The organism is Roseomonas sp. TF40 (assembly GCF_057219975.1).
Genome location: NZ_JBXVVR010000010.1, coordinates 1 through 163,016 on the forward strand (window position 1 = coordinate 1; position 163,016 = coordinate 163,016).

142 protein-coding genes, 2 tRNA genes, 1 other RNA gene, 3 pseudogenes and 1 riboswitch are annotated in these 163,016 nt (G+C 69.9%); of the genes and pseudogenes, 92 read left to right on the forward strand and 56 right to left on the reverse strand.

Going from position 1 to position 163,016, the window contains the following annotated elements:
- Nucleotides 1-294: 294 nt before the first annotated feature.
- Genes AC2D9U_RS21850 through AC2D9U_RS21860 form a run of 3 tightly spaced genes read right to left on the reverse strand, consistent with a single transcriptional unit; the run spans nucleotide 295 to nucleotide 3,523 of the window.
- On the reverse strand, nucleotides 295-2,151 hold the full coding sequence (locus tag AC2D9U_RS21850; protein WP_484753129.1) for an extracellular solute-binding protein: 1,857 nt from the start codon (nucleotides 2,149-2,151) through the stop codon (nucleotides 295-297).
- A gap of 48 nt (nucleotides 2,152-2,199) precedes the next feature.
- Nucleotides 2,200-2,982: a histidinol-phosphatase gene (gene hisN / locus AC2D9U_RS21855; RefSeq protein ID WP_484753132.1), complete on the reverse strand. Its 783-nt coding sequence runs from the start codon at nucleotides 2,980-2,982 to the stop codon at nucleotides 2,200-2,202.
- A gap of 1 nt (nucleotide 2,983) precedes the next feature.
- On the reverse strand, nucleotides 2,984-3,523 hold the full coding sequence (locus AC2D9U_RS21860) for a c-type cytochrome (protein WP_484753134.1): 540 nt from the start codon (nucleotides 3,521-3,523) through the stop codon (nucleotides 2,984-2,986).
- A 196-nt stretch (nucleotides 3,524-3,719) separates the two neighbouring features.
- On the opposite strand from AC2D9U_RS21860, the gene AC2D9U_RS21865 reads away from it, so the two are divergent.
- Both AC2D9U_RS21865 and AC2D9U_RS21870 read left to right on the forward strand, forming a co-directional pair.
- The gene (locus tag AC2D9U_RS21865) at nucleotides 3,720-4,613 is read left to right on the forward strand and encodes a prephenate dehydratase (protein WP_484753139.1); all 894 of its coding nucleotides are present in this window, start codon (nucleotides 3,720-3,722) and stop codon (nucleotides 4,611-4,613) included.
- Nucleotide 4,614: 1 nt separating this feature from the next.
- Complete coding sequence (locus AC2D9U_RS21870) at nucleotides 4,615-5,169, forward strand: gamma-glutamylcyclotransferase (protein ID WP_484753141.1); 555 nt, start codon at nucleotides 4,615-4,617, stop codon at nucleotides 5,167-5,169.
- A gap of 344 nt (nucleotides 5,170-5,513) precedes the next feature.
- On the opposite strand, the gene AC2D9U_RS21875 is transcribed toward AC2D9U_RS21870, so the two are convergent.
- From AC2D9U_RS21875 to AC2D9U_RS21895, 5 genes are all read right to left on the reverse strand, one after another.
- Nucleotides 5,514-7,205 (reverse strand): calcium-binding protein, encoded by a 1,692-nt coding sequence (locus AC2D9U_RS21875; RefSeq protein ID WP_484753143.1) that lies wholly within the window; start codon nucleotides 7,203-7,205, stop codon nucleotides 5,514-5,516.
- A 647-nt stretch (nucleotides 7,206-7,852) separates the two neighbouring features.
- Nucleotides 7,853-9,193: an NAD(P)/FAD-dependent oxidoreductase gene (locus AC2D9U_RS21880; protein ID WP_484753145.1), complete on the reverse strand. Its 1,341-nt coding sequence runs from the start codon at nucleotides 9,191-9,193 to the stop codon at nucleotides 7,853-7,855.
- On the reverse strand, nucleotides 9,193-11,157 hold the full coding sequence (locus tag AC2D9U_RS21885) for a hydantoinase B/oxoprolinase family protein (RefSeq protein ID WP_484753147.1): 1,965 nt from the start codon (nucleotides 11,155-11,157) through the stop codon (nucleotides 9,193-9,195). The genes AC2D9U_RS21880 and AC2D9U_RS21885 overlap by 1 nt, the downstream gene beginning before the upstream one ends.
- Nucleotides 11,158-11,162: 5 nt before the next feature.
- The gene (locus AC2D9U_RS21890; protein ID WP_484753150.1) at nucleotides 11,163-13,205 is read right to left on the reverse strand and encodes a hydantoinase/oxoprolinase family protein; all 2,043 of its coding nucleotides are present in this window, start codon (nucleotides 13,203-13,205) and stop codon (nucleotides 11,163-11,165) included.
- A gap of 90 nt (nucleotides 13,206-13,295) precedes the next feature.
- Nucleotides 13,296-14,216, reverse strand: coding sequence for a LysR family transcriptional regulator (locus AC2D9U_RS21895; RefSeq protein ID WP_484753153.1), 921 nt, complete (start codon nucleotides 14,214-14,216; stop codon nucleotides 13,296-13,298).
- Between the two features lie 89 nt (nucleotides 14,217-14,305).
- Here AC2D9U_RS21895 and AC2D9U_RS21900 point away from each other — a divergent pair, with 89 nt between their 5' ends.
- The 8 genes from AC2D9U_RS21900 to AC2D9U_RS21935 all read left to right on the forward strand — a co-directional run bounded on the left by AC2D9U_RS21900 (nucleotide 14,306) and on the right by AC2D9U_RS21935 (nucleotide 23,744).
- Nucleotides 14,306-14,605 (forward strand): (2Fe-2S)-binding protein, encoded by a 300-nt coding sequence (locus AC2D9U_RS21900; RefSeq protein WP_484753156.1) that lies wholly within the window; start codon nucleotides 14,306-14,308, stop codon nucleotides 14,603-14,605.
- On the forward strand, nucleotides 14,590-15,954 hold the full coding sequence (locus AC2D9U_RS21905) for an FAD-dependent oxidoreductase (RefSeq protein ID WP_484753159.1): 1,365 nt from the start codon (nucleotides 14,590-14,592) through the stop codon (nucleotides 15,952-15,954). The genes AC2D9U_RS21900 and AC2D9U_RS21905 overlap by 16 nt, the downstream gene beginning before the upstream one ends.
- Nucleotides 15,951-17,081, forward strand: a complete 1,131-nt coding sequence (locus AC2D9U_RS21910) for an NAD(P)/FAD-dependent oxidoreductase (protein WP_484753163.1) — start codon at nucleotides 15,951-15,953, stop codon at nucleotides 17,079-17,081. The genes AC2D9U_RS21905 and AC2D9U_RS21910 overlap by 4 nt, the downstream gene beginning before the upstream one ends.
- Nucleotides 17,082-17,213: 132 nt before the next feature.
- Nucleotides 17,214-18,506, forward strand: a complete 1,293-nt coding sequence (gene gabT, locus AC2D9U_RS21915; RefSeq protein WP_484753167.1) for a 4-aminobutyrate--2-oxoglutarate transaminase — start codon at nucleotides 17,214-17,216, stop codon at nucleotides 18,504-18,506.
- 53 nt (nucleotides 18,507-18,559) lie between these two features.
- Nucleotides 18,560-20,167, forward strand: a complete 1,608-nt coding sequence (locus AC2D9U_RS21920; RefSeq protein WP_484753170.1) for an ABC transporter substrate-binding protein — start codon at nucleotides 18,560-18,562, stop codon at nucleotides 20,165-20,167.
- Between the two features lie 18 nt (nucleotides 20,168-20,185).
- Nucleotides 20,186-21,130, forward strand: coding sequence for an ABC transporter permease (locus AC2D9U_RS21925; RefSeq protein WP_484753174.1), 945 nt, complete (start codon nucleotides 20,186-20,188; stop codon nucleotides 21,128-21,130).
- Nucleotides 21,127-21,945 (forward strand): ABC transporter permease, encoded by an 819-nt coding sequence (locus tag AC2D9U_RS21930; RefSeq protein ID WP_484753177.1) that lies wholly within the window; start codon nucleotides 21,127-21,129, stop codon nucleotides 21,943-21,945. The genes AC2D9U_RS21925 and AC2D9U_RS21930 overlap by 4 nt, the downstream gene beginning before the upstream one ends.
- A complete protein-coding gene (locus AC2D9U_RS21935; protein ID WP_484753179.1) occupies nucleotides 21,945-23,744 on the forward strand; it encodes an ABC transporter ATP-binding protein in 1,800 nt (599 codons plus the stop codon). Before AC2D9U_RS21930 ends, AC2D9U_RS21935 begins: the two co-directional genes overlap by 1 nt.
- Before the next feature lie 22 nt (nucleotides 23,745-23,766).
- Here the strand turns inward: AC2D9U_RS21935 and AC2D9U_RS21940 are convergent, their stop codons facing one another.
- Complete coding sequence (locus AC2D9U_RS21940) at nucleotides 23,767-25,044, reverse strand: NAD(P)/FAD-dependent oxidoreductase (RefSeq protein ID WP_484753182.1); 1,278 nt, start codon at nucleotides 25,042-25,044, stop codon at nucleotides 23,767-23,769.
- Between the two features lie 7 nt (nucleotides 25,045-25,051).
- Nucleotides 25,052-25,720 (reverse strand): haloacid dehalogenase type II, encoded by a 669-nt coding sequence (locus AC2D9U_RS21945; RefSeq protein WP_484753185.1) that lies wholly within the window; start codon nucleotides 25,718-25,720, stop codon nucleotides 25,052-25,054.
- Nucleotides 25,721-25,944: 224 nt separating this feature from the next.
- Here AC2D9U_RS21945 and AC2D9U_RS21950 point away from each other — a divergent pair, with 224 nt between their 5' ends.
- The 12 genes from AC2D9U_RS21950 to glmS all read left to right on the forward strand — a co-directional run bounded on the left by AC2D9U_RS21950 (nucleotide 25,945) and on the right by glmS (nucleotide 41,698).
- Nucleotides 25,945-26,799: a GNAT family N-acetyltransferase gene (locus AC2D9U_RS21950; RefSeq protein ID WP_484753187.1), complete on the forward strand. Its 855-nt coding sequence runs from the start codon at nucleotides 25,945-25,947 to the stop codon at nucleotides 26,797-26,799.
- Nucleotides 26,799-27,725, forward strand: coding sequence for a 2-hydroxyacid dehydrogenase (locus AC2D9U_RS21955; RefSeq protein ID WP_484753190.1), 927 nt, complete (start codon nucleotides 26,799-26,801; stop codon nucleotides 27,723-27,725). Before AC2D9U_RS21950 ends, AC2D9U_RS21955 begins: the two co-directional genes overlap by 1 nt.
- 66 nt (nucleotides 27,726-27,791) lie before the next feature.
- The gene (locus AC2D9U_RS21960) at nucleotides 27,792-28,283 is read left to right on the forward strand and encodes an Lrp/AsnC family transcriptional regulator (protein ID WP_484753192.1); all 492 of its coding nucleotides are present in this window, start codon (nucleotides 27,792-27,794) and stop codon (nucleotides 28,281-28,283) included.
- 169 nt (nucleotides 28,284-28,452) lie between these two features.
- Nucleotides 28,453-29,172, forward strand: coding sequence for an HAD-IA family hydrolase (locus AC2D9U_RS21965; RefSeq protein WP_484753194.1), 720 nt, complete (start codon nucleotides 28,453-28,455; stop codon nucleotides 29,170-29,172).
- Nucleotides 29,173-29,252: 80 nt separating this feature from the next.
- Nucleotides 29,253-30,644 carry a phosphoglucosamine mutase gene (glmM, locus tag AC2D9U_RS21970; protein WP_484753196.1) on the forward strand — a complete coding sequence of 464 codons (1,392 nt, stop codon included), beginning with the start codon at nucleotides 29,253-29,255 and terminating at the stop codon, nucleotides 30,642-30,644.
- A gap of 269 nt (nucleotides 30,645-30,913) precedes the next feature.
- Nucleotides 30,914-33,658 (forward strand): poly-beta-1,6 N-acetyl-D-glucosamine export porin PgaA, encoded by a 2,745-nt coding sequence (pgaA, locus tag AC2D9U_RS21975; RefSeq protein ID WP_484753200.1) that lies wholly within the window; start codon nucleotides 30,914-30,916, stop codon nucleotides 33,656-33,658.
- Nucleotides 33,659-33,663: 5 nt separating this feature from the next.
- Nucleotides 33,664-35,370: a poly-beta-1,6-N-acetyl-D-glucosamine N-deacetylase PgaB gene (gene pgaB / locus AC2D9U_RS21980; protein ID WP_484753203.1), complete on the forward strand. Its 1,707-nt coding sequence runs from the start codon at nucleotides 33,664-33,666 to the stop codon at nucleotides 35,368-35,370.
- Between the two features lie 4 nt (nucleotides 35,371-35,374).
- Entirely contained in the window at nucleotides 35,375-36,637 is a 1,263-nt protein-coding gene (gene pgaC / locus AC2D9U_RS21985; RefSeq protein ID WP_484753205.1) for a poly-beta-1,6-N-acetyl-D-glucosamine synthase, read from the forward strand.
- On the forward strand, nucleotides 36,634-37,128 hold the full coding sequence (locus tag AC2D9U_RS21990; protein WP_484753207.1) for a hypothetical protein: 495 nt from the start codon (nucleotides 36,634-36,636) through the stop codon (nucleotides 37,126-37,128). The genes pgaC and AC2D9U_RS21990 overlap by 4 nt, the downstream gene beginning before the upstream one ends.
- Nucleotides 37,125-38,534: a phosphoglucosamine mutase gene (gene glmM / locus AC2D9U_RS21995; RefSeq protein ID WP_484753209.1), complete on the forward strand. Its 1,410-nt coding sequence runs from the start codon at nucleotides 37,125-37,127 to the stop codon at nucleotides 38,532-38,534. The genes AC2D9U_RS21990 and glmM (AC2D9U_RS21995) overlap by 4 nt, the downstream gene beginning before the upstream one ends.
- A 16-nt stretch (nucleotides 38,535-38,550) precedes the next feature.
- Complete coding sequence (gene glmU, locus AC2D9U_RS22000) at nucleotides 38,551-39,870, forward strand: bifunctional UDP-N-acetylglucosamine diphosphorylase/glucosamine-1-phosphate N-acetyltransferase GlmU (RefSeq protein WP_484753211.1); 1,320 nt, start codon at nucleotides 38,551-38,553, stop codon at nucleotides 39,868-39,870.
- Nucleotides 39,871-39,874: 4 nt separating this feature from the next.
- Entirely contained in the window at nucleotides 39,875-41,698 is a 1,824-nt protein-coding gene (gene glmS / locus AC2D9U_RS22005) for a glutamine--fructose-6-phosphate transaminase (isomerizing) (protein WP_484753213.1), read from the forward strand.
- Nucleotides 41,699-42,046: 348 nt separating this feature from the next.
- Here the strand turns inward: glmS and AC2D9U_RS22010 are convergent.
- The 5 genes from AC2D9U_RS22010 to ffs all read right to left on the reverse strand — a co-directional run bounded on the left by AC2D9U_RS22010 (nucleotide 42,047) and on the right by ffs (nucleotide 45,091).
- Nucleotides 42,047-42,123, reverse strand: a tRNA-Arg gene (locus AC2D9U_RS22010).
- A 49-nt stretch (nucleotides 42,124-42,172) separates the two neighbouring features.
- Nucleotides 42,173-42,766: a recombination mediator RecR gene (gene recR / locus AC2D9U_RS22015; protein ID WP_484753215.1), complete on the reverse strand. Its 594-nt coding sequence runs from the start codon at nucleotides 42,764-42,766 to the stop codon at nucleotides 42,173-42,175.
- Nucleotides 42,767-42,771: 5 nt separating this feature from the next.
- Nucleotides 42,772-43,095: a YbaB/EbfC family nucleoid-associated protein gene (locus AC2D9U_RS22020; RefSeq protein ID WP_484753217.1), complete on the reverse strand. Its 324-nt coding sequence runs from the start codon at nucleotides 43,093-43,095 to the stop codon at nucleotides 42,772-42,774.
- Nucleotides 43,096-43,101: 6 nt separating this feature from the next.
- Nucleotides 43,102-44,976 carry a DNA polymerase III subunit gamma/tau gene (locus tag AC2D9U_RS22025; protein ID WP_484753219.1) on the reverse strand — a complete coding sequence of 625 codons (1,875 nt, stop codon included), beginning with the start codon at nucleotides 44,974-44,976 and terminating at the stop codon, nucleotides 43,102-43,104.
- Nucleotides 44,977-44,992: 16 nt separating this feature from the next.
- Nucleotides 44,993-45,091: signal recognition particle sRNA small type (ffs, locus tag AC2D9U_RS22030), an RNA gene on the reverse strand.
- 120 nt (nucleotides 45,092-45,211) lie between these two features.
- Here ffs and nudC point away from each other — a divergent pair.
- The 3 genes from nudC to AC2D9U_RS22045 are packed head-to-tail and all read left to right on the forward strand — an operon-like array spanning nucleotide 45,212 to nucleotide 48,213.
- Nucleotides 45,212-46,141 (forward strand): NAD(+) diphosphatase, encoded by a 930-nt coding sequence (gene nudC, locus AC2D9U_RS22035; RefSeq protein WP_484753221.1) that lies wholly within the window; start codon nucleotides 45,212-45,214, stop codon nucleotides 46,139-46,141.
- Nucleotides 46,138-46,455: a phosphoribosylamine--glycine ligase gene (locus AC2D9U_RS22040; RefSeq protein WP_484753223.1), complete on the forward strand. Its 318-nt coding sequence runs from the start codon at nucleotides 46,138-46,140 to the stop codon at nucleotides 46,453-46,455. Before nudC ends, AC2D9U_RS22040 begins: the two co-directional genes overlap by 4 nt.
- A 9-nt stretch (nucleotides 46,456-46,464) precedes the next feature.
- Nucleotides 46,465-48,213, forward strand: coding sequence for a hypothetical protein (locus AC2D9U_RS22045; protein ID WP_484753225.1), 1,749 nt, complete (start codon nucleotides 46,465-46,467; stop codon nucleotides 48,211-48,213).
- 115 nt (nucleotides 48,214-48,328) lie between these two features.
- On the opposite strand, the gene AC2D9U_RS22050 is transcribed toward AC2D9U_RS22045, so the two are convergent.
- The 3 genes from AC2D9U_RS22050 to htpX all read right to left on the reverse strand — a co-directional run bounded on the left by AC2D9U_RS22050 (nucleotide 48,329) and on the right by htpX (nucleotide 50,124).
- Nucleotides 48,329-48,769, reverse strand: coding sequence for a helix-turn-helix domain-containing protein (locus tag AC2D9U_RS22050; protein WP_484753227.1), 441 nt, complete (start codon nucleotides 48,767-48,769; stop codon nucleotides 48,329-48,331).
- Nucleotides 48,770-48,965: 196 nt separating this feature from the next.
- On the reverse strand, nucleotides 48,966-49,187 hold the full coding sequence (locus AC2D9U_RS22055; protein WP_484753229.1) for a hypothetical protein: 222 nt from the start codon (nucleotides 49,185-49,187) through the stop codon (nucleotides 48,966-48,968).
- Nucleotide 49,188: 1 nt separating this feature from the next.
- Nucleotides 49,189-50,124, reverse strand: a complete 936-nt coding sequence (gene htpX, locus AC2D9U_RS22060) for a zinc metalloprotease HtpX (RefSeq protein ID WP_484753232.1) — start codon at nucleotides 50,122-50,124, stop codon at nucleotides 49,189-49,191.
- 52 nt (nucleotides 50,125-50,176) lie between these two features.
- Between htpX and AC2D9U_RS22065 the strand changes: the two genes are divergently transcribed.
- Nucleotides 50,177-50,341, forward strand: coding sequence for a DUF1674 domain-containing protein (locus AC2D9U_RS22065; protein WP_484753234.1), 165 nt, complete (start codon nucleotides 50,177-50,179; stop codon nucleotides 50,339-50,341).
- 305 nt (nucleotides 50,342-50,646) lie between these two features.
- Here the strand turns inward: AC2D9U_RS22065 and AC2D9U_RS22070 are convergent, their stop codons facing one another.
- Nucleotides 50,647-51,810: an MFS transporter gene (locus tag AC2D9U_RS22070; RefSeq protein ID WP_484753237.1), complete on the reverse strand. Its 1,164-nt coding sequence runs from the start codon at nucleotides 51,808-51,810 to the stop codon at nucleotides 50,647-50,649.
- A 105-nt stretch (nucleotides 51,811-51,915) separates the two neighbouring features.
- Here AC2D9U_RS22070 and AC2D9U_RS22075 point away from each other — a divergent pair, with 105 nt between their 5' ends.
- The gene (locus tag AC2D9U_RS22075; RefSeq protein WP_484753240.1) at nucleotides 51,916-52,650 is read left to right on the forward strand and encodes an EAL domain-containing protein; all 735 of its coding nucleotides are present in this window, start codon (nucleotides 51,916-51,918) and stop codon (nucleotides 52,648-52,650) included.
- A gap of 7 nt (nucleotides 52,651-52,657) precedes the next feature.
- Here the strand turns inward: AC2D9U_RS22075 and AC2D9U_RS22080 are convergent, their stop codons facing one another.
- The 4 genes from AC2D9U_RS22080 to AC2D9U_RS22095 all read right to left on the reverse strand — a co-directional run bounded on the left by AC2D9U_RS22080 (nucleotide 52,658) and on the right by AC2D9U_RS22095 (nucleotide 56,552).
- Entirely contained in the window at nucleotides 52,658-53,938 is a 1,281-nt protein-coding gene (locus tag AC2D9U_RS22080; protein WP_484753244.1) for a DUF3422 family protein, read from the reverse strand.
- 368 nt (nucleotides 53,939-54,306) lie between these two features.
- Nucleotides 54,307-55,158 carry a hypothetical protein gene (locus tag AC2D9U_RS22085; protein WP_484753246.1) on the reverse strand — a complete coding sequence of 284 codons (852 nt, stop codon included), beginning with the start codon at nucleotides 55,156-55,158 and terminating at the stop codon, nucleotides 54,307-54,309.
- A gap of 70 nt (nucleotides 55,159-55,228) precedes the next feature.
- Nucleotides 55,229-56,179 carry an MvdC/MvdD family ATP grasp protein gene (locus tag AC2D9U_RS22090; protein ID WP_484753249.1) on the reverse strand — a complete coding sequence of 317 codons (951 nt, stop codon included), beginning with the start codon at nucleotides 56,177-56,179 and terminating at the stop codon, nucleotides 55,229-55,231.
- Nucleotides 56,148-56,552 carry a hypothetical protein gene (locus tag AC2D9U_RS22095; RefSeq protein WP_484753252.1) on the reverse strand — a complete coding sequence of 135 codons (405 nt, stop codon included), beginning with the start codon at nucleotides 56,550-56,552 and terminating at the stop codon, nucleotides 56,148-56,150. The genes AC2D9U_RS22090 and AC2D9U_RS22095 overlap by 32 nt, the downstream gene beginning before the upstream one ends.
- A 412-nt stretch (nucleotides 56,553-56,964) precedes the next feature.
- Between AC2D9U_RS22095 and AC2D9U_RS22100 the strand changes: the two genes are divergently transcribed.
- From AC2D9U_RS22100 to dnaJ, 3 genes are all read left to right on the forward strand, one after another.
- The gene (locus tag AC2D9U_RS22100; RefSeq protein ID WP_484753255.1) at nucleotides 56,965-57,543 is read left to right on the forward strand and encodes a transposase; all 579 of its coding nucleotides are present in this window, start codon (nucleotides 56,965-56,967) and stop codon (nucleotides 57,541-57,543) included.
- A 318-nt stretch (nucleotides 57,544-57,861) separates the two neighbouring features.
- Complete coding sequence (gene dnaK / locus AC2D9U_RS22105; RefSeq protein ID WP_484753258.1) at nucleotides 57,862-59,778, forward strand: molecular chaperone DnaK; 1,917 nt, start codon at nucleotides 57,862-57,864, stop codon at nucleotides 59,776-59,778.
- A 95-nt stretch (nucleotides 59,779-59,873) separates the two neighbouring features.
- Nucleotides 59,874-61,022 (forward strand): molecular chaperone DnaJ, encoded by a 1,149-nt coding sequence (gene dnaJ / locus AC2D9U_RS22110; RefSeq protein ID WP_484753260.1) that lies wholly within the window; start codon nucleotides 59,874-59,876, stop codon nucleotides 61,020-61,022.
- Between the two features lie 311 nt (nucleotides 61,023-61,333).
- Here dnaJ and AC2D9U_RS22115 read toward each other — a convergent pair whose 3' ends face one another.
- The 4 genes from AC2D9U_RS22115 to AC2D9U_RS22130 form a co-directional block, all read right to left on the reverse strand.
- The gene (locus AC2D9U_RS22115; protein ID WP_484753262.1) at nucleotides 61,334-62,311 is read right to left on the reverse strand and encodes a tripartite tricarboxylate transporter substrate binding protein; all 978 of its coding nucleotides are present in this window, start codon (nucleotides 62,309-62,311) and stop codon (nucleotides 61,334-61,336) included.
- A gap of 69 nt (nucleotides 62,312-62,380) precedes the next feature.
- On the reverse strand, nucleotides 62,381-63,385 hold the full coding sequence (locus AC2D9U_RS22120; RefSeq protein WP_484753264.1) for a hydroxyacid dehydrogenase: 1,005 nt from the start codon (nucleotides 63,383-63,385) through the stop codon (nucleotides 62,381-62,383).
- A gap of 23 nt (nucleotides 63,386-63,408) precedes the next feature.
- On the reverse strand, nucleotides 63,409-64,086 hold the full coding sequence (locus tag AC2D9U_RS22125) for an RraA family protein (protein ID WP_484753266.1): 678 nt from the start codon (nucleotides 64,084-64,086) through the stop codon (nucleotides 63,409-63,411).
- A gap of 53 nt (nucleotides 64,087-64,139) precedes the next feature.
- Nucleotides 64,140-65,114, reverse strand: coding sequence for a tripartite tricarboxylate transporter substrate binding protein (locus AC2D9U_RS22130; RefSeq protein ID WP_484753268.1), 975 nt, complete (start codon nucleotides 65,112-65,114; stop codon nucleotides 64,140-64,142).
- Between the two features lie 129 nt (nucleotides 65,115-65,243).
- Between AC2D9U_RS22130 and AC2D9U_RS22135 the strand changes: the two genes are divergently transcribed.
- Genes AC2D9U_RS22135 through AC2D9U_RS22145 form a run of 3 tightly spaced genes read left to right on the forward strand, consistent with a single transcriptional unit; the run spans nucleotide 65,244 to nucleotide 67,917 of the window.
- Complete coding sequence (locus tag AC2D9U_RS22135) at nucleotides 65,244-66,260, forward strand: Bug family tripartite tricarboxylate transporter substrate binding protein (protein WP_484753270.1); 1,017 nt, start codon at nucleotides 65,244-65,246, stop codon at nucleotides 66,258-66,260.
- Entirely contained in the window at nucleotides 66,260-67,156 is an 897-nt protein-coding gene (locus AC2D9U_RS22140; RefSeq protein WP_484753272.1) for an SMP-30/gluconolactonase/LRE family protein, read from the forward strand. The genes AC2D9U_RS22135 and AC2D9U_RS22140 overlap by 1 nt, the downstream gene beginning before the upstream one ends.
- A 26-nt stretch (nucleotides 67,157-67,182) precedes the next feature.
- Nucleotides 67,183-67,917 (forward strand): IclR family transcriptional regulator, encoded by a 735-nt coding sequence (locus tag AC2D9U_RS22145; RefSeq protein WP_484753274.1) that lies wholly within the window; start codon nucleotides 67,183-67,185, stop codon nucleotides 67,915-67,917.
- Between the two features lie 26 nt (nucleotides 67,918-67,943).
- Here AC2D9U_RS22145 and AC2D9U_RS22150 read toward each other — a convergent pair whose 3' ends face one another.
- On the reverse strand, nucleotides 67,944-68,852 hold the full coding sequence (locus AC2D9U_RS22150) for a LysR substrate-binding domain-containing protein (RefSeq protein ID WP_484753277.1): 909 nt from the start codon (nucleotides 68,850-68,852) through the stop codon (nucleotides 67,944-67,946).
- A 156-nt stretch (nucleotides 68,853-69,008) separates the two neighbouring features.
- Here AC2D9U_RS22150 and AC2D9U_RS22155 point away from each other — a divergent pair, with 156 nt between their 5' ends.
- The 17 genes from AC2D9U_RS22155 to AC2D9U_RS22235 all read left to right on the forward strand — a co-directional run bounded on the left by AC2D9U_RS22155 (nucleotide 69,009) and on the right by AC2D9U_RS22235 (nucleotide 84,383).
- Complete coding sequence (locus AC2D9U_RS22155) at nucleotides 69,009-69,197, forward strand: (2Fe-2S)-binding protein (protein ID WP_484753280.1); 189 nt, start codon at nucleotides 69,009-69,011, stop codon at nucleotides 69,195-69,197.
- A gap of 10 nt (nucleotides 69,198-69,207) precedes the next feature.
- On the forward strand, nucleotides 69,208-70,551 hold the full coding sequence (benA, locus tag AC2D9U_RS22160) for a benzoate 1,2-dioxygenase large subunit (protein WP_484753283.1): 1,344 nt from the start codon (nucleotides 69,208-69,210) through the stop codon (nucleotides 70,549-70,551).
- Between the two features lie 14 nt (nucleotides 70,552-70,565).
- On the forward strand, nucleotides 70,566-71,084 hold the full coding sequence (gene benB, locus AC2D9U_RS22165; RefSeq protein ID WP_484753285.1) for a benzoate 1,2-dioxygenase small subunit: 519 nt from the start codon (nucleotides 70,566-70,568) through the stop codon (nucleotides 71,082-71,084).
- 10 nt (nucleotides 71,085-71,094) lie between these two features.
- Complete coding sequence (benC, locus tag AC2D9U_RS22170) at nucleotides 71,095-72,120, forward strand: benzoate 1,2-dioxygenase electron transfer component BenC (protein WP_484753288.1); 1,026 nt, start codon at nucleotides 71,095-71,097, stop codon at nucleotides 72,118-72,120.
- Complete coding sequence (locus AC2D9U_RS22175) at nucleotides 72,117-72,896, forward strand: 1,6-dihydroxycyclohexa-2,4-diene-1-carboxylate dehydrogenase (RefSeq protein WP_484753290.1); 780 nt, start codon at nucleotides 72,117-72,119, stop codon at nucleotides 72,894-72,896. Before benC ends, AC2D9U_RS22175 begins: the two co-directional genes overlap by 4 nt.
- 36 nt (nucleotides 72,897-72,932) lie before the next feature.
- On the forward strand, nucleotides 72,933-73,862 hold the full coding sequence (catA, locus tag AC2D9U_RS22180; RefSeq protein ID WP_484753293.1) for a catechol 1,2-dioxygenase: 930 nt from the start codon (nucleotides 72,933-72,935) through the stop codon (nucleotides 73,860-73,862).
- A gap of 135 nt (nucleotides 73,863-73,997) precedes the next feature.
- A complete protein-coding gene (locus AC2D9U_RS22185) occupies nucleotides 73,998-75,155 on the forward strand; it encodes a muconate cycloisomerase family protein (RefSeq protein WP_484753294.1) in 1,158 nt (385 codons plus the stop codon).
- A gap of 73 nt (nucleotides 75,156-75,228) precedes the next feature.
- Nucleotides 75,229-75,516: a muconolactone Delta-isomerase gene (catC, locus tag AC2D9U_RS22190; RefSeq protein WP_484753296.1), complete on the forward strand. Its 288-nt coding sequence runs from the start codon at nucleotides 75,229-75,231 to the stop codon at nucleotides 75,514-75,516.
- A gap of 43 nt (nucleotides 75,517-75,559) precedes the next feature.
- On the forward strand, nucleotides 75,560-76,753 hold the full coding sequence (locus AC2D9U_RS22195) for an ABC transporter substrate-binding protein (protein WP_484753300.1): 1,194 nt from the start codon (nucleotides 75,560-75,562) through the stop codon (nucleotides 76,751-76,753).
- A 28-nt stretch (nucleotides 76,754-76,781) separates the two neighbouring features.
- Nucleotides 76,782-77,642: a branched-chain amino acid ABC transporter permease gene (locus AC2D9U_RS22200; protein WP_484753304.1), complete on the forward strand. Its 861-nt coding sequence runs from the start codon at nucleotides 76,782-76,784 to the stop codon at nucleotides 77,640-77,642.
- A 4-nt stretch (nucleotides 77,643-77,646) separates the two neighbouring features.
- Nucleotides 77,647-78,639 (forward strand): branched-chain amino acid ABC transporter permease, encoded by a 993-nt coding sequence (locus AC2D9U_RS22205; RefSeq protein WP_484753307.1) that lies wholly within the window; start codon nucleotides 77,647-77,649, stop codon nucleotides 78,637-78,639.
- The gene (locus tag AC2D9U_RS22210) at nucleotides 78,636-79,385 is read left to right on the forward strand and encodes an ABC transporter ATP-binding protein (RefSeq protein WP_484753309.1); all 750 of its coding nucleotides are present in this window, start codon (nucleotides 78,636-78,638) and stop codon (nucleotides 79,383-79,385) included. The genes AC2D9U_RS22205 and AC2D9U_RS22210 overlap by 4 nt, the downstream gene beginning before the upstream one ends.
- Nucleotides 79,382-80,095, forward strand: a complete 714-nt coding sequence (locus tag AC2D9U_RS22215) for an ABC transporter ATP-binding protein (RefSeq protein ID WP_484753311.1) — start codon at nucleotides 79,382-79,384, stop codon at nucleotides 80,093-80,095. The genes AC2D9U_RS22210 and AC2D9U_RS22215 overlap by 4 nt, the downstream gene beginning before the upstream one ends.
- A gap of 13 nt (nucleotides 80,096-80,108) precedes the next feature.
- A complete protein-coding gene (locus tag AC2D9U_RS22220) occupies nucleotides 80,109-80,957 on the forward strand; it encodes a 3-oxoadipate:acetyl-CoA acetyltransferase (protein ID WP_484753313.1) in 849 nt (282 codons plus the stop codon).
- 68 nt (nucleotides 80,958-81,025) lie between these two features.
- Entirely contained in the window at nucleotides 81,026-81,985 is a 960-nt protein-coding gene (locus AC2D9U_RS22225) for a tripartite tricarboxylate transporter substrate-binding protein (RefSeq protein WP_484753315.1), read from the forward strand.
- Nucleotides 81,986-81,992: 7 nt separating this feature from the next.
- Nucleotides 81,993-82,847, forward strand: a complete 855-nt coding sequence (gene panC, locus AC2D9U_RS22230) for a pantoate--beta-alanine ligase (RefSeq protein WP_484753317.1) — start codon at nucleotides 81,993-81,995, stop codon at nucleotides 82,845-82,847.
- Between the two features lie 37 nt (nucleotides 82,848-82,884).
- Nucleotides 82,885-82,984: riboswitch (glycine riboswitch) on the forward strand.
- A 136-nt stretch (nucleotides 82,985-83,120) separates the two neighbouring features.
- Nucleotides 83,121-84,383, forward strand: coding sequence for a D-amino acid dehydrogenase (locus tag AC2D9U_RS22235; RefSeq protein ID WP_484753319.1), 1,263 nt, complete (start codon nucleotides 83,121-83,123; stop codon nucleotides 84,381-84,383).
- Nucleotides 84,384-84,599: 216 nt separating this feature from the next.
- Here AC2D9U_RS22235 and AC2D9U_RS22240 read toward each other — a convergent pair whose 3' ends face one another.
- Both AC2D9U_RS22240 and AC2D9U_RS22245 read right to left on the reverse strand, forming a co-directional pair.
- Complete coding sequence (locus AC2D9U_RS22240) at nucleotides 84,600-85,934, reverse strand: sigma-54-dependent transcriptional regulator (RefSeq protein ID WP_484753321.1); 1,335 nt, start codon at nucleotides 85,932-85,934, stop codon at nucleotides 84,600-84,602.
- Nucleotides 85,931-87,361, reverse strand: coding sequence for a sensor histidine kinase (locus tag AC2D9U_RS22245; protein ID WP_484753323.1), 1,431 nt, complete (start codon nucleotides 87,359-87,361; stop codon nucleotides 85,931-85,933). Before AC2D9U_RS22245 ends, AC2D9U_RS22240 begins: the two co-directional genes overlap by 4 nt.
- 336 nt (nucleotides 87,362-87,697) lie before the next feature.
- Between AC2D9U_RS22245 and modA the strand changes: the two genes are divergently transcribed.
- From modA to AC2D9U_RS22265, 4 genes are all read left to right on the forward strand, one after another.
- On the forward strand, nucleotides 87,698-88,486 hold the full coding sequence (gene modA, locus AC2D9U_RS22250) for a molybdate ABC transporter substrate-binding protein (RefSeq protein ID WP_484753325.1): 789 nt from the start codon (nucleotides 87,698-87,700) through the stop codon (nucleotides 88,484-88,486).
- Nucleotides 88,483-89,175, forward strand: a complete 693-nt coding sequence (gene modB / locus AC2D9U_RS22255) for a molybdate ABC transporter permease subunit (protein ID WP_484753327.1) — start codon at nucleotides 88,483-88,485, stop codon at nucleotides 89,173-89,175. Before modA ends, modB begins: the two co-directional genes overlap by 4 nt.
- Nucleotides 89,175-90,302, forward strand: a complete 1,128-nt coding sequence (modC, locus tag AC2D9U_RS22260; protein WP_484753328.1) for a molybdenum ABC transporter ATP-binding protein — start codon at nucleotides 89,175-89,177, stop codon at nucleotides 90,300-90,302. Before modB ends, modC begins: the two co-directional genes overlap by 1 nt.
- Before the next feature lie 70 nt (nucleotides 90,303-90,372).
- Nucleotides 90,373-90,696, forward strand: coding sequence for a winged helix-turn-helix domain-containing protein (locus AC2D9U_RS22265; RefSeq protein WP_484753331.1), 324 nt, complete (start codon nucleotides 90,373-90,375; stop codon nucleotides 90,694-90,696).
- Nucleotides 90,697-90,927: 231 nt separating this feature from the next.
- On the opposite strand, the gene AC2D9U_RS22270 is transcribed toward AC2D9U_RS22265, so the two are convergent.
- On the reverse strand, nucleotides 90,928-91,884 hold the full coding sequence (locus tag AC2D9U_RS22270; RefSeq protein ID WP_484753333.1) for a LysR substrate-binding domain-containing protein: 957 nt from the start codon (nucleotides 91,882-91,884) through the stop codon (nucleotides 90,928-90,930).
- A 160-nt stretch (nucleotides 91,885-92,044) separates the two neighbouring features.
- On the opposite strand from AC2D9U_RS22270, the gene AC2D9U_RS22275 reads away from it, so the two are divergent.
- From AC2D9U_RS22275 to AC2D9U_RS22315, 9 genes are all read left to right on the forward strand, one after another.
- Nucleotides 92,045-92,947, forward strand: a complete 903-nt coding sequence (locus AC2D9U_RS22275; protein ID WP_484753335.1) for a PHP domain-containing protein — start codon at nucleotides 92,045-92,047, stop codon at nucleotides 92,945-92,947.
- 126 nt (nucleotides 92,948-93,073) lie between these two features.
- On the forward strand, nucleotides 93,074-93,631 hold the full coding sequence (locus AC2D9U_RS22280; protein WP_484753337.1) for a phosphonate degradation HD-domain oxygenase: 558 nt from the start codon (nucleotides 93,074-93,076) through the stop codon (nucleotides 93,629-93,631).
- A 252-nt stretch (nucleotides 93,632-93,883) separates the two neighbouring features.
- On the forward strand, nucleotides 93,884-96,202 hold the full coding sequence (gene mbhE / locus AC2D9U_RS22285; protein ID WP_484753339.1) for a hydrogen gas-evolving membrane-bound hydrogenase subunit E: 2,319 nt from the start codon (nucleotides 93,884-93,886) through the stop codon (nucleotides 96,200-96,202).
- Nucleotides 96,203-96,206: 4 nt separating this feature from the next.
- The gene (locus AC2D9U_RS22290; protein WP_484753340.1) at nucleotides 96,207-96,623 is read left to right on the forward strand and encodes an MnhB domain-containing protein; all 417 of its coding nucleotides are present in this window, start codon (nucleotides 96,207-96,209) and stop codon (nucleotides 96,621-96,623) included.
- A gap of 5 nt (nucleotides 96,624-96,628) precedes the next feature.
- Complete coding sequence (locus AC2D9U_RS22295; protein WP_484753342.1) at nucleotides 96,629-97,048, forward strand: NADH-quinone oxidoreductase subunit K; 420 nt, start codon at nucleotides 96,629-96,631, stop codon at nucleotides 97,046-97,048.
- On the forward strand, nucleotides 97,048-98,571 hold the full coding sequence (locus AC2D9U_RS22300) for a proton-conducting transporter transmembrane domain-containing protein (RefSeq protein ID WP_484753344.1): 1,524 nt from the start codon (nucleotides 97,048-97,050) through the stop codon (nucleotides 98,569-98,571). The genes AC2D9U_RS22295 and AC2D9U_RS22300 overlap by 1 nt, the downstream gene beginning before the upstream one ends.
- Nucleotides 98,568-98,894 (forward strand): Na+/H+ antiporter subunit E, encoded by a 327-nt coding sequence (locus tag AC2D9U_RS22305; RefSeq protein ID WP_484753346.1) that lies wholly within the window; start codon nucleotides 98,568-98,570, stop codon nucleotides 98,892-98,894. Before AC2D9U_RS22300 ends, AC2D9U_RS22305 begins: the two co-directional genes overlap by 4 nt.
- Nucleotides 98,891-99,202: an MrpF/PhaF family protein gene (locus AC2D9U_RS22310; RefSeq protein WP_484753348.1), complete on the forward strand. Its 312-nt coding sequence runs from the start codon at nucleotides 98,891-98,893 to the stop codon at nucleotides 99,200-99,202. The genes AC2D9U_RS22305 and AC2D9U_RS22310 overlap by 4 nt, the downstream gene beginning before the upstream one ends.
- Complete coding sequence (locus tag AC2D9U_RS22315; RefSeq protein ID WP_484753350.1) at nucleotides 99,199-100,512, forward strand: cation:proton antiporter; 1,314 nt, start codon at nucleotides 99,199-99,201, stop codon at nucleotides 100,510-100,512. The genes AC2D9U_RS22310 and AC2D9U_RS22315 overlap by 4 nt, the downstream gene beginning before the upstream one ends.
- A gap of 214 nt (nucleotides 100,513-100,726) precedes the next feature.
- Here the strand turns inward: AC2D9U_RS22315 and AC2D9U_RS22320 are convergent, their stop codons facing one another.
- Complete coding sequence (locus AC2D9U_RS22320; protein ID WP_484753352.1) at nucleotides 100,727-101,023, reverse strand: helix-turn-helix domain-containing protein; 297 nt, start codon at nucleotides 101,021-101,023, stop codon at nucleotides 100,727-100,729.
- 290 nt (nucleotides 101,024-101,313) lie between these two features.
- Here AC2D9U_RS22320 and AC2D9U_RS22325 point away from each other — a divergent pair, with 290 nt between their 5' ends.
- Nucleotides 101,314-102,441 (forward strand): C45 family autoproteolytic acyltransferase/hydrolase, encoded by a 1,128-nt coding sequence (locus AC2D9U_RS22325; protein ID WP_484753353.1) that lies wholly within the window; start codon nucleotides 101,314-101,316, stop codon nucleotides 102,439-102,441.
- A gap of 1 nt (nucleotide 102,442) precedes the next feature.
- Here AC2D9U_RS22325 and aptA read toward each other — a convergent pair whose 3' ends face one another.
- From aptA to AC2D9U_RS22340, 3 genes are read right to left on the reverse strand one after another with little or no spacing between them, the layout of a single operon-like run.
- Nucleotides 102,443-103,762 (reverse strand): omega-aminotransferase AptA, encoded by a 1,320-nt coding sequence (gene aptA / locus AC2D9U_RS22330; protein ID WP_484753355.1) that lies wholly within the window; start codon nucleotides 103,760-103,762, stop codon nucleotides 102,443-102,445.
- Complete coding sequence (locus AC2D9U_RS22335; RefSeq protein WP_484753357.1) at nucleotides 103,759-105,048, reverse strand: NAD(P)/FAD-dependent oxidoreductase; 1,290 nt, start codon at nucleotides 105,046-105,048, stop codon at nucleotides 103,759-103,761. Before AC2D9U_RS22335 ends, aptA begins: the two co-directional genes overlap by 4 nt.
- The gene (locus AC2D9U_RS22340) at nucleotides 105,045-105,899 is read right to left on the reverse strand and encodes a GntR family transcriptional regulator (RefSeq protein WP_484753359.1); all 855 of its coding nucleotides are present in this window, start codon (nucleotides 105,897-105,899) and stop codon (nucleotides 105,045-105,047) included. Before AC2D9U_RS22340 ends, AC2D9U_RS22335 begins: the two co-directional genes overlap by 4 nt.
- 136 nt (nucleotides 105,900-106,035) lie before the next feature.
- Between AC2D9U_RS22340 and AC2D9U_RS22345 the strand changes: the two genes are divergently transcribed.
- The 4 genes from AC2D9U_RS22345 to AC2D9U_RS22360 are packed head-to-tail and all read left to right on the forward strand — an operon-like array spanning nucleotide 106,036 to nucleotide 110,915.
- Nucleotides 106,036-107,544, forward strand: coding sequence for an ABC transporter substrate-binding protein (locus tag AC2D9U_RS22345; RefSeq protein ID WP_484753361.1), 1,509 nt, complete (start codon nucleotides 106,036-106,038; stop codon nucleotides 107,542-107,544).
- Nucleotides 107,545-107,574: 30 nt separating this feature from the next.
- Nucleotides 107,575-108,519 carry an ABC transporter permease gene (locus AC2D9U_RS22350; RefSeq protein ID WP_484753363.1) on the forward strand — a complete coding sequence of 315 codons (945 nt, stop codon included), beginning with the start codon at nucleotides 107,575-107,577 and terminating at the stop codon, nucleotides 108,517-108,519.
- Nucleotides 108,520-108,525: 6 nt separating this feature from the next.
- Nucleotides 108,526-109,335, forward strand: a complete 810-nt coding sequence (locus tag AC2D9U_RS22355) for an ABC transporter permease (protein ID WP_484753365.1) — start codon at nucleotides 108,526-108,528, stop codon at nucleotides 109,333-109,335.
- On the forward strand, nucleotides 109,332-110,915 hold the full coding sequence (locus AC2D9U_RS22360; RefSeq protein ID WP_484753367.1) for a dipeptide ABC transporter ATP-binding protein: 1,584 nt from the start codon (nucleotides 109,332-109,334) through the stop codon (nucleotides 110,913-110,915). The genes AC2D9U_RS22355 and AC2D9U_RS22360 overlap by 4 nt, the downstream gene beginning before the upstream one ends.
- A 167-nt stretch (nucleotides 110,916-111,082) precedes the next feature.
- Here the strand turns inward: AC2D9U_RS22360 and AC2D9U_RS22365 are convergent, their stop codons facing one another.
- The 6 genes from AC2D9U_RS22365 to paaN are packed head-to-tail and all read right to left on the reverse strand — an operon-like array spanning nucleotide 111,083 to nucleotide 117,247.
- A complete protein-coding gene (locus tag AC2D9U_RS22365; protein ID WP_484753369.1) occupies nucleotides 111,083-111,784 on the reverse strand; it encodes an ABC transporter ATP-binding protein in 702 nt (233 codons plus the stop codon).
- On the reverse strand, nucleotides 111,777-112,553 hold the full coding sequence (locus tag AC2D9U_RS22370; protein ID WP_484753371.1) for an ABC transporter ATP-binding protein: 777 nt from the start codon (nucleotides 112,551-112,553) through the stop codon (nucleotides 111,777-111,779). Before AC2D9U_RS22370 ends, AC2D9U_RS22365 begins: the two co-directional genes overlap by 8 nt.
- A gap of 25 nt (nucleotides 112,554-112,578) precedes the next feature.
- Nucleotides 112,579-113,511, reverse strand: coding sequence for a branched-chain amino acid ABC transporter permease (locus AC2D9U_RS22375; RefSeq protein ID WP_484753373.1), 933 nt, complete (start codon nucleotides 113,509-113,511; stop codon nucleotides 112,579-112,581).
- The gene (locus AC2D9U_RS22380) at nucleotides 113,511-114,386 is read right to left on the reverse strand and encodes a branched-chain amino acid ABC transporter permease (RefSeq protein WP_484753375.1); all 876 of its coding nucleotides are present in this window, start codon (nucleotides 114,384-114,386) and stop codon (nucleotides 113,511-113,513) included. The genes AC2D9U_RS22375 and AC2D9U_RS22380 overlap by 1 nt, the downstream gene beginning before the upstream one ends.
- Before the next feature lie 25 nt (nucleotides 114,387-114,411).
- A complete protein-coding gene (locus tag AC2D9U_RS22385) occupies nucleotides 114,412-115,572 on the reverse strand; it encodes an ABC transporter substrate-binding protein (RefSeq protein WP_484753377.1) in 1,161 nt (386 codons plus the stop codon).
- A gap of 31 nt (nucleotides 115,573-115,603) precedes the next feature.
- Entirely contained in the window at nucleotides 115,604-117,247 is a 1,644-nt protein-coding gene (gene paaN / locus AC2D9U_RS22390) for a phenylacetic acid degradation protein PaaN (protein ID WP_484753379.1), read from the reverse strand.
- 133 nt (nucleotides 117,248-117,380) lie between these two features.
- Between paaN and AC2D9U_RS22395 the strand changes: the two genes are divergently transcribed.
- The 4 genes from AC2D9U_RS22395 to AC2D9U_RS22410 are packed head-to-tail and all read left to right on the forward strand — an operon-like array spanning nucleotide 117,381 to nucleotide 120,515.
- Nucleotides 117,381-118,178: an enoyl-CoA hydratase-related protein gene (locus AC2D9U_RS22395; RefSeq protein WP_484753381.1), complete on the forward strand. Its 798-nt coding sequence runs from the start codon at nucleotides 117,381-117,383 to the stop codon at nucleotides 118,176-118,178.
- The gene (paaI, locus tag AC2D9U_RS22400; protein ID WP_484753383.1) at nucleotides 118,175-118,609 is read left to right on the forward strand and encodes a hydroxyphenylacetyl-CoA thioesterase PaaI; all 435 of its coding nucleotides are present in this window, start codon (nucleotides 118,175-118,177) and stop codon (nucleotides 118,607-118,609) included. The genes AC2D9U_RS22395 and paaI overlap by 4 nt, the downstream gene beginning before the upstream one ends.
- The gene (gene paaK, locus AC2D9U_RS22405; protein WP_484753385.1) at nucleotides 118,606-119,907 is read left to right on the forward strand and encodes a phenylacetate--CoA ligase PaaK; all 1,302 of its coding nucleotides are present in this window, start codon (nucleotides 118,606-118,608) and stop codon (nucleotides 119,905-119,907) included. Before paaI ends, paaK begins: the two co-directional genes overlap by 4 nt.
- Nucleotides 119,907-120,515, forward strand: a complete 609-nt coding sequence (locus AC2D9U_RS22410; protein WP_484753387.1) for a TetR/AcrR family transcriptional regulator — start codon at nucleotides 119,907-119,909, stop codon at nucleotides 120,513-120,515. The genes paaK and AC2D9U_RS22410 overlap by 1 nt, the downstream gene beginning before the upstream one ends.
- 6 nt (nucleotides 120,516-120,521) lie before the next feature.
- Here AC2D9U_RS22410 and AC2D9U_RS22415 read toward each other — a convergent pair whose 3' ends face one another.
- Nucleotides 120,522-122,186, reverse strand: a complete 1,665-nt coding sequence (locus AC2D9U_RS22415) for a M10 family metallopeptidase (protein WP_484753389.1) — start codon at nucleotides 122,184-122,186, stop codon at nucleotides 120,522-120,524.
- A 303-nt stretch (nucleotides 122,187-122,489) separates the two neighbouring features.
- Here AC2D9U_RS22415 and AC2D9U_RS22420 point away from each other — a divergent pair.
- From AC2D9U_RS22420 to AC2D9U_RS22450, 7 genes are all read left to right on the forward strand, one after another.
- Nucleotides 122,490-122,564 (forward strand) — tRNA-Gln (locus tag AC2D9U_RS22420).
- A 323-nt stretch (nucleotides 122,565-122,887) separates the two neighbouring features.
- On the forward strand, nucleotides 122,888-123,982 hold the full coding sequence (locus tag AC2D9U_RS22425) for an OmpA family protein (RefSeq protein ID WP_484753391.1): 1,095 nt from the start codon (nucleotides 122,888-122,890) through the stop codon (nucleotides 123,980-123,982).
- 125 nt (nucleotides 123,983-124,107) lie between these two features.
- Nucleotides 124,108-125,733, forward strand: a complete 1,626-nt coding sequence (locus AC2D9U_RS22430) for a carboxyl transferase domain-containing protein (RefSeq protein ID WP_484753393.1) — start codon at nucleotides 124,108-124,110, stop codon at nucleotides 125,731-125,733.
- A gap of 2 nt (nucleotides 125,734-125,735) precedes the next feature.
- Nucleotides 125,736-127,703 carry an acetyl/propionyl/methylcrotonyl-CoA carboxylase subunit alpha gene (locus tag AC2D9U_RS22435; protein ID WP_484753395.1) on the forward strand — a complete coding sequence of 656 codons (1,968 nt, stop codon included), beginning with the start codon at nucleotides 125,736-125,738 and terminating at the stop codon, nucleotides 127,701-127,703.
- A 59-nt stretch (nucleotides 127,704-127,762) separates the two neighbouring features.
- The gene (locus AC2D9U_RS22440; protein WP_484753397.1) at nucleotides 127,763-128,914 is read left to right on the forward strand and encodes a hypothetical protein; all 1,152 of its coding nucleotides are present in this window, start codon (nucleotides 127,763-127,765) and stop codon (nucleotides 128,912-128,914) included.
- Between the two features lie 26 nt (nucleotides 128,915-128,940).
- On the forward strand, nucleotides 128,941-129,903 hold the full coding sequence (locus AC2D9U_RS22445; protein WP_484753399.1) for a Bug family tripartite tricarboxylate transporter substrate binding protein: 963 nt from the start codon (nucleotides 128,941-128,943) through the stop codon (nucleotides 129,901-129,903).
- A 153-nt stretch (nucleotides 129,904-130,056) separates the two neighbouring features.
- Nucleotides 130,057-131,028: a Bug family tripartite tricarboxylate transporter substrate binding protein gene (locus tag AC2D9U_RS22450; RefSeq protein WP_484753401.1), complete on the forward strand. Its 972-nt coding sequence runs from the start codon at nucleotides 130,057-130,059 to the stop codon at nucleotides 131,026-131,028.
- Between the two features lie 6 nt (nucleotides 131,029-131,034).
- On the opposite strand, the gene AC2D9U_RS22455 is transcribed toward AC2D9U_RS22450, so the two are convergent.
- The 3 genes from AC2D9U_RS22455 to AC2D9U_RS22465 all read right to left on the reverse strand — a co-directional run bounded on the left by AC2D9U_RS22455 (nucleotide 131,035) and on the right by AC2D9U_RS22465 (nucleotide 134,818).
- On the reverse strand, nucleotides 131,035-131,817 hold the full coding sequence (locus tag AC2D9U_RS22455; protein ID WP_484753403.1) for an enoyl-CoA hydratase/isomerase family protein: 783 nt from the start codon (nucleotides 131,815-131,817) through the stop codon (nucleotides 131,035-131,037).
- Between the two features lie 31 nt (nucleotides 131,818-131,848).
- Nucleotides 131,849-132,868: an aspartate-semialdehyde dehydrogenase gene (locus tag AC2D9U_RS22460; protein WP_484753405.1), complete on the reverse strand. Its 1,020-nt coding sequence runs from the start codon at nucleotides 132,866-132,868 to the stop codon at nucleotides 131,849-131,851.
- A 591-nt stretch (nucleotides 132,869-133,459) separates the two neighbouring features.
- Complete coding sequence (locus tag AC2D9U_RS22465; RefSeq protein WP_484753407.1) at nucleotides 133,460-134,818, reverse strand: FliI/YscN family ATPase; 1,359 nt, start codon at nucleotides 134,816-134,818, stop codon at nucleotides 133,460-133,462.
- Nucleotides 134,819-134,934: 116 nt separating this feature from the next.
- Here AC2D9U_RS22465 and ctrA point away from each other — a divergent pair, with 116 nt between their 5' ends.
- Nucleotides 134,935-135,672, forward strand: coding sequence for a response regulator transcription factor CtrA (gene ctrA / locus AC2D9U_RS22470; RefSeq protein WP_484753409.1), 738 nt, complete (start codon nucleotides 134,935-134,937; stop codon nucleotides 135,670-135,672).
- Nucleotides 135,673-135,894: 222 nt separating this feature from the next.
- On the opposite strand, the gene AC2D9U_RS22475 is transcribed toward ctrA, so the two are convergent.
- Entirely contained in the window at nucleotides 135,895-136,641 is a 747-nt protein-coding gene (locus AC2D9U_RS22475; RefSeq protein ID WP_484753412.1) for an IclR family transcriptional regulator, read from the reverse strand.
- Nucleotides 136,642-136,786: 145 nt separating this feature from the next.
- Between AC2D9U_RS22475 and AC2D9U_RS22480 the strand changes: the two genes are divergently transcribed.
- The 6 genes from AC2D9U_RS22480 to kce are packed head-to-tail and all read left to right on the forward strand — an operon-like array spanning nucleotide 136,787 to nucleotide 143,117.
- Complete coding sequence (locus AC2D9U_RS22480) at nucleotides 136,787-137,620, forward strand: MaoC/PaaZ C-terminal domain-containing protein (protein WP_484753414.1); 834 nt, start codon at nucleotides 136,787-136,789, stop codon at nucleotides 137,618-137,620.
- Entirely contained in the window at nucleotides 137,617-139,911 is a 2,295-nt protein-coding gene (locus AC2D9U_RS22485; protein WP_484753416.1) for a molybdopterin guanine dinucleotide-containing S/N-oxide reductase, read from the forward strand. Before AC2D9U_RS22480 ends, AC2D9U_RS22485 begins: the two co-directional genes overlap by 4 nt.
- Nucleotides 139,908-140,666, forward strand: coding sequence for a CoA transferase subunit A (locus AC2D9U_RS22490; protein WP_484753418.1), 759 nt, complete (start codon nucleotides 139,908-139,910; stop codon nucleotides 140,664-140,666). The genes AC2D9U_RS22485 and AC2D9U_RS22490 overlap by 4 nt, the downstream gene beginning before the upstream one ends.
- A complete protein-coding gene (locus AC2D9U_RS22495; RefSeq protein WP_484753420.1) occupies nucleotides 140,666-141,394 on the forward strand; it encodes a CoA-transferase in 729 nt (242 codons plus the stop codon). The genes AC2D9U_RS22490 and AC2D9U_RS22495 overlap by 1 nt, the downstream gene beginning before the upstream one ends.
- Nucleotides 141,391-142,173: an SDR family oxidoreductase gene (locus tag AC2D9U_RS22500; protein ID WP_484753422.1), complete on the forward strand. Its 783-nt coding sequence runs from the start codon at nucleotides 141,391-141,393 to the stop codon at nucleotides 142,171-142,173. Before AC2D9U_RS22495 ends, AC2D9U_RS22500 begins: the two co-directional genes overlap by 4 nt.
- A gap of 5 nt (nucleotides 142,174-142,178) precedes the next feature.
- Complete coding sequence (gene kce / locus AC2D9U_RS22505) at nucleotides 142,179-143,117, forward strand: 3,5-dioxohexanoate:acetyl-CoA acetone transferase (RefSeq protein WP_484753424.1); 939 nt, start codon at nucleotides 142,179-142,181, stop codon at nucleotides 143,115-143,117.
- Nucleotides 143,118-143,229: 112 nt separating this feature from the next.
- Here kce and AC2D9U_RS22510 read toward each other — a convergent pair whose 3' ends face one another.
- Genes AC2D9U_RS22510 through AC2D9U_RS22540 form a run of 7 tightly spaced genes read right to left on the reverse strand, consistent with a single transcriptional unit; the run spans nucleotide 143,230 to nucleotide 150,753 of the window.
- A complete protein-coding gene (locus tag AC2D9U_RS22510) occupies nucleotides 143,230-143,679 on the reverse strand; it encodes a MaoC family dehydratase (protein WP_484753426.1) in 450 nt (149 codons plus the stop codon).
- On the reverse strand, nucleotides 143,676-145,325 hold the full coding sequence (locus tag AC2D9U_RS22515) for a long-chain-fatty-acid--CoA ligase (RefSeq protein ID WP_484753428.1): 1,650 nt from the start codon (nucleotides 145,323-145,325) through the stop codon (nucleotides 143,676-143,678). Before AC2D9U_RS22515 ends, AC2D9U_RS22510 begins: the two co-directional genes overlap by 4 nt.
- Nucleotides 145,322-146,281, reverse strand: coding sequence for an oligopeptide/dipeptide ABC transporter ATP-binding protein (locus AC2D9U_RS22520; RefSeq protein ID WP_484753430.1), 960 nt, complete (start codon nucleotides 146,279-146,281; stop codon nucleotides 145,322-145,324). The genes AC2D9U_RS22515 and AC2D9U_RS22520 overlap by 4 nt, the downstream gene beginning before the upstream one ends.
- Nucleotides 146,282-146,322: 41 nt before the next feature.
- Nucleotides 146,323-147,279: an ABC transporter ATP-binding protein gene (locus AC2D9U_RS22525; protein ID WP_484753432.1), complete on the reverse strand. Its 957-nt coding sequence runs from the start codon at nucleotides 147,277-147,279 to the stop codon at nucleotides 146,323-146,325.
- Nucleotides 147,276-148,121, reverse strand: a complete 846-nt coding sequence (locus AC2D9U_RS22530) for an ABC transporter permease (RefSeq protein WP_484753434.1) — start codon at nucleotides 148,119-148,121, stop codon at nucleotides 147,276-147,278. Before AC2D9U_RS22530 ends, AC2D9U_RS22525 begins: the two co-directional genes overlap by 4 nt.
- A complete protein-coding gene (locus tag AC2D9U_RS22535; RefSeq protein ID WP_484753436.1) occupies nucleotides 148,114-149,133 on the reverse strand; it encodes an ABC transporter permease in 1,020 nt (339 codons plus the stop codon). Before AC2D9U_RS22535 ends, AC2D9U_RS22530 begins: the two co-directional genes overlap by 8 nt.
- Before the next feature lie 24 nt (nucleotides 149,134-149,157).
- Nucleotides 149,158-150,753, reverse strand: coding sequence for an ABC transporter substrate-binding protein (locus tag AC2D9U_RS22540; protein WP_484753438.1), 1,596 nt, complete (start codon nucleotides 150,751-150,753; stop codon nucleotides 149,158-149,160).
- 151 nt (nucleotides 150,754-150,904) lie between these two features.
- Between AC2D9U_RS22540 and AC2D9U_RS22545 the strand changes: the two genes are divergently transcribed.
- Genes AC2D9U_RS22545 through AC2D9U_RS22565 form a run of 5 tightly spaced genes read left to right on the forward strand, consistent with a single transcriptional unit; the run spans nucleotide 150,905 to nucleotide 156,344 of the window.
- A complete protein-coding gene (locus tag AC2D9U_RS22545; RefSeq protein ID WP_484753439.1) occupies nucleotides 150,905-152,062 on the forward strand; it encodes an acyl-CoA dehydrogenase family protein in 1,158 nt (385 codons plus the stop codon).
- Entirely contained in the window at nucleotides 152,059-152,832 is a 774-nt protein-coding gene (locus tag AC2D9U_RS22550; RefSeq protein ID WP_484753441.1) for an enoyl-CoA hydratase-related protein, read from the forward strand. Before AC2D9U_RS22545 ends, AC2D9U_RS22550 begins: the two co-directional genes overlap by 4 nt.
- A gap of 16 nt (nucleotides 152,833-152,848) precedes the next feature.
- Complete coding sequence (locus tag AC2D9U_RS22555; protein ID WP_484753443.1) at nucleotides 152,849-153,991, forward strand: acyl-CoA dehydrogenase family protein; 1,143 nt, start codon at nucleotides 152,849-152,851, stop codon at nucleotides 153,989-153,991.
- Entirely contained in the window at nucleotides 153,988-155,361 is a 1,374-nt protein-coding gene (gene hydA, locus AC2D9U_RS22560; RefSeq protein WP_484753445.1) for a dihydropyrimidinase, read from the forward strand. The genes AC2D9U_RS22555 and hydA overlap by 4 nt, the downstream gene beginning before the upstream one ends.
- The gene (locus tag AC2D9U_RS22565) at nucleotides 155,358-156,344 is read left to right on the forward strand and encodes a CobW family GTP-binding protein (RefSeq protein WP_484753447.1); all 987 of its coding nucleotides are present in this window, start codon (nucleotides 155,358-155,360) and stop codon (nucleotides 156,342-156,344) included. The genes hydA and AC2D9U_RS22565 overlap by 4 nt, the downstream gene beginning before the upstream one ends.
- Here AC2D9U_RS22565 and AC2D9U_RS22570 read toward each other — a convergent pair.
- Nucleotides 156,341-156,607: pseudogene (locus tag AC2D9U_RS22570) on the reverse strand (integrase core domain-containing protein); the annotation flags it as partial. The gene AC2D9U_RS22565 and the pseudogene AC2D9U_RS22570 overlap by 4 nt on opposite strands.
- Before the next feature lie 36 nt (nucleotides 156,608-156,643).
- Nucleotides 156,644-157,834, reverse strand: a pseudogene (locus AC2D9U_RS22575) (IS3 family transposase).
- 400 nt (nucleotides 157,835-158,234) lie between these two features.
- Between AC2D9U_RS22575 and AC2D9U_RS22580 the strand changes: the two are divergent.
- Complete coding sequence (locus AC2D9U_RS22580) at nucleotides 158,235-162,749, forward strand: calcium-binding protein (protein ID WP_484753449.1); 4,515 nt, start codon at nucleotides 158,235-158,237, stop codon at nucleotides 162,747-162,749.
- On the opposite strand, the pseudogene AC2D9U_RS22585 reads toward AC2D9U_RS22580, so the two are convergent.
- A pseudogene (locus AC2D9U_RS22585) lies at nucleotides 162,746-163,016 on the reverse strand (hypothetical protein); the annotation flags it as partial. The gene AC2D9U_RS22580 and the pseudogene AC2D9U_RS22585 overlap by 4 nt on opposite strands.

The window sequence follows — 163,016 nt, forward strand, 5'->3', positions numbered from 1 at the left end:
GCACAACAAGAAACAGCCGGTGGGAGAGGGAGGCGGCCATGGGGGTGCCCTAGTGGATCGCAGGGGGGACGCTGTCCCCCCTGCACCCCCCTGCCAGGAGCCAGTGGGCTCCTGGACCTCGATTATAGGGCAGGGTGGAAGAGGGGCGTGGAGCGACCGTCGGGACCATCGGACCCGCCATGCCCCTCTTCCATCCTGCCCTGATCAAATGGGTTCCAAGGGTCCACTGACCCTTGGCGGGAGGGTGCGGGAGGGCAGAGCCCTCCCGCGACCACCAGGCACACCCCATCGCCACTACAGCGTCCGCCGTGCGTCGGCGAGTGCGCGTTCGCGCGCCGCGTCCACCCACCAGCTATCCAGCCCCAGCCCGTAGCGCGGGTTGCGTGCAGGCCGGCCGAACTTGTCCCAGAAGGCGACGCGGAAGGTGCGGTTGTGCCATTGCGGGATCACGAAGTGGTTCCACAGCAGCACGCGGTCCAGCGCGCGGGTGCGGGCGATGAGCTGCTCGCGGTCCGGCGCGTTGACGACGAGTTCCACCAGCTCATCGATCGCCGGGTCGCAGATGCCGGCGACGTTCTGGCTGCCATTCTCGTTGGCCTTCGCGCAGGTCCAGAAATCGCGCTGTTCGTTGCCGGGCGAGAGGGATTGGCCCATCACATCCACGGTCATGTCGAAATCAAAATTGTCGATCCGCGTCTGGTATTGCGCCGGGTCCACGGTGCGCACGCGCACGCTCATCCCCAGGCGCTCGAGCGCCTGCACATAGGGCAGGGCGATGCGTTCGAAGGTCGGGCCCTGCAGCAGGATCTCGAATTCGAAGCGCTGGTTGCGCGCATTCACCAGGCGGCGATCCTGCACGCGCCAACCCGCGGCCTGCAGCAGCGCGAGCGCGCGGCGCAGCCCCTCGCGGTTGTTGCCGCTGCCATCCGTGACGGGCAGCTTGAATTCCTCGGTGAAGACCTCGGCCGGCACGCGCCCACGGAAACGCTCCAGCACGGCGAGTTCGGCACCCGTGGGCAGGCCGGAGGAGGCGAGTTCCGAGTTGGAGAAGAAGGAATTCGTGCGCGCATAGGCGCCGAAGAACAGGTTGGCGTTCATCCACTCGAAGTCGAAGACCTGGTTGAGCGCCTGGCGCACGCGCGCATCCTGGAAGAGCGGGCGGCGGAGATTGACCGCGAAGGCCTGCATGCCGGTGGGCAGTTCGTGGCGGATCTCGTCGCGCTTCACCAGGCCACGCCGCGCCGCGGGGAAGTCATAGGCCGTGGCCCAGTCGCGCGCGACGTTCTCCGTGCGGAAGTCGATCTGCCCGGCCTTGAAGGCTTCCAGTGCCACGGTGGTGTCGCGGAAATACTCGTAGCGCTGCACGTCGAAATTCTGCGTGCCCTTCATGGTCGGCAGGTCGCGCGCCCACCAATCGGCGACGCGGCGATAGACCAGGCTGCGCCCGGCCTCGAAACGTTCGAGCCGGTAGGGACCGGAGCCGAGCGGCGCGTCGAGCAACGGCCGCGCGAAGTCGCGCCCCTGCCACCAATGCGCCGGCAGCACCGGCATCTGGCCCAGGATCAGCCCGAGCTCGCGATTCTCGGCGTTGCGGAAGCGGAAGGTGACGCGGCGCTCGCTCTCCGCCACCACCTCGGTCACGTCGCCCCAGTAGGACCGGTAGAAGGGCCGGCCATGGGTACGCAGCGTGTTGAAGGTGAAGACCACGTCGGCCGCGGTCACCGGGCGGCCGTCATGCCAGCGCGCGGCGGGGTTCAGCTCGAAGCTGATGCCCAGCCGGTCGGCGGGCAGGTCGATCCATTGCGCGAGATAGGGGTATTCGGTGCTCGCCTCGTCCGCGCTTTCCTTCAGCAGCGTGTCGTAGAGCAGGCCGAGCCCGACGGCGGCGGTGCCGCGCAGCACGAACTGGTTGAAGCTGTCGAAACTGCCGAGCGCGGTCAGCGCGATCTCGCCCCCCTTCGGCGCCTCGGGGTTCACCCAGGGGAAGTGGGTGAAGTCCACCGGCAGGGCGGGCTCGCCCAGCAGGGAGAGCGCATGGGTGCGGATCGCCTGCCCCGGCGCGGCGGAACCGCCCGCGGGGGTCGAGGCATGCAGGGCACTCGGCGCGAGACCGAGGGCGGCGGAGAGGCTGAGAAGGTCACGACGGCGCATGCGCCAGACATTGGGGGTTCGCCCCCGCCAGGGCAACGCCCCTTGCCATTATCCCGCGAGCAGCGCGGTGACTTCCGGCAGGAGAGCGGCGTCACCCACGGCCAGCACCGTGCCGTCGCTGCCCAGATGCAGCGGCTGGCCGGCCCAATCCGTGCAGCGCCCGCCCGCGCCCTCGATGACGGGGACCAGGGCGGCCCAGTCCCAGGGCTTCATGGTGGCGTCCACCACCACATCCACCAGGCCGAGGGCGAGCAGGCCATAGGCGTAGCAATCGCCCCCCCAGGTGGTGCGCCGCGCGGCCTGCTTCACCGCGGCAAAGCGCGGCGCGCTCTGCGCGTCGAACATGTCGGGCGAGGTGCAGGACAGCTCAGCCTCGGCCAGGCTCCGGCAGGGCCGGCAGCGCGGCTTGCCGCCCATGGTGGAGCGGAAGCGGGTGGGCTGCCCGGCCACGCCGGTCCAGCGCTCGCCGGTGGCGGGCTGGTCGATCAGCCCCAGCACGGGACGGCCGCGATGCAGCAGGCCGATCAGCGTCCCGAAGAGCGGCCTTCCGGTGACGAAGGCGCGCGTGCCGTCGATGGGATCCAGCACCCAGACCCACTCGGCGTCGGCGTTGGTCTCGCCATATTCCTCGCCGATCACCCCGTGATCCGGGTGGCGATCGGCGAGCAGGGCGCGGATGGCCCGCTCCGCGGCCTTGTCGGCTTCGGTGACGGGGCTGGCATCGCCCTTGGCCTCGACCAGCAGGGCGGAGCGGAAGAGCGGCCGGATCGCCGCCCCCGCGGCCTCGGCCGCCGCTTCGGCTGTGCCGAGGAAGGCGGCCGGGTTGCTCACCTCAGGGCAGGGGCGCCGGCGTCGCGGCCAGGGTGCGCAGGAAGGCGATGACGTCCGCGCGGTTCTGCACGTTGGCCATGCCGGCATAGGCCATGCGCGTGCCGGGCATCGCCTGGGCCGGCCGGGCAATGAAGGCGTTCAGGGCTTCATAGTCCCAGGGCTTGTCGGCCAGGGCGCGGTTGGCGGCGGAGTAGTTGAAGCCGGCCACGCGCGCGTGGTTGGCGTTCACGATGCCCCAGAGGTTCGGGCCCACGCCGTTCGGCCCACCCTGCGCGAAATTGTGGCAGGAGGCGCAGGCGCGCTGCGCAAGCTGGCGACCGTTATCCGCATTCGCGGCGGCGAGCAGCGGGCTCACCGGCTCCAGCGCCGGAGCGGCCGGCGCGGCGGCGGGGGCCGCAGCCTGCGGCGCGGCGCCGATCGAGATCGCCGATTCATAGAGGCGCGGGGGCGAGACCAGCGCATTGCCGATCACGCCGGTGACCATGAAGGCGATGCCAGCGGTCAGAACCGCGGCTGCGGCCTTGTTGAATTCCAGGCTCATGCTGGAGAGCACCCTTCGAGAAGCCCGGGCCCCCCTTCCGGCCCGGCGCGCCAGACCGCGCGGCGGGTGAAGGGTTGCGCCGGCGTTGGCCTGCCGTAAAACCACGGCGGATATAAAGGCGTGGGCTGGCCACGACAACCCGCCGCGCCGCCGGAAAGCCCGGATCAGCCCCCGATTGCCCCCAGGATTCAGACCCATGCAGACGCCCAAGCCCGCCGCCGCCGCCCCTGCCGAGGGGGCCAAGGGCGTGATCGCCTTCCAGGGCGTGCCCGGCGCCTATTCGGACCTCGCCTGCCGGCACGCCTATCCGGGCTGGACGACGCTGCCCTGCCCCTCTTTCGAGGCCGCGATCGCGGCGGTGCGCGAAGGCCGCGCCACGCTCGGCATGCTGCCCTGCGAGAATTCGCTGGCCGGGCGCGTGCCCGACATCCACCGCCTGCTGCCCGATTCCGGCCTGCATGTGGTGGGCGAGCATTTCGAGCGGGTGGAGCACTGCCTGCTCGCCCCCAAGGGGGCGTCCATCGCCACGCTCAAGCGCGCGCACAGCCATCCGGTCGCGCTCGGCCAGGTGCTGAACCTGCTGCGTGAGCTGAAGCTGACCCCGGTGATCGAGGCCGACACCGCCGGCGCCGCCGAGATCATCGCCGCGCGGGGCGGCACCGAGGACGCGGCCATCGCCAGCGAACTGGCCGCCGAGATCTACGGGCTCGAGATCCTGCGCCGCAATGTCGAGGATGCGGCGCACAACACCACGCGCTTCTACGTCACCTCCCTCACGCCGCTCGCCGGGCCCTTCGAGGGCGCGGGCTGGGCCACCAGCTTCGTCTTCCGCGTCCGCAACATCCCCGCCGCGCTCTACAAGGCGCTGGGCGGCTTCGCGACGAATGGCGTGAACATGACCAAGCTCGAGAGCTACATGGTCGGCGGCGCCTTCACCGCGACGCAGTTCCTCGCCGATGTCGATGGCCACCCCGGCGAGCCGGGCCTGGCCCGCGCGCTGGAGGAGCTGGCCTATTTCTCCGCCGATCTGCGCGTGCTCGGCACCTACCGCACCCACCCCTACCGCCAGGCGCAGCCCGACGGGAATTGAGATGCCGCCCCTCGCGCCCGACGGCAATCTCTACGTCTTCGGCTATGGCTCCCTGATCTGGCGACCGGGCTTCGCCCATGCGGGGAGCCACCCGGCGCTGCTGCGCGGCTTCCACCGGCGTTTCTGCCTCTGGTCGCACCGCTACCGCGGCACGCCGGAACAGCCGGGGCTCGTGCTCGGGCTTGATCGCGGTGGGGCCTGCCGGGGTGTGGCCTTCCGTGTGCCGGGGCGCCACGCGGCCGAGGTGCTGCACTACCTCGACGATCGCGAACTGCCGGACGGGGCGGAGGTGGTCTACCACCGCCGCGTGCTGCCGGTGCGCCTGCTCGACCTGCCCGGCGCGCAGCCCATGCCGGCCGTGACCTATGTCGCCAACCGCGCCTGCCGGCTCTTCGTGGACCGTCTGCCGCCGGAACAGGCCGCCGCGACCATCGCGCGCGGTGTGGGCCAGATGGGGGCGAACCGCGACTACCTGCTGAACACGGTGGAGCATCTGCGCGCGATGGGCGTGCGCGACGCCGGCCTGAACCGCATCGCGGCGCTGCTGCCGGAGTAGTGCTGGCGTCCTGCCCCTGAAATCGGCAGGCGAGTTTCGCGATCATCACATCATGCCCGGCGCACGAAGCCCCGCCCTGCGGCCGGCCCGGCGTCTGCGGGGCTTGAAGGTGAAACCTTCCCGCGCTTGGCAACAGAGCGCGCTGGGTGCGCGGGAACGCGGCCCGTGCCATATAACCTATTGTTTCAAAATATAGAATTCCGACCGGATGACCCCATCCGGTCGGACTCTGTCCTGGCTGCCCGATGACCGTGTGAAGGGGTCGGGGCTCCGGCGCGGGCGGCGTCGCCTGGGGCCACGCCCTGCCTGCGCGCCGATGCCCAACGTCCCCTCGCCAGCGCCGCTCAGAGGATGAAGTCGGACGCCGTCAGGCCCCAGGTATTCGCCACGACCATCGACATCTCCAGCGTGCCGTCGGCGTTCACATCCACATCGACGCGGGTGCCGACCAGGGTCGAGACCAGGGAGACCTGCCCATCCACGAAGATCCCGGGCCCGGTCACGACGCCGAAGGCCTGGTCGCCGATCATCAGCGTGTTCGCGTCGATCGCCGAGAGGTCGATCCGGTCGATGCCCGTCTGGAAGCCGTAGATGAAGTCGCGCGCCGCCACGGTGCTGTCCACCGTCGCGCCATAGATGAAGATGTCCGCCCCGGCATCGCCGTAGAGCCGGTCGGCGCCGGTGTTGCCGCGCAGGCGGTCATTGCCGTCGCCGCCGTAGATGGTGTCGTTGCCGCTGCCGCCATACAGCGTGTCGTTGCCCGCGCCACCCACCACGCTGTCATTGCCCGCATCGCCGAAGAGGATGTCGGACCCATTGCCGCCATCCAGCGCGTCATTGCCGTCGCCGCCATAGAGGTAGTCCATGTCGTCGCCGCCGAGCAGCGTGTCGTTCCCCGCCTCGCCGCGCAGCCAGTCCACGCCGTAGCTGCCCGAGAGCCAGTCATTGCCGGTGCCGCCCCAGAGGCTGTCATTGCCGTTGTTGCCGACCAGCGCATCGGCGCCATCCAGGCCGAAGAGCTGGTCGTGGCCGCTATGCCCGACCAGCGTGTTGCCGGCCGCGTTGCCGGTACCGGTGCGGTCGGTGATGCCGGCATTGCCGAGGGTGAAGGTGAGGTTCTCGATCTCCGCGCCGAGCGTGAAGGAGAGCAGCGTGGTCTGGACCGTGTCGTTGCCGGCGCCGACGGCCTCGACCAGGGTGTGGCTGGTCGCGCCGATCACATAGGTGTCGTCGCCCGTGCCACCCGAGAGCCGGTCGAAGCCGGCATCGCCGAACAGCGTGTCGTTGCCGGCCTCGCCATAGAGCGAGTCGTTCCCCGCCCCGCCGCGCAGGATGTCGTTGTGGTCGCCGCCCAGCAGGGTGTCGTTGCCGTTGCCGCCCAGCAGGCTGTCATGGCCAAGGCCGCCATGCAGGCTGTCCGCGCCCGCGCCGCCATTCACCGTGTCATGGCCATCGCCGCCGTCGAGCGTGTCGTCGCGGTCGCTGCCGGTCATCAGGTTGGCGCTCGCATTGCCGAGCGCCTTGGCGCCCACCGAGCCTTCGCCCGACTTGGTGCCGTTGGTGCTGTCCACGCTGGACGGGCCGTCGAGCTGGATGCCGATGATCTCGAGGTTCTCGACATTCGCGTCGAGCGTGATGCTCGCCCCCGGCACGAAGGCTTCCCAGGCGAGCGTGTCGATCCCGCCCTCCGCGCCGGCCAGCTCGACGATCCCGAAGGCCTTTGCGTTGGTGACGGTGTAGCGGTCGTCGCCGGTGCCGCCATGCATCATCACCCGCTCGGAGCCGAAGACCATGAATTGGTCGTTGCCGGCATCGCCGACCAGCATGTCGCCCCCGGCGCCGTAGGAGGTCATCAGCCGGTCATTGCCCTCCCCGCCATTGAGCGTGTCCACACCCCCGCTGCCGGTCAGCGTGTCGTTGCCCTTCAGGCCGAAGACGATCAGGGAATCCGCGTCGCCGAGCCCGAGGAAGGGCGCCTGCTCCGAGCCGTAGAAGATGTCGTCACTGTCGGTGAGGTTGATCTGGAAGGTGGCCATCGTCGTCTCTCCTGTTCGAGTGGCGACATCCTGGCCGCCCGTGAGGAGAGCATGCGCCGCGCAGGTTTCCTGCCGGTGGCGCGGGCTGTTTCCGTTGCTGCGTGGCGTGTTGCAGTTGTTGCGCGCGGCCGGGGCGGCGCGACAGCCCTGGCGAAGCCGCGCCCCAGGCCGGGCGGGTCCGTCGGCGACGTCTGAGGGCCGACATGGCGAAGCTGACGGACAAGGCGATTGCCGGGCTGACCCTCCCGCCGAAAAGGCGGAGGCTTGAGGTCCTCGGCAAGGTGTTCGAAGACCTGCTCGCCCCGTGCTTCGCGGATGCTGAGTCCGCCACACTGATCGCCGCCATTGAGCGCTGCCCGGCGATCGACCCGGCGGTGGGCTCTGGCGCGTTTCCCTTGGGCCTGCTCCGGAAGCCGGTGCATGTGCCGAGCCGTGCCGATCCAGGCGGGGTGAGGTGGAAGGCGGCGAACCGACAGCCGTTCCTCGTCGCGATCGAGAACGCGAAGCGCATCGATACCACGCACAGGGCGTTCCGACCTGCGGCCCGAAGGGCCGAGCGCGCGAAGGCGCGCCGCGTCACGCCGGAGGCCTGCCTTCGGCAGGACGCGACTGAGGGGCAGGAAGGTGAAACCTTCGCGCCCTTGGTATCAGTGTCTGTCCATGGTGCTGGAGCCGCGGTCGAAACGATCGAAACGGTCGAGCCGGAAGGCGGCGGGATCCACGATCGGCGGCGCGCCGGTGGCAAGATCCGCCGCCAGCCGCCCCGCGCCGGGGCCGATGCCGAAGCCATGCCCGCTGAAGCCGGCCGCCACCACCAGCCCCGGCAGCGACGGCACCGGCGCGATCACCGGCACCGCATCCGGCGTTGAATCGATCCAGCCGGCCCAGAGCCGCGCCACCTGCAGGCCGGCCAGCTCGGGATAGGCGGCGGCGATCTCGCGCAGGGCGGGGGCCACGATATCCGCCTTGGGCGTCGCCTCCAGCACGCGCATGCGCTCGAACACCGTGGGCTGGTCGAAGGACCAGCGCCCATGCAGCGCGTCCGGCCCTGCGAAGAAGGAACGGCCGAAGCGCAGCTCCACCAGCTTCCAGTTCTTCCGCAGCGCCGGCAGGAAATCCCGCGCATAGCGGATGCCGGCCGGCGTCAGCTCCAGCCGCCCGCGCGCCTTGGCGGCGACCAGGTAGCCGCCGTCGAGCAGCGGCGTCAGGATGAAATCGGGCGTCAGCAGCGGCCCGGGGCTGACCTGCGGGCCCGGCGTGGTCGCGAAGATCGTCGAGTGCACCGAGGATTGCGGCAGGCGGATGCCGTGCCGGCGCAGGAACATCGAGGCCCAGGCCCCGCCCGCCAGCACCACTGCCTGGGTGCGGATGCGCCCCTTCTCGGTGAAGACGCCGGCGATGCGCCCGCCCTTGGTGTCGAGCCCGCGCGCCGCGCAGCCCTGGTGCAGCGTCACGCCCCGCGCGCGCGCCGCCCGGGCCAGCGTGGGCGCCGCCATCGCAGGCTCGGCCCGCCCGTCACGCGGGGAGACGATGCCGCCGATCCACGCTTGCGCATTGCCGGGCGTGAGGCGCTTCGCCTCCGCCGCATCGATCATGCGCGCGCCGGTCTGGTAGGGCTGCGCCATGTCGACCCAGGCTTGCCAATCGGCGAGCTGCTGCGGATCCTTGGTGACGTAGATGAGCCCGTTGCGGCGGAAGCCCATATCGGCGCCGATCTCGGCCGGCAGGCTGTCCCACAGCGCCTGGCTGTGCTGCATCAGCGCGATCTCGCGCGCATCGCGGTTGAAGGTGCGGCACCAGCCCCAGTTGCGGCTGGACTGCTCGCCCGCCACCACGCCCTTCTCGACGAGCGCGACGGAATGTCCCGCCTTGGCCAGGTGCCAGGCGGTGGAGACGCCGATGATGCCGCCGCCGATCACCACCACATCGGCGGCTTCAGGCAACGCCGCATCGCTCGGCACGGAATCGAGGGCGCGGGTCGCGACCATCACGGTGCCAGCCCCGGGGTCTGCGCGCAGAGCCGCGCGAAGGCGTCGCGGACGGCGGCCGCGCCATCCGGTGCGGGCTCGCGCCGCAGGGCGAACAGGCGCGTCTTCACGAAGAAGCGCCAATGTGTGGGCAGGGAGGTCATGATCCCGGTCATCGCGTCGTAGGCTGCCTCTGTCCAGATCGCTTCATGCGCCTCGCGCTCCGGCCCGAAGCGGAAATGGCCGGCGAAGGGGGGGTGCCGCGCCGCGCGCAGCGCCGCGGTGGCCGGCAGGTCGAGCGCGCCGTCGCGGATCACCACCGCATAGTCGCGCGCCGCCGCCGCCACCGAGACATAGCCGCGCCGCACATCCGCCAGCACCAATTCCGGTGGGCGTTCCAACGGGTCGCCCCGCCCGCCGCCGCCCGGCGAGTGGATGTGCAGCACATCGCCCGGCGCCATCGCCAGCGTATCGACATTGCCCAGCACGCGCTGGCCCACCGTGCCCGGATTCAGCACGAAATCCGAGGGCGCGCCGGGCTGCCCGCCGAGGATCCCCCAGGGGCGGAAGCGGCAGCGGTCGCGGTTGCGCGCGGTGACGCGCGATTCAGGGGCGAAGACGGTGAAGTCGAGCGCCGTGGCCAGCCCGCCCCGCCAGCGCCCCGCCCCGCCGGTGTCGGGCATCAACCCGTAGCGCAGGATGCGGATCGGCACCTCGGTCTCGGTGATCTCGATCGGCGTGTTCTTGAGATAGGCGCTGTCCGCGCCCGAGCCATTGGTGCCGTCGCGCATCGGCATGCCGCCGCCGCCGCCCACGATCGGGTTGATCGCCGCCAGCACGCTGCGCCGTGTGCGGTTGTCGGTCGTCATCACGTTGAGGATGGAGGAACTGCCCGCCGGCGCGGCCGGCATCCGGCCCGGCACGGCCAGGCTGAAGGCGCCGAAGATCAGGCTGCGGATGCGCGCGCAGGTCAGGCTGCGCATGCCCACCGCGGCGGGGAAGGCGGGGTTCAGCGCCGTGCCCTCGGGCACGATGCAGGTGAAGGGGCGGGTGAGGCCGGCATTGAGCAGAAGGCCCGGATTGAAGGTGTAGAGCACATAATACACCCCCACCAGCAGCAGGGTGTGCCGCGGATGGCTGCCCGTGGGCACGTTCAATGCCGAAGTGAGCTGCGGATCCGTGCCGGTGAAGTCGAGCACCGCCTCCTCGCCCCGGATGACGAGGCGCAGCGCGAGCCGCACCGGGTTGCCCTCCGGCCCGTCCTCGTCGCAATAATCGGCGAAGCGGTACTCGCCGTCGGGGATGGAGCGCAGCACTTCCCGCGCCTGGTGCTCGGCGTAGTCGAGCAGCCCGGCGAGGCCCCGGCGGAAGCCGTCCACGCCGAATTTGCGGATCATCGCGCGCAGCTTGCGCTCCCCGGTGGCGAGCGCGCCGGTGAAGGCCTTGAGGTCGCCGAGATTCTGTTCCGGCTTGCGCACGTTCAGCAGCATCACGCGCAGCGCCTCGGTGTTCAGCGCGCCGCGCCGGTACATCTTCATCGGCGGGAAGCGGATGCCTTCCTGGTGCACCTCGGTCAGGGCGCGGGAGAGGCTGGCCGGCACCGCGCCGCCCATGTCGGTGTTGTGGATGTGCCCGCAGGCCCAGGCGAGGATCTCGCCCTCCTCGAAGATCGGCTTCCACATGTGCAGGTCCGGCACATGGGTGGCGAGGTAGCCGCTGTAGGGATCGTTGGTGAAGCCGACATCGCCGGGCTCGTAGTCGTTGATGCCGGCGATGGCGGCGCCGTAGTCGATGCCCGGATACCAGGTGGCGCCGAAATCCATCGGCACGGCGGCCACCTTGCCGCCCGGCTCCAGGATCTGGACGGTGAAATCCTCCGTCTCCTTCACGAAGGTGGAATGCGCCGTGCGGTAGAGCGTGTAGGCCATGTTCTCCGCCGCCGCGCGGGCATGGTTGGCGAAGACCTGCAGCGTGACCTTGTCCATGGCGTTCAGCCCTCCGCGTCCAGATGCAGGTTGCCGAGCGCATCGACCGATGCGGTGAAGCCGGCGGGGATGATGGCGGTGGAATCCGCCTGCGCCACGATGGCCGGGCCCTGGAAGGCGTGGCCGTGATGCAGCGCGTCGCGCAGGTACAGCGGCACCTCCGCCCAGGCGCCGTCGAGCCAGGCGCGCACCTCCCGCTCCGGCCGGGGCGGGCCCTCGACGCGCGGCTCGTCGGGCATGGCCGGCGGCGCGGTGGGGCCGATGACGACCAGGCGCAGATTCACCACCTGCACGGCGGCGGCCTCATCGTGGAAGTCGTAGATCGCGGCGTGGCGGCGATGGAAGGCGGCGCGGATGGAATCGAGGTCGCCGGCCTCGATCCAGCCGGGCTCGAGCGGCGCCTCGATCTCGAAGGATTGGCCGCGATAGCGCATCTCGGCGGACAGGCGCAGCGTGGCCGGCCCGTCGAAGCCCTGCTCCGCGCGCAGCCAGTGCAGCCCTTCATCGCGCAGCGCCGCCAGCGCGGTGCGCAGCGCGGGCAGGTTCGCGGCCTCGAGGTCGAGGAAAAGCGTGCGCACCACATCGGTCTTCGCATCCGCGATCAGCCCGCCCAGCGCGCTCACCACGCCGGGCCGGCGCGGGATCATCACGCGCGCGATGCCGAGCTCGCGCGCCAGCAGGCAGCCCAGCATCGGCCCCGCCCCGCCGAAGGGCAGCAGCGTGAAGTCGCGCAGGTCCACGCCATGCCGCGCGACCAGCTTGTTCACCTCGGCGAACATGGCGGAGATGGCGACATCGACGATCGCCGCCGCCGTCTCCTCCAGCCCGCGACCGAGCCGCGCGGCGAGTTCGCCCACCGCCGCCGCCGCCCGCCCGCGATCCATCGCGACCGAGGCATAGGCGAGCGGCACATGGCCGAGCAGGCCGCAGACCGCCATGGCGTCGGTGATGGTCGCGCGCGTGCCGCCGCGGCCATAGCAGGCAGGGCCGGGGGTCGAGCCCGCGCTCTCGGGCCCGACCTTCAGCATGCCGAAGCCGTCCACGCTGGCGATCGAGCCGCCGCCATCGCCGATCGAGGAGACGGAGACGGACGGCACGTGCAGCGGGAACTCGCCGATCATCTCGCCCGTGCCGAATTGCGGCTCGCCATCCAGGATCAGCGCGACATCCGCGCTGGTGCCGCCGATGTCGAGCGTGAGCGCGCGCGCCACCCCCGCCTGGCGCGCCAGGAAGGCTGCGCCCATGACGCCCGAGGCGGTGCCCGAGAGCAGCATGGAGACGCAGGCCGTGCGGCCGAGCCCGGCGCGCATGATGCCGCCATTCGACTTCGTGATCATCGGCGTCGCCGCCACGCCGCGCGCGGCCAGCGCGGTCTCGAGCGAGGCGAGGTAGCGGTCCACGCGCGGATGCACATAGCCGTTCAGGATGCCCGTGGTCGTGCGCTCATATTCGCGGATCACCGGCCAGATCGCGGCGGCGGCGAAGACGAAGAGATCCGGCGCCGCCGCGCGCAGGATGGCGATCGCCTGCTGTTCATGCGCCGTGTTGCGATAGGCATGGAGGAAGGAGACGATGATGCCCTCCGCCCCCGCCGCGCGGGCCTGCGCGGCCGCCGCGCGCAGCGCCGCCGGGTCGAGCGGCGCGGCCTCGCTGCCATCGGCGAGGATGCGGCCGGGCACGCCGAAGATGCGGTCGCGCGGGATCAGCGGGTCGGGCCGCGCGCAGAACAGGCTGTACATGTCGGGCATGCGCAGCCGGGCGAGTTCCACCACATCCTCGAAGCCCGCATTCGTCACCAGGGCGAGTGCCGCGCCCTTGCGCTGGATCACGGTGTTGATGCCGACCGTGGTGCCATGCACGAAGGCCGAGACGGCGGCCGGATCCAGCCCGTGCCGCTGCTCGAGCAGGGCGAGGCCTTCCAGCACCTCGCGCCCCGGCGCGTCGGGCGTGGTCAGCACCTTGAGCGTGTGCATCCGCCCCGTCCTGGCCTCGAGCGCGCAGAAATCGATGAAGGTGCCGCCGATATCGACGCCGATGCGCCAGGTCATGCGCTGCCGTCCCGCTGCTGTGCCGCGCCAGCACGCCCGCGCGCGCGCGCCCTGTCCAAGAGAAATCCGGCGGCACCGGATAAGGCCGGCTTATGCCGGGCTGAGCAGCCCCCGGGCCGCCGGCGCCGCCGCATGCGCCGCGAAGGCCGCGCGCAGCCCCTCGCGCAGCCGCGCCTGCGGCAGGGAGAGCGGCCGGCGCGTGCCGGTCAGGATCGCGACCGGCAGGCGCAGCAGCGGGCGGAAGGGCCGCACCACCAGGCCGGGATGGCTCTCCCAGGGGATCAGCCCGTCCACCAGCGCCACGCCCAGCCCCTGCTGCACGAAGGACAGCGCGATGATCGACACGTCGATCTCCACCTGCGTGCGGTAGTCGAGCCCCGCGCGCGCGAAGCCCTGCATCAGCAGCTGCCCCGGCAGGCTGTCCGGGCGGTAGGAGATCAGCGTCTCCTGCTGCAGCGCCTCGGCCGTCACGGCCTTGCGCCGCGCCAGCCGATGCCCGGCCGGCAGCACGCAGACCAGCTCCGCATGGCCGATCGTCTCGGCCACGACGAGCGCGGTGGAGACATCGCTCAGCGCCACGCCGAGATCGGCGTCGCCGCGCGCCAGCATCTCGCTCGCCATCTGCACCGGCAGCACGAAGACCGAGAGCCGCACGCCCGGCAGCGCGGCGCGGAAGGCGGCCAGCGCACGCGGCAGGAAGGAGAGTGAGGGCGGCGCCGAGGCGACCAGCCGCACCGTGCCCGCCGCGCCATCCTTCAGCCCCACCGCGTGGCGGCGGAAATCCTCGATCTCCCGGTGCAGGCGCTCGGCCTCGGGGTAGAGCTGCAGGGCCTCGGGCGTGGGCACCAGCCGCCCGCGCAGCCGCCGGAACAGCTTGTAGCCCAGCTGGTCCTCCGCATGCAGCAGCAGCTGTGAGAGCGCCGGCTGCGACACGCCCAGCGCCTGCGCGGCCGCCGTCAGCGTGCCCAGGCGCATGATGCTGCGGAAGACCTCGATCTGGCGGGCATTCATGCGCCGATCATCCGCCCATAGGTGCGGCTTATGCAACGGGGCCGAAAGCCGATTGGACAGCCCGCCCCCGCCCGCCCGAGCCTGCCGCCATGGCGGGGTTGGTGCATCGCGTGGGGGAGGCCGCAAGGCCGGCCGTGCGCATCTTCGTGGATGGGGCCGAGCTCTCGGCGCTGGCGGGCGACACGCTGCTGGTGGCGCTGCTCGGCGCCGGCGCGCGGCTGCGGCTGAGCGAGTTCGGCGACGGCCCGCGCGCCGGCTTCTGCCTGATGGGCGCCTGCCAGGATTGCTGGGTCTGGACCGAGGCCGGGGAGCGCCTGCGTGCCTGCTCCACCCCCGTCGCGGCCGACATGCGCATCGTGACCGGAGAGGCGCCATGGCCCCTGCCGTGATCGTGGTGGGCGCCGGCCCTGCCGGCATCCGCGCCGCCGAGCGCCTGCTCGCCGCCGGGCTGCGCCCCGTGCTGATCGAGGAATCCGCGCAGGATGGCGGGCAGATCTACCGCCGCCAGCCGCCGGGCTTCACCCGCCCGCCCGAGGCGCTCTATGGCAGCGAGGCCGCGCGCGCCCGCGCCCTGCACGCCACTGCCGATGCCATCCGCGCGCGTTGCGACTGGCGCCCGGGCACGCTTGCCTGGGCGATCCGCGAGCGCGCCGTGCTGGTCCAGGCGGCGGGGCGCAGCGAGAGCCTGCCCTTCGCCGCGCTGATCCTCGCCACCGGTGCCACGGACCGCGTGATGCCGCTGCCGGGCTGGACGCTGCCGGGCGTGTTCACGCTGGGGGCGGCGCAGATCGCCCTGAAGGCGCAGGCCTGCACGCTCGGGCGCCAGCCGGTCTTTCTCGGCACCGGGCCGCTGCTCTACCTGGTCGCCTGGCAATACCTGAAGGCTGGCGCCGATCTGCGCGCCGTGCTCGACACCAGCCCCCGCGCCGCGACGCTGCGCGCCCTGCCCTGGATGCTGGCGCGGCCGGGTCTGGTCGCGCGCGGGCTGCGCTACATGCTGGCGCTGCGCCGCGCCGGCGTGCGGCTCGCCTCCGGCGCCCGCCCGCTGGCCGTGGAGGGCGAGGGGCGCGTCGCGGCGCTGCACTGGCAGGATGGCGCGGGCCGGCCCCAGCGCACCGCCTGCGACGCCGTCGCCCTCGGCCACGGGCTGCGCAGCGAGACGCAGCTCGCCGACCTTGCCGGCTGCGCCTTCGCCTTCGATGCCGGCGCGCGGCAATGGCTGCCCGTCACCGATGCCGAGGGGCGCAGCAGCGTGCCCGGCGTCTACCTGGCCGGCGATGGCGCGCAGATCCGCGGCGCGGAGGCCGCCGAGCTCGCTGGCCAGCTCGCCGCCTGCGCCGCGCTCGCCGATCTCGGCCAGCCCGTGGATGTGCTGGAGACGACCCTGCTGCGCCGGCGCCTGTGGCGGATGAACCTGTTCCGGCGGGGGCTGGAACGCGCCTTCCCCTGGCCCGCGCCGCTCGCCGCCGCGCTGCCCGACGACGCCCTGCTCTGCCGTTGCGAGTCGATCCCCGCGGGCGCGCTTCGCCATGCCGCGGGCGCGCTCGATGCGCCGGAGGTGAACCGTGCCAAGGCCTTCGCGCGCATCGGCATGGGCCGCTGCCAGGGGCGCGTCTGCGGCGCCGCGGCGGCCGAGGTGCTGGCGGCGGCGCGCGGCGTGCCGGTGGCGGCGGTGGGCCGGCTGCGCGGCGCCGCGCCGGTCAAGCCGCTGCCCGCCGCGACGCGGGCCGGGCCATGAGCCAGGCCGATGTGCTGATCGTCGGCGGCGGGCTGATGGGCGCGGCCAGTGCCTTCTTCCTGCGCCGGCGCGGGCTTTCGGTGATCCTGCTGGAACGCGACATGGTCGGCAGCCATGCGAGCGGCACGAATTTCGGCAATGTACGCCGCCAGGGCCGTTTCCTGCCGCAGCTTCCGCTTGCCCATCGGTCGCGCGAGATCTGGGGGCGCCTGCCCGAGCTGATCGGCGAGGACGCCGAATTCCTGCCGAGCGGGCATCTGCGCCTCGCCTTCCGCGACGCCGATGTCGCGACCCTCGAAGCCTATGCGCGCGACGCCCGGCCGTTCGGGCTCGCGCTCGAACTCCTCAGCGGCAATGCGCTGCGCATGCGCTTTCCCTTCCTCTCGCCCGAGCTGCGGATGGGTTCCTTCTCGCCGCAGGATGGCCACGCCAATCCGCGTCTCGCCGCGCCCGCCTTCGCGCGTGCCGCGCGGCGCGAAGGGGCGCTGGTGCAGGAAGGCGTCGAGGTGCTGGGCATCGCCAAATCGGCCGAGGATTTCGTGGCGGAGACGCGGCAGGGCAGCTTCCGCGCGCCGCTGCTGCTGGTCTGCGCCGGCGCCTGGGGCGGGCGGCTTGCCGCCGCCTTCGGCGAGCCGGTGCCGATCACCCCGCGCGGCCCGCAGATGGGCGTGACCGAGCCCGTGCCCTATCGCATCGCCCCCGTGCTCGGCATCGCGACGCAGGTGGCGGAAGAGGGCGTGTATCTGCGGCAGGTCAAGCGCGGCAACATCGTCTTCGGCGGCGGCAACCGCAGCGAGGCCTCGCTGGAGACGCGCCGCGCGCGGCTCGACCCGCTCTGCACGCTGGCGCAATTGCCGGCCATCGCGCGGCTGCTGCCCGCGCTGCGCAGCCTCTCCGTCATCCGCAGCTGGAGCGGCGTGGAGGGCTACATGCCCGACGACATCCCGGTGATGGGGCCGAGCGGGCGCGTCGCCGGCCTGTTCTACGCCTTCGGCTTCTGCGGCCACGGCTTCCAGCTCGGCCCCGGCGTGGGCGCCACCATGGCCGAGCTGATCGCGACCGGCGCGCCGGGCGTGCCGATCACGCCCTTCGCCATCACCCGTTTTGCCACCGGCACGGGCGCATGACCCCGACGGCAGAATCTTCTGCTGTGACCCCGCGCCACAACGCCTGCATCTCTCACCCATGCCGGCGATTGAAGCGGATCGCGCCGCCGGGCGGCCCGTAGCATCGTCACGCAGGCAGCAGGATCGACCAGGATGCTCGAGACGCGCGACAGGACCACGATGCTGGCCGAGGCCCGCGCCCGCCACGTGCCCCGCGGCGTGCTGACCGCGCATCCGATCACGCTGGAGCGCGCCGCCGGCGCCGAGGCCTGGGATGTGGAGGGCCGCCGCTACCTCGATTTCGTCGGCGGGATCGGCGTGCTCAACCTCGGCCACAACCATCCGCGCGTGGTCGCCGCGGTGCAGGCGCAGCTCGGCCGCATCACCCATGCCGCCTTCCAGGTCGCGAGCTACCCCGGCTATGTCGATCTCGCCGCGCGCCTGTCTCGCCTCGTCGGCGGCGATGCCGACTACAAGGCGGCCTTCTTCACCTCGGGGGCGGAGGCGGTGGAGAATGCGGTGAAGATCGCCCGCGCCACCACCAACCGCCCGGCGGTCATCGCCTTTCGCGGCGGCTTCCACGGCCGCACGCTGCTCGGCACCACGCTGACCGGCATGAGCGCGCCCTATCGGCAGAATTTCGGCCCCTTCGCGCCGGAGATCTTCCACACGCCCTTTCCCAACGCCTATCGCGGCCCCGACGACGCGCAGGCCCTGGCCGCGCTCGAGGATCTCTTCGCGACCGAGGTCGCGCCCGACCGCGTGGCGGCGATCCTGGTCGAGCCCGTGCAGGGCGATGGCGGCTTCCTGCCGGCCTCCCCCGCCTTCCTGCAGGCCTTGCAGGCGCTGGCGCGGCGCCACGGCATCGTGCTGATCCTGGACGAGATCCAGAGCGGCTTCGGCCGCACCGGGCGGCTCTTCGCCTTCGAACATGCCGGCATCGTCCCGGATCTCGTGACGGTGGCGAAGAGCCTCGCCGGCGGGTTGCCACTGTCGGGCGTGGTGGGGCGGGCGGCGCTGATGGATGCGCCCGCGCCGGGCGGCCTCGGCGGCACCTATGGCGGCAATGCGCTGGCCTGCGCGGCGGCGCTGGGCGTGCTCGACGCCTTCGCGCAGGACGGGCTGCTGGAACGCGCCGAGATGCTGGGGGCGCAGCTGCGCGCGGGGCTCGAGGCGCTGCAACAGCGCCACCCGGTGATCGGCGACGTGCGCGGGCTGGGCTTCATGCTGGCGATCGAGATCGTGTCGGATCGTGCCTCGCGCCGGCCGGATGCCGATCTTGCGCAGCGCATCATCGATTCCGCGCGCCAGGAGGGGCTGCTGGTGATCAAATGCGGCATCCACCGCAACGTGATCCGCTTCCTTGCGCCGCTGGTCACGACCGGGGCGCAGCTCGAGGAAGGGCTCGCGATGCTCGACCGTGCCCTGACGCGCGCGGCGCCCTGACGGGAAGAATGCAAGGCAGCGCCCCTTCGGCGCAGAACGACAAGGAGGCAGGGATGACAGGCGAGAACGACAAGCTGATACGGGGCGATGCGCGGCTGCAGGAGGCGATCCGACGCGGCGCCTCGCGGCGCGACCTCATGGGCATGCTGGCCGCGGGTGGCATGGCCAGCGCCGCTGCGGGCATGGTGGTGGGCTCGGCGCGCGAGGCCGCGGCGCAGGTGCCGCGGCGCGGCGGGCGCATCCGCGTCTCCGGCACCTCGACCTCCACCGCCGATACGCTCGACCCGGCGAAGCAGTCGCTCTCCACCGACTATGCGCGCTGCAACATGTTCTACAACGGGCTCGTCGTCTTCGACAGCACGCTGACGCCGCAGCCGGCGCTCGCGGAATCCTGGAATCAGCGCAACGCGACCGTCTGGACCTTCCGGCTGCGCAGCGGCGTCACCTTCCACGACGGCAAGCCGCTGACGGCGGAGGATGTCGTCTTCTCGCTCAACCGGCACAAGGATCCGGCCACCGCCTCGCGCGCGAGGTCGCTCGCGATGCAGATGACGGAGATCGTGGCGACCGGCCCGCGCGAGGTCCGCATCACGCTCGAGGCACCGAACGCCGACCTGCCCGTGGTGCTCGCGACCTTCCACTTCCACATCGTGCAGGCGGGCACGACCGACTTCAGCAAGGGCATCGGCACCGGCCCCTTCACCTGCCGGGAATTCCAGCCGGGCGTGCGCTCGATCTCGGTCAGGAACCCGAACTACTGGCGGGAGAACCGCCCATATCTGGAGGAGGTCGAGTTCATCGGCATCCCTGATGAGCAGGCGCGCATCAACGCGCTGCTGTCGGGTGACGTGCAACTGACCTCGGGCGTCGATCCGCGCTCCGTGCGGCGGATCCAGCAGGCCCCGGGCCACTCGGTGTTCGAGACGAAGTCGGGCTATTACACCAACCTGATCATGCGCCTCGACCAGGCGCCGGGGAGCAACCCGGACTTCGTGCTGGCGATGAAGTACCTGTTCGACCGCAACCAGATGCGCACGGCGATCCTGCGCAACTTCGGCGTGGTCGGCAACGACCAGCCGATCGACCCCGGCAACCGGTTCTTCTTCCCCGGGCTGCCGCAGCGGCCCTTCGACCCCGACCGCGCGCGCTTCCACTTCCAGCGATCCGGCGTGGGCAACACCGCCCTGCCGATGGTCTGCGGCCCGGCCGCGCCGAACTCGGTGGACATGGCGCAGATGCTGCAGCAGGCGGGCCAGCGCATCGGCATGAACCTCGAAGTGCGTCGCGTGCCGGCGGATGGCTACTGGTCGAACCACTGGTTCAAGCATCCACTCAGCTTCGGGGCGATCAACCCGCGCCCCTCGGCCGACATCCTGCTCTCGCTGTTCTTCAAGTCCGACGCGGCCTGGAACGAGAGCGCCTGGCGCAAGCCGCAGTTCGACCAGCTCCTGCTCGCCGCGCGCGGCGAGACGGATGAGGCGAAGCGGCGGCAGATGTACGCCGACATGCAGGTCATGATCCACAACGAGAGCGGCATCGGCATCCCGCTTTTCTCCAGCATGCTCGATGCGCATTCCGATCGCCTGAAGGGCTTGGGCGCGATCCCGGTCGGCAACCTGATGGGCTTCGACTTCGCCCAGCATGTCTGGCTGGACGCCTGAGATGGAGGGGCGGCGCCCGTGCTGAAGCTGGTCGCCGCCCGCATCGCGCTGGCCGGCGTGTCGCTGCTGGCAGTTTCGCTGGCGATCTTCGCGATCACCAGCCTGCTGCCGGGCGATGCGGCGGACGAGCTGCTCGGCCAGTACGGCACGCCGGAGACGGTGGCGGGGCTGCGCGCGGAACTCGGGCTCGATCTGCCCGGGCATGTCCGTTACCTCAACTGGCTCTCTGGGCTGTTGACAGGCGATTTCGGGCGCTCGCTCGCGAACAACGTCCCCGTGGCGCGCCTGATCGGCTCCCGCCTGCCGAACTCGCTGCTGCTGGCGGCGGCCACCACGGCGATCGCGGTGCCGGTCGCTCTGCTCGTCGGGATCAGCGCGGCGATGTTCCGCGGAACGCTGTACGACCGGACCGTGAGCATGCTGACGCTGTCCTTCGTCGCAGTGCCGGAATTCCTGGTGGCGACCGCTGCGGTGATCGTCTTCGCGGTGCAGCTCAACTGGGTCTCGGCGCTGTCCTCGGCGCGGGACATCGACTCCGTCGGGCAGTTCCTGCGTGTCTTCGCGCTGCCCGTCTTCACCCTGTGCTGCGTGATCACCGCGCAGATGGTCCGCATGACACGGGCCGCGATCATCGACCAGCTGAGCGCGCCCTATGTCGAGATGGCGGTGCTCAAGGGCGTGGGGCCGCTGCGCGCCGTGGTGCGCCATGCCCTGCCCAATGCCGTCGGGCCGATCGCCAATGCGATGGCGCTCAGCCTGTCCTACCTGCTCGGCGGCGTGATCATCGTCGAGGTGATCTTCAACTACCCGGGCGTCGCCAAGCTGATGGTCGATGCGGTGGCGCAGCGCGACCTGCCGCTGGTGCAGGCCTGCGCGATGCTGTTCTGCGCCGCCTACCTGGTGCTGGTCACCACCGCCGACATCTGCGCCATCCTGTCCAACCCGAGGCTTCGCCACCCATGAGGACGCTGCGCGGCCTGAGCCTGTCGGGGATGCTGGGGCTGTTTCTCGTCGGCTGCTGGGTGGTGGCGGCCATCCTCGGCCCGTCGATCGCACCGCACGACGCCGGCGCGATCGTGGACATGGAGGTCTTCCTGCCCATCAGCGCCGAGTTCCCCTTCGGCACCGACTATCTCGGACGCGACATGTTCAGCCGCGTGCTGCACGGCACGCGCTTCACGGTAGGAGTCGCCCTGCTCGCCGCGCTGATCGCCAGCGGCAGCGGGCTTCTGCTCGGCATGTGCGCCGCGATCTGGGGCGGCGCGGTGGATGCGGCGGTCAGCCGCTTGCTCGACACGCTGATCTCAATACCGAGCAAGATGTTCGCCCTCGTCGTCGTGGCCGCCTTCGGCTCCTCCGTCCCGGTGCTGGTCCTGATGGCGGGCGTCATCTACACGCCCGGCGCCTATCGCATCGCGCGCTCGATCGCCGTCAGCGTGGCGGCGCAGGATTTCGTGATCGTCGCGCGGGCGCGCGGCGAGGGCACGCTCTACCTCGTGCGGGCGGAGATCCTGCCCAACATCATCGGCCCCGTGCTGGCCGATTTCGGCCTGCGCTTCGTCTACATCGTGCTGCTGCTGGCGGGCATGAGCTTCCTCGGCCTGGGCGTGCAGCCGCCGAACGCGGATTGGGGTTCGCTGGTGCGCGAGAACATGGCCGGGCTGCATGAGGCCGCGCCCGCCGTGCTGATGCCCGCCTTCGCCATCGCCTCGCTCACCATCGGCGTGAACCTGACCATCGATGCGCTCGGCGGCGTGCGCCGCGGCGGGGGCGGCTGATGGCGCCACAGCTTGAGGTGCGCGACCTCGAGGTGCGCGCGCGCAACGCGGCCGGCGTGGAAGTGCCCATCGTGCGCGGCGCGAGCTTCACGCTGGAGAAGGGCGAAGTGCTCGCCCTCATCGGGGAATCGGGCTCGGGCAAGACCACCATCGCGCTCTCGCTGCTCGGCTATGCGCGGCCGGGCTGCCGCATCGCCGGCGGGTCGATCAGGCTCGGCGGCACGGATGTGCTCGCGCTCTCGCCGCGCGCGCTGCGTGACTTCCGTGGCCGGCGCGTTTCCTATGTCGCGCAGAGTGCGGCGGCGTCCTTCAATCCTTCGCGCACCGTGATGGCGCAGGTGACGGAGATGGCGCTGCTGCACGGCGTGGCGGACCGCGCCGAGGCGCAGCAGCGCGCCATCGCGCTGTTCCGCGCGCTCGCGCTGCCCGATCCCGAGCGCATCGGCGCGCGCTATCCGCACCAGGTCTCGGGCGGGCAGTTGCAGCGGCTGATGGCGGCGATGGCGCTGATCGCCGAGCCCGAGCTGGTGGTGCTGGACGAACCCACCACCGCGCTCGATGTCACGACGCAGATCGAGGTGCTGCGCGCCTTCAAGGCAGTGGTGAAGGAGAGCGGGCGCAGCGCCGTCTATGTCTCGCACGACCTCGCCGTCGTGGCGCAGATGGCCGACCGCATCCTCGTGCTGCGCGACGGCGAGATGCAGGAGATCGGCCCGACTGGCGAGATCCTGACCGCGCCGCGCCACCCCTACACGCAGAGCCTGCTGGCTGCCGCCGCGCCGGTGCCGCGCGGGGCTGATGGTGCGCCGGCGCGCGAGACGCTGCTCGAGGTGCGTGGCCTCACCGCCGGCTATGGCCGCATCGGCGCCGATGGCGAACCCGCCCTGCCGGTGCTGAAGACCCTCGACTTCACCATCCCGCGCGGCGCCTCGCTCGGCGTCATCGGCGAATCGGGCAGCGGCAAGAGCACGCTCGCGCGCGTCATCGCCGGGCTGCTGCCGGCGGCGAAGGGCGAGGTGCGGCTCGACGGCGCGGTGCTGCCGGCCGATCTGCGCGGCCGCAGCCCCGCGCAACTCCGCCGCATCCAGCTGGTGTTCCAGAGCGCCGACACGGCGCTCAACCCGCGCCAGGCCATCGGCGCCATCCTCGGCCGGCCGATCACCTTCTTCCATGGCGCGACGGGCGAGGAGCGCGATCGCCGCGTGCGCCGGCTGCTCGACCTCGTGCAGCTTCCCGCCAGCGTCATCGATCGCCAGCCGGGCGAGCTCTCCGGCGGGCAGAAGCAGCGCGTGAACCTGGCGCGCGCGCTCGCCGCCGAGCCCGACCTCATCCTGTGTGACGAGGTCACCTCCGCGCTCGACACGGTGGTGGGGGCCGCGATCCTCGATCTGATGGACGGGCTGCGGCGCGAGCTCGGCCTGTCCACCATGTTCATCAGCCACGACCTGCACACGGTGCGCGCGGTGTGCGACGACATCATGGTGCTCTACGCCGGGGAGCGCGTGGAAAGCGGCTCGCGGCGCAGCATCCGCGAGGCGCCGTGGCATCCCTATACGGGGCTGCTGATCTCCTCGGTGCCCGAGCTGCGCCAGGGCTGGCTGGAGGCGCGCGGCAGCGTGCGCGGACCGGAGCCGGGCAGGGGGCCGAAGCCGGCCTGCGCCTTCTTCGACCGTTGCGCCCTCTCGATTCCCGGCACCTGCGACCGCACGCCGCCACCGCGCCGCAGCCTTGCGAAGGGGGCCGAGATCCTCTGCCACCGCACGGAGGCGGAGCTGCTGGCGCAAGCCGCGTTCGAATGAACGCAGAGCGCGCCAGCCGCGGCTATTCCAGCCGGTCCTTGAGACCGTACCAGGCGCCCACCAGCGGCAGGAACCACGGCGTGCCGTAGTTGAAGGTGATGGCGTTCCAGGGCAGCGCGCCGAAGGGATTCGCCGCCGCGTCGCCTGCCATCACGCGCGCCATCTGCTGGCCGAGATGCACGGACATCTGCGCGCCATGCCCGGACAGGCCCATGGCGTAGAACAGCCCCTCATGCTCGCCCGCGCGCGGCAGGCGATCCTCGGTCATGTCCACCAGCCCGCCCCAGCAATAGTCGAGCCGCACATCGCCGAGCTGCGGAAAGGTGGCGGCGAGCTGCGCGCGCAGCACCGCCCCGCTCTTCGCATCCTCGGTGGGGTTGGAGACGGCGAAGCGCGCCCGCCCGCCCCAGATCAGCCGGTCATCGGGCGCGATGCGGAAGTAGTTGCCGATGTACTTCGAGGTCGTGGCGGTGCGCCGCGTCGGCATGATGCTGTCGAGCTGCGCCGGGCTCAGCTGCTCGGTCACCACGATGAAGCTGCCGACAGGGATGATACGGCGGCGGAACCAGGCGAAGGGCCCCTCGCGGCTCGGCCCCGTGGCCACCAGCACCTGCGCGGCCTCGATCGTCCCGCGCGGCGTGGTGACGCTGTGCGCATGGCCCGCGCGACGCGTGAGGGCGGTGACCGGGGCGTTCTCGAAGATGCGCGCGCCGGCGCGCGCGGCGGCATCGGCCAGGCCCGCGCCGAAGCGGCCCATGTGCATCATCGCGCTCTTGCGATAGAGCAGCCCGCCGAAGAACGCGTCCGAGCCGATCTCCTCGCGGATGCGCGCGCGTGGCACCAGCTCCGTCTCGGGGTCGCAGTCGCGGTGCAGGATCTCGAAGCTGCGGGCGATCTTGTCGTAATGCGCGGGCTTGGCGGCGAGCTTGATCTTGCCGCCGCGGCGGAAGTCGCACTGGATCTGCTCCTCCCGCACGATGCGCTCCACCGTGTCCACCGCCGCGTCGAAGGCGTGGTAGAGCGCGCGGGCCTGCTCGGCGCCGAGTGCCGCGGCCAGGCCCGCATAATCGTGCGAGGTGCCGTTGTTGACATGCCCGCCATTGCGGCCCGAGGCGCCGGCGGCGACGCGCCCGGCCTCGAGCACCACCACCGAGGCGCCGCGCCGCGCCAGCGCCAGCGCCGCGGAGAGGCCCGTGAAGCCGCCGCCGATGACGACGACATCCGCGCGTCCCTCAACCGGCCCTTCGGCCGCGCCGGCGAAGGGCGTCATGGTCTCGAGCCAGTAGGAGGCGAGCTTCATGGCGCCCTCACACGCCCAGCAGCTGCGCGAGCCCCTCGATGGTGCGCGCCTGGTGCGCGCCGCAATGGGGAATCTCGGGCTCATAGCCGCGATTGACGTAGAGCATGTGCTGCACGCCCAGCCCGTAGGCGGGGATCAGGTCGTAGCGATAGCTGGCCGAGACATGCAGCACATCCTGCGGTCCGCAGCCGAGCATATCGAACATGTATTCGAAGGCCTGCATGCGCGGCTTGTAGGCCTGCGCCTGCTGCGCCGTGAACACCTTGTGGAAGGGTGCTTCCAGCAGCGCGACATTCTTCAGGATCTGGTCGTCCGAGGCGTTGGAGAGGATCACCAGCGGGATGCGCGCGGCGACGCGGCGCAGCGGCGCCGGCACGTCCGCATGCGGGCCCCAGCCGGGCACGGCCTCATAGAGCGCCTGGCCATCGGCCTCGCGGAAAGGGACGCCATGCTTGCGGCAGGTGCGCTCCAGCGAGGCCTTCAGCACATCGACATAGGGCTTCCAGGCGCCGAGCACCTCATCGAAGCGGTACCAGCCGAAATCCTTGAGGAAGGCATCCATGGCCGTGGCCGGCACGCGGTCCGCCATCAGCCCGCGCGTGACCTCGCCAACCTGGAACCAGGTCAGCGTGCCATAGCAGTCGAAGGTGACGAATTTGGGCCGAAGCTCGGACACGGCATGCACTCCCTGGGCTCTGCACCGCCATGCTAGGCGCGCGGGCGGCGCAGGGAAGGCGCTGCGTGCGGCGGCGCGTGGCAGATCGTGCTGTTTGTCCGCATCGCCGCGGCAGCGGCTGCGCGGCTGCGCCGCATGGTGGAAAATCCCGCGCGCGCCCCGAACTTCGGGACACCATGCTTCGCGCGCGGGTCCAGTCTGCGGCGGCTGGACGGAGGATGAGGATGAAGGCCAAGCCCGCGACACAGCCGATCATGCGGGTGCTGCAGCCGGCGGACCTGCCCGAGGCGCAGGCGTTGTCGCAGGCCGTCGCCTGGCCGCACCGTCAGGAGGACTGGGCCTTCGCGCTGTCGCTGGGCGAGGGCATCGCGCTCGAGATCGGCGGCCGGCTTGTCGGCACGGCGATGAGCTGGCCGCTCGGGGCGGAATGGGGCGCGCTCGGCATGGTGATCGTCACGCCCGGCCTGCAGGGGCGTGGCTTCGGCCGGCGGCTGATGGAGGCCGCCGTGGCGCAACTCGGCCCGCGCGGCATCCAGCTGCACGCCACCCCGGCCGGCGAGCCGCTCTACCGCAGCTTCGGCTTCGCGCCGGTCGCGACCATCCGCCAGCACCAGGGCGCGGCCTTCAGCCCCGGCTTCGTGCCGCCCCGGCCCGGCGAGCGGCTGCGCCCCGCCGGGCGTGCCGACCTTGCGGTGCTGGAACGACTGGATGCGGCCGCCACCGGCATGGCGCGCGGCCTGGCCATCGCCACGCTGCTGGCGGAGGCCGAGGCGATCGTGCTCGACCGCGACGGCGTGGCCAGCGGCTTCGCCATGCTGCGCCGCTTCGGCCGCGGCCAGGTGATCGGCCCCGTCGTGGCGCCGGACCAGGATGCGGCGCGGCTGCTCGTCGCGCATTGGCTGGGCCAGCGGCAGGGTGCCTTCCTGCGCATCGACGTCACGGATGACAGCGCGCTCTCCCCCTGGCTGGCGGCGGCGGGGCTGCCGGAGGTGGATGTGGTGACGCGCATGGCGCGCGGCACGCCGCCGCCCCCGGCCGCCGTGCGCGCCTTCGGGCTGATCAGCCAGGCGCTGGGCTGATGGCCTTCCTCTACAAGGCCGATCCGCGGCGCGGGGCGGAATGGGCGGCGCTGTTCGCGGCGCAGCGGCCCGGCCTGCCCTTCCACATCTGGCCCGAGACCGGCGACCCGGCCGCTGTGCGCTACCTCGCCGCCTGGCTGCCGCCCGATGACCTCATGGCGCGCTTCCCGAATCTCGAAGTGCTGTTCTCGGTCGGTGCGGGGGTGGACCAGTTCGATCTCGCCGCCCTGCCGCCGGGGCTGCCGGTGGTGCGCATGGTGGAGCCGGGCATCATCGGCGGCATGGTCGAATACGTGACCATGTCGGTGCTCGCGCTGCACCGGGACATGCCGGCCTATCTGGCGCAGCAGCGCGCGGAGTCCTGGCGACCGATCCGCGTGCGCCCGGCATCGGCGCGGCGCGTGGGCGTGCTCGGGCTGGGCGAGCTTGGCCGCGCCGTGCTCGGCGCCCTCGCCCCCTTCGGCTTCTCGCTGTCGGGCTGGAGCCGCTCGGGCGGCGACCTGCCGGGCGTGGCCTGCCATGCGGGGGCGGCGGCGCTGCCGGGCTTCCTCGCCGGCTGCGACATCCTGGTCTGCCTGCTGCCGCTCACGGCGCAGACGCGCGGCATCCTCGACCGGGCGCTGCTCGCGCAACTCCCGCCCGGCGCGGCGCTGGTCAATGCCGGGCGCGGCGGCCACCTGGTGCAGCAGGATCTGCTGGCGGCGCTGGAGAGCGGCCATCTCTGCGCCGCCATCCTCGATGTGGCCGACCCTGAGCCATTGCCGCCGGGCCACCCCTTCTGGTCCCATCCGCGCATCTGGCTGAGCCCGCATGTGGCCAGCATGACCCAGCCCGAGACGGCGGTGGCGGCGGTGCTGGCCAATCTCGACCGGCATGGGCGGGGCGAGCCGATGCTGGGGCTGGTCGATCGCGCGCGCGGCTATTGACCCTGCAAGCCGCTTGCGGCGCAGGACGGCAGAATCTACCGTGACGCGGACAGGGAGCTTACCGGGATGACCGACGGCCTGCCCAAGCTCGATCGCATCGACCTGCGCATCCTCACGCAGTTGCAGAAGAATGCGCGGGTGACGAATGTCGAGCTCGCCGATGCGGTGGGGCTTTCCGCCAGCCCCTGCCTCGTGCGCGTGAAGCGGCTGGAGAAGGCCGGCTACATCACCGGCTACGGCGCGGAGATCCAGCTGCGCAAGCTGGGCGACACCACCTCGATCTTCACCGAGGTGACGCTCGCCGACCACCGTAAGCAGGATTTCTCCCGCTTCGAGACGGCGATCCATGCGGTGGACGAGGTGCTGGAATGCCACCTCGTCTCCGGCGGCTATGACTACATGCTGAAGTTCCTCACGCGCGGCCTGCAGCACTACCAGGACATCATCGAGGAGCTGCTGGCGCGCAACATCGGCATCGAGAAGTACTTCAGCTACGTCGTCATCAAGTCGGTCTTCGTGAAGCGCCGCTACCCGCTGGAGAAGTTCTTCGACCGTTAGAGCACGATCCGTCCTCTCGGACGGATGGTGCCCTGGAGAGACCGTCGAAGCTTCCGTTCCCACCCGGCACCACGGCAGGAATCGCTGCGCCGGCCCGGCATTCGCCCGCGTGCTGCCGCGCGCCCCGTTGCAGCATGGGCCCGTGCGGAACAGCGAAGGGGACAACGCCATGCAAGCGCGGGAGCCGAAGGTGCTGACCTTCGACGTCGTCGGCACGATCATCGATTTCGAGGCCGGGCTGCTCGCCTATCTGCGCCAGGCGACCGGCGCCACGCCAGCGGCGCTGCCCGACGGCGCGATCCTCGATGCCTATCGCCTTGCGCGCGGGTCGAAGGCGGCGCTGCGCTTCCCTGACGATCTTGCGCGCGTCTATGGCGAGATCGCGCCGGGGCTCGGCCTGCCGGTGGATTCGGCGATCGCCCAGGGCTTCGCGCAATCGGCGCGCGACTGGCCGCCCTTCGCCGATTCCGTATCGGCACTGCAACGCCTGGGCCGGCGCTACCGGCTGGTGGCGATGACCAATGCGGCGCGCTGGGCGCTCGATCTGATGGCTGCGCGGCTCGGCAATCCCTTCCATGACACGGTGACGGTGGATGAGGCGCTGTGCGAGAAGCCCGACCCGGCCTATTTCGCCTTCACCCGCGGCCGCCTGAGCCGCGACGGCTTCACGCGCGACGACATCCTGCATGTCGCGCAGAGCCAGTATCACGACATCGGCGTGGCGAAGCAGCTCGGCTACACGGTCTGCTGGGTGGAGCGCCGCAAGGGCATGCCGGGTTCGGGCGGCACCATCACCGCCGCCCGGCAGACCGTGCCGCACTACCATGTCGCGACGCTGGCCGAGTTGGCCGAATTGGCGGAGGCCGGCCGGCTGACGATGGTGGACTGACCCGCGCCCGCCGCGCGGGGCGGCCGCGCGGGTCCGTCGTGACGATGGACGCAGGTGCGCAGGCGCCGTAATTTCGCGGCATGACCAAGCCCACACGCAAGCATTTCGGCACGGACGGCATTCGCGGCAAGGCGAATACGCCGCCGATGGATGCCGGCACGGCGCTGCGCCTCGGCCAGGCGGCCGGCAGGTTCTTCAATCGCGGCACGCATCGGCACCGCGTCGTGATCGGCAAGGATACGCGCCTGTCGGGCTACATGCTGGAGCCCGCACTCACCGCGGGCTTCATCGGCGCGGGCATGGATGTGATGATCGTGGGTCCGCTGCCCACGCCGGCCATCGCGCTGCTCACCCGCAGCCTGCGCGCCGATCTCGGCGTGATGATCTCGGCCAGCCACAACCCCTATGAGGATAACGGCATCAAGCTGTTCGGCCCCGATGGCCTCAAGCTGTCGGACGCGCAGGAGGCCGAGATCGAGGCGCTGATGGAGGCGCCGAACCTCTCCGAATCGCTGGTGCGCCCGCAGAAGCTCGGCCGCGCGAGCCGGCTGGAGGACGCGCCGGGCCGCTACATCGAGGCCGCGAAGGCGAGCTTCCCGAAGGGGCTGAGCCTGGAGGGCCTGCGCATCGCCGTCGATTGCGCGCATGGCGCGGCCTACAAGGTCGCCCCCACCGTGCTGTGGGAATTGGGCGCGGAGGTGGTCAGCACCGGCGTCAGCCCCGACGGCTTCAACATCAACCGCGATTGCGGTGCGACCGCGCCGGGCCGTCTTGCCGAATTGGTGCGGGAGCGCCGCGCGGATCTGGGCATTGCGCTGGATGGCGATGCGGACCGGCTGGCGCTGGTGGATGAGCTTGGCCAGGTGATCGATGGCGACCAGATCCTGGCGACCATCGCCGCGTGCTGGCATCGCAGCGGCCGGCTCGCGGGCGGGGGCGTGGTGGCGACCGTGATGTCCAACCTCGGGCTGGAGCGGTATCTGGCGGGGCTCGGGCTGGCATTGCATCGCACCAAGGTCGGCGACCGCTATGTGGGCGAGCGGATGCGCGAGAGCGGGTGCAACCTGGGCGGCGAGCAATCTGGCCATGTGATCCTCTCCGACATCGGCACGACCGGTGACGGGCTTGTGGCCGCGCTGCAGGTGCTCGCACTGCTGGTGGAGGAGAAGCGGCCGGCCAGCGAGGTCTGCCGCCGCTTCACGCCGCTGCCGCAGCGGATCGAGAATGTGCGCTATGCGGGCGCGTCGCCCATGGGCGATGCGGAGGTGATGCGGGCCATCGAGGAAGCGGGGGCGAAGCTCGGCAAGGCGGGGCGGGTGCTGGTGCGTGCCTCGGGCACAGAGCCGCTGATCCGCGTGATGGCGGAGGCCGAGGATGAGACGCAGATGCACGCCACCGTCGATGCGCTGGCCAGCCTGATCCGTGCCCGCGCCGCGGCCGGGGCGGTGCACAAGTCGGGCCTGCCTGCCTGAGCCGGCATTGCGGACCTCCGCCGTTCGATCCTTCAGCGCATCGGTCACGCTTGCCGCGGCGGAGAAGCTCGTTGCGCTTCGCCTGTCGCCCCCCTAAACCTCGGATCAGGCTCGAAATTGCGGGGAGAGGACGGAGTGTTGCGGCCTTGATGGCACGCGCCGGGAGGATCGGACTGATTATTGCGGGGCTGGTGGCGCCGGGCGTTGCGCTTGCACAGACCGCAGGCTCCGAGCGGGAGGCCGCGATCCTCGAAGCCCGGGCGGGGCGGGTGGCAGAGGCCATCGCCACGCTGCGCGGGCTGTTCGAGGCCGGCTCGCCGGACCCGCTCACCGGCCCGGACCTCATGACCTTGCTGCAACAGAATGGTCGCCCGGAAGAGGCGCTGGCCGTGCTGGCGCGGCTCGGCCCGGCGCCCTTGCCGAGCTATGCGCAGCTTGCCGCCACCCGCGCCGCCCGCGATGCCCGCCGCTGGGACCAGGCCGAGGCCCTGGCCCGGCAGGGCGAGCGCCGTTTCCCCGACGAAACGGTCTGGCCGATCCTGCTGGCACTGATCCTGACCGATGCCGGGCGCCCCGCCGAATCCCTCGCCGTGCTGCGCACGCCGCGCGCCCTGGCCGCCCCGGCGACCGAGCGCGCCAATGCCGAGGCCTATGCCCGCGCGCGCATCGCATCCGCCGCCGATGCGCCGCGGGAGGAAGCGGTGCTGGCCGCCCGCGCCGGGCGCACCGAGGAAGCCGTGGCCGCGCTCCGCCGCCTGCAGGCGAGCTACCCCGATGATGCCGATGTGCGCGGCGACCTCGTGGCGGTGCTCGCCGCCGCCGGGCGGCATCAGGAGGCCGGCGCCCTCGCCCTGGCCCCCGGCCCGCCCTTGCCGAGCTATGCGCTGGCCGCCGGCACGCGGGCGCTGCGCGACGCGCGCGACTTCGCCGGCGCCGAATCCCTGGCCCGGCAGGGGTTGCGGCGCTTCCCGGGCGAGCCGGACTGGCTGGCGCTGCTCGCCCTGGTGCTGACCGATGCGGGCCGGCCGCAGGAGGCGCTGGCCCTGCTGGCCGGGCCGGCCGGGCGCCGGCTGCGCCCGATGGATCGGCTGCTGGCCGAGGGCTACGCGGCGGAGAGCGCGGGCCAGCCTTTCCCCGCGCTGCGGGCCTATGCCGAGGCCACGCGCCTGTCCCCCGCCCATGCGGAGGCCCGCGCCGGCACCGCGCGGGTGCTGCGCCGCCTGGGCGGGCCGCATGGCGCGGCGGCGATCGTGGATGCCCCGCCGCCCCTGGCCGAGGGCGCGGGCCGCCTGCCGCTCGCCGCCGAGCAGGCGGCCGCGCGGGTGCGCTGGGGGGCCGATGTCCGCCCGCCCGAGCCCGAACGCCGCTTCGAGGGCACGGACCGCGCGCTGCGCGACCTCGATTCCCTCCTGGCCCGCAACCCGGACCCGGCGCTGCGCCGGCAATTGCGCCTGGATCGCGTGGTCGCGCTGCGCGACCGGGTACGCATGGACGAGGCGGTGGCCGAGGCCGATGCGCTCGCCGCCGAGGGGGCCCTGCCCAGCTATGTCCGCCAGGCGCGCGCCGATGCGCTGCTCTACCTGCGCCGGCCCGAAGCCGCGCTGGAAGACTACCTCGCCGTGCTGCAAGCCGAGCCCGGCAGCATCACCGCGCGCAACGGCGCCTTCTACGCGGCGGTGGAGGCGGAGGATTTCCGCACCGCCTTCGCCATGGCGGACCGCGCGCTGGCGGATCAGCCCGGCTGGCGCTGGTTCCTCGAGGACCCGACCCGCTACCCCAACCCGGATTACCCCTCCGCCCTGCTCACCGCTGGCCAGGCGCGGCTCTATGCCGACCAGGTGGCGGAGGGCTGGGCGCGGATCTCCCCGCTGGCCGCCGCCGCCCCGGCCAACCAGGATTTCCGCCTCGCCGCCGCCTCGGCCATGGGCGCGCGCGGCTGGCCCTGGGCGGCCGGCGCCGAGACCGAGATCGCCGTCGGCCTCAACCCCGCCGCGCTGGGCGCACGCATCGCCGAGGCGGAGCTGGCCCTCTCGCGCTTCCGCTTCGCCGAGGCCGAGGTGCGCATCGCCGCCCTGCTCGCGATCTGGCCGGAGAACCGCGCGGTGCAGCGCCTGGCGCGGGAACTCGACGCGCAGCGCCGCTTCGTCTTCGAGATCGAGGCCCGGCCCGGCACCAGCGATGGCGGCGGCAGCAACGCCAATGGCGACACGCGAGAGACCGAGGCGCGGCTCTATTCGCCCCCGATCGGCGAGAACTACCGGCTCTTCGCGCTGTTCGGCCACGCCGTGTCGAACCCGCCGGAAGGCCGGGTGCAGCGCGATCGCGGCGGCGCGGGGCTGGAATATCGCCAGCCGCAATTCCGCGCCACGGCCTATGCCACGCAATCCTTCGGCACGCTCTCCGAACCCGGGCTGGGCGCGACGCTGGACTGGCAGCCCTTCGACACCTGGCGCTTCGGGCTGAGCGCGGAACGCTTCAGCGCCTCGAGCCCGCTGCGCGCGCTGCGCTACGGCATCACCAGCGACGAGGTGGCCGGGCGTGTCACCTGGCGGCGCGATGAATCGCTCTCGCTCGCCGTCACGGCGGCGTATCAGCCCTTCTCGGACGGCAACCGCCGCACCGCGGGGGGGCTCGAGGCGCGCGCGCTGGTGATCGACCTGCCGCATTTCGACGTGACGGCACGCGGCGATCTCTACACCTCCGCCAACAGCCGCCAGGATGGCCCCTATTTCGCCCCGCGCAGCGATTTCACCGCGACGGCGGGGGTGATGATCGAGCATGTGGCGTGGCGGCGGTATGAGAATTCCTTCGTGCACGCCCTGACCATCGATGCCGGCAGCTACACGCAGCAGGGCTATGGCACGGGCTGGGTCGGCACGGTGGGCTATGAGCATCGCTGGCGCTTCGACCCGCTGACCGAATTCCGCTACGGCATCCAGGGCACGCGGCGCATCTATGATGGCGAGGTGGAGCGCGGCATCGCGCTCATCATCGCCTTGACGCAACGGCTGTGACCGCGATGCGCCGCACCCTCCTCGCTGTGCTGCTGGCGGCGTTGCTGGCCGGCCCGGCCGCGGCACAGCGCTTCGTCGCCGTCGGGCTGCACGACATCGCCGATACGCGTGAGGAACTGACCGCGGACGCCATCACCACCTCCGCCCTGGTGACCTTCTTCGACTGGCTGAAGGCGGAGGGCTGGACGCCGGTCTCGCTGGACGATCTGGAGGCCGCGCGGGCGGGCCGGCGCGCGCTGCCGCCGCGGCCCATCCTGCTCAGCTTCGACGATGGCTATCGCAGCTTCTACACGCGGCTCTACCCGCTGCTGCTCGCCTATCGCTACCCGGCCGTCATCGCACTGGTCGGCACCTGGATGGAGGGCGGGCCGGACAGCGTCGTGCGCTATGGCGACCAGGACGTGCCGCGCAGCCGCTTCATCAGCTGGGCCGAGGCGCGGGAGATGCAGGCCTCGGGCCTGGTGGAATTCGCCTCCCACAGCCATGCGCTGCACACCACGGTGCAGGCCAATCCGCAGGGCAACCAGACGCCCGCGGCCTCGAGCTGGGCCTATGCGCCGCAGACCGGCCGCTACGAGGATGACGCTGCCCTGCGCCGGCGGGTCGAAGCCGATCTGCGGCGCGCCGTGGCGACGCATCGGCGGGAGCTGGGCCGCGCCCCGCGCGCGCTGGTCTGGCCCTTCGGGCGCTATTCAGGCCCGGCGCTGGAGGCCGCGCAGGCGGCGGGCTTCCGCTTCACCATCACGCTCGACCCCGAGCCCGCCGATGTGCAGCGGCCGCTGACCATCGGGCGCTTCTACCCGAGCCAGGCGCCGGACCTCGCCGCGCTGGTCGACAACCTGCGCTTCCAGGAGCAATCGCCACCGGCGCTGCGGCTGGTCTGCCTGGATCCGGGCGCCATCGTCGCGGCCGGCGATGCGGCGGCGCAGGATGCGGCGCTGGGGGCGACGATCGAGGCCGTGCGCAGGCTCGGCGCCAACATCATCGCCATCGACGCGCATGCGCCGGGGCGCGAGGGCCTGCTGGGTCCTGCCTGGTATCCCACGCCCTTCACCGCGCAGGGCCCCGACGTGCTGAGCCGCCTCGTCTGGCAGCTGCGCACGCGCGGCGGGGCGGATGCCTATGTGCGCCTGCCGATCGACCAGGCCATCGCCACGGTGGGCGCGGCGCGCGTCCCCGCGCTGGTGGCGGAACTGATGCGCCGCGCGCCGGCGGATGGGCTGCTGCTGGAAGGGGCGGGCGGCCTGGCCGCCGCGGTGCCGGGCGGCTTGCAGGACCCCTCGCCCTGGGCCACGCGGCAGCGGCGCCACGCCCTTTCGCCCGAGGCGCTGGACCCGCAGGGTCAGGTCGCGCTGCGGGCGGCGCGGCAGGCCGAGGCGCTGCGGCCGGGGCTGCGGCTGATGCTCACCAGCACCGCCACGCCCGAGCCCGGCTTCTGGCCCGCCCCGGCGGCGGATCGGGTGCTGATGGGGCTGGGCCCGGCCACCGCCCTCGCGCCCCTGCTGCCCTCCCTGCGCGCCGCCGGCTGGATCGCGCCCGAGGCCCGCTCCCGCCTGCTGCTCGACCTGCCGCCGGGGCCGCGCCTGCTGTCCACCGCGCAGCGCGCCGGGGCGACGGGGCTGGCCTATTGCGCCGATGGGCCGGCCGCGCTGGCCGAGGCCGCGGCGCGCGCGCCCGGCTTCTCCGCCGCCAGCTTCCCGTTGCGGCCGTGACGCCATGATCATGGAATGGCTGCTCGCCTTCGTGCTCTTCGTGCCGGCGCTGTGCTTCGGCTACCCCTTCGTCATGGCCTGGTACTGGATGGTGGGGGGGATCTTCTACGCGCTGTATCGCGAGCGCCATCTGCCGCCGCCCGACCAGCCGCCGAAGCTCGCGCACTATCCGGGCATCTCCGTCATCGTCCCCTGCTACAACGAGGAGGACAACGCGGCCGAGACCTTCGCCGCCGCGGCGGCCGCGGACTACCCGGATTTCGAGATCATCGCGGTGAACGATGGCAGCCGCGACAACACCGCGGCCGAGCTCGAGCGACTCGCCACCCTCATCCCCAATCTGCGCGTGGTGCATCTGGCCAAGAACCAGGGCAAGGCGACGGCGATGAATGCCGGGGCGCTTCTGGCGAAGAACGAGGTCATCGTCTGCATCGACGGCGATGCGCTGCTGGATCCGCACGCGCTGCGCTGGATCGCGCTGATGTTCCAGAACCCGACCGTCGGCGCGCTGACGGGCAATCCGCGCATCCGCAACCGCACCTCCATCCTCGGCCGGCTGCAGGTGGGCGAGTTCTCCGCCATCATCGGGCTGATCAAGCGCACCCAGGCGACCTATGGCCGGCTGTTCACCGTCTCGGGCGTGATCTGCGCCTTCCGCAAGCGCGCTCTGGCCGAGGCGGGGTGGTGGAACACGCGCACCCTGACCGACGACATCGACGTGACCTGGCGCGTGCAGATGGCCGGCTGGCGCGTGGTGTACGAACCCAACGCCATCGTCTGGATCCTGATGCCCGAGACGCTGCGCGGCCTGTGGAAGCAGCGCCTGCGCTGGGCCGAGGGCGGCTCGCAGATGATGCTCGACTACTTCATGCCGGTGCTGCGTGGCCAGGCGCCGGGGATGGTGCCGGTCTACCTGAACTACGTGGTCAGCGTGATCTGGGCCTACGCCATGCTGGCGACGCTGCTGGTTGGCGTGCTCCGGGGCGTGGGGCTGGATCCCTTCCCGATGATCCCGGGCTTCGGCGTGATTCCGCAATGGTATGGCGTGACGCTCGCCCTCACCTACCTGCTGCAATCGCTGGTCAGCCTGACGATCGAGCGACGCTATGAGCGCGGGCTGCTGGGCAGCCTGTTCTGGATCATCTGGTATCCGCTGATCTTCTGGCTGCTGCAGACGCTGACCACGGCGGTGGCGCTGCCGCGCGCCGCGCTCAAGCCGCGCAACGCGGCGACCACCTGGGTCAGCCCGGACCGGGGGATCCGATGAGCCATCCTCTGCCGGGCCTGCCGCCCATCACCCCCTGGCCGCCGCTGATCACCGCCGCCGCGCAGCCGCGCTGGATGGTCTGGCGCGACCGCGCGCTGACGCTGGGCGCGTGGCTGTTGCTGGCGCTGCTCTGCCGCAATGCGCTGGTCACCATCGGCCATGAGGTGATGCAGGCCCTGGGCATCGCGGACGAATTCCCCGCCCCGGATTTCCACGAACACATGCGCCGCATGCGGGCCTATTGGATCGCGGTGGGGCTGCTGATGTTCTGGGTCAGCGCCTGGGCGCTGGTCTGGGTGCTGCGTCGGCGCCTGACCCGCCCGCCGCCCATGCCCCTGCCGCTCGACCCGCCGAGCGAGGCCGCGCGGCATGGCGCGGCGTCCTCGGATCTGCTGGCCTGGCGCGACATGCGCATCGCCATCGTGCATGTGAACCAGGGGCGCATGCATGCCGTGGCGCCCGAACCCAAGCAGGCGGATGCCGCGCCATGACCACCCCCTCACCGCCCCGCCTGTTCGGCACCGATGGCATCCGCGGGCCCGTCAACCGCGCGCCCATGGATGCCGCGACGGTGCTGGCGATCGGCCAGGCGCTGGGCCAGCACTTCCCTGATTCCGCACCGCGCGGGCGCAAGCGCGCCGTGATCGCGCGCGACACACGCCTGTCGGGCGAGATGCTGGAAGCCGCGCTCACTGCCGGGCTGGTGGGCGTGGGTGTGGATGTGATGCTGGCCGGCACCCTGCCCACGCCGGCGCTGGCGCTGCTCACGCGCAGCCTGCGCGCCGATTTCGGCGTGATGATCTCGGCCGGGCACAACCCGGCGGACCATAATGGCGTGAAGGTCTTCGGCCCCGGCGGCGAGAAACTCTCCGACGCCGAGGAAGCGGCGATCGAGGCGCGGCTCGCCGGCGGGCTGCCCGCCCCGCCCAAGGTCGGGCCCGCGGGGCTGGGCCGGGCGAACCGCATCATCGATGCGCCGGGCCGCTATCTCGAGGCCGCCAAGGCCGCCTTCCCGCGCGGGCGCAGCCTGAACGGGCTGCGCCTTGTCGTGGATTGCGCGCATGGCGCGGGCTGGCGCGTCGCGCCCACGGTGCTGCGCGAATTGGGCGCCGAGGTGGTGGCGATGGGCGTGGCGCCGGACGGCCACAACATCAACGCCGAGGAGGATGCCCTCGCCCCCGACCGGCTCGGCGCCCTGGTGCGCGAACGCCGCGCCGATCTCGGCATCGCCTTCGATGGCGACGCCACGCGCCTGCTGCTGGCCGATGAGCAGGGCGCCCATGTCGCGGGCGACCAGATCCTGGCCCTGCTGGCCGAGGCCTGGCAGCGCGAGGGGCGGCTCACCGGCGGGGCGGTGGTGGCCACGGTGATGGCGAATGCGGCGCTGGAGGCCCATCTGCGCACCCTCGGCCTGGGGCTGCTGCGCACCGAGGTGGGCGACCGCCAGGTGGTGGCGGCGATGCGCGCGGCCGGCTGCAACCTGGGCGGTGAGTCCTCGGGCAACATCGTCATGGGCGATGTCGCCACCACCTCCGACGCGCTCTGGGCGGCGCTGGCCGTGCTCGCGGTGCTGGTGGAGGAGGGGCGCCCGGCCTCGGCGTTGTGCCACCGCTTCACGCCCCGGCCCCAGGCGCTGCGCAGCGTGCCCCTGCCGGCCGGCCAGGCCGCGCCGCTGGAGGATGCCGAGGTGCAGGCGGCGATGGCGCAGGCGCAGGCGATGCTGGGGCCGCAGGGTCGCGTGCTGCTGCGCCCGAGCGGCACCGGCCCGCTGCTGCGCGTGATGACCGAGGGCGAGGCGGCCGCGCCGGTGGCGGAGGCCGCGCAATTGCTGGCCCGAATCCTTGATGCGCGCATCGCCGCGCAGGCCGCCACGGCAGAGAGCCCCCCGGATCCATGAGGAGTCGCCAGACGCCATGACCCAGACCGCGCCCCGCAGCGCCGCCATCCTGCTCGCCGCAGGACTGGGCACGCGCATGCGCTCTTCCATGCCCAAGGCCCTGCACCCCATCGCCGGGCGGCCGATGCTGCAGCATCTGCTCGAAGCCGTCTGCCAGGTCTTCGACCGCGTGGTCGTGGTGGTCGGCCCCGACATGCCCGCGCTCGAGGCCGCGGCCGCGCCGCACCAGACCGTGGTGCAGGCCGAGCGGCTCGGCACCGGCCACGCCGCGCTGCAGGCGGCGGCGGCGCTGGAAGGCTTCGAAGGCAGCGCCACCGTGCTCTACGCCGACAATGCGCTGATCACCGCCCCCACCCTGCGCCGGCTGCGCGAGCGGGCGGAGAGCGTCTCCCTCGCGCTGCTGGCGATGCGCCCGGAAGATCCCGCGCGCTATGGCCGCGTGCTGACCGATGCCAGCGGCAGCGTGACGCGCATCGTCGAATGGGCCGATGCCACGCCGGAGGAACGCGCGGTGGGCCTGTGCAATGCCGGCGTCGTCACCGCGCCGGCGGGCAAGCTCTTCGGCTGGCTGCGCGCCATCCGCAACGACAACGCGCAGGGCGAATACTACCTGACCGACGTGGTGGCGCTGGCCGCCGCCGAGGGCGGGCGCGTGGAAGCCGTGGAAGCGGCCGAGGGCGAGTTGCGCGGAATCAACAGCCGCATCGAACTGGCCGAGGCCGAGGCCGAGGTGCAGCGCGGCCTGCGCCACGCGGCCATGGCCGGCGGGGCGACGCTGGTGCAGCCCGAGAGCGTGGTCTTCGCGCATGACACGAAGCTTGGCCGCGACGTGCTGATCGGCCCGAATGTGGTCTTCGCCCCTGGCGTGGTGATCCAGGACAATGTCGAGATCCGCGCCTTCAGCCATCTGGAAGGCTGCACGGTGCGCGCCGGCGCGGTGATCGGCCCCTTCGCGCGGCTGCGCCCCGGCACGCTGGTGGAACGCCACGCCCATGTCGGCAATTTCGTCGAGCTCAAGGCGGCCGTGCTCGGCGAGGGGGCGAAGGCCAATCACCTGAGCTACATCGGCGACGCGACCGTGGGCGCGCGCGCCAATATCGGCGCCGGCACCATCACCTGCAATTACGACGGCGTGCACAAGCACCGCACCGAGATCGGCGAGGGCGCCTTCATCGGCTCCGACACCGCCCTGGTGGCGCCGGTGCGCGTCGGCGCGCGCGCGCTGGTGGCGGCGGGCAGCGTGATCACGCAGGATGTGCCGGACGACGCGCTGGCGATCGCGCGTGGTCGGCAGGCGAACAAGCCGGGTCGCGGCTTCAAGGGCAAGAAGGGCTAGGCACATGTGCGGCATCGTTGGTCTGGTCGGGCGCGAGGCCTCGGCCCCGCGCATCCTCGAAGCGCTGCGGCGGCTGGAATATCGCGGCTATGACAGCGCAGGTATCGCCACGCTGGTCGATGGGCGGATCGAGCGCCGCCGCGCCGAGGGCAAGCTCACCAACCTCGCCGCGGTGCTGGACGAGCATCCGCTGACCGGCACGATCGGCATCGGCCATACGCGCTGGGCCACGCATGGCGCGCCGACCGAGCGCAACGCGCATCCGCACGCCACGTCGCGCGTGGTGGTCGTGCATAACGGCATCATCGAGAACCATGCCGAACTGCGCGAGGAATTGCAGGCGCAGGGCCATGTCTTCGAATCCGAGACCGATACCGAGACCTTCGCCCGGCTGGTGGACCAGCTGCTGCAGGACGGGGCGAGCCCGGAACAGGCCGCCGCCGCCGCGCTGCAGCGCGTGCATGGCGCCTTCGCGCTGGCCATGCTGTTTGCCGGTCATCCGCGCCTGCTGATCTGCGCGCGCCAGGGCGCGCCGCTCGCGGTCGGCTTCGGCGAGGGCGAGATGTATGTCGGCTCGGACGCGCTGGCGCTCGCGCCGCTGACGCGCCAGATCGCCTATCTCGAGGAAGGCGACTGGGCGGTGCTGGATGACGTCTCGGCGCGCTTCCACAACGCCGCCGGCGAGGTGGTGGAACGCGAGATCCGCCAGACCTCCGTCTCCGGCGCGGCCACGGGCAAGGGCAACTACCGCCACTTCATGGAAAAGGAGCTGCACGAACACCCCGTGGTGCTCGGCGATACGTTGCATCAGTATATCGAGGCAACCTCGCGCCGCGTCTCCCTGCCGCCGCTGCCCTTCGACCCGCGCGCCATCCCGCGCCTGACCATGACCGCCTGCGGCAGCGCCTATCTGGCCGCGCTGGTCGGCCGCTACTGGATCGAGCAGCTGGCGCGCATTCCCGTCGATATCGATGTGGCCAGCGAATTCCGCTACCGCGACCCGCCGCTGGCCGAGGGCGGGGCCGCGATCCTGGTCAGCCAGAGCGGCGAGACGGCGGACACCATGGCGGCACTCCGCCTGCTGCGCGAGCATGGCCAGAAGGTGCTTTCCGTCGTCAACGTGCCCGAGAGCAGCATGGCGCGCGAGGCCGATGGCGCGGTGCTGACCGTGGCGGGCCCCGAGATCGGCGTCGCCTCGACCAAGGCCTTCACGGCGCAGCTTGCCGTGCTGGCGCTGCTCGCCATCGGCTTCGGCCGCGCGCGCGGGCACATGAGTGCCGTGGATGAGCGTGCGCTGACCGCCGCCTTGCTCGAACTGCCCTCCAACGCCGCGCTGGTGCTGGAACGTGACGGCGAGATCCGCGCCATGGCCGAGGAGGTGGCGAAGGCGCGCGACGTGCTGTTCCTCGGCCGCGGCACGCTCTTCCCGATCGCCATGGAAGGCGCGCTGAAGCTGAAGGAGATCTCCTACATCCATGCCGAGGGCTATGCGGCGGGCGAGATGAAGCACGGCCCGATCGCGCTGATCGATGAGGCGGTGCCGGTGATCTCGCTCTGCCCCTCGGGCCCTTTGTTCGAGAAGACAGCGTCGAACCTGCAGGAAGCGGCCGCGCGCGGCGGGCGAATCATGGCCTTCACCGACGACCTCGGCGCCGAGCGCCTGCGCGCCTTCGCCGAGCGCGTGGTGGTGCTGCCGCGCGTCGGCGCCTTCTCCGCGCCGATCCTGCACGCCATCCCGGTGCAGTTGCTGGCCTATCACGTGGCGGTGCTGAAGGGCACCGATGTGGACCAGCCGCGCAACCTGGCCAAGAGCGTGACGGTGGAGTGACGCCAGGGCCCTGGCGTCCTCCGCGCCATGCCACCCGGGCTTGGACCCTAGAACACGCTGCGTTCTGATGAACGCAGCGTGTTCTAGAAACCATTGAATCTAGAGCAAGAAATGCGTTCAGCGTCGCGGCAGCGCCGCGACCCATCTGAACGCCTATTGCTCTAACCATCGCCTTCCCCCGCGCCGATCAGTGTCGGTGAATCAGCATGCGGTCGCCGTGACGAGAGGGTTTCTGAAGGTGTCCAGCTTGTCCCGTGAAACAGGGTGGCTGCCTCGCCGGCCGGGTCCGTGGCCCTCGGGTCCGTGAAAAAGGGGTGCCGGCATATTCCTGCAGGCCCCAGAAATCATTGGTGTCCCCGGCGCGATTCGAACGCACGGCCCCCAGATTAGGAATCTGGTGCTCTATCCGGCTGAGCTACGGGGACACTCCAGGCGCCTTTAGCACAGCGCCGCGCCCCGCCGCGAGAGGGGTTCTCAGGCCGGGCGGCGGGCGCGCCAGGCGGCGGCGAGCGTGCCCTCATCCAGCACATCCAGCGCACCGCCCATCGGCACGCCCTGGGCGAGGCGCGTCACCGCCACCCCCAGCGGGCGCAGCCGGTCCGTGACGTAATGCGCCGTCGCCGCGCCATCCACCGTGGCGGGCAGGGCGAGGATCACCTCCTCCACGCCGCCCGCCTCGACGCGCGCCAGAAGCGGGCGGATGGCAAGCTCCTCCGGCCCGATGCCGGCGAGCGGCGAGAGCGTGCCGCCCAGCACATGGTAGAGCCCGCGATGCGCATGCGCGCGTTCCAGCGCCCAGAGATCGGCCACGCCCTCGACCACGCAGATCAACTGCCGCTCACGCTGCGGGTCCACGCAGATGCCGCAGGGCGAGGTGGCGTCGAGATTGCCGCAGACCTCGCAGGGCCGCACCGCCGCGGCGGCGGCCTGCAGCGCGGCGGCGAGCGGCAGCATGGTCTCGACCGGGCGGGAGAGCATCTTCAGCACCGCGCGGCGCGCACTGCGCCGGCCCATGCCGGGCGTCCTGGCGAGCAGCGCGATCAGATGCTCGATGGGCGAATTGTCCATGCGCCTCAGAAGGGCAGCTTCATGCCCGGCGGCAGGCTCATGCCGGCGGTGGCCTTCTGCATCTCCTCGGCCATCATCGCCTCGACCTTCTGCTTGGCGTCGGCATGGGCGGCGACCAGCAGATCCTCCAGCACCTCGCGCTCATCGGCTGCCATCAGCGAGGGGTCGATGGTCACACGGCGCAGGTCGCCCTTGCCGGAGAGCTTCACCTTCACCATGCCCGCGCCGGCCGCGCCCTCGACCTCCAGCATCTCCAGCTTCGCCTGCATCTCCTGCATGCGGGTCTGCATCTGCTGGGCCTGCTTCAGCATGTTGCCGAGATTCTTCATGAGTCCTCAATCCTCCAGGGGAAAGTCATCGTCGAACGCCAGGGGCTCGGCGTCGGGCGGGGCGAATTCGCGCCCATCATCCGGCGCCATGCTCGGTGGCGGCAGGCCATAGGCGTCGAGGCTGGCATCGCGCACCGCCTCGATGCTCGCCCCGGGAAAGGCGGCGAGCACGGCCTGCACCAGCGGATGCGCCTCGGCCAGGGCGCGGCGGTCCTTGTCGGCGGTGCGGCCCTGCTCGGCCAGCGTCGGCTCACCGCCTTCGTTCACCAGGGAGACGGTCCAGCGCGCGCCGGTCATCTCCGCCAGCAGCGCGGTGAGTTGCTGCGCCAGGTCGCGCGGCGCGTCTGGCTTGGGGCGGAGTTCCACCCGGCCGGGGGCGACGCGCACCGGGTGCACGGAATGCACCAGATGCGCATGCAGCATCGGCTTGCGGCCGGAGGCCAGGGCCACGATTTCGCGGAAGCTCGCCGGCTGGGGCGGCAGCGAAGGCGCGGGCGCGGGGGCGGCCATCGCCACGGCCCCGCCGCCCGCCACCGCGCGCAGCCCGCCACCGCCGCCCCCCGGCGCGGGGCCGGCGGCGGGCGCGGCGCCGCCCTGCTCGCTGAGCCGGCGCACCAGCTCGCCCGGCGTCGGCAGCTCGGCCACATGGGCGAGGCGGATCAGCACCATCTCGGCCGCGGCGCGGCGATCCACGCCATCCTGCGCCACCTCCTGCAGCCCCTTCAGCAGCATCTGCCAGGCGCGCGCGAGCACCGGCAGCGGCAGCTTCTCGGCGAGCGCGGCGCCGCGGCTGCGCTCGGCCTCGGTCAGCATCGGGTCGCGCTTCAGCCCGGGCAGCGACTTCATGCGCGAGAGCAGATGCGTCAGCTCCAGCAGGTCCGAGAGCATGACGCCCGGATCGGTGCCGCTGTTGTGCGCCGCCTCGGCATGGCCGAGTGCGGCCGCGACATCGCCCGCCATCAGCGCTTCCATCAGCTCGATCGCCAGCGCGCGGTCCGCGAGGCCCAGCATCTCGCGCACCGACTCCGCCTGCACCGGCCCGCCGCCGGCCAGCGCGATGGCCTGGTCGAGGATCGAGAGCCCATCGCGCACCGAGCCATCCGCCGCGCGCGCGACCATGGCCAGCGCCTCCTCCTCGGCCGGCACCGATTCGAGGGCGCAGATGCGCGAGAAATGCGCGCGCAGCACTTCCTGCGGCACGCGCTTCAGCCGGAAGGTCTGGCAGCGCGAGAGGATGGTGGTGGGCACCTTCCGCAGCTCGGTGGTGGCCAGCATGAACTTCACGTCCGGCGGCGGTTCCTCGAGCGTCTTCAGCAGCGCGTTGAAGGCCGCGCCGGAGAGCATGTGCACCTCATCGAGGATGATGACCTTGAAGCGGCCCTGCGCCGGGCGGAAGCGCAGCCGCTCCCGCAATTCGCGCACGTCGTCCACGCCGTTGTTCGAGGCCGCGTCCAGCTCCTGCACATCGGGGTGGCGGTCGGCGAGGATGGCGCGGCATTCCGAGCACACGCCGCAGGGGTCGGCCGTCGGCCCGCCCTTGCCGTCCACGCCCACGCAGTTCAGCGCGCGGGCGATGATGCGCGCGGTGGTCGTCTTGCCCACGCCGCGCACCCCGGTGAGCATGAAGGCGTGGTGCACGCGCCCCTGCGCGAAGGCATTGCCCAGCGTGCGCACCAGCGCGTCCTGGCCGATCAGTTCCGCGAAGGTCTGGGGGCGATACTTGCGCGCCAGCACGCGATAGGGCGTCGCGGCGGGCGCCGCCGCGACCGGGGCTGTTGGGGCCGGGGGGGCTGGTGGGGCCGGGGGGGCGTCGCCGAACAGGCCGGGGCCCTCGGGGGGTGGGGCCTCTGGCAGCGGATCGCCGAAAATGTCGCTTGCCATGCGCCCCAAGATCCCAGGTGGAAGGCCGGCGGGCGACCCGCGCGAGAACTCGTTACGGCTGCTTCCTTCCGGACCTGACCGGGTTGGCGAGGAGCACGTCCGTCGCCGACCTTCCGAGCCCTATATCGGGTTTTCGGGGCCGAAGGGCAATGGTGGGGGCAATGGTGCAGGCTCGCCGTGCCCGGCGCCGCTGCTTGGTTGCCCCATTGGGGGCCGCGTGGCAGTTTCCGCGCGCATGTTGAACATCCCCGCCAGCCGCACGAATGCCTATACGGGCAGCCCGCTCGACCGCGTCAGCGGCCGGCGCGACGATGCCGATTGGATCGCCGAGATGCTCGCCGATCCCGAGACGCTCTTCGCCCCGGTCTGGCGCAGCCGCAGCCTCATGAAAGGCGTGGAGGAGGGCCGGCCCGAGGCGCTGCTGCTGACCGGCGCGGCGGCCGAGACGCTGCGCCTTGCTGGTGGCCCCTGGGCCTTCCTCGGCCTGTGGGAAGGCCGCCCGGTCTTCACCGTCGATTGCTCGGCGGCCGAGGACCCGCTGCCGCTGCTGCCCGAATCGATCGGCAGCTTCACCGATCTGCGCCAGGTGGCGGGGCTTTTGCCGCCCGGCGAGGCCTCGGTCCTGGCCCATGCGCGCGGCCTGATGCATTGGCGCACGCGGCACCGTTTCTGCGGCGTCTGCGGCGGCGAATGCGCGCCGCGCAGCGCGGGCAACGCCATGGCCTGCACCGCCTGTGGGGCGCAGCATTTCCCGCGCACCGACCCGGCGGTGATCATGCTGGTGGTCAAGGGCGATCGCTGCCTGCTCGGCCACTCGCACCGTTTCCCCAACGTCGCCATGTATTCCACCCTCGCCGGCTTCGTGGAGCCGGGGGAGAGCCTGGAGGAAGCGGTGCGGCGCGAGGTGCGCGAGGAATCGGCCATCGAGGTCGGGCGTGTGCTCTACCATTCCTCCCAGCCCTGGCCCTTCCCGGCCTCTATCATGCTGGGCTTCCATGCCGAGGCGCTGAGCGAGGAGATCACCATCGATCCGGAGGAGCTGAAGGATGCGCGCTGGTTCACCCGCGCGCAGGTGCGCGACCACGCCGCGCATGGCTTCTCCCTGCCGCGGGTCGATTCCATCGCGCGGCGCCTGATCGAGGATTGGCTGGAGCACGGCGCATGAGCAGGCTTTCGCGACCCCCGCTGCTGGCGTCCCTGGCGCTGCTGCTTCCCCTGGCCGCCTGCGGCGGCCGCGCGCCGGCGCCCGAGCCCGTGCCGCTCGACCCCGGCGTCGCCGAATGCCGGGCGGAGGCGCGCAACAGCGCCGAGGTCCGCCGCGTGGAGCGGGAGCGTGTGCCCGGCAATACCGGCAACGCCATGCGCGTGAACGAGGAGCGCAGCGAGGTCGAGCAGCGCCTGGTCACCGATTGCCTGCGCCGGCGCGGCCTGACGCGTGGCGGCGGGGTGGAGCCGGTGCGCCGGCCCGCGCTGTTCTGACGGCTGCCGATGTCCCAGGCGGGTCCGTCGCGCGGCGTGCTGGGCTTCCTGGATGCGCTGCGCCCGGACGGCACGGTGGTGGGCTGGGCGCGCGACGCCTCGGCGCCGGGCACGCCACTCATCATCCGGCTGATGCGCGGCGTCGAGGTGATGGCCGAGACGGAGGCCAATCGCCGGCGCGATGACGGCAATCCGGGCTTCGTGCTGGTGCCGCCGGTCTGGCTGACGCCGGAGGATTTCCTCGAGGGACGGGTGCGGGTGCGGGCCAGCCTGCCGGGTCGGCAGGTGGCAACGACGCTGGCGATGACGCCGCGGATGCGCGAGCGGCTGGAGGAGCAGGCGGGGTGGGAGCCCACCGTGACGCTGCGCGCCCCGCGCCCCGCCGCCCCGGCGCCGCCGGCTGCGCCGCCTCCCGCGCCCCTGCCCGAGGCTACGCCCGCCCCGGCCGCGCCCGCCCCGGCCCCAGCACCAGCACCAGCCCCAACCCCAGCCACAGCCGCGCCAGCCCCGCCCGCGCCATCGCGCCGCAGCGTGCCGGTGCCGCCCCGGCCCGCCCCCTCAGCCCGCCTGCCCGCGGCGGCGCCCACGCCGCCGCCTGCGCCCGAGCCGGAACCCCAGCCGGAACCAGAGCCCGCATGGCAGCCTGCGCCCGAGCCGGAACCCCAGCCGGAACCGGCGCCCGCGTGGCAGCCTGCGCCGATGCCGGAACCCCAGCCGGAACCGGCGCCCGCGTGGCAGCCTGCGCCCGCGCCGGAACCCCAGCCGGAACCGGTACCTGCGTGGCAGCCCGCGCCCCTGCCGGAACCCGAGCCGGAGCCGCTGCCCGCCTGGCAAGCTGTGCCCGCGCCCGAATCCCAGCCGGAACCAGAGCCCGCATGGCAGCCCTCGCCCGCTGCGGAACCCGAGCCGGCACCGACGCCCGAGCCGCCGCCGGAGCCGGTGCCAGAGCCGGTGCGAGAGCCTTCGCCCGCGCCGGTCATCCCGCCACCGACGCCGGAACCCGAGCCTGAGCCTGAGCCCGAGCCCGAGCCGGAGCCCGCCCATCCGGCGCTGCGGCCGCTCCAGGCGCTGGCGCGGCACCTCGCCCCACGCGGCGTCGCGCTGCTGCATCTGCGGATCCCGCCGCGCGCCGCCATCCTGGCCGCAGACCCCGCCAGCGCCGCCTTGGAGGCTGAGGCCGCTGCCTTCCCCCTGCTGGCCCGGGATTGGGTGCCGCTGCGCCACGCCTTCGCGCGGGAACCGCAGCCGCTCGCGCTCTGGCGCCATGACGGGCAGCGCCTGACGGTGGAGGGCCAGTTGCTGGCGGTGCGCCTGTTGCTGGCCGTGCTGCGGCTGCGCGCGCCGGACCAGGGCGCGGCGCTGGACCGGGCGGCGGCGCTTGTGGCCCGCGCCGACCCCGCCGGCCTGCCACGCCGCCAGATCGAAGAGACGACGGGGCTGAGCTTCCTCGGCGTGCCGGTGCAGGAGACGGAGCCGGATTTCGGCGATGAGCTGTTCGCCGACCAGCCCACCCCCATCGCCGCTGCCCCTGCCGATTCGGGCTTCGAGGCCTGGCGCACCTCCGGTGCGCCGCTCGCCTGGCGGGTGGTGCTGCTGGCCGAGCCCGGCCTGGGCGGCAGCGCCGGCCCCGCCCGCCTCGGCTGGTGGCTGCGCCGGCTGGTGCAGGAATGCGTGCTGTCCGAGGCGCTGCACCAGGCCCCGCCCGAAGCGGTGGCCGAGGCGGCGCCGGAACTGGTGCTGACGCTCTCGGGCGGCTGAGCCGGCGGGCGGAGGCTGGAGCACGATCGATCCATCAGGATCGATCATGCTCCATAACTTCTTGTTTCCAGAGCAAGAAATGCGTTCAGATGGAACCATCTGAACGCATATTGCTCTACCCGCCGCCCTCGCGCCCGGCCAGGGATTGCACTGCCAGGGCACGGGCCATGCGGCTCAGCGCCTCCTGGTGCTTCTCATTGTCGATCAGCGCGAAGTTGCGCGCGAGCTCCAGGCTCAGCCGCTGCCGGGGGGAGGCATCCTTCACCTCGCCGCCCGGCTCGAGCCCCTCGAAGAACCAGGCGACGGGCACGCCCAGGATCAGGGCGATCTCGAACAGCCGGCCCGCGGAAATCCGGTTCAGCCCGCGCTCGTATTTGTGCGCCTGCTGGTAGGTGACGCCGATCAGGCTGGCCAATTGCTGCTGGGACAGGCCCATGGCGATCCGGCGTTCGCGGATGCGCGCGCCGACATGCAGATCGGCCAGACTCGCGCGCTGGCTTTGCCGATCCGATGCGGTGCCACTGCCCTGTTTGGGCTCGCCCTTGGCTTTCGTCATCGCCCCCAACCTTGTTCGGAGCAGCATAGGTCCTGGCGCGACTGCCAGGAAGAAGAGGGTAGTCCCTAATCGGGTTCTTATGGAACAAAAGCTGCCCGGCGTCCCTACCCTGCCCTGCGGCACGACCCAGACATGGCCCAGATCCGGGCGGAGCGGGCATGACATCGCCGTGATGCGCGCCTTGCAATCCGCGGCGCTACCGGTCCCGCAGCATCGTCGCGGCGCCGATCTGCACGCTGCCGAAGGTCAGGCCCAGGAAGAACCACAGCAGCACCGCCGGCCACCAATGCCCCGCCCCGCGCAGCAGCAGCGTGCCCATCCCGCCCGGATCCTGCGCCAGGAAGGCGGCCATGAAGAGCGTGGCGAGGCCGAAGCCGACCAGCCCGTGCAGCAGCATGAAGCGGATCAGCGGCGGCATGTCAGCGACCCCAAGGATTGCGCGGCGGGGTACGGGGCGGGGTGCGGGGCGGGGTGGTGGCCCAGGGCCGGGCCGTGGGCGGCGCCGCCGCCACGGGCGCGAAGCTGCCCGCCATGGCGCGCAGCGCCGCCACCCGGTTCTCGGTCTTTGGATGGGTCGAGAACAGCCCATCCAGCCGCAGGCCCGACAGCGGGTTGATGATGAACATATGCGCCGTGGCGGGATTGGCCTCGGCGGCCTGGTTCACCCGGCCGGGCTTCGCGCCCTCCAGCCGCAGCAGGGCGCTGGCCAGGCCCTCGGGGTCGCCGGCGATCTCCGCGCCCACGCGGTCGGCCTCATATTCGCGGGAACGGCTGACGGCCATCTGCACGATCATCGCCGCCAGGGGGGCGAGGATCAGCGTCAGGATCATGGCGATCGGGTTGGGCCGGTTCTGGCCGCGGCCGAGCAGGAAGCCGAACTGCGCCAGCATGCCGATGGCGCCGGCCAGCGTGGCGGTGACGGTCATCAGCAGCGTGTCGCGGTTGCGGATATGCGCCAGCTCATGGGCGATGACGCCGGCGACCTCGCGCTCGCTCATCAGGTCGAGCAGCCCGGTATTCACCGCGACCGCGCTGCGCGCGGGGCTGCGGCCGGTGGCGAAGGCGTTCGGTTGGTCCTCATGGATGACGTAGAGCGCGGGCATGGGCAGCCCGGCGCGGGCGGCCAGCGCGGCGGTCATCTCGTAGAGGCGCGGGGCCTCCTGCGGGCCGACGGGCTGGGCGTTGTGCATCCGCAGCACCATCCGGTCGCTGTTCCACCAGGCGAAGAGGTTCATCCCCCCCGCCAGCAGCAGGGCGAGGAGCATCCCCTGCTCGCCGCCGAGCGCGAAGCCCGCGCCCATGAAGATGGCCGTCATCGCCGCCAGCAGCAGCGCGGTGCGCATGAAGCCGCCCATGCTCGTCTCCAGGTCTCGTGGCAACCGCCACGCTTCGTCCTACATGGGGTGCATGAGCAAGACCACCAACGACGCGACCCCCGCCCCCCCCGCCCCGGCCGAGCCCCCGGCGAAGCCCAAGGCCCCGCCCCTGCCCAAGGAGATCGGCGGGCCGAAAGGGCCCGAGCCGACGCGCTTCGGCGATTGGGAGCAGAAGGGCCGCGCCACGGATTTCTGAAACGGGAGGCGCCCCCGAGTCGCGGTGGAACACGCTTGTGGCCGACTCGGCGGGGTCACCCCCAGGGCTTGTGTCGGGATGCCTGCGACTCGGCTGCGACTCGGGCGCGACTCGGGCGGACCGATTCGGAACGCGCTTGTGGCCGACTCGGCGGGCCTGCCCCCAGGTCTTGTGGTCGGGTGGGCGGGGCGCCCGGGCAGCACCGCCGCCATAAGCACCTGAATCCAAAGGGATATCCTGGCCCGCGCGGCCCCGTTTTCACGCTGTGTTCCCACCGCGCCGCGACTCGGAACCGGATCGGATGGTTAACGAACAGGCCGCCCGAGCCGCCAGGCGAGCGCGGCGAGCCCCAGCGCGGCCAGGCCCAGCGCCGCCTCCACCCCCAGCAGCGCCTGCCCCGCCCCCATCGCCACCGGGCCCAGCGACTGGCCGAGGAAGAAGCTGAAGGCATGCAGCGCCACCGCGCTGCCGCGCGCCTGGGGGGCGACCTCGGTCACCCGCGTCTGGATGGCGCTGTGCATCATGTAGAAGCCCAGGCCGAGGAACAGGCAGGCGCCGATCAGCACCGGCGCCGCCGGCGCCAGCGCGATGCCGCCCAGCGCCAGGGCACCGAGCATCCCGCCCGCGCGCACCACCCGCCCCTGGCCCAGCCGGCCCAGCAGCAGCCCCGCCAGCCCCGCGAAGACGAAGCCGCCCAGCGCGAAGACCGCGATGGCGAGCCCCGCCTCCGCCGCCCCACCCTGGCCACGCGCCGTCAGCACCGGCGCCAGGAAGGGGAAGATGCCGAAGACCAGCGCCCCTTCCAGGAACACCGAGCGATAGAGCAGCCGCGCCGCCGGCAAGGCGAGGATCTGCCGGTAGCGGCGCAGCGCCTCCGCCAGGTCGATCCGCCGCCCGGCGGGGGCGGGGGCCTCTTCCCGCAGCACCACCCAGCCCGCCACCGCCACCACGGCGCAGACCAGCAGCACGCCGCGCCAGCCGATGAGCGGGGCGAGCAGCGCCGCCATCGCCCCCCCGCCGACCGAGCCTGTCAGCCCCGCCACCAGCAGCCGTGAGAGCGCCAATTGCCGCTGCACCAGGGCCACGCGGTCGCCCACCATGGCGATGGCGAGCGGAAAGATCCCCCCCGCCGCCGCGCCCGAGATCACGCGCAGCACCGCCAATGTCGTCAGCTCCGGCGCCAGGGCCGAGAGCGTGAGGCTCACCGCCAGCACCACCAGCGCCGCGCGGATCACCCGCACCTTGCCCAGCGCATCGCCCAGCGGCCCCAGCACCGGCTGCACCAGCGCATAGGGCAGGGCGAAGGCGGTGGCGAGCAGCGCGACCGTGGCCGTGCTGGCGCCGAACTCATCGGCCAGCACGCCCACCAGCGGATCGAGCACGCGCGTGGCGACCGTGGAGGCCGCGGCGCCAAGGCCCAGCACCAGGATCAGCCGACCCGTCTGTCGTGCCTCTGTCGGATCCGCCATCGCCCCCATGCTGGCGCCTGAAGGTGCCTCGCGCAATCGGGACAGCGGCTTGTGTTGCGGCCGCCCCGCCGAATGCTTAATGATTCCTTAGCCATGCAGCATCCGATGCCGCCCTTCCGTATCGCCTTCCAGCCGATCGTCGATGTCGATACCGGCATCGCCATCGCGCAGGAGGCGCTGGTGCGCGGGCCCGAGGGGCAGGGCGCGGGCAGCGTCCTCAACGCCATCGCCCCCGACGACCGCTACGAGGCCGACGCGCTGATCCGCGCCGCCGCCGTCTCCGAAGCCTTGCGCCTCGGCCTGCCGCAGACCGAGGCCGCGCTCACGCTCAACATCTTCCCCGGCGGCGTCGACCTGCCCGAGCACGGCATCCTCGCCACCATCCGCCATGCCGAGGCCATCGGCTTCCCGCCCGAGCGCCTGCTCTTCGAGATCAGCGAGATGGAGCCGGTGGCGGACCCCGCGCAGCTCGCCCGCACCCTCGCTGGCCTGCAGCGGCGCGGCGCGCGCATCGCGCTCGACGATGTCGGCACCGGCCATGCCCGCGTGCCGCTGCTGCTCGCCTGGCGGCCCGATGGCGCCAAGCTCGCGCGCGAGGTGATGATGGGCCTCGACCAGGACCCCGCCCGGCGCGAGCAGGTGCGCCTCACCCTCGCGCAGTTCCGCGCCTTCGGCCTGCTGCCGGTGGTCGAGGGCATCGAGACGCCGGGCGAGATGCGCGCGCTGCGCGAGCTCGGCGTGCGCGCCATGCAGGGCTACCTCTTCGCCCGCCCCGCGATGGGCGCCCTGCCGGTCTCGACCGTGCCGGCCCTCGCCCCGCAGCCCGCCTTGGCGAAATAGACCCGCGCTACTTGGCCCGCCGCCGCTTGCGCATGCGCAGCCAGACCAGCGCCGCCACCAGCGGCACCAGCACCGCCAGCGTCACCTCCAGCCCCAGCGGCAGCCGCGCCCAGTCCAGCGGCTTCAGCGCATAGGCGGCGAGCGAGAGCACGTAATAGCTGATGCCCGCGACCGAGAGCCCCTCCACCGTCTCCTGCAGCCGCAGCTGCGCCCGCCCGGTATCGGCCAGCACCTTCAATTGCTGCTGGGACTGCGCCTCCTGCGCCACGGCCACGCGCGCGCGCAGCAGGTCCACCGCCCGCCCGCAGCGCACCGAGAGCATGGCGATGCGCGTGCCCGTCGCCTCCACCGTGGCCACCGCGGGGTCGAGCCGGCGCTCGAGGTATTCCGCCATGGTCGGCAGCCCGTGCAGCCTTTCCTCGCGCAGCGTCTGCAACCGCTTGCCGACCAGCGCGTGATAGGCGCGCGACGCGCTGAACCGATCCGCCGTCTCCGCCGCCAGCCGCTCGATGGTGGTGGCGAGGTCGGTGAGTTCCTCGAGGGCCGCGCGTTCCTCATCGAGCTGGTCGAGCCCCGGCAGCCTTGCGGCGAGGGCGGCCAGCCGGGCCGAGGCGCGGCCCAGCTCGGGCGAGCAGGCGCGCGCCTGCGGCAGGGCGAGCAGGGCGAGCAGGCGATAGGTCTCGATCTCCCACAGCGCCTGCGCCTGGCGGCCGGCGGTGGTCGCCGTCATGCCGTGGTCCTGCAGCAGCAGGCGGGTAAAGCCATCGGGGCCGAGCCGGAAATCCGTCCAGGCCGTGGCGATCCCGCCCGAGAGGGCGGAGCCGGCGAGGTTGTCGGGGGTGAAGCAGCCGGGCGGCGGCGGTTCATCCTCGCCCGCGCTGCGCACCACGGCGATGTGGCAGGCGACGAGCGTGCGGCCGGGGAGTGCGGCGAGCCAATCGCGCGGCACGGCCTCGATGGCGGTGTCCTCGAAGGGGTCGGGGGCCGAGGCGTCGGGGCCGGGGACGAAGAAGGTCCAGCCGTCGAATTCCGTATGGCGTTCGTAGCGCAGCGTGAAGCGCCCGAAATCCGCGAGCACGTAGTCGGCGCCCGGCGCGGGGGGTGTGACGCCGTAGCGCCGGCAGAGCACGCCGAGATGCGCGATGGCCGCGCCCTTGTCGCTGCCCGGCTCGGTGAGCTGGGCGAGGCGGCTGATGGAGACGGGGGTGGGCAGGGGCTGGGGCGGGCGGGCGTGCAGCTCCCCGGCGAGGAGGTCGCGGTCGGGGTGCAGGGGGAGGGTCTGGATCATTGGCCGGCGACATATAGGGGGAAGCGTGCCGGGGGGACAACGAAGGGTTTTGGCCGTCCATTTACCGCCGTCGTCGGGCTGCCAAGTTGAACTGGCGATCCAGGATCACGCGTTGCTACCTTAGGATTGCACGGGGCACCCGCATTACCACGCCGCGCATGGTAGTTCGACGGCGCTAAACCATTTGGAAGCGACGCAAACGCACCTCCGCACTCGCTGCTGACGCGCGCAGCATTCGGACAAAAATACATTGCCGGTCAGCCGCTAAATATCAATATCATCATAATTTGCGATCAAATTATGAGTTTCAATTATATTTTCTATCTATAATAACAATTTACTTTTCTAATTTATTATTTAGGAATTTATCAATCTCCGCTCGGTACAGAGCGGGTTCCAGAATTCTGCTGATTAATTTGCGTACGCGTTATTTCATCTTGCAATAATTTTATTAAACTTTCGATCATGTCTATTCTATTTGTTATCAAATGATTAATAGAATAAACGCGCATTGATTGAGCAGTAAGCAGCTGATTTGTTGCCTCTAACTCTCTTTGCAGGGCTGCTAATTCTTGAATTGAGACGGTTAATGGAGAATTTAACCGGACTTCAGTGGCCGACGGAGTGCGAGAAGTTAACCGATATGCCGCAACTGCTGACCCGATAGAAAAAATGAAAATAGATAACACCAAAAGAATTTGAGCACCCCGAACAAAATTCGCTTTATGATCATTTAAAGATTCATTTATTACCGCGCAATAAATAAGTCCATATACATGATCCTCCCGTTTATAATTTGTGATACGTCCGCTATCAAGATCAATCACAGACGCAATATATAAAATCTGCCGCTCTCCGACCGCTAGCGCGCGTGCTGCAGAAATAAATGCAAATATCAGAACAATTGCCGATACAAGTATTACAATTATATCCACAAATTCAGAATTTTCGCTTCCCCTTCGATCCTGAATTAAGTAGGATAATACCGAACCCAAAAGTGGCGTAAGTAATGCAATTACGGTGAATATCCATTGCGCCTTTTTTTCTATAGATTCCTTTCGTGTCTCGCTGTGTTCGAAAATCGCCTGAGCAAGCTCCAGTTTCTTTTCGCATGGTTCCGGCGCACCAGCGGGGAAGTCCGCGGGTTGGCCAGGAGGCCCAAACGGCGTGATCGCGTAAGCGAAGCTTCGCCATAACTTGAGCAAAGCCGACCCGAGCATTGCGCCTGGCCGCTTTGACAAGCGCCCCCAGTCAGGCCGCGGACGTTCAGCGAAGTATCTCCGGTCCAATTTATATTTTCCCAACGAATAAATCGATCAACGCATCCCGTATCGGGAGCCCCAATTTGTCCTCGAGCCAAGCCCATTCACCGGTCGGGTTGACCTCTAGAAAAATTAAATTGCCGTCCAACCCTCTTATAAAATCGAATGCCCCATAATTTAGACCCAAAACGCTCAGCATTTTCGTGCATTTTTGGAGTAACGCTTGGTCAGCGTGACCCACTTCATATTTTAAGTTTTCGCCCGGGACCCTCCAATCAATCATCCCTGACCTGCCTGCTATCTTAGCAATAAAATACGAGTTCTTAATAACGGTAATTCTCAATTCATAAGCCCTGGGAATTTCCTCTTGCAAGAGCACTGGGCAGGATGATATGGATTCCGTATCTATATCGTTGTTATTGATCTTTCGGGTGTAAACAGATTTGTATTCATTTCCATCAAAAAAAAGTCCATGATATATCGGCTTAATTATCGTCCCCTGGGAATTATTGGAAATAAATTCCCTAATTTTTTCAATATTTTTTGTGACAAGTGTTTTGGGAATCGTGAAGCCGAGTTCGCGGGCCAGCCTAAGCTGGACCAGTTTATGTTCTGCGACTTGAACTCGGTCCATGTGGTTCACCCACAGCACGTCTGGATTCCAGACTAGGCCCTCAAAAAAGTGCCGCATTTCGCCTGCAATAAACCGACGTTCATGCGCACTAAGATCTTTTGAAGGGGCGGGGGAAATAGTGCGTCGGTACCAGACGGCAGAAACATCAGAAAAATTTACCGATTTTGGTCCCAACGATAAATTTCGAATAACTTCCGTATCGGTAATCTCAATGCTCGCGTCAGCAGACGCCAAATCTTCGCTATTTATTCTAAAATATTGAATAGATTTTTCAATCAGTTTTAGTATAAGATAGTCGGCGGCCAAATCCTCTCTAGAAGTCAGGATTAGAATCATCGTGCGCATCTTCAAATTGGATGGAATTTTCTGATTGATCCATGCCTTCGTGTGTGGCTGTAAGGCTTGTCTCACCGATACGACTCATGGTGATGTCTGCTGTCTCAGTTTGATCTGTGCCCTCAAAGGTCTTGGTCATAGTCGTCTCGCCGAAAGGTGACCCGCGCAGTCCTGATATCTCACTTTGATCAACGCCCTCCCTCGTTTCTGTTAAGGAGGTCTCGCCATATCTTGTCGTACCATCACCCGCCAAACTTATGACAGGGACGCTGGTTAGACAATCAATCCAAATTTGGAGAATTGGGTCATAAAAATAATATTCTGTTTGATCGGTTGCGTGGTGAATTTTGATTGCGCCCTTCAGCAACAGTGGGGTAACCATGTTCTGTCTCGCCTGGATGATGTTGCAAAATCACTAAAAAACAAACGGTGTTGGGTATGCTTTTGTCCTCTTGGTGTTTGCCGGAGCTGGTATCGTCGCTTTCCAAATAACCTTTGCGTCTGTCCACGTGGCGGTCAAGCAGCGAATCCACATGATGCTCAACTCAGCCACATGCCGCCTTAAAGCGCGACAAGCCGAATCCGGTCCGGCTCTGCGCTCGAATGCCAAATCGAGTTGCACTTGTCTGGTGTCCGCCTGCAATGGCGGAGCAGGAATTCGCCTTCCTCGACTTTGCGACTGCTCTACGCTGAGCTGGCATGCTAGCAGCATTGGTGCTGCCTAAAGAAAACCCTCGCCAAACAGGAATAAAATCCGCTACCCTCGGTCCCCCTTTGCGTCCCGAGGCCCTGCCATGTTCGCCCTCCGCCCCACCCCTCCCACCCCCTGGCAGCCCCTCACCGACGCCGAATGGGCCGCGCTGCTCCCTTTGCTCCGTCCCGGCGCGCCGCGCGGGCGCCCGCCGCAGAACCTCCGCCGCACCTGGGACGCCATCTTCTGGGTCGCCTGCTCCAGGACCCCCTGGCATCACCTGCCCGAACACCTCGGCCGCGCCGACACCGCCCATCGCGCGCCGCGCCGCGCCGCAAGGGCCGGGCTGCTCGACCGGCTGCTGATCGCCGTCTCCCGCCATCCCCTCGCCACCGAGGCGCTCCTGCCCCTGGAATGGCGCGTCGCGCGGGCCTGGCGGCGGGCGGCGCGGCTCATGTCCTTCGCCAGCCTCGCCCTCGCCCGGCGCCTCGGCATGGCCTCCGCTTTGCCGGCCCCGCCCGCCTGCCTCCCCGACCCGACTTTGTCCGAAACCATCACGCGCCTGTCGAAATTGATGCTCGCGGAACTGCGGGAGGGGCGGGGGCAGCGTCTCTTCGCGCCCCTCAAAGCCCTGTTGCTCGCCGCGCGGGGCCATCCGCGGCGCTGGCGGCTGACAGCGTGATGCCACATGAAGAAAGGGACGAAGGGCGGCCCGCAGGGCCGAGCGCCCCGCAGGGGCGCCGCCGCTGATGCGGCGAAGCCAGGCCGCGCGGAGGCGCGGCGCCCGGCGTCCGAGGGGCGCGACGGCAAAGCCTTCGTGCACGCACGATCAAGCCCACAATACCGGGGCGCGGGTCTTGTTACCCTGTGCGGCGCTGAATACATCTGCGGCCGCAAGGCGTGGCCCGCTCGGCCATGCCACCTACCCACAACCGCCCCACACCGGGGGCGGGCGCGGTGCCTCACTCGGGCCGCCCCCGCCCGCCACAGGAGATAGACGATGAGCAAGGTTATCGGGATCGACCTCGGGACCACCAATTCCTGCGTCGCCATCATGGAAGGCAAGGACGTCAAGGTCCTCGAGAACGCGGAGGGCACGCGCACCACGCCCTCGATGGTCGCCTTCGCGAAGAATGGCGAGCGCCTGGTCGGCCAGTCCGCCAAGCGCCAGGCGGTCACCAACCCGAACAACACCCTCTATGCCGTCAAGCGCCTCATCGGCCGCCGCTTCGACGACCCGATGGTGAAGAAGGACATCTCCCTCGTCCCCTACACCATCACCCGCGCCGACAATGGCGATGCCTGGGTCGAGGTGGATGGCAAGAAGTTCGCCCCCCAGCAGATCAGCGCCAATGTGCTGACCAAGATGAAGGAGACGGCCGAGGCCTATCTCGGCGAGAAGGTCTCCCAGGCCGTCATCACCGTCCCCGCCTATTTCAACGACGCCCAGCGCCAGGCGACCAAGGAGGCCGGCGCGATCGCGGGGCTCGAGGTGCTGCGCATCATCAATGAGCCGACGGCCGCCGCGCTCGCCTATGGCATGGACCAGAAGAAGGGCGGCACCATCGCGGTCTATGACCTCGGCGGCGGCACCTTCGACGTCTCCGTGCTCGAGATCGGCGACGGCGTGTTCGAGGTGAAGTCCACGAATGGCGACACCTTCCTGGGTGGCGAGGATTTCGACGCGCGCATCATCGACTACCTCGCGGATGAGTTCCGCAAGGAGCAGGGCATCGATCTGCGCGGCGACAAGCTCGCTTTGCAGCGCCTGAAGGAAGCGGCGGAGAAGGCGAAGATCGAGCTGTCCAGCTCGAAGCAGACCGAGATCAACCTGCCCTTCATCACCGCCGATGCGAGCGGGCCGAAGCATCTGGTGATGCAGCTGACGCGCGCGAAGCTCGAGGCGCTGGTGGATGACCTCATCCAGAAGACGCTCGAGCCCTGCAAGCAGGCGCTGAAGGATGCGGGCCTGGCGGCGAATGAGATCGACGAGGTGATCCTGGTGGGCGGCATGACCCGCATGCCCAAGGTCATCGAGCTGGTGAAGCAGTTCTTCGGCAAGGAGCCGGCGCGCAACGTCAACCCCGATGAGGTGGTCGCCATCGGCGCGGCGATCCAGGGCGGCGTGCTCAAGGGGGACGTGAAGGACGTGCTGCTGCTGGACGTCACGCCGCTCTCCCTCGGCATCGAGACGCTGGGCGGGGTGTTCACGCGCCTGATCGACCGCAACACGACGATCCCGACCAAGAAGAGCCAGGTCTTCTCGACGGCGGACGACAACCAGAGCGCGGTCACCATCAAGGTGTTCCAGGGTGAGCGCGAGATGGCGGCGGACAACAAGCTGCTCGGCCAGTTCGACCTGCAGGGCATCCCGCCCGCGCCGCGCGGCGTGCCGCAGGTGGAGGTGACCTTCGACATCGACGCGAACGGCATCGTGAGCGTCAGCGCGAAGGACAAGGCGACGGGCAAGGAGCAGCAGGTGCGCATCCAGGCCAAGTCGGGCCTCTCGGATGCCGATATCGAGCGGATGGTGCGCGACGCCGAGGCGAATGCCGAGAGCGACAAGCAGCGCCGCGCGGCGGTGGAGGCCCGCAACGGCCTCGACGCGCTGGTGCACGCCACGGAAAAGACCATCCGCGAGAATGGCGAGAAGATCCCGGCCGCCGAGAAGGCCGAGGTCGAGGCCGCGATCGTGGCGGCGCGTAGCGCGATGGAGGGCCAGGACCTCGAGGCCATCCAGAAGGCGAATGAGAACCTCTCCCAGCTCGCGATGAAGATGGGTGAGGCGCTCTACAAGGCACAGGCCGCGGCCGAGGGCGCGGCGCCGGGCGGCACCGGGCCGGGCGGCAAGCCGGACGACAAGGTGGTCGACGCCGAGTTCGAGGAAGTCGACCCGACCAAGAAGAAGCCCTCCTGATCGGGCGTCTGCGTCCTGGGCGTCGGCCCGGCTCCCCGTGTGGAGCCGGGCTTGCGCCCGTTCCGTAGCCCCAGCAGCGGGGATTTACCGGCGCGATGGCGAAACGAGATTACTACGAGACCCTGGGCGTGGCCCGGGACGCGAGCGAGGAGGACCTGAAGAAGGCCTACCGCAAGCTCGCCATGCAGTACCACCCGGACCGCAACCAGGGCGACAAGGCGGCGGAGGGCAAGTTCAAGGAATTGAACGAGGCCTACGACATCCTCAAGGATTCCGAGAAGCGCGCCGCCTATGACCGCTATGGCCACGCGGCCTTCGAACAGGGCGGCGGCGGCGGGCCGGGCGGCTTCCAGGGGGGCGGCAACCCCTTCGGCGGCGCCTTCGAGGACATCTTCGAGGAGATGTTCGGCGGCCTGCGCGGCGGCCGCGGCCGGGCGCCGGCCGGGCGGGGCGAGGATCTGCGCACCCAGGTCGAGGTGACGCTCGAGGAAGCCTTCGCGGGGGCGAAGAAGACCATCCGCGTCGCCTCCACCGTGAGCTGCGAGGCCTGCAAGGGCACCGGCGCGGAAGGCCCCGCGGCGCAGGCGGCGACCACCTGCCCGACCTGCAACGGCGCGGGCAAGGTGCGCGCGCAGCAGGGCTTCTTCCTGATCGAGCGCACCTGCCCCACCTGCGGCGGCTCGGGCCGGACCATCAAGAATCCCTGCAAGGTCTGCGCCGGCCAGGGCCGGGTGCAGCGCGACCGCACGCTGGCCGTGACCATCCCCGCGGGGGTGGAGGACGGCACGCGCATCCGCCTCTCCGGGGAGGGCAATGCGGGCATGCGGGGCGCGCCGGCGGGCGATCTCTACGTCGACATCACGGTGAAGCAGCACGCCATCTTCCAGCGGGATGGCGCGAACATCTTCGTGCGCGTGCCGCTCCGCATGACCCAGGCGGCACTCGGTGGCGCGGTGGAGGTGCCGACCATCGATGGCGCGCGCAACAAGGTGACGATCCCGGCCGGCACCCAGGCGGGCGACCAGTTCCGCCTGCGCGGCAAGGGCTTCTCCGTGCTCCGCTCGGCGGCGCGGGGCGACATGTATGTGCAGGTCGCCGTCGAGACGCCGCAGAACCTGACCAAGCGGCAGCAGGAGCTGCTGGCCGAGTTCGAGCGCGAATGCGAGAAGACCGGCCGCTCCTCCCCCGAGAGCGAAGGCTTCTTCGCCAAGGTGAAGGAGTTCTGGGACGGGCTGGGGCGGTAACGGCTACAGCCCCGCCAGCAAACCCTTGGACACCTCCAGACGCCCTTCATGGGCCGTCGAAAGAGGAAGGCAGAGGGCTGGTGTCGTTGCGACAGGCGGGCCGAGGCGTTTCGTGCTGTCGGCGCGATGGACCGGGTCGATCTTCACCCTTGTCCGCGCGATGCCGAGGGTGCGCGCCACCGGCGCCATCGGCCAGCACTGCGGCTTCTTGCCGTGGATTCAATGAGTTATGGGGTGCGCTGTGTTCATGAGGCCGCAGCGCGCCCCAGGCCTTTCCAGCACCCCCCTCGTCACGTCGAGTGCATGCTCCCTCACTGCCACGGCGTGCGCTGCCAGATCGCCTGGTAGCGCGCGAGCTGCGCTGGCATCTGCGCCTCCCACGCCGGACCGCGCAGGAAGGCCATGGCGAGTTCCAGCTGCCGGACCTTCTCCGCCCATTCGGGGGTCGCGATGACCTTCGCGATCGCATCCTCCAGCCGGCGCGCGATCTCCTCGGGGATGCCCCGCGGCGCGCCCAGCCCGCGCTCGCTGCTCATCAGCACATCGTAGCCGGACTCGCGGAAGGTGGGCACGTCGGGCATCAGCTCCCAGCGCTGCTCGCCCATCCCGGCGATGGCGCGCAGCAAGGGGTTCTGCTCGCCCAGCATGCCGATCTCGCCGAGGTTCAGGCCGGCGACGTCGATCTGCCGCCCCAGCACGGCGTTGCGCGTCGGTCCCGCGCCCGCGAAGGGCACATGGATGAACTCGGTGCCCGACGCGGCCTCGAACAGGGTCAGGCCGAGATGGTCGTCGGTGCCGATGCCGGAGGAGCCGACGCTGATCGTGCCGGGGCGGCGCTTCGCCGCCTCCACCAGATCCGCCAGCGTGCGATAGGGCGAGTCGCGATGCACCACGAAGGCGCTCGGATCATCGACGATGCGCGCGATCAGGCGGATCTGCGCGCGGTCGTAGCGCACGCGGCGCTGAACGCCGAGCGAGAGGTAGCCCGGCGTGTTGATGGTGCCGAGCGTGTAGCCATCCGGGCGCCCGCCCTGCAGCGCGACATAGGCGGTCTCGCCGCCGGCGCCGGGCCGGTTGGAGACGACGAAGTTCGCACCCGGCAGCTCCGCCTGGAGGAACTGCGCCAGCGCCCGGACCATCACATCCGTGCCGCCGCCTGGCGCGAAGCCGACGATCACCTCGATGGGGCGCGCGGCGGGCCAGGCGGGCTGCGCCAGCGCCGGTGCGGCCAGCGTGCCGAGGCCGGCGGCGAGAAGGCCGCGGCGCGTGGGAAGGGCGGACGGGCTCATGTTTCACTCTCCGATGGAAAAGGTTGCGCGGCGGGGCGTCGCGCCCTGGCCACGCTTCGGTGCGAAGTCTCAGGCCGCGGCGCGCAGCCCGCCGGGCACCACGATGGCGCCCGGCAGCGCGGGCAGGCGGCCGGCGAGGACGGCGACGATGCTCTCGGCGGCACCGGTGGACATGCCGACCGCGCCGCGCGGCGTGTTGGCGGCCAGATGCGGCGTCGGCAGCACGCGCGGATGGCGGCGCAGCGGGCTGGCCTCGTCGAGCGGTTCCTTCGCGAAGACATCCAGCCCGGCCCAGGCGAGGTGCCCGCTCTCGAGCGCGGCGAGCAGCGCGGCCTCATCCACGATGCCGCCGCGCGCCGTATGGACCAGGACGGCGCCGCGCGGCAGCAGCGCGATCTCGGCCGCGCCGATCATGCCGCGCGTCGTCGCATCCAGCGGGCAGTGCAGCGACAGCACCTCCGCGCGCGCGAGCAAGGCGGGGAGCTCCATGATCCGCTCGCCTGGGCCCGGCAGCGGGCCGGCGGGCAGCAGCGGGTCATAGGCGGCGACGCGCATGCCGAAGGCGTCGGCGAGGCGCGCGACCTTCGACCCGATCGCGCCATAGCCGACGATGCCGAGCGCCACGCCCTCCACGTCGCGCGTCATGCGGGCGGTCTTCTCCCACCGCCCCGCGCGCATGCCTTCGGTGACGGCGGGAAGGTCCTTCAGCGCCGCGAGCATCAGCGCCATGGCGTGCTCGGCGACCGAGCGCGCGTTGGCGCCCGCGGCCCGCGTCACCGTCAGGCCGCGCGCCTCGGCGGCGGCGAGGTCGATGCCATCCACCCCGGCGCCATGCCGCGCGATGGCGCGCAGCGCGGGGGCGGCCGCATCCATCACCGCGCCGGTGATCAGCCCCTGGCGATGCAGCAGCGCCACGGGCCGGTGCTGCGCGATCGCCGCGAGCAACTCGGCTTCCGAGGGATAGGCGGAGGTGCAGGGCACGGCATAGCCCGCCGCCTCCAGGATCGCGACCGCCTCCGGCGCGAGCGAGGCGGCGGTGACGAGGATGGCGGGCTTCGCGGCGGCGTCGGGCATGGGATCGATCCTTGCGGCGGACATCAGTCGAGGCCTTCGCAGCCCAGGCGGCGCAGCGTGGCGTCCACCCAGGAGGCGTCATGCGTGCCGGCCGCGATGTTCGCCAACTGGCGGGCCTCGGCCGCGGCCTTCTTCGCGGCGGCCTCATGGATCGTCTCCACCGCGGCGAAGGGGACGCAGAGCAGGCCGTCCTCGTCGCCGAGGATGAGGTCGCCGGGCTCGATCACCATGCCGTCGATGGCGATGGGCACGTTGATCTCCCCGGGGCCGTCCTTGTAGGGGCCGCGATGCGTGGTGCCGGCCGCGAAGACCGGGAAGGGCTGCGCGCGGATCGCGGCGGCGTCGCGGATGGCGCCGTTGATGACGATGCCGCCCAGGCCGCGCCGGGCCATCTGCGCCAGCATCAACTCGCCGATCAGCGCGTTGGTGAGGTCGCCGCCCGCATCCACGACGATGACGTCGCCGGGTTCCGCGATGGCCAGGGCCTTGTGCACCATCAGGTTGTCGCCGGGCCGCGTCTTCACCGTGAAGGCGGGGCCGGCGAGCCCGCCGCCGCCATGCATCGGGCGCAGCCGCGGGCCGCCGGCGGTCATGCGGGACATGACGTCGCTGACATTGGCGACGGGCAGGTCGCGGAAGCGGGCGACCACCGAAGGCGCGACGCGCCGGGGGGCGGGCAGGATCCTGAAGCCGATGGGCATGGTGGCTCTCCTCGGGGCGGGTCGGTCGCGATGCAGTAGTACGAAACCGGATTTCATTCTTTCCAGGGGCGGCGGGACCACAGGGCCTTCAGCGCCGCCTCGCCGCCCAGCGCCGCCTCGCGATAGGCGGTGCCGACCAGGGGCTTGAGCGGCAGCCCGGCGCGGGCGGCCGCCTCGGGCCAGGCCGGGTCGGCGAAGGTGGCCGCGAAGGCCTCCTCCAGCGCCATGCGGATGGCGTCGGGCAGGCCCGGCGGGGCGAAGATGCCGCGCCCGGCGGAGAAGACGACATCCACCCCGGCCTCGCGATAGGTGGCGATCTCCGGCGCCGTCGGGTCGCGCATCGCGGCGGCCAAGGCGAGGCCGCGGATGGCGCGGTCGCGCAGCAGGGGCAGGGCCTCACTGATGTTGAAGGCGCCGATTTCCAGCTGCCCGCCGAGCAGCGGCACGAGCAACTGCGAGGTGCCGTTGAAGGGCACGTGGTTCAGCCGCACGCCGGCGGCCTCCTCCAGCAGCAGCATCGCGATGTGGTCGTCCCCGCCGATGCCCGCCGTGCCGTAGGCGAGGTCGCCCGGCCGGCGCCGTGCCGCGGCGAGCAGCTCCGGCAGGTCGCGCAGCGGGCTGTCGGCGCGGACGAAGAGACCGCAGGGATCCTCGACCACCTGGGCGATGTAGGTCAGCTCGGCGGGGCGCCAGCGCACCGGGCGCTCGATCGGCTGGCTGAGCACGGTCGGCGTCGCGCAGGCGCCGAGGGTGAAGCCGTCCGGCGCGGCGGTGGCCACCGCCTCCGTCCCCAGCTGGCCGCCGGCGCCGGCGCGGTTCGAGACGACAACCCGCGCGCCGGGCAGCTTCGCGGCCAGGAAGGGCGCGACGGTGCGCGCCATGGCGTCCATGCCGCCGCCCGGCGCGAAGGGCACGATGATCTCGATCGGTCGCCCGGCGGGCCAGGCGCGCTGGGCGAGGGCCGGGGTGGCCAGGGCGAGGCCCGCGCCGAGCAGGGCGGCGCGGCGGCCGAGATGCGGTCCGGGCATGCTGGTGGTCTCCTTCCCCACGCCGAGGCATTGCTTGACAGGCTCCGGCTGGGTTTCGGTATAACGAAACGTCGTTTTGAAAATCAAGTCCCGATGCCACGGGCTTGCCAAGGGAAGGAAGCGCCCCCCATGCCGCGCCGCCGCCAGATCCTCCGCTCCGGTCTTGCCGCCCTGCCGCTCGCCCTCGCGGGCGCGCCTCGCCTGGGCCTCGCCCAGGGGAGCCAGGCTGGCGAGACCTTCCCCAACCGTCCGATCCGCCTGGTGGTGGCCTGGGCGCCGGGCGGGGCGGTGGACACCATCGCGCGACGCCTCGCACCCAAGCTCTCCGAGGGCCTCGGCCGGCCTGTGGTGGTCGAGAACAAGTCGGGCGCGACCGGCACGATCGGCGCCGCCGAGGTCGCCCGCGCCGCGCCGGACGGGCACACGCTGCTGGCGATGGACAACACCTATGCGATGCTGCCCTACCTCTTCCAGCGCCTGCCCTTCGACCACGCCGGCGCCTTCCGCCCGGTCACGGTCAGCGCCTTCTCGCCGGTGATGATCGCGGTGCACCGCGACGCGCCCTGGCGCGACCTGGCCGGGCTGATCGCGGCGGCGCAGCGCGAGCCGGAGAAGATCACCTACGGCACGGGCGGCATCGGCAGCGCGCCGCACTTCGCCACCGCCGCCTTCAGCCAGGCCGCCGGCATCCGCATGCTGCACGTGCCCTTCCGCGGCGCCGGCGAGGCGGTGACCAGCGTGCTCTCCCGCCAGGTGGATGTGGTGATGGTCTCGCTCGGCTCGGCGCTCGGCCAGGTGCAGGGCGGCGGCCTTCGCGTGCTCGCGATGAGCGGCGCGCAGCGCACGCCGGTGCTGCCGCAGGTGCCGACCTTCCGCGAGGCGGGCCTGCCGAATCTAGGCCCGAATGGCGAGGGCGTGGTGAACTGGTCGGGCCTTGCCGCGCCCGCCGGCACGCCCGATGCCGTGGTGGCGCGGCTTCACGCGGAGGTCGCCCGGGCCCTGCAGGCGCAGGACATGCGCGACTTCCTCGCCTCGCTCGCCTCCGAGCCCGGCGGCATGCCGCCCGCCGCCTTCGCCGCGCTGCTGACCGAGGAGACCGCGCGCTGGCGCGTCGTCGCCGAGACCAGCGGCATCGAGCGGCAATGATGCCCTTCTTCGCCCCGCCCCCGCGCCGCGGGACCGAGGTCTTCACCCGCCTGCCCGACCGCTTCCGCAAGCCGCGCGCAACGTCATGGGCGCGGTGGAATCGCGGCGGGCGGGAGATCGACAGCTTCCTCGAAGGCCCCTGCTTCGACGCCGCGGGCCGGCTCTACGTCACCGACATCCCCTTCGGCCGCATCTTCCGCATCGCGCCGGACGGGGCGTGGGAGCAGGTGGCCGAGTATGATGGCTGGCCGAACGGGCTGAAGGTGGCGGCGGACGGCTCGCTGCTCGTCACCGACTACAAGCGCGGGTTGCTGCGCGTCGACCCGGCCACCGGCGCCATCGCGCCGCTGCTGGAAACCGCGCGCAGCGAGGGCTTCAAGGGGCTGAACGACCTCTGCCTCGGCGCCGATGGCAGCATTTTCTTCACCGACCAGGGCCAGACAGGCCTGCACGACCCGACAGGGCGCGTCTGGCGCCTGCACCCCGACGGGCGGCTCGACCAACTGATCGGCACGGTGCCGAGCCCGAACGGCATCGTCGTCGCACCTGACCTCTCGCATCTGCTGGTCGCCGTCACCCGCGCCAACCAGGTCTGGCGCCTGCCGCTGCATGGCGACGGGGCGGTGACGAAGGCGGGCATCTTCCTGCACCTGCATGGCGGTCCCGGCGGGCCGGACGGCCTGGCCTGGGCGCCGGACGGGCAGTTGCTGGTGGCGCATACCGGTGTGGGCACCGTATGGCGGATCAACGCGCGGGCGGAGCCGACGCTCGCCCTGACCTCCTGCGCCGGCGCCTCAACGACCAATCTCTGCCTCGGCGGGGCGGACGGATGCGACCTTTTCATCACCGAGAGCGAGACCGGAAGCATCCTGCGCGCCCGGCTGGATCCGGGCTAGAAGGAAACGGGCAGCCGGAGGCAGGCATGGCGGAGAAGGCGATACGACGACCGGCGCTGGAAGGTGTGGCCTCGGCGGACCGCGCGCTGACGGTGCTCTCGGCCTTCCGCAAGGGGGATCGCAGCCTCTCCCTCGCCGAACTGGCCGAGCGGACGGGGCTGGTGAAGAGCACGATCATGCGGCTTGCCATCTCGCTCGAGGCGCATGGCTTCCTGGCGCGCGAGGGCGATGGCGCCTATCGGCTGGATGCGGAAGTGCTGCGGCTCGGCACGATCTACACGCAATCCTTCCGCCTGGAGGCGCATGTCGTGCCGGTGCTGGAGGAACTCGTCGCGCGAACCGGCGAGACGGCGGCCTTCTACGTGCGTCGCGGCGAACAGCGGCTCTGCCTGTTCCGTGTGGACAGCCCGCACCTGCTGCGGATGCATGTGCGGGTCGGAGACGCGCTGCCGCTCGACAGTTCGGCCATCGCGCAGGTGCTGCGCGCCTTCACGCCGCGGCCCCTGCCCGCCTATGTGGCGACGCTCGACCTGCCGATCGTCACCATGGGCGCGACGGATCCGCATACGGGCTCCATGGCCGTGCCGGTCTTCGGGCCGGGCGAGGCGCTTGCCGGCGCGCTCGCCCTGTCCGCGCCGGTGATCCGCTGGACGCCGGAGGCGTTGGCGGCGGCGCGGCCGATTCTCATCGAGGCCGCCGGCACGCTGACCCGCCGGATCGGCGGCGAGAGGCCCGAATTGCCGCGCGCGGCCGCGGAATAGGCCGCCGGCGACCTGGCTTCGACAGATCAGGCGCCGAAGGTGATCCCCTCCTTCTTGTACATCTCCTTCACCAGCCGCAGGACGGTGCCGATCTCGGGCGAGCGGTCGCCCTTGCGCGTGCTCATGATGACCGGTGCCACGGCGCCGGGTTCGTCGAGCCGCCGATAGACCACATTGTCGCGGCGCAGGCGCTCCACGGCGGCGGGCACGATGCAGACGCCCGTATCGGCGGCGACAAGGCCAAGCGCCGTCTGCAGCTCCCGCACCTCATGCACCGCCTGCGGCTTGATGTTCCGTTCCCGGAACAGCGCCAGCACCTGGTCGGCGTAGCTTGGCCGCGGCGCCTTCGGATAGACGACAAGCGGATCGCCGGCCAGTTCCTCGAGCTTCAGCAGGCCGGTGCGCGATGACAGCCGATGCGTCAGGGGCAGCGCCACGCAAAGTGTCTCGTTGCGCAGCAGCGTGCGCTCGATCAGCTGATCGTTGAAGGTGATGCGTCCGAAGCCGATATCGATGCGCCCCTCCTTCAGCGCGGCCACCTGCTCGATCGTCGTCATCTCGAGCAGCGTCAGTTCGACACCGGGCCGGGCCGCGCGGTAGCGCCGGATGACCTCCGGCAGGTAGCCGTACAGCGTGGAGGCCACGAAGCCGATGCCGAGCAGCGTGCGCTCGGCCTGGCGCATGCGCGCGGCGATCGCCTTGATCTCGTCCATGCGGTCGAGCACCTGCACCGCCTGCTCGAACAGGATGCGCCCGGCATCGGTCAGCGCGAGCGGCCGACTCGCGCGATCCAGCAGCAGGACGCCGAACTCATCCTCAAGCTGCTGGATCGCCCGGCTCAGCGGGGGCTGGGCGATGTGCAGCTTCTCGGCGGCCCGGGTGAAGTTCCGCTCGCGCGCCACGGCAACGAAGTAGCGGAGCTGGCGCGAGTCCATGGCGATACCTCCCCGGTATTGTTCCGACCTTTTTAGTCTTGGAATTGCGTTACGGAAAGGCGGCATCTGAACAGGACGGAGGAACACAATGTCCAGGGATGCCAGCCAGAAAAGGGCTTTCGACCCGGCCCGCGGGATGCGGGGCTGAGGCGCGCCATGGTGATCTGTCTCTGCAACGGCCTGAGCAATACCCGGATCGAGCAGGCGATCCGCCAGGGCGCACGCCGGCCGCGCGACGTCCAGGTGCAATGCGGCTGCCGTCCCCAATGCGGCCGCTGCGTCCGCGACATCCTCGGCGTCATCCGTGACGCCGCCCAGACCCTTTCCGCCAAGCAAGACCGATAGGAGACGCCCGATGCTCGACAGCGTGCAGACCACGGTGGACACCGCGCTCGAGGACGACGCCGACAAGGGCGTCTTCCGCGTGGCGCGCGACATCTTCACCGACCCCGAGCTCTTCGAGCTCGAGATGAAGCACATCTTCGAAGGCAACTGGATCTACCTGGCGCATGAGAGCCAGATCCCCAACAACAACGACTTCTTCACGACCTGGATGGGCCGGCAGCCCATCTTCATCGCGCGCAACCGCCAGGGCGAGCTGAACGCCTTCGTCAATGCGTGCAGCCATCGTGGCGCGATGCTCTGCCGCCACAAGCGCGGCAACAAATCCACCTACACCTGCCCCTTCCATGGCTGGACCTTCAACAATTCCGGCAAGCTGCTGAAGGTGAAGGACCCCGAGGGCGCGGGCTATCCCGAGACCTTCAACAAGGGCGGCAGCCACGACCTGACGAAGGTCGCGCGCTTCGAGAGCTATCGCGGCTTCCTCTTCGGCAGCCTGAACCCGGATGTGAAGCCGCTGGTCGAGCATCTCGGCGAGGCCGCGAAGATCATCGACCTGATCGTGGACCAGTCGCCGGACGGGCTGGAGGTGCTGCGTGGCTCCTCCACCTATGTCTATGACGGGAACTGGAAGCTGCAGACCGAGAACGGCGCGGATGGCTACCACGTCACCGCCGTGCACTGGAACTACGCGGCGACGACCAGCCGCCGCAAGGAAGCCGAGCGCGAGGACAAGACGCGGGCGATGAGCGCCGGCGGCTGGGCCAAGCAGGGCGGCGGCTTCTACTCCTTCGAGCACGGACATTTGCTGCTCTGGACGAACTGGGCGAACCCCGAGGATCGGCCGAACTGGGACCGGCGCGGTGAACTCGCCGCGCAGTTCGGCCAGGCGCGCGCGGATTGGATGGTGGGGCGCAGCCGCAACCTCTGTCTCTATCCCAATGTCTACCTGATGGATCAGTTCTCTTCGCAGATCCGCACCTACCGGCCGATCGCGGTCGATAAGACCGAGGTGACGATCTACTGCATCGCGCCGAAGGGCGAGGCGCCGGAAGCGCGCGCGCGCCGCATCCGCCAGTATGAGGATTTCTTCAACGCCTCCGGCATGGCGACGCCCGACGACCTCGAGGAATTCCGCGCCTGCCAGTTCTCCATGAACGCCCGCGCCGCGCGCTGGAACGACATGACGCGCGGCGCCGCGCACTGGATCAACGGTCCGGACGAGGCGGCGGCGTCGATCGGCCTGCAGCCCGTGATGAGCGGCGTGAAGACCGAGGACGAAGGCCTCTTCGTCGTGCAGCACAAATACTGGCAGGAGGCGATGCAGCGTGCGCTCGCCGCCGAGACCAAGGCGTGAGGGAGCCCATCGCCATGTCCGCCGTGATCGACGCACCGACCCGCAGCTTCACCCGCGCCGAGGCGGAGGCCTTCCTCTACCGCGAGGCCCGCGCCCTGGACGACAAGGACTGGGATTCCTGGCTCGCCCATTACGCGCCGGACGCCGAGTTCTGGATGCCCTCCTGGGATGACGACGACCGCCTGACCGACGACCCGCAGACCGAGATCTCGCTGATCTGGTACGGCGACCGCGGGGGCCTCGAGGACCGCGTCTTCCGCATCCGTACGGAGCGCAGCAGCGCGACCTCGCTGCCGGAACCGCGCACCAGCCACAACATCAGCAATGTGGAAATCCTGGAGCAGGCGGGCGGCCTGGTGAAGCTGCGCTTCAACTGGGTGACCTACAGCTTCCGCTACAGGACGACCGACACCTATTTCGGCACGTCCTTCTACACCATCGACACGACGTGCGAGTGGCCGCTGATCCGCGCCAAGAAGGTGGTGCTGAAGAACGACTACATCCACCACGTCGTCGACGTCTACCACGTCTGAGCCCGGTGCCATGACCCACAGCATCGCGCTCAACTTCGAGGACGGCGTCACCCGCTTCGTGGACGCGCGTCCGAACGAGACGGTGGCCGACGCCGCCTATCGCCAGGGCATCAACATCCCGCTGGATTGCCGCGACGGCGCCTGCGGCACCTGCAAGTGCCGCGTGGAATCCGGCGCCTATGACGGCGGCTCCTACATCGAGGATGCGCTGACGGCGGAAGATGCGGCATCCGGCCTGGCGCTGGCCTGCCAGGCGCGGCCGAAGACCGACCTCGTCGTCGCGATCCCCGCGGCGTCCACCGCCTGCAAGACGCGGCCGCAATCCTTCGCCACCGTGCTGCGCAACGTGGAGCGGCTGTCCGAGACCTCCATCGCCTTCACACTGGACCGGCCGGCGGGCCTCGCCTTCCTGCCCGGGCAGTACGTGAATCTCGGCGTGCCGGGCACGGCGCAGCGGCGCAGCTATTCCTTCAGCTCGGCGCCGGCGGCGGAGCTGCTGTCCTTCCTGGTGCGCGACATCCCCGATGGGCTGATGAGCGGCTGGCTGCGCGCGGCTGAGCCCGGCGCGGCGATGGAGTTCACCGGCCCCGCCGGCAGCTTCTACCTCCGCGACGTCGCGCGCCCGCTGCTTTTCCTCGCGGGCGGCACCGGTCTCGCGCCCTTCCTGTCGATGCTGGGGCGCCTCGCGGAGACGGGCAGCAGCCAGCCGGTGCGACTGGTCTATGGCGTGACCAACGACGCGGACCTCGTCGGCCTCGCGGCGCTCGACGCCTATGCAGCCGCTCTGCCCGGCTTCTCCTATGTCACCACCGTGGCGGCAGAGGCGAGCGCGCATCCCCGCAAGGGCTACGTCACCGCGCATGTCGATCCCGCCTGGCTGAATGGCGGCGAGGTCGATGTCTATCTCTGCGGCCCGCCGCCGATGGTCGATGCGGTGCGCGGCTGGCTCGCCGCGCAGGGCGTGACGCCCGCCGCCTTCCACTACGAGAAGTTCTCGCCGAGCGCGCCGACCGGCACCGGGAGGCTCGCGGCATGAGGAGCTTCAAGGGCCGCTTCGCCGGCAAGGCCGCGATCGTCACCGGCGCCGCGCAGGGCATCGGCCGCGATGTCGCGTTGCGCCTGGCGCGGGAGGGCGCGCGCGTCGCGCTGGTGGACCGCTCCGAGCTGGTGGAGCAAGTCCGGCGCGAGGCCGGCGCCGACGCCATCGCCGTCAATGCCGACCTCGAGACCTTCGAGGGCGCGACCACCGCGGTCGACCGCGCGCGCGCTGGCTTCGGCCGGGTGGACATCCTGGTCAACAATGTCGGCGGCACGATCTGGACACGACCCTTCGCGCAATACGAGGAAGCGCAGATCGAGGCCGAGATCCGCCGCTCGCTCTTCCCCACGCTCTGGTGCTGCCGCGCCGTGCTGCCGGCGATGCTCGAGACCGGAGGGGGCGTGATCGTGAACGTCTCCTCCATCGCGACGCGCGGCGTGAACCGCGTGCCCTACGCGGCGGCGAAGGGGGGCGTGAACGCCATCACCGCCTGCCTCGCCATGGAGTACGCGCAGAGCAACATCCGCGTCGTTGGTGTCGCGCCTGGCGGGACCGAGGCGCCGCCGCGCCGCGTGCCGCGCAACAGCGCGCCGCGCACGCCGCAGGAAGACGAATGGATGCAACAGGTCGTGGAGCAGACCAGGGCGTCCAGCCTGATGCACCGCTACGGCACCACGGCCGAACAGGCCGCGGCGATCCTGTTCCTGGCCTCGGACGAGGCCTCCTACATCACCGGGGTCACCCTGCCCGTGGCGGGCGGGGACCTCGGTTGACCGGCACTACCACCCATCCCGAAGGAGGAGCGTGACATGACCGACAGCCTGATCGACACCAAGGACGTCAAGGACCTGCTGATGAAGGTCAGCAACCTCGGCGACGGCACCGGCGATGTGCGCCTCAAGCGCATCGTGCACCGCGTCGTCTCCGACCTGTTCCGCACGATCGAGGATTTCGACATCCAGCCCGACGAGTTCTGGTCGGCCATGGCCTATCTCACGCGCCTCGGCCAGGCGAATGAGGTCGGGCTGCTGGTGCCGGGCCTCGGGCTCGAGACCTTCCTCGACATGCGCCTCGACCAGGCCGAGAAGAAGGCCGGGCTCGAAGGCGGCACGCCGCGCACCATCGAGGGCCCGCTCTGGATCGCCGGCGCGCCGCTGTCGAAGGGCGAGGCGCGGCTCGATGACGGCACCGAGCAAGGCGAGGTGCTGTTCATGGAAGGCCAGGTGCGCGACATGAACGGCCAGCCCGTCGCCGGCGCCGTGATCGATGTCTGGCACGCCAACACCAAGGGCGGCTATTCCTTCTTCGATCCGTCGCAGTCCAAGTACAATCTGCGCCGCCGCATCGAGACGGACGGGCAGGGCCGCTACCGCTTCCGCTCCATCCTGCCCGCCGGCTATGCATGCCCGCCGGATGGCGTGACGCAGCAGCTGCTCGACCAGCTCGGCCGCCACGGCCACCGGCCCGCGCATATCCACTTCTTCGTCGTCGCCGAGGGTTTCCGCAAGCTGACGACGCAGATCAACATCGACGGCGACGAGTACCTGCACGACGACTTCGCCTTCGCGACGCGCGACGGGCTGATCCCCGAGGTGCGCCGCATCAGCGACGCCGCCAGCGTGCGCGCCAAGGGGCTGAACGCGCCCTACGCCGAGATCACCTTCGACTTCGTCCTGCATGCTGATGACGCCGCGGCGCCGACCACGGTCGTGAACCGCGAGCACGCCCCGGCGGGCTGACGCCCCTCTCTCCCTCCCTCGCTGTCGCGGGGGAGGGCTGAGATGGGCCGCGACTTCCCCACAACCCGTCCAACGCCACCCGGCGCGCGCCCCCGCGCGCCGTCCACCCCAACTGCGCCCAGTACGGAGCCCCCGATGCCCGACAGCCCCCTCCTCGTCCCGGCCGATCTGCGCCACGACCTCGCCATCCGCGGGATCCGCAGCACGATCGTGGACGTGCCGACGGTGCGCCGGCACAAGCTTTCCTCGCTCTCCGTCACGGCGCAGAGCTACGTCATCGTCGAGGTGACGCTCGCCAACGGCGCGACCGGCATCGGCGAGGCCGCGACGCTCGGCGGCCCGCGCTGGAGCGAGGAGAGCGTCGAGGCGATCAAGGCCAATATCGACGCGCATCTCGCCCCCGCCCTGATCGGCCAGCCCGCGCACCGCTTCGAGGCCGCGACCGCCAGGCTGGACGGCGCGGCGAAGCGCAACAACGCCGCCAAGGCGGCGATCGACACCGCGCTCTACGACGCCGTCGGCAAGACGCTCGGCGTGCCCGCTGCCCAGCTGCTCGGCGGCGTGGTGCGCGACAGCGTGCCGGTGCTCTGGACCCTCGCCTCCGGCGATCCCGCGCAGGAGATCGAGGAGGCCGAGGCGAAGCTCGCCGCGCGCGAGCATGAGACCTTCAAGGTGAAGATCGGCGCCCAGGCGCCCGAGGCCGACCTCGCGCGCCTCGCGCGGCTGGCGAAGGCCCTGTCGGGCCGCGCGCGGCTGATCGTGGACGCCAACCAGGCCTGGGACGAGACCACCGCCATCCGCTGCCTGCCCGCGCTCGCCGATCTCGGCGTGGCGCTGGTGGAGCAACCCCTGCCGGCCTGGAACGTCGCGGGCCTCGCGCGGCTGCGCACGCGCCCGAGCGTGCCGATCATGGCCGATGAATGCGTCTTCTCCGCGCATGACATGCTCGATGTCGCGCGCCAGGCCGCGGCCGACGTCGTCTCGCTGAAGCTCGTCAAGCACGGCTCGATGCTGAACCTGAAGCGCGTCGCCGGCGTCGCCGAGGCCGCGGGCGTCGGCCTGTATGGCGGCTGCCTGCTGGAAAGCTCGATCGGCGCGGCGGCGCATCTGCAGGCCTTCGCGACGCTGCGCGAGCTTGCCTGGGGCTGCGAACATTTCGGCCCGCGCATCCTGACCGACGACCTGGTCACACAGCCCCTGCGCTTCGAGGATTTTCGGGTGCACCTGCCTGGCGGCCCCGGCCTCGGCGTCACGCTCGATCACGACAAGCTGCGCCGCTACGCGCGGGACTGACGCGGTCCGATGACCGGAGGGCCGCAGGCCCGCAGGTCTGAATCGGCCCGCCCACACGATGAGGGAGGAAGCGATGCTCTACCACGTCCGCATGGATGTCCACCCGCCGCGTGACATGCCGGCGCAGGCGTTCGACGAACTCAAGGCCGCCGAGAAGGCGCGCGCCGAGGCGCTGCAGCGCGAGGGCAAGTGGCGCCACCTGTGGCGCATCGCCGGCGCCTACGCGAACTACAGCGTCTTCGACGTGGCCGACCACGACGAGCTGCACGCGATCCTGTCCACCCTGCCGCTGTTTCCCTTCATGGACATCGAGGTGACGCCGCTGGCGCGGCATCCCTCGGCCATCGGCAACGCGATCTAGCCCACCACCACAAACCGAAACGAACCAGAGAGAAGATACGGACATGACCATCACCACCACCCTGTCGCGCCGCCACCTGCTGGCCGGCGCCGCCGCGCTGGCCGCGGCACCGCTCGCACGCCCCGCCCTGGCGCAGGGCGCGCCGATCCGCGTCGGGCTGATGCTGCCCTTCTCGGGCACCTTCGCCTCGCTCGGCGAGAACATCGCCGCGGCCTTCGAGATGTACCTGGCGGAGAAGGGCGGCCGGCTCGGCGGGCGCGCCATCCAGGTCGTGCGGCTCGACGATGAGTCCGACCCGGCGAAGTCGGTGCAGAACGTGAACCGCCTGGTCGGGCGCGAGCGCGTGGGCGCGCTGGTCGGCACGGTCCATTCGGGCGTGGTGATGGCGATGGTGCAGGCCAGCCGCGAGCGCGGCGTGCCGCTGATCATCCCCAATGCCGGCAATGCCGCGGCGACGCGCGAACTCTGCGCGCCGACCATCTTCCGCACCTCCTTCACCAATTGGCAGCCGGCCTTCGCCATCGGCAAGTCGCTCGCCGACCGCGGCGTGCGCCGCGCCGCCTGGGTCACCTGGGACTACGCGGCCGGCAAGGAGGCCACCGAGGGCTTCCGCGAGGGCCTGCGCACCGGCGGCGCCGAGCTGGTGCGCGAACTCACGCTGCCCTTCCCGGAGAACAACTTCCAGCCGATCCTGGCCCAGATCCCGGGCCTGAACGTCGAGGCGGTGGGCGCCTTCTTCGCCGGCGGCGGCGCGGTGCAGTTCGTGCGCGACTACGCCTCCGCGGGCCTGAAGGACCGCATCCCGCTGGTCGGCTCCGGCTTCCTCACGGAAGGCACGCTGGGCGCCCAGGGCGCGGCCGCCGAGGGCGTGCGCACCGCGCTGCATTACGGCGACGGCATCGAGACCGAGCGCAACATCGGCTTCCGCCGTGCCTTCCGCGAGCGCACCGGCCGCGAGGCGGATGTCTACGCCGTGCAGGGCTATGACGCGGGCCAGCTGCTCGCCGCCGGCCTCGAGGCGACGCGCGGCGACATCGGCGCGGAGCGCGCGCTGGTCGCGGCGATGCGCGGCGCGCGCATCGACAGCCCGCGCGGCACCTTCACCCTCTCGCCGCAGCACAACCCGGTGCAGGACATCTACCTGCGCGAGGCGCGCGGCGGCCAGAACCTGGTGGTCGGCGTGGCGGCGCAGAAGCTCGCCGATCCGGGCACCGGCTGCCGCATGCCGGCCGCCTGAGCGGCACGCAGGGAGGGAGAAAACCAAGATGTCAGGCCTGGCCGCGCAACTCCTCAACGGGGTGCAATACGGGCTGCTGCTGTTCCTGATCAGCAGCGGCCTCACCCTGATCTTCGGCGTCATGGGCGTGATCAACCTCGCCCATGGCAGCCTCTTCATGATCGGCGCCTATATCGCCTTCATCGTGACCGGCGGCACGGGCTCGCTCTGGGTCGCGCTGCCGGCGGCGATCCTGGGCGGGCTCGCGCTCGGCGCGCTGCTCGAACGCGGGCTGTTCCGCCGCTTCTATCACCGCGAGCATCTCGACCAGGTGCTGCTGACCTTCGCGCTGATCCTGCTGTTCGAGGAAGGGCGCTCCATCCTGCTCGGCAACGACTTCCATTCGGTGCCGGTGCCCGCGGTGCTCGACGTCGCGGTGCCGATGGTGGGCGACTTCTCCTACTCGGCGTACCGGCTTGCGGTACTGGTCGCCTGCCTCGGCGTGGCGGGCGCGATGTTCCTGGCCATCGAGCGCACGCGCATCGGCTCGGCGATCCGCGCCGCGGCCGAGAAGCCGGAGATGGTGGACCTGCTGGGCCTGGATTCGCGGCAGATCCACATGGTGGTCTTCGCCGTCGGCACCGCGCTGGCGATGCTGGCCGGCGCCTTGGCCGCGCCGCTGCACTCGGTCTACCCCAATATGGGCCACGGCTTCCTCATCATCTGCTTCGTGGTGGTGGTGGTGGGCGGCGTCGGCTCGATCGCGGGCGCCTTCTGGGGCGCGCTGCTGATCGGCGTGGTGGACACGCTCTCCAAGGCCTACCTGCCCTTCGCCGCCGGCCTCGCCGTCTATGTCCTCATGGCCGCGGTGCTGCTCTGGCGCCCCACCGGCCTCTTCGCGCGGAGCTGATGCCATGCTGACCGTCGCCGGCCGCAACGGCACAATGGCGCTCGGCGCCGCCGCGCTCGCGGTGGCTGCCCTGCCGCTCTTCGCCGAGGCCTACTACCTCGAGCTCGCCTCCACGGCGCTCGTGCTCGCCATGTTCGCGCTCAGCCTGCAGCTGCTGGTGGGCGTGACGGGTCTGGTCAGCCTGGGCCACGCCGCTTTCTTCGGCGTCGGCGCCTATGCGATCCACCTGCTCGGCGCCTTCGGCGCCGCGCCTTCGGTGCTGATCAGCCTGCCGGCCGCGGCGCTGCTGGCCGCGCTCGCCGCCTTCGCGGTGGGTGCGCTGGCGCTGCGCACGCGCGGCTTCTTCTTCCTGATGACCACACTCGCCTTCGGGCAGATGCTGTTCTTCGTCTTCCACGACACGCCGCTCGGCGGCGGCGCGGATGGCGTCTTCGTCACGCGGCCCTCCTTCAGCCTGTTCGGGCTGGAATGGGTCGTCTCCCGGCAGGACCGGCCCGCGGTGATGCTGTTGCTCAACCTCGGCATGCTCGTTGCCATGTATGCGGGGCTCGCGCTGCTTCTGCGCACGATGTTCGGCCGCGCGCTGCTCGGCATCCGCGCCAATGAGCACCGCATGCGCTCGATGGGCTTCGACACCTACTGGCTGCAGCTCGGCGCCTTCACCATCGCCGGCGCCATGGCCGGGCTGGCCGGGCACATGTGGGGCATGACGCAGGCCTTCGTCAGCCCCGAGCTGCTCGCCTGGCACCGCAGTGCGGAGGCGCTGCTGATGATCCTGCTCGGCGGCCTCGGCGCGCTGCACGGCCCGATCCTGGGTGCCTTCGCCTATGTCGGCCTGGGCGAGGCGGCGCAGCTGATCACCGAGCGCCAGCGCCTGGTCGAGGGCCTTGTCATCCTCGTCGTCGTGCTCGGCCTGCGGCACGGCTTGGCGGGCATCCGCCTGCCGGCCTTCCGCCACGTCCCCGCGCCCACCCCCGCCAAGGAGGCCACGCCGTGACCATCGCCGCGATGGAGGCCATCGGCCTCACCCGCCGCTTCGGCGGCCTGGTTGCCGTGAACGAGGTGAACCTCGCGCTGCATGTGGGCGAGCTGCACGCCGTCATCGGCCCGAACGGTGCCGGCAAGAGCACGCTGACCAACCTGCTCTCCGGCGAGCTGAAGCCGAGCGCCGGCAAGCTGCTGCTGCATGGGGCGGAGGTCGGCGACTGGCCTTCCTGGCGCTTCGCCCGGGCCGGCGTCGGGCGCTCCTTCCAGCGCACCAACGTGCTGAAGCCGATGACGGTGCGCGAGAATGTGCGCCTTGCCGCGCAGGCGCGCCTCACGCCCCTGCGGCGCTACCTGGCCGTGGCGGCCGGGGAGCACGCGCCGGGCGAGGCGGCGGATGCCGCGCTGGAGCGCGTCGGCCTTGGCGCCGCCGCCCACCGCGCCGCCGGCACGCTCAGCCACGGCCAGCTGCGACAGCTGGAGATCGCGATGGCGCTCGCCGCCGGGCCGACCGTGCTGCTGCTGGACGAGCCGCTGGCCGGGATGGGTCCGGAGGAGAGCGAGCGCCTGGCGCTGCTGCTGAAGGAACTGGCCGCCGACCATGCCGTGATGCTGATCGAGCACGACATGGACGTGGTCTTCGCCGTGGCCGACCGGGTCACCGTGATGGTGGACGGGCGCGTGCTGGAGAACGGCACGCCGGATCACATCCGCAACGCGGCGTCGGTGCGCGACGCCTATCTGGGGCATGCCGCATGAGCACCGCGATTCTCGAAGCCGGGTCCGTGAAGGCCGGCTATGGCACCGGCATGGTGCTGCACGGCGTGGATTTCGCCGTCCGCCGCGGCGAGGCCGTGGGGCTGATGGGGCGCAACGGCATGGGCAAGACCACGCTGCTGCGCACCATGCTCGGCCTGCTGCCGCTGCGCGGCGGCCGCGTGGCGATGGACGGCGAGGACATCTCGCGTGAGGCGCCGTTCCGTCGCATCCGCCGCGGTATCGCGGTGGTGCCGGAAGGGCGCGGCGTCTTCGCCAGCCTCACCGTGCCGGAGAATCTGCGCCTCGCCGCGCGCCCCGGCGTCGACGGGTCGCGTCACTGGACGGAGGAGCGGGTGCTGGACACCTTTCCGCGCCTGAAGGAACGCCTCACCAACCGCGGCGACCAGCTTTCGGGCGGCGAGCAGCAGATGCTGGCCATCGGCCGCGCGCTGATGACCAACCCGCGCCTGCTGATCCTGGACGAGGCGACCGAGGGCCTGGCGCCGCTGATCCGCGACGAGATCTGGCGCGTGATCGCCGCGATCCGCGAGACCGGGATCGCGACCATCGTCGTCGACAAGACGGTGGCCTCCATCCTCTCGCTCGTGGACCGCTCCGTGATCCTCGTGAAGGGCGCGGTGGTGTTCGACGGCCCGCCCGCGGCGCTGCGCGCCGACGAGGACCTCATGCATCGCTGCCTTGGCGTCTGACCGGAGAGAAACGATGACCACCCCCTGCATCATTGCCGTCGCGATCACCGGATCCGTGCCGCGCAAGAAGGACAACCCGGCCCTGCCCGTGACCGTCACGGAGCAGATCGAGAGCACCCACGCCGCCTACGAGGCCGGCGCCAGCCTGGTGCATGTGCATGTCCGCAACGAGGACGAGACGCCGAGCAGCGACTCCGCGAAGTTCGCCGCCTTCCAGGAGGGCATCCGCCGCCACTGCCCGGATATCATCGTGCAGTTCTCCACCGGCGGCCGCGGCCGCGCGCTGGAGGCCCGCGGCGCGATGCTGCACCTGCGGCCGGACATGGCGAGCCTCGCCACGGGCAGCGTGAACTTCCCCACCATCGTCTATGAGAACCCGCCCGACTTCGTGCGCAGCCTCGCCACGACGATGCGCGACCTGGGCGTGAAGCCGGAGATCGAGGTGTTCGACCTCGCCATGCTGACCAACACGCGCATGCTCGTGGACGAAGGGCTGATCCTGCCGCCGCCGCATGTGCAGTTCGTCTTCGGCGTGAAGCACGCCCTGCCGCCGCGCGAGGATATCCTCGACTTCAAGCTCGGGCTGATGCGCGAGATCCTGCCCGGCGCGACCTGGACGGCGGCCGGCATCGGGCGCGACCAGTTCACCGTGGCGCGCTGGGCGCTGGCACGCGGCGGCCATGTGCGCACCGGGCTCGAGGACAACGTGCGCCTCGACCGCCACACGCTGGCCCCCTCCAACGCCGCGCTGGTGCGGCGCACCGCCGAACTGGCCGCGGAGGCCGGCCGCCCCGTGGCAGACGCCGCGACCGCGCGCCGGATCCTGGGCCTGCCGCAGATCGTGGTGCGGAGAGCCGCGTGATGGCGCCTTCCTGCGTCCGGATCGCCGCCGCCCCTGGTGGCGGATGCCAGCGGGAGAGCGACGCCGTGATGCGCCGCCGCACCCTGCTGGCGCTGGCGGGTGGCCTGCCGCTGCCCGCCCTGGCACAGCCCGCGCGCCCCTGGCCGGAGCGGCCGCTGCGCCTGATCGTTCCCTTCCCGCCGGGCGGGGCGATCGACGCCATGGCGCGCCTGCTCGCCACCCCGATGGCCGAGGCGCTGGGCCAGCCGGTGGTGGTGGAGAACCGCCCCGGCGCCGGCGGCACGACCGGCACCGGGCTGGCGGCCCAGGCCAATGACGGCCATACGCTGCTGATGGTCTCGATCGCCCATGCCGTGAACGCGGCGCTCTATCCGCGCCTGCCCTATGCGGAGGCCGACTTCGTCCCGGTCGGACCGGTCGCCGTGGTGCCGAACGTCCTGGTTGTTCCCGCGGCACGGCCCTGGCGCAGTGTCGGCGACCTTGTCGCCGAGGCCCGCCGGCGGCCGGGCGCGCTGACCTACGCCTCCGCCGGCAGCGGCACCTCCATCCACCTGGCCGGCGCGCTTTTCGCCGATCTCGCCGGCCTCGCGCTGGAGCATGTGCCCTATCGCGGTTCGGGACCGGCGGTGACGGACCTCGTCGCCGGGCGCGTGGACATGATGTTCGACAGCGTCACCTCCGCCGGTCCGCACATCGCCTCCGGCCGGCTCGTCGCGCTGGCCGTCACCACCTCCCGCCGCATCGCCGCCTTCCCGGACTTGCCGACGATGGCCGAGGCCGGGGTGGCCGGCTTTGCCGTGGACCCCTGGTTCGCCATGGTCGCGCCGCGCGCCCTGCCGGAGCCGGCGCGCGCCCCGCTATCGGCGCTGCTGACCCGGCTGCTCGACGATGCGGCGATCGCCGAGCGTTTCGCGCGGATCGGCGCGGAGCCGATGGCAGGCAGCGCGGACTCGCTGGCGCGCCTGCTGGCGGCGGAGACGGCGACCTGGGGCGCCTTCGTCCGGCGCACCGGCATCCGGCCGGAATGACGCGGCGATGCTGATCCATCGCGCGATCCCGGCGTTGCGCGCGGCACTGGCCCGATGGCGCGCCGATGGGGCGCGCGTGGCGCTGGTGCCGACGATGGGCGCGCTGCATGAGGGCCATCTGTCGCTGATCGCCGCGGCGCGCGCGGCGGCCGATGTCGTCATTGCCTCGATCTTCGTGAACCCGACGCAGTTCGGACCGAATGAGGATCTCGCGCGCTATCCGCGCGACGAGGCGGGCGACCTCGCGAAGCTGCGGGGCGCGGGTTGTGACCTGGCCTGGCTGCCGACGGTCGAGGCGATGTACCCGGCGGGCAACGCCACCTCCGTCGAGGTGCGCGGCGTCTCCGAAGGCTTCGAGGGCGCGGCGCGGCCGGGCCATTTCGCCGGCGTCGCCACGGTCTGCACCAAGCTCTTCCTGCAGACGGGCGCCGATGTCGCCGCCTTCGGCGAGAAGGACTGGCAGCAATTGCAGGTCGTGCGTCGCGCCGCGCGCGACCTCGACATCCCGATCCGCATTCTGTCCGTGCCGACGATGCGCGAACCGGACGGCCTCGCGCTCTCCTCGCGCAACCGTTTCCTCGCGCCTGCCGAGCGTGCGACCGCGCCACAGCTTCATGCCGCGCTGCGCCGCGCCGCGGCGCGGATCGGCGCGGGCGGAACGGTGCGCGCCGTGCTGGCCGAGGAGGAAGCCGCGCTGCGTCATGCCGGCTTCGCGCCCGACTATCTCGCGCTGGTCGCGGCCGAGACGCTGCGCCCGCTGGAGGCGATGATGCCGGCCACACCGATGCGGCTGCTCGCGGCCGCACGGCTCGGCACGGTGCGTCTTCTCGACAACATCGCTCTGTCGGACACGATGGCATGACGCAATCCGCTTGACGTGCATGCCGCATCGTCGGCATGAAGATTTTGCGGGAGAGTCCGCATCGGCATCGCGGCCGGTGTGGCGCCGAAGGAGCAACCGCCCCGGAAACTCTCAGGCTCACGTACCGCGCTGAAACTGGAACTCTGGAAAGTGGAGCAGCCGCTCCCGCCGACGGTGTAAGTCGCTGCCCCGCGAGGGGGCACGATGATGCTCTCAGGCCAATGACAGAGGGGGCATTCGAACCCGCGCGGGGCGCGCGGGAGGAGAATGCGCATGTCCCGTTCTGAACGCGATTCGGTCGCCGTGATCGGCGCCGGCATCACCGGCATCACAACCGCCTACAACCTGGCCCGCCGCGGCCATGCGGTGACGGTCTTCGACCGCCACCCCTATGCGGCGATGGAGACGTCCTTCGCCAATGGCGGACAGCTCTCGGCCTCGAATGCCGAGGTCTGGAACAGCTGGTCCACCGTGCTGAAGGGCCTGAAGTGGATGGTCTCGCCCGGTGCCCCCCTGCTGGTGAGCCCGAAGCCCTCCTGGCACAAGCTCTCCTGGATGGCGGAGTTCGTCGCCGCGATCCCGCGCCACGAGGAGAACACGATCACCACCGCGCGCCTGGCGATCGAGGCGCGCCAGCATCTGCGCCGCATGGCCGAGGAAGAGGGCATCGACTTCGACGCCGAGGATCGCGGCATCCTGCATTTCTACGCGACCAAGGCGGAGTTCGACGCGGCCGCGCGCGTCACGGCGCTGCTCGCCAAGGGCGGGCTCGAGCGCCGCGCGGTCACGCCCGCCGAGATCCGCTCGATTGAGCCGGCGCTGCAGGGCGACATCTATGGCGGCTTCTACACGCCATCCGACTTCACCGGCGACATCCACAAATTCACCAACGGGCTCGCGCTGGCCTGCGCGCGGCACGGCGTGACGATGCGCTATTCAACGGAGGTGCTCGCCGCCGATGCGGGCGCGCAGGGCGTCGCGGTGGTGTGCCGCTCGACCGAGCCGACGGCCGATGGCGCGCCGCACCCGCGTGAGACGCACCGCTTCGACAAGGTCGTGGTCTGCGGGGGGGTGATGTCCCGCCGGCTGGGCGAGGCGCTGGGCGACCGGATCAATGTCTATCCGGTGAAGGGCTACTCCATCACCGTGCAGCTCGACGACCCGGCCGACCAGGCCGCCGCGCCCTGGGTCAGCCTGCTCGACGACAAGGCGAAGATCGTCACCAGCCGGCTCGGCGCGCGGCGGTTCCGCGTGGCGGGCACGGCCGAGTTCAACGGCTACAACCGCGACATCCGCGCCGAGCGCATCGCCCCGCTCGTCGCCTGGTGCCGCGCGCATTTCCCGGGCATGAGCACGCGCCACGCGGTGCCCTGGGCAGGCCTGCGGCCGATGATGCCGGACATGATGCCGCGCGTGGCGCGCGGACGCAGCCCGCGGGTGTTCTACAACACCGGCCACGGGCATCTGGGCTGGACGCTCTCCGCCGCAACGGCCGATGCGGTGGCCGCGCTGGTGGGGGCGCGCGCGAACGCGTAGCGGCACGCCGCCAGCGTCACGTACCGTAAACGTTTGCGCACGGCCGACCTACCATGTAGGTCGGCCCTTCCCATCTGTCTTGGCGATCGTGCGCTGGGTATCACACCACCTCGGTGCGATTGGAACGTGTCGTCGCGATGAGCAGGTAATGGATGCGGAGGAACAGAAGGACCTCCTGCTGAGCCTTCCACCGGACGCGCCCGTGCGCACGATACTTCACGCGGATCCTTCACCGGTCAGCCCCAGGTCGCGCATTCGCTTCCACAGGGTCGTCCGCGAGACACCGAGCAGGCGCGCAGCCTCGGATCGGCTGCCAGCCGTATGCCGGAGCGCATCCTCGATCGCCTGCCGCGCTGCCTCGTCCAACGCATCCTCTAGAGACCCCGCGCGTTGGTCGGCAGGAGGATCCAGCACGCCCTCAGGAAACAATTCCTCGGGCCTCAGTTCCTCATCCTCGCTGAGCGCAACGGCACGTTCGATGCGATTGCGCAACTCACGAACATTCCCAGGCCAATCATGCACCGAGAGTGCGGCCAACGCCGCTTCGCCCAGGCGGCGCGGTCCGAGCCCGAAGCGGGCGAGCGTTTCGGCCAGCAGCCGTGCCGAGAGGCCTGGCACATCCTCGGGCCGCTGGCGGAGCGGGGGTATCGACACGGTAAGGACGTTGAGTCGATAGAACAGATCCTCCCGGAACAGGCCCTGCCGCACACGGGTCGCCAGATCGGCATGCGTGGCCGCGACAATGCGTGCCGCGAAAGGGCGCTCCGCGGTAGCGCCAACCGGCAGGAAGCTGCGCTCCTGGAGCAGGCGGAGCAGTTTTGCCTGCAGCTCGGGCGACAATTCAGCGACCTCATCGAGCAGCAGCGTCCCTGCGCCCGCCCGCTCCATGACGCCAATCTTGCGCGCAACCGCCCCTGTGAAGGCGCCGCGCTCATGCCCGAACAGCGTGCTCTCGGCCAGATCACGCGGTATTGCAGCACAGTTGACGGCAACGAAGGGATGCGCGCGACGTGCCGAAGCAGCGTGCAGCAGCCGCGCGGCGACTTCCTTGCCAACACCGGTTTCCCCGGTCAGGACCACGGACATGTCCACCCGCGCCGCCTTGCGGAGTGTCGTCTCCACCGCGCGCATGGCGGCCGAAACGCCGAGCGGCGGTAGCTCCCCTGGATCCGAAGCGGGTGGCGGCCCCGCGAGCGCCGCGCCGAGTTCCGCCATCAGCCGATCCACATCCACCGGCTTGGTGAGATAGTCGCGCGCCCCAGCACGGACCAGGCGTACGGCCTGCTGCACCTCCCCGTAGGCCGTCATGAAGAATGCCGGCATGGCCCCGCAATCGCCGACGAGGCGGCGGTACACCTCCTCGCCTGACATGTCGGGCAAGCGGATATCGCTGACCACCGCATCGGGGCGCAGCGCGCCCGCCTCACGCAGGGCCTCGGCGCCGCTTGTCGCGAGGCGCGGACGATAGCCCTCCAGCCGGAGCCGCTGGACCAGGGCGGGGCCGAGCACCGGGTCGTCCTCCACAAGAAGAATCACCTTCGGGCCGCTCATGCGCGCGCACTCACCGGGATGGCGAGACGAATCATGGTGCCGCCGCCCGGACGCTCCGTCACGGAAGCTCGGGCGTCGAGTGTACCAAGCAGCCCGACCACCACGCCTAGGCCGAGGCCTTTGGGCGGCGCCGAGCCGCTCCCGCCAGTCAGCCGTTGCGCCTGGGCCGGATCGATACCTGGGCCGGCGTCGGCGATCTCGCAGATCAGTGCATCAGCTTCGCGGTGTGCACGCAGTTCCACCGTGCCGCCCGGTGGCGTGGCTTCGCAGGCGTTCAGAAGAAGGTTCAGCAGTACCTGGCGTACCCCGCCCGCACCTGGGGCGATCTCACCATCCGGCAAATCGAGCAGGAGCAGGAGTCCAACGTTCCTGCGCGCTGCAGCGGGGCGGGCGAGGTGGCCCAGATCCTCCAGGTCGGAGCGCAGCAACGGCCGGTCCTCCTCCGCACGATAGAGATTGAGCGTGCTGGTCACGATGCGGTCGAGCGCCGCGATGCCACGGTCGAGGAAGGCGAGGGATTCCTCGCGCACCTCCGGCGCGTCCCCGAAGCGCCGTAGGGTGGAGACGGCGGTGGCAAGACCGCCCAGCGGATTGCGCACCTCATGGGCTATCGTCGCGGCGAGCCGCCCCAGCGCAGCGGCCTGTTCGCGCTCCGTCAGCGCGGCGCTCAGCCTTTCTCGTTCCCGCATCCCCTCGGCCATATGGTTGTAGGCGCGCAGCACGGCCGCGCTGCGCGGGTCGGCCTGCGTCAGGACCGCCTCCGGCAGCGGCACCGGGGCCTGCCGCGCGGCGTCGGACAGGGCCTGTACCAGGACACGAAGCGGGCGACCCAGGCGTCGCATCACCGCCCAGGTCAGCAGCGCGGCGAAGCCAGCGAGTAGCAGGTCCAGCAGCACGATGCCCCAGGCCAACCGTGCGCGCGCAGCCAGGATCGGTGACACGTCGAGTGCGGCGACGACGCGCCCGGCCGGCCCCTCGCTCCCTTCCACCGCGCGGCTGACCCAGGCGGTGCCCGTGCCGGGATCCAGGCGCCAGGAGCCGGCACCGAGGGCCTTGGCGACCGCGGCGGATTTCGTGGGGTCGCCGTGCTGCGCCAGCAGGTCGCCATCCGGGGTGAAGGCGAAGAGGGTTTGTTCGGCGACACCACGCTGCTCGGCAAAGGCGCGGGCCATGCGCGCCGCCACATAGGCACCGTCGCGGGCCTCTAGGCCAGCCCGCACGCTCGCCGCCAGGCCGTCCAGATAGACCTCACCAAGCTGTACCAGCCTGCGGTCGGCCTCGCGGTTCGTGACCTGAAGGGCAAGCTGTGTCGTACCGACTGCGACCGCGAAAACGATCACGCCGGCGGCCGCCGGCAGACGCAGCGCCGAAGGCAGCATGCCGGCGCGCTGTCGCGTGGAGGCGTCGGGATAGGCGTGGACAGACATCGGCACCATGCGAACCTGCGGAACGCCCCCTTGTGAACGGATGCCGGCCTGCAGAGCAACGCCTGACCTGCGATCGCGCTACCACCGCGATATCTGAGCCGGCATGTGAGGCCCGCCCGGGGTCAGCCTCGCCGCAGCCGCTGGGTTGTCCGAGGAGCATGCCCGCGGCATGTCCAAGCAAGGGACCCTGGAGGGGATCCGTCCGTCGCGTGCGGCGTAAGCGGGTCCGCCCGGGCCCGAGTCCTGAGGCGGCGTTCGCGCACAAGCCGGGGTGATGGACGCGCCGGCGCTCGGGCGCTATGTCCAGTTGGATACAACGTTGTCGGGAGATCCGGGATGCGTCGTCGCACTGTCCTGTCTGCCGTCGCTGCGGCGATCGTCTTCGGCAGCATGGGGGTGTCGCGCGCCCAGGGCAGGGGACAGGAGGCCGTAACCGTCTTTGCCGCGGCCAGCCTGACGGATGCACTGCGCGACTTGGGCGCCCAGTGGGCGGCGCGCGGCCATGTCGCGCCGCGCTTCTCCTTCGCGGCCTCTTCCACCCTGGCGCGGCAGATCGAACAGGGCGCACCGGCCGATCTTTTCATGTCCGCCGACGAGGCCTGGGCAGACTATCTGCAGGCGCGCAACCTGCTGGCCAACGCGACGCGGACCTCCCCGCTCGGCAATTCGCTGGTGCTGGTGGCGCCAGCCCCTGCGGCGCGGCCTGTGACCCTGGCGCGCGGCGCCGACCTTGTCGCCTTGCTCGGCCCACGGGGCCGCATCGCCACAGGAGATCCCGCGCATGTGCCGGCAGGGCGCTACGCCCAGGCGGCGCTGACCTGGCTCGGGCAGTGGGAGGCGCTGGCGCCGCGTCTCGCACGCGCCGACAATGTCCGCACCGCGCTGCTGCTGGTCGAGCGCGGCGAAGCGCCGCTCGGCATCGTCTATGCGACCGATGCGGCCGCCAGCCCGGGCGTGCGCGTGATCGGCACCTTTCCCGGCGAAAGCCATGAGGCAATCACCTATCCCTTCGCCCTTACCCGGCGCGCGGAGGGCAACGCCCCGGCACGCGCGCTCCTCAACTTTCTCACCAGCACCGAGGCCATGCCAACCTGGCAGCGCTTCGGCTTCACCTTGCCACGGTGATCCTTTCGGGAGAGGAGTGGCAGGCGGTCCGCCTCAGCCTGGAGGTCGCGACGCGCTCGGTGCTCGGGTCGCTGCTGCCTGCGATCGCTGTCGCCTGGATACTGACGCGCTATCGTTTCCCGGGCCGTGCGCTGCTGGATGCGCTGGTCCATCTGCCGCTGGTCGTGCCGCCGGTGGTGGTGGGCTGGGGGCTGTTGATGCTGTTCGGTATCCGCGGGCCGATCGGGGCGCCGCTGCATGAGTGGTTCGGCGTGCGGCTGGTATTCACGACTGACGGGGCGGCGCTGGCCACCGCGGTGATGTCCTTCCCGCTCATCGTGCGCGCCGTGCGTCTCGGACTCGAGCATGTCGATCCGGGGCTGGAGGCGGCGGCGCGGACCCTCGGCGCGGGACCCATCGACCGCTTCTTCACCGTGACCCTGCCGTTGATGTCGCCTGGCATCCTCGCCGGCGCGGTCACGGCCTTCGCGGCGGGGCTTGGCGAGTTCGGCGCCGTGATCACCTTCGCCTCCAATATTCCGGGCGAGACCCAGACCCTGCCGCTGGCGATCTACAGTGCAACGCAAAGTCCGGGAGGAGAGGCCACCGCGGCGCGCCTCGCCCTGGTTTCCTTTGCCCTGGCAATCTCGGGCCTGCTGCTGGCCGAAGTGATCGCGCGGCGCATGCACCTGCTGCTGGGCCGCAGCTGATGCTGGAGGTGGCACTGCGGCATCGCTTCGGAACGCATGGCTTCGCCCTGGACGCGGCGTTCAGCGCGGCCACGGATGGCGTGACGGCGCTGTTCGGTCCCTCGGGCTGTGGCAAATCCAGCGTCCTTGCCGCGGTCGCCGGGCTGCTGCGGCCCGATGAAGGGCGCATCACGCTGGATGGCGTAGCGCTGCTCGATACGGCGCGGCGCATCTGCATCGCCCCGGAGCGTCGCCGCTGCGCCCTGGTGTTCCAGGAGGCGCGCCTGTTCCCGCATCTGAGTGTGGAGAGCAACCTGCGCTACGGGTTGAAGCGCGCACCGCCTGACGCGGTGGGGCCAGGCTTCGCGGAGGTGGTGGAACTCCTGGGCATCTCTGGCTTGCTGCAACGCCGGCCCGGTCGGCTTTCGGGCGGGGAACGGCAACGCGTCGCGCTCGGCCGTGCACTGCTCTGCCGCCCGCGCCTGTTGCTGATGGATGAGCCGCTCGCGGCGCTGGATGCGGCACGACGCAACGAAGTGCTGCCCTTCCTGGCGCGGATGCGCGATGTTGCACGCATCCCGATCCTCTACGTCACCCATGCGCTGGACGAGGTGGATGCGCTGGCCGACCGGCTTGTGCTGCTTGAGGAAGGCCGGGTGCGCGCCCAGGGCAGCGTCGAGGCGCTGACCGCACGTACCGACCTGCCGCTCGCGGCGCGGCGTGACGCCGGTGTGCTGATCCCCTGCACCGTGCAGCGCATGGCGGAGGGGCTTGCCACGCTGGGATTCCCTGGCGGTGAGCTGGTGACCACCGCACGACCGGGCCCCCCCGGCACGCGACTGCGCGTGCGGCTGCGCGCGCGTGACGTGGCCGTGGCGACCGAGCCACCGCGCGGCATCTCCACGCAGAACATCCTGGCGGTGACGCTGGTGGCGATCGATGATGGCAATGAGCCGGGCGAGGTATTCCTGCGTCTCGCCGCAGGGCCTACCGTGCTGCTGGCGCGCATCACCCGCGCCAGCGTGGCGCGGCTGCAGCTGCGCCCGGGGATGGCGCTGTGGGCGCTGGCCAAGGCGGTGACCTTCGATCACCGCGTGGTCGCCCGCGAGGGTGGCGCCATGCCAGACGAAGAGGAGCCATTGCGGTGACGGGGCTGAGGGGCAGGGGCGCTCCATGAGTCGCAAGGCCCATCCGGAGCCGATCGAGGCCGGTCAACTCGTGCTGCGCATCGACCTGCCGCGGGGGCGGATCGGGCCGGGAAAGATTGATCTGCTGGAAGCGATCGACCGCGAAGGATCGATCTCCGCTGCCGGACGGGCGCTTGGGATGAGCTACAAGCGCGCCTGGGATCTGGTGGATGCGATGAACAGGCTTCTGGGCGTTGCGGTCGTGGCCGCCAGCACGGGCGGCGCCCGGGGGGGCGGCGCCACGCTGACCGATGCCGGACGCGGCCTCGTGGCGGATTATCGCGCCATTGAGCGCGCCGCGCAGCAGGCGACAGAACCGCGCCTCGCCGCTCTGGCACGGCGGACGAAGGGCTGAGTCGCAGCGCGGAAAGGCTTCGCCGGCGGGCGACCGACGGGCGGGTCCAGCCGCGGGGCAGGATCTCCGGCGTCCCGCATCATGCCAAGCGCATGAAGGTTTCACCTTCTTGTCGCTCATGCGCCGGGCAGACCGCATCCGTGCTCCTCGGCTTCGCGGCAGGGGCCGCGGCACGCCATCGCGTACTCGGCCCTGCGGGTCGCAGGTCGGAACTTCCTGCGCCGGGACTCATTACCCCTGAAGCGGCGCCGAAGGTGCGGCAGGCCGCCCATCGGCGCCGCCACTGCCTAGGGCGATGAAGGCCGCGACTGCGGGCAGGTCGAGGGATTCAGGCAAGGCCACCGCATAGACGCCGCCGTGGATGTCGGTGGCATCGATCGGTACGCCCACCAGGCGGGCATCCTCTCCGAGTTCCCCGTCCAGCACCACGCCGATGCCGATACCGGCGGCGATCGCCTCGCGCGCTGCCTCCCGATTTCCGACCTCCAGCCGGACCTGCGGCGCGAGGTTGTGCGATGCCATGGCGCGTTCGAGCATGAGGCGGGTCATCGAGCCCGGCTCGCGCAGCACCAGTGGCCCCGCCGCGACCTGCGCCAAGGTGATGCTGCGCGGCGCCTCGCCCCGCCTCATGCAGGCCACCAGGCGCTGGTCGGCCAGCCGGGTGCAGGCCATGCCCTCGACGGGTTCGAGGAGCGTCATCACCGCAACCTCGATCTCGCACTCGGCCAGCGCCTCGAGCAGTCCTGCCGTGTTGCCCAGGCGCGTGCGCAAGGCCACGCCCGGGTGATCCCGCAGGAAGGCCGAGATCATCGGCATGGCGAAGAAGGGGGTCGAGAAGCCGACCGCGAGGCTGCCATGGCTGAGCCTTCGGCGGTCGCCCAGCGCAGTCTCCAGTTCCTGCATGCGACTCAAGACCAGCCGCGCCCGCACCAGCAGGTCACGACCCGCATCGGTGAGCCGCAGGCGCGGCCGACGATACAGCAGCAACGTGCCGCAGGCGCGCTCCAGCCCCGCCAGGGTGACCGAGACGGTTGGCTGGCTCAGGCCGAGATGCTCGGCCGCTCGGGACAGGCTGCCGCCCTCGGCAACCGCGACGAAACAGCGCAGCGCCGTCAGGCTGATGCGGCCCTCACGCCGCTCGCCCACCATCTCCCTGCCCGGGCCACCGCTTTGCGGAGCGTCAGGCATCTTCGCGAATCGAACATCCGGACATCATCGATGTGTCATTCATCCTCTTGAAAAATATCGTATGATTGGCGGCAGATCATAGCATTATTCTATGATAGGCCGGTTATCGCCTGAAAGCCGAGATCCGGACCCCACGCCCAGACCCGTCGCGGAGTGCGCCATGCAGACCGATCCAACCTTCGCCGCGCCCGGCCGTTTCCTCAAGGGCAACATCCACACCCACTCCAACGTCTCCGACGCACGCCTCAGCCCCGCTGAGGTTTGCGCCACATATCGTGACGGTGGCTATGATTTCCTCGCGCTGACCGACCACTTCCTGCCGAAGTTCGGCTTCCCGATCGTCGATACCCGCCCCTTCCGCGGCGTCGGCTTCACCACGCTGCTGGGCGCGGAGGTGCACGCCCCCGCGACTTCGCTCGGTGAGATCTGGCACATCCTTGCGGTCGGCCTGCCCTTGGACTTCGCGCCGACCGGGCCCCGCGAGACGGGCGCCGAGCTCGCCGCCCGCTGCGTTGCCGCAGGGGCCTTCGTGGGCATCGCGCATCCAGGCTGGTACGCGCTCTCCGCCGCCGATGCGAACACGCTCGCCGGCGCGCACGCGGTCGAGATCTACAATCACACGACCCAGCTGCGCACCGATCGCGGCGATGGCAGCTATCTGGCAGACCAGTTGCTGGCGGAGGGACGGCGCATCAGCCTGATCGCGGTGGATGACGCACATTTCCACTGCCCCGACTGGTTTGGCGCCTGGGTCATGGTGAAGGCTACGGAGAATGAGCCGGATACGCTGTTGGCCGCGCTCAAGGCCGGACACTTCTACGCCACGCAGGGGCCTCGGATCGACGGCATTTCGTGGGGTCGGGACAGCGTCGAGGTGCAATGCTCGCCGGCGATGAGCGTGATGGTACTCGGCCATGGCTCGTGCGCGGCACAGTCCGTCACGCCCCTGCAGACACGGGTCAGCCTGCCGCTGTCGAAGCTGCGGCAGGGCGGCTTCGCCCGCGTCGTGGTCGCCGATGCCCAAGGCCGCCGCGCCTGGTCCAATCCGTACTTCTTCGCGTGAGGCATAAAGCCACGGAGGCGCCAACATAGATCATATCTATTATAGCTGGACGATAAGTAGAATAATGCCATGATGGGCGGTGACGTCCACCCGCCCCCCCTCCGTGACTGCCTGAAGGAAACGCCCATGACCCAAGCCGCCGCCATCCTTGCGGAGATCCGCCATCTGCTGGAGCAGAAGGCCAATGGCCAATACGGGCTCACGCTGATCAACCAGCAGCAGCACGCGCTGCAAGGCGCCTGGTTGGCGGAGCGCGAGGGGAAGGGTGACGCAATGATTACTGCGGCCCTGCTGCATGACATCGGCCACATGGTGCACGATCTGGGTGAGAACCCGGCCGACGCTGGCATCGACGATCGGCACGAGGAGTTGGGCCACGCCTGGCTGATCAACCATTTCGGGCCCGAGGTCACCGAGCCGGTGCGACTGCATGTCGCCGCAAAGCGCTATCTCTGTGCCGTGGAGGCAGATTATTTCGCCAAGCTCTCGCCCGACAGCGTGAAGAGCCTGGCGCTGCAGGGCGGTCCCATGTCGACCGAGGAGGTGCGAGCCTTCGAGGCACTGCCGCACTGTGCCGCCGCGGTGCAGCTGCGACGCTATGACGAACAGGCCAAGGTGAAGGGGCTGCAGACCCCGCCCGTCGCGCATTTCCTGCCCGCAGTGGCCCGAAGCCTGAGGGCCTAAATCGCGCCGCGTGCAGAACGGATCGTCAGCCTGAAGGGGCAGGGGGGCTGCATACGCGACCCTGGCCTCGTCCCGCCGCAGGCCTGATGACCGTGTAACAGGGAGCCGCGGCGTGTTCGCGAATCCGAACGCCACGCTGCCGCTCCGTCCGTCATCGCGAACGTCCGCCGGACGCGCCGCTTGCGATTTGTCGCGGACTCCGCGGGCCCGCCGAACGACGACAGATGGCACGCCGCTTGCGGAGGGCGGGCCATGGATGCGCTGCCCCTCCACCCTCTGGTATTGCCGCTTGTCATCGGCCTTGCGGGCGCAGTCGGCGTCCTGCTGTGTCGGCCCTCCCTTGCCGCGCGCCTTGCGGCGCTGAGCGCCTTGGGCTGCCTCGCCGTCTACGTCGGCATGTCGGGGCAGGTTGTCGCGCACCAGGCGCTTGCCGTGCCGTTCTGGGCGATACCTTCGCTCGGCGTCGCCGGCGGGCTCAGGCTCGATGGTCTCTCGCTTGTCTTCGTTCTGCTGATCGCCGGCATCGGTGCGCTCGTGCTGCTCTACGCCGGCCGCTACCTGCAGGGCGATCCACGCCTGCGCCGCCTCCTCGTCCTGCTGCTGATGTTCATGACCGCAATGCTCGGCGCGGTGACCGCCGACGACGTCGTGACCCTCTTCGTGTTCTGGGAGTTGACGAGCCTGGCCTCCTTCTTCCTGGTCGGTTACGACCACGAGAAGCCGGGGGCGCGCAAAGCCGCACTGCAGGCGCTGCTTGTGACCGGCAGCGGCGGGCTCGCGCTGCTTGCAGGCCTTGTCCTCGTTTCCATCGCCGCCGGCACGACCAGCCTCTCTGGGATCATCGCTGCGCGCGAGTCCGTGCTGGCGCATCCGTTCTCAGTGCCGGCCATGTTGCTGGTCGTGCTGGGCTGCTTCACGAAGTCGGCACAGTTCCCCTTCCATTTCTGGCTACCGAACGCGATGGCCGCGCCGACGCCCGTGAGCGCCTATCTGCACTCGGCCACAATGGTGAAACTGGGCATCTACCTGCTGGCGCGGCTCAACCCGGTTTATCAGGAGGTCGTGCTCTGGCAGGAGTTACTGACCTGGGCAGGGCTGCTCACCGCGGCAACCGGGGCGCTGATGGCGCTGCGCGAGACCGACCTGAAGCGCGTGCTGGCCTGGACCACGGTGACCGCGCTGGGCACGCTGACGCTGCTGATCGGCCTGGCGCCTGAACTCTCCGCGACGGCTGCCGTCACTTTCCTGATCGTCCACGCACTCTACAAGGCGGCGTTGTTCCTGATCGCCGGTATCGTGGACCACGAGACGGGTACGCGCGACGCCACTGCCCTCGGCGGACTCGGCCGTGCCATGCCGGTCACGGCGCTGGCCGCTGTCCTTGCCGCCTTCTCGATGGCGGGGCTCCCGCCCTTTGTCGGCTTCGTCGCCAAGGAGATCGTCTACGAGGCGAAGCTCGCTGCCGGCGGCCTTGCGGGCGTGGTCGCGAGCGTCGGCTTCCTCGTCAATGCAGCGCAGGTCGCCATCGCGGGTCTGCTCTCCTGGCGCCTGTTCTTCGGCCCACTCCGCGCGACCCCGACGCAGCCCCATGACCCGCCGAAATCCATGCTGGCCGGACCGGTACTTCTCGCCGTGCTCGGCTTGTTGGCGGGGGCTGCGCCTTCGGTGCTGGGCGCCTGGCTTGTGGATGGCGCAGTCGCGGCGATCCTCGGGCGGCCGGCTGATGTCGCTTTGAAGCTGTGGCACGGCTTCACGCCGGTCCTGGCACTGAGCGTGGCGACCGTCGCTCTCGGCGCGCTCATCCTGGCCGTCTGGGCACGGCTCGGCCCCAGACTGCGGCGCGCAGAGCCGCTCGACCGCTTCGGCCCGACCGCGGCCTATGATCGGGCGCTGGCCGGGCTGGTCGCCGGGGCGGAGAGCACCACACGTTCGGTCCAGCACGGCAGCCTTCGCGGCTACATGCGCATGCTCCTGCTGGTCGCGGCGCTCGCACCGCTGGCCGTGATGGTCGCTCGCGGTGGCCTCGCGCTGCCTGAGGCCGCGCCGGTCGATCCCCGCGCCCTCGCCTTCCTGCTCATCGCGCTCGGCGCGGTTGCCACTGCGCTGGCCCGCGGACTGTTCGCGGCGGTGATGGCCATGGGCCTCGTGGGCTTCGGCACCGCCATCGTCTTCCTGACCTTCGGCGCACCGGACGTTGCCCTGACACAGTTCAGCGTCGAAGTGCTGCTGGTGGTCATCCTCGCCACCGTCCTCATTCGCCTGCCGCTGCGCACGCGGGATGCGCGCAGCGGGCGGCAGCGAGCAGGTGACGCTGGCGTGGCGGGCATGCTCGGCCTCTGCGTTGGGCTGATGCTGCTCGCGGTGCTCGCCGCGCCCTTCGACTCCAGCCTGGGTGCTTGGTTCGGGGCACAGAGCGTGCCGGCGGGGCACGGGCGGAACGTGGTGAACGTGATCCTGGTGGATTTCCGCGCGCTCGACACGCTCGGTGAGATCGCAGTCCTTGCCATCGCTGCCTTCTCCGTCCTGGCGCTGCTGCGTGGCGTCGGCCGTAACCTGCGAACGGGGGCCTGATCCGATGCATGCTTCGCTGATCCTGCGTGTCTCGGCGCCGATGTTGCTTTGGATTCCCGTGCTCGTTTCGCTCTACCTGCTGCTGCGGGGCCACAACGCGCCGGGCGGTGGTTTCGTTGGCGGGCTCGTCGCCGCCTCTGGGCTCGTCTTCCATGCCATTGCCCGCGGGCAGGCCTCCGCCCTGCGGGTGATGGCCGCCCCGCCCGCAGCCTGGTGCGGCGTAGGGCTGCTGTTGGCGCTGAGCAGCGGTTTGCTCGCCTGGATCGATCCTGCTGCGGGCTACCTGACGCATCGCTGGTGGTTCGCGGATCTGCCGGTGACGCTGCCGCTCAACACCGCCTTCGTCTTCGACGTAGGGGTCTATTTCGTCGTCATTGGCACGATCACCGCGATGGCCTTCGCGCTGGTGGCTGAGGAGTAGGCCGCATGGAGATCCTTCTTGCCGCGGCCATCGGCGTATTGGTCGCCGCTGCCGCCTACCTGCTCCTGGCGCGCGACTTGCCACGCGCGCTGCTCGGCTTCGTGCTGCTCGGCACGGCTGCCAACCTGACCATCTTCGCGGCAGGTCGGATCGGTACAATGGCACCGCCGCTGGTGGATCAGGGGGCGCGTGTGCTGGCCAGCGACGCCGCGAGTCCGCTGCCGCAGGCGCTTGTGCTGACCGCGATCGTCATCGGCTTCGGCCTTGCCGCTTTCGCGCTGGTGTTGATCCGCAGCGCGCAGGATGCCTTCGGCACGGCGAGCACCGAAGAGATGCATGACGCCGAGCGGGTGGACGAAGCGCCCGTCCCGGCCGCATGCCTACCCGTCCCTGCCACGCCATCCCGGCAGCAGGAGGCCGCGTGATGCGCCAATTCCTGCTCGTCGCACCGATCCTGATCCCGCTTGCCGGTGCATCGCTGACAGCGCTTCTCTGGTCGCGCCCGACAGCGCAGCGTGCCATCGGCCTCTCAGCCGCAATCGCCCTGTTCATCGCCACGCTCGCCCTGCTGGTGGAGGTGATGGAAGGCGGCATGGTGGTCGGGCAGATGGGCAACTGGCCTGCCCCCTTCGGCATCACCTTGGCGGTGGATCATCTGTCCGCGGCTATGCTGGCGATCACCGGCGTGATGGGCCTCGCCGTTGCCGTCTATGCGATGGGCCCCGGCGCGCAGGAGCGCGACCGCGCGGGCTTCCAGCCCCTGTTCCACGGATTGTTGATGGGCGTGGCCGGCGCCTTTTCCACGGGCGATCTATTCAACCTTTATGTCTGGTTTGAGGTGATGCTGATCGCCTCCTTCGGGCTGCTCGTGCTCGACCGCACGCGCGAACAGCTCGATGGCGGCTTGCGCTATGTGATGCTGAATCTTGTTGGCACCACCTTCTTCCTGCTCGCCGTAGGCCTCATCTATGGGATCACAGGCACGCTGAACCTCGCCGATCTTGCGCGCGTGGCGCCGGAAGTCCAGAACCAAGGGGTGCTGGCAGCGACGGCGATGCTGTTGCTGGTCTCCTTTGGCGCCAAGGCGGCGGTCTTTCCGCTCTTCAACTGGCTGCCAGCCGCCTACCACACGGCGTCGATGCCTGTGGCAGCGATCTTCGCGGCGTTGCTGACCAAGGTTGGCGTCTACGCCATCATCCGGGTCTTCACGCTGGTCTTCGCACATGACCACGCGCTGTTCGGACCGATCCTGGCCGGCATCGCGATTGCGACAATGGTCGTCGGCGTGCTCGGCGCGGCGGCGCATTACGACATGCGGCGTATCCTTTCGTTCCATATCATCAGCCAGATCGGCTACATGCTGATCGGTGTGGCACTGATGACGCCGCTCGCGATAGCGGGCAGCGTTCTCTACATCATCCATCACATCGTGGTTAAGGCGAACCTGTTCCTCGTCGCCGGGATAGTCCGGCAGGTTGGCGGTTCGTTCGCCCTCGCCCGCATGGGCGGTCTGTGGGTGTCGGCACCGATCCTTGGCATCCTGTTCCTCATTCCTGCACTGTCACTGGCCGGCATTCCGCCACTCTCCGGATTCTGGGGCAAATTCGTCGTCATTCGCGCCAGCCTGGAAGCGCAGGCCTGGCCGCTTGCCTTCGTCGCGCTGGCCGTGGGCGTGCTGACGCTCTACTCGATGATCAAGATCTGGAACGAAGCCTTCTGGAAAGCCGCGCCGGAAGTGGCGCCGCGGGCGGAGTGGACACGCGCCGAGCGAGTCGCGACCTACGCGCCGGTCGTGGCGCTCTGTGGCGTGACACTGGCGATAGGGCTGTGGACAGAACCCTTCGCGGCCTTCTCGCTTACCGCCGCCGACGCGTTGCTCGACCGCGAGGGCTATATCGCTGCGGTACTTGGCCCCAACGCCGTCCGGCTGGCGGAGGCCGCGCCATGAGGATCGCGCTCGCCTGGGCTGGCGTCGGCGGTACCTTCATCGCTGAACTCGCCAAATCCACCTGGGCCACGATTCGCGCCGTGCTCGGCCCGATGGAACGCCTGCGGCCGGCGATCCTCGCCGTGCCGCTTGATGTCCGCTCGCCGACAGGCATCGTGCTCTTCGCCGACATGGTGACGCTGACGCCGGGCACGACGAGCCTCGAGGTCTCAGCGGATGGACGCACGCTCTATGTCCACGTGCTCGATGCGCCTGACCGCGAGGCTGCGATCACAGGCATGAAGACAACCTTAGAGAGCCGCACGCGGGAGGTATTGCCATGACCGATGGCCTGATCCCTGGCCTGATCCCGTTGGCGGCGGCGTTGGCGGCCACGATCGTGACGCTGGGCATTCTCCCGGTCGCGTTCCGGCTTCTGGTCGGCCCCTCCGCCGCCGACCGCGCGATTGCAACCGATATGCTCGGGCTGCTTGGGGCCTGCCTCGCCGCGCTCACCGCGGTGCTGGCCACGCATGCAGCCTTCCTCGATATCGCACTAGGCGTCACGCTGGTCGGTTTCCTTGCTGCAGTTGCCTTCGCCCGCTTGATGGAGCGCGCGAGCGCGCCGCCGGCCCCGGGCCCCGCCGAATGAGCACGTTGCGCGAGATACTGGCTGCCCTGCTGCTGGTGGGCGGCGCCGCAGTGGTGGCGCTTGCTGCGCTCGGCGTGGCGCGGCTGCCGGACCCGTTCAGCCGGATGCACGCTGCCGCAAAGGCCGGCGTTGCCGGGGCTGGCCTGCTTCTGCTGGGCGCCGGGCTGGCTTTCGGCACGACGGCTGCGATGCTCACCGCGCTCGCAGCGGTCGGCTTCCTCGTGGTGACCGCGCCAGTCGCCTCGCACGCCCTTGGCCGTGCCGCCTATCTGGCAGGCGCCCCCCTTGGCGCCGCGTCGCTCGCAGATGCCCTCGCCGGTGTCCTCGACCGTCGCGTCTTCGACATCGATCCCGCCCGCACGGCCCGGTCCCGGCCGATAGCCCCAGTCACGCGACGAGAGGAACCCGCCATGAGTGCGATCCCGGAGTTCCGTCGGCCGGTCGAAACGTCCCTGCGCGGCGCGCCGGCCACTGACCCGGTGGCCCTGCGCCACATTCTCTGCTGCCTGGTCGGCGGCCCACACCAGGAGGCGGCGAGCGCAACGGCCTTCGACCTCGCCATCCAAGCGGGCGGGCGCCTGACCGGCCTCTCGGGCGCAGGGTTGGAACCCCGGACATGGCGCGGCGCGCTGCCGGTCGGTGGTGCCTTCTGGGCGCATTGGATGGCCGCACGCAGCCGCCAACGGTTGCGCGAGAATTGCGCCGCTGCCTTGCAGGACTTCCAGCGTCGGGCAGCCGCTGCCCCTGAACTGCTGGCCGGCGCACGGCATGAAGAAGGAGCGACGGTCGATCTGGCGCGCACGCTCGCCGGCCATGATTGCGTGGTGCTACCCGCGGAGGTGGGGGCACATGGGGTCGCCTGCACGCCGGGGGAGGAGATCGCTGCATCGCTTGCGCGCTCCAGACTGGTGCCAGTGCTTCGCGTGCGGCGGACGGTGGCGGCAGTGCGCTCCGTGCTCCTGGTCGTGGGAAGCGCACCCGCCTGCGGCACGGTCGCTGCGGGATTGTTGCGGATAGGGTTGTGGCCCAACGCCACGCTCTCGATCCTGCCTGTCACGGCCGATCGGCCTGGGGTCGCGGCGGCGGTGGCGGCGCAGGCCGAGCTTCTGCGCGCGGCAGGCCGCGAGGTGCGGCTCTTGTCCCCGCTTGAGGGCGAGTTTGAAGTCGATGCGTTCCGCCTGCGGCTGTCCACTTTCGACGCAGCTGTGATGTCCTGCCTGTCGACCCATCATGGCGGCGTCTTCGACATGCTGCACAGCTGCGCGCATGAGGTAGTCGCCGACGTCGTTCCGATAGTGCTTCTGCCCTAGCGACCAGCGCGAAGGACATTGTCCCTTATGCGGCGGTTGAGCAGAGGCGCTCCGTTCAGAGTGGAGTGCGGCCGATGGGCGTTGTTGTCGTTCGGCGTGGGGAGCATGCCGCGACTTCGCCCGGCTGAGGCCTGGAAGGGCGTGGCGCAGGCCCATTCGCGGCTGCCTGCCTCGATGAAGTGCTTGGCCTTGCCGTTGGTCCAGGGAATGTGGGTCAGGGTGGCACCATCACATTCCGCGAGCAACCAACCGCGCGGAGGGTAGAGACCGCGAGGCCCAACTGCCGGACGATGGCGGGGGCGGATTGTCGTTGGCGACTCGGTGCCTCGATCTGCGCACTCGTCTTGGGTGAGAGGCGCCTTGGGCTGCGAAGCGGTCGGGCGGATCGGTCCTGCAACCCCTGCATGCCCGTGACGGCATAGCGGTCGCGCCAATTGCGGACTGTCTTGGCGCTCAGCTCCAAGGCTACGGTGACAGCGCTCGCCGGCTGCCCTTCTGTCAGTCGCCGCACAATCGGCTTCCGACCGATGCATGGTTTCGAGCACCATTGATCCAGATGGATCGATCTCTTGCTCTGGAAGAGGCTGAATCTACAGCACGAAATCGAGAAACACTGATTCGGTGTTTCCCGATAGTGCCGCAGGCATTCTCATCGTGTCGATCGGGGCTCCGAGTTGCTGGGTCTCGGCGTCCAAACCTCGGCGCACAAACCCAGCCCGGGAGGGAAAACCTCCATAGCAATGACGGCTAGCGGCGACGGATTCGCCATGCGACACAGGCGCAACAGAGACGGAGTGAGCGATGGACGCGGTGCCGCCCTTCCCGCTGATCGAACTGTCCGGCGCGCCCGAGGCGCGCGGCGAATCCTATGGCCGGCAGGCGGCCGAGCGCGTCCGCCGCAGCCTCGGCCACTACCATGCGCAGCTCACGCAGGGCGGGCTGGACGCGGCGCGCATCCGGGCGCTGGCGCGCGCCTTCGTTCCGCGAGTCGAGGCTTTCGATCCCGCCTATGTGGCCGAGATGCGCGGCATCGCGCGCGGCGCCGAGGTGGCCTTCGAGGACATCATGCTCCTCAACTGCCGGACCGAGATCCTGCAACTGGCCAAGCGCGCGCCGCCGCCGGAGGACGACCCGGATGGCTGCACCGGCGCGATCCTGCTGCCGGAGGCAACCGCGGATGGCGCGCTGCTGCACGGGCAGAACTGGGACTGGAAAAGCGAATGCGCCGAGACCGGCGTGGTGCTGCGCATCCGGCGCGAGGACGGGCCCGACATCCTCACCTTCGTCGAGGCCGGCGGCCTGGCGCGCGCCGGGCTGAACGCGGCCGGCATCGCGGTGACGGCGAATTATCTCGAATCCGACCGCGACTACAGGCAGGAAGGCGTGCCGCTCTCCCTGCTGCGGCGCAAGGCGCTGGAACAGAGCCAGGTCGCGCTGGCGATCCGCACCTTCTACGCCACGCCGAAATCCGCCTCGAACAACATCATGGTCTCGCACGCCTCGGGCTTCGCGATCGACATCGAATGCGCGCCGGACGAATCCTTCCTGCTGGAGCCGCAGGAGGGCATGCTGGTGCATGCGAATCACTGGCGCTCGCCCGCCGCGCTGGCGAAGCTGAAGGACACCGGCATCGCCAACACGCCCGACAGCATCTATCGCGACCGGCGCGTGCTGGAGGCGCTGCGGGGCAAGCGCGGGCGGCTGACGATGGAGGATCTGCGCGCGGCCTTCCTCGACGATTGGCAGTCGCCCTGGTCGGTCTGCCGGCCGCCGCGGATGAACATGGGCGGCAACCTCTCCGCCACGGTGGCGATGATCCTGATGCGCCCGGCCGACGGCCACATGGAGATCGCGCCGCTGCCGGCGCTGAACCGCCACTTCACGACCTACAGCCTGAACGCAACGACCGCGGCGCGGGCGGCGGAATAGCTCAGCCGGTGGCCGCCAGCGCGCGGCGGATCGCCGCGACGGTCTCCTCGACCTGCGCCTCGGTCACGACCAGCGGCGGCGAGAGCACCAGCGTGTCGCCGGCCGCGCGCACCAGCACGCCATCGGCCAGGCAGCGTTCGGCGACCTCGGCGCCGCGCGCGCCCGCCGCGTCCGCGCGCGGGGCGAGGTCCACCGCGCCGAGCAGGCCGCAGCAGCGCACATCGGCGACATGGGGCGCGCCTTCCAGCGCCAGCAGTGCCTGCGCGAAGACGGGTGCGATCCGCCGGGCAGCGGCGAACATCCCTTCCTCCACATAGGCGTCGAGGGTCGCAAGACCGGCGGCGCAGGCCAGCGGATGCGCGGAATAGGTGTAGCCGTGCATCAGTTCCGGCGCGCTGCGCGGCGCCGCCATGAAGGCGTCGAAGACGCGCGCGTTCACCAGGGTCGCGCCCATCGGCACGGCGCCATTGGTCAGGCCCTTCGCAATCGTCATGATGTCCGGCGCAACGCCCAGCGCCTCGGCCGCGGTGCAGGCGCCGAGGCGCCCGAAACCCGTGATCACCTCATCGAAGATCAGCAGGATGCCGTGGCGATCGCAGATCGCGCGCAGCGCCTCCAGATAGCCGCGCGGCGGGGGGTACACGCCGCCCGAACCGGTGACGGGCTCGACGATGACCGCGGCGACCGTCGAGGGATCCTGCACCGCCAGGGTCTCCTCCAGTGCCTGCGACCAGCGCGGATCGGCCGGCGGGGCTTCGCGCAGGAAGCGCTGTGCCGGATCATGCGGCAGCGGCAGGTGGAAGACGTCGCCGAGCAGCGGGCCGAAATCGCGCTTGTGCCGCGCGATGCCGCCGACCGAGAGGCCGCCGAAACCGACGCCGTGATAGGCCTTGGCGCGGCCGATGAACTTCACGCGCCCTGCCTCGCCGCGCGCGCGGTGATAGGCCCGCGCAATCTTGAGCGCGGTATCCACCGCCTCCGACCCTGAATTGGAGAAGAAGGCGCGGTGCATCATCGGCACGGCGTCCAGCAGGCGCCGCGCGAAGGCGAAGGCGCCAGGGTGCGACATGCGGAAGGAGGAGACGAAGTCGAGCCTCCCGGCGGCCTCGCGGATCGCGGCGACGATGCGCGGATGCGCGTGCCCGGCATTCACGCACCAGAGCCCGGCCATCATGTCCAGCACCCGGCGCCCATCGGGCGTGATGTAGTGCATGCCTTCGGCGCGTTCGAAGATCACGGGCGCGTCGTGGAAGGCGCGCATCGCGGTGAAGGGCAGCCAGAAGCCTTCCTCGGCTTCCGGCGCGTTGCGGCGCAGATTCATGCGGCAGGCCGCGCGCGGTCGAGCGCGTCCTGCGCCCGCAGCCAGAGCGAGCCGGCGGCGGCGTAGAGCGTGCGGAGCGGATGCAGCGGGATCGGTCGCAAGGGCGTGAGGGGCGGCAGCGGCAGGTCGCGCGGATCGGCGCCGGTCAGCAGATCGGCCATGGTCTCGCCCTGGCCGGTGCACCAGGCGACTCCCTTGCCGTTGTCCTGCATCACCGCGAAGACGCCCTCCGCCAGGCTGAAAACGCGCGGCAGGCGATCGAGCGAGACGCCGACGCGCCCGCCCCAGAAGAATTCCGGCGGCATGTCGGGCAGCGCGGGGTAGAGCCGCGCGCGCATCCGCTCCGGCACGGCGAAGCTGCGCGGGCCCCGCGGCGCGCGGATCGTGCCCTTGCCGCCCACCACCAGCCGTCCCGCCGCATCCCGCCGCCAGTAGCGCAGCACGCGCCGCGTGTCGGAGACCGCCTGATGCCCGGGCAGAACGGGCGTGTCCGCGGGCAGCGGCGCGGTCGCGGTCTGGAAGGACCAGACCGCCATCGAGCAGGCGGCCAGCCCGGGCCACAGCCCCTCCGACATCGCGTTCGTCGCCAGCAGCACGCGCCGCGCGCGCAGCGCGCCGGTCGCGGTCGCCAGCCGCCAATCGCGCCCCTCCGGCCGGATGGCGGTGACGCGCGCCGGGGCATGGACATGCGCGCCCGCCGCCATCGCCGCCCGCGCCAGGCCGCGCGCGAGGGAGAGCGGCTGCACCGTGCCGCCACGCGCATCGAGCCAGCCGCCGAGATAGCCCTCCGCCCCGGTCAGCGCGCGCGCTTCTTCCGCCCCGAGCCAGCGCACCGGCGCGCCGAGCGCGGCCCAGGCATCGTGGCGCTGCCGCGCCTCGGCCAGCGCGACCGGCGTGTCGGCGACCTGGATGTAGCCGTTGCGCGTCGCGTCGCAGTCGATGCCGTGCCGGGCGATCAGCTCGAACAGCCGGTCGGCATCGCCCGCGCCATGCGCGTGCAGCCTTCGCCCCAGCGCCGCGCCATAGGCGGCGACGAGGTCGGCGGCGAGGTGGCGCAGCCCCGGGATCACCTGCCCGCCATTGGCGCCCGAGGCCCCCGCGCCGGGCGCCGTCGCCTCCAGCACCGTCACCGCCACGCCACGCCCGGCCAGGGCGAGCGCCGTTGCGAGGCCGGTATAGCCGGCGCCGACGATCGCGATTTCCGTCTCCTGCACGCCCTCGAGCGGGACGAGGTCGGGGGCGGGCGCGGCGGTGGCCTGCCAGAGCGAGCGCTGCCGCAGGGTCACGGACCCGCGCTCCGCAGATGCGCGGCGAGCAGCGCGGCGGCCTGTTCGGGCGTGCCATCCTCCAGCGCGTCCAGCACGGCCAGATGTTCCCGGCAGCTGTCCTGCACGCGCGCCGCGCCGAAGCGCCAATCGGTGTTGAGCAGCGCGCGCAGCCGGTTCTGCGCGGCCACCGCATCCATGAAGAAGCGGTTCGCGCTGCCCGCGGCGAGGCCGGCATGGAAGGCGGCGTTCATCTCGAAGAAGGCGACCGCGTCCCGGTCGCGCCAGCGTCGCGCCAGCACGGCCCGGTGCGCCGCGCGCATCTCCCGCGCGAAGGCGGGATCCAGCCGATAGCCCGGCTCCAGCAGCGCCGCGGGTTCGAGCGCGAGGCGGAAGCGGTGCGCCGCGGCGCGATCCGCCGCGCTGGCGAGGCCGGGGGTGAAATGCCAGCCCTGCGCCGGGTTCCGCGCCACGACGCCCAGGCCCGCCAGCCGGCCCAGCGCGCGCGCGACGACGCCGCGCGGCTGGCCGAAGCTGCGGATCACATCAGCCTCCCGCAGGGCATCGGCCAGCCGGCCCTCGGCGCGCGCGCGGGCGATGGCGACGGCCAGTTCCTCGGCAGGGTCGGCGCCGGTGGCTTCGGGCAGGTCGCGCCGCGGGTCGGCGACCACCATGGCCCGGCCCTGGCGGCGCGTGACCCCTGCTTCCTCCAGCAGGCGCAGCGCCGCGCGCACCGGCGTGCGGGAGACGCAAAGCCGCGCGGCGAGCATGGCCTCGGCCACCGGCGTGCCGGGGGCGAAGCGCTCGGCCAGGAACAGCGCGCGCGCCGCCCGGGCCAGGTCGTGATGCAGGGAGGTCGCGGGCGCTGCCATGGTTGGCCTTGTGTCTAGCCCCGGTTTAGTATTTCGTGCAACGGGAGAACCGGGGTAGGCACCGGTCGTGACGGGAGAGGGGTTCGGGACCATGCGCCTTCGCGGGCTGCTCGCGGCGTTCATTGCCGCTTCGTCGTTGGCCCTCGCCGCCCCGGCCGCGGCGCAGGAGACGCTGCGCATCCGGCTGAATGCCGACATCCGCTCGACCGATCCGGGCGTGAACCGCGACGCCAATACCGATGGTCTCGTCTGGCATGTGGTGGAGGGGCTGGTGGCGCTGCGCGCCGATGCCTCCGTCGCGCCGATGCTGGCCGAGCGCGTGGAGATGTCCGAGGACGGGCGCAGCTACACCTTCCCGCTCCGCCAGGGCGTGCGCTTCCACAACGGCCAGCCGCTGACCTCGGCCGACGTCGCCTTCGCGATGCAGCGCTACATGCGGCGCGAGACGAACTGGCGCTGCCGCCCCGATCTCGATTCGGCGGTGACGCGCATCACCGCGGTGGAGACGCCGGATGAGCGCACCGTGGTGATCCGGCTCGAACAGCCCTCCGCCCTGTTCCTGACGATGCTGGCGCGCCCCGATTGCGGGCAGACCGGCATCTGGCACCGCGACAGCCTGAACGCCGACGGATCCTGGCGCGCGCCCATCGGCACCGGGCCCTTCCGCCTCGGCGAGTGGCGCCGCGGGCAGTTCGTGGAGCTGACGCGCTTCGAGAACTACGCCCCCCTGCCCGGCACGCCGGACGGCCTGGCGGGGAACAAGACGCCGATGGTCGAGCGCGTGCGCTTCACCGTGATCCCCGACGACGCGGCGGCGCGCGCCGCGCTGCTGGCGGGCAACATCGACATCCTGCCCGATGCGCGCTCCCGCGACCTGCCGGAACTGCGCCAGCGGCCGGGCATCTCCGTCCAGTCCGCGGCGTCGATGGACCTGCAGGTGCTGCTGATGCAGACGCGCGACCCGCTGCTGCAGGATGTGCGCATGCGCCGCGCCATCGCGCTCGCGCTCGATGTGCCGGAGCTGGTGCGCGCCGTGAGCGAGGGCACCTCGCGCCCTTCGCGCGCGCCCATCCCGGTCTCCTCCTCCTTCTTCACCCCGGCCATGGCCGAGGTGCCGGCGCGCGACCTTGCCCAGGCGCGCCGCCTGGCCGCCGAGGCCGGCTATCGCGGCCAGCGCCTGCGCATCGTCACCACGCGCCGCTACGAGGCCTTCTACGAGATCGCGGTGCTGGCGCAGGACATGCTGCGCGATGCCGGCATCGAGAGCGAGCTCGAGGTGCTGGAATGGGCGACGCAGCTCGATCGCTACACGCGCGGCGACTACCAGATGATGGCCTTCGGCTTCTCCGCCCGGCTGGACCCGTCGCTCTCCTTCGAGATGTTCACCGGCCCCAAGGCGACGCAGCCGCGCAAGGCCTGGGACAACCCCGAGGTCCAGGCGATGCTCGAGCAGACGATGCGCGAGACCGACGCGAACCGCCGCCGCGCCACCTTCGAGGCGATGCACCGCCGCCTGCTGGAGGAGGTGCCGATCGTGGCGCTCTATTCCTCCGTCACCCATGGCGTGACGCCGCGTCACGTCCAGGGCTTCGGCAGCTGGGCGGTGGACGCGCCGCGCGCCTGGGGTGTCAGGATCCAGCGGTGACGCGGCCGGGACCGGCCGCGGGACGCTGACTTGGCCGGCTACGTCCTGCGGCGGCTGCTGCTGGCCCTGCCCACGCTGCTGCTGGTCGCCGCCGCGGTCTTCTTCCTGATGCGCGCCGTCCCCGGCGATCCGGCGACGCTCATCCTGGGCGACGCCGCGACGCCGGAGGCGGTGGCCGATCTGCGCGCGTCCTTCGGCCTGGATCTGCCGCTGCCGATGCAGTTCCTGCTGTGGCTGGAACGCGTGGCGGCGGGCGATCTCGGGCGCTCCATCACAAATGGCGAGGCGGTCGGCCCGCTGCTGCTGGACCGCTTCGCCGTGACCGCGCCGATCGTGCTGGCGGCCGTGGGCGCCGCCGCGCTGCTCGCCCTGCCGCTGGGGATGCTGGCGGCGTGGAAGCAGGATTCGCTGACCGATGTCGCGACGGTGGCGGCCGCCACCTTCCTGCTTTCCATCCCGTCCTTCTGGCTGGGGCTGATCCTGCTGCTGGTGTTCGGACTCTGGCTCGGCTGGGTGCCGGTCGTGGGCTGGGTGCCCTTCGCCGAGGATCCCTGGCGCGCGCTGCACGCCATCCTCCTGCCCATCGTGACGCTCGCGCTCGTCGAGGCCGGGGTGCTGATCCGCATGGCGCGTGCCTCGACCGTGGAGGTGCTTCGCCTCGACTACGTGGCGCATGCGCGCGCCAAGGGCGTGCCCGAGGGCCGCGTGCTGGCACGCCACGTCTTTCCGAACGCCTTCGCGCCGACGCTGACGCTGATCGGCATCGTGCTCGGCAATCTGCTCGGCGGCATCGCGGTGATCGAGACGGTGTTCACCCTGCCCGGGCTCGGCCGGCTGCTGGTGGATGCGATCTTCGCGCGCGACTATCCGGTGATCCAGGGCGTGATGCTCTTCGTCGCCGCGATCTACGTCGCCGTGAACCTCGCCGTGGACCTGCTCTACCCGGTCTTCGACCCGCGCGTGACGGCGGGCTGAGGCGCGATGCGGCTGCGCCCCAACCTCGTGATCGGCGGCACGCTGCTCGGCTTCGTGCTGGCGGTGGCCGCACTCGCCCTGGTCTGGACGCCCTATGACCCGGTGCGGACGAATCTGCGCCGCCGCCTGCGCCCGCCCTCGGCCGAATATTGGCTCGGCACGGATGAGTTCGGCCGCGACGTGCTTTCGCGCCTCATGACGGGGGCCGTCACCAGCGTGACGGTGGCGGCCGCGACGGTGGTGGTGGCGCTGCTGCTCGGCCTGGCGATCGGGCTGGCCAGCGGCTACCTCCGCGGCTGGGTGGACCGCGTGCTCGGCGCGCTGAACGACACGCTGCTGGCCTTCCCGGGGATCCTGCTGGCACTCGGGCTGCTGGCGGTGATCGGCCCCTCGCGCTGGGGCATCGTGCTGGCGCTGGGGCTGGCCTATGCGCCGACGGTCGCGCGCGTGGTGCGCGGGGCGGTGCTGTCGCTGCGCGAACGGGAATTCGTGGAGGCGTCGCGCGCGCTGGGCAATTCGGAAGTCTACACGCTGCTCCGCCATGTGCTGCCGCACACCGTGGCGCCCGTGACGGTGCTGGCGACCTCGCTGTTCGGCTGGGTGATCCTGTCGGAAAGCGCGCTGTCCTTCCTCGGCCTCGGCGTGCCGCCGCCGGCGGCGACCTGGGGCAACATGCTCGCCGCCGCGCGGCCCTTCATGCAGGACGCGCCGGTCCTTTCCATCGCGCCGGGTGCGATGATCGCGGCCTGCCTGCTCGGCGCCAACCTGCTGGGCGACGCGCTGCGCGACCTGCTCGACCCGCGGGAGAGCACATGACCGCGCCGCTGCTCCAGGTGGAGGGGCTGAGCATCGCCGCCGGCGCGCGGCGCGTGGTGGCGGACCTTTCCTTCGCGCTCGCGCCGCGCGAGGCGCTGGCGCTGGTCGGCGAGAGCGGCTCCGGCAAGTCGGCCACCGCGCGTGCCGTGATCGGCCTGCTGCCGCCCGGGCTGCGCCATGCCGCGGGGCGCCTGCTGCTCGGGGGGGAGGATCTGGCCGCCGCAGCACCGCGGCTGCGCGGCCCGGGCATCGGCATGGTCTTCCAGGAGCCCATGACCTCGCTGAACCCGGCCCATACGGTCGGCGCGCAGATGGAGGAAGGCCTGGCACTGCACACCCGCCTGACCCGCGCGCAGCGCCGCGACGCCTGCGTGGCGATGCTCGAGCGCGTTGGCATCGCGGACGCCGCCGCGCGGCTCTCCGCCTTCCCGCATGAATTCTCGGGCGGGATGCGCCAGCGCATCATGCTCGCCTCCGTCATGCTGCTGCGGCCGCGCCTGCTGATCGCGGACGAACCCACCACCGCGCTCGACACGCTGACCCAGGCCGAAGTGCTCGACCTGATGAAGGCGCTTGTGCAGGAGCAGGGCAGCGCGCTGCTGCTGATCACCCATGACCTCGGCCTGGTGGCGCGCTATGCCGACCGCGCGCTGGTGATGCAGGCGGGCCGCGCGGTGGAGGAAGGCCCGGCCGCGGCGCTGCTCGCGCAGCCGCGGCAGGACTACACGCGCGCCCTGGTGGCGGCCCTGCCCCGCCGCGGCCCGGCGCGCCCGCCGCGGCCGCCCGAGCCGCCGGTGATCGAGGCCCGCAACCTTTCCGTCGCCTATGCTGGGCGGGGCGGCTGGCTGCGCCGTGGCCAGCCGGTGGCGGCGGTGCGCGAGGTCTCGCTCGCGATCCGGCCCGGCGAGGTCGTGGCGCTGGTGGGCGGCTCCGGCTCCGGCAAGACGACGCTCGGCCGCGCGCTGCTGCGCCTCACCCCCACCACGGGCGGCGAATTGCTGTTCCGCGGGCAGGACGTGACGCAGGCCGCCGGGCCGGCGCTGCTGCCCTTCCGGCTGGCCTGCCAGATCGTGTTCCAGGACCCCTATTCCTCGCTCGACCCCCGGATGCGGGTGCGCGACATCGTGGCGGAGCCGTTGCGCCTGCCGGCCGGCCTGCCGCGCCCCGAACGCCTGGCGCGGGCGGAGGCGATGCTGGAGGAGGTCGGGCTCGGCGGCCTGGGCGAGCGCTTCCCGCACGCGCTGTCCGGCGGCCAGCGGCAGCGCGTGGCGATCGCCCGCGCGCTGGTGCGCGACCCGGTCTTCGTGGTGGCGGATGAGGCGGTCAGCGCGCTGGATGCGACCGTGCGCAAGCAGGTGCTCTCGCTGCTGGCCGCGTTGCAGCGGCGGCGCAGCTTCGCCTGCCTCTTCGTCACGCATGACCTCGGCGTGGTGGAGGAAATCGCGGACCGCATCCTCGTCATGCAGCAGGGCCGCATCGTCGAGGAGGGCGAGCGGGACGCCGTGCTGGACCATCCGCAGCACGACTACACGCGCGCTCTGCTCGAAGCCGCGCCGCGGCCACCGCGCCTTGCGCCTTGACTCAAAGGGCTGCTTCCGAGGCTCCAGCGAGGGGTGCGGTGGAAGACGGCACGTGAAGGCCATCCGGGGGTACCGATCTCCACCATATTCCCGTTCACAGAACCTGTGCGCGTTCGGGGCCCCTGACGCCAGTGGCACGCTGCGCTCTGATGAACGCGGTTCCTGCTCTACAGCCCCAGATAGGCCGCCCGCACCGCCGGGTCGTGCAGCAGCGCCTGGCCACTGCCGGACTGCGCGACATGCCCGACCTCCAGCACATAGCCGCGATCGGCGATGGCCAGCGCGGCGGAGGCGTTCTGCTCGACCAGCAGCACCGTTACACCCTCCGCCTTCAGCGCCACCACGGCATCGAGGATCTGGCGCACCAGCAGGGGCGCGAGACCCATCGAGGGCTCATCGAGCAGCAGCAGGCGCGGACGCGACATCAGCGCGCGGCCGATCGCCAGCATCTGCTGCTGGCCGCCCGACAGCCCCGCCGCCGGCAAGGCGCGCTTCTGCTTGAGAATGTCGAACATGTCGAAGACGCGATCGAGGCCGAGTTCCACTTCCGCCCGGCCGCGGCGATAGGCGCCGAGGCGGAGGTTGTCCTCAACGCTGAGCGGGCCGAAGACCTGCCGCCCCTCGGGCGATTGCGCGATGCCCTCGGCCACGCGCGCCTGCGGCGACCAGGCGGTGATGTCCTTGCCGTGATAGGTGATGCGCCCGCCACTCACCGGCTGCACGCCGGAGATGCAGCGCAGCAGCGTGGTCTTGCCCGCGCCATTGGCGCCGACGATGGCGGTGATCTCGCCCGTCTCGACGCGCAGCGACACGCCCTTCAGCGCCTGGATACGGCCATAGGCGCTGGTGATGGCGTGCAACTCAAGCATCGGCGCTTTCCGTGCCGAGATAGGCGGCGATGACCTCGGCGTTGTTGCGCACCTGCTCGGGCGTGCCCTCGGCGAGCATGCGGCCCTGGTTCAGCACCACGACATGGCGGCTGATGCGCATGACCAGCTTCATGTCGTGCTCGATCAGCACCACGGCGATGCCGCGCGCGGCAATGTCGGCAATGAGGTGATCGATCTCCGCCGTCTCGGCCTCGTTGCAGCCGGCGGCGGGTTCATCCAGCAGCAGCACGCGCGGTTCGGTGGCGAGCGCGCGCGCGATCTCGAGCCGCTTCAGCGCGCCATAGGGCAGGCTCGCCGCCGGTGTCTCGGCATGCTCGGCGAGACCCACCTCGGCGAGCAGCGCCAGGGCGCGGTCGCGCGTCGCCCGGTTGGCGCGCCGCGAGGAAGGCAGGCGGAAGAGATCGGCGAGCAGGGAGGAAGATTCCGCGAGGTGCCGGCCCGCCATCACATTCTCGAGCGCGGTCAGGCGGAAGAAGATCTGTAGGTTCTGGAAGGAGCGCGACAGGCCCGCGGCCGCGAGAAGATGCGGCGGGGTGTGCGTCACATCCTGGCCGTTCAGCGTGATGCGGCCTGTATCGGCGCGGTAGAGGCCGGAGACGATGTTGAACAGCGTGGTCTTGCCCGCGCCATTCGGCCCGATGATGGCGAGCACCTCGCCCGCGCGGGCGGAAAAACCCACGCCGTCCAGCGCGCGCAGCCCGCCGAAGCCGATGCCGATATTCTCGGCGACGAGGATGGGCGCTGTCATGCCGCCCGCTTCCGCCACATAGCGTTCATCCCATGCGTCTCCGGCGCAATGCGGCAAGTCCTGGGACGATGCCGACCCGCAGGAAGATCATGAACAGCATGATGAGCAGGCCGAGGACGGCATGTTCGTAGTCGTGGAACACCGTCAGCGCCTGGGGCAGCAGCACGAGCAGCGCCGCGCCCACCACCGCGCCCGCCACGCTCGACAGGCCGCCGATCACGACCATGGTCACGAATTCGACCGAGGCGAGGAAGCCCGCCGCGTCGGGGGTGACGAAGCCGTTCATCAGGCCGAGCAAACCCCCTGCCACGGCGCCATAGACCGCGGCGATGACGAAGGCGCGCAGCTTGTGGCGCGCGACATCGACACCCACGGTGCGCGCCGCGACCTCGCTGTCATGCAGCGCGGCAAGCGCGCGCCCACTCGGGCTGTCCTGCAGATTCAGCGCGATCCACACGCCGATCAGCAGCGCGCCGCCGCTGATCCAGTACCAGGTCTCGCCGCCGCGCAGCGGCCAGCCGAGGAGCGTCGCGCGCGGAATGCGGATGCCGTCGGGCCCGCCGGTGATCGCGGTCTCGTTCACCAGCACCATCGTCACCAGAATGCCGAAGCCCAGCGTGGCGACGGCGAGGTAATGCCCCTTCAGCCGCAGGATCGGCCGGCCCACGACATAGGCGATGAGGCCCGCCAGCACCGCGCCGAGCGGCAGGCCCGCCAGCACGGGCAGGTCGAGGTATTTCGGCGTGAGGGCCACGCTATAGGCGCCGATCCCCACGAAGCCCGCATGGCCGAGGCTGACCTGCCCCGCCTGGCCCATCAGCACCTGCAACCCGACCGCACCCAGCGCGGTGATCCAGACCAGGGCGGCGACGCGGAAGTAGAATCCGGACGGGAAGAACCAGGGGATCGTCGCGATGACCGCAGCGAGGATCAGCAGGGTGGCGTAGCGAGAACTCATCAAACGCGCTCGACACTGCGGCGGCCGAACAGGCCGGCGGGGCGCGTGAAGAGCACGGCGAGGATGACGATGAAGGCCACTGCATCCTTGTAGGCGGAGGAGATCGTGCCGGCGGCGAAACTCTCCAGCAGGCCGAGCACCAACCCCCCCACCACCGCGCCGAGCGGGCTGCCCATGCCGCCCAGCATGGCGGCAGCGAAGCCCTTCAGCGCCAGCAGCGTGCCGACATCGAAGGAGGTGAGCGTGATCGGCGTGATGAGGATGCCGCCCAGCGCGCCGATCGCCGCACTCAGCCCGAAGGACAGCGCCAGCACGAAGGAGGTGTCGATGCCCACCAGCTTCGCGGCAAGCCGGTTGGCCGAGGTCGCCAGCACCGCCTTGCCGAGCAGCGTGCGCTCGAGGAACCAGAAAAGTGCCACGAAGACCGCGAGCGCGCCGCCGATGACGAAGAAGCTCTGCGGCAGGATGGCCGCGCCGGCGAGCAGGATCGGATCGCTCCCCGCGAAGGCCGGCAATTGGTGGAAGCGCTTGTCGAAGACGATCTGCGCGATGCCGCGCAGCAGGATCGACGCGCCGATGGTGATGATGATGAGCGTGACGGCCGAGGCCCCGCGCGCGGGCTCGATGGCGAAGCGATGCAGCGTGAGCCCGACCAGCACCGCGACCAGGATGGCGAGGAGGGCGGCGAGCGGCAGCGGCAGCCCTGCCGCGGATGCGAAGACCGTGACCATGCCGCCGAGCATGACGAATTCGCCCTGCGCGAAATTCACCACGTCGGAGGCGTTGTAGATCAGCGTGAAGCCCAGCGCGACCAGCGCATAGACCGCGCCGACCGTCAGGCCGGAGACGAGGAATTGCAGCAACTCCGCCGTCATTGTCCCCGCCTCCGCGTGGTGGACCTCAGTTGCCCACCAGCGCCCAATTGCCGCCGCGGATCTCGACCATGCGGAAGGCCGAGAGGTCGAGGCCCATATGGTCGGTGGCGCTCATGTTCACGATGCCGCCCGTGCCGACGAAGCCGCGCGTCTGCCGGATCGCGTCGCGCAGGCGCACGCCATCGGTGCTGTTGGCGCGGCGCATCGCCTCGACCAGGATCATCAGCCCATCATAGGCATGGCCGCCGAAGGTCGACACGGGCTGGTTGAACTCGCGCTCGAAGATGGTCTTGTAGTTCATCACCACCTCGCGCTGCGGGTCGTTCGCCGGCAGTTGCTCGGCCACCAGCAGCGCGCCGGCGGGCAGGCGCACGCCCTCGGCCGCGGCCGGGGTGGCGAGGTTGATGAATTCGCGGCTGGCCACGCCATGCGACTGGTAGAGCGGCAGGCGGATGCCGAGCTGGCTGTAGTTGCGCGTGACGATGGCCGGGCCCTGGCCGAAGCCCGGATTCACCACCGCCTCAACGCCTGCCACGCCGCGGATGCGGGTGAGCTGCGGCGTCATGTCGGAATCGCGCGGGCCGTAGCTTTCCTCGGCCAGGATGGTGATGCCGGCCGCGCCCGCGACGCGCTGGCACTGCGTGCGCATCGACTGGCCGAAGCCATCCGTGCCCGAGATCATGGCGATGCGCGAAAGGCCCCGCGCGCGGATATCGGCGAAGATCTTCTCGCAGGCCATGCGGTCTGTGTGCGGGGTCTTGAAGGTGAAGGGCGAGACGGGGTCGATGATCTCGATGCCGCCGGCGAGCGAGATGAAGGGTATGCGAGCTTCTTCGAAGACCGGGCGCATGGCGAGCGTGGTGCCGGTTGTTGTGCCGCCGACCATGGCGACGACGCGGTCATCCTCCACCAGGCGCGTGGCGAAGGTGCGCGCGCGGTTGGCGTCGCCGGCATCGTCATAGACGATGAGCTGCAAGGGCCGGCCATTCACGCCGCCGGCCGCGTTGATGCGGTTGACGTAGAGCCGCAGCGTCTTGTCCTCGGGATCGCCGAGGAAGCTGGCGGGGCCGGTGACGGAGAGCACCGCGCCGATGCGGATGGGCGCGGGCTGTGCCAGCAGCGGCGTGGCGATGAGCGTGGCGCCGGCGGCCAGCAGACCGCGGCGCAGCAGGGTTCCCAGTGACATGTTCTTGCTCTCCCTTGGACGTGGTTGTTGTTCAGGCGGGGCGACGGACCATCGCAATCGTGAAACGGTTCGCCACGAAGGCCGCATCGGTGAGGCAGGAGGTGCCGGCCGGATTGGCGCCGGAGACATGGTAGTCGCTGAACGCCGCCGACTGGTTCACGAAAACGCCCCCGGTGAGATTTTCGCTCAGCGCCACGCCGGCGGCGCCGAAGGCGGCCTCGGCGCGGGCGAGGAAGGCCTCATCCGTGCTGTGTACCAGCGCGGTGATGGCGCCGCGCGCGGTGACGGAGCTTGCCGCGAAGGTCAGCGCCGTCGCCGCATCGGGGCAGCGGATGAGGAAGGCGATGGGACCGAAGCGTTCCTCGCCCCAAGCCTCGCAGGCATCGGCCTCGACCTCGACCAGCAGGGGGGTGGCGGTGCGCGCGCCCTCCTGCCCCGGGATGGGGGCACTGTCGCGCAGCACGCGGCCCAGACCCCGCGCGGCGGCGATGCGTGCGAGGGTGGCTGGGTTCTGGATGGCGCCGCAGACGCCGGCGGCGCGCGCCGGGTCCGACAGCAGCGCGTCGAGGGCGGCGACGATACCCGCGCCGACTTCCGCGAAGCTCTTGTGCCCTTCATTGGTGTCGATGCCGCCGGCACTGACAAAGATGTTCTGCGGCGCGGTGCACATCTGTCCGCTGTAGAGGGCGAGCGAGAAGGCAAGGTTGCGGCAGAGTCCGGCGAAATCAGCCGTGCTCTCCAGCACCACCGGGTTCACGCCGGCTTCTTCCGTATGCAGCGGCTTGCGCCCACCGACATGGCTGCGCAGCCAGGCGCCGAAGGCGGGGCCGCCGGTGAAGTCGACGATGCCGATGGCCGGATGCGTAGCGAGCTCGGCGGCGATCGGTGCCTCGGGCGTATCGGGGGCAAGCTGGACGAGATCGGCGTCGAAGCCCGCTTCGGCGAGTACGGCGCGGGCGGTGCGCACGGTCAGCGCCAGGGGCAGGATGGCGGCAGGGTGCGGCTTCACGATCACCGCATTGCCGGTGACGAGGCTGGCGAAGAGGCCGGGATAGCCGTTCCAGGTGGGGAAGGTGGCGCAGCCGATGACGAGGCCGATGCCGCGCGGCACGGCGCGGAATATTTTCCGAATCTGCAGGGTCTCGCGCCCGGCGGGCTTGGCCCAATCGGCGTTGGAGGGCACCGCGGCCAGGGCGGACATGGCATAGGCCACGGCCTCCAGCCCCCGGTCCTGCGCATGCGGCCCGCCGGCCTGGAAGGCCATGACGAAAGCTTGGCCGGTGGTGTGCATCACCGCATTGGCCATCAGGAAGCTGTCGCGGTTGAGCCGGTGCAGGATCTCGAGCGCCACACCCGCGCGGGTGGCCGGCGCGGCGGCGACCCAGGCGGGGGCGGCGATCTGCGCGCGCAGGACCAGCGTGGCGGTGGAGAGCGATGGGTAGGTGATTCCCAAGGCGGGGCCGAAGGGCGAGCGTTCGTCACCGATCTGCGTATCGCCCGGCGAGAAAGGCTTGCCGAGCAGCGCGGCGAAGGCGGTCTCTGCATCGGCCTTCGCGGACTCGCCATAGATCTTGCCGGAGGGTGCCTCGGGATAGGCGGAGAAATGCGCCCGTTCGCGCGTGGCGGCGATGGCCTGGTCGAGCAACGCCTGATGCTTCGCCGCGAACGCCACCATCCTGCCGACCTCCCAAGTTGACTTTGTGATTAGCGCCAGAATAGATTAACCGCGCGGCCGGTCAATAGTGGTGAGATTGTAAGAAATATTACCTAGATTGGTCCGGAAGTCAACAAGAAAGACGGGAGGCCCCATGTCCGACCAGGCACCGCCGCTGCTGGTGGCGCAACACGCCGGCGTTCGCACGCTGACGCTGAACCGCCCGCATCGCCTCAACGCCTTCGACGCGGGCCTGCATGCGGCGCTGCGCGCGGCGCTGGAGGAAGCAGCGGCGGACCCCGCCTGCCGCGTCGTGCTGCTCGCCGGCGCGGGGCGCGGCTTCTGCGCCGGGCAGGATCTTGCGGAGCCGGGGCTGGTGGGGCCGGAAGTCGATCTCGGCGCGGTGATCGAGCAGGGGTGGAATCGCCTCGTCACGGCGTTGCGGGCGCTGCCCAAGCCGGTGGTCTGCGCCGTGCAGGGCAGCGCGGCGGGGGCAGGAGCTTCCATCGCGCTCGCCTGCGACATCACCCTCGCCGCCGAGGATGCGAAATTCAGCCAGGCCTTCATCCGCATCGGCCTGATCCCGGATTCGGGGGCCACCTGGCTGCTGCCGCGCCTGATCGGCCCGGCGAGGGCGCGCGCCCTGGCGATGCTGGGCGACCCCATCACCGGCGCCGAGGCCGCGGCGATGGGCATGATCCACCGCGCCGTGCCGGCCGCCGAGTTGATGGCGCAGGCCGAGGCGCTGTGCGATCGCCTGGCACGCCTGCCGGCCGGCGCACTGGCCGCGACCAAGCGCGTGCTCGACGCCGCCGAGCAGAACGGCTTCGCGCAGCAACTGGCGCTGGAGGCCGCCGAGCAGCAGAGGCTGGGCCGCGCGCCCGACTATGCCGAAGGCGTGGCCGCCTTCCAGCAGAAGCGGCCCGCGCGCTTCGAAGGCGCGCCGGAATGAACGCGCAGCAAATGGCCGAGGCCTGCGCCGCCGCGATGTGGGCCGAGGACCGTGCCTCGGCCGGGCTCGGCATGGCGATCGCGCGCATCGCGCCGGGCGAGGCGGACCTCACCATGGAGGTCGCACTGACGATGGTGAACGGGCATGGCATCTGTCATGGCGGCTTCATCTTCGCGCTCGCGGATTCCGCCTTCGCCTTCGCCTGCAACTCCTTCAACCGCCGTGCCGTCGCGCAGAGCAACACCATCACCTATCTGCGTCCCGCGCGCCGCGGCGATGTGCTGCGCGCCTGCGCCGTGCAGGCGGCAAGCGCCGGGCGCAGCGGCATCACCGACGTGGTGGTGACCGACCAGGAGGGGCGGCAGATCGCGCTCTTCCGCGGCCTCTCGCGCACCATCGAAGGCCATCTCGTGGAGGTGCCCGCAGCATGACACGCCCGCCCGACCCGGCGCTGCTCGACCCCGCCGAGCGGCTCTCACGCGACGAATTGCGCGCGCTGCAACTGCAGCGCCTGCAGGTCACGCTGCACCTGGCTTATGAGAAGGTGCCGCACTACCGCGCCGCCTTCGATGCGGCCGGGGTTTCGCCTGCGGATCTGCGCAGCCTCGCGGACCTGCACCGCTTCCCCTTCACCACCAAGGCGGATCTGCGCGCCAACTACCCCTTCGGCATGTTCGCCGTGCCGAAGCACGAACTCGCGCGTGTGCACGCCTCTTCCGGCACCACGGGCAAGCCCACCGTGGTCGGCTACACGCGCGCCGACATCGCGATGTGGGCCGAGGTCGTCGCGCGCTCCATCCGTGCCGCCGGCGGGCGGCCGGGTATGATGGTGCACATCGCCTATGGCTACGGCCTGTTCACCGGCGGCCTCGGCGCGCATTACGGGGCGGAGGCGCTGGGCTGCCCGGTGGTGCCGATGTCGGGCGGGGCGACCGAGCGCCAGGTGCAACTCATCGAGGATTTCGCGCCCGAGATCATCATGGTGACGCCGAGCTACATGCTGGCCCTGCTCGACGAGTTCCGCCGCCAGGGCAAGGATCCGCGCCGGACCTCGCTGCGCATCGGCATCTTCGGCGCCGAGCCCTGGACCGAGGCGATGCGCGCGCAGATCGAGGAAGCCTTCGCCATCCACGCCGTCGACATCTACGGCCTGTCGGAGGTGATCGGCCCCGGCGTCGCCAATGAATGCGTCGAGACCAAGGACGGCCCGCATATCTGGGAGGACCATTTCTACCCCGAGATCGTCGATCCCGAGACCGGCGCGCCCCTGCCGGATGGCGAGCCCGGCGAGCTCGTCTTCACCTCGCTCACCAAGCAGGCCATGCCGATCATCCGCTACCGCACGCGGGATCTGACACGGCTTCTGCCCGGCACGGCCCGCCCCGCCTTCCGGCGCATGCAAAAGGTGACGGGGCGCAGCGACGACATGATCATCCTGCGCGGCGTCAACGTCTTCCCCAGCCAGGTGGAGGAGCAGATCCTGCGCGTGGCGAACCTCGCGCCGCACTATCAGCTGATCCTGACGCGCGAGGGGCCGCTCGATGCCATGACCATCGCGGTGGAGTGCGAGCCCGGCACGAGCGAGGACGAACGGGCCGCCGCCGCGCGGGAACTCGCGCAGCATGTCAAGGCGATGATCGGCGTCAGCGCGCGCATCGACATCCGCGGTCCCGGCGCGGTGGAGCGCAGCCTCGGCAAGGCGAAGCGTGTGGTGGATCGGCGCCGCTGATGGCCCGCCCACGTGCCGCCGACCATGAGGACAAGCGCCAGGCGATCCTCGATCGCGCGGCGGAGCTCTTCGCCCGCCACGGCTATGACCGTGCGAGCCTCGCGATGATCGCCAAGGCCTGCGGCGTCTCCAAGGCGCTGCTCTACCACTACTACGACGACAAGGCGGAACTGCTCTTTGACGTGCTGGCGCAGCATCTCCAGGCGCTGATCGAGGCGGTGCGCGGGGCGGCGATGCTGAAGGGCACGCCGCGCTTCCGGCTCGAGGCCGTGGCCCATGCGCTGCTCGCCTGCTATCGCGATGCGGATGCCGTGCACCGCGTGCAACTCACCTGCCTGTCCCTGCTCGCCCCCGAGCGGCAGGAGGCGCTGAAATCCCTGGAGCGCGCGATGGTGGCGGAGGTGGCGGCGCTGATCGCCGATCTCGACCCGCGCTCGGCCGAGGACAAGCGCCTGCTCAAGCCGCTGACGATGAGCTTCTTCGCCATGCTGAACTGGCATCATCTCTGGCACCGCGAGGGAGCCGCGCTTTCGCGCGACGATTATGCGCGCATGGTCGCCGCGCTGATCGCCGAAGGCATGGATGGCGCGGCGGCGGCGCTGGGGTGATCCGCCCTACAGCACGAGATCGCCCGCCGCGAATCCCTCCGCCCGCAGGCCCCAGAGCAGCACGCCATCGCCACCGCCGAGATCAAGGCGCAGCCCCTCCGCCACCACGCTGATCCGCGCCAGCGCCTGCGCGGCGCTCAGCGCGAAGCCGATGAGGATCAGGTGGTCCTCGCCGCTGCGGAAATCCTCGATGCGGTCGAAGCCGTCGCCGCGGCGGAGCACGAAATTGTCGGCCCCGCTGCCGCCGAGCAGCGTGTCCGCCCCGCCGCCTCCCTCCAGCAGGTCGCCCCCGCCCGCACCCTCGAGGCGGTTGGCCTGCGCATTGCCCAGCATCTGGTTGCCCTGGGCATTGCCGATGCCATGCCGCCCGGCCGCGCCCAGCACCAGCCGCTCCACCCCGCTGGCGAGGGTGATGGCGAGCGCGGTCTCGACCAGCACGGTGTCGAGCCCCTCCTGCGGCTGTTCGACGACGACATCGGCCGCGGCATCGACGACATAGGTGTCGTCCCCCGTGCCGCCGATGAGCGTGTCCGCGCCGGTCCCGCCCTCCAGCCGGTCATCGCCGGCCAGGCCCGCAAGCCAGTCATTGCCCGCGCCGCCTCGCAGCAGATTGCCGGCCTGGTTGCCGGAGAGGCGATCCGCGCCGCTGCCGCCGGTTGCGTTCTCGATCAGGGAGGCGGTGTTGCCTTCGAAGAGCAGCGCGTTGAAGACATTGCCCCGCGCCAGGGTGCCGTCGCGCGTGTCGAGCACCGCGAGCTGCCCGCGCGCCGTGATGGAATGGCCGCCCGGGGCGAGGTCCACCACCACACCGCCGGCATAGTCCGAGAAATCATAGGTGTCGTTGCCCCCGCCATCCCAGACGGTGAGGAAGACGCGCGCTGCTGCCCCGCCGCCCGGCGCGCCCTGGCCAACACCGTTGATGAAGGTCTCGCCGGTGGTCGCACTCCAGCGCCAGACCGTGTCGCCCGCCTGCAGGCCGTAATCGGCCCCGTAGAGGGCCTGCAAGGCGGCGATGTCCAGCATCATCCAGCCCTGCGGGTAGTCGAAGGCCCCGTTGGTGTAGCCGCTATTGAGTACCGCCCCCGTCTTGCTGCGGTAGCTCATCACGGTGAACTCCAGGCTGTCCCAGGCCAGCGGCACGGGGCCGAAGCCATTCGCGCTTTCATGCGGGTGCTTCAGGCCAAGCGCGTGACCGACCTCGTGTACTGCAACCAGGAAGGCGTAGTTGCCCAGTATCGGTGTGTCGAAACCATGCCTCTGGCCGAACCAGACATCGCCACCCTCGCGTCCATTGGGATAGTAGGCCCAGGCGGTGGAAGGGACCGACGAGCGCGCGATACGGATATCCGCGAGATGGTCCTGGCTGGCCTCCTGCAGCACAAGGTGGGTGAAGCCGGTCAGGTGCGGCCCAGGACCACCCGGCCCGCCACCCGGGTCGCCAAGCAGGATGTCGCGGATCGCCCCGCGCATGGCGGTGCTGACGGGGGCGAAGCCGCGCTGCGTCTCGCCATTGCCGTAGCCCCACTCATAGTCGGTGGCGCTGTCGGTAAAGGCGAAGGTCACGGGGTCGGAGTCGCTCCAGGCGAAGCCGCTCTGCAGGCCATCGACCTCCGCGACGCCCGTTCGGGCGAGGTGGAAGCGCGGCGCCGTGGGCTGGGGGCTGTCGGCCACCCAGCGCGCAGGGCTTGTCTCCGCGCGGTCTCCTGGCCCGGTCTGGGCCAAGCAGAGCCAGCACATGACAAGAAATCCGGAGAGCCGATTTTCGGTCCGCCACGGCATCCGGGGCTGCGTCTTGCCGCGGGGATGCCGTCCGGACCAGCCCTCCGCATGTTGCGGGGCCTGGCGCGCGTCCATGTGAGGGGCGCTGCGGAACCGGTTCTGCCGCAGTGTGGTGAAGATGGGGTGAATCGGCGGCGACTCGGGTGGTGGATGTTGCGGGGCGCGCGCAACCGGGCTAAGCGCCGGTTCGGCTGTTGGGGCGTCGCCAAGCGGTAAGGCAGCGGTTTTTGGTACCGCCATTCCCAGGTTCGAATCCTGGCGCCCCAGCCACCCACCCGGTTCGCCTTGCGTCGGGTTGAGGCTCATGAGCCAGGAGCACGCAGGCCTAGCATCTGCAGGTCTGGTATCTCTGGCGGCCCCATGGCCGGTGTCTGTGCGGCCGCCTGTGGCCGATTTCGCACGACGACGAGGCCTGGATGGGGGTCGTGGCGTAGAGGCAGCACCTGAGTGTGCCATTTCCGCCACAAATGGTGTCCTTTGCATTGCTGCACTGCCGCGCCACTTTGCGGGGGCAGCGCAGTCGGTCTAGGTTAGCGACGATAAATGTCAGACACGGGGCTGCGCGTCCTGTGTCGTTCGGATGGAGAGCTGACGTGAAGAATTTCCGAGGCGCCCTTCTGGCGACTGCGATGCTGGCGGCCCCGATGGTGGCCCAAGCGCAGCCCGTGAGCGGTTTCTACGTCGGTGCCGGGGCCGGCGCGAATTGGCTGATGGAGACGGATATCGAGCTGAGCAATCAGTTCCGTAGCACCTTCCCGGGTCGCAGCGGCTCGATGGACTTCAGCACCGGCTTTGTCGGCGTTGTTAGCGTCGGCTACGGTTACGGCAACGGCTTCCGTGCCGAAATCGAAGGCTCCTATCGTTTGAATGAAGTGGATAGCGCGAGCGGCTTCACGGGTTCGCTGAACCGTCCGCTGCGCTCTCAGGGCGACATGAACCAGTACGGCGTCATGCTGAATGCCCTGTACGACTTTGATATGGGGCCGTCCTCCTTCTTCCACCCCTATGTCGGTATCGGTATCGGCGTGCAGGGTGTGAACCTGTATGACTCGCGCGTCTCGGGCGCCGGCAGCACCAACACGCTGTTCATCAGCGATGTCGAGTGGGCCTTCGCGGCTCAGGCCATCGTCGGTGCCTCCTTCCCCATCGCGTCGGTGCCGGGCCTCTCGGTCACGGCCGAGTACCGCTTCATGGGTACGCAGGAAGTTTCCCTGCCGGCTACGACCACCACCCCGGGGACGACGCGCGGCAACGCTGACCTGGAAGCCTACAACCACAGCCTGCTCGTCGGTCTGCGCTACGCCTTCGGTGTGACGCCCCCGCCGCCGCCGGTTGTTCCGGCCGCCGCCCCGGCGCCGGCCCGTACCTTCCTGGTGTTCTTCGATTTTGACCGCGCCGACCTGACTGATCGCGCCCGCCAGATCATCGCCGAGGCGGCGACGAACTCGCAGCGTGCCGGCACGACCCGCATCGAAGTCTCCGGCCACGCCGACACCGTCGGCACGCCGCAGTACAACCAGGCGCTGTCGGTCCGCCGTGCCAACGCGGTCGCCGCCGAGCTCGAGCGCCGCGGCGTGCCGCGCAGCGCCATGACCATCCAGGGCTTCGGCTTCACCCGTCCGCTGGTGCCGACCGGCCCGCAGGTGCGTGAGCCGCAGAACCGCCGCGTTGAGATCGTCCTGCGCTGATCACTCAGCCAGCACGGGTTCGGGAAAGGGCGCCGCAAGGCGCCCTTTTTCGTTGCCACGCGCTGGATTGACGGGGTGCCGCGGGCATGGCCCGATCTGCCCAGCAAGGGGGGGTAGGGCAGCCCATGGCGGTCATCGCCAGCACGGCCGATCCGAGATCGGAGAGTTTCCGCGCCAATGCGGCGCATATGGCGGCGCTGGTCGCGGCCCTGCGCACCAAGGTCGAGCGCATCCGCGAGGGCGGCGGCGCGGTGGCCCGTCAGCGCCATCTCGACCGCGGCAAGCTGCTCCCGCGCGAGCGGATTCGCCTGCTGCTCGACCCGGCCTCGCCCTTCCTGGAGTTCTCCCAGCTCGCCGCCCAGGGCATGTACGGGGAGGAGATCCCGGCCGCCGGCCTGATCACCGGCATCGGCCGTGTCGCCGGGCGCGAATGCGTGATCGTGGCCAATGACGCCACGGTGAAGGGCGGCACCTATTACCCGATCACGGTGAAGAAGCATCTGCGCGCGCAGGAGATCGCCGAGGCGAATCGCCTGCCCTGCCTCTATCTGGTGGATAGCGGCGGCGCGAACCTGCCCAACCAGGACGAGGTCTTCCCCGACCGCGATCATTTCGGCCGCATCTTCTACAACCAGGCGCGCCTGTCGGCGGCCGGCATCCCGCAGATCGCGCTGGTCATGGGCAGCTGCACCGCCGGCGGCGCCTATGTGCCGGCCATGGCCGATGAGGCGATCATCGTGCGCAACCAGGGCACCATCTTCCTCGGCGGCCCGCCCCTGGTGAAGGCCGCGACGGGCGAGGTGGTCACGGCCGAGGAACTCGGCGGGGCCGAGCTGCACAGCCGCACCTCCGGCGTCACCGATCACATGGCGGAGAGCGATTCGCACGCGCTTGGCCTCGCGCGGCGGATCGTCGCCGGGCTGAACCGGGCGAAGCCGGCGGGGCATGACGCGCCCCTGCCGCCGCGCCCGCCGCTCTACCCGCCCGAGAGCATCGGCGGCGTCATCCCCGCCGATCTGCGCGAGCCCTATGACGTGCGCGAGGTGATCGCGCGCCTCGTGGACGGCAGCGAGTTCGACGAATTCAAGCCGCTCTACGGCCCCACGCTGGTCACCGGCTTCGCGCATCTGCACGGCTACCGGATCGGAATCGTGGCGAATAACGGCGTGCTGTTCGGCGAGAGCGCGCGCAAGGGCGCGCATTTCATCGAGCTGTGTGACCAGCGCGGCATCCCGCTGGTCTTCCTGCAGAACATCACGGGCTTCATGGTCGGCCGGAAGTACGAGGCGGGTGGGATCGCGCGCGACGGGGCGAAGATGGTCACCGCGGTGGCGACGGCGCGGGTGCCGAAATTCACCATCATCATCGGCGGCAGCTTCGGCGCCGGCAATTATGGCATGTGCGGCCGCGCCTACGGCCCGCGCTTCCTGTTCACGTGGCCGAATGCGCGCATCGGCGTGATGGGCGGCCCCCAGGCGGCGAGCGTGCTCGCCACGGTGCGCCGCGACGGCATCGAATCGCGCGGCGGCAGCTGGAGTGCCGAGGAGGAAGCCTCCTTCAAGGCGCCGATCGAGGCGCAGTACGAGACCCAGGGCAACCCGACCTACGCCAGCGCGCGCATCTGGGATGATGGCGTGATCGCGCCCGAGGAGACGCGCCTGGTGCTGGCCCTCGCGCTTTCCGCCGCGCGCAACAATCCGGTGGCCGGCTGGGATGCCGGGGAGGCACGCTTCGGCGTGTTCCGGATGTGACGGTGTTCGGTTCCGTCCTCATCGCCAATCGCGGCGAGATCGCGGCCCGCATCATCCGCACGGCGCGACGCATGGGGTTGCGCACGATCGCCGTCTTCTCCGATGCCGATGCCACCGCGCCACATGTGGCGATGGCCGATGAGGCGCTGCGCATCGGCCCCGCCCCGGCGCGGGAGAGCTACCTCTCCATCCCGGCGATCCTCGAAGCCGCGCGTCTGGCCGGCGCGGAATCGGTGCATCCGGGCTATGGCTTCCTCGCCGAGAATGCCGACTTCGCCGAGGCCTGCGCTGCGGCGGGCCTCATCTTCATCGGCCCGCCCGCGGCGGCGATTCGCGCCATGGGCAGCAAGGCCGAGTCAAAGGCGCTGATGGCCGCGGCCGGCGTGCCGCTCGTGCCCGGCTATCACGGCGCCGACCAATCGGATGCCACCCTCATCGCCGAGGCACGCCGCATCGGCTTCCCGCTGCTGGTCAAGGCGAGTGCGGGCGGCGGCGGCAAGGGCATGAAGGTGGCGGAGAACGAGGCCGCGCTGGAGGAGGCCCTCACCCTCGCGCGCGGCGAGGCCCAGGCCGCCTTCGGCGATTCGCGCCTGCTGCTCGAACGCTACCTGCAGCGGCCGCGCCATATCGAGATCCAGGTCTTCGCCGACCGGCACGGCAACACGCTCTCGCTGTTCGAGCGCGACTGCTCCATCCAGCGCCGCCACCAGAAGGTGGTGGAGGAAGCCCCCGCGCCGGGCATGACGCCCGAGCGACGCGCCGCCATGGGCGAAGCGGCCTGCGCCGCCGCCCGTGCCGTCGGCTATGTCGGCGCCGGCACAGTCGAGTTCATCGCAACAGACGAAAACTTCGCCTTCATGGAGATGAACACCCGCCTGCAGGTCGAGCACCCGGTCACCGAGGCGATCACCGGGCTCGACCTGGTCGAATGGCAGTTCCGCGTGGCGATGGGCGAGGCCCTGCCCGCCGCACCCGCGGCACCCTGCGGCCATGCCATCGAGGTGCGGCTTTATGCGGAGGATCCGGCGCGCGACTTCGCGCCCGCCACCGGCACGCTGACCCATCTGGTGCTGCCGGAGGGGGAGGGGATCCGCGTCGATGCCGGGGTGCGCGCGGGCGATGCGGTCTCCATCCATTACGACCCGATGATCGCCAAGATCATCGCCCAGGGGGCGGATCGCGCGACCGCGCTGCGCCGGCTGGCCCGCGCGCTCGACGCCACGGAACTCGCCGGGCTGCGGAGCAACCTGCCGCTGTTGCGCGCCATCGCGGTCCACCCGGCCTTCGCCGCGGCCGAACTCGATACCGGCTTCATCGCGCGCCATGCCGAAGCCCTGCTCGCGCCCCCGCCGCCGGCGACGCGTGCCGCGCTGGCGGCCGCCCTGCTGCGGCTGCTGCGCGATGAGCCGGTGGTGGACCCTGCCGACCCCTACTCCCCCTGGGGCGAGGCCAGCGCCTGGCGCCTCAACGGCTCGGGCTGGCAGGATTTCTGGCTGATCGACGGCGAGGCCTCGCTGACGCTGCGCGCGCATCTCGGCGCGACGATCCTGCTCGATCTGCCCGGCGGCGCCGCCGCCATCGCCGATGCCGCCTGGGCGGACGACACGCTGCGCTTCATCCTCGATGGCCGTGCCGAGCGCGCCACGGTGCGGCGCGCAGGCGAGATGCTCACCGTGATCCATCGCGGCGTCACGCAGGAACTGCGCTGGCAGGATCCGCGCGCGCCGGCGGGGGATGAGCGGGCGGGCAGCGGGCGCATCCTCGCCCCCATGCCGGGGCGGATCCTCAGCGTGCTGGTGGCGCCGGGCGAGGCCGTGGCGCGCGGCGCGGTGCTGCTGGTGATGGAGGCGATGAAGGTGCAGATGCGCCTGACCGCGCCCGCCGAGGGCAGCATCGCCGCCATTCTCTGCGCCCCCGGCGATCTGGTGGAGGATGGGGCGGAACTGGTGCGCCTGGCCGATCCGGCTTGACGAACCCCCCTCCCATCCGCATTGCTTAGACAACGAAGCAATCGCGGGAGATGCGCTGCATGGCGCCGTTCAAGGGTATCGGCCTGCCGAGCGAAAGCACGCTGCCCACCGTGCTGACGGGCCAGTATTTCGAGGCGCTTGAGAATTTCACCCGCGTCTTTCGCCCGCGCCCGGACGACACGATGCTCTTCCTCGCGGACCGCAACCTCGACCCGCAGGTGATCGCCGCCATCTCGGGCCTCGCGCGGGCCAATGGCGTACGGCCGGTGGTCTACATGGCCGACACCACCCAGGTGCTGGAAGTGCCGGAGACGGTGAAGCCGCTGCTGGAGAGCGCGAGCTTCGTCGTCTCCACCTGGTTCTGCTCGATCATCGATCCCTTCTGCATCGCGCTGCGCAAGAAGGGGCAGCGCTGGGTGAAGATCACCTATTTCCGCAGCCTCGAGGCGCTGAAGACGCCGCAGGCGCGCTTCCCGATCGACATCGTGGGCGAGATCATCCGTGGCACGGCGGCCCGCTATCCGAAGGGCGTGCCCTTCGACCTGACCTTCACCGATCCGCGCGGCACCGATTTGCGCATCGGCTTCACGCCCGAGATGCGCGAGTTCCAGCTCAGGTCGAACCGCTGGCGCGGCAAGATGACGCCCGACGAGAATGGCGCCTATGTGCATTACCTGCCGACGCACGGCCCGAACCTCTACGACCGCACCAGCGTGGACAATGACGAGGAGCTGGTCGTGCCGGTGAACGGCATCGTCTATCCGGAATGGGCCGTGGGCTTCGAGCGCCCCTTCGAGGAGCGGATCGGCGTCGAGTTCAAGGATGACCGCATCGTCGCCGTGCATGGCGACACCAAGCTGGCCGGGATCTTCCGCGACATGCTCGTCGGCGGGCGCCTGATCGAATTGGGTTGCGGCTTCAATCCCAAGGCACCCCGGAAGAACATCTACCCGGCCGGGTCGAACAGCCCCGGCGCGCTGCATTACGGTATCGATCTGATCAAGCCCTGCGACTACATCCGCCGGGTGATGCCGGAATGGGAGGAGCCGCCGGTGCACATGGACCTCGTCTCCTTCGACAGCACGGTGACGGCCGGCGACACGCCGCTGATCACCGAGGGCTTCCTCGAATCCCTGCGTGACCCGGCGGTGGTGGAGATGGCGTCGCGCTACGGCGATCCGGTGGACCTGCTCGAAGCCTGGCCGGACTGAAGAATTTTCCTGGGAGGAAACGACAAATGACGATCCGGATCGGCCGCCGCGCCGCGCTTGCCTTGCCGCTGGCGGGCCTTGCCGCACCGGCCCTCGCCCAGCCGCGCAATGTGCGCTTCGTCGTGCCCTATCCGCCCGGCGGCAGCACGGATACGACCGGGCGCGTCATCGCCCCCCGGGCGGCGGAGATCCTCGGCCAGAACTGGGTGATCGAGAACCGGTCGGGGGCCAATGGCGTGGTGGGGGCCGAGGCCGTGGCCCGCAGCGCGGCGGATGGCAACACGCTGCTCTATTCGAACGAGGTGCTGACCGTGCTGCGCTTCGTGCAGCGCGCCATGCCGATCGACGTGCAGGCGGACCTGACGCCGATCGCGCGCACCGTCTCCATCCCCTATGTGATGATCGGCGCGCCGAACCTCGCCCCGCGCGACATCGCGAGCCTGATCGCGGCGCTGCGCGCCACGCCGCAGAATTTCTCCTTCGCCGGCTCCTCGCTCGGCTCGGTGGGGCAGCTGGCGACGGCGGCGCTGAACCAGCGTCTCGGCATCGACGCCACCTTCGTCTCCTATCGCGGCACGGGGCCGGCGATGAACGACCTGGTCTCCGGCTCGGTCTCGCTCTTCATCGCACCGGTCGGCGTCTCCATCCCGCTGATCCGCGACGGACGCGCGCGCGCCTATGCGACCACCACGGCGACGCGCCTCGCGGCGCTGCCCGATGTGCCGACCCTGGTCGAGGCCGGCTTCCCGGACATGGTCTATGAGGGCTGGTGCGGGCTGTGGGGCCCGCGCGGCCTGCCGGCGGAGATGGTCGCGCGCCTCAACGCCGCGGTGAACGACGCGGCGGCCGACCCGGCGAATGGCCCGCGCATGGCCGCCCTCGGCCTGACGGTGCTGCGCGAAAGCCCGGCCGAGTTCGAGCGCATCATCGCCGCCGAGATCACCCGCAACCAGGCGCTGGTCGCCGCCGCCCGGATCCAGCCCGAATGATGCAACGGCCGCCTTCGGCGGCTCGTTGGGCTTTTTGTGCCCTCAAGCGCCGGGCGCGCGCATCCGCGCGCTTGGCTCGCCGGACTTCCGGCGGGCGCCATTCGGCGCCTCGGACCGCGTTGCGGTCCGCAACCATAGCCATGCGGAGTCGCCATGACGGATCTGCTCTCCCGCCGCACCCTGCTCGCCGCCGCCCTGGCGGCTCCTTCGGTCGCGCGCGCGCAAGGCTGGGCGCCCGACCGTCCGATCCGCGTGGTCGTGCCCTTCGGCGCCGGTGGGCCGACCGATGTGGTGGCGCGGCTGCTGGCGGAGCCCGTCGGCGCCGCGCTGGGCCAGCCGCTGGTGATCGAGAACCGGGCCGGGGCGGGGGGCAATCTCGGCACGCGCCTCGTCGCCCAGGCGGCGCCGGATGGGCATACGCTGGTGCTCAACGCCTCCTCGCCGCTGGTCATCAACCAGTTCCTCTACCGCGACCTGGGCTATGACCCGGCCACGGCCTTCGCGCCGATCTCGCGCCTCACCACCGGGCCGCTGCTGGTCATCGCCAACCCGAGCGCGCCCTTCAACACCATCGGCGAACTGATCGCCGCCGCGCGCGCGCGGCCCGGGGCGCTGAACTACGCCTCGGCCGGTAATGGCACGGTGCCGCATCTGGCGACCGAGCTGTTCCAGCGCGCCGCCGGCGTGCAGCTGACCAACGTCACCTACCGCCAGACGCCGGATGCCACCCAGTCGGTGATGCGCGGCGACACGGCGGTGTTCTTCGACAGCCCGCAGAGCATCCGCCTGGTGCGCGCGGGCAACCTCAAGGCGCTGGCGGTGACCACGCCCGCGCGTTTCAGCGCCTTCCCCGACATCCCGACGATGAAGGAATCGGGCGGTCCCGACATCAGCGTCGAGGCCTGGTATGGGCTGCTCGCCCCCGCCGGCACCCCCGCGCCGGCGCTGGCGCGGCTGCATGAGGTCTTCACCACCGCGCTGCGCCGGCCCGAGGTGGTCTCGCGCATCGCCGCCCTGGGCTTCGAGACGGTGGGCGACGACGCCGCCAGCTTCCGCGCCTTCCTCGCCGCCGAGACGCCGAAATGGCAGGGCGTGATCCAGGGCGCGAACATCCGGATCGAGTGAGGCGGCTTACCGCCCCTTGAACACCGGCTTGCGCTTCTCGACGAAGGCCTTGGCGGCCTCGTGGAAATCCTCGGTGAAGGGGAAGGTGAGGCTGGCCTCGAGCTGCGCGGGCGTGATCGGCAGCGGGCCGCGCAGCTCCTGCAGCGCGCGCTTGTGGAAGCGGTTGGCGAGGGGCGCGCCAAGCGCGATGCGCGCGGCCATCGCCTGCGCCTCATCCTTCACCGCCTCATCCGCCACCATGCGGGTGATGAGGCCCTTCTCATAGGCTTCCTGGCCCTGCAGCACGCGGCCCTCGATCAGCATCTCGCAGGCCACCGCATAGCCCACCGACTGCAGGATCGGGTCCAGCTCGCCATAGGCATAGTAGATGTTGAGATTGCGCGCCGGGATGCCGATGCGCGTGGAGGGCCCGCCCACGCGGAAATCCGCCATGGTCGCGATACCCGCGCCACCGCCCATCGTCCAGCCACGGCAGGCGGCGACCACCGGGTGCAGGCAGGTGCGGATGGATTGGAAGCTGCGGCTGATCTCGCGCCCATAGATCGCCTCGCGCTCGGGCGTGCCGCGCTCGGTGGCGAAGGCGGCGATGTCGGCGCCCGCGCAGAAGGCTTCCTCGCCCGCGCCCTCGATCACCACGCAGCGCAGCGAGGTGTCGGCGGAGAAACCCTCCATCGCCTCGGCCAGCGCGATCCACATGGCGAGGTCCATGGCGTTGCGCTTCTCGGGCCGCGCGATGGTGACGGTGGCGATGGCCTCGCGGCGGGCGATCTGGATCAGCGGGTGCGGCATTTCTCGATGTCTCTGTCTCAGAAGTTCACATTCAACCGATGAGTCGCCGTGCCGCCAGCTCCTCGGCGATCTGCACGGCGTTCAGCGCCGCCCCCTTGCGGAGGTTGTCGGCGACGCACCAGAAGGCGAGGCCATGCGGCACCGAGGCGTCGCGCCGCAGGCGGCTGACATGCACCGCATCCTCGCCCGCGATCTCGACCGGCGTGGCGTAGCCGCCATCCTCGCGCCGGTCCATCACGGCGATGCCCGGCGCCTCGCGCCAGGCGGCCCAGGCCTGCTTGTCCGTGAGCGGGGCTTCGAACTCGACATGCAGCGCCATCGCCTGGCCGATGAAGACCGGCACGCGCACGCAGCTCGCCCCCACGGCGATGTCGGGGTCTAGCACCTTGCGCAGCCCGGTGGCGAGGCGCGATTCCTCCGCCGTGCTGCCGGACTCCTCGAAATTGCCGATATGCGGGATCAGGTTGAAGGCGATCTGCTTGGTGAACTGCTCGGCGGGCGGCATCTCGTTCACATACATCCCGCGCGCCTGGGACCAGAGCTCGTCCATCGCCTCCTTCCCCTGGCCGGAGACGGGCTGGTAGCTGGCGGCGACGACGCGGCGGATGCGCGAGAGGTCATGCAGCGGCTTGAGCGCAACGGCCATCTGGATCACGCCGCTGTCGGGGTTGGCGACGATGCGACGCTTGCGCGCGCGCTCGAGCTTGTCCGCGTTCACTTCCGGCACCACCAGCGGCACGTCGGGCTCGAGCGCGAAGGCGGCGGAGGTGTCGATCACCATCGCCCCGGCGGCGGCGGCGCGCGGGGCGTGCAGGCGGCTGATGGCGGCGTTCTGGGCGAAGAACACTAGATCCGTGCCGGCGAAATCGTGCTTTTCCAGGATGCCGGTCTTGAGCACCTGGTCCTCGCCGAAGGAGACCATCTGCCCGGCCGCGCGGCCGGAGGCGAGGGCGAGGGCCTCGCGCACCGGGAAGGCGCGCTCGACCAGGGTTTTCAGGATTTCGCGCCCGACCGCGCCCGGGGCGCCGACAACCGCGACCTTGAATGACATGCTTTCTCGTGGCCCCTTCGTGACATGACTCGCTTACAGCAAGACTGCCGAAGGGGGAAATGGCGTACCTATTGCCCCCTCAGTCTAAACTACCGCGGCGGGGTGTGCCCTTTGCTGAACGCTGATTTTTGGATGATGGCGAAGGGTCACCAGGTGCCGGGCTTGCGTGCCAGGACAGGGACGTAGTGCCAGGGATCGAACACCTAGGGCATAGCCTCCCGCCCTGTCCTCTCATCCAAATCCATTTGCTCTTTGTGCAGCCTGGCCCGTCGGACTTGCCTAATGCGCCGATCGGCTTCGATCTTCGTGAACTCAAGTGACGACAGGCGATCACGCAGTGTCTGACGCGATACAGCCACCTCCCTCTCCAGAGAGATGGCGACGGTAGTCATGTGGCCTTGGCGCGCGCGTATCGCCGCACGCCATGCACACATGGTTTGTGGATCAGCATCCGCCATTTCTAGGGCCAGCAACGCGTCGCAGTCGGAGATTGCATTGACAACACGCAGATGACGGCCTGAGGCCGCCGAAAGCGCTCGCATCGCCAAATTCGACTGCAGTTGTCGAAGTCGGAGCAGGACCATCACGAGCTTATCCTGCCGAGTCATGCATCACCGCCGCCAGCATTTGGAAGGCGCTCGATATGGATGACACATCAGTACGAGACTGCAATAGGCCAGCTTGGATGAGCGGGCCGAGCCGCATGGCTTCATCGACATCAGTGGCGGCTCCCGCTGTGTAGCCGCCGATCCGGACCAAATCAGCCATCTCTTCGTGCAGGGCCAGGATTCGCCGGGCACGCAAAGCTAGGTCGGCCTGGTACTCCGTGAGGCAACCAGGTGCCGAACGGGATAAGCTCCTCAGAACATTGATCGGTGGATATTGTCCACGCTCGGCAAGGCGGCGTTCAAGCACAACGTGGCCGTCCAGGACGCCACGTACGCAGTCGGCGATTGGCTCGTCATGATCATCCCCTTCAACCAGCACCGTGATCAGCGCTGTTATGCTGCCCTCTCCAACGCGGCCAGGTCCCGCGCGCTCCAGCAGCATGGGGATCTCGGCGAATACGCTGGGTGGGAAACCCCGGGTAGCTGGTGGTTCTCCGATCGCCAAGGCAATCTCGCGGCAGGCCTGAGCGAAACGTGTAACGCTGTCGATAAGCAGCAAAACGCGCTTGCCGGTGCTTCGGAAATGCTCCGCGACGGCCATCGCGGCGAAGGCGGCGTCCCTGCGTGTCAAAGGTGGATCATCCGAGGTGGCACAGATAATGACGCTTCGGGCCAGCCCCTGTGGGCCCAGATCATCCTCGATAAACTCTCGCAACTCGCGTCCGCGCTCGCCAACAAGGCCGATCACGGTGACGTCGAATGCGCGATTTCGCGACAGCATGGCGAGTAGAGTCGACTTACCGACACCGGATGCGGCAAAGAGTCCGAGCCTCTGTCCCTCCCGGACAGTTGCGAAGGCGTCAAGAGCGCGAACGCCTAGGCTTATCGGGGGGCCAAGACGTTGTCGTTCCCCTGCCGGAGGCGCGGGTGCACGAAGAGGGCAAGGCTCTGAACCCTGCGGCAGGGGGCCCTTTCCGTCGATGGCCAAGCCGAGCGGTGAAATCGTGCGGCCGAGCCAAAGATCGCAAACCGCGAGACCGATATCTCCGCAAGCTTGCGCAGTTGTTCCTACGGACAGTCCTATAGAAGGTGCATGCGGTAGCACCCAAGCATCGTCTGCGGAGACCCGGATAACCTCGCCCCTGATGCTGCCGGCATTGACTGCACCGCAATCAATTTGAACGCTTTGACCGATGTGAAGTCGTGGGCTGAAGCCCTTGACCAGGATGCTCAGCCCATTGACGGCAGTCACATGCCCAAAGCCGACCATCGTACCGAATGCAGCGATGCGGCACCGGGCCAGCCCAGCCCGCCCAGACATCGATTCGGAGGCAAAAATCATAGAATTTCCAAAAAAAGCTTCTTCGCCGTAGATTATCTGCGTTTTCGATGAACGCCGCCTTCACGTCGAGGGAATTTGCGCTATCTATGCACGCATAGGATGTATGGAGGCGGCGTATGCGTGTCCTTTTGGTTGAGGACGACACGATTGTGGCTCGCGGCGTCACTCTGGCGCTCCGCGGGGCCGCGATGATCGTCGACACGGCCGACACAGGCGAAGAGGCCTTGGAGCTTGCGCGTCTGTACGACTACGACATCGTGATCCTTGACATCATGTTACCCGACATGGAGGGGTACGAGGTCGTCAGGCGCCTTAGGGCAAGCCGGATTGAGACGCCCGTCATGATCCTCTCTGGGTTGACGCGGCCGCAAGCCAAGATTCGTGGTTTTGGCATGGGGGCGGACGACTACATCACGAAGCCCTTCGACCAGAATGAACTTGTTGCGCGGATTCAGGCCATTGTTCGGCGTGCGAAGGGCTTCAGTCAGCCGACCCTGTCTGTGGGTCCACTTACGCTGAATCTCGGCTCTCGAGAGGTTCTGGTGGCGGGGCGCAATGTGCATCTCACAGGCAAGGAGTATGCGGTGCTGGAACTGCTGACGCTTCGGAAGGGCGTCGTGCTGACCAAAGAGGCGTTCCTCAACCATCTCTACGGTGGCATGGATGAACCCGAGGTGAAGATCATCGACGTCTTCATCTGCAAGCTCCGCAAGAAGTTGGCCCAGGCGGGTGCCGCCGAACTCATCGGCACGGTCTGGGGGCGTGGCTACGTTCTGCGAGATCCACATGGAAAAGGACAGTTCTCGGGCATGATGCTCGACGCTCAGGACGGACCGGCACCCGCCGCTGCTTGATCGAAACCGAAATCGCGCTGTGAACCGCCGCGGGCTATTCGGAGGTTGTTTGGCTTGAGTCACGCTGCCAGGAGCAGATTGTCCCTGACGTGTTCCCATAAATTGAAGGCTTCTACACCAAGCGCCGCTTGCACTCCGCCCTGAACGGAAAGCCGCCTCTCAGCCGCGTCAGAACGTACAATGTCCTTGGCAACGACATCGAGCGGGGCGGTGGCCAGGGCTTCAGTCGCGATGGCCCAGCAGGGCGGAAACCTCCGCCGCCGCATCGCGGCATTGCGCCGCCAGCTCCTTCATCCGCGCCCGGCCCAGCCGACTGGATGGCCCGGTGATGCACAGGGCGCCGGCCACATGGCCCTGCCCGTCCCGGATCGGTGCGGCGACACCCGCGACACCGACCTGCCATTCATCGGCGGAGAGCGCGACGCCGTTCGCCCGCACCTCCGCCAGGGCAACAGCCAGTGCCGCCGCGTCCTGGATGCCGTGCGGCGTCGGCGGGGCGAAGCTGCGCATCAACGTCTCGATCAGTTCCGCCGGCTGGAAGGCAAGCAGCGCGCGGCCAAGCGAGGAGGAGGTGAGCGAGACCCGCGAACCCAGGCGCGAGACGATCTGCAGGGGGTGCAGGCTGTCCGCCTTGTCGATGATCAGCGCGTCATGGCCCTGCACGATGCCCAGCAGCGTCGCCTCCCCGCTGCGTGCGGCCTCCCGCTCCAGCACCGGGCGGGCGGTCTGGCGCAGACTCATGCCGCGCAGGGCGCCCAGGCCGATCTCCCACAACTTGACGGTGAGTGCGTAGCGACCGGTTTCCGGATCCTGCTGCGCGTAGCCGTGCCGGACCAGCGTATCGACCAAGCGGTAGACGGTGCTCTTGTTCAGCTTGAGGTCACGGCCGAGCTGGCTGACGCCGATCGGGCCGGCACTGCGGGACATCGCCTCGATGAGTTGCAGGGTTTTCTCGACAGTGACCGACACGAAACCTCCGCCCTGGGCCTGGGGTGTGACAGGCGATACCAGGGGGAATGGCCTGCACAGCGATATGTTTCAAGTATGGGCACGGCGTTGCAAGTTGTAAGGCGCGGCGCCATGATCGCCCCGTGACACCCGACCGGGCCCCCGCATGAAGCTCGACCCCGCGCGCCTGATGGCCCTGGCGATCCCAAGCCGCGACATTACCTACGCCGACCGCGACACCATGCACTACGCCCTGGCTGTCGGTCTGGGTACGGAGGCCGACCTGCCCTTCGTTCATGAGGCAGCGCTGCGCGTCGTCCCCTCCATGGCGACAATGCTGGCCTTCGACGACACCTGGCTCGATGCGGGCGGGATCGACCTACGCCGCGTGGTGCATGGGGCGCTGGACCTGCGTTTCCAAAGGCCGCTCGCGCCCGCCGGCACGGTGCGGGCGGACTCGCGCATCCTTGGGCTTGGCGACAAGGGCGAGGGTCGCGGAGGGCTGGTGCACCAGCAGGTCACCCTGCGGCAGGATGGCATGGCCTGCTGCACCGTGCTGTCCACCGTCTTCGTCCGTGGTGCCGGCGGCTTCGGCGGCGACCAGGGCGTGGCGCCGGATACCGTCGCCATCCCCGCCAACGCGCCGGCCGACACCGCTGAGGTGGCGACCGCCGCCAATCAGGCGCTGCTGTTCCGCCTGCTCGGCGACCGCAACCCGCTGCATGCGCTGCCGGAGACGGCGCGCGCCGCCGGCTTCGCCGCACCCATCCTGCATGGCGCCTGCACCTTCGGTATCGCCTGTGCCGAGGCGCTGCGCCGCTTCTGCGGGCGCGATCCGGCGCGCCTGACACGCCTCGCCGCGCGCTTCGCCGGGCCGCTCTATCCCGGCGAGACGCTGCGCTTTTCGTTCTGGCCGCATGCCGAGGGCATGGTCTTCCGCGCCGAGGCGAAGGAACGCGGGGCGATCGTGCTCGACAACGGGTTGGCAGGGCTGGCGTGACCCTCTTCGCCCCCCCGCTGCTGCTGACGCATTGGGGGGCGTATCGCGCCGAGCTCGACCAGGGCCGGCTGGTGGGGGTGGCGCCACTGCCGGGCGATCCCGCGCCCTCGCTCATCGGGCAGTCCATTCCCGGCGCGCTGGACGATGCGCTGCGCATCCGCCAACCCATGGTGCGCGCGGGCTGGCTTGCGGAAGGGCCGGCGAGCCGCGCGCGACGGGGGCAGGAGCCCTTCGTGCCGGTGAGCTGGGAACGCGCCAGCGCGCTCGCCGCGTCGGAGTTGCGTCGCGTCACCCGGGCGCATGGCAATCGCGCCATCTTCGGCGGGTCCTATGGCTGGGCCAGCCCCGGGCGCTTCCACCATGCGCAGAGCCAGTTGCATCGCTTCCTCAACTGCGCCGGCGGCTATGTCCGCAGCGTCAACACCCACAGCTACGCGGCGGCGGAGGTGCTGCTGCCCCATCTGCTCGGCAGCCAGGACGGGCTGATCCGCGCGCATACCCCGTGGGAGGAGATCGCGGCGCATACGCGGTTGCTGGTGATGTTCGGCGGCATGCCGCTGAAGAACACGCAGGTCGCGGCCGGCGGTGTCGGCCATCACCGCGTCCGCGACTCCCTGCTGGCCTGCCGCGATGCGGGGGTGCAGTTCGTCAACATCAGCCCGATCCGCGGCGATGCGCCACCGGAACTTGGCGCCGAGTGGCTCGCGCTGCGGCCGAACACCGACACCGCCTTGATGCTCGCCCTGTGCCACACGCTGTTGGCCGAGGGGCTGCAGGATGACGCCTTCCTGCGCACGCACTGCACCGGCTTCGACCGCGTGCGCGCCTATCTGCTGGGCGGGGCGGATGGCACGCCCAAGGATGCCCGCTGGGCCGCGGCGATCTGCGGACTGGCGGCCGAGGCGATCCGCGACCTGGCGCGCCGCATGGCGGCGACCCGCACCATGATTGCCGTCGCCTGGGCGCTGCAACGCGCGGATCATGGGGAGCAGCCGCTCTGGGCCGCGCTGACGCTGGCGGCGATGCTGGGGCAAGTGGGGCTGCCCGGCGGCGGCATCGGCTACGGCTATGGCGGCAGCAACCGGATCGGCACCGCGTCGCACGGCATCACCTGGCCGGCGCTGCCGCAGGGCGAGAACGCCGTGCAGGATTTCATCCCCGTGGCGCGCATCGCCGACATGCTGCTGCACCCCGGTGCACCCTTCACCTATGATGGCGGGCAGTATCGCTACCCCGACATCCGCCTCGTCTGGTGGGCCGGCGGCAATCCCTTCCATCACCAATCCGATCTGAACCGACTGGTCGAGGCCTGGCGCAGGCCGGAGACCGTCATCGTCCACGAACCCTGGTGGAACCCGCTGGCGCGACACGCGGACATCATCCTGCCCTGCACCACGCCCGCGGAGCGCAACGACATCGGCATCGCCGGCGACGAGGCGCATCTGTTCGCGATGCGCCGGCTGGTGGAGCCGATCGGCGCGGCGCGCAGCGACCACGCGATCCTCACCGGCATCGCGGCGGAACTCGGCATCGCGCGCTCCTTCACCGAAGGGCTGGACGAGATGGCGTGGCTGCGCCGGATGTACGCCGAGGCGCGGCAGCGTGCCGCCGCGCATGCGCTGGACCTGCCGGAATTCGCGGAATTCTGGGCACGCGGCGACATCCGGCTGCCGCCACCGACCCGAAGGCGCAACCTGTTCGAGGGCTTTCGCGCCGATCCGGCCGGCGCGAGGCTCGCCACGCCATCCGGGCGGATCGAACTGTACTCGGCGACCATCGCCGGCTTCGGCCTGGCGGATTGCCCGGGACATGCGACCTGGATCGAGCCAGCCGAATGGCTCGGCGGTGCCGCCCGCTATCCGCTGCACCTCATCTCCAACCAGCCGCGGCTGCGGCTGCACAGCCAGTACGACAATGGCCGCGCGAGCCGCGCCGCCAAGGTCGCGGGGCGGGAGGCGATCTGGCTGAATCCCGGCGATGCCGCGGCGCGTGGTATCGCCGCGGGCGATGTCGTGCGAGTCTTCAATGATCGCGGCGCCTGCCTGGCCGGTGCGGTCCTCACCGACAGCATCGCGCCAGGCTGCGTGCAACTGCCGACCGGTGCCTGGTACGACCCCGTCGAGCCGGGCGGGGTGGATCGCCACGGCAACCCCAATGTGCTGACACTGGACAAGGGCACGTCCGGGCTCGCGCAGGGGCCTGTCGCGCATACGGCGCTGGTGGAGGTCGCCTTGTTCGTCGGCGAAGCGCCGCCCGTTCGCGCCTTCGATCCGCCGGCGCTTCACGCATGATCGAGAGCGTCGAGGCGCTGGCCGCGCGCATCCCCGATGGCGCCATGGTGGTCGTGCCGCCCGACTATGCGGGCGTGTCGCTGGCGCTGACGCGCGCCCTGGTGGCGCGTGGCGTGCGGGGGCTGCATCTGGTGGCCAGCCCGTCCTCCGGCATCCAGGCGGACATGCTGATCGCGGCCGGTTGCGTCGCGACGATGGAGGCCGCGGCGGTGACGCTCGGCGAGCATGGCGCGGCGCCCGCCTTCGCGGCGGCGGTGAAGGCGGGGCGCATCCTCATGAAGGACAGCACCTGCCCTGCCATCCATGCCGCGCTGGGCGCGGCGGAGAAGGGGCTGCCCTTCATCCCGCTGCGCGGGCTGATCGGCAGTGACGTGCTGCGGCATCGCGACGACTGGAAGGTGACGCAGAATCCCTTCTGCGACTCCCCCGACCCCATCGTGCTGCTGCCGGCGCTGCGGCCGGACTTCGCCATCTTCCACGCGGCCGCGGCGGACCGCGAGGGCAATGTCTGGTTCGGGCGGCGGCGCGAGGTGATGGTGATGGCGCATGCCTCCCGCACCGCGCTGGTCACGGTGGAGCGCGTGCTGGACAGCTGCTTCTTCGACCGGGAGGAACTGGTGGCCGGCGTGCTGCCCGCGCTCTATGTCGGCGGCATCGCCGTGGCGCCCAAGGGGGCCTGGCCGCTCGGCCTCGATGCGGCCTACGAGGTCGATGGCGCGGCCATGGCACGCTACGCGGCCGGGGGCGTACCGTGATGGACTCGGCGCTGCTTATCAGCCTGATCGCGGACCTGATCGGCGATGCGCGGCATGTCGCCACCGGCGCGCTGTCGCCGATTCCCACAGCCGCGGCGCTGCTGGCGCAGCGGCGTTCGGGCGGGCGGATGCGGGTCACGATCCTGGGTTCGCGCAGGAACAGCCGCTACACCGATGGCGCGAAGGAATTGTTCGACAGCGCTGCGCAGGGTCGCATCGACGTCTTCTTCCTCTCCGGCGCGCAGATCGATGGCGAGGCCAACATCAACCTGCTGAGCATCGGCGCGTATGAACGGCCGAAGGTGCGCTTCGCGGGCAGCTTCGGATCGCCGTATCTCTACATGATGGTGCCGCGCGTGATCCTGTTCCGGCCGGAGCACGATGCGCGGGCGCTGGTGCCAAAGGTGGATTTCATCAGCGCGCCCGGCTGGAGCCCGCCCGAGGTCTATCGGCCCGGCGGTCCGCAGGCGCTGGTGACCGGGCGCGCCCTGTTCGACTGGCGCAAGCAGGAACGCCGCTTCGCGCTGCGCAGCATCCATCCCGGCCAGACCGCCGAGGGCGTGCGCGCGGCGACGGGCTTCGACTACGCCGCACCCGATCCGGTTCCCTTCTCGCCAACGCCGGACGCCGCGCTGCGCGCTGAGATCCGGGATGTGGTGCAGGGCGAGGTGGCGGAAGCGTACCCGCGCTTTGCCGAGGAATTCAGGACAGGAACGGAGCAGCCATGAGCAACGGCGAGTATTGGACCGGCAAGCGCGTGATCGTCACGGCCGGGGCGGCGGGCATCGGCCTCGCGATCGCCAAGGCCTTCCTCGATCTGGGCGCGAAGGTCTGGGTCTGCGATGTGGCGGAGGCCTCGCTGGCCGCCGCCGCGGCGGCGCTGCCCGGGCTCGGCACCATGCGCTGCGACGTGGCGGATGCCGGGCAGGTGGATGCCTTCGTCGCTGCGGCGGTCGGCGCGATGGGTGGGCTCGACATCGTCATCAACAATGCCGGCATCGCCGGGCCTGCCGCGCCGGTGGAGGCGATCTCCGCCGCCGACTGGGCGCAGACGATGGCGGTGAACGTCAACGGGCAGTTCCACGTGGCGCATGCGACGGTGCCGCACCTCAAGGCCAATGGCTGGGGGTCGATGATCTGCATGGCATCCGTCGCCGGGAAATACGCCTTTCCGCTGCGCACGCCCTATGCGGCGTCGAAGGCGGCGGTGATTTCCCTCGCGCGCTCGCTGTCGGTCGAGCTTGGGCCTCACAAGATCCGCGTGAATGCCATCGCGCCCGGCGTCGTCGCCGGTGATCGCATCCGCCGCGTCTTCACCGATCGCGCCGCCACGCGCGGCATCACCTATGAGGAGATGGAGCAGATCGCGCTGCGCGCCGTCTCGCTCAAGACCGCGGTGGAGCCGGAGGAGATCGCGGCGCTGGTGCTGTTCCTCTGCGCCCCCACTGGGCGCGCCATCACCGGCCAGGTGCACAGCATCTGCGGTGGCCTCGAATACACGGAGTGATCGCCATGTCGTCCCATGCGGGAAAAGTCATCATCACCTGCGCCATCACCGGCGCGACGCACACGCCGACAATGTCGCCCTACCTGCCGGTGACGCCCTCGGCGATCATCGACCAGGCGGCGGAAGCGGCGGAGGCCGGCGCCGCCATCCTGCATCTGCACGCGCGCGACGCCGCGACGAGCAGGCCGACCGGCGATCTCGACACCTGGTTCCACATCCTGCGCAGCCTGAAGCAGCGCACGCCCGCCGTGCTGAACATGACCACGGGCGGCAGCACCTTCATGTCCATCGAGGACCGGCTGAAGGCGCCCGATGCGGCGAAGCCCGAGCTGTGCTCCTGCAACATGGGGTCGATGAATTTCGGTACCTACACGATGATCCCGAAATACCAGGGCAAGTGGAAGCACGACTGGGAAGAGGAGTATCTTGAAGCCTCCCGCGGCGCGATCTTCCGCAACACCTTCGCGGACATCGAGACGATCCTGGACAGGCTCGGCGGCAACGGCACGCGCTTCGAGTTCGAGTGCTATGATGTCGGGCACCTCTACAACCTCGCGCACATGGTCGATCGCGGCCTGGTGAAGCTGCCTATGTTCGTGCAGCTGATCGTCGGCACGCTCGGCGGCATCGGTGCGGACCCCGAGAACCTCGTCTTCATGAAGAAGACGGCGGACAAGCTGTTCGGCGACCAGTATCGCTGGTCCGTCCTCGCTGGCGGTCGTCACCAGATCAACATGGCGACGATGGCCGCGACGATGGGCGGCAATGTCCGCGTCGGCATGGAGGACAGCCTCTATGCCGGCAAGGGCAGGATGGCGACCTCGAACGCCGAGCAGGTCCGCATGATCCGCGAGATCATCGAGCGCCTGTCGCTGCAGGTCGCCACCCCGGACGAGGCGCGGGAGATGCTGGGCCTGAAGGGCGGCGATCAGGTCGGGTTCTAGAGCAGGCTGCGTCGTCATGAACGCAGTTCGTGCTCTAGAAATCATTGAATCGAGAGCAAGAAATGCGTTCAGCGTCGCGGCAGCGCCGCGATCCATCTGAACGCATATTGCTCTAAGGGCGCGACAGCAGGACGACGACGTGGTCGCCGCTGGTGACCACGGTGCCGTCCTGCTTCACCAGCGCGCCATGTTCCGTCGCGATGCCGCGGCCCGGCCGGCTGCTCGGCCGCTTTTCCACCAGCGTGAGTTCGAGATGCACGAGGTCCCCGGGCTCGAGCGGAGCGGTGAATTTCACCTTGTCCCAGCCCAGCGAGGCGACAACGCTACGGTCGAAGACACCAAGCCGGGCCTTCAGTCCCTCGATCAGCGCAAGCCCGAACAGGCCGTGCGCGATGCGCCCCCGAAAGCCGGCGGCGCGCGCGAAATCCGCGTCCATGTGCACGGGGTGGTCCTCCCCCGTCAGGGCGGCGTAGCGGTCGATGTCGTCGAGCGTGATGCGGCGCGGCGCGCTGCACAGCACGGTGCCGGGGGTGAAATCCTCGAACCAGATCTGGTCGGTCATCGCGTGCGTTCCGCTTCCTGCAGGCGTCTCCAGTCGATCTTGCTGGTGCCCGATCGCGGCAGCGAGTCGACGAAGGCGATGTGGCGCGGAACCTTGTAGGCGGCCATGATGCCGCGCGCCCAGTCGCGCAAGGCCTCGGCGTCGAGCGATGTGCCGGGGCGCGTCACCACCAGGGCCTTCACGGCTTCGCCGCTGCGTGCGTCCGGCACGGCGATGACGCAGCATTCCTGCACGGCTGGGTGGCGATAAAGCAGCGCCTCGACCTCCGCCGGCCAGACCTTGTAGCCGCCGACGCTGACCATGCGCTTCAGGCGGTCCACGATGAAGAAGTAGCCCTCGGAGTCACGATAGCCGAGGTCGCCGGTACGCAGGAACCGCAGGCCGTCCCGCTCGAGGAAGGCCTCGGCATCGGCCTCGGGCCGGCGCCAATAGCCGCGCATGACCTGCGGCCCCGCGATGATGATCTCCCCGGTCTCGCCATCGGCCATTTCGGCCAGCGAGTGTGGATCTATGACGCGCGAGAAGGTCTGCTGGATCGGAATGCCGAGGCATTGCGGCTTGGGGCGCGCCGGCGGGTTGAGATGGGTCGCGGCGATGGTCTCCGACAGGCCATAGCCTTCCACGAAGCGCAGGCCCCAGCGCGCCTCCAGCTCGGCCGCGACGGCGGCGGGCATGGAAGCGCCGCCGCCCGTGATGATCCGCAGCGGCGCGAAGGCGTCCTGCTGGAAGTCAGGGGCGGCCAGCACGTCCACCACCATCGTCGGCGCCGCGCTCCAGAGCGTGACGCCGTAGCGGCGGAACAGGGGCACGATCAGGTCACGGTCCCAGCGGGCCATCAGCACGATGGTGATGCCCGCGGCGATGCCGCCATTCATCGAGACCTGCATGCCGGCCACATGGAAGAGCGGCATGAAGCCGCTGACCACGCTGGCATCGTCGAAGCCGTACCAAGCGGCCTGGGCGAAGGCGGTGAAGACGGTGCCGGCATGGGTGTGCATGCAGGCCTTGGGGCGCCCTGTCGTACCCGAGGTATAGGGCATCACGCACAGGTCGTCGGCTGTCGTGTCATCCGCGCGCGGTGCACAGCCGGCGGCGAGTGCCGACGCCCAGGCGTGGCAGCCATCCGGCAACGTCTTCGGCAGCACGCTTTCGCGCAGCACCGGCGGCAGGCGGAAGGGCGTGTCGGCGGCCACCTCGTCGGCGTAGGCGGCAAGGATGAGGTGGTCCAGCGTGCCACCCGGCAGGGCCGCAAAGCGATCCAGCAGCTCGGCGCCCAGCAGGGAGACCCGCGCGCCGCTGTCCGCGGCGTAGAAGGCGATATCCTCCGCCGTGCTCATCGGGTTCACCGGCACGACGACGCCGCCGGCGCGGAGGATGGCGTGGTAGGCCGTGACGAAATGCGGCGTGTTCTGCATGTCCAGCAGCACCCGGTCGCCCCGCGCGACGCCGCAACGCGCCTGCAGGAAGCCGGCCAGCGCCTCGACCCGTGCAAGCAGCACCGCGTAGGTGATCTCGGCGCCGTAGAAGGCGAGCGCGACATGGCCGGGCCGTCGCGCCGCGGATCGCCGCAGCGCGGCGTTGAGGGTCGGCGGAAGGTCCGCCAGCGTGGTTGGCAGGCCCTCGGGCCAGAAGGGCGGCGGTGTCATGCGGTGAGCGGGAAGTGGCAGCGCGCGCGCTGTCCGGGGGCCACGTCGCGCAGTTCCGGCGATTGCGTCGTGCAGAGCGGCTGTTCCCGGGGGCAGCGGCCGGCCAGGCGGCAGGCATGCGGGTCGGGGTCAACGGGGCTGCGGGGTTCGCCTTCCAGGCGTTGTTCCGGCGGGCGCGGCGTGCCGGGCAGGCGCGGAATCGCGGACAGCAGCGCCGCCGTGTAGGGGTGGCAGGGCGCGCGGAAGACCTGCTGCGCCGCGCCAGTCTCGACGATGCGGCCCATGTACATCACGGCGATCCGGTCGCAGAGCAGGCGCACGACGTTCAGGTCATGGCTGACGAAGAGCAGCGCCACGCCGGCGCGCCGCCGCAGCGCCATGAGCAGCTTCAGCACCACCGCCTGCACCGAGACATCAAGCGCGCTCGTCGGTTCGTCCAGCACCAGCAGCTTCGGCTTCGGCGCCATCGCGCGGGCGATGCCCACGCGTGCCTTCTGCCCGCCCGACAATTGATGCGGGAAGCGCGGGAAGAGTTCCGGCGGCAGGCCGACCTCCGCGGCGGCTTCGGCAACGCGCGCGCGGATCGCGGGGGCGTCGAGTCCGGGCAGAAGCTGGCGCAGCGGATCGGCGATGGCGTCGAAGACGCTGAAGCGCGGATTGAGGCTCTCGGTCGGGTCCTGGAACACCATCTGGACGTCGCGGCGCGCGGCAGAGGTTGCGAAGCGCGCGGCGGGGATGCCGTGCACGGCGACGCCATCGAGCAGGATCTCGCCGCCATCGGCTTCCACAAGCCGGCTCGCGACCCGCGCAAGGGTGGATTTGCCGCAGCCGGATTCGCCGACCAGGCCGACCGCCTCGCCCGGCATGATCGACAGGTCGACGCCATCCACCGCCATCAGCATTGCCGGTGGCGGGCGGCGGAAGAACTGCAAGGGCCCGCCGCGTGGGCGGGGCATGGCATAGACCTTCCGCAGGCCCGTCAGTTGCAGGACGGGCGTCACAGCGGCTGCCGGCAGGCGACGCGATGCGCGTCGCCCTCAAGCAGCACGGCCGTGCTGTCGCAGATCGGGGCGCGGCGCTCACAGCGTTCGGCGAAGCGGCAGAAGGGCAGGTCGTTGCGGCGCAGGTCGGGCAGCGCGCCCTCGATCGGGGCGAGGGCGTCGATGCTGTCGACCGCGGAGGGGACCGAGGCCAGCAGCTTCGCCGTATAGGGGTGCCGCGGCCGGGCGAAGAGCGTGGCCACGGGCGCATCCTCGACGACATGGCCGGCATGCATCACGACGATCCGGTCGCAGTATTCGGAAGCCAGAGCGAGGTCGTGCGTGATCAGGATGGCGGCGACTCCGCGCGCGCGCACCGCGTCGCGGAACAGGTCCATCACCACGGCCTGCGTCGTCACGTCGAGCCCCGTCGTCGGCTCGTCCGCGACCAGCAGCCGCGGCGCGCAGGCAAGCGCCATGGCGATGCCGATGCGCTGGCACATGCCGCCGGACAATTCGAAGGGATAGGCGCTGGCGCGCCGCTCGGGGTCCGGGATCCGGACCTGGCGGAGGGCCGCGAGCATGCGGCGACGGATCTCGGCGGCGGGTGCTGGGTCGTGGCGCGCCAGCACATCCGCGATCTGCTGACCTGCGCTGCGGATCGGGTTCAGGGCGGTGCGGGGATTCTGGAAGACGATGGAGATGTCGCGGCCGCGGATCTCGTTCAGCTCGGTCTGGGAGAGCGGCAGAAGGTCCCGCCCCTCGAACAGCGCCTGCCCGGAACGGATGCGCGCGGCGGCGTCGAGCAGCCCCATCAGGGCATAGGCGGTGACCGACTTGCCGGAACCGCTCTCGCCCACAATGCCGAGCATCTCGCCGCGTGCGACATCGAAAGACACACCTTCCAGAGCGTGGACGATGCCCGAGCGCGTGCGGAACTCCACCGACAGGTCGCGTACCGAGAGCAGGCTCACGTGCGGCTCCGCGGATCGACCACGTCGCGCAGCCCGTCGCCCAACAGGTTGAAGCAGAACACCGCCAGCATCAGCGCGGCGCCCGGGAAGGCGGCGAGCCACCATTGGCCGGAGACGATGAATTGCGCGCCCTCCGCCACCATGATCCCCCATTCGGGAGTCGGCGCGCGTACGCCGAGCCCGATGAAGGACAGGCCGGCGGCGTTCAGCACGGCCCAGCCCAGGTTGAGCGAGGCCTGCACGACCAGGGGGGGCAGGATGTTCGGCAGCAGGTAGACACGCAGGATGCGCGCATGGCCCGAACCGCCGACCCGGGCCGCCTCCACATAGCCGAGGTTGCGCCGGACGCTGACCTCGGCGCGGGCGAGGCGGATGTAGAAGGGCAGGTTGATCACCGCCGTCGCGTAGACGATCGAGGAGACGGAATTGCCGAGCGCCGCCACCACGCCCATTGCCAGCGCGAACAGCGGAAACGCCATCAGCACATCGACGCCGCGGCTGACGCCACGGTCCACCATGCCGCCGAAATAGCCGATCACCGCGCCCACCACGGCGCCGATGGCAAAAGAGAGCGCGACGGCGGCGAAGGCGATCGCGAGGTCGAGCCGGGTCGCGACGACGGTGCGCGAGAAGATGTCCCGCCCGAGCTGGTCCGTGCCGAACCAATGCGTGGCGGAGGGCGGCTGCAAGGCCATCGGCGTGTTCGTCGCGATGGGGTCGTAGGGCACCAGCGATGGCCCCAGCACGGCGCATCCCAGCAACACCGCCAGCAGCAACAGCGCTACCAGGGTCAGCGGGTTCTCGACCAGGGCGTAGCGCAGCGCGTCCCACCGCTCACGCATCGTCCAGCAGCCCCGTGCGCGGATCGATCACCGCATAGGCGAGGTCCACCAGCAGGTTCACCATGACGAAGATGAAGGCCATGACGAGCATGAAGCCCTGCACCGGCGCATAGTCCAGGGCCAGCAGCGAATCGAGCGCGTAGGATCCGACGCCGGGCCAGGCGAAGACGCGCTCCACCAGGACATTGGCGCCCAGCATGTAGGAGAACACCATGCCGAGCGTGGTCACGATCGGCAGCAGGGCGTTGCGCAGCGCGTAGGTCACGACGATGGTCCGCCAGCGCAGGCCATTGGCCCGCGCCGTGCGGATGAACTCGCTGCCCAGCGCGCCGAGCATCGCCGCGCGCGTCATGCGCGCCAGCGGCGCCAGGGCGAAGATCGCCATGGTGACCGATGGCAGGATGAGCTGCGCGAAGGCGCTGCCGAACCCCTCGGCGTCGCCGGCGAGGAGCGTATCGATCAGCAGGAAGCCGGTGATGGCGGGCGGCATCGTGCCGAAGGGGTCGAGCCGTCCGATCGGCTCCGGCGCGACGCCGGCCTGGTAGTAGAAGATGTAGATCAGCAGCAGGCCCGTCACGAAGGTCGGCAGCGAAACGCCGGCCGTGCTGACCAGCCGGCAGGCATGGTCGACCAGGCTGCCCGGGCGCAGCGCGGCGGCGATGCCGAGCGGCAGCGCGATCGCGATGGCAAGGAGGAAAGCGACAAGGGTGAGTTCGGCCGAGGCCGGCAGGCGGAGCACGAGGTCGCTCAGCACGGGCTGGCCCGTGCCGATGGACAGCCCGAGCTCGCCGCGCGCGAGCCCGCCGAGATAGATCAGGAATTGCCGCCACAGCGGCTGATCCAGCCCGAGGCTCTCGCGGATGGCCTGGATGGAGGCGGCATCCGCGGTCGGGCTGCTGGCGAAGAAGACCGCCGGATCGCCCGGCAGCAGCCGCGTCAGCAGGAAGGTGACCAGCACGACCCCGAACAGGGTCGGCACCACGCCCAGCAGGCGGCGCAGCACGATATTCATGTGGGCTGCGCCTTTGCCCCCGGTTCAGACGCGCCGCAACGTGCGGAGTTCGAGCTGCCGGTGGAACAGGTACTTGTAGCCATCGATGTTGCGCGCCATGCCGGTGTCCAGCGCCGGCTGCCAGAGCAGGATGATCGGCACGTCCCGCTTCGCGAGTTCGATCATGCGGCGCACGTCGCGTTCATAGGCCTCGCGGTTGGTCTCGTAGCGCGTCCGTTCCACGAGCGCGGCGAATTCGGGGTTGTTGTAGCTGCCGAAGTTCCAGCGCGTCGGGCCGTGGTAGAAGATGCGGAAGAAGTAGTCCGCATCGTTGAAGTAGGCGGCGGAGCCTTCGAAGAAGAAGGGCACCTCCTTGCGCTCGAGCAGCGTGCCGAGCTGCCCGCCCGGTACCTTGTTGATCGTCACGCGGATGCCCACGCGCCCCAGCGCCTCCTGTACGAGCAGGGAGAGCGGCTCGGCGACGGGGGCGAGGGAGAGCTCGAAGCTGAACGTGGTCTCGAAGCCGTTCGGGAAGCCGGCCTCGGCCAGCAGCGCGCGCGCCTTGGCGGGGTCGGTGCTGTAGCCGAGAGGCTGGGGGAATTCTGTGGTTTCCGGGGCGCCGGGGGTGCCGCCGAAAAGCGGGCGGCCGCGCTGGAACAGCGCCGCCTCAAACATCTGCTGGTAGGGCAGGGCATGCGCGATCGCCTGGCGGACCTTCACGTTGTCGAAGGGCGCCATGCCACTGTTCATGCCGATGAACTGGAAGGCGCCGGCCATCGGCACGCCGACCACGCGCACGCGACCGCCCTGCGCCATGGAGACGACATCCTGCGGCGGCAGGTCCTGCACGATGTCGGCATCGCCGCGTTCGAGCGAGGATCGGCGCGTCTGCGCATTCGGCACCACCTGCCACAGCACGCGGCGGAAGCCGGGCGTCATGCCGAGCTTCCACTCGTCGAAACGCGAGAGGGTGACGCTCTGGCCGGCGACATGCGCATCGAGCTTGAAGGGGCCGCCGCCGGCGACGTTGGTGCGCAGCCACTCGAAGCCCCAGGGGTCGTTGGCGCCGGCGCGCGCCTTCACCATCTTGGAGTTGAAGATGGCGGGGTAGGTGCCCGCCAGGTTCGGCATGGTGAAGCGGTCCGCCTGCGGGGTCGTGATGCGGATGGTGTGCGCATCCACCACGACGAACTGGTCCGGGCTGGTCATGGAGCCGGTGGAGAATTGCGAGCGCCCGATCGGGCTCGCCACCACGCGGTCCAGCGACCATTTCACGTCTTCCGCCGTCACCGGCGTGCCGTCATGGAAGGTGGCTTCGGGGCGCAGCTTGAAGGTGATGACCTTGCCGCCCTCCGTCACTTCCCAGCTCTCGGCCAGCTCGCCCTCGATCTCGTAGTAGTCGAAGTAGAGCGTGCCGTCCGGCCGGCGGGTGGTGCCGAAGCGCACCAGCCGGTCATAGGTGTTCCAATGCACCTGGATGGCGTTGCGGTTCACGCCGACGCCGATCGGGTCAAAGGAGTTGGGGCCTGCCTGGCTGAGTATGCGCAGGCTTTCCGCGCGGCTCTGCGCGACGGCGGCGCCGGGAAGCATCCCGGCCATGGCGAGCGAGGCAGCGGCAGCCCCGAAATCACGACGACGCATCACAAACCCCCCAAGGTCGGGCCCGGTCTTCGGGCCGGTGACGTCGCGCCGTTGACATCGCCAACGGACACCGGAAGAATAAAACGGTGTTTTTAGATTTGAAACAAGAGGGTCTGTCGCAAGCCGCGACGCCCCGAGAGGGCACCCCCCGATGAACGGCTCCGCCGAGGCCGACCGGAAGCTCCTGGCCGAAGGCGTGCGTGCCTTCGTCGAGGCCGAGCTGCTGCCGCATGAGACCCTGGTGGAGCGGCTCGACGCCGTGCCGGACGACCTGTTCCGCGAGTTGCAGCGCAAGGCGATCGCCGCCGGCTTCTACGCCCTGAACATGCCCGAGGAGCACGGAGGCGGCGGGCTCGACGCGCGCGATCGCGCGGTGACGGAGATCGAGTTCGGGCGGGTCAGCCGAGCCCTCGGCATCATCTGCAACCGCCCTGCGCCGATCCTGAAGGCCTGCACGGGCGACCAGGTGGAGACCTACCTCCGCCCGACGATCCGGGGCGAGCGGTGGGAGTGCTTCGCGCTGACGGAGCCGGGTGCGGGATCCGATGCGCGGGCCATCACGACGAAGGCGGTGGCGGATGGCGACGACTATGTCGTCAACGGCACCAAGCAGTTCATCACCATGGCGATGCGGGCGGATTTCATCATCCTCTTCGCGGTGACCGGGGTGGAGGACACGCCCAAGGGCCCGCAGAAGCGCATCACGGCCTTCCTCGTGGACAAGGCGACGCCCGGCATCACGGTGACGCCGCTCGACGTGTTGTCGAACCGGGGCATGAAGTCCTGCATCATCGGCTTCGAGGATGTCCGCGTGCCGCGGCGCAACATCCTGGGCGAGGAAGGCGGCGGCTTCGCCATCGCCAAGTCCTGGATCTTCTCCGGCCGCGTCATGCTGGCGGCGAATTGCGTGGGGCTGGCCGAGCGCGCGATGGGCATGGCCGCGCAATGGGCCAACCAGCGCGTGGCCTTCGGCAAGCCGATCGGCGCGTTCCAGGGCACCTCCTTCAAGCTGGCCGACATGGCGATGGAAATCCACGCGACCAGGCTCATGGTCGCGGATGCCGCGGCCAAGATGGATGCGGGCACCATCACGCAGCGCGAGGCTTCGCAGGTGAACCTGTTCGGGTCGGAGATGGCAGGACGCGTCACCGACAACGCGCTGCAGATCCTGGGCGGGATGGGCGTTACCAAGGACCTGCCGCTGGAACGCTTCTGGCGGGATGCGCGGGTGGAACGCATCTGGGAAGGCACGTCCGAGATTCACCGCGACATCATCAGCAAGGATGTGCTGCGGGAGTTCCGGTCGTGACCTCCCGCATCCGGGTCGAGTGCCACGGACCCGTGATGGAGATCACCTTCGATCATCCCCCTGCGCACGCCTTCGACCAGCAGGCGTGCCGCGATCTCGATGCCGCCTTCGGGCTGCTGTGCGACTCGCCCGAGCTGCGCTGCGGCATCGTCACGGCAACGGGCGATCGGATCTTCTCGGCCGGGTGGGACCTGAAGGCGGTCGCGGCCGGTGATCGTGGCGAGGATTTCGGGCCGAACGGCTTCATGGGGCTGAAGCGGCAGTTCAACAAACCTGTGATCGCGGCGGTGAACGGGCTCGCTGTCGGCGGTGGGTTCGAATTCTCCCTTCACGCGCATCTCGTCCTCTGCGCCGAGCATGCGGAGTTCGGATTGCCGGAGCTGCAGCGCGGCTTCCTTCCTGAAGCCGGCGGGCTGTGGCGCGCCTATCGGCGCCTGCCGCGCTCCGTCGCGCATGAACTGCTGCTGACGGGACGGCGCCTGACGGCGGAAGAAGGGCTTCGATACGGTTTCGTCAACCGCATCGTGCCGCGGGCGCAGTTGATGCAGGCCGCGCGGGAGATGGCGGCGCAGGTCGCCACGGCGGCGCCGCTGGCGGTGGAGGCGCTGCTGGAGGTGGCGCGCGTCACCGAATGCACGCCGGATGCACAGGCCTTCGCGGCCTTCGCGGCGGGCCTGCCGGCACATCGGCGCATGCGCGAGTCCAACGACTACTACGAGGGGCCGCGCGCCTTCGCCGAAAAGCGACCGCCGCGCTGGACCGGAACCTGAGACGAAGCGAGGCCCCATGGATTTCGAACTCTCCCCCGCCCAGCAGGAAATGCGCGACGCGCTGCGCGCCTTCCTGCTGCGCGAATGTCCCATCGAATATGTCCGCGCATGCGACGAAGCCGAGCGCTTCCCTGTCGAGCTTTTCGACAAACTTGCGGCCCAGGGCTGGCTCGGCCTGCCGATCCCCGAGGCCTATGGCGGAACGGGCGGCAGCTGCACCGACCTGGCTGTGTTCCTGGAAGAGCTGGCCTGGCATTTCGAGGCCGCGGCGAATTGCTACTACACGACCGTCGTCATCGCCGCCGATGCGCTGACCCATTTTGGCTCCGAGGAGCAGAAGCGGACGCTGCTGCCGCAACTGGCGCAGGGGAAGATCCGCTTCGCCTTCTCCCTCTCCGAGCCGAATTCGGGGTCCGACGCCGCGTCGCTGCGGACGAAAGCCGTGCTGGAAGGCGATGAGTGGGTCATCAACGGGCAGAAGATGTTCTGCTCCTGCGCCCAGGTGGCCGACTACATCCTGCTGATGGCGCGGTCCGATGCCACGGCGCCGAAGCATGACGGCATCACGATGTTCCTGCTCGACCCCAAGGCGAAGGGCGTGGAGATCCGGCGGCTGAAGAAGCTCGGCCTGAAGCCGATGGACCTGAACGAGATCTTCCTCAGTGACGTGCGCATCCCCCGGGACGGCATCGTGGGGGCGGTGAACCAGGGCTGGCGCAACGTCCTCAAGACCCTGGATTACGAGCGCTGCTGCCTCTCGGCGGTGAATGTCGGCGCGGCGCAATCCTGCCTCGACAAGGCGCTGGCCTACACCAAGGAACGCGAGCAGTTCGGGCAGAAGATCAGCTCCTTCCAGCTGACCCGGGCCAAGCTCGCCGACATGGAGATGGAGATCGATGCGGCGCGGCTGCTGCTGTATCGCAGCGCGGCGCTGGTGGACCGTCACATCCCCAACAACAAGCAGTCCGCCATCGCCAACCTCTATTCGTCGGAGACCTATGTGCGTGCCGCCATGAGCGGGATGCGGTTGATGGGCGGGTGGGGCTACCTGATGGAGTTCGACATGCAGCGCCATTTCCGCGACAGCAAGCTGGCGGAGATCGGCGGCGGCACGTCGGAGATCCTGCGCATCGTCATCTCGCGGGAGATGCTGAAATGACCGCCGACCTCGTCCTTGCCCGTGGCCGGGTGGCAATGCCGGCCGGGCTGGTCGAGGCGGATCTTCTGGTGAAGGACGGGCGCATCCTCGACATCGTCGACCCGGGGGCGGGGCGCGGCGATGCGGTCGAGAATTTGCGTGGCAGGGTGGTGCTGCCTGGCGGCATCGATCCGCATGTGCATTTCCTCATCGGCTTCATGGGCCAGCGCAGCGTCTATGATTTCGGCAACGGGACAGTCGCCGCGCTGCGGGGCGGCAACACCACCGTCATCGACTTCGCCCTGCAGCGGCGCGGCCGCAGCCTCATGGATGGTCTCAAGCACCGCCGCGTGCAGGCGGACCGGCACGTGGCCTGCGACTACGGGCTGCACCTGATCGCGACCGACGTGAATGCGGCCGTGCTGGCCGAGGTGCCCGCGGTGGTCGCGGCCGGCGCGCATTCCTTCAAGGTCTACACGGTCTATGAGAAGGAACAGCTGAAGGTCGAGGATGGACCTCTGCATGACCTCATGCGCGCGCTCGGCGCCGCAGGCGGCATCATGGGGCTGCACGCCGAGAACGCGTCCCTGATCGACCACGCCATCGCGAAGCACCTGGCGGCGGGTGAAACGGCGCCGCGCTTCCATGCGCTGTCCCGCCCCGCACTGGCGGAGACGGAGGCCGTGACGCGCGGCCTGCTGCTGGCCGAGGATGCCGGCTGCCCGCTGCACATCTTCCACCTGAACGCCGCGGGTGCGCTGGCGGCGATCGAGGCGGCGCAGGCGCGCGGCCAACGCGCCACGGCCGAGACCTGCACGCATTACCTGGCGTTGACGGCGGAGGTGATGGATGGCCCCGACGGGCATCTCTTCGTCATGTCGCCGCCGCTGCGCGACACCGTGCATCAGGCACGGATGTGGGATGGGCTCGCGCGTGGCAGCCTCTGTGCCGTGACCTCCGACGATGCCTCCTACAGCGCCGCGGCGAAGGCGCTGGGCGCCGAGAGCTTCGATCGCATCGCCAATGGCGTGCCGGGCGTGGAGGCGCGGCTGCCGCTGCTGTGGACCCTGGGCGTCGAATCCGGGCGCCTCACCATCCCGCAATTCCTGCGCGCCTGGAGCAGCGGCGCCGCCGAGACCTTCGGGCTTGCGCCGGACAAGGGCAGCATCGTGGTGGGCGCGGACGCCGATTTCGCCGTCATCGACCCCGATTCGCGCCGCATGATGACGACCGACAGCCACTACGGGGCCATCGGCTACAACCCCTTCGAAGGCTTCGACCTGGCGGGCTGGCCGGTCCTGACCATTCGCCGTGGCGCCATCGCCGTGCGCGATGGCGTCTGGCTCGGTCGCGCCGGGGAGGGCCGGTTCCTGACCCGGCGCGCGCATTGAGCCGGATTCCGGTCACGCTCGTCACCGGCTTTCTCGGCAGCGGGAAGACGACGCTGGTCGCGCATCTGCTGGCGCAGCCGGGCATGGCGGGCACGCTGGTCATCGTGAACGAATTCGGCGAGGTCGGCATCGATCACGACCTGCTGGAGGCTTCCAGCGACGACACCATCCTGCTGGCGAATGGCTGCCTCTGCTGCACGATCCGCGGCAATCTGGTGGACACGCTGCTCGATGTGTTGGCGCAGCGCGATGACGGGCGGCTGCGCGGCTTCGACCGCGTGGTGGTCGAGACATCGGGCGTCGCCGATCCCGCGCCGCTGATCGGTTTTCTTCTCTCGCAGCAGGCGGTGACCGATCGCTACGAACTGGCCGGCGTGGTCACGACCGTCGATGCGCTCGCCGGGCCGGACACGCTGGCGCGGCATCGCGAGGCGGCGAGCCAGGTCGCGCTTGCGGACCTGCTGCTGCTGACGAAGTCGGACCTCGTGCCGGCCGGCCGCGCCGATGCCATCGAGTCGTTCCTTCGCGCCGTGACTCCGGCCGCGACGGTGCTGCGGGTGCTGCATGGCGTGGTCGATGCGCCGATCCTGCTCGGGCTGCGCGGCGCGGCGCACACGCAAGCCCCCTGCTGCGACCACGAGCATGAGGCAGGCCATCACCACCATCACCACCATCCCGCGGAGGATCACACCGCGCGGTTTCGCACCACGCTGTTCCACGCGACACGCCCACTGGCGGAGGCGGAGGTTGCACCCCTGCTGGATGCGCTGCGCGCCGTTGCCGGGCCGGCGCTGCTGCGCCTCAAGGGCTTCGTGCCCTTGGCGGAGGGGCATCTGGTGGTGCAGGGGGCCTTGATGGTGGTGCATGACGCTGCACGCGGCGCCGGCGCCGCCCCGGGCGGGGGGCGCCTCGTCGCCATCACGGAAGGGGAGGCGCCGCCGGCGCTGGCAGCGGCGCTGGCAGGCTTCGGCTTCGTCTCCTAGGTGTCGTTGCCAAGGACATTGTCCTTGTTGATGCGGCTGAGAGGCGGCTTGCCGTTGAGGGCTGAGTGCGGCCTTTGGGTGTTGTAGTCGTGCAACCAGGGAAGCATGGCGCGCGTGCGCTCGGCTGAGCTTTGGAAGGGCGTGGCGTATGCCCATTCGCGGATGCTGGTCTGAATGAAGCGCTCGGCCTTGCCGTTGGTCCTGGGGGTATAGGGCCGGGTGCGCTTGTGCTTCAGGCCATGTGCGGCAATTGCCTTGGTGAAGTTGCCCCACTTCCGTGGACGGTTTGCGGGTAGGGATCAGTTGTTCTCGACCATGGCTCTGGCTTCGTATTCGATGGGCGAGAGGTAGCCCAGGGCCGAGTGGCGCCTTGTCGGGTTGTAGAAGCCCTCGATGAAGGCGAACACCGCCATCCGCGCCTCGGCCTGGGATCGGAAGCTGCGGCGGTCGATCAGCTCGCACTCGAGGGTGGCGAAGAACGCCTCGGCCATGGCGTTGTCGTACGCATCGCCGACCGAGCCGGTGGAGGGGCGGACGCCGTTCGGCGCAGTGCGCCGAACCCTTGCATCTCAAGCCGAACGCCACGGATGTGTATTGGCTGCCCTGATCCGAGTGGTGGACGACATCGGCGGGCTTTCGCGTCGTCACCGCCATGTCGAGCGCGTCCAGCACCAGGCGCGTGCGCAGGTCGGTTGCCATGGCCCAGCCGACGATCCGCCGCGACCAGGCGTCCAGCACGACAGCGAGGAACAGGAAGCCCGCTGCGGTCGGCACGTAGGTGATGTCGGCCACCCAGAGCCGGTTCGGGCCTGCGGCCCGGAAGTCTCGGCCGACGAGGTCGTTGGCAGGCCGGTGGCTCGGCTCCCGCTGCGTGGTCGTTGGGAAGCGACGTCTGGAGATGCCGCGCAGCCCGGCGCCGCGCATCAGCCGTGCCACCCGCTTACGGGCCACGGCCGTGCCCTCGCCCTGCAACTCGGCCTGCACCCGCGGCGCGCCGTAGGTGCCGTGCGACGCGGCATGGATCGTGCGGATCCGGCGCAGCAGCGCCGCATCACTCGTGGCATGGGCCGAGGCCGGGCGGCTGCGCCATGCGTAGAAGCCGGACACCGAGACGCCCAGCACGCGGGCCATGGTGGCAATCGGAAATTCGGCCTGGTGCGCGCTCATGAATTCGAAGACCCGCTGGGGGCCCTCTCCCGCGCGGTCCAACGCGCTGCGTTGGACGCCGCCGCCTTTGCCAAGATGTCGCGCTCCTGGCGCAGACGATGGTTCTCACGCCGAAGCTTCGACAGCTCCTCGCGCTCCGGGCTGCTCACGCCGCCGTCCTTGCGGGTGCCACCATCACGCTCGGCCTGACGCACCCAGTTCCAGATCGACTGCGCCGTCGGCTCGAACTCACGCGACAGGTCCTCCGGCGTTCGCCCTGATCGCACCAACTCCACCATTTGCCGCCGGAACTCCGGCGGGTAGGGCACCCTGAATTTCGGCATCTCGGACACCTCCGTCTCAAGCCTCGGGGTGTCCACGAAACCGGGTCAACTCCAACTTCACTCCAGCGCCTGGAGCCGCTGCACGGCCCCGATGAGGAGTGCAGTTGCGCGCTGCCAGGCCTCGCCGACCTCTTGCTGCGTGGCCCAGCCGGGAGGACGCATACGCGCCTGCTCGGTCAGGAGATCGGACCGCGACTGCTACGCGATCGGGAAAGACCTTGAGCGTGGGCGACGCGCGAGTGGGGGCGAGGTGGCGCTTGGCCTGGGGCCGCTGGTCGGACTACCCCGCCTTCGACAGCAAAAAAAGCGCCTTGACCCACGACATATCTTGATTTTCACCTAACCATGGTTGGGTCGAGTGACGCGCGACCGTCATTGCCACGTTGGAAGGGTGCGAATTGTGAGCGCATCGATTCAGATCGGCTACAAAGCCTTCATTGGGCAGGAATTTCCAAACCAGACGCCAGCATGGCACACCTTCATCCTGCTCGATTTCGGAGATGGTCGTCCCAAGAAATTCTTCTCTGGCGCGAGCAATCAAGATGGCAATTTCATCAGTCCAGAGAAATATCATGGGGACATTTTTGATGGGGTTCCTTTTGTTGATAACGAACTCAGTGTGGTTTATGGAGATTATGTTCCAGGAACATATGATTGGGATGTGCCTGGCGATAATATTCATTACGGATTCAAGAATGTATGGTCTGGATCTGCTTCTGATGCGGAGCTAATTTTTCGCGCTATGCATCACAGGGCAATTGAAATAAATCTGCTACGCAAATCATATTTATTGACGGCAAATAATTGTCACTGGGTTACGAGTCAGCTTCTCGAACAGGCTCGTGGTCTCGAGAACCTTTCGGCCCCGTTTTATGGTGGGGATCTAGCTGATTTGTTGCCGCGGCTGTCAGACGGAGACACGATCTGGGTGCCCGGGTCCAAGGACGGGCCAGATGGTGGCGGCGTCGGCAGCGCGGCGGGCCAGTTGGTTGCTCTGCTAGGTCAGATCGCTGATGGATTTTATGAGTTAACTATACTACCAAAAATGGAGGTAGGATTTCATATTTTTCACTCTTTGTTGGAATTTGAGAAAGCCTCTGTTACGCGTTTCATTGATCCAATAATTATTGATTCGGGCGGCGATGGATTGTATTTGAATTCGACAGAAAATTCTCTTGCTTATTTCGACCTGGATGCCGATGGATTTTCTGAAAATGTTTCTTGGGTAAATCCCGGGGATGTTTTTCTCGTTTATGATCGAAATGCCGATGGAATAATAAACGATATATCCGAATTGTTTGGAACGGCTACCACCAGCGGTTATGTTCTTCTTCAGGCCTGGGATACCAATAGCAATGGGTTTCTCGATCCTGGCGACGCGGGCTTCAGTATGCTTGGCGTCTGGGATGATCGGAATGGTAACGGTCGCACGGATGCCGGTGAACTCCGCTCTGTCGTCGATTTCGGCCTTGAGAGTCTGAGCCTTTCACCGGTCGTCGAAAACAGGGTCGTCGAGGGGAGTATCATCGCCGAACGGGCGGCGGCTGTCGTTAACGGCCGCCAGGTGGACTCCTTCGGCGTGTGGTTCGACATTGATCAGGAGAATAGCCGGCCTGACCCGACATCTACCTTCTCGACACCAAGGCAGATCAGCCTGGCGGCCCTGAACGTGCCGTGGCTGCGAGGCTATGGCGATCTGCCCAACCTGGCGCTGGAGGCGTCTGTTGATTCGGATCTCCTCCAGCGGTTGACCGAAATTAAAGACATCACAATTGGCGATCCTGATTTTTTCAGGCTCAGTGAAGAGATAGCATATCTATGGGCAGGCACAGAGAGTGTGCCAGTTGATGGTCGGGGTGCGTTTTTTGATGGTCGAAAACTCGCGACGTTAGAGCGTTTTTTCGGCCAGGATTTTTTGCAGATCCAGCAGATTTTCGGGACCGAGTTCTCTTCTTCTGATCCTCAGAATCGGCTTTCGGCAATTGTTCTGGAAAAATCTTGGGCTGAGCTTTTGGCCGGCATCAGCCTTCGATTGGCTGTTGGGTCGCAACCGATCAGGGATGCGAACTTCGTTGCCTATGATGCGACCTCGGACAAGTTCATCGTTTCCGGACCCCCGGAGCCGGCCTTGGCCCGCCTGCGGAGTCACCTTGATCAGGGTTCCACCGAGTCGGTTATGTACTGGCTTGCTGTATTGGATATCATTAGGCAGTCGGACCTAGATCCTGGTGAGCAGCAAGAATGGACAAGCGTTGTTCAAGAATTATCCAGATCGCATTTTTTTGCGCTGGGCATAGATCCATCTGTTTTAAGTGGTTCCTTCATGGATTATTCCGGCGGCGGCTGGAGAGTGCGTGTTGAGTCCGATGGCAACGAGGATATTGGCTTTCAAAACGAATTCTACATAACTGTTATGGGTAACGGGGATGACTCCCTTGCTGTCAGTAGAGACTATTTTGGTGAATTTCTCTTCATTGACGGAGGCTCCGGTTGGGACAGGCTCATTTCCACTGAAGCGATTCTCAGTAACTTTATCGTCCACGGTTTTGAGGAACTCGTCCTTGTAGGGCGCAGTGCGCGAGACATTCAGGGGGGCACCCTGCAAATCCCGGGGAGCGTCGTCCTGGGACCGCAGGCACTTGAAGATCTTCGGGTCATTCGATCGACGTCCGATTTTGGAGGATTTATCAAGTCATCGACCGGTGGCGTGTATGATCTGCGGCACATCACGATAGCGCCCGACAGCGGTGCGTGGTGGTTCCAGGGTGGGGCCTGGGCAGAGACCATCATTGGTACGGCTGCGGGCGATGACCTGCGGGGAGATGAGGGAAGCGATGTCCTGCGCGGCGGCGCCGGCAATGACACCCTGAGCCCGGTGCACGACAAGCGCTTCGCAAGTCCCGCCGATGGCCGTGAGCGGGTCTATGGCGAGGCTGGCGATGACATCATCTTCTTCAGCAGTCCCAACATCAACGGAACCATCCAGCTCGGAGCCGGCTCGGTAATCGACGGGGGAAGCGGTTTCGATACCCTCAACCTTCGCGCCACGGATCTCTCGGCCGCCAGCCTTACCGGTATCGAGCGTACCAATCTCGAGGGCTCAGCCACGATTGCGGGCGGGCAGGCCGCAAGGCTCGGCGAGGTCTGGACGCATCCCTCGGGTGGTTCCTTCCATTCCGCTGGCAGTGGCCTGTTCGACTTCCGCACCGTGACCGCGGCAACCGGCAGTGGCCAGTGGGCCTTTTGGGGCAGCGACGGCGCAGAGCGCGTTCTTGGCCGGACGATCAGCGACCACTTCATTGGCGGCAGCGGCGCCGATACGCTCGAGGGCTTGGCCGGCCATGACACCCTCTTCGGTGAAGACGGCAACGACCTCCTCCGCGGAGGAGACGGAAATGACCTGCTCGACGGGGGAGCGGGCGATCGCGACCTGATCTTTGGCGAAGCCGGGGATGACGTGATCAGGCTCATTGGCTTGAATGCGCGCAGCGGAACGAGGATCGATGGCGGCACCGGTACCGATGCATTGGCCGTGATCGGTAATCTCAGCCTGGCCGGTGCTTCTGTAACCGGCATTGAGCGACTGGAAGTCCACGGTGTTCGCACTCCGCGCGAGGATGGCCCAGCTTCGATATTGGTGGTCGATACCAAGACGCTGGCGTCGATCACGAGCTTCTGGGCGTCAGACTACTATTACGTGCGTGGGGCCGATGTGGTCCTCCAGTCATCGACCGGTGGCGTGTATGATCTGCGGCACATCACGATAGCGCCCGACAGCGGTGCGTGGTGGTTCCAGGGTGGGGCCTGGGCAGAGACCATCATTGGTACGGCTGCGGGCGATGACCTGCGGGGAGATGAGGGAAGCGATGTCCTGCGCGGCGGCGCCGGCAATGACACCCTGAGCCCGGTGCACGACAAGCGCTTCGCAAGTCCCGCCGATGGCCGTGAGCGGGTCTATGGCGAGGCTGGCGATGACATCATCTTCTTCAGCAGTCCCAACATCAACGGAACCATCCAGCTCGGAGCCGGCTCGGTAATCGACGGGGGAAGCGGTTTCGATACCCTCAACCTTCGCGCCACGGATCTCTCGGCCGCCAGCCTTACCGGTATCGAGCGTACCAATCTCGAGGGCTCAGCCACGATTGCGGGCGGGCAGGCCGCAAGGCTCGGCGAGGTCTGGACGCATCCCTCGGGTGGTTCCTTCCATTCCGCTGGCAGTGGCCTGTTCGACTTCCGCACCGTGACCGCGGCAACCGGCAGTGGCCAGTGGGCCTTTTGGGGCAGCGACGGCGCAGAGCGCGTTCTTGGCCGGACGATCAGCGACCACTTCATTGGCGGCAGCGGCGCCGATACGCTCGAGGGCTTGGCCGGCCATGACACCCTCTTCGGTGAAGACGGCAACGACCTCCTCCGTGGAGGAGACGGAAATGACCTGCTCGACGGGGGAGCAGGGAGCGATACTCTCGATGGCGGTACCGGCTTCGAGATCCTATTCGGAGGTCTAGGTAACGACTCGATTACTGGTGGAGATGGCGCAGATTCCCTGAACGGAGGCGATGGCGCAGATATACTAGTCGGCGGCGTTGGCGCAGACTATCTCACAGGCGGCCTTGGAATGGATGCCTTCCGCTTTCATGCTGCTTCTGATGGTACCGATATCATCAGTGAATTTGTTAAGGGAGAGGATTCAATTTGGATCTCAGCAAGAGGATTTGGCTTTTCTTCCCTGGGTAGTTTGGTCCCATCCAGCTTTGCCATGGAGGCCGCTTCGTCAGCCGGACCGCAGTTCATCTACCTCACATCCACTGGTACACTAGTTTGGGATGCCGATGGAGTTGGCTCGCTTGCTGCGGTGCCGCTAGTGACACTTGCGAACCGTCCCATAATCGAAGCGATTGATATTTTGCTATTTTAGGTGTTTAGTGCCGGCATTTGGTGGTGCGGATTTTGGGTGAAGCGATTGGGCTGGTCTGCCCATGCCTTGCAGATGAATTCGTATGGTGTGAGCCCGCGAAGGCGCTTGAGGCGGCGGGCGAAGTTGTAGGCGGCGATGAAGCCGTTGAGGTGTTGCTGACCTGCCCCCGTAGAAGCGGTCCGCCGGTGATGTAGTCCGGCGGCAGCGGAAGGGGTGTTTGGGATGGCGCGGAAGAAGGCGCACACGCCTGAGGAGATCGTGGCGAAG

What these genes read in the sequence shown, in the direction of transcription:
- AC2D9U_RS22220 (WP_484753313.1), top strand. Translation starts at nt 80,109, where the DNA reads ATGACCACCCCCTGCATCATTGCCGTCGCGATCACCGGATCCGTGCCG.
- AC2D9U_RS22340 (WP_484753359.1), bottom strand. Translation starts at nt 105,899, where the DNA reads ATGGCAGCGCCCGCGACCTCCCTGCATCACGACCTGGCCCGGGCGGCG.
- paaI (WP_484753383.1), top strand. Translation starts at nt 118,175, where the DNA reads ATGAACGCGCAGCAAATGGCCGAGGCCTGCGCCGCCGCGATGTGGGCC.
- AC2D9U_RS22500 (WP_484753422.1), top strand. Translation starts at nt 141,391, where the DNA reads ATGAGCAACGGCGAGTATTGGACCGGCAAGCGCGTGATCGTCACGGCC.
- AC2D9U_RS22370 (WP_484753371.1), bottom strand. Translation starts at nt 112,553, where the DNA reads ATGACAGCGCCCATCCTCGTCGCCGAGAATATCGGCATCGGCTTCGGC.
- AC2D9U_RS22535 (WP_484753436.1), bottom strand. Translation starts at nt 149,133, where the DNA reads ATGAATATCGTGCTGCGCCGCCTGCTGGGCGTGGTGCCGACCCTGTTC.
- AC2D9U_RS22145 (WP_484753274.1), top strand. Translation starts at nt 67,183, where the DNA reads ATGGCGGAGAAGGCGATACGACGACCGGCGCTGGAAGGTGTGGCCTCG.
- AC2D9U_RS22465 (WP_484753407.1), bottom strand. Translation starts at nt 134,818, where the DNA reads ATGATTTTTGCCTCCGAATCGATGTCTGGGCGGGCTGGGCTGGCCCGG.
- AC2D9U_RS22450 (WP_484753401.1), top strand. Translation starts at nt 130,057, where the DNA reads ATGACGGATCTGCTCTCCCGCCGCACCCTGCTCGCCGCCGCCCTGGCG.
- AC2D9U_RS22290 (WP_484753340.1), top strand. Translation starts at nt 96,207, where the DNA reads ATGCATGCTTCGCTGATCCTGCGTGTCTCGGCGCCGATGTTGCTTTGG.
- AC2D9U_RS21950 (WP_484753187.1), top strand. Translation starts at nt 25,945, where the DNA reads ATGAAGGCCAAGCCCGCGACACAGCCGATCATGCGGGTGCTGCAGCCG.
- catC (WP_484753296.1), top strand. Translation starts at nt 75,229, where the DNA reads ATGCTCTACCACGTCCGCATGGATGTCCACCCGCCGCGTGACATGCCG.
- AC2D9U_RS22270 (WP_484753333.1), bottom strand. Translation starts at nt 91,884, where the DNA reads ATGCCTGACGCTCCGCAAAGCGGTGGCCCGGGCAGGGAGATGGTGGGC.
- AC2D9U_RS22125 (WP_484753266.1), bottom strand. Translation starts at nt 64,086, where the DNA reads ATGCCCATCGGCTTCAGGATCCTGCCCGCCCCCCGGCGCGTCGCGCCT.
- AC2D9U_RS22130 (WP_484753268.1), bottom strand. Translation starts at nt 65,114, where the DNA reads ATGCCCGGACCGCATCTCGGCCGCCGCGCCGCCCTGCTCGGCGCGGGC.
- recR (WP_484753215.1), bottom strand. Translation starts at nt 42,766, where the DNA reads ATGGACAATTCGCCCATCGAGCATCTGATCGCGCTGCTCGCCAGGACG.
- AC2D9U_RS22195 (WP_484753300.1), top strand. Translation starts at nt 75,560, where the DNA reads ATGACCATCACCACCACCCTGTCGCGCCGCCACCTGCTGGCCGGCGCC.
- AC2D9U_RS22365 (WP_484753369.1), bottom strand. Translation starts at nt 111,784, where the DNA reads ATGCTTGAGTTGCACGCCATCACCAGCGCCTATGGCCGTATCCAGGCG.
- AC2D9U_RS22095 (WP_484753252.1), bottom strand. Translation starts at nt 56,552, where the DNA reads ATGGTTACCCCACTGTTGCTGAAGGGCGCAATCAAAATTCACCACGCA.
- ctrA (WP_484753409.1), top strand. Translation starts at nt 134,935, where the DNA reads ATGCGTGTCCTTTTGGTTGAGGACGACACGATTGTGGCTCGCGGCGTC.
- AC2D9U_RS22315 (WP_484753350.1), top strand. Translation starts at nt 99,199, where the DNA reads ATGAGCACGTTGCGCGAGATACTGGCTGCCCTGCTGCTGGTGGGCGGC.
- AC2D9U_RS22520 (WP_484753430.1), bottom strand. Translation starts at nt 146,281, where the DNA reads ATGCCCCGCCCACGCGGCGGGCCCTTGCAGTTCTTCCGCCGCCCGCCA.
- AC2D9U_RS21920 (WP_484753170.1), top strand. Translation starts at nt 18,560, where the DNA reads ATGACAGGCGAGAACGACAAGCTGATACGGGGCGATGCGCGGCTGCAG.
- AC2D9U_RS22300 (WP_484753344.1), top strand. Translation starts at nt 97,048, where the DNA reads ATGCGCCAATTCCTGCTCGTCGCACCGATCCTGATCCCGCTTGCCGGT.
- nudC (WP_484753221.1), top strand. Translation starts at nt 45,212, where the DNA reads ATGTTGAACATCCCCGCCAGCCGCACGAATGCCTATACGGGCAGCCCG.
- panC (WP_484753317.1), top strand. Translation starts at nt 81,993, where the DNA reads ATGCTGATCCATCGCGCGATCCCGGCGTTGCGCGCGGCACTGGCCCGA.
- AC2D9U_RS22080 (WP_484753244.1), bottom strand. Translation starts at nt 53,938, where the DNA reads ATGATCCAGACCCTCCCCCTGCACCCCGACCGCGACCTCCTCGCCGGG.
- glmM (WP_484753209.1), top strand. Translation starts at nt 37,125, where the DNA reads ATGACCACCCCCTCACCGCCCCGCCTGTTCGGCACCGATGGCATCCGC.
- AC2D9U_RS21990 (WP_484753207.1), top strand. Translation starts at nt 36,634, where the DNA reads ATGAGCCATCCTCTGCCGGGCCTGCCGCCCATCACCCCCTGGCCGCCG.
- AC2D9U_RS22135 (WP_484753270.1), top strand. Translation starts at nt 65,244, where the DNA reads ATGCCGCGCCGCCGCCAGATCCTCCGCTCCGGTCTTGCCGCCCTGCCG.
- AC2D9U_RS22025 (WP_484753219.1), bottom strand. Translation starts at nt 44,976, where the DNA reads ATGGCAAGCGACATTTTCGGCGATCCGCTGCCAGAGGCCCCACCCCCC.
- AC2D9U_RS22140 (WP_484753272.1), top strand. Translation starts at nt 66,260, where the DNA reads ATGCCCTTCTTCGCCCCGCCCCCGCGCCGCGGGACCGAGGTCTTCACC.
- AC2D9U_RS22040 (WP_484753223.1), top strand. Translation starts at nt 46,138, where the DNA reads ATGAGCAGGCTTTCGCGACCCCCGCTGCTGGCGTCCCTGGCGCTGCTG.
- modA (WP_484753325.1), top strand. Translation starts at nt 87,698, where the DNA reads ATGCGTCGTCGCACTGTCCTGTCTGCCGTCGCTGCGGCGATCGTCTTC.
- AC2D9U_RS22410 (WP_484753387.1), top strand. Translation starts at nt 119,907, where the DNA reads ATGGCCCGCCCACGTGCCGCCGACCATGAGGACAAGCGCCAGGCGATC.
- dnaK (WP_484753258.1), top strand. Translation starts at nt 57,862, where the DNA reads ATGAGCAAGGTTATCGGGATCGACCTCGGGACCACCAATTCCTGCGTC.
- AC2D9U_RS22045 (WP_484753225.1), top strand. Translation starts at nt 46,465, where the DNA reads ATGTCCCAGGCGGGTCCGTCGCGCGGCGTGCTGGGCTTCCTGGATGCG.
- AC2D9U_RS21940 (WP_484753182.1), bottom strand. Translation starts at nt 25,044, where the DNA reads ATGAAGCTCGCCTCCTACTGGCTCGAGACCATGACGCCCTTCGCCGGC.
- AC2D9U_RS22540 (WP_484753438.1), bottom strand. Translation starts at nt 150,753, where the DNA reads ATGCGTCGTCGTGATTTCGGGGCTGCCGCTGCCTCGCTCGCCATGGCC.
- AC2D9U_RS22240 (WP_484753321.1), bottom strand. Translation starts at nt 85,934, where the DNA reads ATGAGCGGCCCGAAGGTGATTCTTCTTGTGGAGGACGACCCGGTGCTC.
- AC2D9U_RS22150 (WP_484753277.1), bottom strand. Translation starts at nt 68,852, where the DNA reads ATGGACTCGCGCCAGCTCCGCTACTTCGTTGCCGTGGCGCGCGAGCGG.
- AC2D9U_RS22100 (WP_484753255.1), top strand. Translation starts at nt 56,965, where the DNA reads ATGTTCGCCCTCCGCCCCACCCCTCCCACCCCCTGGCAGCCCCTCACC.
- AC2D9U_RS22205 (WP_484753307.1), top strand. Translation starts at nt 77,647, where the DNA reads ATGCTGACCGTCGCCGGCCGCAACGGCACAATGGCGCTCGGCGCCGCC.
- AC2D9U_RS22445 (WP_484753399.1), top strand. Translation starts at nt 128,941, where the DNA reads ATGACGATCCGGATCGGCCGCCGCGCCGCGCTTGCCTTGCCGCTGGCG.
- AC2D9U_RS21875 (WP_484753143.1), bottom strand. Translation starts at nt 7,205, where the DNA reads ATGGCCACCTTCCAGATCAACCTCACCGACAGTGACGACATCTTCTAC.
- AC2D9U_RS22155 (WP_484753280.1), top strand. Translation starts at nt 69,009, where the DNA reads ATGGTGATCTGTCTCTGCAACGGCCTGAGCAATACCCGGATCGAGCAG.
- kce (WP_484753424.1), top strand. Translation starts at nt 142,179, where the DNA reads ATGTCGTCCCATGCGGGAAAAGTCATCATCACCTGCGCCATCACCGGC.
- catA (WP_484753293.1), top strand. Translation starts at nt 72,933, where the DNA reads ATGACCGACAGCCTGATCGACACCAAGGACGTCAAGGACCTGCTGATG.
- AC2D9U_RS22480 (WP_484753414.1), top strand. Translation starts at nt 136,787, where the DNA reads ATGAAGCTCGACCCCGCGCGCCTGATGGCCCTGGCGATCCCAAGCCGC.
- AC2D9U_RS22065 (WP_484753234.1), top strand. Translation starts at nt 50,177, where the DNA reads ATGAGCAAGACCACCAACGACGCGACCCCCGCCCCCCCCGCCCCGGCC.
- AC2D9U_RS22115 (WP_484753262.1), bottom strand. Translation starts at nt 62,311, where the DNA reads ATGAGCCCGTCCGCCCTTCCCACGCGCCGCGGCCTTCTCGCCGCCGGC.
- AC2D9U_RS22325 (WP_484753353.1), top strand. Translation starts at nt 101,314, where the DNA reads ATGGACGCGGTGCCGCCCTTCCCGCTGATCGAACTGTCCGGCGCGCCC.
- AC2D9U_RS21895 (WP_484753153.1), bottom strand. Translation starts at nt 14,216, where the DNA reads ATGAATGCCCGCCAGATCGAGGTCTTCCGCAGCATCATGCGCCTGGGC.
- AC2D9U_RS22530 (WP_484753434.1), bottom strand. Translation starts at nt 148,121, where the DNA reads ATGCGTGAGCGGTGGGACGCGCTGCGCTACGCCCTGGTCGAGAACCCG.
- AC2D9U_RS22360 (WP_484753367.1), top strand. Translation starts at nt 109,332, where the DNA reads ATGACCGCGCCGCTGCTCCAGGTGGAGGGGCTGAGCATCGCCGCCGGC.
- AC2D9U_RS22510 (WP_484753426.1), bottom strand. Translation starts at nt 143,679, where the DNA reads ATGACCGACCAGATCTGGTTCGAGGATTTCACCCCCGGCACCGTGCTG.
- modC (WP_484753328.1), top strand. Translation starts at nt 89,175, where the DNA reads ATGCTGGAGGTGGCACTGCGGCATCGCTTCGGAACGCATGGCTTCGCC.
- AC2D9U_RS21860 (WP_484753134.1), bottom strand. Translation starts at nt 3,523, where the DNA reads ATGAGCCTGGAATTCAACAAGGCCGCAGCCGCGGTTCTGACCGCTGGC.
- AC2D9U_RS21910 (WP_484753163.1), top strand. Translation starts at nt 15,951, where the DNA reads ATGAGCCAGGCCGATGTGCTGATCGTCGGCGGCGGGCTGATGGGCGCG.
- AC2D9U_RS22275 (WP_484753335.1), top strand. Translation starts at nt 92,045, where the DNA reads ATGCAGACCGATCCAACCTTCGCCGCGCCCGGCCGTTTCCTCAAGGGC.
- AC2D9U_RS22385 (WP_484753377.1), bottom strand. Translation starts at nt 115,572, where the DNA reads ATGTCACTGGGAACCCTGCTGCGCCGCGGTCTGCTGGCCGCCGGCGCC.
- hydA (WP_484753445.1), top strand. Translation starts at nt 153,988, where the DNA reads ATGACCGCCGACCTCGTCCTTGCCCGTGGCCGGGTGGCAATGCCGGCC.
- AC2D9U_RS21935 (WP_484753179.1), top strand. Translation starts at nt 21,945, where the DNA reads ATGGCGCCACAGCTTGAGGTGCGCGACCTCGAGGTGCGCGCGCGCAAC.
- AC2D9U_RS21905 (WP_484753159.1), top strand. Translation starts at nt 14,590, where the DNA reads ATGGCCCCTGCCGTGATCGTGGTGGGCGCCGGCCCTGCCGGCATCCGC.
- benC (WP_484753288.1), top strand. Translation starts at nt 71,095, where the DNA reads ATGACCCACAGCATCGCGCTCAACTTCGAGGACGGCGTCACCCGCTTC.
- gabT (WP_484753167.1), top strand. Translation starts at nt 17,214, where the DNA reads ATGCTCGAGACGCGCGACAGGACCACGATGCTGGCCGAGGCCCGCGCC.
- AC2D9U_RS22235 (WP_484753319.1), top strand. Translation starts at nt 83,121, where the DNA reads ATGTCCCGTTCTGAACGCGATTCGGTCGCCGTGATCGGCGCCGGCATC.
- benB (WP_484753285.1), top strand. Translation starts at nt 70,566, where the DNA reads ATGTCCGCCGTGATCGACGCACCGACCCGCAGCTTCACCCGCGCCGAG.
- AC2D9U_RS22430 (WP_484753393.1), top strand. Translation starts at nt 124,108, where the DNA reads ATGGCGGTCATCGCCAGCACGGCCGATCCGAGATCGGAGAGTTTCCGC.
- AC2D9U_RS22245 (WP_484753323.1), bottom strand. Translation starts at nt 87,361, where the DNA reads ATGTCTGTCCACGCCTATCCCGACGCCTCCACGCGACAGCGCGCCGGC.
- AC2D9U_RS22185 (WP_484753294.1), top strand. Translation starts at nt 73,998, where the DNA reads ATGCCCGACAGCCCCCTCCTCGTCCCGGCCGATCTGCGCCACGACCTC.
- AC2D9U_RS22495 (WP_484753420.1), top strand. Translation starts at nt 140,666, where the DNA reads ATGGACTCGGCGCTGCTTATCAGCCTGATCGCGGACCTGATCGGCGAT.
- AC2D9U_RS22050 (WP_484753227.1), bottom strand. Translation starts at nt 48,769, where the DNA reads ATGACGAAAGCCAAGGGCGAGCCCAAACAGGGCAGTGGCACCGCATCG.
- AC2D9U_RS22225 (WP_484753315.1), top strand. Translation starts at nt 81,026, where the DNA reads ATGCGCCGCCGCACCCTGCTGGCGCTGGCGGGTGGCCTGCCGCTGCCC.
- AC2D9U_RS22490 (WP_484753418.1), top strand. Translation starts at nt 139,908, where the DNA reads ATGATCGAGAGCGTCGAGGCGCTGGCCGCGCGCATCCCCGATGGCGCC.
- AC2D9U_RS22280 (WP_484753337.1), top strand. Translation starts at nt 93,074, where the DNA reads ATGACCCAAGCCGCCGCCATCCTTGCGGAGATCCGCCATCTGCTGGAG.
- benA (WP_484753283.1), top strand. Translation starts at nt 69,208, where the DNA reads ATGCTCGACAGCGTGCAGACCACGGTGGACACCGCGCTCGAGGACGAC.
- AC2D9U_RS22545 (WP_484753439.1), top strand. Translation starts at nt 150,905, where the DNA reads ATGAACGGCTCCGCCGAGGCCGACCGGAAGCTCCTGGCCGAAGGCGTG.
- aptA (WP_484753355.1), bottom strand. Translation starts at nt 103,762, where the DNA reads ATGAATCTGCGCCGCAACGCGCCGGAAGCCGAGGAAGGCTTCTGGCTG.
- AC2D9U_RS22295 (WP_484753342.1), top strand. Translation starts at nt 96,629, where the DNA reads ATGGAGATCCTTCTTGCCGCGGCCATCGGCGTATTGGTCGCCGCTGCC.
- AC2D9U_RS22555 (WP_484753443.1), top strand. Translation starts at nt 152,849, where the DNA reads ATGGATTTCGAACTCTCCCCCGCCCAGCAGGAAATGCGCGACGCGCTG.
- AC2D9U_RS22215 (WP_484753311.1), top strand. Translation starts at nt 79,382, where the DNA reads ATGAGCACCGCGATTCTCGAAGCCGGGTCCGTGAAGGCCGGCTATGGC.
- AC2D9U_RS22305 (WP_484753346.1), top strand. Translation starts at nt 98,568, where the DNA reads ATGAGGATCGCGCTCGCCTGGGCTGGCGTCGGCGGTACCTTCATCGCT.
- AC2D9U_RS21850 (WP_484753129.1), bottom strand. Translation starts at nt 2,151, where the DNA reads ATGCGCCGTCGTGACCTTCTCAGCCTCTCCGCCGCCCTCGGTCTCGCG.
- AC2D9U_RS21955 (WP_484753190.1), top strand. Translation starts at nt 26,799, where the DNA reads ATGGCCTTCCTCTACAAGGCCGATCCGCGGCGCGGGGCGGAATGGGCG.
- AC2D9U_RS22515 (WP_484753428.1), bottom strand. Translation starts at nt 145,325, where the DNA reads ATGACACCGCCGCCCTTCTGGCCCGAGGGCCTGCCAACCACGCTGGCG.
- AC2D9U_RS21865 (WP_484753139.1), top strand. Translation starts at nt 3,720, where the DNA reads ATGCAGACGCCCAAGCCCGCCGCCGCCGCCCCTGCCGAGGGGGCCAAG.
- AC2D9U_RS21930 (WP_484753177.1), top strand. Translation starts at nt 21,127, where the DNA reads ATGAGGACGCTGCGCGGCCTGAGCCTGTCGGGGATGCTGGGGCTGTTT.
- AC2D9U_RS22070 (WP_484753237.1), bottom strand. Translation starts at nt 51,810, where the DNA reads ATGGCGGATCCGACAGAGGCACGACAGACGGGTCGGCTGATCCTGGTG.
- AC2D9U_RS21960 (WP_484753192.1), top strand. Translation starts at nt 27,792, where the DNA reads ATGACCGACGGCCTGCCCAAGCTCGATCGCATCGACCTGCGCATCCTC.
- AC2D9U_RS22120 (WP_484753264.1), bottom strand. Translation starts at nt 63,385, where the DNA reads ATGCCCGACGCCGCCGCGAAGCCCGCCATCCTCGTCACCGCCGCCTCG.
- AC2D9U_RS22020 (WP_484753217.1), bottom strand. Translation starts at nt 43,095, where the DNA reads ATGAAGAATCTCGGCAACATGCTGAAGCAGGCCCAGCAGATGCAGACC.
- paaK (WP_484753385.1), top strand. Translation starts at nt 118,606, where the DNA reads ATGACACGCCCGCCCGACCCGGCGCTGCTCGACCCCGCCGAGCGGCTC.
- AC2D9U_RS22460 (WP_484753405.1), bottom strand. Translation starts at nt 132,868, where the DNA reads ATGTCATTCAAGGTCGCGGTTGTCGGCGCCCCGGGCGCGGTCGGGCGC.
- AC2D9U_RS21890 (WP_484753150.1), bottom strand. Translation starts at nt 13,205, where the DNA reads ATGACCTGGCGCATCGGCGTCGATATCGGCGGCACCTTCATCGATTTC.
- glmS (WP_484753213.1), top strand. Translation starts at nt 39,875, where the DNA reads ATGTGCGGCATCGTTGGTCTGGTCGGGCGCGAGGCCTCGGCCCCGCGC.
- AC2D9U_RS22090 (WP_484753249.1), bottom strand. Translation starts at nt 56,179, where the DNA reads ATGCGCACGATGATTCTAATCCTGACTTCTAGAGAGGATTTGGCCGCC.
- AC2D9U_RS22395 (WP_484753381.1), top strand. Translation starts at nt 117,381, where the DNA reads ATGTCCGACCAGGCACCGCCGCTGCTGGTGGCGCAACACGCCGGCGTT.
- AC2D9U_RS22380 (WP_484753375.1), bottom strand. Translation starts at nt 114,386, where the DNA reads ATGACGGCGGAGTTGCTGCAATTCCTCGTCTCCGGCCTGACGGTCGGC.
- mbhE (WP_484753339.1), top strand. Translation starts at nt 93,884, where the DNA reads ATGGATGCGCTGCCCCTCCACCCTCTGGTATTGCCGCTTGTCATCGGC.
- AC2D9U_RS22455 (WP_484753403.1), bottom strand. Translation starts at nt 131,817, where the DNA reads ATGCCGCACCCGCTGATCCAGATCGCCCGCCGCGAGGCCATCGCCACC.
- AC2D9U_RS22055 (WP_484753229.1), bottom strand. Translation starts at nt 49,187, where the DNA reads ATGCCGCCGCTGATCCGCTTCATGCTGCTGCACGGGCTGGTCGGCTTC.
- AC2D9U_RS21885 (WP_484753147.1), bottom strand. Translation starts at nt 11,157, where the DNA reads ATGGACAAGGTCACGCTGCAGGTCTTCGCCAACCATGCCCGCGCGGCG.
- paaN (WP_484753379.1), bottom strand. Translation starts at nt 117,247, where the DNA reads ATGGTGGCGTTCGCGGCGAAGCATCAGGCGTTGCTCGACCAGGCCATC.
- AC2D9U_RS22440 (WP_484753397.1), top strand. Translation starts at nt 127,763, where the DNA reads ATGGCGCCGTTCAAGGGTATCGGCCTGCCGAGCGAAAGCACGCTGCCC.
- AC2D9U_RS22200 (WP_484753304.1), top strand. Translation starts at nt 76,782, where the DNA reads ATGTCAGGCCTGGCCGCGCAACTCCTCAACGGGGTGCAATACGGGCTG.
- AC2D9U_RS21900 (WP_484753156.1), top strand. Translation starts at nt 14,306, where the DNA reads ATGGCGGGGTTGGTGCATCGCGTGGGGGAGGCCGCAAGGCCGGCCGTG.
- AC2D9U_RS22075 (WP_484753240.1), top strand. Translation starts at nt 51,916, where the DNA reads ATGCCGCCCTTCCGTATCGCCTTCCAGCCGATCGTCGATGTCGATACC.
- AC2D9U_RS22375 (WP_484753373.1), bottom strand. Translation starts at nt 113,511, where the DNA reads ATGAGTTCTCGCTACGCCACCCTGCTGATCCTCGCTGCGGTCATCGCG.
- pgaB (WP_484753203.1), top strand. Translation starts at nt 33,664, where the DNA reads ATGCGCCGCACCCTCCTCGCTGTGCTGCTGGCGGCGTTGCTGGCCGGC.
- glmU (WP_484753211.1), top strand. Translation starts at nt 38,551, where the DNA reads ATGACCCAGACCGCGCCCCGCAGCGCCGCCATCCTGCTCGCCGCAGGA.
- AC2D9U_RS21965 (WP_484753194.1), top strand. Translation starts at nt 28,453, where the DNA reads ATGCAAGCGCGGGAGCCGAAGGTGCTGACCTTCGACGTCGTCGGCACG.
- pgaC (WP_484753205.1), top strand. Translation starts at nt 35,375, where the DNA reads ATGATCATGGAATGGCTGCTCGCCTTCGTGCTCTTCGTGCCGGCGCTG.
- AC2D9U_RS22355 (WP_484753365.1), top strand. Translation starts at nt 108,526, where the DNA reads ATGCGGCTGCGCCCCAACCTCGTGATCGGCGGCACGCTGCTCGGCTTC.
- dnaJ (WP_484753260.1), top strand. Translation starts at nt 59,874, where the DNA reads ATGGCGAAACGAGATTACTACGAGACCCTGGGCGTGGCCCGGGACGCG.
- AC2D9U_RS21870 (WP_484753141.1), top strand. Translation starts at nt 4,615, where the DNA reads ATGCCGCCCCTCGCGCCCGACGGCAATCTCTACGTCTTCGGCTATGGC.
- AC2D9U_RS22085 (WP_484753246.1), bottom strand. Translation starts at nt 55,158, where the DNA reads ATGCTCGGGTCGGCTTTGCTCAAGTTATGGCGAAGCTTCGCTTACGCG.
- glmM (WP_484753196.1), top strand. Translation starts at nt 29,253, where the DNA reads ATGACCAAGCCCACACGCAAGCATTTCGGCACGGACGGCATTCGCGGC.
- htpX (WP_484753232.1), bottom strand. Translation starts at nt 50,124, where the DNA reads ATGGGCGGCTTCATGCGCACCGCGCTGCTGCTGGCGGCGATGACGGCC.
- AC2D9U_RS22310 (WP_484753348.1), top strand. Translation starts at nt 98,891, where the DNA reads ATGACCGATGGCCTGATCCCTGGCCTGATCCCGTTGGCGGCGGCGTTG.
- AC2D9U_RS22175 (WP_484753290.1), top strand. Translation starts at nt 72,117, where the DNA reads ATGAGGAGCTTCAAGGGCCGCTTCGCCGGCAAGGCCGCGATCGTCACC.
- AC2D9U_RS21880 (WP_484753145.1), bottom strand. Translation starts at nt 9,193, where the DNA reads ATGGTCGCGACCCGCGCCCTCGATTCCGTGCCGAGCGATGCGGCGTTG.